Origin of the sequence: Pseudodesulfovibrio tunisiensis (assembly GCF_022809775.1) — a bacterium.
GTDB classification, from domain to species: Bacteria; Desulfobacterota; Desulfovibrionia; order Desulfovibrionales; family Desulfovibrionaceae; genus Pseudodesulfovibrio; species Pseudodesulfovibrio tunisiensis.
This window is the reverse complement of record NZ_CP094380.1, coordinates 2839350-3070035: the sequence shown is the minus strand read 5'-3', so window position 1 is coordinate 3070035 and position 230686 is coordinate 2839350. Positions and strand designations below refer to the sequence as shown.

General features: G+C 60.9%; 226 protein-coding genes and 1 pseudogene (2 of these 227 only partly in view). 108 read left to right on the top strand and 119 right to left on the bottom strand.

Annotation, left to right across the window (positions count from 1 at the left end; genetic code table 11):
* From MPN23_RS14725 to MPN23_RS14715, 3 genes and pseudogenes are all read left to right on the top strand, one after another.
* Positions 1-973 (top strand): annotated as a pseudogene (locus MPN23_RS14725) (sodium-dependent transporter); it begins 393 nt to the left of the window's first position.
* Positions 974-1095: 122 nt separating this feature from the next.
* Complete coding sequence (locus MPN23_RS14720) at positions 1096-1761, top strand: HAD family hydrolase (protein WP_243544961.1); 666 nt, start codon at positions 1096-1098, stop codon at positions 1759-1761.
* A gap of 55 nt (positions 1762-1816) precedes the next feature.
* Positions 1817-2851, top strand: a complete 1035-nt coding sequence (locus tag MPN23_RS14715; protein WP_243544960.1) for an HD-GYP domain-containing protein — start codon at positions 1817-1819, stop codon at positions 2849-2851.
* 23 nt (positions 2852-2874) lie between these two features.
* On the opposite strand, the gene MPN23_RS14710 is transcribed toward MPN23_RS14715, so the two are convergent.
* The 6 genes from MPN23_RS14710 to MPN23_RS14685 form a co-directional block, all read right to left on the bottom strand.
* Positions 2875-3750, bottom strand: a complete 876-nt coding sequence (locus MPN23_RS14710; RefSeq protein ID WP_243544959.1) for a cell division protein FtsX — start codon at positions 3748-3750, stop codon at positions 2875-2877.
* The gene (gene ftsE / locus MPN23_RS14705) at positions 3747-4442 is read right to left on the bottom strand and encodes a cell division ATP-binding protein FtsE (protein ID WP_243547403.1); all 696 of its coding nucleotides are present in this window, start codon (positions 4440-4442) and stop codon (positions 3747-3749) included. The genes MPN23_RS14710 and ftsE overlap by 4 nt, the downstream gene beginning before the upstream one ends.
* 133 nt (positions 4443-4575) lie before the next feature.
* Positions 4576-5187 (bottom strand): class I SAM-dependent methyltransferase, encoded by a 612-nt coding sequence (locus tag MPN23_RS14700; RefSeq protein WP_243544958.1) that lies wholly within the window; start codon positions 5185-5187, stop codon positions 4576-4578.
* 59 nt (positions 5188-5246) lie between these two features.
* Positions 5247-5573: a carboxymuconolactone decarboxylase family protein gene (locus tag MPN23_RS14695; RefSeq protein ID WP_243544957.1), complete on the bottom strand. Its 327-nt coding sequence runs from the start codon at positions 5571-5573 to the stop codon at positions 5247-5249.
* Positions 5574-5956: 383 nt separating this feature from the next.
* Positions 5957-6448, bottom strand: coding sequence for a Crp/Fnr family transcriptional regulator (locus MPN23_RS14690; protein WP_243544956.1), 492 nt, complete (start codon positions 6446-6448; stop codon positions 5957-5959).
* Complete coding sequence (locus MPN23_RS14685; protein ID WP_243544955.1) at positions 6423-8948, bottom strand: ABC transporter transmembrane domain-containing protein; 2526 nt, start codon at positions 8946-8948, stop codon at positions 6423-6425. The genes MPN23_RS14690 and MPN23_RS14685 overlap by 26 nt, the downstream gene beginning before the upstream one ends.
* Positions 8949-9110: 162 nt before the next feature.
* On the opposite strand from MPN23_RS14685, the gene MPN23_RS14680 reads away from it, so the two are divergent.
* The 3 genes from MPN23_RS14680 to MPN23_RS14670 are packed head-to-tail and all read left to right on the top strand — an operon-like array spanning position 9111 to position 12051.
* Positions 9111-11246, top strand: a complete 2136-nt coding sequence (locus tag MPN23_RS14680; protein ID WP_243544954.1) for a SpoIIE family protein phosphatase — start codon at positions 9111-9113, stop codon at positions 11244-11246.
* A 10-nt stretch (positions 11247-11256) separates the two neighbouring features.
* Entirely contained in the window at positions 11257-11706 is a 450-nt protein-coding gene (locus MPN23_RS14675) for an ATP-binding protein (protein WP_243544953.1), read from the top strand.
* Between the two features lie 12 nt (positions 11707-11718).
* Positions 11719-12051, top strand: a complete 333-nt coding sequence (locus MPN23_RS14670) for an STAS domain-containing protein (protein ID WP_243544952.1) — start codon at positions 11719-11721, stop codon at positions 12049-12051.
* 72 nt (positions 12052-12123) lie between these two features.
* Here the strand turns inward: MPN23_RS14670 and MPN23_RS14665 are convergent, their stop codons facing one another.
* Together MPN23_RS14665 and MPN23_RS14660 are read right to left on the bottom strand one after the other, a co-directional pair.
* Complete coding sequence (locus tag MPN23_RS14665) at positions 12124-13707, bottom strand: HEAT repeat domain-containing protein (protein WP_243544951.1); 1584 nt, start codon at positions 13705-13707, stop codon at positions 12124-12126.
* Positions 13708-13741: 34 nt separating this feature from the next.
* Entirely contained in the window at positions 13742-14200 is a 459-nt protein-coding gene (locus MPN23_RS14660) for a chemotaxis protein CheX (RefSeq protein WP_243544950.1), read from the bottom strand.
* 305 nt (positions 14201-14505) lie between these two features.
* Here MPN23_RS14660 and MPN23_RS14655 point away from each other — a divergent pair, with 305 nt between their 5' ends.
* Positions 14506-15255, top strand: coding sequence for an N-acyl homoserine lactonase family protein (locus MPN23_RS14655; protein WP_243544949.1), 750 nt, complete (start codon positions 14506-14508; stop codon positions 15253-15255).
* Between the two features lie 80 nt (positions 15256-15335).
* Here MPN23_RS14655 and MPN23_RS14650 read toward each other — a convergent pair whose 3' ends face one another.
* The 3 genes from MPN23_RS14650 to MPN23_RS14640 form a co-directional block, all read right to left on the bottom strand.
* Positions 15336-15854, bottom strand: a complete 519-nt coding sequence (locus tag MPN23_RS14650) for a C40 family peptidase (protein WP_243544948.1) — start codon at positions 15852-15854, stop codon at positions 15336-15338.
* An 8-nt stretch (positions 15855-15862) separates the two neighbouring features.
* Entirely contained in the window at positions 15863-16420 is a 558-nt protein-coding gene (locus MPN23_RS14645; RefSeq protein ID WP_243544947.1) for a BON domain-containing protein, read from the bottom strand.
* 465 nt (positions 16421-16885) lie between these two features.
* The gene (locus MPN23_RS14640; protein ID WP_243544946.1) at positions 16886-17794 is read right to left on the bottom strand and encodes an RluA family pseudouridine synthase; all 909 of its coding nucleotides are present in this window, start codon (positions 17792-17794) and stop codon (positions 16886-16888) included.
* A 148-nt stretch (positions 17795-17942) separates the two neighbouring features.
* Here MPN23_RS14640 and MPN23_RS14635 point away from each other — a divergent pair, with 148 nt between their 5' ends.
* From MPN23_RS14635 to MPN23_RS14620, 4 genes are all read left to right on the top strand, one after another.
* Positions 17943-18602, top strand: a complete 660-nt coding sequence (locus MPN23_RS14635) for a PilZ domain-containing protein (protein WP_243544945.1) — start codon at positions 17943-17945, stop codon at positions 18600-18602.
* Positions 18599-19084: a type 2 periplasmic-binding domain-containing protein gene (locus MPN23_RS14630; RefSeq protein WP_243544944.1), complete on the top strand. Its 486-nt coding sequence runs from the start codon at positions 18599-18601 to the stop codon at positions 19082-19084. The genes MPN23_RS14635 and MPN23_RS14630 overlap by 4 nt, the downstream gene beginning before the upstream one ends.
* A complete protein-coding gene (locus MPN23_RS14625) occupies positions 19056-19394 on the top strand; it encodes a hypothetical protein (RefSeq protein ID WP_243544943.1) in 339 nt (112 codons plus the stop codon). The genes MPN23_RS14630 and MPN23_RS14625 overlap by 29 nt, the downstream gene beginning before the upstream one ends.
* Before the next feature lie 85 nt (positions 19395-19479).
* Positions 19480-21420 (top strand): sensor histidine kinase, encoded by a 1941-nt coding sequence (locus MPN23_RS14620; protein WP_243544942.1) that lies wholly within the window; start codon positions 19480-19482, stop codon positions 21418-21420.
* Positions 21421-21442: 22 nt separating this feature from the next.
* Here the strand turns inward: MPN23_RS14620 and MPN23_RS14615 are convergent, their stop codons facing one another.
* Positions 21443-22924, bottom strand: coding sequence for a PP2C family protein-serine/threonine phosphatase (locus MPN23_RS14615; RefSeq protein ID WP_341540115.1), 1482 nt, complete (start codon positions 22922-22924; stop codon positions 21443-21445).
* Positions 22925-23108: 184 nt separating this feature from the next.
* Here MPN23_RS14615 and MPN23_RS14610 point away from each other — a divergent pair, with 184 nt between their 5' ends.
* The 3 genes from MPN23_RS14610 to MPN23_RS14600 are packed head-to-tail and all read left to right on the top strand — an operon-like array spanning position 23109 to position 25007.
* Positions 23109-23708 carry a hypothetical protein gene (locus tag MPN23_RS14610; RefSeq protein WP_243544940.1) on the top strand — a complete coding sequence of 200 codons (600 nt, stop codon included), beginning with the start codon at positions 23109-23111 and terminating at the stop codon, positions 23706-23708.
* 2 nt (positions 23709-23710) lie between these two features.
* On the top strand, positions 23711-24613 hold the full coding sequence (locus MPN23_RS14605) for a hypothetical protein (RefSeq protein WP_243544939.1): 903 nt from the start codon (positions 23711-23713) through the stop codon (positions 24611-24613).
* Positions 24600-25007 carry a PqqD family protein gene (locus tag MPN23_RS14600; RefSeq protein WP_243544938.1) on the top strand — a complete coding sequence of 136 codons (408 nt, stop codon included), beginning with the start codon at positions 24600-24602 and terminating at the stop codon, positions 25005-25007. Before MPN23_RS14605 ends, MPN23_RS14600 begins: the two co-directional genes overlap by 14 nt.
* On the opposite strand, the gene MPN23_RS14595 is transcribed toward MPN23_RS14600, so the two are convergent.
* Positions 25004-25660: a TetR/AcrR family transcriptional regulator gene (locus MPN23_RS14595; protein ID WP_243544937.1), complete on the bottom strand. Its 657-nt coding sequence runs from the start codon at positions 25658-25660 to the stop codon at positions 25004-25006. The genes MPN23_RS14600 and MPN23_RS14595 overlap by 4 nt on opposite strands.
* Positions 25661-25818: 158 nt before the next feature.
* Between MPN23_RS14595 and MPN23_RS14590 the strand changes: the two genes are divergently transcribed.
* Positions 25819-26175, top strand: coding sequence for a DVU0772 family protein (locus tag MPN23_RS14590; protein WP_243544936.1), 357 nt, complete (start codon positions 25819-25821; stop codon positions 26173-26175).
* 15 nt (positions 26176-26190) lie between these two features.
* On the opposite strand, the gene MPN23_RS14585 is transcribed toward MPN23_RS14590, so the two are convergent.
* Positions 26191-27279, bottom strand: coding sequence for a lytic transglycosylase domain-containing protein (locus tag MPN23_RS14585; RefSeq protein WP_243544935.1), 1089 nt, complete (start codon positions 27277-27279; stop codon positions 26191-26193).
* 52 nt (positions 27280-27331) lie between these two features.
* Positions 27332-28522 (bottom strand): PhoH family protein, encoded by a 1191-nt coding sequence (locus tag MPN23_RS14580; RefSeq protein WP_243544934.1) that lies wholly within the window; start codon positions 28520-28522, stop codon positions 27332-27334.
* A 255-nt stretch (positions 28523-28777) separates the two neighbouring features.
* Between MPN23_RS14580 and MPN23_RS14575 the strand changes: the two genes are divergently transcribed.
* A complete protein-coding gene (locus tag MPN23_RS14575) occupies positions 28778-29182 on the top strand; it encodes a type II toxin-antitoxin system HicB family antitoxin (RefSeq protein WP_243544933.1) in 405 nt (134 codons plus the stop codon).
* Between the two features lie 346 nt (positions 29183-29528).
* On the opposite strand, the gene MPN23_RS14570 is transcribed toward MPN23_RS14575, so the two are convergent.
* From MPN23_RS14570 to MPN23_RS14535, 8 genes are all read right to left on the bottom strand, one after another.
* Positions 29529-30200 (bottom strand): D-lyxose/D-mannose family sugar isomerase, encoded by a 672-nt coding sequence (locus MPN23_RS14570; protein ID WP_243544932.1) that lies wholly within the window; start codon positions 30198-30200, stop codon positions 29529-29531.
* Between the two features lie 21 nt (positions 30201-30221).
* On the bottom strand, positions 30222-31337 hold the full coding sequence (locus MPN23_RS14565) for an ABC transporter ATP-binding protein (protein ID WP_243544931.1): 1116 nt from the start codon (positions 31335-31337) through the stop codon (positions 30222-30224).
* 11 nt (positions 31338-31348) lie between these two features.
* Positions 31349-32224 (bottom strand): carbohydrate ABC transporter permease, encoded by an 876-nt coding sequence (locus MPN23_RS14560; RefSeq protein ID WP_243544930.1) that lies wholly within the window; start codon positions 32222-32224, stop codon positions 31349-31351.
* A complete protein-coding gene (locus MPN23_RS14555; RefSeq protein ID WP_243544929.1) occupies positions 32217-33119 on the bottom strand; it encodes a carbohydrate ABC transporter permease in 903 nt (300 codons plus the stop codon). Before MPN23_RS14555 ends, MPN23_RS14560 begins: the two co-directional genes overlap by 8 nt.
* A 79-nt stretch (positions 33120-33198) precedes the next feature.
* Entirely contained in the window at positions 33199-34455 is a 1257-nt protein-coding gene (locus MPN23_RS14550; protein ID WP_243544928.1) for an ABC transporter substrate-binding protein, read from the bottom strand.
* 195 nt (positions 34456-34650) lie between these two features.
* Positions 34651-35376 carry an OmpA/MotB family protein gene (locus MPN23_RS14545; RefSeq protein ID WP_243544927.1) on the bottom strand — a complete coding sequence of 242 codons (726 nt, stop codon included), beginning with the start codon at positions 35374-35376 and terminating at the stop codon, positions 34651-34653.
* 12 nt (positions 35377-35388) lie between these two features.
* A complete protein-coding gene (locus MPN23_RS14540; protein WP_243544926.1) occupies positions 35389-36162 on the bottom strand; it encodes a motility protein A in 774 nt (257 codons plus the stop codon).
* Positions 36159-37379, bottom strand: coding sequence for a cyclic nucleotide-binding domain-containing protein (locus tag MPN23_RS14535; RefSeq protein ID WP_243544925.1), 1221 nt, complete (start codon positions 37377-37379; stop codon positions 36159-36161). The genes MPN23_RS14540 and MPN23_RS14535 overlap by 4 nt, the downstream gene beginning before the upstream one ends.
* Positions 37380-37593: 214 nt before the next feature.
* On the opposite strand from MPN23_RS14535, the gene MPN23_RS14530 reads away from it, so the two are divergent.
* Both MPN23_RS14530 and MPN23_RS14525 read left to right on the top strand, forming a co-directional pair.
* Complete coding sequence (locus tag MPN23_RS14530; RefSeq protein ID WP_243544924.1) at positions 37594-38070, top strand: bactofilin family protein; 477 nt, start codon at positions 37594-37596, stop codon at positions 38068-38070.
* Positions 38071-38090: 20 nt separating this feature from the next.
* Positions 38091-38252, top strand: coding sequence for a hypothetical protein (locus MPN23_RS14525; protein WP_243544923.1), 162 nt, complete (start codon positions 38091-38093; stop codon positions 38250-38252).
* 899 nt (positions 38253-39151) lie between these two features.
* Here MPN23_RS14525 and MPN23_RS14520 read toward each other — a convergent pair.
* The 4 genes from MPN23_RS14520 to MPN23_RS14505 form a co-directional block, all read right to left on the bottom strand.
* Positions 39152-40117 (bottom strand): hypothetical protein, encoded by a 966-nt coding sequence (locus tag MPN23_RS14520; RefSeq protein WP_243544922.1) that lies wholly within the window; start codon positions 40115-40117, stop codon positions 39152-39154.
* Complete coding sequence (gene panB, locus MPN23_RS14515; RefSeq protein WP_243544921.1) at positions 40118-41011, bottom strand: 3-methyl-2-oxobutanoate hydroxymethyltransferase; 894 nt, start codon at positions 41009-41011, stop codon at positions 40118-40120.
* A 429-nt stretch (positions 41012-41440) separates the two neighbouring features.
* Entirely contained in the window at positions 41441-42043 is a 603-nt protein-coding gene (gene rdgB / locus MPN23_RS14510; protein WP_243544920.1) for an RdgB/HAM1 family non-canonical purine NTP pyrophosphatase, read from the bottom strand.
* A 71-nt stretch (positions 42044-42114) separates the two neighbouring features.
* The gene (locus tag MPN23_RS14505) at positions 42115-43596 is read right to left on the bottom strand and encodes a two-component system sensor histidine kinase NtrB (RefSeq protein ID WP_243544919.1); all 1482 of its coding nucleotides are present in this window, start codon (positions 43594-43596) and stop codon (positions 42115-42117) included.
* Positions 43597-43702: 106 nt separating this feature from the next.
* Between MPN23_RS14505 and rimO the strand changes: the two genes are divergently transcribed.
* Positions 43703-45034 (top strand): 30S ribosomal protein S12 methylthiotransferase RimO, encoded by a 1332-nt coding sequence (gene rimO, locus MPN23_RS14500; protein WP_243544918.1) that lies wholly within the window; start codon positions 43703-43705, stop codon positions 45032-45034.
* 231 nt (positions 45035-45265) lie between these two features.
* On the opposite strand, the gene MPN23_RS14495 is transcribed toward rimO, so the two are convergent.
* From MPN23_RS14495 to MPN23_RS14485, 3 genes are all read right to left on the bottom strand, one after another.
* Complete coding sequence (locus MPN23_RS14495; protein ID WP_243544917.1) at positions 45266-45949, bottom strand: hypothetical protein; 684 nt, start codon at positions 45947-45949, stop codon at positions 45266-45268.
* An 8-nt stretch (positions 45950-45957) separates the two neighbouring features.
* A complete protein-coding gene (gene serB, locus MPN23_RS14490) occupies positions 45958-47166 on the bottom strand; it encodes a phosphoserine phosphatase SerB (protein ID WP_243544916.1) in 1209 nt (402 codons plus the stop codon).
* Between the two features lie 369 nt (positions 47167-47535).
* Positions 47536-49125 carry a flagellar hook protein FlgE gene (locus MPN23_RS14485; protein WP_243544915.1) on the bottom strand — a complete coding sequence of 530 codons (1590 nt, stop codon included), beginning with the start codon at positions 49123-49125 and terminating at the stop codon, positions 47536-47538.
* Between the two features lie 280 nt (positions 49126-49405).
* Here MPN23_RS14485 and MPN23_RS14480 point away from each other — a divergent pair, with 280 nt between their 5' ends.
* Positions 49406-49972 carry an OmpH family outer membrane protein gene (locus tag MPN23_RS14480; RefSeq protein ID WP_243544914.1) on the top strand — a complete coding sequence of 189 codons (567 nt, stop codon included), beginning with the start codon at positions 49406-49408 and terminating at the stop codon, positions 49970-49972.
* A 79-nt stretch (positions 49973-50051) separates the two neighbouring features.
* On the opposite strand, the gene MPN23_RS14475 is transcribed toward MPN23_RS14480, so the two are convergent.
* Positions 50052-50399, bottom strand: coding sequence for an Hpt domain-containing protein (locus tag MPN23_RS14475; protein ID WP_243544913.1), 348 nt, complete (start codon positions 50397-50399; stop codon positions 50052-50054).
* A 571-nt stretch (positions 50400-50970) separates the two neighbouring features.
* Here MPN23_RS14475 and MPN23_RS14470 point away from each other — a divergent pair.
* Complete coding sequence (locus tag MPN23_RS14470) at positions 50971-51468, top strand: 3D domain-containing protein (RefSeq protein ID WP_243544912.1); 498 nt, start codon at positions 50971-50973, stop codon at positions 51466-51468.
* A gap of 84 nt (positions 51469-51552) precedes the next feature.
* Here the strand turns inward: MPN23_RS14470 and MPN23_RS14465 are convergent, their stop codons facing one another.
* From MPN23_RS14465 to MPN23_RS14455, 3 genes are all read right to left on the bottom strand, one after another.
* Complete coding sequence (locus tag MPN23_RS14465) at positions 51553-52356, bottom strand: nitroreductase family protein (RefSeq protein WP_243544911.1); 804 nt, start codon at positions 52354-52356, stop codon at positions 51553-51555.
* Positions 52357-52418: 62 nt separating this feature from the next.
* Positions 52419-52976 carry a hypothetical protein gene (locus tag MPN23_RS14460; protein ID WP_243544910.1) on the bottom strand — a complete coding sequence of 186 codons (558 nt, stop codon included), beginning with the start codon at positions 52974-52976 and terminating at the stop codon, positions 52419-52421.
* Positions 52977-52986: 10 nt separating this feature from the next.
* Positions 52987-53400, bottom strand: a complete 414-nt coding sequence (locus MPN23_RS14455; protein ID WP_243544909.1) for a hypothetical protein — start codon at positions 53398-53400, stop codon at positions 52987-52989.
* A gap of 118 nt (positions 53401-53518) precedes the next feature.
* Here MPN23_RS14455 and MPN23_RS14450 point away from each other — a divergent pair, with 118 nt between their 5' ends.
* The 4 genes from MPN23_RS14450 to MPN23_RS14435 all read left to right on the top strand — a co-directional run bounded on the left by MPN23_RS14450 (position 53519) and on the right by MPN23_RS14435 (position 60544).
* Positions 53519-53977 (top strand): hypothetical protein, encoded by a 459-nt coding sequence (locus MPN23_RS14450; RefSeq protein ID WP_243544908.1) that lies wholly within the window; start codon positions 53519-53521, stop codon positions 53975-53977.
* 86 nt (positions 53978-54063) lie between these two features.
* Complete coding sequence (locus tag MPN23_RS14445; RefSeq protein ID WP_243544907.1) at positions 54064-54843, top strand: GGDEF domain-containing protein; 780 nt, start codon at positions 54064-54066, stop codon at positions 54841-54843.
* A complete protein-coding gene (locus tag MPN23_RS14440; RefSeq protein ID WP_243544906.1) occupies positions 54840-57956 on the top strand; it encodes a sensor domain-containing diguanylate cyclase in 3117 nt (1038 codons plus the stop codon). The genes MPN23_RS14445 and MPN23_RS14440 overlap by 4 nt, the downstream gene beginning before the upstream one ends.
* A gap of 89 nt (positions 57957-58045) precedes the next feature.
* Positions 58046-60544, top strand: coding sequence for an EAL domain-containing protein (locus MPN23_RS14435; RefSeq protein ID WP_243544905.1), 2499 nt, complete (start codon positions 58046-58048; stop codon positions 60542-60544).
* On the opposite strand, the gene MPN23_RS14430 is transcribed toward MPN23_RS14435, so the two are convergent.
* The gene (locus MPN23_RS14430; RefSeq protein WP_243544904.1) at positions 60541-61041 is read right to left on the bottom strand and encodes a thermonuclease family protein; all 501 of its coding nucleotides are present in this window, start codon (positions 61039-61041) and stop codon (positions 60541-60543) included. The genes MPN23_RS14435 and MPN23_RS14430 overlap by 4 nt on opposite strands.
* A 56-nt stretch (positions 61042-61097) precedes the next feature.
* Here MPN23_RS14430 and MPN23_RS14425 point away from each other — a divergent pair, with 56 nt between their 5' ends.
* Entirely contained in the window at positions 61098-61937 is an 840-nt protein-coding gene (locus tag MPN23_RS14425) for an MBL fold metallo-hydrolase (RefSeq protein WP_243544903.1), read from the top strand.
* 80 nt (positions 61938-62017) lie between these two features.
* Here MPN23_RS14425 and MPN23_RS14420 read toward each other — a convergent pair whose 3' ends face one another.
* From MPN23_RS14420 to MPN23_RS14400, 5 genes are all read right to left on the bottom strand, one after another.
* On the bottom strand, positions 62018-63454 hold the full coding sequence (locus tag MPN23_RS14420) for a HoxN/HupN/NixA family nickel/cobalt transporter (RefSeq protein WP_243544902.1): 1437 nt from the start codon (positions 63452-63454) through the stop codon (positions 62018-62020).
* 58 nt (positions 63455-63512) lie between these two features.
* The gene (locus MPN23_RS14415) at positions 63513-65504 is read right to left on the bottom strand and encodes a monovalent cation:proton antiporter family protein (RefSeq protein ID WP_243544901.1); all 1992 of its coding nucleotides are present in this window, start codon (positions 65502-65504) and stop codon (positions 63513-63515) included.
* Positions 65505-65689: 185 nt separating this feature from the next.
* On the bottom strand, positions 65690-66355 hold the full coding sequence (cmk, locus tag MPN23_RS14410) for a (d)CMP kinase (protein ID WP_243544900.1): 666 nt from the start codon (positions 66353-66355) through the stop codon (positions 65690-65692).
* Positions 66348-67445 (bottom strand): histidinol-phosphate transaminase, encoded by a 1098-nt coding sequence (gene hisC / locus MPN23_RS14405; protein WP_243544899.1) that lies wholly within the window; start codon positions 67443-67445, stop codon positions 66348-66350. Before hisC ends, cmk begins: the two co-directional genes overlap by 8 nt.
* A gap of 92 nt (positions 67446-67537) precedes the next feature.
* The gene (locus tag MPN23_RS14400) at positions 67538-67978 is read right to left on the bottom strand and encodes a universal stress protein (protein ID WP_243544898.1); all 441 of its coding nucleotides are present in this window, start codon (positions 67976-67978) and stop codon (positions 67538-67540) included.
* 311 nt (positions 67979-68289) lie between these two features.
* On the opposite strand from MPN23_RS14400, the gene MPN23_RS14395 reads away from it, so the two are divergent.
* Positions 68290-68748 (top strand): flagellar assembly protein FliX, encoded by a 459-nt coding sequence (locus MPN23_RS14395; protein WP_243544897.1) that lies wholly within the window; start codon positions 68290-68292, stop codon positions 68746-68748.
* A 387-nt stretch (positions 68749-69135) separates the two neighbouring features.
* Here the strand turns inward: MPN23_RS14395 and MPN23_RS14390 are convergent, their stop codons facing one another.
* A complete protein-coding gene (locus MPN23_RS14390; RefSeq protein WP_243544896.1) occupies positions 69136-69771 on the bottom strand; it encodes a VOC family protein in 636 nt (211 codons plus the stop codon).
* 136 nt (positions 69772-69907) lie between these two features.
* Here MPN23_RS14390 and MPN23_RS14385 point away from each other — a divergent pair, with 136 nt between their 5' ends.
* The 7 genes from MPN23_RS14385 (at position 69908) to dsrP (ending at position 78777) form a co-directional block, all read left to right on the top strand.
* On the top strand, positions 69908-72784 hold the full coding sequence (locus tag MPN23_RS14385; RefSeq protein ID WP_243544895.1) for a PAS domain S-box protein: 2877 nt from the start codon (positions 69908-69910) through the stop codon (positions 72782-72784).
* Between the two features lie 268 nt (positions 72785-73052).
* Positions 73053-73613 carry an RsbRD N-terminal domain-containing protein gene (locus MPN23_RS14380; RefSeq protein WP_243544894.1) on the top strand — a complete coding sequence of 187 codons (561 nt, stop codon included), beginning with the start codon at positions 73053-73055 and terminating at the stop codon, positions 73611-73613.
* A 22-nt stretch (positions 73614-73635) separates the two neighbouring features.
* A complete protein-coding gene (gene dsrM, locus MPN23_RS14375) occupies positions 73636-74664 on the top strand; it encodes a sulfate reduction electron transfer complex DsrMKJOP subunit DsrM (protein WP_243544893.1) in 1029 nt (342 codons plus the stop codon).
* Between the two features lie 49 nt (positions 74665-74713).
* Positions 74714-76384 (top strand): sulfate reduction electron transfer complex DsrMKJOP subunit DsrK, encoded by a 1671-nt coding sequence (gene dsrK, locus MPN23_RS14370; RefSeq protein WP_243544892.1) that lies wholly within the window; start codon positions 74714-74716, stop codon positions 76382-76384.
* On the top strand, positions 76385-76768 hold the full coding sequence (dsrJ, locus tag MPN23_RS14365; protein WP_243544891.1) for a sulfate reduction electron transfer complex DsrMKJOP subunit DsrJ: 384 nt from the start codon (positions 76385-76387) through the stop codon (positions 76766-76768). It begins immediately after the preceding gene.
* The gene (gene dsrO, locus MPN23_RS14360; RefSeq protein ID WP_243544890.1) at positions 76768-77538 is read left to right on the top strand and encodes a sulfate reduction electron transfer complex DsrMKJOP subunit DsrO; all 771 of its coding nucleotides are present in this window, start codon (positions 76768-76770) and stop codon (positions 77536-77538) included. Before dsrJ ends, dsrO begins: the two co-directional genes overlap by 1 nt.
* A gap of 12 nt (positions 77539-77550) precedes the next feature.
* Entirely contained in the window at positions 77551-78777 is a 1227-nt protein-coding gene (dsrP, locus tag MPN23_RS14355) for a sulfate reduction electron transfer complex DsrMKJOP subunit DsrP (protein ID WP_243544889.1), read from the top strand.
* Positions 78778-78787: 10 nt separating this feature from the next.
* Here dsrP and MPN23_RS14350 read toward each other — a convergent pair whose 3' ends face one another.
* On the bottom strand, positions 78788-79096 hold the full coding sequence (locus tag MPN23_RS14350) for a hypothetical protein (protein ID WP_243544888.1): 309 nt from the start codon (positions 79094-79096) through the stop codon (positions 78788-78790).
* Between the two features lie 174 nt (positions 79097-79270).
* On the opposite strand from MPN23_RS14350, the gene MPN23_RS14345 reads away from it, so the two are divergent.
* Both MPN23_RS14345 and MPN23_RS14340 read left to right on the top strand, forming a co-directional pair.
* On the top strand, positions 79271-79513 hold the full coding sequence (locus tag MPN23_RS14345) for a hypothetical protein (RefSeq protein ID WP_243544887.1): 243 nt from the start codon (positions 79271-79273) through the stop codon (positions 79511-79513).
* Positions 79514-79996: an acyl-CoA thioesterase gene (locus tag MPN23_RS14340; protein ID WP_243544886.1), complete on the top strand. Its 483-nt coding sequence runs from the start codon at positions 79514-79516 to the stop codon at positions 79994-79996.
* Positions 79997-80075: 79 nt separating this feature from the next.
* On the opposite strand, the gene serS is transcribed toward MPN23_RS14340, so the two are convergent.
* On the bottom strand, positions 80076-81353 hold the full coding sequence (serS, locus tag MPN23_RS14335; protein ID WP_243544885.1) for a serine--tRNA ligase: 1278 nt from the start codon (positions 81351-81353) through the stop codon (positions 80076-80078).
* 230 nt (positions 81354-81583) lie between these two features.
* Here serS and sfsA point away from each other — a divergent pair, with 230 nt between their 5' ends.
* The 5 genes from sfsA (at position 81584) to thpR (ending at position 86309) form a co-directional block, all read left to right on the top strand.
* Entirely contained in the window at positions 81584-82318 is a 735-nt protein-coding gene (sfsA, locus tag MPN23_RS14330) for a DNA/RNA nuclease SfsA (protein WP_243547402.1), read from the top strand.
* Entirely contained in the window at positions 82319-83197 is an 879-nt protein-coding gene (locus tag MPN23_RS14325; protein WP_243544884.1) for a DMT family transporter, read from the top strand.
* A 151-nt stretch (positions 83198-83348) separates the two neighbouring features.
* Positions 83349-85067 (top strand): methyl-accepting chemotaxis protein, encoded by a 1719-nt coding sequence (locus MPN23_RS14320; protein ID WP_243544883.1) that lies wholly within the window; start codon positions 83349-83351, stop codon positions 85065-85067.
* 205 nt (positions 85068-85272) lie between these two features.
* Positions 85273-85515: a hypothetical protein gene (locus MPN23_RS14315; protein WP_243544882.1), complete on the top strand. Its 243-nt coding sequence runs from the start codon at positions 85273-85275 to the stop codon at positions 85513-85515.
* 239 nt (positions 85516-85754) lie between these two features.
* Positions 85755-86309, top strand: coding sequence for an RNA 2',3'-cyclic phosphodiesterase (gene thpR, locus MPN23_RS14310; RefSeq protein WP_243544881.1), 555 nt, complete (start codon positions 85755-85757; stop codon positions 86307-86309).
* Between the two features lie 26 nt (positions 86310-86335).
* Here thpR and MPN23_RS14305 read toward each other — a convergent pair whose 3' ends face one another.
* The 12 genes from MPN23_RS14305 to MPN23_RS14250 all read right to left on the bottom strand — a co-directional run bounded on the left by MPN23_RS14305 (position 86336) and on the right by MPN23_RS14250 (position 97605).
* The gene (locus MPN23_RS14305; RefSeq protein ID WP_243544880.1) at positions 86336-86728 is read right to left on the bottom strand and encodes a DNA-binding transcriptional response regulator; all 393 of its coding nucleotides are present in this window, start codon (positions 86726-86728) and stop codon (positions 86336-86338) included.
* 11 nt (positions 86729-86739) lie between these two features.
* Complete coding sequence (locus tag MPN23_RS14300; RefSeq protein WP_243544879.1) at positions 86740-87129, bottom strand: response regulator; 390 nt, start codon at positions 87127-87129, stop codon at positions 86740-86742.
* Positions 87126-87560 (bottom strand): response regulator, encoded by a 435-nt coding sequence (locus MPN23_RS14295; protein ID WP_243544878.1) that lies wholly within the window; start codon positions 87558-87560, stop codon positions 87126-87128. The genes MPN23_RS14300 and MPN23_RS14295 overlap by 4 nt, the downstream gene beginning before the upstream one ends.
* A 20-nt stretch (positions 87561-87580) precedes the next feature.
* Positions 87581-89308 carry a sensor histidine kinase gene (locus MPN23_RS14290; RefSeq protein ID WP_243544877.1) on the bottom strand — a complete coding sequence of 576 codons (1728 nt, stop codon included), beginning with the start codon at positions 89306-89308 and terminating at the stop codon, positions 87581-87583.
* Between the two features lie 72 nt (positions 89309-89380).
* Entirely contained in the window at positions 89381-91003 is a 1623-nt protein-coding gene (nhaB, locus tag MPN23_RS14285) for a sodium/proton antiporter NhaB (protein WP_243544876.1), read from the bottom strand.
* Positions 91004-91059: 56 nt separating this feature from the next.
* Positions 91060-92487: a transferase gene (locus MPN23_RS14280; protein ID WP_243544875.1), complete on the bottom strand. Its 1428-nt coding sequence runs from the start codon at positions 92485-92487 to the stop codon at positions 91060-91062.
* A gap of 83 nt (positions 92488-92570) precedes the next feature.
* A complete protein-coding gene (locus MPN23_RS14275; protein WP_243544874.1) occupies positions 92571-94046 on the bottom strand; it encodes an SLC13 family permease in 1476 nt (491 codons plus the stop codon).
* 33 nt (positions 94047-94079) lie between these two features.
* Complete coding sequence (locus MPN23_RS14270) at positions 94080-94622, bottom strand: CBS domain-containing protein (protein WP_243544873.1); 543 nt, start codon at positions 94620-94622, stop codon at positions 94080-94082.
* Positions 94619-95035: a response regulator gene (locus MPN23_RS14265; protein ID WP_243544872.1), complete on the bottom strand. Its 417-nt coding sequence runs from the start codon at positions 95033-95035 to the stop codon at positions 94619-94621. Before MPN23_RS14265 ends, MPN23_RS14270 begins: the two co-directional genes overlap by 4 nt.
* A gap of 223 nt (positions 95036-95258) precedes the next feature.
* A complete protein-coding gene (locus MPN23_RS14260; RefSeq protein ID WP_243544871.1) occupies positions 95259-95600 on the bottom strand; it encodes a NifB/NifX family molybdenum-iron cluster-binding protein in 342 nt (113 codons plus the stop codon).
* A 7-nt stretch (positions 95601-95607) separates the two neighbouring features.
* Complete coding sequence (locus MPN23_RS14255; protein WP_243544870.1) at positions 95608-97026, bottom strand: sigma-54 interaction domain-containing protein; 1419 nt, start codon at positions 97024-97026, stop codon at positions 95608-95610.
* A gap of 102 nt (positions 97027-97128) precedes the next feature.
* Positions 97129-97605 carry a DUF3124 domain-containing protein gene (locus MPN23_RS14250; RefSeq protein WP_243544869.1) on the bottom strand — a complete coding sequence of 159 codons (477 nt, stop codon included), beginning with the start codon at positions 97603-97605 and terminating at the stop codon, positions 97129-97131.
* 134 nt (positions 97606-97739) lie between these two features.
* Here MPN23_RS14250 and MPN23_RS14245 point away from each other — a divergent pair, with 134 nt between their 5' ends.
* From MPN23_RS14245 to MPN23_RS14200, 10 genes are all read left to right on the top strand, one after another.
* Positions 97740-98504: a substrate-binding periplasmic protein gene (locus MPN23_RS14245; RefSeq protein WP_243544868.1), complete on the top strand. Its 765-nt coding sequence runs from the start codon at positions 97740-97742 to the stop codon at positions 98502-98504.
* A 68-nt stretch (positions 98505-98572) separates the two neighbouring features.
* Positions 98573-99754, top strand: a complete 1182-nt coding sequence (gene argJ / locus MPN23_RS14240; RefSeq protein WP_243544867.1) for a bifunctional glutamate N-acetyltransferase/amino-acid acetyltransferase ArgJ — start codon at positions 98573-98575, stop codon at positions 99752-99754.
* A gap of 15 nt (positions 99755-99769) precedes the next feature.
* Positions 99770-99970 carry a tautomerase family protein gene (locus MPN23_RS14235; RefSeq protein WP_243544866.1) on the top strand — a complete coding sequence of 67 codons (201 nt, stop codon included), beginning with the start codon at positions 99770-99772 and terminating at the stop codon, positions 99968-99970.
* Positions 99971-100060: 90 nt separating this feature from the next.
* On the top strand, positions 100061-100669 hold the full coding sequence (locus MPN23_RS14230; protein ID WP_243544865.1) for an HD domain-containing protein: 609 nt from the start codon (positions 100061-100063) through the stop codon (positions 100667-100669).
* A gap of 170 nt (positions 100670-100839) precedes the next feature.
* Entirely contained in the window at positions 100840-101646 is an 807-nt protein-coding gene (locus MPN23_RS14225; protein WP_243544864.1) for an MlaE family ABC transporter permease, read from the top strand.
* A gap of 5 nt (positions 101647-101651) precedes the next feature.
* Positions 101652-102485 carry an ABC transporter ATP-binding protein gene (locus MPN23_RS14220; RefSeq protein WP_243544863.1) on the top strand — a complete coding sequence of 278 codons (834 nt, stop codon included), beginning with the start codon at positions 101652-101654 and terminating at the stop codon, positions 102483-102485.
* A 33-nt stretch (positions 102486-102518) separates the two neighbouring features.
* Complete coding sequence (mlaD, locus tag MPN23_RS14215) at positions 102519-102962, top strand: outer membrane lipid asymmetry maintenance protein MlaD (RefSeq protein ID WP_243544862.1); 444 nt, start codon at positions 102519-102521, stop codon at positions 102960-102962.
* A 3-nt stretch (positions 102963-102965) separates the two neighbouring features.
* Positions 102966-103625 carry a Tgt2/MlaC family protein gene (locus MPN23_RS14210; protein ID WP_243544861.1) on the top strand — a complete coding sequence of 220 codons (660 nt, stop codon included), beginning with the start codon at positions 102966-102968 and terminating at the stop codon, positions 103623-103625.
* A gap of 10 nt (positions 103626-103635) precedes the next feature.
* Complete coding sequence (locus MPN23_RS14205; RefSeq protein WP_243544860.1) at positions 103636-104436, top strand: MlaA family lipoprotein; 801 nt, start codon at positions 103636-103638, stop codon at positions 104434-104436.
* Between the two features lie 12 nt (positions 104437-104448).
* Positions 104449-104931: a metallophosphoesterase family protein gene (locus tag MPN23_RS14200; RefSeq protein ID WP_243544859.1), complete on the top strand. Its 483-nt coding sequence runs from the start codon at positions 104449-104451 to the stop codon at positions 104929-104931.
* A gap of 421 nt (positions 104932-105352) precedes the next feature.
* On the opposite strand, the gene MPN23_RS14195 is transcribed toward MPN23_RS14200, so the two are convergent.
* The 3 genes from MPN23_RS14195 to hflK form a co-directional block, all read right to left on the bottom strand.
* Entirely contained in the window at positions 105353-106075 is a 723-nt protein-coding gene (locus MPN23_RS14195) for a LexA family transcriptional regulator (protein ID WP_243544858.1), read from the bottom strand.
* A gap of 273 nt (positions 106076-106348) precedes the next feature.
* A complete protein-coding gene (hflC, locus tag MPN23_RS14190) occupies positions 106349-107200 on the bottom strand; it encodes a protease modulator HflC (RefSeq protein WP_243544857.1) in 852 nt (283 codons plus the stop codon).
* Between the two features lie 12 nt (positions 107201-107212).
* Positions 107213-108289, bottom strand: coding sequence for an FtsH protease activity modulator HflK (hflK, locus tag MPN23_RS14185; RefSeq protein ID WP_243544856.1), 1077 nt, complete (start codon positions 108287-108289; stop codon positions 107213-107215).
* A gap of 83 nt (positions 108290-108372) precedes the next feature.
* Between hflK and MPN23_RS14180 the strand changes: the two genes are divergently transcribed.
* The 10 genes from MPN23_RS14180 (at position 108373) to MPN23_RS14135 (ending at position 119357) form a co-directional block, all read left to right on the top strand.
* Positions 108373-109740 carry a phosphomannomutase/phosphoglucomutase gene (locus tag MPN23_RS14180; protein ID WP_243544855.1) on the top strand — a complete coding sequence of 456 codons (1368 nt, stop codon included), beginning with the start codon at positions 108373-108375 and terminating at the stop codon, positions 109738-109740.
* Between the two features lie 42 nt (positions 109741-109782).
* Positions 109783-110274, top strand: coding sequence for a YkgJ family cysteine cluster protein (locus MPN23_RS14175; protein ID WP_243544854.1), 492 nt, complete (start codon positions 109783-109785; stop codon positions 110272-110274).
* Positions 110271-111359, top strand: a complete 1089-nt coding sequence (locus tag MPN23_RS14170) for an efflux RND transporter periplasmic adaptor subunit (protein ID WP_243544853.1) — start codon at positions 110271-110273, stop codon at positions 111357-111359. Before MPN23_RS14175 ends, MPN23_RS14170 begins: the two co-directional genes overlap by 4 nt.
* A 1-nt stretch (position 111360) precedes the next feature.
* On the top strand, positions 111361-112074 hold the full coding sequence (locus MPN23_RS14165) for an ABC transporter ATP-binding protein (RefSeq protein ID WP_243544852.1): 714 nt from the start codon (positions 111361-111363) through the stop codon (positions 112072-112074).
* A gap of 17 nt (positions 112075-112091) precedes the next feature.
* The gene (locus tag MPN23_RS14160; RefSeq protein WP_243544851.1) at positions 112092-113324 is read left to right on the top strand and encodes an ABC transporter permease; all 1233 of its coding nucleotides are present in this window, start codon (positions 112092-112094) and stop codon (positions 113322-113324) included.
* Between the two features lie 207 nt (positions 113325-113531).
* Positions 113532-115157 (top strand): FmdE family protein, encoded by a 1626-nt coding sequence (locus MPN23_RS14155; RefSeq protein ID WP_243544850.1) that lies wholly within the window; start codon positions 113532-113534, stop codon positions 115155-115157.
* Positions 115158-115238: 81 nt separating this feature from the next.
* Positions 115239-115736, top strand: coding sequence for a rubrerythrin family protein (locus MPN23_RS14150; protein ID WP_243544849.1), 498 nt, complete (start codon positions 115239-115241; stop codon positions 115734-115736).
* Between the two features lie 161 nt (positions 115737-115897).
* Positions 115898-117127, top strand: a complete 1230-nt coding sequence (locus MPN23_RS14145) for an HD domain-containing phosphohydrolase (RefSeq protein WP_243544848.1) — start codon at positions 115898-115900, stop codon at positions 117125-117127.
* An 11-nt stretch (positions 117128-117138) separates the two neighbouring features.
* The gene (locus tag MPN23_RS14140) at positions 117139-118059 is read left to right on the top strand and encodes a hypothetical protein (RefSeq protein WP_243544847.1); all 921 of its coding nucleotides are present in this window, start codon (positions 117139-117141) and stop codon (positions 118057-118059) included.
* 44 nt (positions 118060-118103) lie between these two features.
* On the top strand, positions 118104-119357 hold the full coding sequence (locus tag MPN23_RS14135) for an EAL and HDOD domain-containing protein (protein WP_243544846.1): 1254 nt from the start codon (positions 118104-118106) through the stop codon (positions 119355-119357).
* A 68-nt stretch (positions 119358-119425) separates the two neighbouring features.
* On the opposite strand, the gene MPN23_RS14130 is transcribed toward MPN23_RS14135, so the two are convergent.
* Both MPN23_RS14130 and MPN23_RS14125 read right to left on the bottom strand, forming a co-directional pair.
* Entirely contained in the window at positions 119426-120892 is a 1467-nt protein-coding gene (locus MPN23_RS14130; protein WP_243544845.1) for an Rne/Rng family ribonuclease, read from the bottom strand.
* A 48-nt stretch (positions 120893-120940) separates the two neighbouring features.
* On the bottom strand, positions 120941-121891 hold the full coding sequence (locus tag MPN23_RS14125) for a radical SAM protein (RefSeq protein ID WP_243544844.1): 951 nt from the start codon (positions 121889-121891) through the stop codon (positions 120941-120943).
* Between the two features lie 295 nt (positions 121892-122186).
* Here MPN23_RS14125 and MPN23_RS14120 point away from each other — a divergent pair, with 295 nt between their 5' ends.
* Entirely contained in the window at positions 122187-123050 is an 864-nt protein-coding gene (locus tag MPN23_RS14120; RefSeq protein ID WP_243544843.1) for a tRNA (adenine-N1)-methyltransferase, read from the top strand.
* Between the two features lie 83 nt (positions 123051-123133).
* On the opposite strand, the gene MPN23_RS14115 is transcribed toward MPN23_RS14120, so the two are convergent.
* Positions 123134-124123, bottom strand: coding sequence for a DUF3089 domain-containing protein (locus MPN23_RS14115; protein ID WP_243544842.1), 990 nt, complete (start codon positions 124121-124123; stop codon positions 123134-123136).
* A gap of 181 nt (positions 124124-124304) precedes the next feature.
* Between MPN23_RS14115 and MPN23_RS14110 the strand changes: the two genes are divergently transcribed.
* The 5 genes from MPN23_RS14110 (at position 124305) to MPN23_RS14090 (ending at position 129032) form a co-directional block, all read left to right on the top strand.
* Positions 124305-125195, top strand: a complete 891-nt coding sequence (locus MPN23_RS14110) for a DMT family transporter (RefSeq protein ID WP_243544841.1) — start codon at positions 124305-124307, stop codon at positions 125193-125195.
* Positions 125196-125334: 139 nt separating this feature from the next.
* A complete protein-coding gene (locus MPN23_RS14105; RefSeq protein WP_243544840.1) occupies positions 125335-126516 on the top strand; it encodes an iron ABC transporter substrate-binding protein in 1182 nt (393 codons plus the stop codon).
* Positions 126517-126528: 12 nt separating this feature from the next.
* On the top strand, positions 126529-127599 hold the full coding sequence (locus MPN23_RS14100) for a FecCD family ABC transporter permease (protein WP_243544838.1): 1071 nt from the start codon (positions 126529-126531) through the stop codon (positions 127597-127599).
* Positions 127596-128411: an ABC transporter ATP-binding protein gene (locus tag MPN23_RS14095; RefSeq protein WP_243544837.1), complete on the top strand. Its 816-nt coding sequence runs from the start codon at positions 127596-127598 to the stop codon at positions 128409-128411. The genes MPN23_RS14100 and MPN23_RS14095 overlap by 4 nt, the downstream gene beginning before the upstream one ends.
* 9 nt (positions 128412-128420) lie before the next feature.
* On the top strand, positions 128421-129032 hold the full coding sequence (locus MPN23_RS14090; RefSeq protein WP_243544836.1) for an FmdE family protein: 612 nt from the start codon (positions 128421-128423) through the stop codon (positions 129030-129032).
* A gap of 170 nt (positions 129033-129202) precedes the next feature.
* On the opposite strand, the gene MPN23_RS14085 is transcribed toward MPN23_RS14090, so the two are convergent.
* Both MPN23_RS14085 and MPN23_RS14080 read right to left on the bottom strand, forming a co-directional pair.
* On the bottom strand, positions 129203-130495 hold the full coding sequence (locus MPN23_RS14085; RefSeq protein ID WP_243544835.1) for a hypothetical protein: 1293 nt from the start codon (positions 130493-130495) through the stop codon (positions 129203-129205).
* Entirely contained in the window at positions 130474-131427 is a 954-nt protein-coding gene (locus MPN23_RS14080) for a hypothetical protein (protein ID WP_243544834.1), read from the bottom strand. Before MPN23_RS14080 ends, MPN23_RS14085 begins: the two co-directional genes overlap by 22 nt.
* A gap of 603 nt (positions 131428-132030) precedes the next feature.
* On the opposite strand from MPN23_RS14080, the gene MPN23_RS14075 reads away from it, so the two are divergent.
* From MPN23_RS14075 to MPN23_RS14060, 4 genes are read left to right on the top strand one after another with little or no spacing between them, the layout of a single operon-like run.
* The gene (locus tag MPN23_RS14075) at positions 132031-132339 is read left to right on the top strand and encodes a hypothetical protein (RefSeq protein WP_243544833.1); all 309 of its coding nucleotides are present in this window, start codon (positions 132031-132033) and stop codon (positions 132337-132339) included.
* Between the two features lies 1 nt (position 132340).
* Complete coding sequence (locus MPN23_RS14070; RefSeq protein WP_243544832.1) at positions 132341-134107, top strand: portal protein; 1767 nt, start codon at positions 132341-132343, stop codon at positions 134105-134107.
* Entirely contained in the window at positions 134100-134327 is a 228-nt protein-coding gene (locus tag MPN23_RS14065; protein ID WP_243544831.1) for a Bbp19 family protein, read from the top strand. The genes MPN23_RS14070 and MPN23_RS14065 overlap by 8 nt, the downstream gene beginning before the upstream one ends.
* The gene (locus MPN23_RS14060; RefSeq protein ID WP_243544830.1) at positions 134324-135157 is read left to right on the top strand and encodes a hypothetical protein; all 834 of its coding nucleotides are present in this window, start codon (positions 134324-134326) and stop codon (positions 135155-135157) included. Before MPN23_RS14065 ends, MPN23_RS14060 begins: the two co-directional genes overlap by 4 nt.
* A gap of 82 nt (positions 135158-135239) precedes the next feature.
* Here the strand turns inward: MPN23_RS14060 and MPN23_RS14055 are convergent, their stop codons facing one another.
* The 9 genes from MPN23_RS14055 to MPN23_RS14015 all read right to left on the bottom strand — a co-directional run bounded on the left by MPN23_RS14055 (position 135240) and on the right by MPN23_RS14015 (position 146079).
* Positions 135240-136388 (bottom strand): SGNH/GDSL hydrolase family protein, encoded by a 1149-nt coding sequence (locus tag MPN23_RS14055; protein ID WP_243544829.1) that lies wholly within the window; start codon positions 136386-136388, stop codon positions 135240-135242.
* An 8-nt stretch (positions 136389-136396) separates the two neighbouring features.
* Positions 136397-136978, bottom strand: a complete 582-nt coding sequence (locus MPN23_RS14050; RefSeq protein WP_243544828.1) for a carbamoyltransferase C-terminal domain-containing protein — start codon at positions 136976-136978, stop codon at positions 136397-136399.
* Positions 136894-138252, bottom strand: a complete 1359-nt coding sequence (locus MPN23_RS14045) for a carbamoyltransferase family protein (RefSeq protein ID WP_243544819.1) — start codon at positions 138250-138252, stop codon at positions 136894-136896. The genes MPN23_RS14050 and MPN23_RS14045 overlap by 85 nt, the downstream gene beginning before the upstream one ends.
* Positions 138253-138262: 10 nt before the next feature.
* Positions 138263-138412 (bottom strand): DUF5989 family protein, encoded by a 150-nt coding sequence (locus MPN23_RS14040; RefSeq protein ID WP_243544818.1) that lies wholly within the window; start codon positions 138410-138412, stop codon positions 138263-138265.
* A 9-nt stretch (positions 138413-138421) separates the two neighbouring features.
* Positions 138422-138808, bottom strand: coding sequence for an SxtJ family membrane protein (locus MPN23_RS14035; RefSeq protein ID WP_243544811.1), 387 nt, complete (start codon positions 138806-138808; stop codon positions 138422-138424).
* 141 nt (positions 138809-138949) lie between these two features.
* Positions 138950-141025, bottom strand: coding sequence for a methyl-accepting chemotaxis protein (locus MPN23_RS14030; RefSeq protein ID WP_243544810.1), 2076 nt, complete (start codon positions 141023-141025; stop codon positions 138950-138952).
* Positions 141026-141256: 231 nt separating this feature from the next.
* Positions 141257-143266, bottom strand: coding sequence for a methyl-accepting chemotaxis protein (locus tag MPN23_RS14025; RefSeq protein ID WP_243544809.1), 2010 nt, complete (start codon positions 143264-143266; stop codon positions 141257-141259).
* A gap of 181 nt (positions 143267-143447) precedes the next feature.
* Positions 143448-145337, bottom strand: coding sequence for a molecular chaperone HtpG (htpG, locus tag MPN23_RS14020; RefSeq protein WP_243544808.1), 1890 nt, complete (start codon positions 145335-145337; stop codon positions 143448-143450).
* A 139-nt stretch (positions 145338-145476) separates the two neighbouring features.
* A complete protein-coding gene (locus MPN23_RS14015) occupies positions 145477-146079 on the bottom strand; it encodes a MerR family transcriptional regulator (protein ID WP_243544807.1) in 603 nt (200 codons plus the stop codon).
* Positions 146080-146371: 292 nt separating this feature from the next.
* Between MPN23_RS14015 and MPN23_RS14010 the strand changes: the two genes are divergently transcribed.
* The 10 genes from MPN23_RS14010 (at position 146372) to MPN23_RS13965 (ending at position 155167) form a co-directional block, all read left to right on the top strand.
* The gene (locus MPN23_RS14010) at positions 146372-146830 is read left to right on the top strand and encodes a MauE/DoxX family redox-associated membrane protein (RefSeq protein WP_243544806.1); all 459 of its coding nucleotides are present in this window, start codon (positions 146372-146374) and stop codon (positions 146828-146830) included.
* A 253-nt stretch (positions 146831-147083) separates the two neighbouring features.
* Positions 147084-147578 (top strand): Lrp/AsnC family transcriptional regulator, encoded by a 495-nt coding sequence (locus MPN23_RS14005; RefSeq protein WP_243544805.1) that lies wholly within the window; start codon positions 147084-147086, stop codon positions 147576-147578.
* A gap of 35 nt (positions 147579-147613) precedes the next feature.
* A complete protein-coding gene (gene ald / locus MPN23_RS14000; RefSeq protein ID WP_243544804.1) occupies positions 147614-148726 on the top strand; it encodes an alanine dehydrogenase in 1113 nt (370 codons plus the stop codon).
* 256 nt (positions 148727-148982) lie between these two features.
* On the top strand, positions 148983-149213 hold the full coding sequence (locus MPN23_RS13995) for a hypothetical protein (RefSeq protein WP_243544803.1): 231 nt from the start codon (positions 148983-148985) through the stop codon (positions 149211-149213).
* Positions 149214-149436: 223 nt separating this feature from the next.
* Entirely contained in the window at positions 149437-151533 is a 2097-nt protein-coding gene (locus MPN23_RS13990) for a phage tail protein (RefSeq protein ID WP_243544802.1), read from the top strand.
* A 29-nt stretch (positions 151534-151562) separates the two neighbouring features.
* On the top strand, positions 151563-152039 hold the full coding sequence (locus tag MPN23_RS13985; RefSeq protein ID WP_243544801.1) for a hypothetical protein: 477 nt from the start codon (positions 151563-151565) through the stop codon (positions 152037-152039).
* A gap of 2 nt (positions 152040-152041) precedes the next feature.
* On the top strand, positions 152042-153268 hold the full coding sequence (locus MPN23_RS13980) for a hypothetical protein (RefSeq protein ID WP_243544800.1): 1227 nt from the start codon (positions 152042-152044) through the stop codon (positions 153266-153268).
* Between the two features lie 4 nt (positions 153269-153272).
* Positions 153273-154280, top strand: a complete 1008-nt coding sequence (locus tag MPN23_RS13975; RefSeq protein ID WP_243544799.1) for a hypothetical protein — start codon at positions 153273-153275, stop codon at positions 154278-154280.
* 10 nt (positions 154281-154290) lie between these two features.
* Positions 154291-154635 carry a hypothetical protein gene (locus MPN23_RS13970; RefSeq protein ID WP_243544798.1) on the top strand — a complete coding sequence of 115 codons (345 nt, stop codon included), beginning with the start codon at positions 154291-154293 and terminating at the stop codon, positions 154633-154635.
* A gap of 127 nt (positions 154636-154762) precedes the next feature.
* A complete protein-coding gene (locus MPN23_RS13965; RefSeq protein WP_243544797.1) occupies positions 154763-155167 on the top strand; it encodes a type II toxin-antitoxin system HicB family antitoxin in 405 nt (134 codons plus the stop codon).
* A gap of 111 nt (positions 155168-155278) precedes the next feature.
* Here the strand turns inward: MPN23_RS13965 and rlmN are convergent, their stop codons facing one another.
* Positions 155279-156310 carry a dual-specificity RNA methyltransferase RlmN gene (gene rlmN, locus MPN23_RS13960; protein WP_243544796.1) on the bottom strand — a complete coding sequence of 344 codons (1032 nt, stop codon included), beginning with the start codon at positions 156308-156310 and terminating at the stop codon, positions 155279-155281.
* A 105-nt stretch (positions 156311-156415) separates the two neighbouring features.
* Positions 156416-157003: a phage connector family protein gene (locus tag MPN23_RS13955; RefSeq protein ID WP_243544795.1), complete on the bottom strand. Its 588-nt coding sequence runs from the start codon at positions 157001-157003 to the stop codon at positions 156416-156418.
* Between the two features lie 185 nt (positions 157004-157188).
* Here MPN23_RS13955 and MPN23_RS13950 point away from each other — a divergent pair, with 185 nt between their 5' ends.
* Positions 157189-158439, top strand: coding sequence for an HD-GYP domain-containing protein (locus MPN23_RS13950; protein WP_243544794.1), 1251 nt, complete (start codon positions 157189-157191; stop codon positions 158437-158439).
* A gap of 195 nt (positions 158440-158634) precedes the next feature.
* Here the strand turns inward: MPN23_RS13950 and mobA are convergent, their stop codons facing one another.
* Positions 158635-159234, bottom strand: a complete 600-nt coding sequence (gene mobA / locus MPN23_RS13945; protein WP_243544793.1) for a molybdenum cofactor guanylyltransferase — start codon at positions 159232-159234, stop codon at positions 158635-158637.
* Positions 159235-159334: 100 nt separating this feature from the next.
* On the opposite strand from mobA, the gene MPN23_RS13940 reads away from it, so the two are divergent.
* The 4 genes from MPN23_RS13940 (at position 159335) to MPN23_RS13925 (ending at position 162363) form a co-directional block, all read left to right on the top strand.
* The gene (locus MPN23_RS13940; RefSeq protein ID WP_243544792.1) at positions 159335-160183 is read left to right on the top strand and encodes an alpha/beta hydrolase; all 849 of its coding nucleotides are present in this window, start codon (positions 159335-159337) and stop codon (positions 160181-160183) included.
* 97 nt (positions 160184-160280) lie between these two features.
* Positions 160281-160541 carry a hypothetical protein gene (locus tag MPN23_RS13935; protein WP_243544791.1) on the top strand — a complete coding sequence of 87 codons (261 nt, stop codon included), beginning with the start codon at positions 160281-160283 and terminating at the stop codon, positions 160539-160541.
* Between the two features lie 1027 nt (positions 160542-161568).
* Entirely contained in the window at positions 161569-161982 is a 414-nt protein-coding gene (locus MPN23_RS13930; RefSeq protein ID WP_243544790.1) for an Hsp20/alpha crystallin family protein, read from the top strand.
* A 15-nt stretch (positions 161983-161997) separates the two neighbouring features.
* A complete protein-coding gene (locus MPN23_RS13925) occupies positions 161998-162363 on the top strand; it encodes an Hsp20/alpha crystallin family protein (RefSeq protein ID WP_243544789.1) in 366 nt (121 codons plus the stop codon).
* Between the two features lie 73 nt (positions 162364-162436).
* Here MPN23_RS13925 and MPN23_RS13920 read toward each other — a convergent pair whose 3' ends face one another.
* From MPN23_RS13920 to murI, 9 genes are all read right to left on the bottom strand, one after another.
* Complete coding sequence (locus MPN23_RS13920) at positions 162437-163090, bottom strand: P-loop NTPase family protein (protein WP_243544788.1); 654 nt, start codon at positions 163088-163090, stop codon at positions 162437-162439.
* A gap of 3 nt (positions 163091-163093) precedes the next feature.
* Positions 163094-163414, bottom strand: a complete 321-nt coding sequence (locus tag MPN23_RS13915) for a hypothetical protein (RefSeq protein WP_243544787.1) — start codon at positions 163412-163414, stop codon at positions 163094-163096.
* Positions 163404-164366, bottom strand: a complete 963-nt coding sequence (locus MPN23_RS13910) for a metallophosphoesterase family protein (protein WP_243544786.1) — start codon at positions 164364-164366, stop codon at positions 163404-163406. Before MPN23_RS13910 ends, MPN23_RS13915 begins: the two co-directional genes overlap by 11 nt.
* A complete protein-coding gene (locus tag MPN23_RS13905) occupies positions 164359-165705 on the bottom strand; it encodes an AAA family ATPase (protein ID WP_243544785.1) in 1347 nt (448 codons plus the stop codon). The genes MPN23_RS13910 and MPN23_RS13905 overlap by 8 nt, the downstream gene beginning before the upstream one ends.
* Positions 165706-165798: 93 nt before the next feature.
* Positions 165799-166527, bottom strand: coding sequence for a tRNA1(Val) (adenine(37)-N6)-methyltransferase (locus tag MPN23_RS13900; protein WP_243544784.1), 729 nt, complete (start codon positions 166525-166527; stop codon positions 165799-165801).
* Positions 166524-168059: a murein biosynthesis integral membrane protein MurJ gene (gene murJ / locus MPN23_RS13895; protein WP_243544783.1), complete on the bottom strand. Its 1536-nt coding sequence runs from the start codon at positions 168057-168059 to the stop codon at positions 166524-166526. Before murJ ends, MPN23_RS13900 begins: the two co-directional genes overlap by 4 nt.
* Before the next feature lie 294 nt (positions 168060-168353).
* Complete coding sequence (gene mutM, locus MPN23_RS13890; protein WP_243544782.1) at positions 168354-169181, bottom strand: bifunctional DNA-formamidopyrimidine glycosylase/DNA-(apurinic or apyrimidinic site) lyase; 828 nt, start codon at positions 169179-169181, stop codon at positions 168354-168356.
* Between the two features lie 192 nt (positions 169182-169373).
* Positions 169374-169751, bottom strand: a complete 378-nt coding sequence (locus MPN23_RS13885) for a hypothetical protein (protein WP_243544781.1) — start codon at positions 169749-169751, stop codon at positions 169374-169376.
* 430 nt (positions 169752-170181) lie between these two features.
* Positions 170182-171012 carry a glutamate racemase gene (gene murI / locus MPN23_RS13880; protein ID WP_243544780.1) on the bottom strand — a complete coding sequence of 277 codons (831 nt, stop codon included), beginning with the start codon at positions 171010-171012 and terminating at the stop codon, positions 170182-170184.
* A gap of 135 nt (positions 171013-171147) precedes the next feature.
* Here murI and MPN23_RS13875 point away from each other — a divergent pair, with 135 nt between their 5' ends.
* The gene (locus MPN23_RS13875; protein ID WP_243544779.1) at positions 171148-172608 is read left to right on the top strand and encodes an SLC13 family permease; all 1461 of its coding nucleotides are present in this window, start codon (positions 171148-171150) and stop codon (positions 172606-172608) included.
* A 10-nt stretch (positions 172609-172618) separates the two neighbouring features.
* Positions 172619-173563, top strand: coding sequence for a universal stress protein (locus MPN23_RS13870; RefSeq protein ID WP_243544778.1), 945 nt, complete (start codon positions 172619-172621; stop codon positions 173561-173563).
* Positions 173564-173608: 45 nt separating this feature from the next.
* Here MPN23_RS13870 and MPN23_RS13865 read toward each other — a convergent pair whose 3' ends face one another.
* The 5 genes from MPN23_RS13865 to MPN23_RS13845 all read right to left on the bottom strand — a co-directional run bounded on the left by MPN23_RS13865 (position 173609) and on the right by MPN23_RS13845 (position 178777).
* A complete protein-coding gene (locus MPN23_RS13865; protein WP_243544777.1) occupies positions 173609-173971 on the bottom strand; it encodes a putative zinc-binding protein in 363 nt (120 codons plus the stop codon).
* 94 nt (positions 173972-174065) lie between these two features.
* The gene (locus MPN23_RS13860) at positions 174066-175175 is read right to left on the bottom strand and encodes a permease (RefSeq protein ID WP_424450056.1); all 1110 of its coding nucleotides are present in this window, start codon (positions 175173-175175) and stop codon (positions 174066-174068) included.
* Positions 175172-175492, bottom strand: coding sequence for an ArsR/SmtB family transcription factor (locus MPN23_RS13855; RefSeq protein ID WP_243544776.1), 321 nt, complete (start codon positions 175490-175492; stop codon positions 175172-175174). The genes MPN23_RS13860 and MPN23_RS13855 overlap by 4 nt, the downstream gene beginning before the upstream one ends.
* Before the next feature lie 248 nt (positions 175493-175740).
* A complete protein-coding gene (locus MPN23_RS13850; protein WP_243544775.1) occupies positions 175741-177078 on the bottom strand; it encodes a tetratricopeptide repeat protein in 1338 nt (445 codons plus the stop codon).
* A 448-nt stretch (positions 177079-177526) separates the two neighbouring features.
* Positions 177527-178777 carry a DUF1287 domain-containing protein gene (locus tag MPN23_RS13845; RefSeq protein ID WP_243544774.1) on the bottom strand — a complete coding sequence of 417 codons (1251 nt, stop codon included), beginning with the start codon at positions 178775-178777 and terminating at the stop codon, positions 177527-177529.
* A 164-nt stretch (positions 178778-178941) separates the two neighbouring features.
* On the opposite strand from MPN23_RS13845, the gene MPN23_RS13840 reads away from it, so the two are divergent.
* Complete coding sequence (locus tag MPN23_RS13840) at positions 178942-180999, top strand: methyl-accepting chemotaxis protein (protein ID WP_243544773.1); 2058 nt, start codon at positions 178942-178944, stop codon at positions 180997-180999.
* Between the two features lie 188 nt (positions 181000-181187).
* The gene (locus MPN23_RS13835) at positions 181188-183230 is read left to right on the top strand and encodes a methyl-accepting chemotaxis protein (RefSeq protein WP_243544772.1); all 2043 of its coding nucleotides are present in this window, start codon (positions 181188-181190) and stop codon (positions 183228-183230) included.
* A 73-nt stretch (positions 183231-183303) separates the two neighbouring features.
* Here the strand turns inward: MPN23_RS13835 and MPN23_RS13830 are convergent, their stop codons facing one another.
* The 8 genes from MPN23_RS13830 to MPN23_RS13795 all read right to left on the bottom strand — a co-directional run bounded on the left by MPN23_RS13830 (position 183304) and on the right by MPN23_RS13795 (position 189713).
* Positions 183304-183699 (bottom strand): hypothetical protein, encoded by a 396-nt coding sequence (locus MPN23_RS13830; RefSeq protein ID WP_243544771.1) that lies wholly within the window; start codon positions 183697-183699, stop codon positions 183304-183306.
* Positions 183700-183891: 192 nt separating this feature from the next.
* Entirely contained in the window at positions 183892-185106 is a 1215-nt protein-coding gene (locus MPN23_RS13825; RefSeq protein ID WP_243547400.1) for an HDOD domain-containing protein, read from the bottom strand.
* A 66-nt stretch (positions 185107-185172) separates the two neighbouring features.
* Positions 185173-186051, bottom strand: coding sequence for a CheR family methyltransferase (locus tag MPN23_RS13820; protein ID WP_243544770.1), 879 nt, complete (start codon positions 186049-186051; stop codon positions 185173-185175).
* Between the two features lie 214 nt (positions 186052-186265).
* Positions 186266-187363 carry a butyrate kinase gene (gene buk / locus MPN23_RS13815; RefSeq protein ID WP_243544769.1) on the bottom strand — a complete coding sequence of 366 codons (1098 nt, stop codon included), beginning with the start codon at positions 187361-187363 and terminating at the stop codon, positions 186266-186268.
* 3 nt (positions 187364-187366) lie between these two features.
* Positions 187367-188296, bottom strand: a complete 930-nt coding sequence (locus MPN23_RS13810) for a phosphate acyltransferase (RefSeq protein ID WP_243547399.1) — start codon at positions 188294-188296, stop codon at positions 187367-187369.
* 2 nt (positions 188297-188298) lie between these two features.
* Entirely contained in the window at positions 188299-188778 is a 480-nt protein-coding gene (ilvN, locus tag MPN23_RS13805) for an acetolactate synthase small subunit (RefSeq protein ID WP_243544768.1), read from the bottom strand.
* Between the two features lie 182 nt (positions 188779-188960).
* On the bottom strand, positions 188961-189149 hold the full coding sequence (locus MPN23_RS13800; RefSeq protein ID WP_243544767.1) for a Trm112 family protein: 189 nt from the start codon (positions 189147-189149) through the stop codon (positions 188961-188963).
* Positions 189150-189185: 36 nt separating this feature from the next.
* Positions 189186-189713 (bottom strand): hypothetical protein, encoded by a 528-nt coding sequence (locus MPN23_RS13795; protein WP_243544766.1) that lies wholly within the window; start codon positions 189711-189713, stop codon positions 189186-189188.
* Positions 189714-189852: 139 nt separating this feature from the next.
* On the opposite strand from MPN23_RS13795, the gene MPN23_RS13790 reads away from it, so the two are divergent.
* The gene (locus MPN23_RS13790) at positions 189853-190713 is read left to right on the top strand and encodes a PHP domain-containing protein (RefSeq protein ID WP_243544765.1); all 861 of its coding nucleotides are present in this window, start codon (positions 189853-189855) and stop codon (positions 190711-190713) included.
* A 246-nt stretch (positions 190714-190959) separates the two neighbouring features.
* Positions 190960-191634, top strand: coding sequence for a CBS domain-containing protein (locus MPN23_RS13785; protein ID WP_243544764.1), 675 nt, complete (start codon positions 190960-190962; stop codon positions 191632-191634).
* A 553-nt stretch (positions 191635-192187) separates the two neighbouring features.
* Here the strand turns inward: MPN23_RS13785 and MPN23_RS13780 are convergent.
* Positions 192188-193081 (bottom strand): DMT family transporter, encoded by an 894-nt coding sequence (locus tag MPN23_RS13780; protein WP_243547398.1) that lies wholly within the window; start codon positions 193079-193081, stop codon positions 192188-192190.
* 116 nt (positions 193082-193197) lie between these two features.
* On the opposite strand from MPN23_RS13780, the gene MPN23_RS13775 reads away from it, so the two are divergent.
* From MPN23_RS13775 to MPN23_RS13765, 3 genes are all read left to right on the top strand, one after another.
* On the top strand, positions 193198-193770 hold the full coding sequence (locus tag MPN23_RS13775; RefSeq protein ID WP_243544763.1) for a flavin reductase family protein: 573 nt from the start codon (positions 193198-193200) through the stop codon (positions 193768-193770).
* 3 nt (positions 193771-193773) lie between these two features.
* Positions 193774-195150, top strand: coding sequence for an SH3 domain-containing protein (locus MPN23_RS13770; RefSeq protein WP_243544762.1), 1377 nt, complete (start codon positions 193774-193776; stop codon positions 195148-195150).
* Between the two features lie 92 nt (positions 195151-195242).
* Positions 195243-196073, top strand: coding sequence for a hypothetical protein (locus MPN23_RS13765; RefSeq protein ID WP_243544761.1), 831 nt, complete (start codon positions 195243-195245; stop codon positions 196071-196073).
* Here the strand turns inward: MPN23_RS13765 and MPN23_RS13760 are convergent.
* Together MPN23_RS13760 and MPN23_RS13755 are read right to left on the bottom strand one after the other, a co-directional pair.
* The gene (locus MPN23_RS13760) at positions 196043-196267 is read right to left on the bottom strand and encodes a DNA-binding protein (RefSeq protein WP_243544760.1); all 225 of its coding nucleotides are present in this window, start codon (positions 196265-196267) and stop codon (positions 196043-196045) included. The genes MPN23_RS13765 and MPN23_RS13760 overlap by 31 nt on opposite strands.
* Before the next feature lie 10 nt (positions 196268-196277).
* Positions 196278-196679 carry a DUF5675 family protein gene (locus MPN23_RS13755; protein WP_243544759.1) on the bottom strand — a complete coding sequence of 134 codons (402 nt, stop codon included), beginning with the start codon at positions 196677-196679 and terminating at the stop codon, positions 196278-196280.
* A 164-nt stretch (positions 196680-196843) separates the two neighbouring features.
* Between MPN23_RS13755 and MPN23_RS13750 the strand changes: the two genes are divergently transcribed.
* The 4 genes from MPN23_RS13750 to MPN23_RS13735 all read left to right on the top strand — a co-directional run bounded on the left by MPN23_RS13750 (position 196844) and on the right by MPN23_RS13735 (position 199480).
* Positions 196844-197590 (top strand): S26 family signal peptidase, encoded by a 747-nt coding sequence (locus tag MPN23_RS13750; RefSeq protein ID WP_243544758.1) that lies wholly within the window; start codon positions 196844-196846, stop codon positions 197588-197590.
* 17 nt (positions 197591-197607) lie between these two features.
* Positions 197608-198573: a HEAT repeat domain-containing protein gene (locus MPN23_RS13745; RefSeq protein WP_243544757.1), complete on the top strand. Its 966-nt coding sequence runs from the start codon at positions 197608-197610 to the stop codon at positions 198571-198573.
* Between the two features lie 23 nt (positions 198574-198596).
* A complete protein-coding gene (locus MPN23_RS13740; protein ID WP_243544756.1) occupies positions 198597-199010 on the top strand; it encodes a DUF6941 family protein in 414 nt (137 codons plus the stop codon).
* A 281-nt stretch (positions 199011-199291) separates the two neighbouring features.
* Positions 199292-199480, top strand: coding sequence for a hypothetical protein (locus MPN23_RS13735; protein ID WP_243544755.1), 189 nt, complete (start codon positions 199292-199294; stop codon positions 199478-199480).
* A gap of 54 nt (positions 199481-199534) precedes the next feature.
* Here the strand turns inward: MPN23_RS13735 and MPN23_RS13730 are convergent, their stop codons facing one another.
* Positions 199535-200338: a 2-amino-3,7-dideoxy-D-threo-hept-6-ulosonate synthase gene (locus MPN23_RS13730; protein ID WP_243544754.1), complete on the bottom strand. Its 804-nt coding sequence runs from the start codon at positions 200336-200338 to the stop codon at positions 199535-199537.
* A 296-nt stretch (positions 200339-200634) separates the two neighbouring features.
* Positions 200635-200925 (bottom strand): hypothetical protein, encoded by a 291-nt coding sequence (locus tag MPN23_RS13725; protein ID WP_243544753.1) that lies wholly within the window; start codon positions 200923-200925, stop codon positions 200635-200637.
* A 173-nt stretch (positions 200926-201098) separates the two neighbouring features.
* Here MPN23_RS13725 and MPN23_RS13720 point away from each other — a divergent pair, with 173 nt between their 5' ends.
* From MPN23_RS13720 to MPN23_RS13695, 6 genes are all read left to right on the top strand, one after another.
* Complete coding sequence (locus tag MPN23_RS13720) at positions 201099-201815, top strand: EAL and HDOD domain-containing protein (RefSeq protein ID WP_243544752.1); 717 nt, start codon at positions 201099-201101, stop codon at positions 201813-201815.
* A 127-nt stretch (positions 201816-201942) separates the two neighbouring features.
* The gene (locus MPN23_RS13715; protein ID WP_243544751.1) at positions 201943-203199 is read left to right on the top strand and encodes an EAL and HDOD domain-containing protein; all 1257 of its coding nucleotides are present in this window, start codon (positions 201943-201945) and stop codon (positions 203197-203199) included.
* A gap of 15 nt (positions 203200-203214) precedes the next feature.
* On the top strand, positions 203215-204084 hold the full coding sequence (locus MPN23_RS13710) for a radical SAM protein (protein ID WP_243544750.1): 870 nt from the start codon (positions 203215-203217) through the stop codon (positions 204082-204084).
* Between the two features lie 97 nt (positions 204085-204181).
* Positions 204182-205267 (top strand): PAS domain-containing sensor histidine kinase, encoded by a 1086-nt coding sequence (locus MPN23_RS13705; protein ID WP_243544749.1) that lies wholly within the window; start codon positions 204182-204184, stop codon positions 205265-205267.
* Positions 205268-205428: 161 nt separating this feature from the next.
* The gene (locus MPN23_RS13700; protein WP_243544748.1) at positions 205429-207885 is read left to right on the top strand and encodes a hybrid sensor histidine kinase/response regulator; all 2457 of its coding nucleotides are present in this window, start codon (positions 205429-205431) and stop codon (positions 207883-207885) included.
* Complete coding sequence (locus MPN23_RS13695; protein WP_243544747.1) at positions 207863-208231, top strand: response regulator; 369 nt, start codon at positions 207863-207865, stop codon at positions 208229-208231. The genes MPN23_RS13700 and MPN23_RS13695 overlap by 23 nt, the downstream gene beginning before the upstream one ends.
* A gap of 151 nt (positions 208232-208382) precedes the next feature.
* Here the strand turns inward: MPN23_RS13695 and MPN23_RS13690 are convergent, their stop codons facing one another.
* Positions 208383-209144 carry a substrate-binding periplasmic protein gene (locus tag MPN23_RS13690; RefSeq protein WP_243544746.1) on the bottom strand — a complete coding sequence of 254 codons (762 nt, stop codon included), beginning with the start codon at positions 209142-209144 and terminating at the stop codon, positions 208383-208385.
* Between the two features lie 158 nt (positions 209145-209302).
* On the opposite strand from MPN23_RS13690, the gene MPN23_RS13685 reads away from it, so the two are divergent.
* The 3 genes from MPN23_RS13685 to MPN23_RS13675 all read left to right on the top strand — a co-directional run bounded on the left by MPN23_RS13685 (position 209303) and on the right by MPN23_RS13675 (position 215578).
* Positions 209303-213676 (top strand): PAS domain S-box protein, encoded by a 4374-nt coding sequence (locus MPN23_RS13685; protein WP_243544745.1) that lies wholly within the window; start codon positions 209303-209305, stop codon positions 213674-213676.
* Positions 213677-213678: 2 nt separating this feature from the next.
* Positions 213679-214515: a glycosyltransferase family A protein gene (locus tag MPN23_RS13680; RefSeq protein WP_243544744.1), complete on the top strand. Its 837-nt coding sequence runs from the start codon at positions 213679-213681 to the stop codon at positions 214513-214515.
* Between the two features lie 82 nt (positions 214516-214597).
* Complete coding sequence (locus MPN23_RS13675; RefSeq protein ID WP_243544743.1) at positions 214598-215578, top strand: HD-GYP domain-containing protein; 981 nt, start codon at positions 214598-214600, stop codon at positions 215576-215578.
* A 347-nt stretch (positions 215579-215925) separates the two neighbouring features.
* On the opposite strand, the gene MPN23_RS13670 is transcribed toward MPN23_RS13675, so the two are convergent.
* The 16 genes from MPN23_RS13670 to MPN23_RS13595 all read right to left on the bottom strand — a co-directional run.
* Positions 215926-216645 carry a response regulator gene (locus MPN23_RS13670; protein WP_279388673.1) on the bottom strand — a complete coding sequence of 240 codons (720 nt, stop codon included), beginning with the start codon at positions 216643-216645 and terminating at the stop codon, positions 215926-215928.
* A 7-nt stretch (positions 216646-216652) separates the two neighbouring features.
* Entirely contained in the window at positions 216653-218653 is a 2001-nt protein-coding gene (locus MPN23_RS13665) for an ATP-binding protein (protein WP_243544742.1), read from the bottom strand.
* Positions 218654-218655: 2 nt separating this feature from the next.
* Positions 218656-219876 (bottom strand): ABC transporter substrate-binding protein, encoded by a 1221-nt coding sequence (locus tag MPN23_RS13660; RefSeq protein ID WP_243544741.1) that lies wholly within the window; start codon positions 219874-219876, stop codon positions 218656-218658.
* Positions 219877-220129: 253 nt separating this feature from the next.
* Entirely contained in the window at positions 220130-220639 is a 510-nt protein-coding gene (locus MPN23_RS13655; RefSeq protein WP_243544740.1) for a cupin domain-containing protein, read from the bottom strand.
* Between the two features lie 51 nt (positions 220640-220690).
* Positions 220691-220897 (bottom strand): SlyX family protein, encoded by a 207-nt coding sequence (locus MPN23_RS13650; RefSeq protein WP_243544739.1) that lies wholly within the window; start codon positions 220895-220897, stop codon positions 220691-220693.
* Positions 220898-220972: 75 nt separating this feature from the next.
* A complete protein-coding gene (locus tag MPN23_RS13645) occupies positions 220973-222226 on the bottom strand; it encodes a GGDEF domain-containing response regulator (RefSeq protein WP_243544738.1) in 1254 nt (417 codons plus the stop codon).
* A 94-nt stretch (positions 222227-222320) separates the two neighbouring features.
* Complete coding sequence (gene rnhA / locus MPN23_RS13640) at positions 222321-222776, bottom strand: ribonuclease HI (RefSeq protein ID WP_243544737.1); 456 nt, start codon at positions 222774-222776, stop codon at positions 222321-222323.
* On the bottom strand, positions 222773-223282 hold the full coding sequence (locus tag MPN23_RS13635; protein ID WP_243544736.1) for a hypothetical protein: 510 nt from the start codon (positions 223280-223282) through the stop codon (positions 222773-222775). The genes rnhA and MPN23_RS13635 overlap by 4 nt, the downstream gene beginning before the upstream one ends.
* Before the next feature lie 97 nt (positions 223283-223379).
* A complete protein-coding gene (gene hemW, locus MPN23_RS13630; protein ID WP_243544735.1) occupies positions 223380-224615 on the bottom strand; it encodes a radical SAM family heme chaperone HemW in 1236 nt (411 codons plus the stop codon).
* A 3-nt stretch (positions 224616-224618) separates the two neighbouring features.
* The gene (locus MPN23_RS13625) at positions 224619-224999 is read right to left on the bottom strand and encodes a hypothetical protein (RefSeq protein WP_243544734.1); all 381 of its coding nucleotides are present in this window, start codon (positions 224997-224999) and stop codon (positions 224619-224621) included.
* Position 225000: 1 nt separating this feature from the next.
* Complete coding sequence (locus MPN23_RS13620; RefSeq protein ID WP_243544733.1) at positions 225001-225546, bottom strand: epoxyqueuosine reductase QueH; 546 nt, start codon at positions 225544-225546, stop codon at positions 225001-225003.
* A 73-nt stretch (positions 225547-225619) separates the two neighbouring features.
* Positions 225620-226411, bottom strand: coding sequence for a substrate-binding periplasmic protein (locus MPN23_RS13615; RefSeq protein ID WP_243544732.1), 792 nt, complete (start codon positions 226409-226411; stop codon positions 225620-225622).
* 84 nt (positions 226412-226495) lie between these two features.
* Positions 226496-227371, bottom strand: coding sequence for a carbohydrate kinase family protein (locus tag MPN23_RS13610; protein WP_243544731.1), 876 nt, complete (start codon positions 227369-227371; stop codon positions 226496-226498).
* A gap of 136 nt (positions 227372-227507) precedes the next feature.
* Positions 227508-227756: a hypothetical protein gene (locus MPN23_RS13605; protein ID WP_243544730.1), complete on the bottom strand. Its 249-nt coding sequence runs from the start codon at positions 227754-227756 to the stop codon at positions 227508-227510.
* A gap of 32 nt (positions 227757-227788) precedes the next feature.
* Positions 227789-228622: a phage capsid protein gene (locus tag MPN23_RS13600; protein WP_243544729.1), complete on the bottom strand. Its 834-nt coding sequence runs from the start codon at positions 228620-228622 to the stop codon at positions 227789-227791.
* Between the two features lie 261 nt (positions 228623-228883).
* A protein-coding gene (locus MPN23_RS13595) for a FecR domain-containing protein (RefSeq protein ID WP_279388672.1) crosses the window boundary here: on the bottom strand, positions 228884-230686 show its final stretch. Its footprint extends 4827 nt past the window's final position; 1803 of the gene's 6630 nt are visible here — the last part of the coding sequence; the start codon falls outside the window, past its right edge; it ends in the stop codon at positions 228884-228886.

Here is a 230686-nt window from a genome sequence, read left to right as displayed (position 1 = left end):
TCCCAAGGTGGGCGAGGCCGCGTTCAACAGCGTGGCCACTGCGGTCATGCCCTCCCTGCTCTGGCAGTGGGGCGTGCTCGCGCTCGTCAGCGTGATCATCATCGGCGGCGTATCCAAGGGCATCGAAAAGACCACCAAGACCCTGATGCCCATCCTGTTCTTCATGCTGGTGCTGGTCTGCATCCGCTCCCTGACCCTGCCCAAGGCCATGGACGGACTGGTCTTCCTGTTCCGGCCCGACTTTACCAAGATTTCCGGCGAGATGGTGCTGATGGCCATGGGGCTGGCATTCTTCAAGCTCTCCATCGGCATGGGCACCATGATGACCTACGGCAGCTACTTCCGCAGCGACGCCAACGTGCCCATGGTGGCCACGCGCGTCATGCTGGCCGACCTGACCGTGTCCCTGCTGGCCGGACTGGCCATTTTCCCGGCCGTGTTCAACTACGGCTTCGAACCCGCTGCCGGCCCGGGCCTGCTGTTCATCACCATCCCGGCGGTGTTCAGCTCCATGCCCATGGGCCAGCTCTTCATGGTCGTGTTCTTCGTGCTCACGGGCATCGCCACCATCGGGGCCATGCTCTCCCTGTTCGAAGTGCCCGTGGCCTTCATGATCGGCAGCGGCCTGGGCTGGACGCGCAAGACCTCCACCATCGTCACGGCCGTGGCCCTTGCCGTGGTGGGCTCCACTGCCACCCTGTCCAATTCCGTGATGAGCGACGTGACCATCTTCGGCATGACCTTCTGGGATTTCTACGACTATCTGTCGTCCAACATCCTCATGCCCGTGGGCGGCTTCTTCATCTGCGTGTTCGCGGGCTGGAAGTGGGGCAGAAAGCGCATCCACGACTGTCTGAGCAACAACGGCGTGCTCAAGAACGAATCCGTGATCGCGGCCTATTCCGTGGTCGTGAAATGGGTCACTCCGCTGCTGGTGCTCATCGTCCTGCTCTCGGGCCTCGGCGTCTTCTAGCAGCCTGCCTGTCACAACCGAATTCGAAAGGCCCTTCCGTTCGCGGAAGGGCCTTTTTCATGATCGAGTATCATCGGCTTGTGTTTTCGCGACTTCTGCCCCATGCTTCAGCTGGAGCAATCATGAAATTCGACGCCATACTTTTCGACTTTGACGGCACGCTGGCCGAACTCACCATCGATTTCGACCTGATGAAGTGCAAACTGGCCGCGCTTGGGGAATGCTTTCTGGACAGACGTCCCGAACCGGGCAGCACGCCGGCCCTGGAGTGGCTGGACAGGCTGGCTCGCGAAATCGGCAGGAAAGACCCGGCTCTGGGGCAGGAATTCCACAGCCGGGGCCGACTGGTCATCACGGCCATGGAACTGGACGCGGCCCGGGAAGGCCGACTCTTCCCGTTCACCCGCGACGTGCTGGCCGATCTGCGCAGACGCGGCATTCGCACGGGCATCATCACCCGCAACATCACACCTGCGGTCAAGACCGTGTACCCGGAAATCGAACGGGAATGCGACGCGTTCCTTGCGCGCGAGGACGCGAAACGGGTCAAGCCCGACCCGGCACATGCGCTTCAGGCCCTTGACCGCATGAACGCACGCCCGGAACACACCCTCATGGTGGGTGATCATCTTCTGGACATGGAGACCGCACGCCGAGCCGGAACACGCGCCGCAGCCGTCACCTCGGGCAAACTCGGTCCCGAAGCCTTTGCTGCCTGCGCCCCGGACTTTCTGGCCCCGGACGTGGCCGCACTCATGAATATACTGGAGTCAGACAAGGCCATCTAATAGCCTTTTCGCAGGAACTCTCTCCAAACGAATCCCTGCGGGCATCAGGTGTGCCATGAACGATCCGCTGAAAAACGCCATGACCTCTGCGGAGGTGACGCGCTCCCTGCGCGAAAAGAACCGCCAGCCCGAGGCCGGGCCTGCGGGAGACGCACGAGTTTCCGTCCGCAAGGAACTGCGCGTTGCGGACAGGCTGTACGACGAGGCCGTAAGTTACGCGCACGGGTTCATGGACGACGTGCGCCAGGGAAAACCCTTCGACTTTCACGACGCCACCCCTGTGGTGCGGGACTTCATCCAGTCCGTGTTCCGCAACGAAAACGCTGCCGCAGCCATCTGCAAGCTCAAGGCGTTCGACGAATACACCTACACCCATTGCATCAATGTCTCGGTGCTGTCCGTGATTCTGGGCAGAAAACTGGGCCATTCCGAAGACCGGCTTCTGGATCTGGGCATTGCGGGCATGTTCCACGACGTGGGCAAATCCCTGATTCCCACAGCCATCCTGAACAAGCCCGGCAAGCTCTCGGACAGCGAGATGAACGAGATGCGCACCCATCCCCTGCTCGGCTTCGAACTGCTCAAGCAGCAGAAGGGCATCCCGGACTCCGTGCTGCGCGCCTGTCTGGAGCATCACGAACGCTACGACGGCAGCGGCTATCCCCGCGCACTTCAGGGCGAGGACATCCACGACTTTTCCCGCATCGTGGCCGTGGTGGACGTGTACGACGCCCTGACCAGCCGACGCGTGTACAAGGAGCCCATGCCGCCGGGCAAGGTGCTGGCCATGATGTACAAGTGGCGGCTCTCGGATTTCCACCCCAACATCGTGGAACATTTCATCAGGAGTCTGGGCGTGTACCCGGTGGGAAGCTTCGTGCGTCTGCACGACGGCAGGCACGCCGTGGTGATGGACCACAATCCGGCCGCTCCGCTCCGGCCGATCGTGCGCGTGGCCTTTGACCGAAACTTGCGTCCGATTCCGCGAATCCTGCTGAATCTGGGTGACTCGCAATCCGCGGGAAATCCCATTGCGGACGTGATCAACCCGTCCGACCACGGCATCGACGTCTATCGGCTGATCAACTGATTCCGAACCGCCCCCGCAAACTGCTAGCGCACTGCGACCCAGCTGCTGGCCGTGGACACGAGTGTCACGGCTCCGCCAAGTATCAGGGCATACTCCATGGGCAGGAATTCCAGCCGGATGAACAGAGGCGGAAAATTCAGGGCATCCTGCGTGAACAGAAACAGGGAACGCAGCAGGCCGATCCCGGCCGCGGAACCGAGCAGCCCCTGCACCAGCCCGCCCGTGAGCAGAGGCCAGCGAATGAACCACGGCTTGGCTCCGACAAGGGCAAGAATCTCCACTTCGTCCATGCGCGTGAGCAGGGAAAGCTTGATGGTATTGTGCACCACAAGGGCCACCACGAGCGCGAGAAACCCCAGCAAAGGCCAGACAATGGCCTGCGACAGGGATATCCACCCCTGCCCCAGATCGGGCTGCAGCGGGGTGTAGGTCACGGTTTCCACACCGGGCAGGGACTTGATGCGCGAAAGCAGGTCGCCGGCCCAGCCCTGCTCCTGCTTTTCCGGAGGCACGGCAAACGAGACCAGCGCCGTGTACGGCAGGGGATTGGTATCCGCGAGCCAGGAAAAATCTCCGGCCTGTCCCAGAGTTCCGGCCAGTTCGGTCAGTGCGTCCGAGGGCGTGAAGGTCTTGAGTTCGGACAGATGGTCGAGGGAGCCGATGGTTTCCACGTCCCGGGAAACCGCATCCACGTCCGCGCCCTGCTTCCAGTATATCTGAAACTCGGCCCGGCCCCGGGACTTGAGCAGCTCCAGATTCACGTTGTGCAGGCCCGTGAGAATCACGCCGATGAGCAGAGTGACCATGGCCACGGCCACAAGGGTCAGAAGCTGGGCAAAGGGATGCAGCCGCAGGTCGGCCAGTCCGCGTCCGGTGAGCCGGAAGAGCTGACCGATCATGCCTCGTCCTCCTCGTCATCATCAATGGGATCGCCGTCCGGCGACACGGCGCGGCCGTCCCGCAGATGGAGAATCCGGGCCTCGGGCACGCACTCCAGCACCTCTCGGCTGTGGGTGGCCATGATGATGGTGGTGCCGTACGTATTGAACTGCTTGAATATTTCCATGAGATGCATGGTCAGTTCGACATCCAGATTTCCGGTAGGCTCGTCCGCAAGAATGAGCTCCGGATTCGCGACCATGGATCGGGCGATGGCCACGCGCTGCTGCTCTCCGCCGGAAAGGCGGCGGCACGGGGTGTAGGACTTGGTCTCCAGTCCGAGGGCGCGAACAATGGCCCGCACCCGCCGTTCCAGATGCTGACGCGGCATGCCCCGGACCTCCAGAGCCATGGCCACGTTGTCGAACACGGTGCGGTTCGGCAGAATCTTGAAATCCTGAAACACCACGCCCACGCGACGGCGCAGCTCCGGGATGTGGCGCTTGCGCAGACGGCTGAGTTCGAACCCGGCCACCTTGGCCCTGCCCCGGATCATGGGCATGGCTCCGTACAGGAGTCGCAGCAGGGTGGTCTTGCCCGCCCCGGAATGTCCGGTGAGGAACAGGAATCCGCCCTTTTCCAGAGAAAAGGACACATCCTTGAGCGCCCAGTATTCGCCGAAATTGTATGAGAGGTGATCAACCCGGACCATCATGCACCAGTATGTACCCGGAACCGCGCGCTTTGTAAAACCATGCGGCCGGATTTCGGAGCGCAGGTCCGCGACGGAATCCGGAAAGGAATCGACGGCCTTGCGCAGGAAATCCCGGCTCCGGAACAACGTGCTAGACAATGGTCACGTATAGCCCGGCCCAGCCATGGAAAAAGGTTCGTGCAGGCAGGCCGAGCAGCCCCATTCCGGAGAGAAAGGCCTCGGTGCCGCCAGCCTGCAGGTAATGCTGGAAATGCCGGTAGTGATCCGCTCCGGCCAATCGCTCCACCGAGCGGATGCCCAGCCCCATCCACAGGGCCTGCCCCGGCTCGGGCACGCGGTAGTCGGCAATCACCACCGGGCCGGACCGCCGGGTCACGCGCACGGCCTCGCGCACGATGTCCCGGGCCGTGCCCTCGTCCTTTTCATGCAGGCCGAAACAGATGGCTGCGCCGTCGAACTGGTCGTCCTCGATGAACAGGGACGAGGCATCGCCGTCGATGAACGTGGCGTCCGGGTGTCTGGCGCGAGCCACGCGCAGCATGGCCGGGGACAGGTCCACGCCCACGGCCTCGATGCCGTGCCGCTCCAGTTCGCCGGACAGCAGCCCGGTGCCGCAGCACAGGTCCAGAACCCGGGCGCAGCCGCGCGTCCGCATGGCGCGGACGATCGCCTTGTGCACGGGCTTCAGGAACGGTCCCACCACGGGATCATACACATGCGCGGCAAACCGGTATTCATCCATGTCTCACGCATACCGCAAATTCTGCGGCGGGAGAATGGCTTTCCGCAAAATCCCCGGGATCAGAACAGCTTTTCCACCTCTTCGTACACGTGGCGCATGTACATCATCTTGGGCGAACCGCCCATGGCCACGGCCAGCAGCCCCGCATCGATGATCTCGTCCTTCGTGGCTCCGTGCACGGCCGCGTTCTGCACGTGAAGCGAAATGCACATGTCGCACTGGGACAGGATGGAGCAGGCAATGAGGATCAGGGACTGATACTTGTCCTCGATGGCGCTGCCCTTCTTGATGGTCGAAGTGAAGCTCTGATAGGACTTGAAGACGTCCCGGCGATGCCGGTTCATGAGCCGAAACAGTTCCGTGGCCTTTTCCGCAGGTTCTGGCATGGTCGCCTCCCCGATTGAAAGGGTTCTCCGGCCCGGGCCGGAATTCATGCATGCATCGCCCGAAAACCGGACGGCACAACAGCAAAAATCCCGCGCAACAAGAGCGCGGGCCTTGACGGCTCGATGCGTAACTTTTCGGAATCTGAAGGAGTTTTTCCTAGCCCCGGCCCGGAGACTGGCATAACCGGGCCGGGGCATTCATGAGAGGGAGAGAGTCCCGATTGGGTTGAGAAGGGGCCTACTTCGATTTTCCATGCTTGTAAAGGGGAAAAGCCCCCTGAAAAGGGAAAAATGTGCAAATATTTTTGGCGCGCACGCAAAAAATCATCTCGTTTTCGAGCAAAATGAAGGTCGATTTTCAAGAAAACGCGCATAAACCCTCGTCATAGCAGGCTCACGCCCGGATCGTGCGGTCCGGGCCCCCGGGCCAGCTCCCGTTTTTCCCAATCCACGATTCTGGCGACCATGACACGCAGGAAAATTTCCCGCTCGTTTTCGGCCTGACACAGATACTCGCGAATGCTGTCCCCGGGCAGAACCAGACAGGTCAGCCCGCTATGCGCCAGCACCGTGAAAAGCCGCTCCACCCCGTCCAGCAGCCCCAGTCCGCCGAAAAAGGCGCCGGTGCGAAATTCCCCGATTTCCCGTTCGTCAAGGACAACGCGGGCCTCGCCCCTGATCACGACATACGCGTTCCGGTCCGTTTCCCCGCGCGAAAACACGGCGTCCCCGGCACGATAGGTCGTACGCCGGCACAGCAGGGCCACACGCCTGACCGACTCCACGGGCATGTCGCTGAAATGCGGCACGGTCCGCAGCAGTTCCACGTTCTCGTCGAATTCGCAGCCGTCATTTCCTTCCCTGGACAAGCTCATGCAATGCTCCCTTTTTCTCCATGAGTTCCTCGTAGCCACCCTGCTCCACGACCCTGCCCGCCTTGAGCACCACGACCTTGTCGTAGAACCTGAGTACGTCCAGACGATGGATCACGGCAATGACCGTGGATTTGCCCTTGAGCTTGCTCGTGATGATGTTCTGCACCCGGGTCTGGGACTTGTTGTCCAGCGCGGCTGTGGCCTCGTCCAGAATGATCACTGCGGGATTCTTGAGAAAGGTCCGGGCCAGTGCGATCTTCTGACGCTGGCCGCCGGACAGCCTGTCGCCCATGCTGCCGACCTGGAACAGCAGTCCCATCTCCACCACGGGTTCAAGCACGCCTTCCATGATCAGGAGCTGGTACATGCGCTGGGAGACCCGCTCCTCGGCCCCGGCCGAATCCGCACGCACCCGGCCGAACAGGATGTTGTCCTGAATGCTCCGGTTGTGAATGTATTCGGACTGGTCGAAAAAGCTGAACGCATCGGGATCGCGCTCCCGGATCAGTGCCCCGAAGTCGTCGCGGCAATCCACGACCATGCGCATGAATTCCGAGCTCATCCCGGCCAGCTTGTGCAGTCCGGGCACGAACCGCAGCCCCAGCTTGACCAGCATGCCTTCCTCGTTCGCGGACAGCGGTTCGTCGCTGTCCAGCCGGATGGCCAGTGTGCGGTAGGTTTCGTATTCGCTCTCGGGCACCGGGCTCTGGCCGAACATGTCGGCAGTGGGTTCCGGGCCGAGCGCGTCCACGGTGCGCCGGGCCAGATTCGATCCCAGACTCACCAGATAGGGGCGCAGCCCGTGGGCGTCCATGAACTCCACGAACACCGGGTTGGCATGCAGATGCTCGGGGTCGAACTCCTGTTTCAGAGGCGCCCCGAACGCGATGTTCTCTGCCACGGTCAGATAGCGGCTGTACTCGGTGCGGTCGAAGAACTCGATGTCCCCGGCCACGTCCACGGTCAGCCCGTCCGCATGCTCGGCCTGAAACGCGGCCCGGGCATTGATCACCGCGCCGACAAGCTCCCGGTCCTCTTCCGGGTCCAGACGCGACCGGAGGCCGAAACTGAGCACGTCGAGAAACAGCCCGACCTGCTGAATGGTCTCGATCAGCTTGTCGAGGCTGGGGTCTCCGCCGTCCGCGCAGGAACCGCCCTGAAGCCCGAGCGCCTCGCAGGAATACAGCAGGTTGTCCCTGACCGTGCCGTCGAAGATGAACGGATGCTGGGCCACCATGCCGAGATTGTAGGTGATGTCCTGCTTGGACAGGGCCGAGACCTCGTGCCCGCCCAGAAGCACGTTGCCCCCGCTGTATCGGTACAACTGGGCAACGCACAGGGCCAGCGTGGACTTTCCGCTGCCGGAAAACCCCACCAGCGCCACGTGCTCCCCGCCCCTGACCGAGACGTTGACCCGGTCCAGCAGCTTGATGTTGCCGCCCACCACGTACGTCAGGTCCCGAATCTCCAGATCGTTGTCCAGCACGTACGGCTCGCGGCCCTGCACGCACTGCTCGAATTCCGGGGCATGGTCGAAGGAACGCATGATCTGCCTGTAGCGCACGGAACTGTCCTGATAGACCTGCCAGAACTCCATGAGTTCCTTCCACGGGTCGTAGATCATGTCGTAGGCCGCAAGGTAGGCCACAAGGGAACCGAGATCGAACCGGCCCTTGATGGCCAGATAGCCACCCACCAGAAACAGCACGAACGGGCCCATGTTCTGGAACAGGTTGTTCACGGCCTTGATCCCGAACTTGTAGGCGTTCATCCTGATGGTGGCCTTGTACAGATTGTTCAGGGCCACGCCGAACTTGCGGGATTCAAGGGGAATGGATGCATTGGAATGCACCTCGTGCACGCCGGAGACCGCCTCGCCCACCAGACCGGAGAGCTCCTGCGTGTGCTGCATGCGCACCCGGTTCGCCCGGCGGAAATGCTTCTGGATCTGCGGCAGCACGAAGAGCTGGACCACGTACACGGAAATGGACAGGGCCGCGAGCTCGGGATTCAGGTAGAACAGATACCCGGCCACGCCGAAGAACGTGAACAGGTTGACCGCGGGCATGGTCACGGACTGGCCGATGAACGTGGCCACGGGAATGAACTCGGTCACCAGATAGGCGATGACATTGCCCGGCGAGGTACGGCGGTAGAACTGGATGGGCAGGGAAAGCAGATGCTCGTAGAGCCGGGTGCGGATCGTGACCAGCGTGCGCTCTCCGATGTATATCTGCATCAGGTTCATCACGTACTTGAGACCGCTGGCCGCCGTGCGAAACGCAATGAACAGCCCCACGTAGAGAAAGAGCTTGTCCAGATCCTTCATGCCGATGGCTTCGTTGATGATGCGCTTCTGCAAATCAAGAGGAAGCACGCGCATCAGGGCAATGGCCACGGTCACGAGCAGAGCCAGAACCTGAAGCTTCACGTTTCTGTAGAAAATCCATGAGAACAGGGAAGTCTTGGTGATGCGTCGGGTATCATTGGGGTGCGGCATGAGCGGCGTCCATGTTATGTGTGGGTTTGTATCGCCTCTCTATAGAAAATATCCTCTTTGTTTCCAAGTATAATTACAGACTGTCCGCATCCTATGGACAGAAACCCGATATTCGTGCTCAATACGGGGAACGGCAACGCACCATCAAATTCCGGGACAACCATGAAGTTGCGCATTCGCTGGAAATTCTTTTTCGTGCTTCTGGCCTTCAGCCTGATTCCCCTGTTCGTGTTCAGGGGGGTGATGAGTCGTGTCAGCCTGCGGGTTCTGGACTCGGTTTCCAGCCGCACACATGCGGAGCTGCTGGACATCATGACCGGCGAGATGGAGCGCATGACCGTGACCTACGCCACGCTGGTCGAGGAACGGGCCATGAGCGTGGGACTGGTGGCCCGCATTCTGGCGCAGCAGGCCGAAAAGGCGCTCGCCCTCCCGGACGCCAATGCCGAACAGCCAGTTTTCGCCCGCGATTTCGACATGGGCCGCAACCTTCCGGAAGATACGGCTCCCAGATCGCCCTATTACCGGCAGACCATGATGGGCAAGACCAGACCGCTTCCCGTGAGCATGACGCATCCCGCATTCTTCCTGCCCGGGGCATCCCGGACGCAGGACGGAGAGGACCGGAAAATCCGGGAACTCGTCCAAATCGGTCCGGTCATGGCGGACCTGTATCAGGGGCTTGAAGGGGCCGCGTACTGGCTCCATGTTTCGCTGAACAACGGCCTGCACATGGTCTATCCCGGGCATGGCGGCATTCCCATGATGTTCGACCCGAGGGATCAGGAGTGGTTTCGCCGGGTGCGCAAGTCCAAAACGCTGACATGGACCATGCCTCTGGTGGACCCGACCCTGCGCAGCGGGGTGGGCACCGTGAGCTATCCGATTCTGGACAGGGACGGAAACTTTCTGGGCGCGGCCGGGGTGGACATCCCGATTTCCGCCGCGCTCATGGACATGTCGCAGCACTCGGAATGGGAACGCAACCTGGATCATCTCATGGTGCTCCAATCGGAGAATCCGGCCACGGAGGCCCCCGGCCTGAGCATTCTGGCCCAGCAGGAATATGAAAGCGGCTCCCACCATTGGCGCATGGAATTCTCGCCAGAGTGGCTCGGCTTCGATCAGCCGGGAGAATTGCGGCAGCTCATCACGGCCATGGGGGAAAGGAGTCAGGGGCACATGGCCCTGTCCTACAAGGGCAAGCCCTCCATCTGCGCCTTTGCCACGGCCGACCACAACGTCGCCTTTCTGGTCATTGCTCCGGAAACCACGGTCAATGCCCTGCCCGATGAAATCGTGACGGCAATGGATACCCTGTTCATCGAGATGCGCAACCTGTCCGCCGCGGTCGTGGGTTCCATGCTCGCGTTCGCGGCCCTGCTGGCATGGTTCGGGACGCGCCGGGTCACGAGCACCCTGCTCTCTCTGGTGGATATGGCGCAGAAGCTGTCCGCCGGGGACTTCGATGCCCGACTGGACACGCGCACCGGCGACGAGCGCGACATACTCATCTCCGCGCTCAACCGCATGGGCCCGAAGCTCCGGGACCAGGTCCGCCTGCGCCGGAACATGGAGCTGGCCGAGGAAGTGCAGCGACTCCTTCTGCCCTCCGCCGAACCCGTGGCCGAGGGCTACGACATTGCCGGGGGCATTTCCTATTGCGACCGGACCGGCGGCGACTACTATGATTTCATTCCGCTGGAAACCGGCGACGGTTCCTCGGCACTGGGCGTGGTGCTCGGCGACGTGGCCGGGCACGACACGGCGTCCGCCCTGCTCATGGCCACGGCTCGCGGCCAGCTCCACACGCTGGCCGGGCTGGACATGAACCCGGCCGAACGCATGGGCACCATCAACGATTCCCTTGCCCGCGATCTGGACGGCACCGGGCGTTTCCTGACCCTGTTCTATCTGCGCCTGAAATCCGGCTCGCCGCGCATCCGCTGGGTTCGGGCCGGGCACGATCCAGCCTTCGTGTACATGCCGGACTCGGATTCATTCGACGAACTCGGCGGAGACGGCCTGCCGCTGGGCGTGCTGGCCGGCACGCAGTACGAGGAGCGGGAACGCGACCTGCCCGAGGGCGCGCTCGTGGTCATGGCCACGGACGGCGTCTGGGAAGCACGCAACAACAGCGGGCACATGTTCGGCAAGGAAAGAACCCTTGCCATCATCCGCGAGAACGCACATAAACATGCTGAAGGCGTGAAATCCGCGATCATGAACGCGGTGGCCGCCTTTGCCGACGGCAGGCAGGATGACGATATCGCCGTGGTGGTGATCAAGAAAATCTGACGGAATGCGCATGGCCGAAAAAAGCATCAGCTTCACCTTGACCAACAAGCAGCAATGCTTTCAATGCTTCCAGCCCATCGTGGAAGAATTCGGCGCGGCCAACGGACTGAAGTCGAAGACGGTCTTTCATCTGACTCTGGTCCTGGATGAACTCATCACCAACATCATTTCCTACGGCTATGCCGACCATGACGAGCATCCCATAGAGGTCTCCATATCCCTGGATCGGGACACGCTCCGAATCCGGCTGGAAGACGATGCCAGACCCTTCAACATTCTGGAGGCGCCGGAACCGGAACTGGACCTGCCTCTGGAGGAACGAGCTCGGCCCATTGGCGGCATGGGCGTGCATCTGGTCCGAAACATGATGCACAACATCGCGTACAAACGGGAAAACGGAAAGAACATCCTGCTGCTGGAAAAACAACTGACACAAAACGGCTGCGACAGCCGCAATTGACGGAGGTGTACGGTGGCTTTGAGTGAACTCAAGGAAAACGGCGTGACCATTCTGGCTGTGGATGGCAGTCTGGACGCGGAGGAAACCCAGATTCTGGAGACCAGGGTACTGGCTCTGCTGGAATCCGGGGAAACCGCCCTGCTCTTCGATTTCTCGGGGCTGGACTACATCAACAGCTCGGGACTGCGCGTGCTCGTGCTGGCCTACCAGCGTCTCAAGAAGACAGCCGGCAAGGTCGCCATATGCGGCATCAAGGACTACATTCAGGAAGTGTTCGAGGTCTCGGGCTACGACCGCATTTTTCCGCTCTTTCCGGACCGGGGGCAGGCACTGGCCGGAATGTAGTTGCACAAGGACAGAAAAAGAGACCGCCTGCGCACGCAGACGGCCTCTTTTTCATTGGAATTTTTCGAAAGTCTAGCCAAGGACTTCGGTAATCTTGGCCTTGAGCTCGTCGGGCTTGAACGGTTTGGTGATGAACGCGGTCACGCCCGCCTTCTCGGCAAGATTCTGCTGGGAAGCTTCGGACTCGGTGGTCACCATGATGATGGGGATGTCCTCGTAGCCCGGGGTGTTGCGCACCTTGCCCACCAGCTCCATGCCGTCCATCACGGGCATGTTCATGTCCGTGATGATAATGTCGAACTCCTCGCCCTGCTCGATGAAATCGAACGCCTTTTCCCCGTCCGGGGCCACAAAGGCTTCGAAGCCGAGGTCCGTGAGAATGGCACGATGCATGGCGCACATGGAACGGGAATCGTCCGCGGCCAGCGCCTTGCGCGCTCCCACGCCGACCTCCGGCAGTTTGGCCAGATCGTCCTCGGCCCTTGCCCCACCGATCTCCGCGAGCAGCGAACGGAACTCTTCCTGAATTTCCGAATCCTTGGAAACGGAAAGGGACGCAATCAGCGCATCTCCGGCTCCGGCGTTCTCGTACAAAGCGTCGAAAATGCGCGTGGCCTTGGAATTGATCACGGCGCGGGCCAGACGATCGCTCTGGGCGTCGGCCTTGCAGATCAGGTCGGTCAGGGTGGAAATCATGCCCGGATTGACGTGGCGTTCCAGCCCGCCGACCACGGCCATGAGAATCAGTTCGTCGGTCTCGTGCAACCCATCCACAAGGCAGATGATGCCCTTCATGGTGCCAATGCGGCCCAGCGCCTCGTACAGGGCATAGCGCACGTTCAGGTCTTCGGCCAGTCCCTTGTCATAGGCGGCGACAAGGCCATTGGCCCCGTTGCGGTCGCCGATGAACCCGAGCACGTTGGCGGTCAGGATGCGCATGTCCGTATCCCCGGTCTCGAACGCATCGAGCAGCATGGGTACCACGGGCGAGCCGATGGTGATCATGGCGTCCGTGATGATGCGGCGTACCGTGGGATTCTTGTGATGCAGATGGGAGACCAGAAAGGCACGGGTTTCCTCCAGCGGGAACGAGGCCAGGGCCTCGATGGCCTTCCAGGTGGTGATCTCGCATATCTCGTAGCGGTCCGGAGCCTCGCTCTCGATGAGCAGATTCCGGAAATACTCGATGGATTCCTCGTCGCCCAGCTTGCCGAGCGCCTCGATGCACGAGGATTTGATGAACGGGTCCTCGTGTTCCAGATGGAGGCGGAACACGGGCAGACCCACGGGATCGGCAATGCGCGCCAGCGAGGTCAGCACCTCCATCAGGCGATCGGGATCGGCCTCGGTCTCGGCAATGGCAACAAGGCCGGGAACCGCGCTCTTGAATCCATGCTCCCCGGCAACGCGAATGCACAGGATGCGATATCCGTCGTGCTCGTCGGTCAGCCCTTCCACGACCTTGGGTTCATTGTTGGAAAGCACGGCGTTCAGGGCGTTCACCACCATGTAGTCGATTGAGGTGTCGCCCACGGGGGCCTTGAGCAGGGCCACGAGGCCGGGAAGTGCCTCGGGGTCCTTGGTCCCGGAAATTTCATTCAGGATCGTGATCTGATCCAGGAATTCCTTGTTTCTGAAATCATCTAGACTGGTCATGGTTTCCTCTCCCCGTGGCTGGCGTTCCAACTGGCTATTCGAAGCAGAATTCGATGGTGAAATCTCCAAATTCGGTCGAGAAGGGGATCGCCATGATCGGCGATTTTGCCATATGCGAAATGGTGTGGTTGTCGCCCATGATGACCGAAGGCGTGGAGCCCTGGAACACAAGGCCCCTTTCCGCAAGTCCGGCTCGCGCCTGTCCGGAAATCATGTTGGTCAGTTCGCCCACCGCGTCCTTGACGTCCTGCATGATGTCCTCGATCTCGTCGCCAAGCATGTTCTTGACGATGGCGACCGCACATTTCTTTGAAAAGGACATGGAAACACTGCCGCTCTTGTCACCGGTAATGCCCACCAGACCGGTAACGTCTCCCACGGCCACGGCATTTTTCTTCACATACGGCCGGCCGACCTTGGGGGTTATGAACGCCATGGTGGACAACACGTCCACAGCGGCCTTGATGAAGGGCTTTGCCAATTCGACATCCATGTTATCACTCCTTGCCTGTGAGCGGATTGCTGTACCCCGTCCAGAGGTGTAGTCGCCCAACGGGTTCAAATCATTGCATGAAACAGAGTTTTCATTTTCCTGCGGCTCTGTTCCGGAATACTCCGTCCGTAATGTAACTACCTATCGGCTTCAAAGTGCCGGGTCAAGTCGTGTAGATTAGAAATAACGGTGTTTCCACCAGTTCCGAACCTTTTCGCGCCAGCCAGCCGAAACCTGCCGCGCTTGACATTCCCGCCCCGGTGAGCATTGTTCAAAACAAACCCTTCAACCACGAGGCAGGGCGCATGAGCACCTATACGATACACCCCATCGTCATGGGAACCAAGGTTTTCGACAAGGGCATGATGACCTACCAGCACGGGTACGGCGAGCCCTACACCATCCCCATCTATTCCTGGTACATGGAAGGCGGAGACAGGAAAATTCTGGTGGACACCGGGGAGATGCAGCCCATCGTATCCGAGGAACGGGAAAAGGCCATCGGCGGCAGGATATACACCTTTGAACAGGGGCTTGCCAAATACGGCCTCTCGCCCGAGGACATCGACATCGTCATCCACACCCACCTGCACAACGATCATTGCGAGAACGACTACAAGTGCGTGAACGCGCAAATCTACGTGCATGAAAAGGAGCTGGAGCACATCCACGATCCGCATCCGCTGGATTTCCGCTATCTGGAGGACTACATCGAGGATGTGGAGGACAACGGCCAGCTCGTGGTCGTGAACGGAGACACCGAAGTCGTGCCCGGCATCACCATGATCCACACCCCGGCCCACACCGAAGGCGGCATGTCCGTGCGCGTGGAAACCGAAAAGGGCTCGGTCCTGATCTGCGGTTTCTGCACCATTCTGGAAAACCTGTTCCCGCCCGTGGAAGTGCGGGCCATGGAAATGGAAGTCATTCCGCCCGGCACCCACATCAACGCCAATCAGGCCTACGACATCCTGCTCAAGGCAAAGGGCATGGCCGACCATGTCCTGCCCCTGCACGAACCCAAATGGGCGAGCATGGATACCGTGCCGGAATAGCGGCCAACCGAACCGAAACAAAAGACGCCCCGGCGGAACCATGGTTCCGCCGGGGCGTTTTCCCTGCGGGAAATGCCTGTTCAGAAAATGCGGCGCGCACCGATGTAGTGCTTTCGCCAGTAGGCGTTTGCCAGCGAGGATTCCATGACATGCCTGCCCGAACTCGGGCTGTGAATGAACGTGCCCCTGCCCGTGACAATCCCCACGTGCAACTGCTTTCCGGACTTGACCACCTTGTAGAAGACGAGATCACCGGGCTGAAGCGACTGCCGGGAAACCGGTCGACCGGCTCCGAACTGCTGCCATGAAATGCGCGGCAAAGCCACGCCGTGACTGCGGTACACGTACCAGACCAGCCCCGAACAATCGAATCCCCGAGCCGGAGAGTGCCCGCCCCAGACATAGGGCCGCCCGATCTGTGCATGAGCCGTGCGCACCACGGCCGTGCGTCTGGATGCCGACTGCGGCCTGGCACCGGGCGGGGCGGTCTCGATGTGTTGCCGACCTGCGCACGCAGCCAGAAACAGCAGCAGGCCCAGACATGCCGCACAGCAGGCCATCCGGGCAAAGACGCGGGGACGGTCGTGACGGCGAGCCATTCCGACTCCTAGCGGTTCACCGTGATGAAGGACTTGATTCCGCGCACGCCGGGAACGCTTGCGGCATGCGCCTCGGCAGCGGCCTTGGCCTCATCCGTGCCCACGATGCCGAGCAGCACCACGCGGCACTGAAGCACCTCGTAGTCGATGTTCGTGGACCAGATCGTGGAATCATTGACCAGCGCCTTCTTGAGCTTGGCCGAAATGTTCATGTTCCCGGCAGTGCCGCAGGTCGGATCGTCGCGTTTCGGCAACAGGTAGGTCGTCACCTCGCGCACGCCCTTCACGCCCCTGGCGATCTCCACGGCCCGATCCACCTGTTCGCGGCTCGTGTACTCGCCCACCACATACACGTGACCGAGATAGGTATAGGCGTCGAAATGCAGATACTCGACCAGTTCGTCCTCAAGAAACCGCTCCTCGATGATCGCGGACGTCTTCTTGTCCTCGGCCCACTGCCCGGGATTCCGCTCCTCCACGGCCACGTCGTACACGGCGCAGCCATTCAGCAGCAACAACCCGGCAAGCAGGGAAAAAACAAAGGCAAATCTCGAAAAGGCACGCATGATGGTCTTCTCCGATACTTTCTAGAGTTTCTCTAACCTACCGTGAAACCCGAATGCGCGCAAGACAGGGGCAAAAGGCAAGGCCTTCGGCGACCAGAGAAACTTTGATTCGGCCCGTCCCGGGCCTCACCCTTCGGGCGCAGCAAAGCCAGCGTCCAAATCCGCTGTCCTGCGGATTTGTCGTGAAAGTTTCTCTGGACTCTTCAAAACTTTTTGGCACTACGCCGCCTGTGAAGGATGGGGGAGCCTGTCCGATTCGTATGGCGGCGTAGGAAAATGCGGAAAAGCAAGTCTCTCTTTTGAAGCCACCCCGTTTCGAGAAATTGAAGAGGCCGGATGCATGTCCCGACAGGGCATGTATCCGACCTCTTCAATTTCTCGAAACATATGGGGATCCAAGGGGCCCTGCTCCTTGGCGGGTCCGGGCAGAGCCCGGCCCCCCGGGAGGGTCGCCGAAGGCATTCCCTATTCTTCATACAGAAGTTCGATGGCCTCGCGCAGGGCATCCGGGGGGACCATCCACTTGCCGGACCAGACCGGGGGCAGAGTGAGGGTCCGCTCGGGCAGCCGGATGGCGTAGCAGTGCAACCGCATGGGCGGTCGGCCGTGTTCACCGTATTTCATGTCCCCGGCAATGGGATGATTGCGGGAGGCGAGCTGCACACGAATCTGATGGGTGCGGCCCGTGAGCAGACGCACGGCCACCAGACTGTGATGCCGGCCCGAGACAAGTCCCATGACCTTGGCCAGCGCGGTCTTGCCGCGTCCGGTACGCACCTTCTGTCTGCCGGGCGCGCCCTCCTTCTGCATCCGGTCCTCAAGCAGGGTCACCCCGGGTTCGTCCCAACGGCCCTGCACCCAAGCGAGATACAGCTTGCCGACCTTGCCCGCAGCGAACAGGTCATTGAGTTCGCGCAGCACGTCGTAGGTTCTGGCAACCAGCAGCATGCCGGAAGTGTCGCGATCCAGACGGTGCGCCAGCGTGGGCGTGAATTCCGCATTCGGAAACATGAGCCGCAACCGTCCGGCCACGGAGTCGGTAATCCCGTCCCCGCCGTGGGCAGCCAGCCCGGCAGGCTTGGCCACGGCCAGAAGTTGATCGTCATGATAGGATATCTTCAAGGCCGGGGCATCCGCGGGAGCCACGGCCCGGGAATCGTTTCCGGGTTCGAACGGAGGAATGCGCACGGTCTGTCCCGCGTCCACGCGGTCGAACGGTTTCTTGCGTCCCTTGTCCACACGTACCTCGCCCTTGCGAATCCAGCGCATGATGGCGGAACGGGGAACGGACCTTCCGAGCCTGCGTTCCAGAAACTGAACCAGCTTCTGTCCGGCCTCGGCCTGACTGACTATGATGTTTTGTACCTTGGGCATGCGCAGGGGTGTATGCGTTTCCGTTACCGCGCGCAAGGATAACCCGACCGGGGCGGCGGAAAACCCGGATGCGGATTCTAACGGGATGGACCGCCCCTTTTGCCGGGCGTATGGTCATATTGGATCGAAAACCCTTTTCCGCGAGGCAATGCCCGTGCAATCCCTGGCCGGCCCCCGCATATTCGTGCTGACCGACACCCCGGAACCGTACGGCAAACATCTTTGCCGGGACGGAACCGAACCGGTGTACACGGACAACGTGCCTTCCCTGCTGGAATATCTGCGGGGAGTCGCAGTGGCCGGGCTGGTGCTCGAAATCGCCAAGGTCATGCAGGCCCAGTTGCAGGACAGGGACCGGCTGTTCGGTTATGCGGGCACGTTTCCCGTGCTGCGCAGCCGCATGCACCCGGAAACCGGGGTTGCCTTTCTGGATGACCCGGACTGCTTCTTCCGCAATCTGGACGCGGCGGCCGGAGAACACTGCCGAGGACACGCGCGCATATCCATGGTACTGGACTGCGAATTTTCCGGGGAAGACGATCCATTTCTGGCAAAGCCGGTACAGGCAAGCATCATGGATATCTCGCCGGGCGGCTGCTTCATCCGCACGGACAGGACTGCAAGCGATCAGCGATTCCTTTACCTGCGAGTGCCGGAACTCGGCAGCACGCGGCCCATCTTCTGCAACGTGCGCTGGCTCAAGAGCGTACGCGACAGCAAGGCCATGCCCGGCATGGGCGTGATGTTCATCGACATAACGCCTGACCAGGCAAAAAACATTTCGGCCCTGCGCCTGAAGGCATCATGATCAAAGAACAGCGCAGCAAGGTTGCCAACTCCCGGGGATTTCCCTATGCTTTCACAATGGGAGCAATTCGTGGAATGATCCGAATGGCCATGGCGGCCTGCCTTTTTCTGGCAACAGTGATTCCGGCCCGAGCCGAAGATCGGCCCGTGCGCATTCTTCTGGCACAGGCTCCGGGACTCGCCGAGCAGATCGATGGCAGCACGCAGGGACTGTATGCGGACACGGCCCGGGAACTGGCTCGCAAGGCCGGGCTGGAGGCCCGCATCCTTGCCGTGCCGGGATCGGAACTGTGGCAATGTCTGGAACAGGGCAAGGCCGACATGATCCTCGCCCCGCAGGTCGAGAATCTGACTTCTGAACGGGACCTCGGCCCGATACACACCGTGCGCACCGGAATCATCATGCGCAAGGACCGGCAGAAACTCAGGCTGCGCCAACTGCGCGGCGGACAGGGTGGCCGTGATCCCGGGCACCGGGCATGATCCCGGACTGAACGTCAGACAGAAATTCGCGGTCATCCGGGACAACGACATGATCCGGGCCATGAAACGGCTGGCGGCCGGAGAGATCGAATGCGTTGCCGGACCGCTGCCCGCATTGGATGCAGCCATGAAGGACATGGGCACGGGCCGCGCCATGCTGGGAACGCCCAGAGAACTCTCCCGGGTCCAGTTGCATGCATTCCTGCAAAGGAACGCGTCGCCAGCCCTTGTCGACGCCCTGACCCGGGCCGTGGAAAAACGTGACGCTTCAAGGCCCGCAACCAGTCTCTCAAATGATTATCTGTTATAATTCGGATGACACCCCACGACGACTGGTGTAACACGACTCCATTATCATTCACGAAATCAAACAATTCGTGCGATACGAAAAGCGTATGAACAACAAAGGCAGGCTGAAAAAGACGCGACCGTTCTTTTCCACCGGCAGGTCCATTTCCCGGGACCTGACGGCCAGCCTTGTGTTCATCGTTCTGCTCGTGGCCCTGTCCATGGGCGGATACGCCTATTGGGAACAGTCGCAGGAGATGCGCAATTCGGCCGAGGAAAAGGCCGAGGACACCATTACCAGCGTGGCGGAAATTCTGGCGGTTCCCATCTGGAATCTGGACTATGACAACGCCCGGCTCATCGGTTCGGTCTATACCCATGACGAAATGGTGCAGGGCATCCGCATCTACGGCTCACGCAACGAGGTGGTCTTTGCCCATGAAAAGTTCTCGGGCGCACAGGCCGACTTCAGCAAGGTGCGCAGCATCGTGTTCGAGGGCCGCACCATTGGCCGGGCCGAAATCGACTTCACGCTGGCGCGGCAGAAAAAGCTGCTCGACGAACAGCTCGTGGTCTCCAGCCTGATCATCGTGGTGGCCGTCTCCGTGATTCTGGCCGTGACCGGCCTGCTTCTGCGCGTGTTCCTGAACAAGCCGCTGGCCGTGCTCCAGCAGGGCATCGCCCGGGTGGCCAAGGGCGACTTTTCCTACGATTTCGGCGAAGTCTACCATGCCGAGCTTCTGGAGATAGCCAAGCGCTTCCGGCGCATGAGCTCGGAGATCGAGGCGCGCGAGAAAAAGCTTCAGGCCATGAACAAGACCTTGCAGGAGGCCGAGGAAAAGTATCGCGGCATTTTCGAAAACGCGATCGAAGGCATTTTCCAGGCCACGCCGGACGGAGTCCTGCGCCGCGCCAACCCGGCCATGGCCCGCATCTTCGGCTATGAATCCCTTGATGAGTTCCTTTCCAACGTGCGCAGCCTGAGCTCCCGGATCATGGTCAATCCGGACCGCATTCAGGAATTCTACGATCAGGTGCGCGAACTCGGACAGGTCAAGCGGTTCGAGGCGGAATACTACCGCAGGGACGGCAAGACCATCTGGACCTCCCTGAATGCCCGCGCCATCTACGACGATGCCGGGACCTTGGTGTTCATCGAAGGCATTCTCGAAGACATCTCGGAACGCAAGAAGGCGGAACAGGAGCTGGCTGAACTCAACCGGCATCTGGAACAGCTCGTGCGCGAACGTACCGAGGACCTCGTGAACAAGGCCCGGGAACTGGAGGAGGCCAACCAGCGACTGCGGGAACTGGATGAAATGAAATCCGCGTTTCTGTCCTCGGTCTCCCATGAACTGCGTACACCCCTGACCTCGATTCTGGGCTTTGCCAAACTCCTGAACAAGGAGTTCTCCAAGAATTTCATGCCGCTGGCCGGTGACGACAAGAAGCTGGTGCGCAAGGGCGAGCGCATTCAGGAAAACCTGTTCATCATCAGCCACGAGGGCGAACGGTTGACCCGGCTGATCAACGACGTGCTTGACCTGAACAAGATCGAATCCGGCCGCATGGGCTGGCGCGACGAACGGCTGAACATGGGTGAAATCGTGGACCTCGCGGTACAGGCGGTCAAGGGCATGTTCGCCCAGAACCCGGACGTGGAACTGATCATGGAAGTGGACTCGGGCCTGCCGGAAATCGAAGCCGACCCGGACCGCATGCAGCAGATACTCATCAATCTGCTGAACAATGCAGCCAAGTTCACGGAAAAGGGAAGCGTCACGGTGCGCGCATTTCCGCGCTTCGGGCAGGTACGGCTGGAAGTCGCGGACACGGGCATGGGCATCCATGCCGAAGACCAGAACCGGATTTTCGAGAAATTCCACCAGACCCGCTCCGACACCATGGAAAGCAAGCCCAAGGGAACGGGGCTGGGCCTGACCATCTGCCGGGAGATCGTGGAACACTACGGCGGACGCATCTGGGTGGAATCCGAAGTCGGTCAGGGCAGTACGTTCATCTTCACGCTTCCGGCCATCAACGCCTGATCCCCGCTTCCGTCGGTTTCACTCACGCCGGGTCATCGGCCCGAATCACCACCAGCGTCACGTCGTCCTCCTGCTCCCCGGCACCGCGGAATTTCCGCACGGCCAGGCTCACGGCATCCAGAATCTCCTGCGCACCGGCACGGGCATTGGCCCGAATGATCTCGCGAATGCGCGCATTGCCGAACATCTCGCCCTTGGCATTCCGCGCCTCCCATGCCCCATCCGTGCCCAGCAACAGCACCTGTCCGTCCGTGGGATAATCCATCCAGTGCTCATGGTACTGCCAGGATTCCTCCACGCCCAGCGGGATGTCCTCTCCGCGCAGTTCGCGAAACGAATCCGAGCCCGGGTCATACAGCAAGGGCGGCTGGTGTCCGGCGTTGATCCAGACCATGCTGCGATGCGCGGGGTCGAGAATCAGAAAGAACAGGGTCATGAACCGCCCTGTCTCGGTCAGATCCCGCGCCAGATGCCGATTGGCCAGCGAGATGTTCCGGGACGGCGAACCGGGCATGGCCGCGCCCTGCCGCACAACGGCCCTTCCCGCAGCCATGAGCAGGGCCGCGCCGATGCCGTGGCCGGACACATCGCCCACGGCCACGGCCAGCCGACCGCACTCGATGTCGTCGCACCCGATGAAATCATAGAAATCCCCGCCGGTTTCATCGCTGAACCGGCTGACCCCGGCAAGTTGCAGACCCGGCACTTCCGGAGGCGCATCCGGCAGAAAATGCTGCTGCACCTCCTGCGCGATGCGCAATCCCTCGCGCATGCGGGAACGGTCGCGCAACGCGCCGATCATGCGGTTCGTATGCCCGGCGATGAAGCCGAGTTCGTCCGTGGTGGCCACGGGCACCAGCCGGGTCAGGTCGCCGAGGCTGACCCGCTCCAGCACGCGGGTCTGATTGCGGAACAGCAGATTCAGATTCCGGGAATAGGCCAGCACCAGATTGATGACCATGGCAATGAGCAACCCCATCACGAACACGATCTCCCAGAACACGGCCTGCCCCAGCTCCCGGATGCTCTGCCGATCCGCAAGCCGCCCGGCCAGCCATTGCACGTCTCGGAACACCACCAGAAGCAGAATCACGGTGACCAGCAGCAGAACGCTAACCGAGACAAGGGAGAACCGCCGGGTCAGAGGGGTGAATCGTTCCGGAGGATCATAGATGGCGCCTCCGGCAAGGGCCTCGCGGATAACGGCCTGTTCGCGCCACAAGGACGCGTCCAGCCCGGCGAACACCCCCACGGTGAAGATGCCGAGCACCAACTTCATGCCGCTCTGCATCAGGGGGATATCGTGAAGAACAAGCATGATCAGGGCCGAGCAGCACCCGGCTGCGGTATACAGGGCAAGCTCCAGCCGAAACTGGGCCAGAGACCGGCGGCAGGAACGCCTCGGCACCACAAAGCGTTTCTCCAGAAAATCGCGCAGGACGTAAGCCACGGCCAGAGGCGCGAGAATGACCAGCCCGAGCTCCCAGACCGGGAGCGCTTCCAGCAGCGGTCAGACCTGTCCGGCGTACACCGTGCCGCCCAGAACCGCGAAAATGTAATAGGCCAGCGCCCGCATGCTTTCCCCCATGTTTTTTCGGCCGATCCCGCCGAAATGGACGGGCTGTCACAGAGTGTAAAATACCGATGCTTCGATGGACAAGTTTTTTTCAACACGGTAATATGGCGTCATGAAAAAAACATTCCTGCCCATCCTGCTGTGTCTGGTCCTGACGGCTTCAACGGCCCTGGCGGGCGGAGTACCGCGCAAGCTGGCCGTGTTCGAACTCGGCGAGTCCGTGCAGAAATATCTGGGGCACTGCCACCTCGACACCATCAGCCCCATGCCCGACGCTCCGTTTCTGACCGAAGCGCACATCAAGGGCGAGACCCTGCCCGGCGTACGCGGCGGCAGTCTGGTCTTCGGCAACTGCGTGCATCCGGAAAAGATTCTGCGCATCAAGATCAAGTTCGAGGACCGCAGCCAGAAGCTGTTCAAACGGCTTCTGAAGCTCTACAAGGAAAAGTTCGGGGATGCGCAGAACTGGCTGGGGGACCCGTTTCACAACGTGATCGCGTGGGAATGGGTGTTCACGGAAAAGGACGACACCGTGAACGTGGTGCTCATGTGGAGCCGCGACCCGGAACTCAGGCCCGGCGTATCCATCAAGATGACATGGCAGTCGAGGCTGGAGCAGGAATTCGACTGCTTTCAAAAGAAGCACAGGGAATCCCGGGGTGGCAAGGGCAGGAACGTCCGTCTGAGCCTCGGTGACTTCGTGCCCAGATAGCCATGGCTCGCATAGCCTGGAACGGAATCAGCCTTTCGCTGCCCCGGGGATGGGAAATCGCGGCTCTGGAAAAAAACGGATTTCTGCTGCATGCCGACCAGCGTCCGACCTGCGAGGTCAAGTGGGAGCAGATTTCGGGAGCGTTCTCCTTTGACAAGCACCTGAGAAAACTGGAAAGGGAATTCCGGGAAACCCGCCTCCAGCCAGTGGACAAGGGAGAGACGCCTCAGGTGTGGGCCGATGCGGTCACCCGACTGGAATGGTCCGGGCTGCGGCTTCAGAGCTTTTCCTGGAACACGGAATCCGAACGCGGACTTGGCGCGATCATCCACAATCCCGACACCGGGCTTGCCGCCCTGATCCAGTTCTTTCTTCACAAGGAGACGGATACGAGTCCTGCGGCCCGGGTCCTGTTTTCATTCCGGGATCATCTGGCCGGAAAGACCCGCCCATGGACTGCGTTCGGCCTGAACGCCAGATTGGCAGGAGACTGGCGGCTGCACGAATTCTCGTTTCACCCCGGCCACTTTTCCCTGCTTTTCCACCGTTCCCCGGACAACAGGGAAACTCCCGGAAAAAAACGCGGCACGTTCCTGCTGCTGCAACGCCATGCCCCGGCATCGGTTCTGCTGGAGAACAGCACGCTCGAACACTGGGTCCGCACAGTTCATGCCGAACTCCTGCCGAAACGTCAAAATCTGGAAACCGAACGGGAAACGATATCATGGGCCGGGGAAACGCTTGCTTCTCCGATACGCAGACTTCTGGGGCGGGACGAATTTTCCCGGGGACGGGTCTGGCTTCCCCCGGAAACAAGCGCCATACTTTCCGTGGCAGCCTACGGCCGCGTGAAAATCTCCAAACGCGAATTCAGTGAAATCTGTGATCGGTATGCAGTTGCGTAGAAAAAAAACGCCGCTCCCGGAATTCGATCGGAATCAGGCGCTGGACATGGTTCCGGTCCGCAACCGCGAAGTGACCGAAAACCATCTGGACTCCGGTCTGGTGCGACTGAACTACCCTCTTGCGCTCCGGCCCTGGTATGCGCGCATTGCGGCGCGGGCCGGACTGTGGGACGGTGCTCCCCTGATCAGAAAACTGGAGCTGGACCGTCTGGGCACGTTTGTCTGGGAACGCATCAACGGCGCGGATTCGGTGCGGGACATAGCCTCGGCTCTGGCCGCGCACTTCCAGTTGCAAAACCGCGAGGCGGAACTTTCCACTGCCGCGTTTCTCAAGACCCTTGGTCAGCGCGGCATCATCGGCATCCGCCGGGTCGAATCCGAAAACGCGGACTAGTTCAGGGGCGAAGGATCGGGCAATCCCACTTCCCTGCAACAGGCCCGCGTCACCTTCCACGCAATGTGCTCGTAGAAATCCGGGGGCAGTTCCTCCAGCCCGAGGTCGAGCTTGGCCATGTCCCGCGCGCTCACGTAGTACAGGAGCTGCGACCACATCAGGGTGTGGCAGAACACCGCCTTTTCCCGGGCCATTTCAATGCCGGCGCGCTTGAGAAAGGCCAGCATGCCGTTCTCGAAAATCATGAACCCCTCAAGCAGGGTCCTGTGCAGGATCGAATCGCGACCGAACACGGTCTGCACGATCAGGTCGGACTGCGGGATGAACTCCTCGCGCGCGGTTTCCAGAAACAGCGTGCGGATGATCCCGAACATGGCATCGGAAACAGCCTGCCTGTCGGAAAAGTCGATCTTGGAATGGATGTCGAACAGTTCCTGATAGTTGAGCCCCCGCTCCAGGGAATAGGTCACCACTTCCCGGTACAGGTTCTCCTTGGACTCGAAATGGTACATCACGGTGTTCAGGGAGACTTCCCCTTCCCGGGCCAATTCCCGGATGCCCACGCCATCACGCCCCTTTTTCGCGAACTTTTCCAGGGCGATATCCAGCAGCTTTGCCTTGGTAGCCTTTCCGTCGCTCCGTTTCGGCTTCACGCTTTTCCCCTTCTTTCAAAGGTTTTACTTGTACACAACGTTCGATACGAAACCCAGCCGCATCATCCTTTTCATGTTTCCCTGTTCCGGTCTGGACCATATTTTTCCATGATGCTATTATTATATCAGGTCCAATCCCTTGCTCAAAGGAGAAAAGCATGAACAACGAAGACGTCAACGCCTGCAAGCAGTGGCTCAACGAAGTGAACTGGGACATGATTCACGAGGACGCCATCACCATGTATCTGGAATGGGGCAACAACAACTACCGCGACGCCATGCGCGCCCCGGTGACCCGGAGCGGCGAGTATTCCATCTACTTTGCCATCGACACGTGGGAAGAACCCAAGGTCGTGCTCATGCGCATGGACAACTACGGTTCCACCGTGCTCTGTTCCAAGAAACTGCCGCCCGATCTGGCCGCGGACCTGAAAAAGGACATCGGCGGCATCAAGGGCATTCTCGAACTCACCCCGGCCATCAAGGAATGGCTCATTGCCGAACTGGAAGCCTGACGCGGCCCGGCTTCATCACTTCATGATCACCAGCTTCTGTCCCGGGTGTATCGTGCTCCTGCGGTGCATGCCGTTGAGCTTGAGCAGCCGGGACAGAGGCATTCCATGCTTGCGGGCAATGGCGGACAGTGTGTCGCCCCGCCGCACGGTATAGCTCTTGCCCCGATACGAGGCACGATACTTCTCGATCAGCGGCTGGAACCGTTTGGCAAAATTCCTGGCCGCGCCCTCGGGCAGAAACAGGGAATGATCCCCGCCCGGCACCACATCGTCCAGAAGCTGGGGATTCAGGTCCTTGATCCCCTTGAAATCCGTTTTTGCAGCCTCGGCAATCACCACCACGGGCACGGTCCATCGGGTCTTGAGCCGCACCCGGTCGAACCGGATCGGCGGATAATGGTCCCGGGGTTCGAGCCGGAATCCGAACCGGGCCGGATCGGACAGAATGATCTTCGCGGCAATGGCCCGGAGCATGTAGCGCTGGGTTTCCAGAGGCAGGTGCAGCCGATAGTAGTTCGACACCTTCTGCTGCCTGACGCGCCTTTCCAGCCCCTTTTCCCCCATGTTGTACGCGGCGCAGGCCATGGTCCATGACCCGAACATGCCGTACAGATCGCGGAAATACCGGGCAGCGGCCCGGGTGGCGAAATGAAAATTGCGCCGGTCGTCGATGTACCGGTTCACGGTCAGTCCGTAGTTCCTGCCCGTCGAGCGGATGAACTGCCAGACCCCGCGCGCACCGGCATGCGACCCGGCGTGGGACAGGAGCGCACTTTCGATCACGGCCACGTACTTCAGGTCCGAGGGCAGTCCGGCCCCGGAAAACACCCTTTCGATATGCGGGAAGAACCGCGTGGAACGCTTGAGATACAGGATGATCTGAGCGCGGTCCCAAAGCATGAGCAGAAGCTCCTTTTCAAGACGCTCGCGCACCTGCGAATCCTCCAGAGGGACCCGCTCGCCGCAGAAGGTCAACGGCCCCCGGATGCGTATGGCGGATTCCAGAGACGGAAACGCGGCCGGTTCCAGCGGGGTCGCCCGAACCGGCAGAGCCGAAAACAGTACGAATCCCGCAACCAGCGGGATCAGAACGCGCCGAATCATGTACCAATCCTTGGACGCGCCACACCGGGAATTCCGATGTGGCGCGGATTTTCTAGAGTTTCGCCTTGAGCACGATGTCCGTGATGGGCCCGCGCGAACGGTCGCCCTTGAGCACCATGTGCGCGTAATTCCTGAACCCTTTCAGTTTCTTCACGGTCCAGTTCAACCCGTTGTTGGACTCGTTCAGGTACGGGTTGTCCACCTGCCGGGTATCGCCCAGACAGATGCACTTCACGCCCTCACCCATGCGGGTGAGCAGCGCCCGGGTCTCGCCCCGGGACAGGTTCTGCATCTCATCCACGATGACCACGGCGTTTTCGATGTTCATGCCCCGGAGAAACGCCACGGGCTGAATTTCGAACCGTTTGGGATTCAGGCTGAGATTGTCCGCGCCCGGGTCCTTGAAGACACGATTGGCGCTGCGGACGTCGTGCAGCTTGAGCAGCAGGTCCTGCACATACTTGATGTACGGCAGCATCTTCTCCTCGATATCCCCCGGAAGATACCCCATTTTCGCGCCGATTTCCACCACGGGCTTGACCAGATATATCTTGCGGAACACATTGTCCTTGCGCTCCAGAGTCAGATACAGGGCCGCAGCCAGGGACAGAAACGTCTTGCCGTATCCGGCCTCGGACTGAATCGACACCAGATCGATGTCTTCGTCCAGCATCAGTTCGAAGGCCAGATTCTGATACACGCTGCGTGGCCGGACTCCCCAGACCTCATGCGTGTAGTTCACGGGTTTGGGACCGCCACTGCCATGAAACACGGGCATGCCGCTTTCCCAGGTGAAACTGTTGGGAATCACGGTCTCGCCGTCCTCCACGAATCCGGTGTACCGTTGCGACTCGGACCGGAACGGATCGGAATCCCGATACTCCTCGCACGGAATGCCGTGGCATCGAGCCTTGATCTGAAGGATGCGATCATTGGTGATCAGCATGGCCTGTTCCGGGGCCATGTGCATGATCTCCTTGAGAATGCGGTCATCCATCCATTCGTCGGTCAAAGTGACCGCAAATTCCGGCGCCAACACATTGATGTTTTCGTCATGCAGAATGGCGCGCACGGCCTGTGACACGACATGGCCGATGCGCGGGTCCTTTTTCAGGCCGTCCAGTTCGGCCAGAACCGTGTAGGGAATGTAGATCTGGTTGTCCTGCCCGTTTCTCAGGGCAGCAATGGATTTCGGATTTTCAATGAGGACGTTGGTATCGAGGACGTAATGCTTTTGTGCCATATCCCCCGTCCGGTTTTGGCGTTGCGAGGCTCGGTCTTCCCCTGTCGCGTGGAAACGGATCAGCCGGGCGTATCCATGGAACCTCCTGCTTTGGCGCGCATGATAACCATGTCCACTTTTCATGAAAATGTCTAGATCGAACTCTGGCACAGTCCGTTATTTTCCGCATGGCGAACAGGTGACGATCGGCGCGTTTGCAGGTAGAAGGCTGTTACCCGGCATGTGCCGGTCAATCGACCAAAAGGAGAACCTTCCATGAAATACATCGCTGTCCTTGAACAGGAAAAGAAAGGCGTTGCCGTGACTTTCCCGGATTTTCCGGAATGCGTGACCTTTGGCGCAAACGAGGAAGAAGCCGTGGACATGGCGCATGAGGCTCTGGCCATGTTTGCCGAGCTTCAGGCCGAATCCGGTCAGGAGCTGCCCGCACCCATGTCCCCGGATGAAATCCGGGAACTGCCCGAGACCCGAGGCAACAAGACCATATCCGTGGAAGTGGCCGGAGACGGCTCGGATTTCGAGACAGTGGAAGTCACCCTGCACGGCCACCTGCTCGACCGCATCGTGCGCTATGCCGAATCCTACGGCGTCGACCCCGCCGATTTCCTCGCCGTGGCCGCGCGCGAAGCCATGCGCAACGACGTGTTCGGACAGGAATAGGAAGAGGCCTTCGGCGACCCTCCCGGGGGGCCGGGCTCTGCCCGGACCCGCCAAGGAGCAAGGCCCCTTGGATCCCCATTCTGTTTCTGGAATTTGAAGAGGCCGGAAGCATGCCCTGTCGGGACATGCTTCCGGCCTCTTCAAATTCCAGAAACGGAAAAATCCAAAAAAAAAGTTCTTCTTTTGCTTGTCCGTTTCCCCTGAATCACTTTCATCGACAGGACAAGAAGGACTGTTCCGCAAGCCACTACGTCGCCATGCAAGCGGGGCAAGTTGCCTCATCCTTCACAGGCAGCGTAGCGCCATGAACCCCGATCGCCAAAGGCTCTCTTCCGTTTTTCTCGAACTACACGTAGTCGGGGTAATCCGTGCACAGCAGGTGCAGCGGGGCCTCGTCCTCCTCGATTTCCGGGAAACGGGGCATGGGGTTGAGAAACCGGTTGTCCGTGTTGTCATCGTTCACGGACGAAACCTCGCCGACCAGCACGTGGCCCTTGCCCTGTTCGCCGTAGAAACGATGATACATGCCACGCTCAAGGGTAATGGATTCACCCGGGACGAGCACGACCTTGCCGCCCGGTTCCACCACGCGTTCCATGCCGTCCACCTTCACGGCCAGAGGCTGGTCCGAGAGCTGCTCATCCCTGTCCGAGCCGTACAGCTCGATGACCAGATTGCCGCCGCCCCGGTTGATGATGTCCTCCATCTTGGTCCAGTGGAAATGCATGGGGCAAATCTGGGCCTCGCGCACGATCATGATCTTTTCCGCATACGGTTTGGGATGGCCCGTGGCCATGTTGCCGTTGCGGATGGTGAACAGAATCAGACCGCGATGCTCGAAATCGCCCTTGCCGTAATCCGTGAGATCCCAGCCGAGCTGATTGGCAACCACCTCGGTGTCGCCCCTGCCCTTCCAGTCCTCGGGGGACCAGAACGCCCATGTCGGCAGATGAAACTGATGTTCCGCAAGAAACGCCTTGGCCTCGCGGATGTATCCATTGATTTCGCTACGCTTCATTGTACTGTATTCTCTTGCTTTTTATTTCTTGTCCATTCGAATCCCGGTCTCGGGATCAAAGAACAGGGGCTTGGTTGCGTCAAAGGCGAGACGCATGGTCTCCCCGGCCTTTCCGGCATAGTCCGGACAGGAACGGCACACGGTTTCCACCCCGTTCACGTCAACATGAATCAGGGTATCCGGGCCAGTGGGTTCCATGACATTGACCGTGCAGTCCACGGCAACGATGTTGTCCCAGCTCGCCATGCCTTCCTGCATGTCCGTGAAGCTCTCGGGCCGGATGCCCATGATTGCCTTCATGCCCGGGGCAAGCCGACCTTTTGCCTGCACCGGAATGCGGAAGGTCTGGCCCGTGGAATTGGTCAACGGGGCAGCAAGCATGCCGCCCTCGCCCTGCTCCAGCGTCACGGGGATGAAATTCATGGACGGCGAACCGATGAATCCGGCAACGAACAGGTTGCTCGGGTCCGAATACACCCCGGCCGGGGTGTCGAACTGCTGCACGATGCCGTCCTTCATGATGGCGATGCGGTCGGCAAGGGTCATGGCCTCGATCTGATCGTGGGTCACGTACACGATGGTGGTACCGAGCCGCTGATGCAGCTTCTTGATCTCGGTGCGCATCTCCACGCGCAGCTTGGCGTCGAGGTTGGAAAGGGGTTCGTCGAACAGGAAGATCAGGGGATCGCGGGCAATGGCGCGGCCCATGGCCACGCGCTGACGCTGGCCCCCGGAAAGCTGGGACGGCTTGCGGTCCAGCAGATTGTCGATCTGAAGAATCTCGGCCACATGCGCGATGCGCCGCCTGATCTCGTCCTTGTCCATCTTCCGGGTTTCCAGACCAAAGGACAGGTTCCTGCGCACGGTCATGTTGGGATAGAGCGCATAGGACTGGAACACCATGGCGATATCCCGATCCTTGGGCGGCACGTGATTGACCACGCGATCCCGGATGCGGACTTCGCCCGAAGTCACGGTTTCCAGCCCGGCAATGAGATTCAGGAGCGTGGACTTGCCGCACCCGGACGGGCCGACAAGCACCAGGAATTCGCCCGGTTCAATGGCGATATCAATGCCCTTGAGCACCTCCACGGAGCCAAAGGACTTGCGAACATTGTCAATGACGAGGGATGCCATACCGTATCCTCTTATCCTTTCACGGCACCGGCCGTCAGGCCGCGCACAAAGTATTTTCCGGCCACGAAATACACGAACAGGGTGGGCAGGGCCGCGATGATGGCCCCGGCCATGTCCACGTTGTATTCCTTGATGGAGCTGGATGTGTTCACCAGATTGTTCAGGGCCACGGTCACGGGTTGTGTTGCGCCCGTGGAGAAGCAGACGCCGAACAGGAAGTCGTTCCATATCTGCGTGGTCTGCCAGATGATGGAAACCATGAAAATGGGCTTGGAAACCGGGAGCATGATCTTCCAGAAGATGCGAAGGAAACCGGCCCCGTCGATCCTGGCCGCATTGACCAGCTCCGTGGGCACGCCAACGTAGAAATTGCGGAAGAACAGGGTGGTGAAGGCCAGCCCGTACACGGTGTGCACCAGCACCAGTCCCCACATGGATTCGGACAGTCCCAGAAGTCCCAGAGTCCGGGCCATGGGCAGAAGCACCACCTGAAAGGGAATGAAGCAGCCCAGCAGCAGCATGGCGAAAAACGCGTCGCTGCCCTTGAACTTCCACTTGGCCAGCACATAGCCGTTGGCCGCGCCCAGAAAGGTGGACAGAAGCACGGCCGGAATCACCATGCGGATGGAGTTCCAGAAAAAGCCCTTGATGCCCTCGTTGGTCACGCCGATGGTGGCATAGCCCCATGCCTTGCGCCACGGCTCGAAGGTGACGTCGTGCGGCAGGGAGATCAGGGTTCCGGTACGAATCTCGTCCAGCGGCTTGATCGAGGTGAGCAGCATCACGAAAAACGGGGCCAGATAATAGAGCACGAACAGGCCGAGCACCGCGTAGATTGCGACACGGGCAGCGGTTTCGCCCGGAGTTCTTGCGGCGACGCTAGGCATGGCGCTTCCTCCTGAGTTCGGAATAGAGGTAGGGCACGATGATGGCCATGACCATGAAGAACATCATCATGGAACTGGACGCGCCAAGAGCCAGCCTGCCCCGGCTGAAGGCATAGGCATACATGAACGTGGCGGGCAGGTCCGAGGAATAGCCCGGACCGCCCCGAGTAAGCACCACGACAAGGTCGAAGCTCTTGATGGCGATATGCGTCAGAATGATGAAGGAACTGAAAAACACGGGCCTGAGCGTGGGAATGATGATCCTGCCATAGATGCGCGGCAGGCTTGCGCCGTCCACCTGCGCGGCCTTGATGATGGAATCGTCGATGCCGCGCAATCCGGCAAGGAACAGGGCCATGACAAACCCGGACGACTGCCAGACCGCGGCAATGACCACGGCGTAGATGGACATCTCGGAATTCACCAGCCAGTCGAAGGTGAACGAGGTCCATCCGGCCTCGCGCACCAGCCGTTCGATGCCCAGACCGGGATTCAGAATCCACTTCCACGCCGTGCCCGTGACCACGAAGGACAAGGCCAGGGGGTAGAGGTAGATGGTCCGGATGTATTCCTCGGCCCGAATCTTCTGGTCCAGAAATATGGCCAGCATCAGGCCGACGCCCGTGCAGATGGCGATGAAGAGAAAACCGAAGACCAGCAGGTTCCGGCAGGCCACGTACCAGCGCTCGATGCTCCACAGTTTCACGTACTGGGCCAGCCCCACGAAGTCGTACGACGGCAGAAACGTCGACTTGGTCATGGAGATGTACAGGGTCCAGAGAATGAAGCCGTAGATGAAGATGACCATGGCCACGAAACTCGGGGCGACCACGATTCTGGGGAGCGCGCCCTCCAGCAGGGAGAAAAAGTTGTTCGGTCGTGCGCTTTGATTCATTGGGTTCCCAGGCCCGCAGGGGGGCCGATCTTGCGGAAAAACAGGGAGGGCGGGATTGTTCCCGCCCTCCTGAAGGTCATTACATCTTGGCTTCGGCAACGGCCGCGGCAAGCTGCCTTGCGCCGTCCGCAGCGGACGTGTCGGAATTGAAGAAGTTGGTGATCACGTCGAGCATGGCACCGCGAACAGCCGGGGAAACAGCCATTTCATGAGCCATGGACGGCATGAGGCCGCCGCTCCTGGCAGTGGCTTCGAACGCCTTGATCGCGTCCCTGGCAACCGCGTCGAACGCGTCCTCGGGAATGCCGGAACGCACCGGGATGGAGCCCTTGTTCACGTTGAACACGATCTGGAAGTCCGGGGACAGGATCAGGCGGGCCATGGCCTTCTGCGCGGCCTGCGCATCCGGATCGCTCACGCGGAACATGATGAAGGAGTCCACATTGAACAGGAACGCGTCATCAGTGCCGAAGACCGGAACTGCAAGGTAGTCCTTGCCCGGCTCCATGTTGGCGGCGGTAAACTCGCCCTTGGCCCAGTCGCCCATGAACTGCACGCCGGCCTCGCCCTTGATCACCATGGCGGTGGCAAGGTTCCAGTCGCGGCCCGGGGCATTCTTGTCCGTGTACTGCTTCATGCGGCCGAACATCTCGAAGACCTTGACCATGGTGTCGCTGGCCAGCGCCTTTTCATCGGCCTCGATCATGGCCTTCCTGTAGAAATCGTTGCCGCCCACGCTGGCGACCAGGGATTCGAAGGCCGTGGCTTCCTGCCACGCCTGTCCACCCCAGGCAATGGGGGTCATGCCCGCCTGCCTGATCTTTTCGCAGGCATCGAAGAATTCATCGGCAGTGGTGGGAATCCTGGCTCCGGCCTTCTTGAACACGGCCGGATTGATCCACATCCAGTTGATGCGGTGCACGTTCACCGGCACCGCGACCCAGTGGCCTTCGTATTTCATGATGTCGGCCACAACGCCGGGCACCATGGAATCCCACTTCTCGGCCCTGGCAACGTCGTCCAGATTGGCGAGTACGCCGAGTTCGGCCCAGTCCTGAATCTGGGGGCCCTTGACCTGTGCTGCGGTCGGCGGATTGCCGGACACGGCGCGGGACTTCAGGGCGGTCATGGCATTGGAACCGGCTCCGCCCGCAACAGCGAAGTCCTTCCAGGAATGCCCTTCCTTCTGAAGCATCTTCTGGAGTTCCTGAATGGCAGCGGATTCGCTGCCCGAGGTCCACCAGTGCAGCACCTCGACTTCGCCAGCAAACGCGCTGGCAGCAAACATGGTCACAGCGGCAATGGCCGCAAGAAGCAGCCTGAGCTTCCGAATCATCCTCATACCTCCTCCACTCGCGTGGGATACCGGGATTGTGTGTTGAAACGCGGTTGTCCGCTTTGCCACGATTTCGGGGCGCCTCCACACCCGTTGACGCGGCGACGGCTTTTTTAGACGTTTTCGCGCCATTGGGCAATGTTTCGGGTCGATAATTCAGCTTTTTCAGCCCCAAACAGGCCTTTCCGCCGGAAATCAGTGGGAAATCCGGACAAAAGCCGGTTTGACCAGAATCACGACCCGGCGGTTTTTCGACTGGTTGTCGGGAATGGCCTTGCCCGCCTTGTCCTCGTTCGGAGCAAGGGGACGGGTATCGGCCAGCCCCATGACCTGAATGTCGTCCCCGGGAAATCCATGCTCGATGAGATACCTGGCCACGGAAGAAGCACGGGCCGAAGAGAGTTCCCAGTTGGAGGGGTATTGCGTGGAGTGGATGGGCAGGTTGTCGGAGTGGCCTTCGATGGTCAGACGGTAATGGGCCTCGGTGAGTGGCCCGGCAAGACGACTCAGGATGTCCATGGCACGCGGGGTCAGGGTCGCGCTGCCCAGATCGAAGAACACCCCGCCGCGCAGATTCACGGCCACGGCATCGGGCCGCAGCTTCAGGGAAATGGCCGGAGCCTCGCCGCCGATGAGCCGGGCCAGTTCAAGTTGCAGTTCGAACAGATTCTTCCCCTGCCTTTCCGGCATGGTCCCGTCCTGTTCGGCAGGAACGGCCCGAGGAGTCTTCTCCTTGCCGCTCATGGCCGAGGACAGTACCTCGGACATGGTGGAATACCGGGCCGGGTCCACCTCGGCCACGGAAAACATGAGCACGAAGAAACAGAGCAGCAGGGTCATCATGTCGGCCAGCGTGAGCCGCCAGCCGTCGGGCTGCTTCGGGCGTTCGGTTCTGGGGATGAAGCTGCCGGTCACGCGCATGGTTCGACTCCCCTACTTCGAAGGCACCGAGGACCAGCTGCGCGGCGGCAGATAGCCCTTGAGCTTGTCCGTGACAATGGCGGCCGGGGTCTTGTCCTTGATGAACAGGATGCCGTCGCGGATCACGCACATGAGGATGGTCCGCTCCTCCACCCTGCGCTCCACCTTGGTGGCGATGGGCGTATAGAACATGTTGGCAAACAGCGCACCGTACAGGGTGGTGGTCAGGGCCGTGGCCATGGCCGGACCGAGCCGGGCCACGTCGTCGCCCATGGCCTGCATCATGGCGATCAGCCCGATCAGGGTGCCGATGATGCCGAAGGCGGGCGACAGTCCGGCCATTGTCCGATAGATGCCCGCGGCATTGATCTCCTGATCGTGATACTGCTGGATGCGATTGTTCAGAATCTCCTCCAGTTCCTTCTTGGAGTAGCCGTCCACCAGCATTTGCAGCCCGTCGCGCAGAAATTCGTTGTCAATGGACTTGAGCTTGCGCTCCAGATGCTCCTCGCCATGCGCGGCCACGTCGCGGGAAACCGCGACCAGCACCTTGATGTAGTTGCCGATGGGCAGTTCCTCGGCCGTGAACGCGGTCATGAACAGACCGAACACGCGCATGACCTCGCGCAGGGGATAGCAGATGAAGGTGGCGGCAATGGTCCCGCCAAGCACGATGGCCAGCCCGGGCAGATTGATGAACACGCCCACGGAATCCGTGGCCGCATACGTGGCGGCACACAGAATGGAAATGCCGGTGATGATGCCGAAAATCGTGGCTATGTTCACGGCGCGACCCCCTTGGCGGCCTTGATCATTTCAATGAGCTCGTCCTGCACGTCCTCGGCCTCGGCAGGGTCTGCCGGACCGCGCGCCTCGGCCTCGTCCCTGACAATGGTGGCAATCTTCCGGGCCAGATTGCCCAGAATCCGCTGCCGGGCCTCATCCCCGGCAATGGAAAGCAGGACCCCGAGCTTGTAGTATCCGAGCCGGGCAAACACGTCCTTGAGCGTGGAGCCGTCCACGAACACGATGTCGTTCACGTCCTCCAGATCCTGAATTTTCTTCCTGCGCCGCTTGACCTTCCTGAAGAAATTCTCGTCCTGTTCCTCGGCCCATGACAGCACCGGACCACGCGGGAAGCAGAACAGGGACTCCGGAATCTCCATGTTCGCCATCTTCTTGTAGAGCACCTTGGGATCGGCCTCCACCTCGTCGGCAAGCGAATGGATGTCGATGTATTCCAGCTCGGGCTGGAGCAGGTTGGATTTGGTCAGTTCGCGGTGCAGATTCGACGCGATCTGGAAAAAGGTCTCCATTTCCTTGATGCGCACATAGCGTTCGCTGAACGCCTTGGACGAACCTCGCGACGTCACTTCCACCAGCTTGAGGCCGATGAGCTGATCCAGGGTGGCATCGATCTCGTTCTGATTGACCAGCAGCACATCCTTCACCTGCCGGGAGAAATCATCCACGCTCAGGCCCAGATTGTAATGCGGAACCTTCTTGGCTCTGACGGGCGGCATGCCGGAATGGCAGGTCCATGCCATTTCGAGAAGACGGCAGATGCTCAGAAAGGAACTCTTGTGGGTCTTGTCCGCTGTGGCCTGAGTGGCTCTGCGCAACCGCTTGATCAGCAGCCGGGTCAGATGCTGGACCGTCTTGGGGCAGCGCCCGAGCATGGTGTTGATGACCTGCTCCGTGAGGATCAGTATTTCGGAATACTCCGCAGCCTCGGCACTGGTGGTGCGAGGGCTGCAGGTGAGCGCGCTCATTTCTCCGAAGATTTCGCCCTTGGTCAGCCTGTCCAGAAGCACGCGCTTGCCGTTCACCGTCCGAAAGAGGACCACGGACCCCTTTTTGATCATGAACGCCACGGACCCTTTCTGGCCCTCGGTATAGATTTTCTGGCCCTTGTGAAAGGTCTTTATGTTCTGCGCCCCGGTTTCGGCCATGTGCGTCACCTCTGGTTCCCGTGCGGAGGATAGTCGAATGAATGGTGTCATGACCGTAGCTCCATTTGCAAAAAAGGACAACCGGGTGAATGATTTCATGCATTAGAAGTTCCAATCCCGGCCCGGACTTGCCCCGGTGCGGGAGGACGCCAGAAAAAGGTGGCAATCCGCCTCGGCTGAGAGTATAGGGAGTGTTTCCTGCGTCCGGTTGCGGACATGCGGAAAGGCTGTCTGGCTGCCTTTCAAATGCACAGGATGGAGTGAAATGGGAATTTTCAGCAAAAAAAAGAAGGATGGCGGCGAACTCAATGCCTTTCTCGGTGTGGGCACCGAATACAAGGGCAAGCTTGATTTCGTGGGCACAGTCCGCATAGACGGCCGTTTCGAGGGGGAAATCTCCACGGACGGCGATCTGGTACTCGGTCGCAAGGCCAACATCATGGGCAAGGTGACCGTGGGACGACTCACGTCCTGCGGCAGGATCGAAGGCACAGTAACCGTCCGCGAGATGACGGTGCTGGAAAAGACCGCGACCCTGATCGGCTCCCTGTCCACTCCGGCCCTGAGCATGGACAACGGTGCCGTGCTGCAGGGCGACATAACCATGACCCAGGACGGGGCCTCGGCCCGGCCCAAGGTCGTGAGCGCGAACTTCGGTTCCGCCACGATCCGGCCCGCCACCGGCCCTGATCATGAAACGTCCGCAACCGTGGCCAAGACCGGTTCGGACGATTCCGCATAACATTGCACAGGGGGAATCACATGTACGAAATCGTGATCAAGGACAAAGGCAAGGAAGTTTCGGTATTCACCACTGAAGACAAGTTGGAAGCGGAACTGCGCCGCCAGCGGCACATCCGTTCCCTTTCCGACGGCGTGGCTGAAGTCCGCGTAATGAAGAAGGACAAGGCAAAAGGCGAATAGTCTTTGCCGTCCCATTCGGCGCGCCTGCCGCGCCATGGAAAAAGGGCCGCTTTCGCGGCCCTTTTTCTTTGGGGTGCATGGGGTTGAGGAGGTGTGATGTCTGCTTTGTTGGAGAGGTTGGGTGTTCGCTTCTGCCTGTCTGTCTATGTCGTGCCCTCAATCTTTCCGGCTGCGCATGACGGGATGGGGGCTTTTCGTCATTTGCGCGGGAACCGGAACAAGGGCGGCTTCCCTGTGATGCCCCCTTCCCAGGAACCGGGGCCCCCGCTGGGCGCCCGGTTCAGGGAGAAGGCTGCGCCGCAACGCGATTGCGGCAAGGATGATGAATGTGACGGTGAATGCGCTGTGCATGAAGAGCCTGAAGCACAGCGCGTGCCAAACATTACAACTTCTTTTATTTCAATATCTTGAAAGAATTGACGCCAAAATGGACATGCGTGCAACGTGATGTGCATTGCACAAAAATGCACTTTTCTTTGCACAACAGGCTGCACATTTCCCGTTTCGCGTGCACACCTTCGTTGCATTCTGGAAAAACAAAAATACTTCCGGAAAATGCCAAAGAGAAAAGCCTGATTTCATGCAAAATTTGGCGTTTCTACACCATTCAGGCCAGCATATCTGTGAACAAACTGTGAATTAATAAGAATTAGATGAACTTTTTCAGACTGATAAGAGAAATAAACAAGAGAGGCGAAGAAATGCGACATCTCAGCTCATCAGCAATTTTATGAAGTCATGCCAGAGAGATACCTGCTAGAAGGAACCAGCACGGAATGAAACAGCAATCGTGCGTGACAGTGTTCAGTGCCGGGGCGCGGCAGGCAGATCCCAGTCTATTCGGAAAAGGTCAAGCAGCCAGACACTTCCATCTCGCCTCGGCCCGGCACCTGAACCTGTCAGGACAGCAGTGCGTAGACAGTACCCACCAGGGCTATGCTTCCGGCCCGCAAAATCTGATTGAACATGATGAGCTTCACGGCCATGCGCGGCTTGAATATGCCCGCATAGTACGGAAACTGATGGCGAAACGCCCGCATGGGCGTGGACAGCACGTTGCCGACCATGAGCGCCAGCACGAGCTGGGTTTCGGTCAGACCTCCGCCCTGAAGCAAAGGGGCGGCCGCGGCCAGCCCGGCCGTGAATTCCGCAGCAATGTGAAAGACCACGATACCCAGCGCCTCGGGCGGCAGCCATGAAAGGAAATGCACGTTTCCGGCCATGAAATCCTGCATCCAGCCGAACGCTCCCATCTGCTTGAGCAGAAAGAACAAGGTATAGATGGGCGCGGTGATCTTCACGATTTTCGGAATCCGCTTCAGAAACCGCTTCCACGTCTTTCGCAGCGCGCTTGCCGCGTCCTGCCTGTCCGCGCGATCCAGCTCGCAGGTCACGCATCCCTCGGGCACGGGCGGCAGAAAGAACCGACCGGAAAACACGATGCAGGACGTGCGCAGCAAGGCGGCCAGCGCGGTCAGCCCCACATACGTGAACGCGGCCGAACCGATGAACGGCGCGGCCACGAAAAAGATCGTGGGCAGATGCAGAAAATACGTGGGCAGACTGTTGAACAGGTTCGAAAGCACCAGTTCCCTGTCCGAAAGCCTCCCCTGCTCGTACGCCTCGGACAGCATGGTGTTGGCCGTGACCCCGGAAAAGAAGGCCATGGAAAAACTGGCTGCGGAAACATCCTTGAGCCGGGCCTTGTGCGCGATGGGCCCGGCAAGAATGGCGACATGCCGGGTCCAACGCAGGGATTCGATGAGATTGCCGATGAAAAGTCCCAGACTGATGAAGAACGTCAGCCTGCACAGGGGCCATATCAGTCCGTTCCACAGGACGGGCCAGCTCAGGTCGGAAAGCATCTACTTCTTCTTGTTTTTGATCTTGATCTTCCGAAGCCCGTTCAACTGGTCCTCGGGCATGCGGAACGTGTGCTTGTCCGTGGGAAACCTGCCGTAACGCACATCATCCGCGTACCGCTTCAGGGATTCCACGGCCAGCGAACCGAGTTCCGCATAGCGCCGCACGAACTTGGGCGTGAACCTGTCGAACAGGCCCAGCACGTCGTGGAACACCAGTATCTGGCCATCCGTCACATTGCCCGCGCCGATCCCGATGGTGGGAATGGATACGGAATCCGTGACAAGTTGGGCAACCTCTTCCGGAATGGCCTCCAACACGACAGCAAACGCACCCGCCTCCTCCACGGCCTGGGCATCCTCGACAAGCGCCTTTGCCGCATCCACGGACTTGCCCTGCGCCTTGAACCCGCCGAATTCGGCCACGTGCTGCGGGGTCAGCCCCACATGCCCGACAACCGGAATGCCCGCGTTCACCATGGCCCGAATCTGTTCGGCCACGACAACGCCGCCCTCCAGCTTCACGGCCCCGGCCCGGCCCTCCTTCATGAACCGACCGGCATTGCGCACGGCCAGCTCCACGGACGGCTCATAGGACATGAACGGCATGTCCGCCACCAGCAGGGCGCGTTGCACACCCCGGCTCGCGGCCCGGGTGTGATGCAGCATCTCGTCCATGGTCACGGACAGCGTGTCCTCGTGCCCGAGCATGACCATGGCCAGGGAATCGCCCACAAGCACCAGGTCCATGCCCGCCTGGTCCGCAATCAGGCCCGAGCAGTAGTCGTACGCAGTCATGCAGGCGATCTTGCGCTCGCCCTTCCAGGCCCGGATATCCGGCGCGGTCACAGGCCCGGCAGCCTCAACGCTCTTGACGGTCTTCTTGGTGGTACTCATGTCGAAAACCTAGGTGCGACGAAACATTACGTCAAGAACTACTCCGGCTTTCCGATAGTCGGAAAGACATGCCTTCGGCGACTCAAGAACCTTTTCTCGAAAAGGTTCTTGAGAATCTCCCAAAGCTTCTTGGCTCTACGCCGCCTGTGAGGACAAGGAAACTTGCAAGGCTCTTTTGGCGGCGTAGTTGTATACGAAAACGCGAACAGCTACTCTGTCGAACAAATAGAACTCAGGGGAACCAGCCAAAAAGAGAATTGTTTTTGGGACCTACTCGTCTTGAGAATTGGAAAAGGCCCGGTGAATGTCTCGACAGAGCATTCATCGGGCCTTTTCCAATTCTCAAGACAGAATGGGGATCCAAGGGGCCTTGCTCCTTGGCGGGTCCGGGCAGAGCCCGGCCCCCCGGGAGGGTCGCCGAAGGCCTCCCTATTTCCCTGCCCAGAAGTCGGGCCAGAGTTTCATGAGATTGGCAATGGCCCTGGCGCGATGGGAGCGGCCGTTCTTGACCTCGGCATCGAGTTCCGCGACATGCACGCCGAGTTCCGGGTCGATGACGATGACGTCGTAGCCGAAACCACCCTTGCCCTTGTAGCCATGGGCCACAACCACTTCGTACGCGCCGTCCGCAGTGATTTCCCGGCCGTCCGGGGCAACCGCGGCCATGACGCACCGATAGCGGGCCGTGCGCTTTTCATCGGGCACATCCTGCATTTCGCGGAGCATCTTTTCATTGTTGGCCTTGTCGTCGCACTCCTCGCCGGCATAGCGAGCAGAATACACGCCGGGTCGACGGTCGAGCGCATCCACCTCGATGCCGGAATCATCGGCCACGGCAACGAGTCCTGTGAGCTGGGCCACGGCCCGGGCCTTGATCAGGGCGTTCTCCTGAAACGTTTCGCCGGTCTCGGGAATCTCCCCGATTTCCGGGAACTGATCCAGACCGCGCACCTCCACGCCCAAAGGCCGGAGCAGCACGGAAAGTTCACGAATCTTGCCCTGATTTCTGGTGGCCAAAACAATGGTGTTCACGACGGTCCCCCTGTTTTTGGACGGTCGGCCCGCATCCGGGCTGCCGCTCGTTGCGATGTTCAGGGGGGTGCTTACCCGGACTCGCCGGATTCCGCAACAGCGAGCAGGGGCGGCATGACAAGGGACACCTTGGTGCCCATGTTCACCCGGCTGACCAAATCCACGTCGCCGCCGATCTCTTCCATGATGATCTTTGTCTGGGCGAGTCCAAGGCCCGAGCCCTTGCCCTTGGTACTGAAGAACGGGCTGAAAATCTTGTCGCGAATGTCCGCCGGAATGCCGCAACCCGTATCCTCCACGGTCAGCACGGCCTTGTCGCGACTCATGCCCGTGGCCACGACGAGCTTGCCGCCGTTCGGCATGGCCTCGATGGAGTTCTTGACCAGATTGATGAGACACTGCTTGATCAGATCGGGATTGCCCCGGACACGCGCAACGCTTTCATCCAGATCCAGCACGACATCGATGCCCTGATTGGTGCAGGGAAACGTCATCACGTCCATGGTGGCGCGGGTCACGTCGTTCAGGTCCACCTCATGCACTTCCGCACCCGTGGGCCGGGTGAAATTCATCAGACTCTTGAGAATTTCGTCCAGCCGCTTGGATTCCTCCAGAATGATGCCGAGCTTCTCCCGAGACTTGTCAGCGAGTCCCTCGGTTCGCATCAGGGAATTGGCGAATCCGGAAATCGTGAACATGGGGTTCCTGATCTCATGGGCGATGTAATAGGAGAGCTCGCCGATGGAAGCAAGTTTCTCGGCCTGGCGCAACCGATTCTCGATGGCCCGGCGCTGAGTGATATTGCGTCGCACCGCAACCACGTGGTTGAGGCTGCCGTCCTCGTCCTTGATGGGATAGGTGTATATGCGGAAATACTGAACCCGACCGTCCTCGCCCACCTGGGAATAGGTGGCATCGGCGGGTTCCCCGCTCTTCACGGTTTCGGCGAACGGGTCCTTGCCGCCTTCGCAGGTGATGCTTTCCGGTGTGCCGAACACGTCGCACATGCTCTTGCCCACAACCTGCTTCTTGGACAGTCCCACGCGGGAAAGCACGGTTCTGTTCGCATCACGCACCGTACCTTCGCGGGTGAGAAAAAGAATTTCCTCGTCCATCTGATCGACGATGGTCTTGAGCATGCTCTGGGTGTGCATGAGGTCAAGCTTGCACGCCACCCACATCTTGTCGGAAGTCAGCAGCTTGATGAAAAAATTCGCAGCGCCGCGCTCCACGATGGTGATTGCCGCAGGCAGGGAGGCACGCAGTTCCGTGACCACGGACTGCCTGCCCGAGGCCTCTATCACCATGTTGATTTCCGGATGCTTTTCCAGCATGGTCCGAAATCCCGCGTACGTGGGAATTCCCGTGCCGGACTCGTAGCCCGAAGGCATGGGTGTTTCCCCGGGCAGGGCTGCGGCGACAATACCTATTTCCCGCAATGCGGAATCATTGACCTGATTGCGGAACATCTCCCAGAATGCCAGCAGGGCCGGAATATCGCCGATGACCCCGATGGAATACTGTCGGTCGGGATTGAAGAGCGTGGAATGCAATTTGACCTCCTGCCGTGGGTGATGCACATTCGGTCCCGCCCGGGCCGGACAGCGGGACTTGCGTTGAATACTACTCCAATCACCCGGGCAGATCAAAGGAAATGCAATGGACCAAAACTTCGACACCATTATAAATGTATACACCGTGAGCCTTGGCTGTCCCAAGAACCGGGTCGACACCGAACGCCTGCTCGGAGCGCTGGGCAGCGGCGTGGTTCCCGCGGAATCCCCGAGCCGGGCCGATCTGGTGATCATCAACACCTGCGGCTTCATCCAGCCTGCCATCGAGGAATCCCTGGACACCGTTTTCGAGGCGGTGCAGGAAGTTGAGGATTCCGCAGGCGACCACAGGCCCGTGCTCGCCGTGGCGGGCTGTCTGGTCTCGCGGTTCGGCGATTCGCTCCGGGACGAGATTCCCGAGGTGGACCTCTGGCTGACCACGGACCAGATCGACCAATGGCCGGACATGGCCCGAAAGGCTTTGGGCAGGGACACGGACCCGTCCGCACCGCGCGCCCTTTCCACCGGTCCGGGGCACGCCTACCTCAAGATTTCCGAAGGCTGTTCGCACAACTGCCGTTTCTGCACCATTCCGTCCATTCGGGGACCGCACAAGAGCTGGACCGTGGATCATCTGCTGGACGAGGCAAAACAGCTTCTCTCCACCGGTGTGCCCGAACTCGTGGTCGTGGGACAGGACAGCACGGCCTACGGGTCCGATCTGGGTGAAGCGGACGCGGTCAAGCGGCTGATGTCCGGCCTGTGTTCCCTGTCCGGTCTGGACTGGCTGCGGGTCATGTACCTCTACCCTGCCGGATTGACCGACGACCTGCTTGCATTTCTGCGCGATCTGGGCCGCCCGTTTCTGCCCTACTTCGACATTCCGCTCCAGCACGCGCACCCGGACGTGCTCAAGTCCATGGGTCGCCCGTTTGCACGCGATCCGCGCCGGGTCATTGATCGGGTACGCAAATACTTCCCGGAAGCGGCCCTGCGCACCACCTTCATCGTGGGCTATCCCGGCGAGACCGACGAGAGCTTTCAGGTCCTTGCCGATTTCGTGCGCGAAGTGAGGTTTCATCATCTGGGGGTATTCCCGTACTGGCCAGAGGACGGCACCCCGGCGGCGGCCATGCCGAATCAGGTCGAGGACGCGGTCAAGCAGGCCCGCCGCGACGAGATCATGGCCTTCCAGACCGAAATCAGTCGCGAGATCATGGCCTCCCACGTGGGACGGACCATGGAGGTGCTCGTGGAACGCGAATCCCCGGAATGGCCCGGCCTGTACATCGGCCGCACATGGTTTCAGGCCCCGGAAGTGGACGGCGTGACCTACGTGTCCGCTCCGCCCGAGAGTCCGCTCACGCCCGGCACCATTGTCAGTGCCGAGATCGAGGGGTCCGAGATATACGATCTCAGCGCGCTGGTATCGGAATAAGGGCCTTCGGCGACCCTCCCGGGGGGGCCGGGCGCTGCCCGGACCTGCCAAGGAGCAAGGCCCCTTGGATCCCCATATGTTTCGAGAAGTTGAAGAGGCCGGATGCATGCCCTGTCGGGACATGCATCCGGCCTCTTCAACTTCTCGAAACGGATCGTCCGAAAAAAGTCAAGTAATTCAGAACTTATGAATGCCGTGGAGTCAAAAAAACTCCGGTAGCCGAAGATTCTGCTATTCCCGTGGTCCGACGCATTCGGCGTTGGAGCCGAGCAGGTGGGCGAAGTCCACGCCAGCCACGACAAGGGCGGGACCGGGCGTCGAATAGATCGGGGCGGGCAGCACGAGTTCGAAATAGTCGCGCGTGGCATGCACGTAGCCGTGATGCGAAGCCATGATGCGGCACATGCGCTCCAGCGCCTGACGGACCTTGGGAGAAAGCAGGACCTGCCGCACGGCGGCATCGCCTCCGGAAATGCGGTACGGCTCGGGTCCGCGCGGGCCGGGCAGTTCCATGTCGCAGGGATCATCCTGCCCGGACGGCAGCAGGGAGAACTGGCAGAACTGGGGCGACGTGAACAGAAAACGGAGAAAAACCGCCTGCTTGCCCGAGCTGTACCGGACCGCGACAGGAATGTCCTGCACGATCCAGGAGGGACATCGACGATCCCCGATGGACACGGGCTCGCCCTCGGGCCAGTCCACCAGCCCGAACTCCTGCGGCAGCCGCGTCAGGAACCGGAATCGCCGGGCAAGAAGCACGGCAAGCAGCAGTCCGCCGCCCAGCACCCAGACATAGGCAAGGGCCAGGGAATCGAGCCTGATGGCCGCAATGGGCACGGCAATGATGAGCACGGCGATCAGAACCCAGCCCAGCAGCGGAAAAATGCGTCGGGAAAAAGGCTCCGGTCCGTTCATTCGCTCTCCTATTCGGCTTCCCGGTCATGCACCCCGATGAGGTACAGAATGGAATCGAGTCCAAGGGTGGATATGGCCTGCCGCGCACCCTTCTTGACCTTGGGCTTGGCGTGGAAGGCAATGCCCAGTCCGGCAAGATTGAGCATGGGCAGATCGTTGGCTCCGTCGCCAACCGCAATGACCTGTTGCAGGGAAATGCCCTCCCTGTCGGCCAGAGCCTGAAGCAGCTCGGCCTTTTTCTCGGCATCCACGATATCGCCCAGCGCCTTGCCCGTGAGCTTCCCGTCCCGGATTTCCAACTGGTTGGCGTACACGTAGTCGATGCCGAGGCGCTTTTTGAGAATTTCCCCGAAATACGTGAATCCGCCGGACAGGATGGCAATCTTGTAGCCCACGCGCTTGAGGTTGGCGATAAGCCGTTCCGCGCCTTCGGTCATGGGCAGCCGATCGGCCACGCCCTGCATCACGGATTCGGGCAGCCCTTCGAGCAGGGACAGCCGCTTGCGCAGGCTCTGCTTGAAATCCAGTTCACCGCGCATGGCGGATTCCGTGATGGCCGCGACCTTGTCCCCGACCCCGGCTTCCTTGGCGAGTTCGTCGATGACCTCGGCCTGAATCAGGGTGGAGTCCATGTCAAAGCACACAAGGCGGCGATTGCGGCGAAAGATGTTGTCTTCCTGAAACGCGATATCCGCTCCGATCTCAGGAGAGATGTCCAGAAACTTCGCACGGATCGCGGCAATGTCCTTGGGGGTGCCGCGCACGGTGAACTCCACGCAGGCGCGCGACGGCGCAGCCTCGGCCTTGTTCAGGGGCACGCGCCCGGACAGCCTGTGGATGGTGTCGATGTTCAGCCCGTTTTCGCGAATGATGTCCGTGATGGCGGACAACTGGCGGGAGGAAATGGAGCGGGCCAGCAGCGTGATGATGTATCGCGGCCTGTCTGCGGCAGAGACCCAGCTTTCGTACTTGGCCTCTTCCAGAGGGTGCAGCTTCATGGTCACGCCCAGTTCATGGGCCTTGAACAGCAGGTCCTTGAGCACGGGTCTGGAATTTCGCGGCAACCGGATCAGGATGCCCAGAGTGAGAAAATCGTGAATGACCACCTGACCGACATCCAGAATGTCCACGCCGAATTCGGCCAGCACGTCCGCCAGATCAGCCGTGATGCCCGGCTTGTCGCTCCCCGTCACATGTACCAGTATTATTTGTTCCATTTCCTGTTTTCTCCGCATGAGTTGGCGGACTTTCTCATAAATCCGCGCAGCAGTAAATGCAGGCTCCATGCGGAACGAGCCTGACTTTGCTCCGGTTCCATCCGGTCCGAAACACGCTTTTTTCCCCAAAGGGCATGACAAATTTCATTTTCGCGATTTTTTTGAAAAAAACAAGGGGGTCATTCACATAAAATTGTCCCGCATGCCGGAATTTGCCAACGGCAAACATTTTCCCTGCTCCGAACCATGCCCGGGCGATGCAAAGCCGGACGCAGAAAAAGGGCACGACCGACGCGCATGCTCAATACGCGAGGGTTTGCCCTTTTCACGGCAACGCAGCCATCATGCCGCCCGGCAAAGCCCGGGCGGTTAGCGCTTGGTGCTTATGGTCGTCGAGAGGAGACTGTCCGCCGTGGTAATGACCTTGGTATTGGACTGATATCCGCGCTGAGTCAGAATCATGTCCGCAAACTGTTCGGCCATGTCCACGTTCGAGGTTTCCAGCGTGTTCTGCTGGATGGTTCCCCGTCCGCCCTCGGACACCTTTCCGACAATGGCCGCACCAGAGGCTTCCGTTGCCCGGAAGACGTTGCTTCCTTCGGCACGCAGGCCGAACTCGCTGTTGAAGCGGTACAGGGCAATCTGATAGAGGCGTTCGCTCTGACCATTGGAAAAGTGTCCGGTCAGAAAGCCTTCCCGGTCCACGCTCACGTTCTGCAGTTCACCATCCGTGAACCCGTCCTGTATGGAATAGAGTGTCACCGAACCCGAATCGTAGCTGGTGGTGGAACGGGCATCCCGGGTGATGTTCGCCAGATTGCCGAACGCCGACGTGTTCAGCCCCACATTGGATGCGGTCTGAGCCCCGGGTTCCCACGAATTCGTGGAGGAACTGATGCCGAAATCATAGGACACGTTCTGGGTGGTACCTACGGGAGAGCCGTTCTCGCCGAAAGTCACGTCGAATGTGGGCGTGCCATTGCTGGAGAGCGAGGCCACCTGCCAGTCGCCCAGATTCTTGCTGCCCTGAGAGGAAAATGCGGACTGCCCCACGAGCTGGCCCTGCCCATTGAAGGTCAGCATGCCAGCCCCCACAAGTCCCGCACCCGAGGTGCCGTAGGCTGCGCTGCCATCCTGATCCCCGGGCACGGCTATCAGGTATTCCCAATACGTATAGCCCGTGGCGGCGTTGGACACCGTGTTCGCGGAAACCGGATCGAAATACACGGTCAGGGCATGGGGATTGCCATCCACATCATACACGTTCAGACTGGACGAATACGCCGGGCTGACACCGCCGAACGGCGCACCATTGCTCAAGGTCGCGTCGTAGGATTCGAGCATGGCGAAAAACGGATCCGTGGAACTGGTGAAATTGTCTGAAGAAGAGAAATCCAGATTGGAAACCATTTCCAGCGAGGTCGTGGCTCTGGGCAGAGAGCGCACCACGCGCACGGTCCGGTCACCCACGTTCACGTCCTCGTAGGGGAGCTGGACATCGGAAATCGCGGCCGAGACCTGTCCGGTTTCGCGATCCACCTGATACCCCTGAAGCCGAAGGTCACTGGGATTCACCAGATAGGCATCGTTGTCGAAACGGAAATTTCCGGCCCGGGTATAGAAGGTCTCGGCGGAATCCGCCCCGCGGACCCCGAAAAAGCCCTGTCCGGTCACGGCAAGATCAGTGACGGTGGTGGAATTTTCCAGACTGCCTTCCTTGAAAATATGGCGCACCTCTCCCAGGGCAACACCGCGTCCCATCTGGCTGACGTAGTTGGCGCCGCTGGAATATCGCGCGGATGCACCGGCCACCTGCTGGCTCATCAGATCGGCGAAATACGCTTCGCTCTTCTTGAAGCCCACGGTGTTGACGTTGGCCAGATTGTTGGCCACGACCTGCATGCGGTCGCCGTGGGCAACGACCCCTGTCGCCCCGACATACAATGAACCGAATCCCATAAAGACCTCCTATCCGGCATGGCCGGACACGTCGAACCTTCCTTCGGCAGACCCAGTGCCGGAAAAAAGTTCCCGATTCCTTCTCGCCGAGTATCAAGCAACGGACGTGCCAGTTTTTTTCACATTACATTCAAAGAGGTTGACAGTGAAAAGGACCGGGCACATCCTGCCGTTCCGCCTGAGCGGAAGAGGATTTCCGGCTTGCCAGACCACGCACCAATGCGTAGGGTTGCTCAACTTCGGAAGTATCGAGATCAAACGTGTAACCTGGAGTATTCACATGAAACGCCATGTTGCCGCCTGTCTGGCGGCTCTGCTTTGCCTGTCCCTGCTCGCCGGCTGCAACCAGCCTTCCGAAAGCACGAAGGTTGCGGTCATCGACGAAACCGCCGCGTTCCAGAAGAACAAGGCCTCCATGTCGGCCATGGAGCACCTTCAGAAGATCGGCGCGCCCCTGCAGCAGGAGGCCGAAGCCGCTTACAAGGCAATGCAGGACAATCAGAACGAGGACACGGTCAAGGCGTACAAGGAGGCCATGTCCAGGTTCCAGACCGCCCTGAATGCGGAACAGCAGCGCGTGATCACCCTGCTCAGCCAGGAATTCGACCGCGTGCTGGAAAAATATCGCGCGGAAAAGGGCTATGCCCTGATCCTGTCCAAGCAGGCCGTGCCCTCCTTTGACAAGACCGTGGACATCACGGATGAAATCGTTGCGGAAATGGACAAGCTGAACATCGACCTGACCATGCCCGAGGCCCCCAAGGCCGCCGCAACGGAAAACGCGGAACAGGCCCAGCCCGAAACCGAGGCAACGACGGAAGCACCCGCCGAGACCCCGGCCAACTAGGCTGAGAACCGGACCACAGACAATAAAAGGGCCGACCCGCGGTGCGGGTCGGCCCTTTTATTGTCATTTGCCGCAGAAATCAGAGCGTGTTCAGAAATTCGCTGATCTCCTGCTGAAGCCGGGTCATGTCCTCGGCAAACCCGGGAAAAAGCTCCCGAGCGCCGTCCACATCGCCCTGACCGGCGATCTGTTCCATGCCAAGGGCCGCATTCACCAGCGCCGAAGCGCGAACCACGCCGCACATGCCCTTGAGCGAATGCGCCAGCTTGGAAGCCTGGGACGCGTCCCCGGCCTGAAGCGCCTGCTCCAGAGCTGCGGAGCGCACCGGGCTGTCGTCCAGAAATGCCGCCAGAAGTTCGCGCCCGAGTTCCGGGTCTCCGGCCAGACTGTCCAAAAAACGAACGGAATCAAACAGAGGTGTTGCCATCAGAGCCGCCTTTGATGCCAATTGAGTTGTCGTTGTCCGTGTTATTAGCATCAGAGGACGCGCATGAAAACCGATATAATGGATTCATATGTCGTTTTTTCGAAAAGACTGTAACAGATACACGAAAAACGTTTTCCGCAAGGCTGCAAGAAAAAAAAGGCAGGGATTTCAGCCGGAAGGCACAGGGCATCAGGATGGCGTCGTCCCGCCCGGCCGGCAGAACACGTAACAACGTCACTACCGTAATCCCCCGGCGGCTGCAGGCCGGACATGGGCGACGCCGAAACCAATCAAGACACACCACTGCATCCATGTCAATCTATATTTAATAATATATTTTAATATAGACAGAATCCACAATTTTTTTCCCTGTTTTTCCAAAGTCTGAAAAATCGGCCAGCTACAAAACGGATGCAATCGGTTCCTGACGCGAAATGAAAGGCAAAAGAACCATTTTTGCGGCAGGTTGACAGGATGAACGCAGTTTCTGCGGCTTCGACGGTATAGACGTTGACAAGCCGGGAAACGGTCATTATATGCCATCCTCCACGAAATGGAGGTATCGATAACCATGCGATTCATTATCAACCACGTCGGCGTGCCTTTTTTGTGCGCGATCATTTTCGTGCTGGGCTGCGTGGTGGTTGTCAAGCAACAGGAAATAGAAGGGCTGAAACACAAGCTGGCCCTGGCCGAACAGACGGCCGAAGCCAGAAAGGCCCTTGTCGAGGAAGCGCGCCTGCTCCAGCAGGCCGTGGCCAGCAACTCCGCGGTGAAAAAAGTGACGGTCACCGCATACAATCCCACCACCGGACAATGTGACGAAGATCCACTGGTCGCGGCCAGCATGCGGAAGGTCCGCACCGGAACCGTGGCCGTATCCCGTGACCTGTTCGATCAGGGATGGGTGTTCGGCAAGAAAATCCGCATCGAGGGACTCGGCATTTTCGAGATCAACGATCTCATGAACAAGCGGTTCACGAACCGCATCGACATATTCATGTGGGACGAAGGACAGGCCCGGCAATTCGGCAAACGGATTTCCAAGGCCGCCCTGCTCGAAATCTAGCTTTTCAGCCCCGCAGGAAGACAAAAGGCGCGATCCCGAGGGATCGCGCCTTTTTTTTTTTTTCCGAAACAAACGGTTGCGGTACTAGTCCAGCCAGCGGATTTCCGCAGGTCTGCGCCGGGGTATGCGGCGGTACCTGAACTTCGGAAAGCCGAGCATCAGGGCCGCGTAAATGCCATGCCCCTCGGGAACCCCGAGCAACTCGCGGATGGGGGTATACCCTTCGGCGGCCTCCATGAGAAATCCGGCCCAGCACGCGCCCACGCCGTGGGCATGCGCGGCCAGCTCCATGTAGGCCGCAGCCAGGGAACAGTCCTCGGCCGGGTTCAGGCCGTCCTCGGGCGCATGCACGATGGCCACATGCGGCGCACCGCGCAGAATCTTGTCCCTGCCCGCGTTCCAGTTCTTGATCACGCCCGGAAACACGTTGTTCAGGGCCATGAATTCCACGGTCAGCTCGGCAAGCCGACGCGTGGTTTCGCGGGAACGGGTGATGATCCAGCGCGCAGGCTGGCCGTTATGGGCGCTGGGAGCGAACCTCGCCACGTTGATGAGATGCTCCACCATATCCTGAGGGAGCGGATCGGACTTGTAGGTACGGATGGATCGACGGCTGCGAAGAAACCGCTCGGCCTCGTCCGGGTCGATGCGCGCCGAGGCGGGCCACGGTTCGCAATCGTCCGGCAACAGGGCCGGAGTCACGGGCATTTCCGGCAGGCTCAGGGCCTGCACCGGGCACACGGCCACGCAATGCCCGCAGGCAATGCAGGTCTTGCGCGCGGCCGGACGCAATTTCGGAAAGCCGTCCCGGCCGTCCACGATCAGGTCAAAGGGACACTCGTCGCGGCAGGAGCCGCATTTTTTGCATACTTCAGTGTTCACGAACATGGCGGACCCTCTACAACGGGTCGGGCCGGGACGCAACCCGTGCAACATGTTTCACGAGGGCATCACCGAACCCCGCAGCAGCGGGACGCGACCATGGGCACGGCCTGTTCCGCAATGCCCTTGAGAGCTTCGGCCAGCACGTTCTCGCGAGGAGAGATGCCCGGGACCACCGCGCTCTCCACTTCGCTGACATATTTTTCCGCATGCACTTCCGCGCCCTTCTGCACCACGATGCGCGCAGTCACCCGCGCGGCATAGGAAGCGGTTCCCGAAGGCCACAGCCGCACATCCAGCACCTCGCCCGTTACCAGAGCGCCCTTGCCCGGCACAGCGGTCACGGCGCGGTATTTGGCATTGCACCCGGCTGCGGACAACTCCTCGAACACGGCCCAGCTCACCCATTCGGCAACATCGGACGCGGGCATGATCGCCGCTCCGGAGTCATCGCGTCCAAGCACGGTTGAAGCCCGCTTGTCCGCAAACTTGAGCACGACCACGTCGCCATCGCAGGAGGCCAGATTTCCGGAAACGACATAGCGCAGGGGAACGCCCCCGGTAGAGGCGCATCCTGCGGTGAACAGCAACAGAAAGAAAAGAAGCAAAAGCAGAAAACGAGGCATGAATTCTCCATCAGATGGTTTCTTCGGTTTGCGTCTCGCCGGATTCCGGGACAGCATCCGGACGCAATTTTTCATCAACTTCACGCTCCAGCCGATCCAGAATGCGACGGGTCAGGTCGAGCATCTTTTCCATGTTTTCCCGGGCAAACTCGCGGGCGGCCTCGTCAAGGTTCCTGTCCGGCGACCTGCCCGCGGACTCGCCGGGGATCGGTTCCGACGTCAGGGCCTTTTCCAGAGCTTCCCGAAGCCCGGCGACTTCCCGGGTCAGTTTTGCCATGTCCGCCCGATTTCCGGTCTCCAGGGCATCCAGACGCTTTTCCAGCCGGTCCATGCGCTGATCGACCGCAGCGGAATCACTGCGCGGGGAACACGCTGTCAGGCCCAATCCGGCCAAAAGCAGGAAAACCAGAATGATTCTTTGCATGACGCCTCCTTGTCAACAGAAACTACCACAAGGAGACCCTCCCCGACCACCCCGGGCCTCGGCCCCGGTCTTGCATTCAGCGGCAAAGCCCGTACAATGCCCACCCACGGAGGAATACATGCGAACAAGAGCTCTGTCCCTGATCCTGGCCGTTCTGGCCGTCGCCCTCCCGGCACTGGCCGGGGAATTCGCTGCCAGCCGCCCGCCCGCAGATTTTCGCGGCATGGTCTGGGGAACCCGCCTTCAGGACATCCCGGACATGGTCCCGGTCCCGGATCGATCCTACAGGAACACCTATTTTCGCAGGGAAGAGCCCCTGACCTTCGGCGAGGCGGACCTCATGTCCGTTGCCTACTATTTCCGCAAGGATCGACTCTACAGGGTTGGCGTTGCCTTCAAGGGCGAGGCCAATCATTTCCTGATCCGCGAACGGCTCATGATGCGCTTCGGCCCGGGCCGCAGAGTAGGCAGCCGCTACGGCTGGATGTGGCCGGATTTTTCCGTGGAGGTCCGCTACGACCGCGACACCGACATCGGCGGCCTGTATTATACATTTGAAGGAAAGCTGCCGGAATAACTTCGCACCTCTGGATTTTTGACCGGAAAATCCCTACATTGAGGTCAAAGGCCCACCTCGGGCGCAACCTCAACCCGGTGTAATGCATGGGCAGCGACCAATATCCCGGACCAGGGCACCGCAGCCGCTACAAGCTCTACTACCTCCTGTCCCTTGCCGGACTGGTTGCGGTTCTGGTTGCCAATTTCGGCATCAGCTACGACCTGCTCGTTTCGCCGGGCAATGCGCCGGACGTCTCCCTGAAACTCCTCTACCTGATCATGGTCGGCGGGCTTTTCCTCCTGCTCTCCCAGGCCCTTCTCCTCTTCAAGCGCATTCTCCCCCTGCTCGGGCAGGAACGGGAACAGGCCCGGAGACTCGGCAAGCAGCTCAAGGAACTGGCCGTGCTCGATCCGGTCACCCGGGTCTACAACCGGCAGATGTTCGACACGATCATCCACCGCGAAATCGAAGCCGTGCGCCGATACGGCACCCCGCTCTCGGCCATCATGTTCGATGTGGACGACTTTCGCGCCATCAACGACAAACACGGCTACGGCACCGGGGACAAGCTTCTGGCCAATCTGGCCCGGAACGTGAGCCGCCGCATCCGGGGCACGGACTTCCTGTTCCGCTGGCGTGGAGGCAAGTTCATTGTTCTGGCCACGCACACCGAGACGGACAAGGCTGCGGCTCTGGGGGAAAAGATCCGGGGATTCATCGACCACAAGCTTTTCGGCGGATCAATCCACATGACCGTCAGCGTCGGCGTGACCCGAATCTCTCCGGACGACACCATGGAAGATTTTCTGGCACGCATTCAGGGTGCGCTCGTCCGCGCCAAGAAGCAGGGCAAGAACACCGTGGTCACGGCGAGGGAAACATGACGGTCCCCCATCAGAACCACCCCCCGGAAAGACAGGGGCACTTCTCCCCCACGCTCCGCCAGTTCATTCTGCTATTCGCTCCCATTGCCGTGGCCATCGCCATCGTCTCCACATGGTTCGTCATTTCCCGAAATCAGATTCACACGACCCGCATACAGGACCGTCAGGACGCGCTCGTCGCCCTGGAAAGCCAGACCGTGGCCCGGGAAATCGCCAGCCTGAGTGCAGACATCCGCTTTCTGGCTCGGCTCACGGCCCGGCAACTGGAAGACGCCCCGGACAATCCCTCGGCCCTGCGCGTGCTTTCCGGCGATTTCGCGGATTTCGCCCGCAGCAACATCTCCTATTTCCAGATACGTTTTCTCAGCCCGCAGGGCATGGAACGGGTACGCATCAACCGCACGTTCGCCGGTCCCGTGGTCGTGCCCGAGGCCTTTCTTCAGGAAAAGACATCGCGATACTATTTCCGGGAAGCTCTGGCCCTGTCCCGAGGAGAAGTCCACATCTCCCGGTTCGACCTGAACATCGAACACGGAGAAGTCGAACTGCCGTTTCGCCCCACGCTCCGGTTCTCCTCGCCCGTGCTTTCCCGCTCCGACAGGAAGCTGGGCGTGGTCGTGCTCAACTTCGATGGCGGCCGACTTCTGGAACTGCTCCGACAGCAGGCCGCAGGGACCGAAGGCGCGGTCATGCTCCTGAGCCGCTCCGGACACTGGATGCTTGCTCCGCAGCCCGACATGGAATGGGGGCATGTGATCGAGGAACGCAAGCACATGAGCATGCCCGAACTGTTCCCCGAGGCATGGGAATTCATCAAGTCCCGCAACAACGGGCACATTTTCACGAAATCCGGCCTGTTTTCCTTCAATACCCTGAGAGTGGACCCGAACCAGAGCCCCGAACTCATTCCCAGAAACAGGGAAAACAATACCACGATCTGGAAGATCGTAACCCAGGTTCGCCCGGATGACCTCTCCCTGCCCTGGATTCCCCTGTATGCGGCCCTGACCGGCCTGTTCACCATGCTGCTGGCTGCGGGAAGCTGGTTCGCGGCGGAATACCGCATCAGGCAACGCCAGGTGGAAGCACAGCTCCGGGAAAACGAGGAACGCACGCTGGCCATCAGCCAATCGGCTCAGGACGCCATTGTCATGGTGGATGACGAAGACCGCATCATCTATTGGAATCCGGCTGCGGAACGGCTTCTGGGCTACACCTCGGACGAGATCATGGGACAGGAGATGCACCCTCTGCTCGCATCCGAAGCGGACAGCGGCTCGGCTTCCACAGGCTTTCGCGAATTCCGCAGGCAGGGCAGGGGCAAGGTCCTCGGTCACACTCTGGAGGTTTCGGCCAAGCGCAAGTCCGGCGGCTACGTTCCAGTGGAACTCGCGATCTCCGCCTTTCATCTCAAGGACCGCTGGTATGCTGTCGGCTCCATGCGGAACATGACCCGACGCAAGGAGGATGAAGCCAAACTCCGACGCAGCGAGGAAACCGCGCGCGCCCTGCTTGACGCGCTGGATGAAAGCGCGTTTCTGCTCGATCTCAACGGCATCGCGGTCTCGGCCAACGAAGCCGGTGCCAGACTTCTCAACCTGACACCGACCGCGATCATCGGCTCGAACGTCTTCGAACTTCTGCCCAGGGATGTGGCGGAACGGCAGCGCCGGACAATGGCCGAAGTGCTGCGGACGACAAGACCGATCCAGAGCGAGGAAACCATCAATCGACGCATCATGCTGATCAACACGCACCCGGCCAAGGGATCGGACGGCAAGGCAGACCGGGTTGCTGTCATCCTGCGCGACGTCACGGCCCAGCGAAAGGCCGAGGCCGCGCTGCGCCAATCCGAACAGCGCTTCCGCGACGTAAGCCAGTCCGTGGGCGAATTCATATGGGAAACCAATGCGGACGGTCGATTCACCTTCATCACGAGCGATGTGGAGGGCGTACTTGCCTACTCCCCTTCGGAAATCACCGGCCACTATCCCGAGGAATTCATGCCCAAGGCGGATGTCGAGGATTTCGCCCGCTGGCGCGACGATGCGGTTGCAGCGCGGGATGAGTTCTCCAACATCGAAACCCGCTTCGTGACCAAGGGCGGAGAAATCATCTGGCTGCAACTCAGCGGCGTGCCCTATTTCGACGAGGACGGCAAATTCAGCGGATACCGGGGTGCAGGCATGAACATCACGGACCGCAAACGCATCGAATCCACGGTCAAGGCCAGCGAGCGCAAGCTGCGGGCTCTGGCGGAGTCCGCGTACGATGCCATCGTGATGATCGACTTCAACGGACGAATTTCCTTCTGGAACCATGCTGCGGAAAAGCTGTTCGGCTACACCGAGCAGCAGGCTCTGGGGCAGGAAGTCCACGACCTCGTGGCCCCGGAGCAGGACCGGAACGTGGCCAAGCGGGGCATGTTCCAGTTCGCCATCACTGGCAAGGGATCCGTCATCGGCAACATTCAGGAGGTCACGGGCAGACGCAAGGACGGGTCCACATTCCCGGCCGAACGGTCGGTTTCCGCATTCCGTCTGAGCGGACAATGGTATGCCGTGGCCACGATCCGCGACATCACCGACCGCAAGCAGACCGAAGCCCGGTTGCGCGAGCTGGCAACCACGGACAGCCTGACCAACCTGTTCAACCGCAGACGCTTCATGGAACTGGCCCAACGGGAATTCGGCAGTTCCCTCCGCTACGGACGCTCCCTGTCCCTGTTCATGATGGACATCGACCACTTCAAGAAGGTCAACGATACGTACGGTCACGACGTGGGCGATGAAGTGCTCCGCGGACTGGCGGCCACCTCCGCGCAATCCCTGCGCAAAGCCGACGTGCTCGGCAGGCTGGGCGGCGAGGAATTCGCCGTGCTTCTGCCGGAAACCGGGATGAATAGCGCCATGGAAGTGGCCGAACGCCTGCGCATCGCCGTGGAAAACAGTTCCATTGCCACGCAGTCCGGTGACATCTCCATTACCGTGAGCATCGGTGTGGCCACCCTGAACCAGGAAGTTTCCAGCGTGGAGATTCTGCTCAAGAATGCGGACATAGCCCTGTATCAGGCCAAGCAGACCGGTCGAAACAAGGTCGTTTCGCAGGATTGACGCTTCGATTCGACCTGACCCTTTCTTTTTCTTCGGCCTTATCGTATTCCTGATACCGAGGAACGTCTTTAACGGAGCGCTGCCGAATCATGCCGAATTCCCGATTTCCCACTCTTGTCCGGCTCACCCCGCTACGCATCCTCATGCCCTCCATCCTTGTCCTGAGCATCTTTGCCGCTGCCGTGTTTCTGATCTTTCTCCCGGCGCTGGAACACAGCTACCGCCACCATCGCAAATACGTGGCCCGGGATTTCGTCAACGTGGCCGTGGGAATGCTGGAACGCTTCAAGCTGGAAGCCGATCTCGGCCGCATTTCCGAATCCCGGGCCAAACATCTGGGCGAGGAACAGCTCCGCGCCATGCGCTACGGGGATGAACGCAAGGACTACATCTGGATAAACGACCTGAACTCCGTGATGGTCATGCACCCATACCGCTCGGACCTGGAAGGCAAGGACCTTTCCGACTACACCGACTCCACAGGCAAGGCCATTTTCAACGAGTTCATCAGCACGGCGCTCCAGGGTGGCGGTTTCGTGCAATACTACTGGCAATTCAAGGACAAGCCCGGAGCCGAAAGCCGCAAGACCTCGTACGTGCGTCTCTACGAACCATGGGGCTGGGTCGTGGGGTCCGGCGTCTACATGGCCGACGTGCAGGCCCAGATCAACCAGTTCCGCAACCGGACCTTTGCCGGATTCGGACTCCTGCTTCTGATCGTCTTTCTCCTTCAGGCCTACATCCTGCGGCAGGCGGCACTGAGCGAACAGCGGGCCCAGCGCATCAAGACACAGCGGGAACGATTGTTTCTCGCTCTCAAGGAAGGCGAGGAGCGGTACAGAACCATTGCGGACTTCGCCTACGACTGGGAAGCATGGGTCGGCCCGGACAAGACCATACTCTACAGCTCCCCGGCCTGCGAACGCATCACGGGCCATCCGCCCGAACGTTTTTTCGAGAATCCGACCCTGATGCGGGATATCGTGATCCCCGAGGACCGCAAGGCGTGGGATACCTATGCCCGGGAAATGGACCGCAGGGAAAGCGGCACACTGGATTTCCGCATCCGGACCAGTCACGGCGAGGAGCGCTGGGTCGGGGCCGTGGCGCGCCGGGTTTCCGGCATCAAGGGCAAGCCGCTGGGCGTGCGCTACAGCTTTCGGGACATCACGGACGGAAAGGCCATGGAGGAACAGCTCCGGCATCAGGCGCTGCACGATCCCCTGACAGCACTGGCAAACCGGACCCTGTGTCTGGACCGCATCGAACAGGCGATGCACCGCGCCAAGCGACGCGAAAGCTATTATTTCGCCGTGGCCTTTCTCGATCTGGACCGTTTCAAGATCATCAATGATTCCCTGGGGCACCGGTTCGGTGATCTGGTGCTCATGGAGACCGGAAACCGCCTGAAGTCCCATGTGCGCAGTCTGGATACGGTGTCGCGATTCGGCGGGGACGAATTCGTGCTGCTTCTGGATGAACTCGCTTCCCCGGGCGAGGCCATCTCCATAGTGAAACGCATACGGCAGAGCCTTTCCCAGCCGTTCCGATTCGGCAACCACGAGGTGCAGACAACCGGCAGCTTCGGCATCGTGCTCAGTCCCACGGGCAGCGACCGGCCCGAGGACGTGCTCCAGCATGCCAACATCGCCATGCACCGGGCCAAGGAAGCCGGACGGAACCACTTCAAGGTCTTCACCACCAGAATGCTCGACCACGCCGTGGACCAGCTGAATCTGGAAAACGACATGCGGCGGGGACTGGCGCACGGCGCGTTCCACGTGCGCTACCAGCCCATCATGGACATCAGCAGCAACCGCGTGCTGGGATTCGAGGCGCTGGCCCGCTGGGACCATCCGACCCGGGGCAGCATCCCGCCCTCGGAATTCATCCCCATGGCCGAGGATTCCGGTCAGATCAGCGATCTGGGCAGATGGGTGCTGCGACAATCCCTCAAGGACCTTGCCGAATGGCGGAAGCAGTCGGACGACACGCACCACCTGTTCGTATCCGTGAACCTTTCCAGCAAGCAATTTGCCCAGCCGGATCTCGACCGGAGCGTGCTGGCCCTGCTCGAGGAATTCGGACTTCCGCCCTCGGCGCTCAAGCTGGAGATCACGGAATCCGCGATCATGGACAACCCCGAGGCCGCGGTGCGCGTGCTCAAACGCCTGCGCTCCGCGGGAATCGGCTTTTCCATCGACGACTTCGGCACCGGGTATTCCTCCCTGAGCCAGCTCCGCCAACTTCCGGTGGATACCCTCAAGGTGGACCGCAGTTTCATCTCCCGCATGAACACGGACCCGGAGAACATGGAAATCGTCAAGGCAGTCATTGCGCTGGCGCACAGTCTCGACCTGAACGTGATCGCCGAAGGCGTGGAGGACAGGGATCAGCTCTGCTCCCTGCTCGATCTGCGCTGCGAAAGCGTACAGGGCTTCTATTTCCACAGGCCCCTGACAAAACAGGATGCCGAGGCGATTCTTTTCGGAAGAAAAGCGGCAGAAGATGCCGCACAGACACAGCAGACCGTTGCAAAAAAGGAATCTCCGCAGGAAGCATCGGATTCCGATCCGATCGAATCCTAACGTTCCTTTTTCCTGTGGTCCTGCCGCCATTGGGCAGGCGTCTGCTTCAGACCGCCCTTGGCCCAGATTCCCTTGCGCATCTTGCGGGCCTGCGCCTCGGCAGCCGAAAATTCTCCGGCCCTGCGCGTGTTCGGTCTGATCGGAACGGCCAAAGCCAGCCCCTCGCGCACCAGCATCCGGTTCAGCAGCCGTTCCCCGCACCAGACATAGGCAAGCAGCCGACCGTACTTGTCGAACCGTTCCCTGTCGAACTCCAGACGGATTTCCCGCCCGAAACAGAAGTTCATGGCAAAGGCCTTGGCTTCCACGCCCCACTCCTGTCCCCATTCCGGTGCATCAATGCCGATCAGCCGGACTTCGCGCGTTCGCTGCTCGAATTCCACGAGAATGGAATCGCCGTCAATGACCGTGAGAAAGGAGGCTTCGGCAGCGAAGGCCGAGGCCGGGGCAAGGAGCAGGCAGAACAGGACCGGGATAAAGACGTTGCGGTTCAGCATGGTATCGCTATATAGCAATTCATGGCGGCGTTCCAGTCCTAACCAGCGGAGAATATATGAAACTTACGGTTCTCATGGAGAACAACACCCTTATCGGCAAATACCTGCGCGGCGAGGCCGCGTTTTCCCTGCTTCTGGAAGACCAGGGGCAACGCATCCTTTTCGACACGGGCTACACGAACACGTTTCTGGAAAACGCGAGCTGCATGGGCATCGACATGCTGCACCTCGACTGGATCGTGCTTTCCCACGGCCACAGCGACCACACGTGGGGACTGGACGGACTGATACGGCAGTACATGGACGCCGTGGTGTTCAAGCGACCCTACTCCCGGCCCCGGCTTCTGGCCCATCCCGGCGTATTCACGCCAAAGGTCGAGCCTCCGCGTCAGGAAATCGGCATGCTCATGGATCAGGAGAAGCTTGACCGCCAGTTTCCCACGACCCTGTCCGACACGCCGTTCGCACTGACCGACAATCTGCATTTTCTCGGAGAAATCCCGCGCATCTTCGACTTCGAACAGGGTGACGCCATCGGCGACCGGCTGGAACCCGATGGTCCGATCCCGGACTACATGCCCGAGGATTCGGGACTGGCTCTGGTCACGGATTCCGGACTGGTGGTCATCTCGGGCTGCGCCCATTCCGGCATCTGCGCCATTGTCGAGCATGCGCGCAAGGTCACGGGCGTGGACTGCGTCCGGTCGGTGTTCGGCGGCTTCCATCTGCTGGACGCGCCCGAGGAACGGCTGGAAAAGACCGCAGACTATTTCGCATCCCTGAATCTGGAGACCCTGTACCCGTGTCACTGCACGGACCTTGCCGCCAAGATCGCGCTGGCCCGCAAAAACCCGGTGCTTGAAGTGGGCGTGGGAATGCAACTGACGTTCGCCTAGCCACCGGCTTTCAACGCAAACGAAAAGTCCCGCACGGATCACCGTGCGGGACTTTCTTCATGCAGCATTGTACCAAAGAATCAGATCGAGGTCAGAAACAGGGCCGCACCGAACAGGGCGATGAACAGGGCGCCGCACACGGACAGGCTGCCATAGGCCCAGTTGAAGGCCTTGCGGTTGCGCCCGGTCATGCGCAAGGTCAGCCCACGCGCCCCCACAGCCAGCCAGGCGAACAGCGTGGTGGTCATGCCCATGCCAAGGGCCATGCACACAATGGCGGCCAGTCCGGCCCAGAAGATGTTCTGGCCGATGGCAAAGGCCAGAATCACGGCCGCGCCCGGGCACGGCACCAGCCCGGTGACAAAGGATACGGTCAGGATGTGCTTCATGTCCGGAGCGCGTCCGGCAAGATCATGGTCCACGGTGCATTTGCCCGAGACCAGTCCACCGCGCCGCAGTTCGCACACGGCCTGAAACGCGAGATAAAGCCCCATGAGCGCAATCAGGCCGAAGCTGGCGGGCTGAAGCGCCCGGCTCGCCTGCTGGAATCCGCCCATGCTCGAACTGAAAAGCAGATAGGCCGCGCCCACGGCCACGGCAGCGGAACTCATGTGCACGAAGGTGATGGCGTTGCCCATGACCGCGCCTGCGGCCAATGACCCGGGACGGCTGAGAAAGTAGGAACACACCACGGTCTTGCCGTGCCCCGGCCCCACGGCATGCACCACGCCGTACACGAAGGACAGGCCCAGAAAAAGCCAGAACGATGCACCGAACGGGTTGCCCTGAATTCCGGAACCGAACTCATTGAGTTGTTTCTTCAGCTCCTTCTGGAAATAGAGCACCCATGCCATGACCCGCTGCACGGGATTGGCTGTCCCCCCGGCCTGCACGGCCGGGACTGGCGACGGCATCCCGGCACCGGCCGCATTTGCGCTCAGGCACACGGCCTCGGGCACGACATAGCCCCAATACGTCTGGTCCTTTGCCAGACGGATGGCATGGGACACCCCTGCCGACCCGTCCGACTCGAACACGATGTTGTCCTTGAGAAGAAGAATGTCCGTGTAATACTCGCTGTCGAACACCGCAAACCGAAAATTCCGCAAATTTTTCAACGGAATATCCAGAGGGACCGTGAAGTCGTAGACCAGCCTCCCCTCTTCCAGACTTGCCGCAAAATCCCGAATCCGGGTCACGGGCGTCCGCTTGCCCGCATTTTCCACAAAGGTGAAGTAGCTGTAGTTGCGCAGATAATCGAACGCGCCGGACTTGACCGCGGCCTGTCCTTCGGGCGTAGCCACTGCCGCAATGGGCAAACCGATGTCGGCCAGAATGGCCTTGGTGAAGAATTCGTCGAACAGCCAGTGCTGGCGCACGCTTTCCAGCTTTCCGTCGGCAACGGAAAACTTCAGGGACGCATCCACGAAGACATGCGGATGCGCACGGGCCACGGATACGATCAGGCCAACCAGCAGAATGCCGAGGATTGCGGAGATGGACAATGTGCGGTTCATGATTCGCCACCATGTAGTGCAGGCCACGTCCAAACGCAAGCGCAGGCAAGCCGCCGGTCTACGCAGGCGCCTCTTCCGGATTGTCCGGAATTCCGGCCACGAACTGTTCGCGGAACGCGGCAAGATGCCCGGGCTCCCCGATCACGGCCACGATGTCCCCGGGCCTGAGCCGGGTGTCGGCTGCCGGGCTGATGCGGATGGCATCATTGCGGATCACGGCCACGACGGACGCGCCGGTCAGGTTGCGTACGCCCACCTCCCGCAGGCTGTGGTCCGCCAGCTTCGAGTCCGGGGGCAGTTCCACCCAGTCCATGTCGAACAGCCGGTTCGAAGGCCGGAGCGTGTGCAGGGATTCCTCGCGACGAGAGTTCTCGTAGACCGGAGCGTAGAGTTCCTCGTGAACCTCGTCCGTGAACCGCATGATCTCGGCGGCGGGCAGCCGGAGCTGCACCAATGTCTGGCGGATGAATTCCAGACTGGCCTCCAGTCCGGGCTCCACCACCACGTTCAATCCGTCCCGGGCAAGATCGGCCATCTGCACCAGTCCGCTGGCCCTGCCAATCACCACGGCGTCCGGCCTCATCTGCCGCACCAGAGCCGTGACCGTACGCACCACGATGAAGCCCGGAGGGGTGACCAGCACCACGCGGGCATGGGGAATGTTCGCGGCCTCAAGCACCACTTCGCTGGTGGCGTCGCCGTAGATCACGGGATGCCCAGCCTTGCGCAGGGACTCGAAATGGCGGAAATTCGCTTCCACAACCACATAGGGACGGCCCAGCCGCTTGAGAATGTCGGCCAGAAACCCGCCTATGCTGTCGCCGCCGATCACCACCACATGGCCACGCATGGCACTCCGGTCCAGATTCACGACATGCAGCTTTTCATGCCGGAAGAACTTCTGACGAATTCGGTACAGCGGAGATATGGCCTTGGCCAGAAGCGGGGTGAGCATCATGCTGACCACGGCTGCGGACAGGATCAGGGAATGTTCGCCCTTGGTCAATGCACCGCAGGCCAGCCCCGCGCCCGCAAGCAGAAAGGAAAGTTCGCCGATCTGGCACATGCTGAGGCCCGTTGCCAGCGGAATGACCCGGCCGTAGCGGAACACGCGGGACAACAGGGCAAAAATCACACCCTTGCCCACCACCACGCAGGCCAGAAGCAGCAACACGGCCTTCCATTCACGGATCAGGATCACGGGATCGAGCAGCATGCCTATGGACGCGAAGAACAGCAGGCCGAAAACGTCGCGCAGAGGCAGGACATTGCTCAGGGTCTGGTGCGCATAGTCGGATTCGCTGAGGATCAGCCCGGCCACGAATGCGCCAAAGGCAAAGGACAGCCCGGCCAGATGCGTGGCATAGCCGATGCCCAGCCCGAGGCCGCAGGTGGCGAGCAGAAAGAGCTCACGCGAGCCGCACCGGGCCACGCGCGCCATGAGCGCGGGAATGACCTTCCTGCCCAGCAGGATCACGGCGGCGAGAAATCCCGCGGCCTTGGCCACGGCAAGTCCCAGCGTGCCCATTTCCGCGCCGATGTTCCCGAGCTTGGGCAGAATGATGAGCAGAGGCACGATGGCCAGGTCCTGAACAATGAGCATGCCGATCATGACCCGGCTGGACAGGGTGCCGAGCAGCCCCCGGCTTTCCAGCGTCTTGAGCACGACCATGGTGCTGGACAGGGACACGATGGCACCCAGCCACAGGGAGGCCTCGCTGCTCCATCCCATGACCTCGCCGATGCCGAACCCCAGCCCGATGCAGGCCAGTATCTGGATGGGTGTGCCCCACAGGGCAATGGGCCGCACCGGCTTGAGCTCGTCCAGCGAAAATTCGATTCCGAGCACGAACAGCAGGAGGGCAACGCCGATTTCCGCCAGCATCTCGATGTCGTGCACGTCCGAGACAGTGACGCCCACGGTATGCGGTCCCACCAGAATGCCGGCCACGATGTACCCCAGCACCAGAGGCTGGCCCAGCCGCCTGGCAATGACGGCGCAGCCCAGCGCCGTGACAATGATGATGATCAGATCGGAAGCTATGCCCATGTTCGACTCGTTACGGTTTGCAAAATCCAGTGAATGCGCGTTTCTCTGCGGAATATGACCGATTCCCGATTCTGGCAACCGGAATCGGCAAGGGCAACCGTTTTCCTCGGATTGCCGAAAAAAGGGGCCGGACATCCCTGTGCCCGGCCCCCGTCTCGCGTGTGCGAAAAATCGGTTCGCCCGGACTACCCCTGTTTCACCCCCTCAAGCAGGGCGGAAAACACCTGCTCCCGATCGAGGTCCGAGGTGTCCACAAGCACCGCGTCCTGCGCGGGCCTGAGCGGAGCCACGGCACGATTGCGGTCCTGATGGTCGCGTCTGGCAATCTGCGCCTTGAGTTCATCGAGATCGGCAGGTCTGCCCATGAGCTGGAGCTGCAACAGGCGGCGTTCGGCGCGCACGTCCACCGAGGCGTCCAGAAAGAACTTGCAGGGCGCCTGCGGAAAGATCACGGTGCCCATGTCCCGGCCCTCGGCCACAAGGGAAAACCGGCTGCCCAGATTCTGCTGGGCGCGCTTCAGAAACGAGCGCACCACCGGACGCGTGGCCACGTTCGAGGCCCACATGCCCACGTCCTCGGTGCGGATTTCATTGCCCAAAGGCGTTCCGTTCAGGGAAAGCACGGTTTCCGGCCCGGTGCCGGACAGGGCGAATTCAAACTCTTCCAGCGCAGCCTCAAGAGACGGATCATCCCATTCCCATGCGCCCTGCCCCAGTTTCCACGCAATGGCGCGGAACATGGCGCCGGTGTCCAGATACGGGATGGCAAGCTCCCCGGCCAGCCGTTTGGCCATGGTGGACTTGCCCACTCCGGCCGGGCCGTCAATGGTCACGATGAGCGGCTCAGCCATTCAGCACCTCGCCCAGCAGCTTCAGGAACTGTTCGTTCTCCCGGTCCGTGCCCACGTTGACCCGGATGTTCTCGCCAAGCCCGAACCCGGCCAGATGCCGCACGATCACTCCGCGTTCCAGCAAAGCCTGAAAGACCTCGCCCGCAGGTCTGGGCGGCTGGAACATGACGAAATTCGCCTGACTGGGCCAGACCCGGCATCCGAGTTCCGGGAGCCGCTTCAGGAACTGCTCGCGACCGTGCATGACCACGGCAAGGGTTTCATTGTAGAAGCTGTCGTCGTTCAGGGCCGCAATGCCCGCGTCCTCGGCCAGCAGGTTCACGGTAAAGGGAATGCGCGCATTGCGCAGCAGCCCGGCCAGATGCGCGGGCAGCACGCCGTAGCCCAGACGCAGACCGGCCAGCCCGTAGGCCTTGGAAAAGGTGCGCAGCACCACGAGGTTGTCGAACTTCTCGAACGCCTGAAGCGGGGTGTAGGATTCCGGCGGCCAGACAAAGTCGATGTACGCCTCGTCCACCACCAGCAGACAGTTTCGGGGCAGAACCCCGGCCAGTACGGTCAGGTCCTCCAGACTCGCGGCCTGGCCCGTGGGATTGTCCGGGCTGGTCACGATGACCATGGCCGTGCGTTCGTCCGCAGCCTCGGCCATCCTGTCCAGCGGCAGACCGTAGTCCTCGTCCCGCTCCACCTCGCGATACTCCAGCCCGTTGAGTCGGGCGCACATGCGGTACATGGCAAAGGCGTGCTCGTAGCACACGATGTTGTCCCCGGGCTGCGCCTTCATGCGCACCAGCATGTCGATGATCTCGTCCGAGCCGTTGCCCACGAGCACGCATTCCTCGGGCACGTCCATATGGCGGGCGATCTCGGCCGTGAGCCTCGGGGAATGATTTTCCGGGTACCGGAACACGCGGGCCGCGTTCCTTTCCACAACCTTGCGCACGATCGGCGAAACACCCAGCGGGTTCTCGTTGCTCGCCAGCTTGATCACGCTGGAAAGCCCGTAGGTCTCCCGAATCCTCTCAATGGTAAGGCCCGGCTTGTACGGATCGAAATCCAGTATTTCCGGACGGACGCTGAACTCTCTCATGTATCCCCCTGACTACCTTGTACAGCCGAAAAAAAGAACGGCCGAAGCCGTTCTTTCTATCGATTTTGCCACGGCCCGTAAAGGGCGGCAGGCTATTCGGGCCGGATGGTCAGCACCGGGCATCTGGAGGACTTGACCACCTTTTCCGCCACCGAGCCGAACAGGATGCGGTCGATGCCCTTGCGGCCATGGGTGCCCATGACGATGAGGTCGCAGCCCTCGGCCTCGGAAATGGCCAGCACCTCTTCGGCCGGATATCCGGTCACCACCTTGCCCTCCACGGCCGGGTCCTTGAAGTTCTCCTTCACGAACGCGCTCATGGTGTCCTCGGCACCGGCCACGATCTCGCCCACGAAATTCTCGATGGAGCTGGGCGGCACGTGAAAGCCTACGTACTGGCTCAAGGAGGGAGCCACATACAGGCAAAGCACCTTTGCCCCTGAGCACTTGGCGAGCATGGATGCATATTCGGCAACGAGCGGGCTGTAATCCGAGAAATCAATTGCGCACAGGATCTTCTTGATGTCTGCCATGTCAGTCTCCTCCTTGGAGTGGATTTTTCACTTCTCCCTGTTCGATTTGCCGATACGGAGAAACACGTTTTCTTCGCCGGGCAGGGGAATTTTTCAAAATAATCATGCCAGAGGTCGGCCCGGATAGACAACCCCTTTTGGATGCATTACATCAAAAATCATGCAGACGCGGTTATTTTTCAGGACACGGCAGTTTTTTCCGGTTCATGCCATTTTGATAACACGCTGACAAACAAGAATAAAATCATATTTGCATCCTTGGCAGGCTTCTTGCTTGAATCAGGCAAACCACAGGATGAGGAGTTGTTGCCATGAAAATCCATCCTGACCAGATCGAGGGAGTTCGCCCGGACAAACAGCAGAAGGCGAACAGGACCAACAAGCCCGGTGAAGGGTTCGGAGATTTGCTGAATCAGGAAGTGGCCAAGGCCAATGGTTCCAACGGAACCCAGAGCGTTGCACCACCCCTGTTCGTCAATCCCCTGCTCGCGCCGCAGGCCGTGTCCGCCACCCGGCCCGTCGCGGATGAACAGGCCACCGTAGGCAAGGTGGAATCCGTCCTCGGCCAATGGGACGACTATGCCGCAAAACTCGGCGGAGGTGCCAGCCTCAAGGAGGCCGATGCCGCCCTGAATCGCATCGAGCAGGAAGTCACGAACCTCAAGCAAGACTCGGAAGAGCTTGCCCCCGGGCTCAAAGCCATTGTCGATGAACTGGATTCCCTGACCGCTGCCGAACGGTTCAAGTTCAACCGCGGAGACTACGTCTAGGCTCCCGGTGGTCCCGACCACATTTCGCCCGGAACGCACCACGCGTTCCGGGCGTTGTCTTTTTTCAGGCCTTCGGCGACCCTCCCGGGGGGCCGGGCTCTGCCCGGACCCGCCAAGGAGCAAGGCCCCTTGGATCCCCATTCTGTCTTGAGAATCGAAAAAGGCCCGGTGAATGCTCTGTCGAGACATTCACCGGGCCTTTCCCAATTCTCAAGACGGGTAGGTCCAAAAGAAAAACTTCTTTTTTCCTTTCGCCTGTTTCCCCCGAGTTTTTTCTTTGATAGCGAAATCTTTTGCCCTTCCGCATCTCCCTACGCCGCCAGACGAACCGGACAAGTTTCCTCATCCCTCTCAGGCGGCGTAGACACAAAAAGCTTTGGGAGATTCTCAAGAACCTTTTCTCGAAAAGGTTCTTGAGTCGCCGAAGGCATCTTCCTGCTGCTTCCGGATCATATCCACGACAGCGCGACCTTCGCCTTCGTAGATGTCGCGTTCGTGTTCCGGGGTGGGACGAGTGACGCGCGGCCAGACTCCGGACTGGGGTTCCGGCCCCTTGCGGGCTTCGGCACAGGGCGAGGCATCGGCCATGGCCGGGGTCTTGCGCAGGTCGATGCCCGGGACTTCGGCGCTGAATTCGATGGGAATGTTGTTGGGATCGAAGGCGTAGATGGAGTGGATGAATCCGTGATCCACGACTTCGGACACCCAGATTCCGGCAGCTTCGAGCCTGTCCTTGAGTTCCCAAAGGTCATCATCCGAGGCCACGCCAAAGGAAACATGGTCAAAGGCATGCGGTCCGTTCACGGGCACGCCGTGATCCTTTTCCGGGATGCGACGCACATCGGGCCATTCGAAAAACGCGATCATGTCGTGTTCCGAAATCCGGAAGAAATAATGACGGTAGCCGGGATGGCCCAGACCGGCTACAAGCCGCATGCCGAGCAGATCGCGCCAGAAGCGGATGGTCGCATCCATGTCCGGGGTGGCCATGGCCAGATGATTGATACCGGTAAACATACCCATTCTACTGTCTCCTTTCCCGCATTTTTCCGGGGGACGCGGTTCGGGGCATGGCGAGTTGAAGTCCAAGAAATAATTGGTCAGCGCCCCATGAACGGGATAACGTCATGATGAACCCTTATCACAGGATCAACCGCGAATGGAACAGCTCAGACAGTGGATGACCGCAAACGAAGACAAGCTCATGCTGCGCAGTCTGGAGCTGGCCAAAGAGCACGGCTACACCCAATACACGCCCCTGGTTCTGGAGGCATGGCGCATGCCCGTCGTCCGGCTTGCCAATGCGCTGAGCCAAACCATGGACGCGAATCCGGAGTTGCTGTCCGGACCGATTGCCGACGCAGGTCTGAAAAACAACCCGGCTTCCCGCTTCATCCGCAAACTGGCCCGCGACCATGGAGAACGCGGAATTTCCATGCCCCAGTTTCTCGGCCTGCTCAAATGCTTCCGTCTGGCGTTTCTTGAAACCGCAGTGGACCTCATGGCCGCCCCGGATGAGGTTGCCGCGGGACTGGACGGGCTGACGCGCTTTTTCGACCTGCTGGAGCTTTCGCTGGCCGAGGAATGCGAATGCGACGACCCCGAAGGAGCACTCGGACGCATATCCGAACGCAACCGGCAGCTTTCCGTGGACAGAAATCGTCTTCTGACTGTGCTCGAAAGCCTGTCCTGCCCGATTTTCGTGATTTCCCCGACGCGCAACGTGGAATCCATGAACAGCGCGGCAGCCGAACTGGTGGGGATGAACAATCTTCCCGGGGTCACGTATTATGCCGCCCGCGCGGACAGACAGGACCGACTGCGGGACAGCCCCCCCCTCGAAGCGCTCGCTCCCTGGCTGGCGAGCGAATTGCCCGATCTGCCGGATTCCCGGACCACGGATTCCTCCCAGTGCTTCGAGCTCAGGGCCGAAAGTTTCACGCCATCCAGAGTCTTTCAGGTGTCCATCTGTTCCCTGCCGGACAGCACGGGCAACTATTCCGGCCACTCCATCATTCTGGACGACATTTCCGGGCTGGAATCCATGCGGCGCAAGGCGGAAGTCGAGCGCAACCGGGCCGAGCACTATCTTGATATTGCCGGGGCCATGATCCTGGTGCTGGACACGGCCGGAAACATCAAGCTGATCAACAGGGAGGGCTTGCGCGTCCTTGGATACGAGGCCGACGAAATGCGGGGCATGAACTGGATCGAGCACGTGATTCCGCAGGAATCGCGCAACACGGTTCGGCAGGTTTTCCGCAGGGTCGCATCCGGGGAAAGCGGCATCCGCAAGGGCAAGGTCTTCAACGAGGTTCAGACCAAAGACGGCAGGCGGCGCATGGTGTCGTGGAACAACGCGCTGCTCAAGGGAGAAGACGGCAAGCCGTGCGGCATTCTCAGCTCGGGTACGGACATCACGGACATCCTCCGGGTGGAGCGCAACTACCGCTCCCTGTTCGATGCAGCAGCCAACGCGGTCCTGGTTCACGACATGAAGGGCCGGTTTCTGGACGCGAATCAGGCGGCCTGCCGCACCCTTGGGTACACCCGGCAGGAGCTGCTCGAACGCAGCATTACGGACCTCGAGCGGGACAACTACATGCGGCGGCTGCCCAGCCTGCTTCGCCGCATCGAACGGGAAGGCCATGCCGCCTTCGAAAGCACCCACACCACGCGCGAGGGCAGACAGTTTCCCGTGGCCGTCAACGCCACACTCGTGAAATACGACGGCGACAAGGCCGTCATGATCGTGGTCCGCGACATCACGGACCGCCTGCTGGCCGAGGAGGCCATGCGCCGCAGCGAAGAGAAGTTCCGCAGCATTTTCGAGACCATGCAGGAAGGGTATCTCGTGGTCAGTCTGGAAGGCACGATCCTCATGGCCAATCCGGCCGCAGCCGAAACGCTCGGATACACCGTGAAACAGTTGACCGGCATGCCCATGAACGATTTCTACGCAAACCGGCAGGACCGGGAGCGGCTGCGAAAACAGCTTCTGGCAACGGGCAGCGCCAAACGCCTCCAGTTTCCGGCGGTCAGAAGCGACGGTTCCACCATTATCGTGGAAGCCAGCGTACGCATGGTCAGAAACGAATCCGGTGATCCCGTAGCTTTCGAAGGCACGTTTCACGACGCCACGGACCGCATCCGAGCCGAGGAGATACTCAAGGACAGGGAGGCCCAGTACCGCTCATTTTTCGAAAACAACCATGCGGTCATGCTGCTGATCGACCCGCGCACCGGGGAAATCACGGATGCCAATCCCGCAGCCAAATCCTTTTACGGCTATTCGCGGGACAAGCTGAAGTCCATGCGCATCGATGAGATCAACACCCTCTCGCAGGAGGAAATCTTCCGGGAAATGGCAGCCGCCCGATCCGAACGCCGCAAGCATTTCCAGTTCCGGCACAGGCTGGCCAACGGGGATGTCCGGGACGTGGAGGTCTATTCCGGCCCGATCATGGTCAGGGGCACCCAGCTTCTGTATTCCCTCGTGCACGACGTGACCGAACGGGTCCATCTGGAGAACGAGACCAGACGCATGGCCACGGTGGACGCCCTGACCGGGGCATGGAACCGCCGCCAGTTCTTCGTGCGCGGCGAGCAGGAATTCAACCGGTTCCGAAGGTACAAGGGGCCCCTTGCCCTTTTCATGATCGACATCGACCACTTCAAACGCATCAACGACACGCACGGGCATCTGGCCGGGGACTGCGTACTCAAGGCATTGTCCGGATTCGCCATGCACACCCTCAGGGACACGGACGTGTTCGCCCGGGTGGGAGGCGAGGAATTTGCGGTGCTCCTGCCGGAACTCGATCTGGAAAACGCGCTGGCCGTGGCTGAACGCCTGCGTTCCGGCCTCAAGGGACTCAGGACCTCTTCGGAGACGGAAACCATTGTCTTTACCGTGAGCATCGGGGTCACTCTGGCCGATCCTTCGGACTCGGATATCGAGGCCGCTCTGGCTCGCGCGGATCGGGCGCTGTATCAGGCCAAGGACAATGGACGGGACCGCGTGGAAAGCCTCTGAAACACACGGCAAAACATGGTTCCGCATCAATCGCGCCTTCCTTTCAACCCCCTGCCAGTCAAGGAATATCCCGCAAACGACACAGATTCCCACCTACCGGGTTTTCTTTGAAAAAACCTTGACGTTTGCAAGGCCATTTGGAATATGTTCCTAAGTTTTAAGTGACGATTTTCACATTTAACACGATTGAAATTCCGGCACTACGCAACCCCGAAACCGACGTTCCGGGGGGTTTTTGTGGTTTTTTCGGAAATTTCAAGCAGATACCATGAGCTTTGAAAACACACTTGCCGAGCGAAAGCAGGAACTCGTAGAGGCCTGGGCTGACATGATCCTCGGGTCCTACCCCAAGGAAACGCAAAAAGTCTGGCGCAAACAACATGATCGCTTTCAGAATCCGGTCGGTGCGGCCATACACGAGGCCGCCCAGATGCTGTTCGATCATCTTCTTGAATGGAAAAACGCGGAGGGCATGGCCGAAGCCCTGGACAAGCTCATCCGCATCAGGGCGGTGCAGAATTTCACCCCTTCCCAGGCCCTGAGTTTCATCTTTCTGCTCAAGAAGCTGCTTCGGGACGAATTCTTCAAGACCATGGAACAGGAAGGCACGCTTGGCGAGCTTCTCCGGTTCGAGGCCAAGGTGGACAACCTCTCCATGATGGCCTTCGACATCTATTCCAAGAACCGCGAGGTCGTCTATCGACTGCGAGTGGAAGAGGTGAAGCGAGCCCAGCACAACCTGCTCAAACGCGCAAAAATGATCGTGGACGTTACGGCCGACAAGGCCGGAGGAATAGAGGCCGGCCCTGCGGAATCCCGCAAGGCCTAACCCGTAAGCGAGGTGACGGTAGATGAATGCTTTGTACTCTCTTCTGTTCGTCTTCCTGCTGGTGCTGATCCCGCTGTTCGGCGTCGGCGCGGCGCACATGAAGACGTTCTTCGGCGTCTGCGTCCCGACAACGGCGATGATCATCTTCGTCGTGGGATTCGTGTGGAAGATGCTCAAATGGGCCCGATGTGCGGTCCCGTTTCGCATCCCCACCACCGGCGGACAGCAGCAGGCCTACGACACCACCATGTTCAAGCAGAACAAGTGGGACAACCCCTCCACCGGCGCGCAGACTTTCGTCCGCATGCTGCTCGAGGTGTTCGCCTTCCGCTCCCTGTTCCGCAACACCAAGGTGTCCCTGCACCAGGTAGACGGCAAACCCGTCGTGGCGTATCGCTCCAACAAGTGGTTGTGGCTGTTCGCCATTGTTTTCCATTATTCTTTCTTCATCGTGGCCCTGCGCCATCTGAGGCTCTTCCTCGAGCCCATTCCGTTCTTCCTGCACGGTCTGGAATTCGTGGACGGCATCCTGCAGATCGGCGCCCCGGTCATGTATCTGACCGACGTGGGCATCGTGGCCGGCCTGCTTTTCCTGGCCGCCCGCAGGCTCTACGACAGCAAGATCCGGTACATCTCCCTGGTCACGGATTTCTTCCCCGTGTTCCTGATCCTGTCCGTGGCCCTGTCCGGCATCTACATGCGGTACTTCGCCAAGGTGGACGTGATCGCCATCAAGGAACTGACCATGGGACTGGTGACCTTCCACTACCACATTCCGGAAGGCATCGGCACGGCTTTCTACGTGCACGTCTTCCTGGTCAGCACGCTGATGGTCTACTTCCCCTTCAGCAAGCTGATGCACATGGGCGGCGTCTTCCTGTCTCCTACCAGGAACCTGCCGAACGATACCCGTATCCGGCACCACGAGAACCCCTGGAACCCGGACATCAAGCCCCACGCCTATGCTGACTACGAAAAGGAATTTGGCCCGGCCATGGCCGAAGCGGGTCTGCCGCTCGACAATCCGGAAAATGCCAAGTCCGCAGAATAGGTCCTGGGATACTGAAAGGTTAGACCCTTTTAATCTGGAGAGATAGGATATGTCCGACATCCCAAAAGCTGATGAGCTCTTCAAGAGCATAGACTATAATCCGCCCGCGACCGGGTGGATGGAGACTCCGGTGGATTTCTCGCCGGGCCACTGGTGCTACCCGGGCAAGGTCGAAAAAGTCCAGTACATGATGGACAAGATTCCCGGCGTGTTCGGCAACCCCCGCGAATGGTCACCGGATCAGGCCGACTGGAAGCTGCCCCCGAACTGGAAGGAAATCGTGATGAACGGTTTCCGGGAACGGTTGCACAAGTACCGCTCCCTCCAGGTCTTCATGGACATCTGTGTGCGTTGCGGCGCCTGCGCCGACAAATGTCACTTCTTCATCGGTTCCGGCGATCCCAAGAACATGCCCGTTCTCCGCGCCGAGCTGATGCGGTCCATCTACCGCGGCGAATTCACGCTGGCAGGCAAGATCCTGTCCAAGCTGACCGGCTCCCGCGTGATGACCGAAGACGTGCTCAAGGAGTGGTTCATCTACTTCTACCAGTGCACGGAATGCCGCCGCTGTTCCCTGTTCTGCCCCTACGGCATCGACACCGCGGAAATCACCATGATGGCCCGCGAGCTCATGCATCTGGTCGGTCTGAACATCAACTGGATCATGGAGCCCGTCTCCAACTGCAACATGACCGGCAACCACCTCGGCATCCAGCCCCACGCCTTCAAGGACATCGTGGACTTCATGGTGGACGACATCGAGGAAGTCACGGGTCGCAAGGTCAAGGCCCCGCTCAATGAAAAGGGCCACGAGATCATCTTCATCACCCCCTCGGGCGACGTGTTCGCCGATCCGGGCATCTACACCTTCATGGGCTACCTGATGCTCTTCGACTACCTCGACCTGGACTACACCATGTCCACGTACGCCTCCGAGGGCGGCAACTTCGGCCTCTTCACCAACTCCGAGGCCATGAAGAAGCTGAACGCCAAGATGTACGCCGAAACCAACCGTCTGGGCTGCAAATGGATTCTGGGCGGCGAGTGCGGCCACATGTGGCGCGTGATCAACCAGTACATGGACACCATGAACGGCAACCTGCAGGGTTCCCAGATGACCACGCCGAAAAGCCCGATCACCGGCACGGTCTTCGAAAACTCCGCAGCCACCAAGATGGTGCACATCACCGAATTCACGGCCGACCTCATCAAGCACGACAAGCTGCGCCTCGACCCGAGCCGCAACGACCATCTCACGGTCACCTTCCACGACTCCTGCAACCCGGCCCGCGCCATGGGTCTGCTCGAGGAGCCGCGCTACGTGCTCAAGGCGGTCTGCAACAATTACGTTGAAATGCCCCGCGGTACCACTCGCGAGGAAACCTTCTGCTGTGCGGGCGGTTCCGGCCTGAACACCGAAGAGATCATGGAAATCCGTCTGCGCGGCGGCCTGCCTCGCGGCAACGCGCTCCGGTACGTTCAGGACAAGAACAACGTCAACGTCATGGCCTGCATCTGCGCCATCGACCGCGCCACTCTGGTGCCTCTGGCCGACTACTGGGCTCCGGGCGTCACCATCGCCGGCGTGCACGAACTCGTGGGCAACGCCCTTGTCTTCGAGGAAGGCGAGGAGCGCACCATGGACCTCCGGCAGGAGCCCCTGCCCGGGTTCGAGGATGAGGATGACAACTGGACTCCCCCGAACATGGAGGATGCGTAAATGAAGATGCAGTATGGAGCCGCGATTGTCGCCGGCCTGGTCGTCTTCTTTGCGCTGCTGCTTTCCCCCTTTGTCGTGGGAAAGGCCAAAACCTACAAGCAGCCGGAACTCAAGCTGCCCGTGGGTGAAAAGCAGTGCATCGAGTCCACGGAGTTCATGCGCCGCGAGCACATGCAGCTCCTGAACGACTGGCGCGACTGGGCATTGCGCGACGGCAAGAGGACGTACATCAACCACGCTGGCAAGGAAATCACCATCAGCCTGCAGAACACCTGCATGAAGTGCCACAACAACAAGGCCGAGTTCTGCGACAAGTGTCATGATGATGCCGGTGTGTCCCCCTATTGCTGGGATTGCCACATTCAGCCGGAGGGGTTGAAATAATGAAGAACAACAGACGTACCTTCATCAAGATTGCCGGTCTGGCCGCTGCCGGACTGGCCGTCGCCCCGAAAGCCACCCTTGCCTCGGGCGGTCACTCCCCGGTCAAGGTGAACAAGGACTCGGCCCACGCCAAGCGCTGGGCCATGGTCATCGACACCACCAAGATCAATACGGACGAAGACTTCGCTCCGCTCATCAAGGCGTGCCACTCCATCCACAACGTGCCGGACATTCCGGGCAATCAGAACGTCAAGTGGATATGGACCGCCCCCTACGAGCAGGCCTTCCCCGAGCAGCTCAACCCGCACCTCGACGACACGGTCAAGGAACGGAGATACGCCCTGCTGTGCAACCACTGCGACGAACCCCCGTGCGTTCGCGTGTGCCCGACCAAGGCCACGTTCAAGCGCCCGGACGGCATCGTGGCCATGGACTACCATCGCTGCATCGGTTGCCGCTACTGCATGGCGGGTTGCCCCTACGGCTCCCGTTCCTTCAACTGGGGCGAACCCCGGGAACATCTGGACCTTGAAGCCCTGAATCCCGAGTTCCCCACCCGCATGCGCGGTGTTGTCGAGAAGTGCAACTTCTGTGTGGAACGCCTCGCGGTCGGCAAGATGCCCGCCTGTGTGGATGCCAGCAACGGCGCCATCGTGTTCGGCGATCTCAACGATCCCGATTCTTCGGTCCGTCAGGTGCTGCGCGAGCGGTTCACCATTCGCCGCAAACCCACTGCCGGCACCGAGCCGAGCGTGTACTACATCATCTAAGGGGAGGCGAGAATGCTTGAAAGAGCCTTGAAAGGATCTCCGAGATACTACGGCTGGATAGCCTTCCTGCTGGTGGTCATCGGCCTTGGAGCCGCAGTCTGGATCAACCAGCTCATGGTCGGCATGAAGATCACGGGCCTGAGCAGGGACGTTTCCTGGGGTTTCTACATCTCCCAGTTGACGTATCTGGTCGGTCTTGCCGCCTCCGGCGTCATGATCGTGCTGCCCCACTACTTCCATAACTACGAAAAAAACAAGAACATGGTCATCTTCGGCGAATTCATGGCCATTGCAGCGTGCGTCATGTGCATGCTGTTCGTCGCCGTGGACGTGGGGCAGCCCAGCCGCATGCTCAATGTGGTTCTGCACCCCACGCCGAATTCCATCCTGTTCTGGGACATGACCGTGCTGTGCGGCTACCTGTTCCTGAACCTGCTCATCGGCTGGACCTGCCTGTCCCGCGATCGCGCGCACATGAAGCATCCCGGCTGGCTGAAGCCCTTCATCTACATCTCCATCATCTGGGCCTTCTCCATCCACACCGTGACCGCATTCCTGTACCAGGGCCTGCCCGGCCGCCACTACTGGCTCACCGCCATTCTGGCTGCCCGCTTCCTGGCCAGCGCGTTCTGCTCCGGTCCCGCGATCCTGCTGCTCGTCATGAAGGCAACCGAGAAGTTCACCAACTTCCAGATGCCCAAGGATGCCGTGAAGACTCTGGTCAAGATCATCATCTACGCCATGTGCGTGAACATGTTCTTCCTGGCCCTGGAATTCTTCACCGCCTTCTACTCCAACATGCCGGGCCACATGCACTCCATCGTGTACCTGTTCGCAGGCGAGCATGGACACACTGAAATGGTTCCCTTCATGTGGGCCTTCCTCATTCTGGCCACTGTCTGCCTGATCCTGCTGATTCCGCCCCGCTGGCGTGAAAATCAGAAGATCCTGCCCTGGGCGCTCGCCATGCTGATCGTGGCCACCTGGCTGGACAAGGGCCTTGGCCTGCTCATCGGCGGTTTCAACCCGAATCCGTTCGGCACCATCACCCCGTACTGGCCCACCGGCAAGGAACTCATGGTCTCCATGATGGTCTACGCCATCGGCGCCCTGATCGTGACCGTGCTGTTCAAGATTGCCACCGACGTCAAGGAAGAGCTCAACGAAGCCCAGGCCCTGCCCTGCGGCTGCTCCACCGACGACGAATGCGACTGCACGGCTGAAAAGGCCGAAGCCTAGCTGCTTACCGTCACCTCGATAGGTACAAGGCAAATCCAAAGGCCCGCTCAACCGAGCGGGCCTTTTTCTGTCTTCGGCAACCCGCCCCAATCCGAACCGCCCGATGCGCACCACCTGCATCAGGGTGCCGATGGCGGCCGCACATGGTCGTGAAGAACAGGATGTTGTGGGTTTCTCCGGCCGGGATGCGATACAGGTCGGTCAGCATGACCGACACCAGCACGATGCCCGTATACAGCACGAGCACATGCTGGACCGCTGCGGCGAACTCCATGGCCATTCCGGACGAGGCCGTGCCGTGTTCACAGAATGAAGTCATGTTGCCGCCCGAGTGTCCGAAGGTGATGCGTCAGGAAAAACGTGCTGCCGTCGATGAAAAGGGGTGCCTGGAATATTCCATGCTTTTTTCGATGCCGCAATACCCTGCTTGACACGTGAAGCAACGGTCTGTCATCAGAATGAAAGACAACCCGAAAACTTTCGGAGGTGGGCAATGAGTCGCAAGGTCAAGTCCGTTCGAGTTCCGAAAGAGTTGGAAACTCTGGATCTGTCCGGGGTTATCCGGGAATGTGAAAAATATTTGCGCGATCTGGAGTCCGCCACCATGCTCAAATCCGGCGGCAACCGGGAGGCGGCAGAAGCCCTGCTCAAGACGCGTCAGGCCGATCTGGGCCGCAAGGTGGGGCTGCTCGTGTGGGAAGCGCGCGTGGAATATGGCAAAAACAAGGAAGAATAGATGAAGCCCAAAACCGCCAGGGAATCCGAAGTGGTCATGACCCATCTCGTGCTGCCCCAGGATACGAATCCTGCGGGCAACCTGCACGGCGGAGTCATTCTCAAGCATATCGACATTGCCGGGGGCGTGGTGGCCAAACGCCACTGCCGCACCAATGCCGTCACCGTGTCCATCGACCGCATGGCCTTTCAGCAGCCCGCCTATGTGGGCGAACTGCTCATATTCAAGGCCAGCCTGAACCACGTGGGCCGCACCAGCATGGAAATCGGAGTACGCGTGGAAGCCGAAGACCTCATGACCGGCGAGGTCCGGCACACCAATTCCGCGTATCTGACCTTTGTCAGTCTGGACGAAAACGGCAGGCCAGCCCCGGTTCCGCCGCTGGAAACCACGGACGAGACCTCGCGCCGCCGCTACAAGGAAGCCGAGATGCGTCGCACCGTGCGCCAGCAGGAACGCGCAAGGGAAAACGCCTCTGCCTGAAACTATCCCTTCGAAATAAAAGAAAAAGGCCCGGACAATTTCGTCCGAGCCTTTTTTTCATGATCGTTTCAACCGACAGCTACTTGGGTTCCACCACTTCGAGACCGCCCATGTAGGGCTTCAGGGCCTCGGGAATCACGATGGAGCCGTCCTTCTGCTGGTAGTTTTCCATCACGGCCACCAGACAGCGGCCCACGGCAAGGCCGGAACCGTTCAGGGTGTGCACGTAGGGCTTCTTCTTCGAACCAGACTCGCTGAACCGGATATTGGCGCGGCGGGCCTGAAAATCCTCGCAGTTGGAGCAGGACGAAATTTCCCGATAGGTGTTCTGGCCCGGCACCCAGACCTCGATGTCGTAGGTCTTGGCCGCGCTGAAGCCGATATCCCCGGAACACAGGGTGATCACGCGGTACGGCAGCTTCAGGAGCTGAAGAATGCGCTCGGCAGCCGAGGTCATGTCCTCCAGAGCCTCGTAGGACTTGTCCGGATGCACGAAATTGACCATTTCCACCTTGTAGAACTGGTGCAGACGGATCAGTCCCTTGGTGTCCTTGCCGTAGGAACCGGCCTCGGAACGGAAGCACGGAGTCTGGGCACAGAACTTGACCGGCAGCAGGGAACCGTCGATCACCTCGTCCGCAAACAGGTTGGTCAGCGGGACTTCGGCCGTGGGAATCATGAAATAGTCCCAGTTCTCCAGCTTGAACAGGTCTTCCTCGAACTTGGGAAGCTGGCCCGTGCCGGTCATGGTCTTGCGATTGACCATGAAGGGCGGAATCACCTCGGTATAGCCGTGGTGCGCGGTGTGCGTATCCAGCATGAGCTGGGCAAGAGCGCGTTCCAGACGGGCGCACCAGCCATAGCTCACGGAAAAACGGGAACCGGCCAGCTTGGCCGCGCGTTCGAAATCCAGACCGCCCAGTTCGGTGCCGAGATCCCAGTGCTCCCGGGGCTCGAAATCGAATGCTGCGGGCTCGCCCCAACGCCGGACTTCCGGGTTGTCCTCTTCGGACTTGCCAAGGGGTACGGAATCATGGGGGATGTTGGGAACGGCCATCATCCATTCCTGTTCGCTGGCCTCCACGGCGGAAAGCTCGCCGTCCAGTTCCTTGACGCGGGCGGAAACCTCGGCCATGCGCTCCAGCAGGTCGGATGCGTCCTGCTTTTCACGCTTGCGCCGGGCAATCTCCGGGCCGACCTTGTTGCGCTCGGACTTGAGCTGCTCGCCCTCGGCAATGAGTTCCTTGCGCCGGGCGTCCAGCCTGGTGAACTCGTCCACATCAATGGACGAATTGCGTTTCTTCAGGGCCTCCCGGACTACCGCCGGGTCCTTTTGCATCAATTTCAGATCAAGCATTCATGTACTCCTTGCAGGCAATGGCTCTTCACGTACACCAAGTCGCCACGGATATAAAGTCCGAGGCCGGGGCCCGGCCGCAAAATCCTCGGGAATCCCGAAATCACGCAATCTCCACGCTTCCGTACCACGTTGCGGCACGCTGAAAAACCATGCGGGAATTGCTGGATTACGGAAGGGAAATTGCCTATGAGCTTCCTGTCCGGCAACTCGCCGGACTGGAGGAACCAATGCCCGTGCATGATCCGGCTGCCTGCCGGATACCCTACCCTTCCGGCTGTCTGAACGCGATCTTCGTGGCCCGCCACAAGCGGTTCACCGTGGAATGCCGCGTGGACGGACCGGACGGCATGCAGACCGTGCTTGCGCACACCAACAATACCGGGGCCATGTCCGGCCTGCTCAGGCCCGGCAGCCGCGCCCTGCTCTCGCCCGCATCCAACCCCGCACGCAAGCTCAAATGGACTCTGGAGGCCCTTGCGTTTCACGACACGCTCGTGGGCGTGAACACCCTGACTCCGAACCGGATGCTCAAGCGGGCATGGGAAACCGGCGCCATCCCGGAACTGCGCGGATATGCCACATTCCAGCCCGAAGCGAAAATCGGCGACAGTCGATTGGACGCGCATCTGACCAGTGACGGCCCGGACCTGTGGGTCGAATGCAAGAACGTCACGCTGGTGGAAGACGATGTGGCCCGATTTCCGGACGCGGTCACGGTCCGGGGACAGAAGCATCTGCACGAACTCATGACTCTGGCTCGGACCGGAGCGCGCGTTGCCCTGTTCCTGCTGATCCAGCGCAACGACGCACATTGTTTCGGACCAGCGGATTTCGTGGACGAGGAATACGCCCGCCTGTTTTACGAGGCCCTGAACACCGGGGTCGAGGCATGGCCTTTCGTGGCCGAAATAACGGACTCGGGCATTGCCCTTGGTCAAAGACTTGATGTGGTGAAGGAATAAATGACCGGTCTCATCATTGGCGCCGTGATCATCAGTTTCGCGGCGGTTTTCGTGCGTCTTGCCGGAGTCGGCCCGGACGCAAGCGCGTTTTACAGGCTTGTCATCGGCGGACTCGGACTCGTGATCCTGCTCTGGCGACAGGGGGAGATATCCCGACTGCGTTCAAACATCTGGCTCTGGTCGCTGGGCATTGCCGCGTGCTTTGCCGCAGACCTGTTCTGCTGGCACAGAAGCATCCTGTTCGTCGGGCCGGGCATGGCCACCATGCTGACCAACTTTCAGGTCATCGTGCTGTCAGCCGTGTCCGTGCTCCTTCTGGGGGAAAAAGTCAGGCCAACCTTTCTGGCCTCCATGGCTCTCGCCCTGATCGGGCTCTATCTCATGGTCGGCGCGGGCTGGGCCCAGTTCACGGAAACATACCGCACCGGCGTGCTGTTCGGTCTGGCCAGCGCCACGGCCTATTCCTTTTATCTGCTCAGCCTGCAATACACCGTAACCCGCACCCGGCACCACAACCCGATTGCGGTTGCCGCAAGCATGGCCCTGTGTGCCGGAATGCTGGCCGGAGTCAACATGCTGATCCACGGGGAATCCTTCGTGATCCCGGACGGCAAGGCTCTTGCCTCGATTCTGGCATTGGCGCTGGGCTGCCACACCGTGGGCTGGTTTCTCATCACCCGGGGCATGCAGCACGTCAGCACATCGCTGGTAGGCCTCATACTCCTGCTCCAACCCACCCTTTCCTACATCTGGGACGTGCTGTTCTTCGGCAAGACCGTCAGCGTGACCGAAGGAATTGGTGCCATGCTGGCACTTGTCGGGATATATCTGGGCTCATGTCGCAGCAAAAGCAAACGCAACAAAGCACAAACGACATAGCCAACTTCTTTAGAACAATCGTTCTGCCAAAATCAGAAGCCATTATTATAATGGTTTCAGCAATGTACTTTTTTCTCCGCAGTAGATATGTAACAGTTGAGGATGAGAAAACGGCACGGTGAACTCACTGTATACCAAGGAGGGGAAAGCCATGCTGCGGAATTTTGGAATCAAGATCAGAATATTGTTTCTGATTGTACTGTTGATACTGTCCACGCTGCTTGCCAGCGGGGCCTTTACAGTGGGATTGAATTCCCTTGCAGAGCAAGGAGTTGAAGATGCCACGGAAGCCATGAAGATCGGCTTTGAACGTACTCTCAAGTTTGCGGTGCAATCCTTGGCCACGAAGCTGGGTGATGCCGTGGAAAAGGCCAAGGCCAAGGGACTGGACCCGCAACCTGTGGTGCAGGAAGAACTGCTCAAGGTGCGGTTTGGTGAAGATGGTTACTACTTCGCCTATGACATGTCCGGTACGGCCGTTGCCCATCCCATCCGGCCGGAGCGCATTGGTCAGAACAACATGAACTCCAAGGACGTGAAGGGCAATGCCTACATCAGGGACATGGTGGACAAGGCCCAGAACGGCGGCGGATTCGTGACCTACTGGTTTCCCAAGCCCGGCGAACAGCAGCCTTCGCCCAAGCAGGCATATGCGATGAAGATCCCCGGCACCGACTATTTTGTGGCCACGGGAATCTATATTGATGTGATAGAGGCTAGACGGATCGCCATTCAGAAGACCTTCACCGACTTCACCAATTCCCTGATCATGTGGATCGGGCTGGGTATCCTCGCGCTTCTGGCCCTGTTTGTCGTGCCCGTCGCATGGGTCATCGCAGGCAGCATCACCAAGCCGCTGTTCCGGTGCGTGGACTTCACCAAGACCATGGCTACCGGCGATCTGCGCCATTCCCTGAACGATACCCACAAGGACGAACTGGCCCAGCTCTCCAACGCCATGGACGACATGATGACCCGTCTGCGCGACGTGGTCCTGAACGTCCAGTCCGGCAGCGACAGCGTGGCCGCAGGCGGCGAGGAACTCTCCGCCTCCTCGGACAGCCTGTCCCAGGGCGCGACCCAGCAGGCTGCCGCGCTTGAGGAAGTGGCCTCCAGCATGGAGGAAATGACCTCCAACATCACCCAGAACGCGGACAATGCCCGCACCACGGAAGGCATCGCGCTCCAGGCTGCGCAGGATGCGGAAAAGGGCGGCTCGGCCGTTGCCGGGACCGTGGAATCCATGAAGAAGATCGCGGAACGCATTACCATCGTGGAAGACATCGCCCGCCAGACCAACCTGCTCGCCCTGAACGCGGCCATCGAGGCAGCGCGTGCAGGCGAACACGGCAAGGGCTTTGCGGTCGTGGCCGCGGAAGTCCGCAAGCTGGCCGAGCACAGCGCCACGGCAGCAGGCGAGATCAGCGAGCTCTCCGCCTCCAGCGTGCAGGTTGCCGAGGAAGCCGGGGAAATGCTGACCCGCATGGTCCCGGACATCAAGAAGACTGCGGAACTGGTGCAGGAAATCGCGGCGGCCACCACGGAACAGAACTCCGGGGCCGAGCAGATCAACAAGGCCATCCAGGAACTGGATCAGGTGGTGCAGCAGAACGCGGCCGCATCCGAGGAAGTGGCCTCCACCTCCGAGACCCTGTCTGCACAGGCCATCGAACTCCAGCGCGAGATCAGCTTCTTCCGCGTCTCCAGCGGCGGCTCGGCAGGCCACAAGCCCACTTCGGGCCCCAGAGTCACGACAAAGCCGCAAAAGCCCAAGGCGCTGGCCGCAGCTCCCAAGCCCAAGGCCAATCCTCCGGGCAACGGCATGGACCTCGACATGTCCGGCGATGATGACGACTTCGAACGCTTCTAGCCCATCAAACCTCAACGGCCCCGGGATTCCTTATCCCGGGGCCGCTTTTTTTCGGATTGTGTTCAATATGCACTGAAACTACCCCCTTCCACTCAACACCACCATTTCCCGGTCATTTCTGTAAATTGAACACCTTGGTTGCCTATCCTTGCACACATCCCCATAAATGGAATACATAGGATACAAATTTCTGTGGAGGTGAGACGTGAAAGCTATCTGTCCAAAAGCAATGGTTTGGCATAAAATTCATCAAAAACTCAATATTGCATGGGAGCGAAAAGGTGGAGAAGGAGAAAGGCCTCCTATTCCGCTTATTCTTGCGGGGTGGGCATATTCAGATGACTATGAAAAAGCCATCCGATGGAGACAAACCGTGGAGTGGGCAGAGAACAACTCTTTAGCAGATATAATCCCAGAGTTAACGGATGAGGATTGGTATTATGGATAAAATCTTATGAACATCAAAAAATACTTCAGAGACTAAAACAAGGTCACAGTAATTACGAAGAAGAAGCCTTTGGGAGCTGCACACCGAGACATGAAATCCCGGGGCCGCTTTTCGTTTTTCCGGTCGATCGCCGATCAGTCCTGTCGCCCCGCGCCTCTTCACCTGTTTGTCCAAGGCGCGAAAAAGGTGTACTGAAACCACAAAAAACATCCGCCCTGCCCTTCAACCGGAGATCACCCATGATCCGCTGCTTTGTCGGCATCCCCATGCCCGAGGAATACCGGAAGAAACTCAAGTCCCTGTCCGACATGCTCGGGTGCGGCCTCAAGTCCGCCATGGCCTGGACCAGACCCGAAACATGGCACCTCACCCTCAAGTTCATTGGTGAAATCCCGAAACCCGACGTGCCCGGGGTGCAACAGGCCCTGTCCGACGTGCAGTTCGGCAAATTCCTGTTTCAGGCCGGAGGATGCGGCTGTTTCCCGGACAGAAAACGGCCCCGCGTACTCTGGAAGGGCGTACGCAAGGGAGCCTTGGAATGCCGCGAACTGGCCGGACAGGTGGAAGACGCGCTCGCGCCTCTGGGCATCGAGCGCGACAGCCGCGATTTTTCCCCCCATCTGACCTTGGGACGGGTCAAACGGCTGCGCGAGGATGATTGGGAAGGCAGCGTGTTCACCTGCGCCAACAGCGCATGGCCCGCATTCCAGGTCACGGAATTCGTGCTCTGGAAATCCGACCTCACGCCGCAGGGCGCGGTACACACGCCGTTGCAGACCTATCCGTTGTATTGAGAAGAAATCCCCGAGCCAATGTATGGTCAGGGATTTTCGATGTGATCCATGAGCGCAAGCGCGTCCACGGGTTTGAGCAGGCAGTCGTGATCGTTCAGAAACGCCCGAGCCCGGGCGCAGTCGCGAGGCAGGGTCGCAAGAAGGATGATCAGCCGCGACCATCCGGGCATGCGCACCTCCATGGTCATCACGGCCTGTTCATGCTCCCTGCTCCAGGCATTGGTGTTCAGCACCACCACGTCGAAATCCGTGGCCGTGACCGCATCCACGCCCTCTCCGAGTCCATGCACCACGGACACGTCCAGACCGCGCACACCAAGCCGCTTGGCCAGAATGGACAGGGAGTGCCACTCATCATCCACGAACAGGACGCGGCCCGTTTGCGCAGGAACGTCGGCCACGCAAAAACGGCTGGACATTCCGCGCACGATCAGTCGCCCTCGACCGCTCTGGCAATGCTCTTGAGCACGGCTTCCAGTTCGCAGGGCTTGACCAGATAGTCGAACGCGCCCAGTTGCAGGCACAGGCTGGCCTCGGCCTCGCCCCCGTGTCCGGTGAGAATGATGACCTGAAGATTCGGGGCCATGATCTTGATGACCTTGAGGGTTTCCAGACCGTCCACGTCCTCCATCTTGAGGTCCAGCAGCACCACGTCGAAATCCATCTCGCGCAGAATCTGGAGCGCACGACGGCCGCTGTTGACCTTGGTGGTTTCCATGCCGCGCACCGTCAACCGTTTGGACAGTGCGGCGGCATAGGAAACTTCGTCGTCAACAATGAGCACCCTGACGGGTGATTTCTCGTCAACGGTTCGGGTCATCCGGAATACCTTGTGGTGATTTCCTTCATCTGGGCCTGAATGATCTTTTCCTCGTGCCGTTCCTTCTTTTCCTTGGCTCCGCGCACCACGGCGATGAGCTGGTCTATGTCGCAGGGCTTGAGCAGGTAGTCGAAGGCGCCCTGCTTCATGCCTTCTATGGCGGATTCGATGGTGCCGTGCCCGGTGAGCATGACCACCTCGGCAAGGGGATGATTGGTGCGGATTTCCTTGAGGGTCTGAAGCCCGTCCATGCCGGGCATCTTCACGTCGAGGATCACCACGTCGATCTCGTCATCATTGGTCAGGGCGTCCAGGGCCTCGGGGCCGCTTTCCGCAGTGGTCACATCCAACTCCCGGGAAGCAAGCCGTTTTTCCATGATGCTCAGGAAACTCGTCTCGTCATCAACCAGCAGTACCTTTGCGATCTTCATAACGCCTCCCATAGTACGGGTTAGTCTTCTTTAGGGGTTACGGGAATGCGGACATGAAACGTGGTTCCCACGTTCAGTTCGCTCTCCACGGTTATTTCGCCCCCCATCTTGTTGACCACGCCAAAGCAGATGGCGAGCCCGAGGCCAGTCCCCTTGCCTACGGGCTTTGTCGTGTAGAAGGGTTCGAAAATTCTTGCCAGATTGGCCGGGGGAATGCCGTCGCCGTTGTCCTGCACGTCGATGACCACGCTGTCCGCCTCGGCATGAGCGCGCACAACGATATGGCCATGGTCGACATGCGTGGCGTCGATGGCGTTGTTGAGCAGATTCAGGACGACCTGCTGCAACTCCGTGGGCGACGCCGTGACCTTGGGCAATCCCTCGTCGAATTCCTTGTCTATACGAATATTGCCGAGCCGGGCCTTCTGCACGCTCAGGGAAATGATCTCCGTGAGCAGGTCGTACAGGTCCACCGGGCTGGTACGCGGATCGGTGCGCCGGGCAAAACTGAGCAGCTTGTGCGTGATGTCCTTGCACCGCCGCCCCTGAAGCACGATCTCGGTCAGGGATTCCTCGATCTCCTTCACGTTCTTTTCCTCGGTGAAGTCGCGGAACTTCATGAGGTCCTGACACCACCCCGCGCTTTCGACCATGATGGCCACGGGGTTGTTGATCTCGTGCGCAATGCCTGCGGCCAGTTCGCCGATGGCGGCCAGCTTGCCGGTCTCCACCATCTGCTTTTCCATGACCTCCTGCGTCTCCTCGGCCTGCACTATGGTGCGCTGCATGCGGTTGGACAGCACCACCACGGTGAACACGATGCCCAATGTGCCGAGCAGGGAAATGGCAATGGCAATGAACCGGGCGTTGTACAGGTTGACCAGTGCGTCGTTCTTGGACTGCTGAAACACGAGAATCCAGTCCCCGCCCTTGAGGGGCGCGGACACGAAAACATAGTCATCCTCGCCATCGCCGCCCTCGTGCTCCACGTAGCGGGCGTTGAAACCGGGCTGGCGATCCTTGGCGAGCAGGGAGAGGACCGCGGGTTCAACCGCAATGTCGCTCCGCCGTTCGGTCTGGAACTCCCCCTTGCGATTGATGATGAAGGCCGCCCCGGTTTCCCCGACATGGATGGCCTTGACCAGCTGGTTGAAGGCCGTGAAATTCACTGTGGCGCGGAGCAGCCAGGGTTTGCCGTCCGCCGAGATGCGCGAGGTGACGATGAAATGCGGAATGCGACGGATGCCCAGAAACACGTCGCTGACGAAATTTTCCCGCTCCACGGCCTGCCGGAACCAGTCCGCAGTGGCGTAATTGGCCTCGACCAGCTTGTACGGTCCGGCATAGGCCACCTGCGTTCCCCCGGGGTCGATCAGACCGAGGTCGTCGAACACGCCGGGATACACGGACTGGAGCTTGTCGAGCTTGGTCCGAAGCGCGCCGGATTCGCGAAACTGGTCCACGGAATAGATGGCGGTTTCCATCTTGATGTTGCGCACCCGGGCCGTGAGATAGGTGTCGATGTCCCGGGCATGGCGTTCCACGAACGCCTTGAGGTAGTCCGCGGTCTTTTCCGTGTAGGAGGTGTGGTAGAAGTAGTAGAGAACCCATGTGCCGATGAACAGTGCGCCCAGGGACACGAAAATGGACATGAACATCATCCTCTGGCCGAGGTTGATCTTGCGGTCCTCCCTTTTCGCGTCTCCCTGCTCCCGCCCTGTGGCGGTGCGCCTGGTTGTTTCGGTCATGCGGTTCCCCCGGGCGGGTTGCGAATTCCGGGGCCCGCTCGGGGCCCCGGAACGTGAATGCGTTTTTTCCTGCTACAACAGGTAGTATGTGGCGGCCAGACCGGTCAACGACATCGTGATGGTGTAGGGCAGAGCCAGCACCACCATGCGGCCGTAGGACAGTCGGATCACCGGAGCCAGAGCCGAGGTGAGCAGGAACAGGAACGCGGCCTGACCGTTCGGCGTGGCCACGCTCGGGATGTTCGTGCCCGTGTTGATGGCCACGGCCAGCTTGTCCAGATGATGGATGAGCTGGTCGGCCTGCGCAGCAGCGGCGGCAGGCAGCTGGGCCAGCACGTCGGCACGGTTCAGATGCGGATCGGTCAGCTTGTCCATGAGTTCCTGACCGGTCATGCCGATGTTCGGAATGGCGTTCATGGCCTGAACAAAGTGCATCTTGGTCTCGGAGATGTACACCGTGGCCACGAACACGTTGTCCGAAATCATGGAGAGAATGCCGTTGGCCATGTAGTAGGCCGCAAGCTGCACCTGACCCTGCAGGCTGAGCACGAAGTCGATGACCGGCTTGAACAGATGCTGTTCGTGGATCACGCCCACGATGGAGAAGAACACCACCAGCAGAGCGGTGAACGGCAGAGCCTCTTCAAACGCCTTGCCGAGCTGATGTTCCTCGGTCACGCCGGTCAGCGCGGTCAGGATGACGATCACGGACAGACCGATGATGCCCACTGCGGCCAGATGGAAGGCCAGAGCCAGCACCAGCCAGACGCCGGTCAGAGCCTGAACCACGAGCTTGGCCTTGCCCTGCATGCCGCGCTTGCTTTCCATCTCGATGGCGGTTTCCAGCAGATAGGACCGGATGTTGCCGGGCATTTTCGCACCGTAGGTGAACAGGTGGAACTGCTCCACGCAGATGCAGGTCAGCAAGCCAACAGCCAGCACGGGCAGGGAGATGGGGGCCACTTCCAGAAAAAACGGCACGAAGTGCCAGCCCATTTCCGAACCGATGAGCAGATTCTGGGGCTCACCCACCAGCGTGCACACGCCGCCAAGGGCCGTGCCCACGGCGCCGTGCATCATCAGGTTGCGTAAAAATGCACGAAACTGCAGCAAGTCGGCCCGATCCTTTTCCTTGACGGCCTGATCGTTGCAGAGGTCATGCGCGCCGCTCGCACCGGAGCCGGACGCAAAGCGGTGATAGACATTGTAGAAGCCGTAGGCCACGGCAATGATCACTGCGGTCACGGTCAAGGCGTCCAGAAACGCGGACAGCACGGCTCCGGCAAGGCAGAACAGCAGCGAGATCAAGATCTTGGAGCGAACCCGGACCAGAATGCGGGTAAAGGTGAACTGGAGGAAGTCCTTCATGAAGTGGATGCCTGCAACCATGAAGATCAGAAGCAGGATGACTTCAAAATTATTCAGGGCTTCGTGATACACGGTCTCCGGGCTGGCCATGCCCAGAGCAACGGCCTCGATGGCCAGCAGACCGCCCGCGGGCAACGGGTAGCATTTGAGCGCCATGGCCAGAGTGAAGATGAATTCCGCAATGAGCACCCATCCGGTGATGAAGGAGCCCACGGTGTAGAGCAGTATGGGGTTCAGAATCAGAAAGACAAGAATTGCCTTCTTGTACCATCCCGGCGCGGAGCCGAGGAAGTTCTTGCCAAATGCTTGGCCCAACGTTTGTGACATTTTCCAGAATCTCCTCAAAAACAGGTCATACAGCAGCCGGTTGGGCAACGCTTCCTTTAAGCGTTGTCGCCGATTGTCATGGTGGGGTACATCCCGGTCGCGTCCCCGGACTGAAAGGGCTGAAGGATGTTGAAGGACACCTTCTGAGTCTTCTGCGCATGCCCTTTGGTTTCTTCGGAACCATCGTAGTATGCGCCGTTTTCCTCCAAAATGTGGTCGATACGGTGCTTGAAGGCCCGTACGAACGCAGCGCCGTCGCCCTGAAAACGCATGTTGCCAAGGCTCAATACCTTGGCTTTGGCGAACTCATCCAGCGAAATGCACTGCGTGTCAAGGTCCGCCTGTCGAGTGACATATCCCCAGACAAGGGAATTGTCAGGTACGTGAATGGGCTCCTCCGCGTCAATGATGGTGTGCGGCATGACGATGGAATTGGTTCCCACGGTGATTTCCGCGTTCTCGGAACCGCGCAGGAACGAGTTGAAGCCCACGAAGACCTTGATGCCCAGATGGGTGTGGATGACCTTGCCGCCGTGGGCGGTCACGTCCATGCCGTCGTACCGGGAATTCAGGATGTAGCAGTTCTCCTGGGCATTGGCCCCGTCCCCGAGTCGGGAGTTCTCGATGTGTGCGCGCTGGGCCACAAGGGCGTTGTGCCCCACGGCACAGTCGCCCTTGATCACGGCATAGAGCGACACGAAGGCGTCGTCCGGCACGTTTTCCATGGCATCGGGCACGACAGAGGAATAGATGGGAACGAAATCCTCCTTGCGCTCGTCCAGATAGTCCGAGAACTCGCCGGACAGCCGTCCGTTCCCGTCCAGAGACACGTACTTCTCCACCACGCCGGCCGGGTACACGTAGTCGAATTCGAACAGGCCGTCGTACTTGATCCACACGCGGCCCGGCTCGATGGTCTCCCGGGACAGGTCGCCCGCCTGCACATAGGCGAAATCCCCGACAACGCAGGAGTGCATCACGGAAAGGTCCACCGTGGAAAAGGGGCCGAGATACACGCCTTCCGTCGTGGTGCCGTGTATATTGGCCCAAGGCATTGCCACGGTATTCAGGATGCGGAAATACTCGGGGATCTGCGGATTCTTGGAGTTGTTGTGAACCAGGGTCTTGTTCAGAAAGCTGTTGGAAATGAGAAAGGACTCGTCCTGAAAGAGTCTCGTCCTGCCGCCCTCGAACTCCACCTCGTCGCCCTTGGCCTTGAGTTCGTCGCCGCGAAGGTCGCTTTTGTAGAGAATGGAACGGTCCACGAACGTCTTGCCCAGAAAGTAGGTCCCGGACAGACTGCTGCTCCGAAACCGGAAATGCATGGGATGATCCGTGGTCAGGGCGTAGAACGCGTAGTAGCGGGCGTGCCGCTCGCGGGGAACCGCGTTCTTCAGGTAGGGGGCGACGTCGACACCCATGGGTTTGAGATTGACGTTCACCCGGGAAGTGATGTGGTCGAAGAGTGCTTCAAGCTGTTTCATCAGGGCCCTCATACGTCTGGTAAACCAGTTGAACTGCCGGGCGGTCGGCCGCCCGGCAGCATGTTGTCGTCAGGGTCTATGCTCTAGCCACCGACGGGCAGAGTAACAGGCATCCCCATGATAGGCCAGATCACGAGGCAGGCAATTCCGACCACGACCATGAGCATGATGCTCGCGGGTACGCCATAGCCGAAGAACTCGCCGGTAGAGAACTGGCCGGAGTCGTAGGCAATGGCGTTCGGGGCCGCACCCACCAGCAGCAGGAAGGGCATGCCCGCAACCACCAGGGAGGCGTACAGGATGACTTCCGGGGCCACGCCGAGATACGGCGCGATGACCAGAGCCACTGGCAGGGATATGGCGATTGCCGCCACGTTCATGATGAAGTTGGTCATGATCATGACGAAGAAGGCGATGGACAGGACGAACACGAACCAGTTGGCGTTCTGGAACATGACCAGCCAGTTCACGGCCATCCACTTGGCCGCGCCGGTCTCCCACAGGCAGAAACCGATGGACATGGCGCCCGCGAACAGCAGGATGATGTTCCAGGGAATCTCTTCCAGATCCTTGAGATTCAGAATCTTGAACACGAAGAACAACACGCTGGAACACAGGATGATGGCGGTCTTGTCAACAGCCTTGAGCGCGGGAATGAAGGCGCGCAGGCTCATGATGGTGATCACGACACCCACGATGATGGCGGCCATGATCTCGTCGCGGGTCAGGGAGCCCATCTTGGCGTTCAGCTCGCGGGCCTTTTCGCGCAGGCCCGGGATGCGATCCTTTTCCGGCTTCAGGAAGATCATGAAGAAACCCCAGAGCAGGAAGATCATGATCCAGCCGATGGGAGCCATGTAGTAGGTCAGCTCGAAAAAGCCCACGTCGCGGTGCACGATTTCGGAGAAGAAGCCCAATGCCACGGCGCCGCGCGCCGCGCCGAGCAGGGTCACGATGGAGCCTGCGCCCGCCACGTAGGCCATGCCAATGAAGAGGCCCTTGCCGAACTTGGTGGGCTTCTTGCCCTCGCCGTACAGGCCGTAGATGGCAAGCAGCAGCGGATAAATTGTGGCGGCCACGGCCGTGTGGGCCATGATGTGGGTCAGCAGGCCCGTGACCACGAACACGCCGAGATAGATCATGCTGGTCCGCTCACCCACCACGTCGAGCATCTTGTAGGCCAGCCGCTTGGTCAGGCCGGTCTTGGTGAAGACCAGACCGATCATGATGGAGGCGAAGATGAACAGGACCGAGGGGTCCATGAAATCCTTGAACGCGACCTTTGCGGGCCGGATCATGAACATGACCTGCAGGATGCCGATCATGAGGCTGGTGACGCCGATGGGCACCACCTCGAAAACCCACCATGTGCCTGCGAGCAGGAACACGGCCAGCGCGCCCTTGGCCTCCGTGGACAGCGCAAAGTGCTGCCCCTGGGGATCAATGGCGTCGGGCCATGGCGGACAATAGTAGACAATGACAAACAGGGCCACGCCCAGCAGCATGAACAGCAGGCGCTTCCAATCAAACGAAGTTGCAGTGGCTTGTGCCGCACCCATTATTCCGTCCTCCGGTCTTGGATAAAATCCACGTTACTGTTTGCAGGTCGTCATTCGGGACCTGACTTCCTCGAAGATGTCGCTCAGGCGGATCACGCCCGTGACCTTTCCATCCCGGCGGACCAGCAGTGGCTGGTGCCCGCCCATGATGTACTTGTGCACCGCGATTTCGAGGTCATCGTCCTCTTCCATGAATTCCGACTCCGCGGGTCTGTGCATGGCTTCCACGGCCGGAACGTCCATGGCCTGCCCGCACAGGGACTGGAGCGTATCGGTCCACAGACCGAAATCCCGAAAAACACCGGCCACGTATTCGCTGGTGAGGGTGGCGTCAGCGGCGTCTCCGTTCATCAGTTTCTTGTAGTTGGGTTCCAGGGAACGGAGAATGTCCGTCATGGTCAACTTGCCGAGAAAGCCGCCCTGCGCGTCCAGCACGAGGACGTCCCTGTGGGCATGGCTTTTGTCGGGCTTGGCCTGATGGTCTTCCTCAAGAGTCCGGAAGACGTCGGACAACGTCGCATCCTGGCCGACCGTGACGTACTCGGCGACCGGGATCATCAACTCTTTGACTTTCATACCTCTCCTTCCTGCTTTGGTTGGGACCAGGCGTCGGCCTCTCCGCCGCCTTGCTCTGCGGCGGACCGGGCCGAATGAAGCTTCACGAGCAGTTCCTCCATGTCCACGGGCGCGGCGATTTCGTCGAAAGCGCCGAGCTTCATGGCTTCAATGGAAAGGGGAACGTCCGCAGCGTGATTGATGAGGATGAATTGGGACTGGGGACATGCGGCCTTGACCGCACGGAGAATGGAAAGAAGGGCGCGGTCCCGGCCGTAGAGCCCGAGCAGCACGGCGTGCACCTTCTCCCGGCAGGCGGTGTCGCGGACTTCGTCTTCACGACGGGCCCTGAAAACCTCGACACCCCGCTTTGCCAATTGCCGGGCCAGATGATCTCCGAAATCCGTATCAGCATCAACAATCAGTACTTTCATCACCCAGATCGATCCTTTCAGTTTACCGGCTCTCCCCGAGCCGACACTGTTCTAGGGCAATGACTGTGCCATGTTGAAAAGAACGAATTATATTATGCTTATAGAAAAATCTTCCCGCTTGTGACATTTTGCGCGAACGAACAAAATGAAACAAAATGAATCAATACATGAAACAGTTATTGATTCATTTTGAAACAGAAAGAAACAAAATTCCGGGAGGATTTCAGTAGAGAATTTCGCCTTGTGAAAGTTCGCCCGAGAGGTAGGAATTCAGCACGGCGTCCACGCTGCCGCAGACGTCGTCCACCACGGTCACGCCCTTCCATTTGAGGAAATCATAGTATTCCTCTTCTATGCCCGCACACAGAACCGCGCCCACGCTCTCCGTGATGACCAGACGGCACACGGCCTCGGGCGAGGCCTGATCCAGAACCACGACCTTTTCCCCGCGTTCGGCGACCTCGCCGGAATCGAGGCGGACGACCGTGACCACGAGCACGTCCGTGGCCAGATCGAATCTGGGGGCCACATCGTTTTCCAGAAGGGGAATCAGTATCTTTTCCATGGTGGTCCTACCTGATGCCGTACTGTTTCATCTTGCGCCACAAGGTGCTGCGGCCCCAGCCGAGGATTTCCGCAGCGCGAATGCGCTTGCCTCCGGCCTTGATCAGGGCGTTCATGATCATGCGCCGCTCCACGTCCTCCCAGTTGCGCGCCTCGCCCGGGTCCACGGCCGGAGCGGACTGCATGGCGGGCATGGCCTCGGGATGCGCGTGCAGCAGCGGTTCGGCCTCGTGCTCGGACCGGGTCGGAACGTGGGAAAGATAGGCGGGAAGGTGGCGCATGCGAACGCGCTTGCCGTCGCAGAAGTTCACGGCATACTCGATGACGTTCCGCAATTCGCGCACGTTGCCGGGGTAGGCATAGGTATGCAGCAGGGCCAGGGCGGCCTCGGAGAATCCCTCGATGCGCTTGTTAAACCGGGCCTGAAACATCTTCAGGAAATGATCCATGAGCAGAAACACATCCTCCCCGCGTTCGCGCAGGGGCGGCAGATGAAACCGGATCACGTTGAGCCGGTACAGCAGGTCCTGACGAAACCGGCCCTGCGCCACCATCTGTTCCAGATCGCGGTGCGTGGCCACGATCACGCGCACGTCCGCATGAAAGCCCTTTGTGGAACCGAGAGGATAGATGACCTTGTCATCCAGAAAGGAGAGGAGCTTGACCTGAAGGTTGATGGGCAGATCCCCGATCTCGGTCAGGAACAGGGTGCCGCCGTGGGCCAGACGGAATCGCCCCGGCTTGTTCTGGTCAGCGCCGGTGAATGCGCCCTTGGCATGGCCGAACAGCTCGGACTCCATGAGCGTGTCGGGCAGGGCCCCGCAGTTGACCTTGATGAACGGACCTCCGGCCCTGTCCGAGGCCTTGTGAATCTCCTCGGCCAGAATGTCCTTGCCCGTGCCGGTCTCTCCGGTGATGAGCACCGAGGAATCGGTCTGGGCAACACTGGGGACCATGTTGAAGAGTTTCTGGATGCCCGGACTCTTGCCCACGAGTCCGCCAAGGGCGTAGCTGCCGCCCCCGGGTTCGTCCGGCGCGGCCTGACTGGCGGAAGTCACGGTCTCCACCGTGCCCACGCGCACGCCGTTTTCGTCCATGAGCGGAGCCACGGTCACGCGTACCGCCACCTTGCGCCGCTCGCGGTTGATGATGTTGGCATCCACGCTCACGGGATCGAACTCGCCCAGTCCGGCGGCCACGGGACATCCCTTGACGCAGAAATCGCAGCGCAGGGCGTGCAGACAGCCGAGCCCCGCGATCCGGGTCCGGTCCACTCCGGTCAGGGTTTCATAGGCGCTGTTCACGCGCACCACGGCGCCCCGCTCGTCGAGCAGGGCCACCCCGAAGGGAAGTTCGTCGAACACTCCGGAAAGCACGTCCGGTCGCGCCAGAAGCGCATCGAACCGCGCGAAGTCCACTTTCTTCATGGCGATCAACCCGTTACAAGGTCCAAGGCAACCAGAGCGGGTTCTACCACGCCCGGAGCCGGGCTTCAATGCGCAACCCGACAGCAGGACCGGACATGAGGATCATTCCTCCTCCACCACAACCCCGTCGCACACGAAGGAAATGCCCTGCGTCGAGGCCGTGCCGATCATCACGGCCTGTATTATCGGCGTGGGAATGCTTTCTCCGGCCTTCCACTGCACCACGAAATTCGCACCGGAACCGCCCTCGGTATCCCGTTCCGCCACATGCACTTCAGTCGTGCCCAGCGGCGGCACGGTCACGGGCTTGTCCAGATATTCCTTGATGAGCTGACCGTGGTCCCCGTAATACTTGACCGAAACCACGATCAGGCTTCGGGTTTCATCCACATTGCGCAGACTAAGCAGGGCCGAAAGATTGTAGGGCTTGCCCTTTATGCCCTGATAGACGTGGGAATACACGGGCACATACACCTTCTGCCCCTTGGATTTGCTGAGCACCCTGCCCGCCCCGGCCGGGACGGCCAGAAAGGCCAGCAATGCCACTGCTGCGACCAGAATTCCGAACCTTCCACGCATATGACTCTCCCTGTTTGGGTTTGCTCCGTATGCACAGCTATGCCCGCAACGCCCCGAGAAAGCAAGGGCTGCTTGCGGGCCGCACACCCATCTGATACGCATTCGTCCATACGGAAAACCCCGGAGAAAACACCGTGTCCCGATCCATCGGATTCCTGATTGCCGCAGCAATGCTGCTGACCGCCCTGCCTGCCCATGCCATGACCGTGTTCACGGTGGGCGTGGAGGACATCCGCTACTATCCTCATTATACAACGCATCACGGCATCTACACGGGATTCAGCCGGGCCGTGCTGGACGATTTCGCCCGGGAACGCGGCTACCGGTTCGAATACATCCCCCTGCCCGTGCTTCGCCTCTATCGCCAGTTTCTGCACGGCGACACCCTCGACTTCAAGTATCCGGACAATGCCCAGTGGCAGCAGACCCTGCGAAGGGGCGATACCGTGTACTATTCCGACCCGCTGGCCATGGCCCGGGACGGAGTCATCGTGCTCCCGACCCGCGAGACCATGCACCTGAACCAGCTCAAGCGACTTGGCACGGTGCGCGGATTCACGGCCACCAGATACGAAAACGAAATCCGGCACGGCAAAGTGCATCTGTCCATGAGCGACGATTTTTCCGATCTCATGAACATGGTCCGGGAAGGCCGGGTGGACGGCGGTTTCGGCTCTCTCGCCGTGGCCCGCTACCAGCTCGAACACATCCTGAAGAATCCGCGCGCCCTGCACTTTGCGCCCAACCTCCCCTACACCGTGGTCGGCTTCCGCCTTTCCACCCGACGCCACCCGGAAATCATCCGGGAACTGAACGACTACCTGCTGCGCCACGCGGACCGGCTTCGTCTGCTCCGTCGGCAGTACGGCATTGATCCCCCCGGACGCACACGCCAATGATCTTTTGAAACCGCAACGAGTTTGCGGTACATGGACACTCTCGGACTCAACACTGCAACGGAGCCATCATGAAGATACCCCAGGGATTCCGGTTCTCGGCCGCACAGGCCGGTTTCAAGCATCAGGGCAGATACGATCTCGCCGCCATTGTCAGCGACAGGCCCGCAATCGCGGCAGGCGTGTTCACCACCAACAAGTTTCAGGCCGCTCCGGTGCTGCAATGCAAGGCACTGCTCGCCAAATCCGACACCATGCGCGGATTTCTGGCCAATTCCGGACAGGCCAACGCCTGCACCGGAGAACAGGGCATGGAAAACTGCCGCGAAAGCCTGACCATGGCGGCTCAGGCCCTGAATCTGGAGGCCGACACGCTTCTGCCTGCATCCACGGGCGTGATCGGCGCACATTTCGACATGGACAAATGGCGAAACGCCATGCCCGAACTCGGCCGCAACCTGCCGACCGGTACTCCCGAGGACGCGGCGCGGGCCATCATGACCACGGACACCATGCCCAAGATCGCGGAAGCGGGTTTCCAGCTCGATGGCGGTGAAGTCCGACTGCTCGGCCTGTGCAAGGGCGCGGGCATGATCAGCCCGAACATGGCCACCATGCTCGGCTTCATCTGCTGCGACGCGAACATCTCGGCCGAGGCGTGGCAGATCATGCTCAGGGACTGCGCCAATCTTTCCTTCAATCGCGTGACCGTGGACGGCGACACCTCCACCAACGACTGCGTGCTGGCACTGGCCAACGGCGCATCCGGCGTGGCCATCGAATCCGAGGACGACTACATGCTGCTGCGCAAGCACCTGCTGGAAGTCATGGAGGAACTGGCCTACAAGATCGTCATGGATGCCGAGGGCGGCACCAAGGTGGCGTTCATCGAGGTGGCCGGAGCGCGGACCGACGAGGACGCGGAACTCGTGGCCCGGGCCGTGGGCAATTCCCCGCTGGTCAAGACCGCGCTGTTCGGCTGCGATCCGAACTGGGGCCGCATCGTGGCCGCGGCTGGCCGCTCCGGTGCAAACTTCCGGGCCGAAGCCATGGTCCTCAAGATCGGCGGCGTGCTCGTGTTCCGCAACGGCACCCCGGAACCCGGCAACATGGACGACCTGCTCGCCCCGATCATGAACGAACGAGACATCGTCATTTCCATCCGGCTGGGCACGGGACCGGGCAGCGCCATGCTGCTGGCCTCGGACCTGAGCCGGGATTACGTAAGCATCAACGCGGATTACCGCTCGTAACCAAAGGAGCCTTCCATGCCGAACATCAGACTCGAAACCTGGGCCGGACACCTGACCACGGACAAGCGTCGCGAAATCGTGGAAACCTTCACGCGGGAAACCTGCCGCATGCTGGGATGCGTACCCGAGGCGGTCGACGTGATCATCACGGAAATTCCCAAGGAGAACTGGGGCACGGCAGGCGAGCTGTGCTCCGAGAAGTTCCCGGACAAGTAACCGGTCCGGCCTCGCATCGAAACAACCATGAAAACACCCTGCCCCGGCAGGGTGCTGGTCGGGTTTTGCCCGGCAAAGACAGTATCAGCAATGAAAAGAGACACGAACACCCGGCTGGCAGATTTCATCTTCGAGTGCGGCATGCTCCGCAAGACCCCGCGCACCGGCTACCAGTTTCTGGGCTCGGGCTCGGAAAACGTGGCCGAACATTCCTTCCGCACCGCGGTCATCGGCCACATTCTGGCCAGGATGGCCGGGGCCGACGTGGCACGAACCACCTACATGTGCCTGTTTCACGACCTGCACGAGGCCAGAACCGGGGATTTCAACTACGTGAACCGCATCTACAATTCGTCCAGACGCACCGAAGCTCTGGAAGACGCCGTGCTCGGCACCGGGCTGGAAGAGGACGTGCTCGGTTACTGGGAGGAACTGGAAACCACCGAGACGCTGGAAGCCAGACTGGCCCAGGATGCCGATCAGCTCGACTTCATTGCCAATCTCAAGGAAGAGGCGGATCTGGGCAACAAGTATGCGGACAAATGGCTTGAACTCGCGCTGGAACGCGTGCGCACGGAATGGGGAAAGGAACTGGCCAAAGCCATTGCCGAGACTGATCAGAGCGACTGGTGGTTTCTGAAACCGGGTCGGGACTGGTGGACACGCAAGAACGGGAAAAGCGGCAAAAAGTCGGATTGATGCAGAAAATGCTTGATTGGATACGGCGACGTATCTAAACATAGCCTTGCGAACTCTGCACAGGGGTTGCACAAGCGTCTGTTTTCAGATAGAAACTGCTCCTTAATATATATTGAATACCCTTGTTTTTCATTCGTTCAAACAAGGCGAACGAAAAACGGACCAGAAATATGGCTGCAACCACTCGAAAAGCTCTTGCCTCGGCGCAATTTCTGAGCACAACACTGCGTCCCCTGATCGATGATCTGGGGGCCATGTTCCTGTTCTTTCTGGACGCTGTGCGCCTCATATTCGCCGGACTGGGCCAAATCCCCAAGATCGTGCGCCAGATCTACTTCATCGGCGTGCAATCCGTGACGGTCATTGCCCTCATCGGCCTGTTCACGGGCATGGTCATGGGCATGCAGCTCTATTTCGCCCTGTCCACCTTTGGCGCAGACGGCTTTCTGGGCACGGGTGTGGCCCTGTCCATGGTCCGTGAACTCGCGCCGGTGCTCACGGCCATCATGCTCACGGGCCGGGCCGGTTCGGCCATGACTGCGGAAATCGGGGTCATGCGCATCTCCGAACAGGTCGACGCGCTCAAGATCATGGACATCAACCCCAAGCGGTATCTCGTGGCCCCGAAAATGGCCGCGTGCATCATCAGCTTTCCGATTCTGACCGCGTTCTTCAATCTCATCGCGCTCTGGGGCGGCTGGCTCACGGGCGTGAAGCTGCTCGGCGCCAATGCTGGCGTATACTGGTCCCGAGTCCAGGAATCACTGGACTGGGCCGACATCGAAGGCGGATTCATCAAGTCCCTGATCTTCGCCATGCTGGTCTGCACCATCTGCTGCTTCGAGGGATACTACACGCACGAAAGACGGGGCCATGCCGGTCCCGAGGGCGTAAGCCAGTCAACCACAACCGCGGTGGTCAAGTCCTGCGTGGTCATTCTGGCCGCGGACTACGTGCTCACCTCCCTGCTCTGGTAGACCTCATGCGCGAAACCAAGGCACCAAGCATACGGCTGGAGAATCTGGCCATCGGATACAAGGGCATTCCCGTGGTGAGCGGGCTGAATCTGGAATTTCCCGGCGGCAAGCTCTCCATGGTGGTCGGCGGGTCGGGCTGCGGCAAGTCCACCCTGCTCAAGCACATCCTCCAGTTGCAGCCGCCCATCAAGGGCAAGATTTTCATCGGCGGGCACGACGTGTACGGCCTGTCCCGCCGTCAGGGCAGATGCCTGCGCCAGCGCATGGGCGTGCTGTTTCAGGACGGCGCCCTGCTCGGCTCCCTCAGGCTCGGCGACAACATAGCCCTGCCCCTGCGCGAACACACGCGCATGAAGGATGCACAGATCATTGATCGGGTGCACCATTGTCTGGAACTCGTCGGACTGGACCACGCCACGCACCTGTTCCCGGCCGAACTCTCCGGCGGCATGCGCAAGCGGGCCGGACTGGCCCGCGCTCTGGTCATGGATCCGCAGGTTCTGCTCTGCGACGAGCCCACCTCGGGACTGGACCCCATCCTTTCCGCGGAGCTCGATCAGATGCTGCTCGAAATGATGCGTCGATTCGACATGACCATGATCGTGGTCACCCATGATCTGGAAAGCATGCGCCAGCTCGCCGACCACGTTGTGGTGCTCGGAGAGAAACGCGCCCTGTTCAACGGTTCCAGCCGGGAACTGGCCGAGACCTCGGACCCGTACCTGCGCCGTTTTCAGGACAGGATGACCGAACAGCGCGACTCGCCCAGAATGACCCTGCCGCCCATTGATCCGGGCCTGATGAAAATGGATTGCTCCCGCCTTCTCGGCGAGGACTAGGAAATACGAACCGAGAGTGTGGAGGAGAACGGCATGAAAATGAGAAAGGAAACCGCGGTCGGCATATTCGTCCTCGTCGGACTGGTGGCGGTCGCATACATGAGCATACAGCTTGGCAACGTCCAGCTCTTTTCCGACAAGTACTACCTGCTCAAGGCCAACTTCACCGATGTCTCGGGTCTCAAGCCCAACGCCCCGGTGCAGATGTACGGAGTCAAGATGGGCTACGTATCCGCCATCGAACTCGATCAGGAACAGGGTGTGGCGCGCGTGCTCATGATGATTGACAAGGAAGTGGAACTCACGGACGATGCCATAGCTTCGATCAAGACCAGCGGTCTGATCGGCGACAAGTTCATCAAGATAACTCCGGGCGGCGTGGGCGACCCCGTGCATCCCGGCGACTCGCTCTTCGAGACCGAACCCGCCATCGACCTTGAGGACCTCATCAGCAAATTCGCATTCGGAAAGGTGTAACCAATGACAGGAAAGCACGCCAAATGTTTCCGGCCCGGGCTGATTCTGACCCAGGCCCTGTGTTTCCTCGTCCTGACCTGTGCCACGGTCCTTGCCGGACCAGCGACCGGCCCCACGGACAGGGTCAAGCAGGGCGCGGACGAACTCATCCAGATTCTCAAGGGCCCCCATTTCCAGAACCCGGCCCAGCATGACGAAGCCATTGCCATCCTGCGCGAGGCTGCGGAAAAATACATCGACTTCGAGGAAGTCACCAAGCTCACCGTGGGCCGCAAATGGCTGGACATGCCCGAGGCTCAGCACAAGGAAATCACCGAGGCGTTCATCAAGCTGCTGGAACGGACCTACCTCAAGCGGATTCCGACCTACAACAATGAAAAGGTCAACTACAAGAAGGAACTGCTCAAAGGCAACCGGGCCATGGTCTTGACGGAAATCGTCAGTGGAGATAAGACTATATCAGTTAATTTCCGGTTGAAAGTCATAGAAAACCAGTGGATGATCTATGACGTGGTTGCCGAAGGCGTGAGCCTTGTAAAGAATTATCGCAGTCAATTCGCGCAGATATTGCAGGACGGCACACCTGACGACCTGATCGCCCGCATTCGGGACCGCGTCAAGGAACTGGACGCAAAGGGCGATGACGAGACCGACAAATTGTAAGGAACTCGGCATGAAAGTGAAAATCACGGCTCTGGCCCTTCTTATGGCCGCATTGCTTCTGGCTTCCGGCCCGGCCTTTGCCGACGGTTCCACTCTTCAGGGCGATCAGGTGGCCCAGTTCAGCGACTTCGACGAAGTCTGGTCCGACTCGGGCCATGAAGTGGATCAGGATGCGCCCAAGGGCCCACTGGTTCATGATCCGCTGGAAAACTGGAACCGCATCTGGTTCTACTACAACGACGCCTTCTACTGGGGCGTGGCCAAGCCCGTTGCCGAGGCCTATGCCTGGGCCGTTCCCGAGCCGCCGCGCAAGTGCGTGCGCAATTTCTTCACCAACCTTTGGGCGCCGGTCCGGTTCGTGAACAACATTCTTCAGGGCAAGTTCGACGCCGCGTACATGGAATTCTCCAAGTTTCTCGCCAACACCAGTTGGGGACTGCTCGGCGTGTTCGACGTGACCGAAGGCCGCCCGCGCAACTGGATGCCGGAGCGCCCCACTGCCGACGGCATGGGCCAGACCCTTGGCAAGGCCGGGATCGGACACGGCGTCTATCTTGTCTGGCCGTTCATCGGGCCGAGCTCCATTCGCGAGACCGTGGGCTGGGTTTCGGATTCCTACATGGATCCCATCACCTATGGCGACTTCACGTTCGTGGAGTTCATGGTCATTCGAGGCTACAAGAACCTGAATCAGCTTTCACTGGAACTGCGGGGCAACGAATACGAGACCCTGACCGAAGGGGCCATCGACCCGTATACCGCATTGCGCGACGCATACATCCGCTACCGCGCCAAGAAGGTTCAGGAATAGCCGACGCTTCCCATGCTCATCGCCGCCATTTCCGATACCCACATGGGCCAGCCGCCTGCGTGGCTGGATCGCGTATATGACAAGTACCTCGCGTCTGCCGATGTACTCCTGCACTGCGGGGACATCACGTCCTTCAGCACATGGTCCTACTTTCTCCAGCATCCCAACTTCACGGCCGTGCGCGGCAATTGCGACTGGGATCCGCAGCTTGCGGATTCGCTCGACACCTCCGCCACTCTGGAAATCCGGGGATTGACCATCGGCATGACCCACGGCTGGGGACCGCGACCGCAAGTGTCGGTCAAGGTTGCTCAGGCCTTCGGCGCATCCTATGATCTGGTCTTTCACGGCCATACCCACCAGCGCCTCTGGCAGGTCATCGAAGGTGTGCAGATATGCAATCCCGGATCGCTCGGCGAGTCCGGATCGCTTGCGCTCGTCACTGTCCATCCGGACAAGTCCTTCAGTTGCGAATTCGTCACCGTGGACGCCTAGGAAGGCCTTCGGCGACCCTCCCGGGGGGGCCGGGCCCTGCCCGGACCCGCAAGGGGACGGACCTCCCCTTGACCCCATTCTGTTTTCTGGAAATCGAGCAGCCTGATGAATGTCCCGAAGGGATTCATCAGGCTGCTCGATTTCCAGAAAACGGGTGGTCCAAAAAAGACGATTCTCTTTTGCGATCGTTTCCCCGGAGCCCCTGTTCATCGACAGGGCAGGTTCCGGCATTTCCGCATCCAACTACGCCGCCATACAGTGCTTTCGAGTTCCCTTGTCCTCACAGGCGGCGTAGAGCCAAAATGTTCTGGAGGATTCTCAAGGAACCTCTTTCAAGAGGTTCCTTGAGCCGCCGGAGGCAACGAAAAAAGCCGGACAACATGAGTTGTCCGGCTTTTTTCTAAATTGGGGAAATCCCGGCCTAGAGCAGGGTGAAGTTCTGGAGCACCCAGACTACGCGGCCCACGGTGCGCTGGGCCATTTCCTCGGCGGGAATGGTGAGGTCGGTGTACTTTTCGTTTTCGGCCTTGAGCATGAACTGGTCGCCCTGAAGGTAGACGCGGCGGATGGTCAGGCCCTGATGCGGGAAGTAGACGGCGCAGAGGTCTCCGTCCGGATGATCCTTCTGATCCGGATCAATGCCCACGAACGCGCCACGCTGAATCACGGGTTCCATGCTGGCGCTGTCCACCTTCACGATGTGCAGATTGGGCAGGCAGAAGGACTCGGGAATGGAGAGCTCTTCGATGTGCTTGGGCTCCCACACTTCACTTTCCGTATCGGCACCGGCCATGGTGGACACGGCGACCACACGGCCACGGGAGTTCATGCGGCCATAGGGAGACGGGGTCTCGCGCAGGACGGTATCCGCGGGCACCTTGGCCTTGCTGGAATTCAGGTACACGGGCTCGGCGCCATCGTGAAGCCAGTCCGGGGACAGGCCGTGGCTGCGATAAAGCTTGAGGAACCACTCGGCAGGAATGGAGCAACGACGCTTGGCGTCGGAAATGCTGGACTGACGAACATCGAGGACCTCGGCGAGCTGGACCTGAGTTCGGGCGCCGGTGGCCTTCTTGATCCTGTCCAGGACTTCCTCGAACCATTTCTGCTGGGCTTCGTCACAAGTTCTTTTTTTCTTGGGCATCTATATTCTCCTTGGGATCAAATAACAGCGCGAGAGTATCGGCTGCCTGTATAAACAGTCAATGTACGCATGTCCTGTTTTTGGGGGAATTTCGCACCTTTTATGCGCAGGCGCGTATCGGGAAAACCAGCGAACAGGATTTTCTCCCGGGCAAATTGGGAAATACTCCCGGGTTTGTCAACCTATTTTTCGTATACGAGCAAACAAACGATACGGGCGGCTCAATGTCCGCCCGTATCGACTGGCGTGTCTATACCAATGAAGGCAGAAGGTCTAGCGAAAATGCTTCAGAAAAGGCACATCCGGAGTCATGATAAATCGAGTGCTGTTCTTGAGTCCGTTCCGGTAGGCTTCCAGGCTCCGGGTGAACTCATAGAAATCCGGGGACTTGCTCAAAGCATTGGCATACACCTTGGTTGCCTCGGCATCCCCTGCGCCCTTGACTATTTCCGCCTGTTTCTTGGCATCGGCAAGCAGAATGGTCCGTTCCTTGTCAGCGGTGGCCTTGATCTTGGCCGCGGCCTCGCGCCCCTCGGAACGATACTGTTTGGCCTGACGTTCACGTTCCGCCTTCATGCGCCCGAAAATGGCCCGGGCGTTCTCGGGCGGCAGGTCCGTCCGCTTGATGCGCACGTCGATCACGTCGATGCCATAGGGTTCGATGAGCTCACGGGTACGCTCGGTAAGCGCGTCCATGATCTCCTTGCGCTTCAGGGAAACCACTTCGATCAGGGTATACCGGCCAAGGGCCACGCGCAGCTGAGAGCGGACAATGTCGTCCAGCCGGGCCTGAGCGCCCTGGATGGTCCTGACCTTCTGGTAGAACTTGAGCGGATCGCGAATCAGCCATTTGCTGTAGCTGTCCACATTCATGTACTTTTTGTCCGTGGTGGTGATTTCCTCGGGCTGGGCATCGAAGTCCAGTATCCGGGCATCGAAATAGACCACGTTCTGAATCAGGGGAATCTTGAAATGCAGGCCCGGACCGAGAGCCTTGTCACCCACGGGACGGCCGAGTTGCAGCACCAGGGCCTGCTCGGTTTCATCCACGGTGAACATGCTCTGCGTGAGCACGAGCGCACCAAGCAGGATTGCCACGGCAATGGCGATGGTCGTCTTTTTCATATCATTGTCTCCCTACTGCTTTGCCGGTGCGGTTTTTCCCGCTCTGGGCAATTTTTCCAGAGGCAGGTAGGGAACGGATTTTCTGAGAGCATCATCCGACAGAATGAGCTTTTCAGCCGCAGGGTCGGACAGGATGTTCTCCATGGTTTCCAGATACAGGCGCTTCTTGGTGATGCTCGGAGCCTTGCGGTACTCTTCGTACACGGCCAGAAAACGGTTCGCATCACCCTGAGCCTTGCGGACCTTGGCTCCCTTGTATGCCTGCGCCTCGTTCACGATGCGCGCAGCCTCGCCTCGAGCCTTGGGCAGAATGTCTCGCTGATAGGCTTCGGCCTCGTTGATGAACCGGCTCTTGTCCTCGCGTGCGCTGGCAACGTCCTTGAACGCTTCCACCACCTGCTCCGGCGGATGCACGTTCTGCATCTGCACGGCCACAATCTGCACGCCGGTCTTGTAGTTGTTCAGGATGAACTGCATCAGGTCGCGGGTTTCGCTCTGAATGCGCTGCTTGCCCGTTGTCAGGGCATCGTCGATCTTGTTCTTGCCTATGATCTCGCGCATGGCGGCCTCGGCCGCATGCTTGATGGTCCCGGTCGGGTCATAAACGTTGAACAGAAAATCCTTGGCATCCTTGATCATGTACTGAACAATGAACTGGACGCTGACGATGTTTTCATCCCCGGTGAGCATCTGGGATTCCTCGGGAACCTCGCGAGACTGTCCCTGCTGAAACGTGGAAAGTCTGGAGGACCCCACGGAACGAAACCCGAATTCCACGCGCTGGATTTGCGTCACCTTGGGGGTGAGTACGCTTTCCACCGGATACGGGATGTGGTAATGCGGACCCGAGGCGGTGACGCGGTCGAATGCGCCAAACCGCTTGACCACGCCCACTTCGTCCGGATCGACAATATAGATGCCGGAGAGAAGCCAGAGGCCCACAAGAATGAGTATGATAAATTGCCACCCCGGTGCCTTGAACCGCTTGAACTTTTCGAACTGCTGCTGCAGGTCGTCGAAATTCGGCGGTCCACCTGGAGAGTGCTGACCCTGACGCTGTTTTTGAAGCTTTTCCCAATCCCAATTCATAATGGAAAAGAAATATGCGCTATACGGGGTTTGGTCAAGGAAAGCCGAACAAAGAACCACTAAATAAAAAGGGCGACAAACGCATGAAGAAAATCAACCCCGACATTTTTCGTGCCTATGACATTCGCGGCGTCGTGGATACGGACTTCGACCCGGAATGGGTGGAGACTCTGGGCCGCGCATGCGGTACGTACTTTCGTTGCAACGGCTGGAACCGCGCCCTGGTGGGGCATGACTGCCGGTCAAGCTCACCGGAATACCAGATGCGCATGGCCGCGGGGCTGGCCTCGGCCGGCGTGGACGTGGTCTGTCTGAATCAGGTATCCTCTCCGGTGTTCTATTTTGCGGTGAAGCACCTCGGATTCCAGGCCGGAGTCATGATCACGGCCAGCCACAACCCGCCGGAATACAACGGATTCAAGGTTTGGGGCGGGGAAACCACGATTCACGGCCCCGAGGTGAAACGCATATATGAATTGATGGCAGCCTCGGATTTCGAATCCGGTTCGGGTCTGATTTCCGAGCATGACATCATTCCGACCTACAAAAAGGATCTGCTCTCCCGCCTGAGTCTGGATCGGCCCGTGAAGATCGTGGTGGACGGCGGCAACGGCACGTCCGGCGACCTGACTGCGGACATTCTGGAACAGGCCGGAGCCGAAGTGATCCGGCTCTACTGCGACCCGGACGGCAGATTTCCCAATCACCACCCCGATCCTGTCGTGGAGGCCAATGTGGCCGACCTACAGATCAAGGTACGGAAAACCGGCGCTGATTTCGGCGTGGGGCTGGACGGCGACGGCGACCGCATAGGAGCAGTGGATGAGACCGGACAGCTCATGTACGGGGACCAGCTTCTGGCCATCTATGCCCGCGAACTGCTGCAGGAAATTCCGGGCGCATCCGTGGTGGCGGACGTGAAATGCAGCCACCTGCTGTTCAAGGATATCGAGGATCACGGCGGCACCGCGGAAATGTGCATAACCGGGCATTCCATCGTCAAGGCGCGCATGAACGAGATCGGCGCGGCCCTCGGCGGAGAGATGAGCGGACACATGTTCTTCTACCACAACTACCTCGGGTTCGACGACGCGACCTTTGGCGCGCTTTGGCTGGCCTCGATCATGAGCCGGGCGGACAAGCCTCTGTCCCGGATGCTTGAGGACTGGCCCGTGACATTCAACACCCCGGAAATCCGCGTGGACTGTCCCGAAAAGATCAAGTTCGAGGTGGTGCGCCGTGCACAGGAATATTTCCGCGAACGGTATGATGTCATCGACATGGATGGCGCGCGCGTGGTGTTCCCGGACGGCTGGGGCCTTGTACGCGCATCCAACACCCAGGGAGCACTCATCTTCCGATTCGAAGCCGAATCCGAAGCCCGACTGGAGGAAATTCGTGAACTTGTTCAGGGTCCTGTCGCGACATGGATCGAGGAATTGGGCGGATGATCCGGGCTCGCAGAACGCCCACGAACCGGACCGGACCGCTTCATGCCGGGTAGAGTGCTCTCCCCCATGTTCTGGCGGGGGCTGTTCCGCCGATTCCGGTCCACCGTGCTGCGAAGCGAGGTGCGCATCGTGGGCCGGTGCCGATGTTGCGGCAACTGTTGCCGGGAAATCATGATCCGGTGCGACGGACGCTGGATTTCCAGCCGCCGAAGATTCACCCGCCTGTGCCGGGACGAGCCCGACTACGAGCGATTCGAGATAACGGGCCGGGACGAAGAGAACAGATTGATGTTCTCCTGCACGTTTCTGGGACGGGACAACTTCTGCAAGGACTACGATTTCCGGCTGCCCATGTGCCGGGCATATCCCTCGAAGATTTTGTATTATCAGGGCGGAGACCTTGGCGCGGACTGCGGATTTTCATACAAGGCCAAGAGATTTCGCGATGCATGGAAACGCCGGAAGCAGGGGACCCTCCCGTTCTCCCAGACTCTGGAACAGGCCCGGCGCACACAGGATCGGAAGGACTCATGAAGAAACTCGTCATCATACTTGTTCTGGCCGGACTGGCTGTCGGCGGCGGATGGTATTTCCTCGGTTCCCGGTCTCAGGGCAGAATCACGGTGCTCAAGACCGCGGTGGCGGAACAGGGCTCGGTCAGCCGCATGCTCGAAGCCACGGGCATCGTCAAGGCGCAGGTAGGCGCACAGCTCAAGATCGGAGCGCGTGCCACCGGCACCCTGACCCATGTGCCGGTCAAGGTCGGCGACCGCGTGACCAGAGGACAACTGCTGGCCGAAGTGGACAGCCGCGAAATCCGGGCCAAGATTGCCGAAGCCCGGGCACAGCTCCGTCTGGCCCAAGCCAAGGCCGAATACACGGAAAAGAACCTGCCCCGCCAGAAGACGCTGGTGCGCAAAAAGCTGGAATCACAGGACACGCTGGACAAGGCCATTCAGGACGCACTGGTTGCCCGGCGCGAGGTGGACGCGGCGCAGGCCCGGCTTTCCACCCTCATGGTCCAGCTTTCCTATTACCGAATCGTCAGCCCCATCGACGGGGTGGTGAGTCAGGTCACGGCGCAGGAAGGCGAGACCATCGTGTCCGGCCTGAACGTGTCCAATCTGGTGACCGTGCTCGATCCCACCCTGCTGGAAATGTGGATATACGTGGATGAAACCGACGTGGGACAGGTCCGGGAGGGTCAGCCCGTGGAGTTCACCGTGGACGCATTCCGCGACCGCGTATTCAAGGGAAAGGTGGACACCGTGTATCCCGAACCGGAAATCCGGGACAACATCGTGTACTACCGCGCACTGGTCAGGGTTTCCCGGGAACAGGCCGAATGGCTGCGCCCGGAAATGACCACGCAATGCAAGATCGTGGTGGAAACCCGGGACAATGTGCTCACCGTGCCCAACACCGCACTGAAATGGGTGGCCGGACAGCAGGTGTGCTACGTGGTGGACAGTCCGGACAGGGAGCCGCGCGAAGTCCGGCCCGAACTCGGACTGGCCGGACTGGATCGCACTCAGGTCACGGGCGGACTCAAGGCCGGAGACGTGGTGGCCACCCAGCTCGTGCTTCCGGGCCGCAAGATGGGACAGAAGGGCCTCTAGCATGTCGGAACCGTCCATTCTCATGACCGACGTGTCCAAGACATTCTTTCAGGGCGCGGAAAACGGCGACAACAGCAGTCAAAACGGCATCGAGGTGCTCAAGGGCATCGATCTGACCGTGCAGCGCGGCGAATTCGTGGCGCTTCAGGGCACGTCCGGGTCGGGCAAGTCCACGCTGCTGCACATCATCGGCCTGCTCGACCGGCCCACGGCGGGAACGTACCGGCTTCTCGGCAGGGAAGCCGAGGCTCTGGACGACGATGCCCAGTCCGACCTGCGCAACCGTTCCCTCGGCTTCATCTTCCAGAGCTTCTACCTGATCCCCTATGCCACGGCGCTGGACAACGTGATCCTGCCCGGACTGTATTCGGGCACGCCGCAGGCGGAACTGCGCGAACGCGGCAGGGAACTGCTCGAACAGGTGGGACTGGCCGACCGCATGGACTTCAAGCCCTCCAGACTTTCCGGCGGCCAGCAGCAGCGCGTGGCCATGGCCCGGGCCATGCTCAACAGGCCGGACATCATTCTGGCGGACGAACCCACGGGCCAGCTCGATTCCCACACCAGTTCCGAGGTCATCAAGCTGTTTCACACCATCCATGAAAGCGGCCGCACCATCGTGCTGGTCACCCACGACGAGGACGTGGCGCGCGAGGCCGGACGCATCATCCGGCTGCACGACGGCCGCATCGTGGAAGACGCTCCGGCCTCCTGAGCCGGAAAGGCGGAACCGTGGTCGGCATACGGCTCTATGCGCGAATTCAGAACATGGCCCTTGGCGCGGTCTGGGCCTTCAAGCTCCGTTCGTTCTTCGTGGTGCTCGGGGTGGCCTTCGGCATTGCCAGCCTGACCCTGATCGTGACCGCCGTGGACGGAGCCAACCGCAAGGCCGTGCAGATCGTGGACATGTTCGGCCACGACGCGGCCTTCGTGCTGGGCGGCAATTTCAAGAAGCGGGCCGTGGGCCAGCGCACCCTGACCCTGAGCCGGGACGATGCCTCGCGCATTGCCCAGTCCCTGCCCGGCGCGTATCTGGTGGTGCCCATGCGCGCCAAATCCGGCCAGACCGTGAAATTCGGCAACCGCAGCCTTCAGGAAGTCCTCATTGTCGGGGCCACGGAAGACTATGGCGTGGCCTGGAACTGGCCGCTGGTCGAAGGACGGGACATCTCGCGCGAGGACGAGCGCAAGGGCGCGCGCGTCTGTCTGCTCGGAGACAAGCCCGCACGGGAGCTATTCGCGGACGAGCCGAGCCTCGGCAAGGTGGTGTTCATCAACAACATCCCGTTTCAGGTCGTGGGTCGGCTGAAATTCCGAGGCTTTTCCGGAGGCCGGTCGGACATGGACAACCGCATCGTGATCCCCCTGAGCACCCTGACCTCGCGCTTCAACATGGACCGCAAGTACTTCCGCGCCCTGCGCGTCAAGTTCCACGCCCCGGAATACATGGCCGCGCACACCGAAAACCTGCGCTCCCTGCTGCGCCACCTGCACCAGCTTGCCCCGGAACAGGACGACGACTTCACCATTCTCACGGCGGACGAGGTGCTCAAGTTTCTGGCCATGTTCAAGGGCGGACTGACCATATTTCTGGGCGTGACCGCCACCATTGCCATGCTTGTGGGCGGATTCGTGCTCGCCAACCTGTTTTCCATCAGCGTGAGCGAGCGGGCCGAGGAAATCGGGCTGAAAAAGGCGCTGGGCGCACGCAAGTCCGCCATCATGATCCAGTTCCTTGTCGAAGCGTCGGTCCTGACCCTGATCGGCGGAATCGCGGGACTGTTTCTCGGCCTTGGGCTGGGTCAGTTCCTGTCCCGGCTGGACATCCTGACCATCCAGTTCTCGTGGAAGGCGTTCGGCATGGCTTTGGCCAGCGCACTGGCCGTGGGCCTGATCTTCGGGCTGAAACCCGCACGTCAGGCCGCGAATCTGGACCCGATTCAGGCCATGCGCGGCGAGGGCTGACAGGCCGGAATTCGCTACGTTGCCTTTTGTTGTTCTGCTGTCGCCTGCGACGTTGCTTTCCCACGGTCCGATGAAGCGCTTTCCGATTCCGGGCCGCATCGGGCTGGAATTTGCCCGCAGCCCGCACCCGTGGCATACTCGCCCGGACCTGTCCCTGACGCATGCCGGGGCGTCATGACATCAAATCTCCCCAACATGAGGTAAGACATGAACATCGGCCAGTACACATTCGAGGAATTCAAGGAAAAGGCGCGCGACTTCCACGGTTATCCCGCCCCGGGCCTGCTCATCGGCGCGTACATGGTGGAGATGGCCAAGGCAAGAATCCCCGAGGGCACCCTGTTCGAGGCCATGGTGGAGACCGGCAAGTGTCTGCCCGACGCAGTACAGCTCCTGACCCTGTGCAGCACGGGCAACAACTGGATGAAGGTCAAGCTGCTGGGCCGCTATGCCCTGTCCCTGTACGACAAATACACGGGCGAGGGATGGCGCGTGTACGTGGATCACGAAAAGCTCAAGGCATGGCCCGAAATCATGGAATGGTTCATGAAGCTCAAGCCCAAGGCCGAACAGGACACGGAGCTGCTCTTCAGCCAGATCGAAAAGGCGGGCGACGCCATCTGCTCCATCGAGCCGGTCAGGATGCATCCGAAATATCTGGGCCATGGTCCCATGACCGGCATCGACGTGTGCCCGGTATGCGGCGAGCCGTACCCGGCCAGTGACGGAGCCATCTGTCGCGGCTGCCAGGGCGAGGCTCCCTATGTGGTACTGGAAAACGTGTCCTGCGAGGAGGACGCGCCCGAACTGCGCACGGTTCCCGTGGACAAGGCCGTGGGCGAAAAGGCGGTGCACGACATGACCGGCATCACCCCGGGCGAATCCAAGGGGCCGGAGTTCAAGGCCGGGGACGTGTTCACTGCTGGCGACGTATGCCGCCTCCAGCGCATCGGCAAATTCAACGTGTACGTGGACTCGGACCTGCCCAAGGACGAATGGGTGCACGAAAACGAGGCGGTCAAGGCGTTTGCCGAACGCATTGCCGGACCGGGCGTGACCTGGTCCCCGGACCCGGACGAGGGCAAGATCAATTTTCATGCGGAACGAAACGGCATGCTCGCCATCGACCGCGACGCCCTGGAACGGTTCAATCTGGCCCCGGACGTGATGCTTGCAACCCGGCACTACGGCAGCGTGATTCCCGAGGGCAAGGCCATGGCCGGATGCCGCGCCATTCCCCTGTACATGTCCCGGCAGTCCTTCAGCCGCGCCCTGACCGCACTCGGCGACGGACCGCTGCTGGAGATCAAGCCCATGCGCGCGGCAAAGGTGGGCATTCTGGTCACCGGAACCGAGGTGTTTCAGGGCCTGATCGAGGACAAGTTCATCCCCATCATTTCCTCCAAGGTCATCAAGCTCGGCTGCGAGGTCGCGGCAACCGACATCGTGCCGGACGACCGGACCATGATCACGGGCAGCGTGAACAGGCTGCTGGATGCCGGGGTCGATCTCGTGGTGACCACGGCAGGCATGTCCGTGGACCCGGACGACGTGACCCGGGCCGGGCTGCTGGATGCGGGGCTGGAAAACGTGCTGTACGGCATGCCCGTGCTGCCCGGCACCATGTCTCTGGTGGGCCGCATCCGCAACGCACAGGTCGTGGGCGTGCCAGCCTGCGCCCTGTTCTACAAGACCACGAGTTTCGACCTCATCCTGCCCAGACTGCTGGCCGGAGAGGAACTCGGCCGCAAGGATCTGGCCAGCTTTGCCGAGGGCGGCTTCTGCATGAACTGCAAAACCTGCTCATTCCCCAAGTGCCCGTTCGGCAAATAGAAAAAAGTTGCAGAAACTCCTTGTGGGAATTATTACTATTTGGCAAAAGAAACGAAACACAGCCAAACAAGGAGCATTGAAATGAGCAAGACTCTTGAAAATCTGAAGGAAGCCTTTGCCGGAGAATCCCAGGCCAACCGCAAATACCTCGCCTTTGCCCAGAAGGCGGACACCGAGGGCCTGCCTCAGGTCGCCAAGCTGTTCCGCGCGGCTGCCGAGGCCGAGACCATTCACGCCCATGCACACCTGCGGCTCATGAAGGGCATCGGCTCCACCGAGGACAACCTCAAGGCCGCCATCGAGGGCGAAACCTTCGAATTCAAGTCCATGTACCCGGACATGATGGAAGACGCCAAGGCCGAAGGCGAAAATGCGGTGCTCCGCTATTTCGGGTTCGCCAACGAGGCGGAAAAGGTGCATGCCGAACTGTATTCCGCAGCTCTGGAAAAGATGGATCAGTTCGAGGAGACCGAATACTGGGTCTGCGGCGTGTGCGGCCACACCCACGCCGGTCCCCGTCCCGAAGGCAAGTGTCCCATCTGCGGTGCCGCGCCCAAGGCATATTTCGAAGTGAAATAACCTGCGGGACACACGCATTGTTCCCCCCGGGGGCTGCTCAGGCGAGCAGCCCCCTTTTTCGTGCCGCAGCCCGTTCCGACCGGCTGTCGGCATGGGGCGAGGGCTTGCCTTTTCCGCCATGGTGGGCCATAGAATAATGAATAAAATAGCGGAGTCGGCCTATGGAAATACAGTGCGACGAATCTCATGACAGCGCGGTCATGGCCATCCTCAAGACAACCGAGGAAGTCAATCAGCTCAAGGATGTCGACACCATCCTCGACAAGATCCTCCATGAATCGAGGCGGTTGGCAAACGCCGATGCCGGATCGATATTTCTGGTCGAGGACGGAGCCCTGACCTTCAGCTACGTGCAGAACGACACGCTGTGCAAGGGAAGCGGAGCCAATGCCGCCCTGTACCAGAACTTCAAGGTGCCCATAAGCGAATGTTCCATCGTGGGATATGCGGCCCTGACCAAGCAGACCGTGGTCATTGACGACGCCTACGAGCTGGAGGCCACCCTCCCCTATTCGTTCAACAAGTCCTTTGACGAGAAATCCGGCTACCGTACCACCAGCATGCTGACCATTCCCATGGTCTCGCAGGGCAGCCGACTCGTGGGCGTGATGCAGCTCATCAATGCCCGGAACGAGCAGGGCAAGGCCATTCCCTTTGATCTCGAAGCCCAGATCCACATCTCCCTTTTCGGCAACAATGCGAGCGTGGCCATTGAACGCGGCATCATGAACCGGGAGCTGATCCTGCGCATGATGCAGATGGCCGAACTGCGCGACCCGTCCGAAACCGGGGCACACGTTCAGCGCGTGGGCGCATACTGTGCGGAAATCTACGGCACGTGGGCCCAGCGACGCGGACACACGGCCAAGCAGATCAAGCGCGAACGCGACAATCTGCGGCTGGCCGCCATGCTGCACGACGTGGGCAAGGTCGGCATTTCCGACAGCATCCTGAAAAAGCCCGGACGCCTGAACGACGAGGAATACGACACCATGAAATGGCATACGGTCTACGGGGCGCGGCTCTTCCGCAACCAGACCTCGGACCTGGACCGCATGAGCATGGAAATAGCCCTGAATCATCACGAAAAATGGGCCGGAGGCGGATATCCCGGTGCCATCAGGGACATCTGGGCATCCGATGCAGCCCTCGGGCAGTCCCTCAAGGGCGAAAGCATCCCCCTTGCCGCGCGCATATGCGCCGTGGCCGACGTGTTCGATGCACTGACCTCGCCCCGCTCGTACAAGGACCCGTTCCCGGACGAAAAGACCCTCGGCATTCTGGAAAAGGATGCAGGCACGCACTTCGACCCGGAACTTGTCGAGATTTTCATGGAAATATTCGACGTGATCAAGGCCATACGCGCCAAATACAAGGAATCAGGACACTGATCGGAGCTTGCATGGAAGGCACCCCCCAACTGTATGATTTCGTGAATCCCGCCAACCCCGGCTGCGTGCTGGAGGAAGTGCATGTTCTGGCCCGGGCGTTTCATCCGTCCCTGCCTCTGGATGTGTTCGACAACGCGTTCCGGGACGTGGAGCGACTTTTTCACGGCGAATACCCGGGATACCGGGCCAGCAACACCAAATACCATGATTTCGAACATACCTGCTCCGTGGTTCTGGCCGGAAGCAGGCTGCTCCACGGAGCACAGGTCGACGGCGAAGTTCTTTCCGGGAGCGAGGTGCTGACCGGTCTGCTCGCCCTGCTCTTTCACGACGTGGGCCTGATCCAGACCGAGGACGACACCTCGGGCACCGGCGCGAAATACACCGTGGGGCATGAGGAGCGCAGCATCCTGTTCATGCGGACCTGCCTGCGCGACCATGCGGACCGGGATTTTCTGGAGGACGTGGCCAAATGCATCCGGTGCACCATTCTCATGGTGTCGCCGAAGTCCTTCGACTTCCGCACGCCGGGCCTGCGCCTCGCGGGCTGGATTACCGGCACCGCGGACCTCGTGGCCCAGATCGCGGACAGGCTGTATCTGGAAAAGCTGCTGCTGCTGTTCGAGGAATTTCAGGAAGCCGGACTGCCCGGGTACAAGTCGCCCGTGGACCTGCTGCTCAAGACCCGGTCGTTCTACGAGGACGTGGCCCTCAAGAGGATGGTCATGGAACTGGGCGATGCCCGGCGCTACATGCTGCCGCACTTTCGCAAACGATGGCATCTGGACCGCGACCTCTACGCCCATGCCATCAAGCGCAATCTGGATTATCTGCAAAGCATTCTGGATGGTTGCCCGGAAGATCTGGAATGCTTCGTGCGCAATCTGCGCCGCGGCAGCGCCTGCACCATGCGGGAAAACGACAGGGACTGAAATAATACTGGCACGGCGGTTTCCGCAGGACGTAAGGTCGGACCATGCTCGACTCTTCGCTTGCGTACGAATCCATCTTCGTGGCCAGACAGCCCATCTTCCGGACGGACCTGACCGTATGGGGGCATGAGCTGCTCTTCCGCTCGTCCGATCAGGAAAGCGCCATCATCACGGACGCGGCTCAGGCCACGTCTTCGGTCATTGCGGACGGATTCAGCCTCGCATCGGAAGGACTCCCCCGCACAACGCGAATCCTCATAAACTTTCCGGAAAAACTGCTCCTCAGCGACATTGCCTTTGCCCTGCCGCCGGACGTGTGCATGATCGAGGTGCTCGAGAATGTCCCTCCGACTCCGGCCGTGCTCAAGGCCCTGACTCGACTCAAGGACGCCGGATACGGCATTGCCCTCGACGACTTTGTCGGGCAGCCGGAGCTGCTTCCGTTTCTGGAATATGCGGACATCGTCAAGATCGACATTCTGGGCATGGAAGGCGACCTCTCGAAGACAGACGCCGTACTGGACATGCTCCCGGATCGCGGCCCGCTGCTGCTGGCGGAAAAGGTGGAGGACAGCAACCTGCTCGCCCCGCTCGGGGAGCTCGGTTTTTCCCTGTTTCAGGGATTCTTCTTCAGCCGCCCGGTCATCATCCCCGGCAAGAAGCTGTCTTCCAACGAAATGACCAGACTGCAACTGCTGGAGGAACTCGGCAGGTCCGACTTCCACCTGCGGCGACTGACGGAAATACTCAAGGCCGATCCCAATCTCAGCTATCGGCTGTTCCGGTACATCAATTCCGTGAGCCTCGGCCTGCGGTACAAGGTGACGTCACTGGATCGAGCCGTGGCATTTCTCGGGGAACGGCAGATACGGCAGTGGCTGCACACCGCGATTCTGGCCGACCTCAACCCGGCGCCCAAGGCCGGGGAACTGGCCTCCATGTCGGTTCAACGAGCCAAATTTCTGGAATCCCTGTGCAACACGGACGCGCTCAAATCCTGTCAGCCGGACGCCATGTTCACCATCGGCCTGTTCTCCCTGCTCGATGCCATGCTCGACGTGAAAATGGACGACATTCTCACGACACTGCCGCTGGACGACGAAATCGCCGATGCCCTGACCGGAAGAAATCCGCTGCACTCCCTGCTGGGGCTGGCAAGCAGCTATGAAAAGGGGCTGTGGCGGGATACGGCCGAGGCCTTGCGGCTTCTGAATCTGGACATGCGTCAGGGCGATCTGCTCTATGCCCGCGCCCGCCACTGGGCGCAAAAGGCCCTTGGGGCCGGACTGGGCGAATAACGTTCCCCTTGCCCGAAACGAAAAAGGCCGCCGGAACTGCTTCCGGCGGCCTGTTGAACATCGCAGGTCTAGTCGTCGTAAACGAAATCGATGTGAATGGTCTTGTCGTAGCGCTTTTCCAGATCGCACAGCATGGTGCGCTTGTGGTTGAGCAGATAGATGGCGACTTCCTCGTCGCAGTCGTACTTCAGGGTATCCGGGCAGCTCTTGCGGCGGAGCTGGCGATGAATGTCCTTGAGCGCGCTCAGGGCCTGCCATTCCATGTTGCGGCGAATGCCCGTGCCCTTGCAGTAGGGACAGGCCTCGGTGCTGATGGCAATGGCCGAGGAGCCGAGACGCTGACGCACCAGCTCCATGAGACCGAAGCTGGAAATGCGGCTCACGTCGGTACGCGCCCGATCATTCTTGAGCGCGGCGCGCATGGTCTTCTCCACTTCGCGGCAGTGCTTGGGGTCCTTCATCTCGATGAAGTCGATGACCACCTGACCGCCGATGTCGCGCAGTCGAAGCTGGCGGGCGATCTCCTCTGCCGCCTCCAGATTGGTCTTGAGCGCCATCTTCTGGAAGTTGCGCTCGCCACCGATCTTGCCGGAGTTGATGTCCACGGCGGTCAGGGCCTCGGTCTGATCGAACACGAGCCTGCCGCCCGAGGGCATGAGTGCCTCGCGGGAATAGATTTCCTGCACCTGACGCACCAGATTGAACCGTTCCAGCAGAGTGGTTTCCGGGTCGTCGTGCAGCTTGACCAGACCGGATTTGCGCGGGAATGCCAGAGCCGCATAGTCCCGGACGGTTTCGCAGGTCTCGGCGTCGTCCACCCACACCTCGGTAACGTCGGTGGTCAGGTAGTCGCGCACGGCGCGGGGCGCCAGCGAAAGCTCCTTGTAGACCAGGGACGGCGCCTTGGCCTCCTGCGCCTTGGCCCGCACTTCCTTCCACAACCTGTTCAGGAACTTGAAGTCGTGCTCCAGAGCGGCCTTGGGCTGGCCCACGGCCGCAGTGCGCGCGATCAGGCCCACGCCTTCGGCCGGGGTGAGGCTGCGAAGCACCTTCTTGAGGCGAACGCGTTCCTTTTCATCCTCGATCTTGCGGGAAACGCCCATCTGGTCGCGACCGATGGTGTAGACAAAGCTGCGACCGGGCAGGGACAGATAGGACGTGAGAAACGCGCCCTTCTTGCCCGTGGGCTCCTTGACCACCTGAACCAGAATTTCCTGTCCGGGCTTGAGAATCTTCTGAATCAGGGGATACCGCTGACCCTTGTTCAGCTTGTACCCACCCTGATAGTATTCGGGATGGACCTCGTCGATCTGGAGAAATCCGTTTCGCTCGGCCCCGTAATTGATGAACGCGGCCTGAAGCCCGTTGTCGATGTTGTGGATGTACCCCTTGTAGATGTTCCCCTTGGTCTTTTCCTGGTGGACCATCTCCACATAGTACTCGTTGACCTTGCCTTCCTCAGCGAGGACAACCTCCACCTGTTCTTCCGGCAGCACCGAAATGAACATTTTCTGTCGTTTGTTCTTGGGCGACATATGCACCTCTTTCCATAAGAAAAATGTTTGAAATCATGGCGTTGCTCCCTAGGGCTCGTATTCGTGGGCCATGCCGTGATAGAAAGTGCCGGCCTTGCCGCGCCTTTCAATGGCATGCCCCTCATCGATAAGGGTTTTCAGAACCGCACGAACGGCATCGGGATCGGCTTCCAATGCTTCGGAAAGCTGCTCCAAGGTCTGGGGTCTGCGGTCGAGCGACGCGACCACGAGTTCGGCCAGCCTGTCGGGATCGATCTCGGCCTTGGCATATTCGTGTTTCGGTTCGGCCTTTTCGTCGGCCTGCAACGCCTCGCGCCAACGGCTGAGTACAGCCTCGCCCACGGGACCGATGCTCTTGACCGTGCCGGGCCGGTTCAGAGTCACCACGTCCACCCTGTCGGGCTTCAGGCGCTTGCAAAAATCCTTGATCCTTCCGAGGTTTTCGTCAGAGTCGTTGACTCCCTCGGCAAGGAGGACTTCCAGAAAGATTTTCCCCGTGAACGTTTTTCGAAACTCGAGCAGGGCGTTGGCCACCGCGTCCGGCAGGATGCCTTCCACAGGCCTGTTCATGGCGAGGAATTCCTCGTTCACCAATGAATCCAGGCTGGGAAGCACCACATCGGCCTCGGCAAGCTCGCGCCGTACCTGCTCATCCACGAGCAGGGTGGAATTGGTCAGGACCGCCACCGGCACATCGGGAAACAGTTCCCTCGAGCCCTGGATCACGTAAAGCATTTCCGTGTTCAGGCACGGTTCTCCCATGCCGCCCAGGGTGATGAAATCCGGCGGTTCGAATCCCTCGTTCTTCCATTGCGAGAGTTCCTCGAGGATGTCTTCGGCCGAGACGTAGGGCGCGCGCTCGCACGTGAGCATGCGTGTCCTGCCGACTTCACAGTACACGCAGTCCATGCTGCAGATGCGGTCGCCCAAAAGGTCGAGACCGAGAGAGCGGCCAAGCCGCCCGCTCATGACCGGGCCGAAAACATATTTGTACGCCATTGCGAATCCGTTCTTCCGGGAAACCCGGCTCCCGTACCGGATGGAAACATCCATCGGCTCGGGAATAAAAAATTTTCAGTAGGGTTCTTACCCCCTGACGCGCGAAAGTCAAGACGCGTCATGGTCATGGAGTACAGGCCGGGCGGCATGGACGCAAGGATTATTCACCTTGTTCGGGTATAATGTGTTGCGTATCGAATGCCGCCATCAGGCCGGGAAGCCGCCTTTTCCTTGACTTCCGGCACGCTCCGCCGTACCTGAGGGCAGAATTTCACACCCCAGGGAGGCCGGATCAATGATCGAACCCGGACAGCTTGTTCTGCTCATCAGTCAGAAGGGCAAAAGATACCTTAGAAAATTCGAGCCGGAAGGCGAAGTGCACACCCATGACGGCATGCTGCTCATGGAAGACGTGCGCAAGGCCGGGTTCGGCCAGTACGTGCGGACCCATCTGGGCAGGCCGTATCTGGTGCTCAAACCCACGCTCCACGACCTGATCAAGGGCGTGAAGCGCCAGACCCAGATCATGTATCCCAAGGAAATCGGCTACCTGATGCTCAAGCTGGGCATCGGTCCCGGCTCCCGGGTCATCGAGTCCGGCACGGGCTCGGGCGGCCTGACCACAGCGCTGGCCTGGTTCGTGGGCGAGACCGGCAAGGTCTACACCTACGAGCGCCGCGAGGAATTCTACAAGCTCGCGGGCAAGAACCTTGAACGTGTCGGGCTGGCCCAACGCGTGGAACAGGTCAACCAGAACATCGAGGAAGGGTTCGTGCACACCGGCGCGGACGCGCTTTTCCTTGATGTGCGCACCCCGTGGGAATACCTGCACAACATTCCCGGCGCAGTCATTCCCGGCGCCATGTGCGGCTTTCTGCTGCCCACCACCAATCAGGTGAGCGACCTGCTGCGGGGGCTGGAAGACGGCCCGTTCGCAGACATGGAAGTCATGGAAATCCTGGTCCGCCGCTGGAAGCCCGTTGCGGACAGGCTCCGCCCCGACGACCGCATGGTCGCCCACACCGGCTTTCTGGTCTTTGCCCGGTACATGGAAGAGCCGAAAGAGGACGAAACTCCGGCCCAGCCTTCGGAAGAAGATCTGGCCAGGGAAATCGACGAAGCCGCGTCCGAGGACGTGGGCAGCGCGGACAACGGCTAGCAGGCCGAACCAGTCCGTTTCATCGGATATTCAAGGGGCGCGACTCAGGTCGCGCCCCTTTTTTCATGCAGTGCATGCATCGGCTATTTCGCCAGATAGGCCCTGATCCGCTCTGCCGCGTTCCGTTCGAGATTCCGATACCAGAACGCATAGTCGTACTTGTGGTATACGCCGGGAGGGAAATGCCCGATATCCAGCCTCTCCGGCGGATTCGTGACCAGAGCGCCGGTCTCGGGATCAATCCGGGCACCGGCATATCCCGGAATCTCCCGCTCGATCTCGCTGGTCTTTTCATTGAAGAACACCGCCCCCAGATTCAGGGACTTGTCCGCAGGCGCGTCCGTGGTGGTCCAGTTCAACGGGTTCACGCAGGCTGCGCCCGGTCGCAGGACCGGAGAGCCTGTCGCACCCGGCGCCTGCGTATTGAAGGTAATGATCACGCCCGTGTCATCCGCACGCCGGGCAATCTTCAGCCAGGGATATCGCTTCAGATCGTCCCGAGTCACGGAGTAGCCGATCAGGTACGCGGCCACGAGCCGCTCTTGCAATGCGGGTTCGAAAAAACGCCTGCGAAGCAGATCGAGCAGAACCACGGAGCCCTGACTGTCTCCGGCCAGAATGAACGGGCGGTCCGGATTCAGGCGCGCCAGATAATAGTCGAACGCCCGGTGCACGTCGTCCGCGCCGATACGCAGATACTGGTCGTGGAACATGTCCTTTTCCGGGTCCAGCACGGTAAAGGACACCTGCCGGTAGAACGGGGCGAACAGATTGGCGGAACCGGAAAACACCCCGGCCTGTGCCACGAGCAGATGTTCGGCCCGGGCGCGCAGGTCCTTGCGTCGAATGTCCATGTTCTTGGGCGATGCCTCCGGATAGATGGTCGGATAGACGTAGAACACGTCCACGGGCTTGTCAGGGGTCGCCTCCCTGGCAGCCCAGCTGAAATCGTCGGCATAGTCCGGACAGGGCGGAACCCCGGCATTGTCCGGCGTGGTTCCGGCCAGTGCGGGCAATGCCGCAACCGCCAGCAGAAAAAACAGGAGACACGAATGCAGTCCGAATCGTTTCATGATGATCCTCTCAAACCCGAATGATGGGGATACGGAAACATGGAAATCCATGCGGAAAACACATTTTGCACCATGGCCCCGGATAGCACATGCACGATGGAATGATCAAACGCCCAGCGCAAAAGAGCCGCATCGACATTTGCAGGGCAAGTCGTGTACAAGCCTGCTTGAGGAGGACCGCATGAATCAGGAAAGGCCCTCGCTGGCGGGCAGGTATGTGCTGCTCGTGGCCAGCATGGCGCTCTGGGGCGGAACATGGATCGCCGGACGCGTGCTCGGGGAATCCCTGCACCCCATGTCGTCCGCGTTTCTCCGTTTTCTGTCCGCATCCATCTTTCTCGCCCTGATGACCCGCCGCGCCGAAGGCAGGCTGCCGCGTCTCGCCCTGCGGGACCTGCCACATGCCCTGTTTCTCGGGTTGACCGGGGTTTTCGCCTACAGTCACTTCTTCTTCACGGGCCTGAAATTCGTTCCGGCAGGCAGGGCCGCGCTCATCGTGGCCTGCATTCCGGTCTGCATTGCCGTCTGTTCCGCCTTCCTGTTCCGGGAACGCTTTGGCCCGTTACGCGTGGTCGGCACCCTGCTGTCCCTGTGCGGCGTGGCCGTGGTCATTGCGGACGGCAATCCTCTGGCGCTGCTTCAGGGCGGCATGAGCCGGGGCGATCTGCTCATCCTCGGATGCGTGGCCAGCTGGACCGCCTATTCCCTTGGCGGCAAGGCGGCCATGAAACGCATCTCGCCGCTGTCCGCCGTGACATGGTCCTGCATTCTCGGCACGCTCATGCTGCTGGGGCCGGCCGTGCATGTCGGTCTGGGCGCGGACATCCAGCACGCCCGGCCTGTGGATTGGGCATGCGTGTTCTTTCTCGGCGTGCTTGCCACGGGCCTGGCCTATTTCTGGTACTACGAGGCCATCCGCGTGATCGGTGCGGCCCGATCCGGCATATTCATCAATCTGGTCCCGGTGTTCGCCATCGTGTTCGGCTTTCTGCTGCTGGGCGAACCCGTGCATCTGTCCCTGATTCTCGGCGGAGGCATGGTCATAGCCGGAGTCTGGCTGACCAATCGCTGATTCGCATTCTTTTCATTTACCTTCCCTGCATGGAAATACCTATCGGGAAAAATGCAGCTTAAATTGACACGTTTTTCCAATTCGTATACCCATCGCATATTGCAATCCTGAAACAGTATTTCCCATGCAGGGGTGGAAAATGAAACGCGAATTCCGTTTTTGGATTTGTCTGGCCTTGACCGCACTGATTCTTTCCGCTTTCGGCTGTTCCAATGAAACGCCCAAGTCGGAAGGACCGAAAGCCGCAACCATCACCGTAACCGACGCTCTGGGCCGGGCCGTGCAGGTTCCGGAAAAGGCCGCACGCGTGATCTGCTCCGGACCGGGATGCCTGCGCTACCTGACCTACCTGCAGGCTCAGGACCGGGCCGTTGCCGTGGACAACATCGAACTGCGCAAGACACGCATCGATGCCCGCCCCTATGCCATGGCCAATCCCGAATTCGACAGGCTGCCCATGTTCGGGGAGTTCCGGGGACACGACAACCCCGAGCTCATCGCGGCTCTGGAACCGCAGCCGCAGGTGATCTTCAAGACCTACGCCAAGATGGGCCATGATCCCGTGGAACTGCAGACCAAGACCGGAATTCCCGTCGTGGTTCTGGATTACGGCGACCTCGGCCACCGCCGGGCAGCCATGGACGCCTCCCTGCGCCTCATGGGCAAGGTGCTTGGCGTCGATGACCGCGCCGAGGCCGTGATCGGATTTTTCGACAGGACCGTGGCTGATCTGGAAAAGCGCGCCGCAAGCGTGGCGGAACAGGATCGCCCGACCTGCTATGTGGGCGGCATCGCGTTCAAGGGCCCGCACGGCTTCCAGTCCACGGAACCGGGCTATCCGCCCTTCCTGTTCCTGAACGCGCGCAATGTCGCGGCCCCTGCCCCGGGGCAGGCCCTGACCGAACATGCGGACGTGGCCAAGGAAAAACTGCTCGAATGGAACCCGGAGACCGTGTTCGTGGACCTGTCCACCATCCGTGCCGGAGCCACGGCCAATTCCCTGCATGAACTGGCCACGGACCCGGCCTACCAGCACCTTGCCGCGCGCAAGACCGGACGCATCTACGGCGTGCTTCCCTACAACTGGTACACCTCCAATCACGGTAGCACCCTTGCGGACGCGTACTTCATCGGCACCGTGCTCTACCCCGAGGCGTTCAAGGGGGTTGATCCGGTGACCAAGGCCGACTATATCTACCGTTTTCTGGTGGGCAAGCCCGTATTCGAGGGCATGAACAAGGCGTTCGGCAGCCTCGCGTTCCAGCGTCTGGATCCGGACAAGGTCCGCATCGGGGACAAGGCCGAAATTCTGGCAAGGTAGCGAGGAGCCTTCATGCATCTTGCCGACGGCACCGTACCCGAGGAATACCGCCGCTACGTGGGACGAAAAACCCTTTTCATCGCGGGCGGGCTGGCCCTGCTCGCCGTGTCGCTGCTGGCCGCGGTATCGCTCGGGGCCGTGAACATCCCCCTTGCCGACGTGTGGCGCTCCCTGTCCGGCATATCCCCTTCCGCTCGATGGAATGCCATCGTCTGGAACATCCGATTGCCCCAGGCCCTGGCCGCCATCGTGGCCGGTGCCGGACTGGCCGCGGCTGGTGCGGTCATGCAGTCCGTGCTGCGCAATCCGCTCGGCTCGCCCTTCACGCTCGGCATCTCCCATGCCGCGGCATTCGGCGCAGCCCTGTCCGTCATGGTGCTGGACACCGGGGCCATGCACTCCACGGGCGCGGACGCCATCGTGATTTCCAATCCGTACGCCACCACGGTCATTGCCTTTGCCATGAGCCTGATTGCCACGGCCGTGATCATCGGCATCTCCCGCATGCGCGGGGCAACGCCCGAAGTCATGGTCCTGACCGGCGTGGCGCTGGGGTCCCTGTTCACTGCCGGAACCATGTTCCTGCAATATTTCGCGGATGACGTGCAGCTCGCGGCCATCGTGTTCTGGAGCTTCGGGGACACGGCCCGGGCCAGTTGGACCGAGCTGGGCATCATTACGATTGCCTCGGCCGCATGCATCGGCTTCTTTGCGCTGAACCGCTGGAACTACAATGCCATTGACGCGGGCGACGAAACCGCCAAGGGGCTGGGTGTTCGCGTGGAGCGCGTCCGGCTGCTGGCCATGCTGGCCGCGTCACTGGCCACGTCCGTGATCGTGGCCTTTCTCGGGGTGATCGGCTTCGTGGGGCTGGTCTGTCCGCACATGGTGCGCCGACTCATCGGCGACGACCACCGCTTCCTGCTGCCCGCGTCCGTGGTGTGCGGCGGGCTGCTTCTGCTGCTGTCCGACACCGTGGCCCGACTCATGCTCGCCCCGCACGTGCTGCCGGTTTCCGTGCTCACGTCGTTTCTGGGCGCGCCCGCATTTCTGTACCTGATCATCAGGGGGTATGGCAGATGATCCTGAACGTGAATTCCCTCAGGTTCGAATACGGCAGTTCGGAGATTCTCCGGGACGTGACCTTTGGCGTGGCTCCCGGGGAAATACTGGTCATCCTCGGTCCGAACGGCGTGGGCAAGACCACGCTGCTCAAATGCCTGAACGCCATTCACAGGCCCGGCGGCGGGTCGGTCGCGGTACAGGGCGAGGACCTTTCGCGCATGGCCCCGCTGGAAATCGCGCGACGCCTCGGTTACGTGGCCCAGCGCCCCGAGACCGGACGCATCACCGCGTTCGACGCCATTCTCATGGGCCGCAGACCGCACATCCGCTGGCGGGTTTCCAGACATGATCTGGAAATCGTGGACGCAGCCGTGAACCGGCTCGGGCTCAAAGAGCTGGCCCTGCGCCACATCGACGAGATGAGCGGCGGAGAACTGCAAAAGGTCTGCATTGCCCGCGCTCTGGTTCAGGAACCGCACGTCCTGCTTCTGGATGAGCCGACCAGCAGTCTGGACCTGTTCAACCAGATGGAGATTCTCGCGTTCGTGCGCGAGGCCGTGGACAGCCACGACATGGCCGCAGTCATGACCATGCACGATCTGAATCAGGCCCTCAGATTCGGAGACAAATTCCTCTTTCTCAAGGACGGCACGATTTTCGCGGCCACGGATCGGGCGTCCGTGACCCCGGAGATCATCGAGGAAGTTTACGGCCTGCCCGTGCACATCGAATTCCTGCACGGCGCGCCCGTGGTGGTGCCCCTGTGCCAGGAGCCGCCCGCAAAATCCCATCCCCACACGCATGCGCACGGACTGCGCAGGCCCCAATAGGAGAACTCCATGAACTGCACCATCCCCGCTTCGGACATTGACCGCTGCATCGCGTTTCACGGCCATTCCTGTCCGGGGCTTGCCATCGGCATCCGGGCCTCGGAATTCTGTCTCCAGCGCATCGGGCACAATGACCGGATCGATGTCATGGCCGTGTGCGAAACCGACATGTGCGGCGTGGACGCGATCCAGTTCCTGACCGGCTGCACGTTCGGCAAGGGCAACCTGATCCACCGCGACTACGGCAAGACCGCATTTTCCTTCTACAACCGCGACACGGGACAGGGCTGGCGCATCGTGCTCAAATCCGATTCCATGGGCCCGGCCTATCCGGAAAGCCGCAACCTCATGAAACGCAGTGTGGACGGCGAAAGCACGCCCGAACAGGACGTGCGGCTGGACGAATTGCGCACCCTGATGCAGAAGCACGTTCTGTCCATTCCCCTTGAGGACCTGTTTCACGTGGACAGGCCGCGCGACCTGCAACCCCGGCCCGCCAAAATTCTCGACACCCTGACCTGCGCAGCCTGCGGCGAGCCGGTCATGGAATCCCGCATCCGCCTGTTCGACGGTCGCACCCTCTGCATCCCCTGTTTCGAACAGGTTGAACAGAAAATCTGAGGCCGAACCGAATACCGAACCTTCCCCGGCTTCCTCCTCCGCCGGGGAAAACGGAAAAAAGCCGGACAACGTGTGTTGTCCGGCCTTTTTCGATGGCTGCAAAATCAATCTGCTCTCAAAACAATTCAATTGCCGTCGAGTCGACTTCTGCTTGCCTCTGAATGGCCTTGTCACGCGTTGCCGACCATGATGCCGCCGCCCGGGCGTTCCGGGGCCTGAAGGGCCATGTCGATGACCGTGGTGTTGGAGTTGTCGAAGAAATAGGTGGGACTGTCGATGTTCATGACCGTGTATTCGGACCCGTCCACGAAGTTGGTCACGGAATTGTTCTGGTCGATGTAGTTGTAATCCAGATCCTGATTCACGGTGTGGGAATTGTCCGCCTCCAGCACGCGGGTTTCCCCGAAATCGAGCTCGGTGATGCGATTTTCCACCAGATGGGAATCATTGTCGTTGACATGCGTGGTCCGGGAATTGTCCTGTGTCACGAAGGTGTAGTTCAGGTCCTGATCCACGTTCCGGGACTGATCCGTCTCGTACACGCGCGTGTCGTTGAAATGATAGTCCGTTTCGCTGTTCTCCACCAGATTCGTGTCATTGTCGTCCACATACGTGGTACGCGAGTTGTCCACCTGCGGATACGCATAATTCGCTTCCTGCTCCACGTGGCTGGACTGGTCGATCTCGGAAACATGGGTGTCGTTGAAGTGGTAGGCGGTGTCCCTGTTTTCCACCAGATTCGTGTCCGCGTCATTCACGTAGGAGGTTCGGGAATTGTCCTGCTGCGAAAAGGAAAACGCGGTGTTCTGTTCCACGGTGCTCGAGTTGTCGGACTCGTTCACCCGGGTTTCATTGAAATGCACATTGGATTCGCGGTCCTCGGCAAACACGTTCCGCGTATTCTCCTCCTGCACCCGGGTGGAGTTGTCCTCCTGCCGAAACACGTTCGAGGAATGGAACTCCTGAGTCTGCGAATGGTCTTCCACGGATGTGCGGGCATTGTCGTTGACCACATGCAGGTCGGTCCGGTCCACGAAACTGGTCACGGAATTGTCCGGCTCGTTGCGCACGGTATTGTTTTCCCGCACCTCGGTTTCGCGGTTGTCCTGATTGCGGACCTCCACGTTCTCGTTGCGGTTGTCGACCTGCCGATTCTCGTTGATCACGATTTCATGATCATTGTACTGGGCATTGTCCACCTGCCGATTTTCCTGCGTCACGTTCTCGGTCCGGTTCTCGGTGCTCTGATTCGTGACCTGCTCGACATGCCTGTCCGTGCTCAAATCCTGATTGACAACCTGATTCTCGGTCAGATTCTGCTCGCTGGAATAGTTTTCGGAACGATTGATCACCGACTCCATGGCCATGTCGAACACGTTGTCCACGGATTCGCTGTAATCGTTCTTCCTCTCCTGCGTGATTTCCTGTCCCTGATCGATGTTCATCTCGTAGCTGGTGCGCATGTCCAGCGGCGCAGCGCCCGGCCCGAGTCCTGATCCACACCACCCCCGGCCTTCACGGGCAACGGCTCCTCGTACCCGTCCGCCGTGGGAATCCAGAACGGCGGCACCCTGGTCGGCTGAAAGCCCATGGACACGGTGGAATGATGGAACACGTCGCTCGGCCAGTTCTGGTTGTGGCCGAACCACGAGCCGTGCCAGTTGGTCATGTTGTGGGGAAACACGAACCCGCCGGGCGTGGACGGCACGAATCCGGTGAGCGTAGGCAGGAAGAATCCGAGCTTGGGCGTCATGGGCACGGAGCCGGCCGGAGAAATGGGCTGCACCCCGAGCTTGGGCGCAATACGCACCTCGCCCACGGAATCCGGAACGCGTCCGCCGCGCGATTCCGCAGGTCCGCCGCCTCCCGGAGAGACGGGAACCGCGCCCGTGGCCTGAATCGCGTTGCCGCCCACATTGGGCGAGAGCTGCACATTGCCGCCGCCCTGAATGGCCATGCCGCCACCCGTGGACTGTCCCACGGAACCGCTGCTCCCGGTCTGGCCGGAACTGCCGCCACCGCCGCCCTGCACCGAGCCTGCGCCCGTGTTGTCGCGGGGCGCATCCCCGCCCCCACCGCCACCGATGTGCGCGGCGCTGGTCCCGCCAGCTGCGGAGCCGCCACCGCCTCCGCCCTGAGTGAAGCCACCGCCACCGCCGCCACCGACTCCGGCAAACGCGCTGGAAGAGGATGTACCGCTGGGTGCGGCATAGGGAATGGTTGCGGGAGTCGCGTCAATGGGGACATGGGCCGGGGAAGTATCAATGGGAACATGCGCGGCCGCGCCAATGGAGACCTGCCCCGGAGGCCCGGCCGTGAACGACCCGGCTGGACCAGCCGTCACCTGACCTGCTGGGCCGGCCACGATGAAATCGGTAACGCCCTGCATTGACATGCACTGTCTCCCCTGTTTCCAAGCCGCTCTGCCCAGTACAGGCATTGTGGCATATACATACTATATGCCCGGTTTTCCCGCGGTCAAGAAGTATAACGGTTCCAGACATCTATCATTCGGCAACCGAATGATTTGCGAAAAATACCCATCAGGCAAAAAAGCGTCCTCCCGAAACCGGAAGGACGCTCATCTTCTTTCAATGGCTACCGGACTGCCCGCCAAAGAAAACGGCTGGCTGGGCCAAAATGAAGAGCGGCAAGGCACAAAAAAAAGGCAAGCCCAACGCGTATTTCCCATACGCGAGGGTTTGCCTTTTTTTGCAGCAACGAAGCGATCTGGCCTTTCTCGGCAGCCTGATCAGTCCACGTTGTGGGCGGCCAGAAACATGGATTTCGAAAAGGAGTCGAAGAACTGCTGATACGGTTCCGGCTCCTCAAGGGCCTGCAGGAGCAAACAAGTGTATTCATTCACCGATGAATATCAGCGATCAGCTTCTGTCAAGCGTCTTTTTCTGCCCGTTTCCCCTCCTGCCCGGCCCGTTTTCCGTCCTGCGGAGAATCCGGGAATAGAATACGGGAAAACCGGCAACCCAAGGAGGATTTCATGGGTGGAGAAGTGGCAGCCATTGCAACACTGGTGGGGACGGTCGCGTCCATGAACAGCGGCGGGCGCGGCTCGTCGCAGGCGGACGCGGCAGCCCGGGAACGGGCCGAGCGCGAAGCCGCACTGGAGCGCAAGGAAGCGGACGAACGCCGACGCAAACGGGACAAGGTACGCGAAGGCAGGGAGGCGGAACGCCACAGAAAGGAAAAGGCAAGGCGACGCGACTCCCTGCTGGCCACGGGCGCGCAGGGACTGGGCGAACCCGCCAAAGTCAGGCAGCCGGGCCTGAAGAACAGACTGGGGGAATGACATGGACAGACGAGAACAGGCCGAAACCCTTGTCTCCCGTTTTCAGGGACTTTCCCGGACCCGGGAGCCGTGGCAACCTGTCTGGCGAGAACTGGCGGAGTACGTTCTGCCACGAAAGAACAGCTTCACGGGCAATCCGGGCCGATCCCCGGCAGGCAATGACGCGGAATGCGTGTTCGATTCCACGCCCACGCACGCCCTTGAGCTGCTGGCCTCGGCGCTGGGCGGTCTGCTGACCAATCCGGCCCTGCCCTGGTTCGACATCCGCGTCCGGGACAAGGCCAGAGGCGACGCGGCCGAGGTGCGCGAGTTTCTGCAACAGGCCCGGGAACGCATGATCGCGCTCTTCAACAACGAGGCCACGGGCTTCCAGAGCAACGTGCACGAACTCTATCTGGACGTGGCCCTGCTCGGCACCTCGGTCATGTTCGTGGAGGCGGACGCGCAGGCCGTGGTCCGGTTCTCCACGCGCCCGCTTGGCGAGGTGGCAGTATCCGAATCCGCGCGCGGCGTGGTGGATACCGTGTTCCGCCGCTACAAGGTCACGCTCAGGCAGGCGGTGCAGGAATGGGGCGGGGCGTGCTCCGGGGAGGTGCGTGAAAAGGCTGCGGACAAACCCGAGGAGACCGTGGAAATCCTGCACGCGGTCTGCCCCCGTGCAGATCGCGATCCTCTCGGCATCGGGGTGCGCAACTTCCCGTGGGCCTCGATCTATGTGGAGACCGAAACCCTGCACGTGATCGAGGAATCCGGGTTTCTGGAAATGCCGTACATGGTGCCGCGCTGGGCCAAGGCAGCAGGCGAGGCCTACGGACGTGGACCGGGCATGACCGCGCTCTCGGACATCCGCGTGCTCAACGCCATGAGCAGAACCGCGCTCATGGCAGCGGAAAAGATGAGCGACCCGCCCCTGATGGTGCCGGATGACGGTTTTCTCGGTCCGGTCCGTTCGGGGCCGGGCGGCCTGTCCTATTACCGGGCCGGATCGCAGGACCGCATCGAACCGCTGCCCGTGAGCGTGGACCTGCGCGCGGCCGAAGACATGATGGCCCAACGCAGGGAATCCATCCTGCGCATCTTCCTTGCCGATCAGCTCAAGGCGGACGGGCCTGCCGTGTCCGCCACCGAAGCCGTGATCCGGCAGTCCGAAAAGATGCGCGTGCTCGGTCCGGTTCTGGGCAGGCTCCAGACCGAATTCCTCAGCCCGCTCATCCGCAGGGTGTTCCGCATCATGCTCCGCAGCGGCTGGTTCCCGCCCTTTCCGGACGGACTGGCCCCGGACGATCTGGAGGTGCGCTACACCTCGCCGGTGGCCATGGCGCAAAAGCAGTACGAGGCCCGGGGGCTGGCCCAGACCATGGAATATCTGGCCCCGCTCGTGGGCTCGGGCGACCCGTTCGGCATCATGGACAACTTCGACACGGACCGGGTGGCCCGGCATGCCGCCGAACTCTTCGGCACGCCCGCCGACTATCTCAAGCCCGAGCCGGACGTGGCCCAGAACCGACAGGACAAGACGATTCAGGCAAAAGGCGCATCCGCGACCGAGGCAACAGCACGCATTGCGGAAATCGCCCGCACCCTGTCCGAAGCAAGCATGGCCGAACCCAATGCCCTGACCGAACTGGTAGGACTGGCAAAGGGACTGCTCGGAGCCGTTGTCCCGGGACAACCGGACACGGAAACCGATCCTGTGCCGGGAATCCCGGAACCGATCGCATTTCCGCAACCTCGGACCGAAGGCGGACAGGAGGACGACCATGCGTGATCCTCTGGAACTGCACCGGGCATACCAGCGCACATTCGCAACCCCGGACGGACGGGCCGTGCTGCATGATCTGGAAGAGCGGGGATACTTTCTGCGCTCCACCTACTCCCCGGAGCCCGGACGCATCGAATTTGGCGAAGGCAGGCGATCCATGGTTCTGCACATCCGACACATGACCGACGAATCCAACTTCATCAACATCAAGGAGAACGACCAATGAAAACCCGGAACGGACAGGACTGGCGCACCACGCTTCCCGAGGAATGGACCGTGACCGTGACCGACCCGGAAAAGGGCGAAATCGAGATTCCGCTGCGCGAACATCCGGCGCTGGCCAAATATGCAACCAAGGACGAGGCCGTGAAGGCCTTGGTCCATGCCCAGCGCATGCTCGGACGCAGGCCCGAAGGATATCTTCCCCTGCCCGAAGACCACGCACCGGAGCGCATGGCCGAAATCTACGCGGCATTGGGACGGCCGGATTCCCCGGACGGCTACGCCATGCCCGACATGGACCTGCCCGAGGATTTCAAGATGGATGCGGACTTCCTGAACGAATTCCGGGCGCACGCTCATGAGCTGGGCCTGACTGCGGATCAGGTGGCCGGGCTGTACACGTGGTTTCTGCCCGTGGCTGTCCGGGCCATGGAATCAAAGCGGCAGGCAACCGAAACCGCGCGCGGCCGGGAACTGGATGCGCTGCGCAGCGTGCATCGGGGCGCGACCCGGGACGTGCTCACGCGCGCCCTGCAATGCGTGCGCGCCCTTGGCGGCGACGAACTGCTCGACGCACTGGACGCAACAGGTGCAGGTGATCGGGCCGCAGTCATTTCCGCCTTTGCGCGCATGGCTCCCCTGCTGCTGGAAAACGGCCTGCGCGGCGAAGGCATGGATCAGGGCCCGGACCTGACCCGGGAAAAGCTGGTGGAAATGATGCGGGACCCGCGCTACAGCGATCCCCTGAAACGCGATTCAGCCTACGTGCAAAAAATCCGCAACGGCTTCAAACAGCTCTACCCCGGCGACTACGTACCCGGCACACGGGTGTAGAGAGGCGGGTGATCAAATCATGAAAAAAAAAGCGCCCGGGCCTGTGCCCGGACGCTTTTTTCATCCAATATGGTTGCAACCGCTACTTGACGGAAGAACGCGTTTCAACGGCCTTGCGCACATAGGGTTCCAAAATGCCCGCCGCAACTTCATTGCCGAACGGCGACCAGTGATTGTCGCAGACAAAGAATATGTCGTAGGCATCAATGCCGCGATCAGCCATTTCCTTGAGCAGGTCGACATACACGAAGCCCTTGGACTCCGCCAGCAACCTGATGTTTTCGGAAAGAGGCGGTTCGGTCCCGTCGTACCGCAGGAAATCGGGGTGCACGGGAATGGTGAACACGATCACGGGGCGGTCGCCCGCGTCCTCGACAATCCGCTCCAGCGAATAGCGCATCAATCCCCATTCCCTTGGAGTAAAATCATAATATCTTGACCTGTCCGCCTTGGGCGACTCGTTGAACTCGGCTTCCCAGCGCGGAACAAGCGTGAAGTTCCGCACCCGGAACGAACCGAGATACCGCATCACGCGGTAGAAGCTGCTCCATTCCCGCAAGGTGAAATCGAAACTCTTCAACCACGGAGTCCGGCGTTTGCGATCAGGCAGACTCTCCGCACCGTAAACCAGATCATAATCCGGGTACGTGCCCACCAGATAGGGACGATAGGCATCGGAATTGATGCGCTGCGCGTATTCGTAGCTGTTGTCCGTGAAATCGTTGTGGGGAAGAATGCCGAGCATGACGACATCATGGTCGAACCGGGCAACAAAATGCTCGTACTGCTGCCATTCCTGAATCGTGCCGAATCCGCCGGAAGTGCCGAAATTGAGCACTTCCCTGCCAAGAGCGACCTCCAGCCTGTCGGAAAGGCGATCCGGCAACTCGTTGCCCCAGCCTTCGATGAAGGAATCCCCAAGCAAGGCAACTCTGGGAGCACCACTCTTCAGGGTCCGGCTTCTATCGCGCATGCCGTGCTCGTTGGCATCATACTCGACCACGAAACACGACTTGTTGTGCAGGTAATGGGAGTCCGGCTCATGCCAGACACCGAAATGCTCATCCAGAATCACCCAGAACTTGCTGCCCGCATTGACGAAACTGTACGTCGGCAGCGGGATGTTCGGGTTGACATACTTGATGTAGAGCCACGATCCCAGTTCCAGCAGAAATGCCAGTATCAGAATGAACACGAGCGCCTGTTTCAGCACGCCGAACAGTTTTCTCATTTGACTTCCTAGTCCAGCTCGAATTCGTCGCGCCAGTTTGCGGTTTCATCCCAGTCCGGCTGCTCTTCCTTGAGAAACAGGAAATCGCCAAGCACCAGACAGTCCATTTCCGTACGCATGAAGCAGGTGTAGGCGTCCTCGGGCGTGCACACGATGGGTTCGCCGCGCACGTTGAAACTGGTGTTCACCACGAGTCCGCAGCCGTGATTGCGGCGAAACGCGTCGATCAGCGACCAGTAGCGGGGATTGGTGCGGGACGAGACGCTCTGAATGCGTGCGGAATAGTCCACATGCGTGATGGCCGGAATGTCCGAACGCAGGACGTACAGCCTGTCGTACATGGACATGGAATCATAGTTTTCGGGCAGCGGATTCTGCCGCTTCTCCGCTACGGGCGCGACCACCAGCATGTAGGGGGACGGCCTGTCCAGATCGAAATAGTCGGGAATCTCCTCCTCAAGGACCGAAGGAGCGAACGGACGGAACCCTTCGCGGTACTTGATCTTCAGGTTGAGCTTCTTCTGCATCTCCGGGTGGCGGGGATCGCCGAGAATGCTCCGGTTGCCCAAGGCGCGAGGACCGTATTCCATGCGCCCCTGAAACCAGCCCACGGCCTTGCCGTCCGCCAGATGGTCCGCGACCCGGGCGCAGAGTTCGTCAAAATCGTCGAACCGGGTGGACACGGCATTGAACCGCCGCACGGCGCGCTGAATGGAAACCGGACCGAACTCGGGACCGAGATACGCGCCCTGCATGGCGTCATGCGGTTCCACGGTGCGCGGCTGTCCCATCCAGATGTGATGCGCAGCGCAGGCAGCACCCAGCGCCCCCCGGCATCGCCGGCAGCAGGCTGAATCCACACGTCGTCGAAGACCTTGCGCCGGATCAGTTTGCCGTTGGCAACGCAGTTCAGGGCCACGCCCCCGGCCATGACCAGATTGCGGCATCCGGTCAGATCCCGGGCTGCCTCGGCCAGCTTGAAAACGATCTCCTCGGTGACCTGCTGAATGGCCAGAGCCAGATCCATGTAGGGCTGGTCAATGTCGCTCTCCGGCTTTCGGGCCGGAATGCCGAACAGGGACTCCCACCTGTCGTTGCAGCACATGGTCAGGCCCGTGGCATAATTGAAGTAGTCCATGTTGAGCAGCATGGACCCGTCTTCGCGCACGTCGATCAATTCGTCGTAAATGGCCTTTTTCCACTGCTCCACCTTACCGTTGCTCTCGGAACCGTACGGAGCAAGGCCCATGAGCTTGTATTCCCCGGAATTGACCTTGAACCCGCAGAACGCGGTGAACGCGGAATAGAGCAGGCCGAGGGAATGGGGAAAGTGCAGCTCCCGAAGCACGGTGATGTCCTTGCCGCTCCCCTTGCAGATGGTGGTGGTGGCCCATTCGCCCACACCATCCACGGTCAGGATGGCTGCCTCCTCGAACGGAGACGGATAGAACGCGCTTGCAGCATGGGAAAGATGATGCTCCGGAAACAGCAGCTTCGGCTTGCCCGAACCGAGTTTGGCCAGCTCGTCGCCGAGCATTTTCCGCATGAACAGCTTTTCCTTGATCCAGACCGGCATGGCCGAAAGAAAGCTGGTCAGTCCCTTGGGCGCAAACCCGTTGTAGGTCTCGAGCAGCCGTTCGAACTTGAGGTACGGCTTGTCGTAGAACGCGACCGCCTTCAGGTCGCCCAGTTCAAGCCCGGCTTCCCTGAGCACGAAACGGGCGGCACGAGCCGGAAAGGCGCTGTCATGCTTTTTGCGCGTGAAGCGCTCTTCCTGAGCCGCGGCCACGACCTTGCCGTCACGCAGCAGAACGGCTGCGGAATCGTGATAATATGCGGAAATTCCGAGAATGGCGTCAGACAAACCCCGTCTCCTAGAACACGGTGTAGATGAAGGGAGCGATGGCCGAACCGCTCGTCAGCACGATGAGCGCGCCGAAAAACAGCAGAACAAGGATGATCGGCAGCAGCCAGAACTTCTTGCGTTCACGCAGGAAGCCCCAAAGGTCTTTCAGAAAATCCACGAAAAACTCCTAGAAGGGTTGTTCTATTTCCTTGGCGGTATACGCATGATCGCGGGTCACGAACGCGGAACCGGCCTTTTTCCAGCCGCGGAGTTGCATGGGATCGTGTCCCAGCACGCGACGCAACAGAGCCAGAGGCGTGACCAGCCCGAAAAAAATGACGGAAAGCACGACCTTGGACATTACCGAGCCGAGAATGCGGGAAAAGGCAAACCAGAGTTTTGCCGCAGGCCGGAACAGCATGGGAGCGGTCATGGCCACGACAAGAAGAACCGTAGCGGCAACAAACCACATCTGCCCGTGCGTTGCGAAACCGACCAGAAGACAGATGAGAGTACAGGCCATCCCGGTGTCCACGGCTTCACGGCGACGCGAATCCTGTTTCACATCGTTCATAACACCTTCCTGATAATTGAAGTCACGGAAGCAAGTCGTGCCACAAGGGCCCTTGCAAGTCAATTTCATATGAAAACTGGAAGGATAAAAAAAAGGGGCCGGACGGATTCACCGCCCGGCCCCTGCTGGTTTCACGTTCAACTAGAAGCGTTCGAAATCGTCGTCGCTGTCGGCCATGTCCAGAGAGACGCCTGCCCCGCCCGAGGGCTTGGGGGAGGACTTGGGCAGCGGCTTGCCCGGAGCAGGTCTGCCGCCGGCAATGGCCTTGGGCTTTTTCGTGACCCGGACATTGGTCCTGCCGTAATCGTGCCCGCCCTGATTCCCGAGATGGAAGAAGGAGATGGAATCCTGAAGATGCGTGGCCTGACCAGCCAGTTCCTCGGCCGTGGCCGACATTTCCTCGGCTGCGGAAGCGATCTGCTGGATGACCTCGTCAAGCTGGGCAATGGCCTTGTTGATCTGCTCGGCTCCGGCGCTCTGTTCGCTGGTGGCCGCGGTGATTTCCTGAATCAGCTCGGCGGTGCGCTGAATGTCCGGCACCATCTTGCCGAGCATCTCGCCAGCGGATTCCGCCACATCCACGCTGGATGCGGACAGTTCGCTGATCTCGGCCGCGGCGTGGCCGCTGCGTTCGGCCAGCTTGCGCACCTCGGCGGCAACCACGGCAAAGCCCTTGCCGTGCTCACCGGCCCGGGCAGCCTCGATGGCCGCGTTCAGAGCGAGCAGGTTGGTCTGCCGCGCGATTTCCTCGACAATGGATATCTTGTCCGCAATCTGGCGCATGGCCTGCACGGTCTGGGCAACGGCCTGACCGCCCTTTTCCGCATCCTCGGCCGAACGCCGTGCGATCCTTTCGGTTTCAACGGCGTTGTCCGCATTCTGGCTGATGTTGGCGGCCATCTCCTCCACGCTGGAAGAGACTTCCTCGACATTGGCGGCCTGCTCCGTCGCGCCCTGGGACAGGGTTTCGGACGTGGCGGACAGTTCCTGACTGCCCGAGGCCACCTGTTCCACGGACTGGCGCACATCCGAAACCACGGTGCGCAGCTTGCCGCCCATGTTCTTCAGATCTGCGGCAAGCTGGCCCACCTCGTCCTTCTGGTCGATATCCAGAGAAGCAGCGAGGTTGCCGTTCGCGATCTCGCGAGTGAAGCCCACGCCGGAACGGATGGGCTGCACAATGGACCGGGCCAGAAAGTAGACAATGAGCACGAGAAGCAGGATGGAGCCGACGCTCATGATCATGGACAGATATGTGGCCTCGGTGGCAGCGGCCAGCACCTTGTCCTTGGGCAGGGCAACGCCCAGACACCAGTTGTTGCCGGTCTTGCCGATGGGGAACGGCGCGTAGACCATGATATAGGTCGTGCCGTTCTTGGCGAAATCCCCGCTGAAAACCTTGTTGCTGCGCATGCCGTCCGTGACCTCGGCAGCCATGGACGAGGGCAGCACATCCCGGATGTTCCTGTTCACGAGTTCGGCCACGGGGTGCGCCACGATCATGCCGGTATGGGAGATCAGAAAACCGTACCCGGTTTCATAGGGACGGATGGCACGGGTCAGGTCCGCAACCTGATCCATGTTCAAATCCAGACCGGCCGCACCGACAATGCCGGACTTGCCGCGCACCGGCACACTGGCCGTGACCAGAGTCATCTTGCGTCCGCCGATGTCGTACACCACCGGGTCGGACAGGAACTCCTTCCCCTGCCTGACAGGAATCTGGTACCAGTCGCTGCCCGGGGACGGGCCGTCCATGTTCGAACAGGTGATGATTTCCTTGTCTCCGGCCACCCAGAGCGGGGCATAGCGGCCCGTGGCGTCGCTGCCCGGCGTATTGACCATTTCCGCGTCGCGGCCGTCCCAGGCGTTGGGCTCGAAAGCGGCCCACACGTCGCTGAAATTCGAATTGCCCTCCATCACGGCCTTGATCATGTCGTTGGCCAGCAGCCGATCCGGCTCTTCCGCATGTTTCTTCTGGCCGCCCAAGGTCTGAGCCAGAGTACGGGAAATATCCATGGCCCCGCCGATCTGCACGCGGATGGCCTGCCCGTAGCGCATGGCCATCTGCCGCCCCATGCGCACGGCCCCGTCCTCAGCCACGTCACCGAACCGGGAAACCAGCACCAGCAGGGTCACGCCCATGACCAGAAGCACCACGAGGCACACCGGTATCATGATCTTGTTTCTCAGGCTCATATCCTTGTACAGTCTCATCCTGTTCCTCCGATTTGGAAAGATTTCGCCCAATCCCGCAAAACACGACACCCAATTTCGCACGTCCTACCCAAAACCGGAATGGCATTATAAACTGGGAACCATTTCCAACAATGCACAATTTCAAGAAAAACTCATGCTGTTTTTTTGCAGTCAAAAAAAGGCCCCGGAAATCCGGGGCCTTGTGTCGCGACAGTATAATCAGGTTATTTTTTGTGGAAATCCCGCTGATCAGAACTTTTCGAACTCGTCGTCGCTCATGTCCAGAGACACGCCGATATCCCGCGTCGGGCGGACGACCGGTTCAAGAGCGGCCTTCCTTGCGGGAAGCGCATGGCTGCGACGCATCCTCGGCCTGTCCTCCAGATGGAAGAAGGAAATGGAACTCTGCAAGTGCGAAGCCTGCCCTGCCAGTTCCTCGGACGTGGCCGACATTTCCTCTGCTGCGGACGCGATCTGCTGAATGACCTGATCAAGCTGGGCAATGGCCGTGTTGATCTGATCGGCTCCGGAATTCTGCTCGGAGGTGGCTGCGGATATTTCCTGAATGAGTTCCGCGGTGCGCTGGATGTCCGGCACCATGGTGTTGAGCATGTCGCCTGCGGACTCGGCCACCTTGACGCTGGATGCGGACAGGTCGCTGATCTCGGCCGCAGCCTGACCGCTGCGTTCGGCCAGCTTGCGCACCTCGGCGGCAACCACGGCAAAGCCCTTGCCGTGCTCTCCGGCCCGGGCCGCCTCGATGGCCGCATTCAAAGCGAGCAGGTTGGTCTGCCGCGCGATTTCCTCGATGATGGATATCTTGTCCGCGATCTCGCGCATGGCCTGCACGGTCTGGGTCACGGCCTGACCGCCCTTTTCCGCATTGTCAGCGGAGCGGCGCGCGATCTTCTCGGTTTCCACGGCATGCATGGCATTCTGGCTGATGTTGGAAGCCATCTCCTCCACGCTGGAGGAGACCTCCTCGACATTGGCGGCCTGCACATTCGCGCCCTCGGACAGGGTTTCCGCCGTGGCGGACAGCTCCTGACTGCCTGCAGCGACCTGTTCCACGGACTGACGCACCTCGCCGACAACCTCGCGCAATCGACCGCCCATGCCGTTCAGGTGCGAGGCAAGCTGGCCGACTTCGTCCTTCTGGTCGATGTCCAGCGACGCGGACAGGTTCCCTGCGGCCACCTCGCTCGTGAATCCCACGCTGGCAGTGATGGGCTTGACGATCGACCGTGCCAGAAAAAAGACCAGCGCGGCAAGAAGCAGGACTGCACCCACGCTCATGACCACGGAAAGCCAGGTCGCGGCCTTCACGGCCTTGAGAATCGCGGCCTTGGGAATGGCCACGCCAAGACACCAGTTTGCCCCGGTCTTGCCAATGGAGAACGGCGCGTACACCACGAAGAATTCATTCCCGTTCCGGGTCAATTCCGCAGTGAATTCCCTGCCCCCCTGCAGAGCGGTCATGATTCCGGACGCAATCTGCGGCGGCATCACGTCGCGCACGTTCCGGTTCACGAAATCCGCCACGGGATGGGCAACAACCTTGCCCGAGGTGGAAATGAGAATGCCGTACCCGATTTCATAGGGACGAATGGAACGGGTCAGTCCGGCAAGGGCCTCCAGATCCATGTCCACGCCGACGGTTCCCACCACGCCCGAACGGGAACGCACGGGAACACTGGCCGTGGCCAGCATCATCTTCTTGCCCTTGATGTCGTATTCCACGGGATCGGACACGAACTCCCTGCCCAGTTGCATCGGCATCCGGTACCAGTCGGCCGCAAGATTGGAACAGGGCAGGATGCTGCTCTCACCGCGCACCCAAAGCGGAGCATAGCGCCCCGATGCCTGACTGCCGGGAGCTCCCATGAATTCGCTGTCCCGTCCATCGAACATGTTCGGTTCGAACGCGGCCAGCACATCGGAAAGTTGCGGATTGCCGTCCAGCGCAGCCTTGATGATGCCGTTCGCCAGGGCTCGGTCCGGGGTCTCGGATTCGCGCAGCATTCCTTCCAAAGTCGTTCCCAGAGTCCGGGAAATGGTCATGGCCCCGTCCAGTTCGCCCTTCACGGTCTGGCCGTAGCGGACAGCCATTTCCTGTCCCATTTGCAACGCTCGGTCCGTGGCCAGATTGCTGAACCGGGACACCAGAATGGATATGGTTATTCCCATGACCAGAAGTACGACACCGCAGATGGGGATCAGTATCTTGTTCCTCAGACTCATGTTCGCATACACTTTCATCTTCGCCCTCTCGATATACTGCACACGTAACCGTTTAATAAAGATTTCGATTAGTTATCAGAGTACAACAAAAAACAAAACCCCATTTTTCCCTACGGATTCCGGTCGGGTTTGGGCACAAGAAAAGGCCCCGCCGGGCGGGGCCTCTGATCTGTCATGGGCAGGATGCGATGGAAACGGACTACTTGTCCGCGTACCAGCCGCTGGATTTGGTAAGCAGATCCTGAACGCGGCCCACAAGGGCATGGGGATCGGACAGGTACCCTTCCAGCAGCAGGGCTGATTCGAAGAGCTGGCGTGCGGCCTGCTCCACAAAGGCATCATTCTCGTCGCGCTCGAAAATGCGCAGCATGTTCCGGATCAGTGCGTGATCCGGGTTGATCTCCAGCACCTTCTGCGGAATGGAGGCATCCTTGTGCACGGTGCGCATGATCTTGTCCATGGAGCTGGTCACGTGACCATCCGGATTGGACAGGCACACCGGGCTGTCGGACAGACGGCCCGACACCTTGACCTCGGTCACGCTCTCGCCGAGCAGTTCCCTGATCCGGGCCAGCATGCGATCCAGAGAGGAACGCTGGTCCTCGGACAGGGCCTCGGGCTTTTCCTTTTCCGGCTCAAGGGTTTCAAAGGCTTCGAGATTGGCCGGGTCCGCATGTTCGGCAGCAACAAGGCGCAGTTCCCTGTAGTCGCCAAGGGCGTCCATGACGAACTCGTCGATGGGTTCGTACAGGTAGAGGACTTCCACGCCCTTCCTGCGGAACATTTCCAGATGCGGATTCAGGGCCAGAGCCTGACGGCTCGGGCCATAGGCGTAATAGATTTCCTTCTGCCCCTCGCGAACGCGGCCAACATAGTCGGCCAGCGAGCAGAGGCCCTTGTCATCCTCGTGCGTGGAGGAATTGAACCGGACCAGCTCCGCGAACTTGTCCTTGTTCAGAAAATCCACGTATCCGGCCTTGAACACGTTGCCGTGTTCGCGCCAGAATTCGGCGTAGCGCTCCGCATCGTCACCAGCCATCTTCTGAAGGTGGGACAGAATCTGCTTGACCAGCGTGGAGCTGATCTTGCGCATGAGCACATTGTCCTGCAACGTCTCGCGGGAAATGTTCAGGGGCAGGTCCTCGGTATCCACAACGCCCTTCACGAAACTGAGATACTCGGGAACCAGATGCTTGTTCTGCCTCTCGATGAGCACGCGGCGGACGTAGAGATCCAACCCCCAGTTGTCCCGGTTCATCAGGAAATTCTCCGTGGACCGGGACGGGATGAACATGAGCGCATTGAACTGCACGGGCGCGTCCACCGAGATGTGCATGGTCTCCAGCGGGTCCTCGGTGTCAAAGGTCAGGAACTTGTAGAATTCGGCGTACTGCTCGGCCTTGATCTGGAACTTGGGCTCGCGCCACAGGGCGGAAACCGTGTTCACGCGCTCGTCGCCGACATGAATCGGGAAATTGATGAAGTTGGAATGACGCTTGATCACGGATTTGAGGTGTGCCTCGTTGGTGAACTGGGAAGCGAGGTCCTCCTTGAGCATGACCTTGATGCTGGTGCCGCGCGGCGTATCCTCCGGAGCCTGCTCCAGCTTGTAGTTGGTCCTGCCGTCCGAGGTCCAGACCATGGGCACCGCGTCTTCCTGCCAGGAGCGGGTGGTCAGTTCCACCTCGTCCGCCACCATGTAGACGGAATAGAAGCCCACGCCGAAACGGCCGATCAGGGAATCCAGGGACTCCTGGCCTTCCTGGGCCAGGCGGGTCAGTTCGGCGGTGCCGGAATGGGCAATGGTGCCGATGTTGTTCATGAGTTCGTCGCGGGTCATGCCCACGCCCGTGTCCGTGATGGTCAGGGTTTTGGCTTCGGGATCGACGCTGATGCGAATCTCCAGAGGGATCGAATCGTCGCCGTTGTCCGCGCTGTTGGTGTGGAACCGGTACTTCTCCAATGCGTCCGAAGCATTGGAGACCAGCTCGCGCAGAAAGATTTCCTTGTTCGTGTACAGGGAGTGAACCAGAATCTCCAGAAGCTGGCTCACTTCGGCCTTGAATTTATGCGTGGTCTTTTTGCTCATGCTCGCAAAACCTCCGAAAGATCGAAATATCTGCACCCCCGGAACAGAAAGCTGTTCCGGCGGATGCGTGATTCAGGGAATGGCGGAACCCGAAGTCGGGGAGGAAAGGAAGCAATCCCGACCGGTTCCGATCAGACTTCTAGCTAGTTACGGATTTGATCTTGTCAAGGAGGTACTTTTCCATATCGCGGCGATCCTTGCGCAGCCGGACCATTTCCGCTTCCATGATCTGCATTTTTTCCCGCAGTTCCGCGTTTTCGACCTTGAGCGTCTCCACCTCGCGCACCTGATCCGCGATGCGCCCGGCAGCCTGCTCCAATCCCTGACGCATGTCCGCGACATCGACATTTTCCCCATCGGCCGGAGCAATGGCGGACCGGATGCCTTCGCCCACGGCTCTGGCGATCTCCAGACCGATGGCTGCGGCCATGTTCATGGCGGGTTCCATGCCTGCGGCGGCAACGGGCGAGGTCTGCGCCTGTGCAGCCGGAACCGCATCGGCCTGAAGCGGATATTCCCGGCCGAGCGCGTCCATCACGTCCCGTGCGGTGTATCCTTCCTTGAGCATCCGGGAAATGGCCGCAAAGATTTCCACGGCCTCGGGCCGAAACCGCTTCTGACGGCCCCGCCCCACGCTGGGCAGATGCTGGGCGAATCGATTTTTCCAGTAATGCACCGTGGATTCCGGCAAATCCAGTTCCCGGGCAATCTCGGCTACCGAAAGCACCTTTTTGCCGCTCATGACCTTCTCCCCTGTTTGCGGTATTTGTTGTTCTTCATTGGAGTACAAAAAACCGCAACGCCCTTCAAGATAAAAATACGCCTCATCCTATTTGCCTTTCATCCGTTTCCGCACGATCTCCAATCACGCCCGCTCTTCGCCCCCACTTGCGGTCTTCCCGGTTCAACGTCATGCAAACCGTTGCAGTCATGTGCCATCATCATTGACAGTCCCCCGCACATCGCCCACACTGCGGCAATTCGGATTGTCCGGAAAACGAACCAGTCAATATCCCGGAAGGTGATTCAACATAATGAAACGCATTCTGCACTCCAAAGTCCTCTACCTGCTCGTTCGCTGCGCCCTTGGCCTGACCTTTCTCTATGCAGGAATCCTCAAGATTTTCGACCCCATGGGATTTGCCGTGGCCATCGATGGTTACGGACTGGTTCCCTGGTCCGCTGCCCGTTTTCTCGGCCATGCCCTGCCCGTGCTGGAAATCGCGTCCGGGCTCGGCCTGATGCTGGACGTGCGCGGCTCCCTGGCCCTGATTCTTTTTCAGGTCGTCGTGTTCATGGCGGTTCTGGGATGGGGCATCCACATCGGACTGGATGCGGACTGCGGCTGCTTCGGCCCGGAAACCCCGAAAGACAGCGGCCAGTCCGCCCTGTGGGAATCCCTGTACCGCGACCTGCTCATGTTCGCGGGCTGTCTGCTCCTGTACTGGCAGCGACGCGCTGCCGGATTCCGTCCCTTTCCCGCAAAGCGCTGAGCCGGTCCCTGCGCACGGACAAGCCATCGGGACACCCTTTCCTCTCCCCGCCACTTGCCCAGTCTCAAGGAAATGAACGGCCGGGAACCGGGCACGGTTCCGGTCAGGGCCAGCTCCGAAAAGCCAGCCGGACGCATCACGTTGAAAAACGAATTTTACGCGCGTTTAGTTTGGTAAAAGAAATTTTATTGACATATTTTTTCTCTTTCTGATAACAACAATGGAAAGTTTTATCCAAAAGCAAAAGAATGCCATGAACAAGACCAAGCTCGATGCACAGGACAAGCGGCTGCTGGGCGTACTGACCCGGGACGGGCATCTTTCCGCCGGAAAGATCGCCGAGGAGCTGAATGTGACGGCCCCGACCATCAGGACGCGCATGCGGAACCTGATCAAGGCCGGGGTGCTGAAGATAACGGGCATGGTCAATCCCACGCACACCCGGGGCCTGACCGTGGCTCTGGTCGGCATCACGGTGCAGAATCACGAACTGCTGGACGCCAAGCTGAACGAGATCGCGGCACTGGACCGGGTGAACTGGTGCGCCGTGGTCACGGGCAGGTACGACATTCTGGTGGAGATCGTCTGTTCCGAGGACATCGGCGACCTGTACGACTTTCTGAACAAGGACATCTCCCGGATCGGCGGCATCCTGTCGAGCGAATCCTTTGTCGTCATGAAATCCAGGCGGAAATGGCTCTACCTTCCCGAGGCAGTCGCCTCGGCCTTCGGCAGAGCTGAAAAATAACCTATCACACACTTACCGATAAGGAGCAACAGGTTATGATCATTGGCATCCCAAAAGAAATCAAGACACTGGAAAACCGAATTTCCATGACGCCCGGCGCAGTTGAAGCGCTTGTCCGACAGGGCAACACGGTGCTCGTGGAAACCGGCGCGGGCCTCGGCTCGGGACTGACCGACGAGGAATACACCGCAGCCGGCGCACAGCTTGTCTCCGCCGAAAAGGCATGGGGCGCGGAAATGGTCATCAAGGTCAAGGAACCTCTTCCGTCCGAATTCAAGTACCTGCGCGAAGACCTGATCCTGTTCACCTATCTGCATCTGGCCGCGGCCGAGCCCCTGACCCACGCCCTGCTGGAGTCCGGATGTACGGGCATCGCCTACGAGACCGTGCAGCTTCCGGACCGCTCCCTGCCCCTGCTCATGCCCATGAGCGAGGTCGCGGGCCGCATGGCCACGCAGGTCGGCGCACACTATCTGGAAAAGACCCAGGGTGGACGCGGCGTGCTGCTGGGCGGCGTTCCCGGCGTTCCCCCGGCGTTCGTGCTGGTCATCGGCGGCGGCATCGTGGGCACCAACGCGGCGCGCATCGCCGTGGGCATGGGCGCACGCTGCATGATCATGGACGTGTCCCACAAGCGGCTCCAGTATCTGGACGACGTGTTTCAGGGCCGCCTGATCACCATGGCCTCCACCGAACCGAACATCCGCGCCGCAGTGCAGCGGGCCGACCTGATCGTGGGGTCCGTGCTCGTGCCCGGGGCCAAGGCTCCCAAGCTCGTGACCCGCGACATGATCTCCACCATGAAGGAAGGCTCCGTGGTGGTGGACGTGGCCGTGGATCAGGGCGGCTGCGTGGAGACCATCAAGGCCACCACGCACGACAATCCCACCTACGTGGTGGACGGCGTGGTGCATTACGGCGTGGCCAACATGCCCGGCGCGGTTCCCCGCACCTCGACCTTTGCGCTGGTCAACCAGACCCTGCCCTATGCCATGCGCATTGCGGCCAAGGGCATGGACGCGCTCCGGGAGGACCCGAGCCTCGCACTGGGCCTGAACACCTACAAGGGCCGCATCACCTATCCCGCAGTGGGCGAAGCCTTCGGCATGGACTTCCAGACTCCGGGACAGGCTCTGGGGCTGGAATAGTCCGGCCAACGTCGCCCGTCTGTTGAAAAAGGCTCGGGTGCACGCCGGAAAGCAGCGTTCGACTGCCGATCCTTTTCCAACAGCCCGGCGCAACCGTCTCATTTCAAACCGGGGCGGAATGGACAACCGTTCCGCCCCGGTTCGTTTGCACCGTTTTTTTCCGGCTCGGTCTTTTTTCCGCCAACACCTTGTCATTCGTGACCCCAATGCTTATCCTTCACCTATGCAAAGGAAATTCGATCCGGAACTTCTCTACGTGGAATGCAGCAAGTGCGGCCAGCCCGTGTTGTGGAAGCGCGGCCTGACCACGAAGATTCTCGAACTGGCCGGTCTGGACCTGGACACGCTTGACGAACGGTGCGTGATCATGTCCGAAGGCTGCCCTGCCTGCTGTCCGGGCACCACATCCTTCAATACCCAGGTGGTGCGTCTGACACAGGAGCCAGAGGATTCCAGGCCCAGACTGCCGCGGTCGGCCTGCAACTAGATCGACCGTTCCCTCCCGCTTTCCTTCCTTCCCTTTCCGAGCCAACCCCGGCCGCGCCCGTTTCGTAGTGGCCGGTTCTCCAGCGCGGACACTTCGGTAGTGCCCGGCAACCGTTCGTCCTTCCGTCAAGTGTCTTTGTCCCCCCTTTCCACGCCCTGCCCCGCCCGATTTCGGCCCATGCCGAAACCCGGGCCTATGCTCATGAAAAACCGCAGGAGGCAGCATGAGCATAGCCACGCCAGCCCTGACCAATTTCACGGCCGGGGAACTCAGCCCCAGACTGGAAGGCAGGGTCGATCTTTCCAAATACTTCAATGGTTGCCGACGGCTGGAGAACTTCCATGTCCATCCGCACGGCGGCGCAACACGACGATCCGGTTTCCGATTCGTGGCCGAGGCCATGAATCCGGAGCGTCCGTCCCTGCTCATCCCGTTCGAATTCAACGCGGACCAGACCTACATTCTGGAGTTCGGGGAGAATGCGGAAGGCAAGGGGCGCATGCGCGTATTCACGGACCGGGGACTGGTGCTCCGGGACGGCCAGCCATATGAACGGGACATTCCCTATTGTTCCGGCGAATTCGACAGGCTCGGGTTTGCCCAGTCCGCAGACACCCTGGTTCTGGTCCATCCCCATCATCCACCGCGCACGCTGGTTCGCCACGACCACAACGACTGGTCTCTGGAGGACATGGCCTTCACGGGCAAACCCGAATGCTGGACCGGAGAGAACCAGCCCTCGGCCGTCTGCTTTCATGAGCAGCGACTGGTACTGGCCGCCACCCCGGACAGGCCCGGCACCATCTGGTTCTCCCGCACCGGCGACATCCGCGACTTCCGGCTCAAGACCCGGGAAGTTCCGCTTTCGGGCTGGCGCGACAAGGAAATACGGGATGCGAACAACGATGGTGCCCGGGACGGCAGACAGAACGACAACTTCACCCTGTACAACGGCGAGGGATTCGAACGGCGCGACGCGCTCAAGGGCCAGAACCCGGATGGCGAAACCCGCTACTACCGCTACAAGGGCGAAGTGAATCTGGTGGCCGAAGGCGCGGACATCGTGGTCACGTTCAAGGATGCGCCCGGCAAGAACCAGATCGAATCCGTCCATCTGGCGGACGACACCCTGAACACCGACTTCTGGGAGAGCTTTGCCGTGGGTGACCGCACGGACGCGGTACCGGGCGACGATCCTCTGGACGACGACGCCATCGAGGTCACGCTGTGCGGCAGACAGGCCAACGCCATCGAGTTTCTGGTGCCCAAGTCCAAACTCTGGATCGGCACGGCGGGCGGGGAATGGACCGTTGGCAGCGGCACGGGCGGCGTGATCACGCCCCGGGACGTGAAGGCCAGCCGCGAAGGCACCAGCGGCGCAGCTCAGGCCCGACCCGAGGCCGTGGGCTACGCCACCCTGTTCATCCAGCGCGCAGGCCGCAAGATACGGGAGATGACCTACCGTTTCGAGGCGGATTCCTATGTTTCCAAGGACCTGACCGTGCTGGCCGAACACGTCACGGAATCCGGCGTGGTCTGCATGGCCTATGCCCGGGAGCCGGACTCGGTGCTCTATTGCGTGCGCAGCGACGGCACGCTGGCCGCGCTCACCTACATGCCGGATCAGGAAGTGGCAGCATGGTCGCGCATCATCACCCGCGGACACGTGGATTACGCGGCCTGCATCTACAGCCGGGAGACACGACGCGACGAACTCTGGATCGTGGTCCGGCGCAAGCTGGGCACCAGGACGGTCCGGTGCGTGGAAGTGCTGGAAGACGTGTTTCACGGAGACGTGACGCACGGCTTTTTCGTGGACTCCGGCCTGTCCTATTCCGGGCCCCCGACCACGACAATCGCCGGCTTGAATCATCTGGCCGGGGAAATCGTGCACGTGCTCGCGGACGGAGCAACGCATCCGCCCGTGACCGTGTCCGCCGAGGGGACCGTCACCCTGACGCGTGCAGCCCGGGTGATTCATGCGGGTCTGCCCTATGTCTCCCTGCTCCAGCCCATGCGGCTCGAAGCCGGGTCCATGCGCGGCACGGCCCAGACCAAACGCAAGCGCATCATCAAGGTATCCCTTCGTTTTCACGACACATTGGGCGGTCGGGCCGGTCCCTCTCCGCATCGGCTGGAGCCCGTGCACTTCCGGTCCTCGGCCGATCCCATGGGCATGTCGCCCGGAGCCTGGAGCGGAGACAAGTCCGTGGCCTTTCCGCAGGGATGGAACCGGGACGGTCTGCTCACCGTGGTTCAGGACCAGCCCCTGCCCATGACCGTGCTGATGATCGTGCCGGCACTCGTGATCAACGAATGAACCAAATGCAAACCACAAGGAGGTGCCTCATGGGAGGCGATGCCGTGACCATGCTGAACGGGGCCAGAAGCGTTCTGGACTCGGTGCAGACCGTGATGAACACCGTGAACCGCGACAACGGGAATCAGGAAGGGCGCAAACTCGCCGAGGAGCGGGCCGCACTGTACGAACTGGACGCACGTGAACAGGCCGGGGCGGCCCGGGACGAAGCGGAAAAACGCGCTCACAGATTGCGCGAGGAACGCGAACGTCGCAGAAGCGCGGCCCATGCGCACTGGGGCGGGTCCGGCACGGGCATGAGCGGCTCGGCCCTGCTCCTGAACCAGTCCGGGGGACTGCGCGACAGGCAGGACGAGGACGACCTGCTGGCCGAAGCGGAACGCGATTCCGCAGCCATGCTGACCAGAGGGCAGGCAAAGGCCGATGCCGTGCGCATCCGGGCCGGGGCAACGCCCCGCTCCTCCCTGCTCGTGACCGGGCCGAAACTCTACGGACCAAGGAGCTGACCATGACCGTATCCTCGACTCTCTCCAGAACCAGCTACAGGGGCAACGGGTCCACCACGGGCTTTGCCGTTCCCTTCACGTTCGTGCGCGACGAGGACATCCGGGTCGTGCTGCGCGATGCCACGGGCCGGGAAATCCCTCTTGAACAGGGATCGGACTACGCCCTGAGCGGCGCGGGCGACCACAACGGCGGAATCTGCACCCTGACCCGCACGCCCGCCCCCGGGGAAATTCTGGTTCTCCGCCGCGAGCCCAACATGGTGCAGGAGGTGGACTACATCGAGAACGATCCCTTCCCCGCGGAAACGCACGAAGCTGCCCTCGACAAGCTGACCATGATCTGTCAGGCCCTGTCCGAACGACTGGACCGCACCGTGACATTCAAGGTGTCCTCGGCCGTGGCCGGGGTCAGTTTTCCGGACCCGGAACCGGGCCGCGCCCTTGCGTGGAACGAGTCCGGCGACAATTTCCGCAACGGTCCGGACTCCCGGGACATCCGGGAAGCGCACACCCATGCGTCAGCCGCGCTCTCCGCCTCCCGGGCAGCGGAAGACAACCGCATCGCCACGGAACAGGATCGCATCCGGGCCGAAAAGGCCGCGGCCGGGCTGAACCTGCCCCCGCTGGACACGGGGTCGGCCCGAAAATGGCTTCGGGTCACGGAAGACGCGGAAGGATATGAACTGCGCACCGTCCCACAGGTGATCGAGGAACTGGGCATGCATGTCCGTGCCCCGGAATGCGAGACCATGTGGATCGGAGCGGGCGCGTTTACCCCTTCCTGCTCGCGCGAATCCGAACCCGAAGTCGAAACCGTGGAAATCGGCAATCTGGCCCATGACCGACTGGTCTATCAGGACGGCGCTCACAGGTGTGCATTCGCCACCTTTGCCATGCCCGCCAACTGGGATGGGCAGGACATCGCCTGCCGTGTGCATTATTCCCATGAGAACCTGCCCGATGACGGAATTGCCGTATTGCAGGTGGATTCGCATGCGGGAATCGGGGGCGAAAGAACGGACGCGGTCAGCGTCGGCCTGCCCAGAACAAACACCCCTTCCGCCAAGCTGCTGCCCCGGCCTCTGGCCATGCCCGCCCAGCAGCTCGTGACGCTGGCCCTGATGCGTCCGACATCGGCGGACAGCGACACGTTCCCGGGCAAGCTGCACATATACGGTCTGGAAATCCAGTATCGAAAGGGTGTTGTGCCCGAGCCATGGCAGGAGTGACATCATGTTTCACCTTCATCCCAATATTCGGCGCGCTCCCGCGTTTCAGCACGCGCCCATCGGCGACGGTTCGGACGGAATCGCCGCCATTCTGGAAAACACGCAGTTCCCTCTGGACGAAAACGGGCTCGTGGTCCGGCAGTTCCAGACCCTGACCGTGGCCGAAAACGTTCAGGTCACGACAGCCGAACCGGCCAAGGCGCTGGTTCTGCTCGTTCGCAAGGACTGCGAAATCAACGGCGAAATCACCATGACCGCCAAGGGGTATTCCTCCATCCCGGAGGATTGTCAGGGCAAGGGAATGTGGCTGTCGAAAAAAACGCCCGTTCCCTGCCTCGGTCTCGAAAACGTGCTTGCCCAGTGGCAGATGCTCGGATTTCCCGAGGAGCATTACCTGCTGGGCGGAGCGCCGGGCGGCAACGGTGCGCACGTCTGCCTCTACGACAAACAGACTCCACCCATTGTCGGCGAAAGCCTGCCCCATTCTCCGGGGGGCGGCGGGGGTGGCGCCAGACATACCGGCAATGGCGGCGACGGCGGAACAGCAACCCTTTTCGGCGGCGGTGGCGGTGGTGGCGGCGCCGGCTACCGGATGAGGGAACAATGCGTTTCGCACGGAAACCACGCAAACGGGACCAGAGGAGGACACGGTTCGAAAACGACCAGTTCGCAGGGCAGCGGCGGCGCTGGCAATCCCCCGGGCGGACGAGGCGACTGGGGCACGACGTCATACGGCCAGTTCGGTGTGGGCGGCAACATCTGGATCGTTGCCGGAGGCAGCATCCGCATCGGTCCGAACGCCAGAATCTCGGCCAACGGCATGAATGGTGGGCATTCCTCCAACGGCCCGGGCGGCGGCTCCGGAGGTGGGACCATCCATGTGCTGGCACGCAAGGCGTTCGAGAACAACGGAACCCTGCAAGCCTCGGGCGGGCTGGCCGGAAGAAGATATGACGGGGCCGCACCTGCCGCAAACGGCGGCGCAGGTTACATCTGCGCACAATGCATCTGAGGAGGAGATCATGATCATTCTGCACAACCGGCAGGACCGGGCTTCCCGGGAGTTTCTGCTGACCATGCCCGAAGCCGGGCACGAAATCATCGAATGGTACACCGAGCCGACCAAGGTGGCGACATACATGGCCGAACATCCCGGGCTTTCGCCCAGCGCGTTCCCCTCGGTCGTGCTTCCGGTTCCGGCGTACCGCGAACCGGAACGGACCATACGCCACTCCGAATCCCCGGACGACATCGAGAGCATCCCGGCCCGGGACGTGCCTGCGCACTGCGAGCTGCTGCGCTGCCCGACGGACTGGGCCGAGGTGGAGGCGCGGGTGAAGGCAGAGGAAGAGCGGGCGGCAAGCTAGCTCATCCCATGCAAGGCCCCGACAACGGGGCCTTTTTTTCTGTCCCGGCTTAACACTGGAGACAGAAAGGCGTATATGGAATGGCACGATTTCACTTCATTCAATCCACAGACAAGAGGAACACCGCATGTGGAAGAACTATCCTGTTGTCATTCATGGCGATTCCCAGACAAATTACAGCGCGTTCCTGCCTGATTTTCCCGGTCTGACGATACAGGCGGACACCATCGGGGAAATCCTCGACGACGTGCAGGAAGCCGTCGAGGTATACCTTGATGAAGGCGAAGAACTGCCGCCTCCCTCCGACATCGACCAAGTGATGCAAACGCATCCCTATGCCAAGGGCGGCATCATCGTCATGGGCACGGTTTCCGGAGCCTTCCGCGACAAATTGGAACGCAAGACCATCTCGGCCCGCACCAGCGAATGGGCAAGCATCGACGCAGCAGCAAAGACCGCGAAATCCACCCGCTCCGCATTTCTGGTCCGGACAGCACTGGAACGCGCCAGGGAATTGGGCATTCCAGCCTGACGACCGGACCGATCCGGGGCCATGGCCTCCTGAACCTCCGAAAAAAAATCAGCTCCCACGCATGTTCCGTGCGCGGGAGCTGATCTTCTGGCAGCCAGACAGCAACAGAAACTATTTTGCCGCAGCCTTGAGCTGGCCGCAGGCGGCCTTGATGTCCGAGCCCATGGAGCGACGGATGAAGGCCGTGAGATTGTGGGACCAGAGACGTTTTTCAAAGGCCTCGACCTGAGCGCGGTCCGGGGCTTCGTAGGGCATGCCCTCGGTGGCGTTGTATGCGATCAGGTTGATCTTGCCGCGCTTGCGATCCACGAGCCGGGCCAACTGGTCCGCATGCTCCAGAGAGTCGTTCACGCCCTTGAGCAGCAGATATTCGAAGGTGATGCGTTCCCGGGGCCGCATGGGATAGGCGCGAAGCGCGGCCATGAGGTCGTCCAGATGCACCTTTGCGGCCTTGGGCATGATCCGGGCGCGCAGCTCCTGATTGGGCGCATGCAGGGAAATGGCAGGCAGAGCCAGTTCCGAATCCCCCAGAATCTTCAGCTTGTCCGGAAAGCCCACGGTGGAAACCATGGACCGCCGCCACGAAATGTTCAGCCCCCGGGTGTCGGGCAGCGCATGCAGCACCTTGAGCAGATTGTCCAGATTCAGCAACGGCTCGCCCATGCCCATGAACACGAGGTTCTTGAGCGGATTCAGGCCGTGGTCCTCCAGATACTGACGGCCCACGAGCACCTGCCCCAGCATTTCGCCGAAGGTCATGTTGCGCTCGAACCCGAGCTGGCCCGTGTTGCAGAAGGTGCAGGCCATGGCGCACCCCACCTGCGTGGACAGGCACTGGGAATAGCGGTCCTGCATGGGGATGAGCACGGTCTCCACCAGCCGGTTGTCGGCAAGGCCGAGCAGCAGCTTGACCGTGCCGTCCTTCGAGGTCTGTGCATCCACAATGGAGGGCCAGCGCACTTCGGCAATGGCCGCAAGCCGCTCGCGCAGAGGTTTCGACAGGTTGGTCATGGCTTCCACGCTGCGGACGCGCTTCTGCCAGAGCCACTGCCATATCTGCTCGGCACGGAACCGGGACTCCTTCAGGTCTTCGAGAACAAAGGCCTCAAGGTCGTTGTAGGGAAATTCAAGCAAATTGATCATCGCGATTGCGACTGTAAGGCATCGGCCGGGCAAGTCAACCAGAACCGCATGCCCCGGGGCATGCACCGTGCAGGAAAACACGCTTTGGCCAGCCCGGCCGAAAGGTCATTGCAGCCGCCCGAGCCGGGCCGAAAGCCAGGATGTCGGGGTCAGGGATTCGGGCACGCCCTCGCGCGCATCCACGCCCCGGGCCTCGGCCAGCCGTTCCTGATACGAGGTCCAGCACGCCTGCGCAAGGGACGTGGACCCGGACAGGGGGTAGGCCAGTGCTGCGGCCAACCGCGCGGACAGGGTTTCATCCAGCAGCGCATCATATTTCCTCGGATCGGTCTCCCTTCGCACATGGGCAATGAACAGGGGCGCGTCCTCGTTGCACAGAATCACCCCACCCTGAATCTCCCACTGGCGCACGGCCTCGCCGTCCCGATCCACCATGCGCACGATGCGCAGAAAATCCGAGGGCAGATTGTAGCGGAACTCCCATTTCCAGAGCGGCGCAGCGGCCGAGGCCGCCAGTTCGGCCTGCCCCATGGCACAATTCCACGGATGGGCACGAAGCACGGCGTCGCGCACTCCGGGCCAGCGATGATTGCACAACCGGGCCGCCTTGGACCCGTCCTCCAGAGACATGATGGAATCCTCGCCCAAATCAAGCAAAGCGTTGTTGCAAATCTGAATCACGCTTGTCGCCATACCCCACCTCTTTCGTTCACGGTTTTGCGGTTCCGGTACGGTCAGCGTATCACGCCCATTCCCTCCCGGCTCGAATCACCCATCAAGCGGGCGTTTCCGGCTTCAAACGGACGCTTGACACGATATGCGGGACATGATTTTCAAAAACACGGACGGTCTGTACAGCGACCGCCGGGGGGAGAATCATGCGGACAAGCCTTCTTGACATCAGCGACGCGGTTTCCGGCGCACTCGACCTGCTCAGCACCACGGTTTCCGGGCATCACCGGCGCGTGGGCGCCCTTGCCGCGGCCATGGGCAACGCCATGCAACTGGGCAGGGAGGACGTGACCGACCTCATGGTCGCGGGCCTGCTCCACGACGTGGGGGCCTTCACTCTGGACACGGATCTGGCCGCCCTGTACTTCGACATCAATCTCACGGATCACGCCCGGATCGGGCACATGCTGCTGTCCGGGCATCCGATTCTGGCCCGGCCTGCGGAAATCGTGCTGTACCATCACACGCCCTGGCCCAGACTTGCCAAGGCGTTTCCGGACCAGTGCGACGGCCCGCCCTTTCTGGGCAACCTGCTCAGTCTGGCCGACCGGGTGGATGTGCTCTACCAGCGCGACGAGTCCGGGAATTCGCAAAGCGACCGCATCCGCGCCATCATTTCCGGCCATCGCAGGGACCTGTTCGCGCTTCCGGCCGTGGAGGCATTTCTGGACATGTCCGCCTCCCCGGATTTCTGGGCACCGTTCAACCGACCGCCGTCCGAGACTCTGGACATGATTCGCGCCACGGTGTCGGACCGCGAAATCCCGGACAGCCAGCTTCTGGAATTTTCCTCGATCTTCTCCCATGTCATCGATTTCCGAAGCCGCCACACCGCCACGCACTCGCGCGGCGTGGCCGAATGCGCCGGCTGCCTCGCCAGACTCGCGGGCATGTCCGCCCGGGAACAGGATCGCATCCGGCTGGCGGGCAACCTGCACGACATCGGCAAGCTGACCGTGCCCCTGCGCCTGCTGGACAAGCCCGGCGCACTGGAACCCGACGAATACGAGACCGTGAAACGCCATGTCTCGGTCAGCATGGACGTGCTGTCCGAGATACCCGGATTCGATGATGTGGCGGCATGGGCCGGACAGCATCACGAACGGCTGGACGGCCGGGGCTACCCGCTCGGCCTGTCCGGGGACCAGCTTTCCCTCGGCAGCCGGATCATGGCCGTGGCCGACGTATTCACCGCCATCACCGAGGACCGCCCCTACCGCCCGGGCATGGATCGGGACGCGGCTCTTGGCGTGCTCTGCGCCATGGCGCGCGACAATCAGCTCGACGCAAGAATCGTGGGGCTGCTCAAGCTGAATTACGACATCATCGATCAGACCCGCAGCCAAACCCAGCAGGAAGCCCTGCGCCGTTTCCACCACTTCGACGCACAGCTCTGATCCGAACCGAGCAAAAGGAATCCTGCCTTTCCTTTCAGGCCCCCGTCTTGAGAATTCGAAGAGGCCGGATACATGCCCTGTCGGGACATGCATCCGGCCTCTTCGAATTCTCAAGACAAAATGGGGATTCAAGGGGCCATGCTCCCTGGCGGGTCCGGGCAGAGCCCGGCCCCCCGGGAGGGGCGCCGAAGGCCTCTACAAATCTTCCGCCCTGCTTCTTGCCTGTTCCAGTTCCTCCGGGGTGTTCACGTTGATGAACGAAACGAATTCCGGATCGCCGGATTGCAGAAGCTGCACGGGCACTTCGCGCACCGACACGTGCGGGAAGAAATTGATGATCTTGTAGTCACCGCGTTCGAGCTGATCCTGAATGAACGGCAGACAGCGGCGGGAATAGACAGCACAGAGCGGCTCGCGGTAGCCGTCGGTCTTGAGCGGCACGACCACGTCGTCTTCGGGCCGCACCTGTTCCAGCAGCCGGGAGACAAGCCCGGGTTGCAGAAACGGGGCGTCGCACGCCGCAAAAAAGCCGTGCGTGGCGGTCATGCGTGCCAGCCCGGCATGAATGCCTGTCAGGGAACTGCGCGCCGCGAACGCGTCCAGCGCCACGGGTAGCCCATAGTCCGCAAAGGGTTCGGCCTCGCGCGCGGAGATCACGATCTCCGGGAACAGGGGCCGATACACATCGAGTAGCCTGTCGAGAATGCGCCTGCCGCGAATTTCCAGAAACGCCTTGCGCACGTTGCCCATGCGCGAGCCCAACCCGCCCGCGAGAATGATGCCTGCCATCTGCATGGCGGAAACCTAGCCCAAGCACGAGAGAAAGGGAAGAACCGGCGCGCCGGGACGTGCATTGCGGGTTTTCCATTCCGGCCCGGACTGATATGACCGGGCCATGACGATGCTGCTCAAGATCACGGGGCTTGCCGCACTGTGCTGGCTGATTGTCGGTGCATATGTATACATGAGCCAACGCAGACTGGTGTATTCTCCGACCCAGGACATGCGGACCACGCCAGCGGATGCGGGCCTGCCTCATGAAGACGTGTTCCTGACCACGGCGCAGGGCACGCGCATCCACGCATGGTGGACGCCTTGCCCGGACGCACGCCTGACCGTGCTGTTCTGCCACGGCAACGGCGGCAATCTTTCGCACCGGGTGCCCACCCTGCAAATCCTGCATGAACTGAACGTGAACGTGCTGGCGTTCGACTATTCCGGATACGGCCAGAGCACGGGCAAGCCGTCCGAAACCGCAACCCGTGCGGACGTTGACGCGGCATGGAACTGGCTGACGCAGACCCGGGGGATCGCCGCAGGCTCCATCGTGCTGCTGGGCCGCTCATTGGGCGGAGGCGTGGCAGCCGACCTTGTCGCACGGCTGGCGGATCAGGGAATAAACCCGGCAGGAATGATCATGGAATCCACGTTCACCTCCATCCCGGACATGGGCGCGGACAAGTACCCGTGGCTCCCGGTCCGACTGCTGGCCCGGTTCCGGTACGAGTCGGCCAGGGCTCTTGAACGGACAAGGATTCCGGCTCTGTTCATCCACAGCCCGGACGACGACATCGTGCCGTTCGCACACGGCAGACGCCTGTTCGAAAAATATGAAGGCCCGCGCGAATTCCTGCAAATCCATGGCGATCACAACTCGGGCTACATGGAGAGCGGCGAAATCTATCGTGCCGGACTGGACCGGTTCCTGACCCGGCTGGCAACCACGGTTCCGGCCCGGCAATAACTTCCTCCCGAAAAACTTTATACACCGATTTCATTGACTATTTCTCATTGTGCACGAGTCTTGCTTTGTCCCGGGCACCTGTGAAGGAGGTGCAAAAATGACCGGTATCGCCATTGACATGATCAACCCCGGAATGGAACGGGGCACGAATCGCATTCAGGAACTCAAGGCCCGCGCCAAGGACAGCCTGCACGAGGCCCTGACCGTGGTGGAGCAGAACGCTCCTGCCCGCGCCGAGGCCGAAGGGCTGCTCGCCATGAACCTGGACTTCTCGGGCATGGACCCGGATTCCACGCATATGCTGAATGCGGATCGGGTGGCCGACCTGATCAGCGATCCGTTTCTGGACGAAATGTAGCCCCACGCCTTTCAAGGTTGTGGAAATCCCGGAAAACCGGGCATGTTGCCGTCTTGCCTCGCCCGATGATCCCCCTTGGTATGACCGGGTGATTGTCTTTTGCATTTCGTTTCGTATACGATACTATTTCAGCAAGTTGCATGCCAGTCCCCTTTCGGCGGGCTGGCATGCATTTTTATTTCCCGCAAAGTCGAAGGGTTGAGGAAAACCTGTTCAAAAAATCCGGAAAACCACTTTACACATGGTTTGGGAGGGCATATGTTTCAGTCAAGAGTCAAGGCCCGCCCGGGACTCCGGGTCGATGCGAATTGCAACGGAGGGTGGGAGGAAATAATCGACGAGAACTGCTTCCACATCTGGCGGAACGAGCCGCCCCGCGCTGCAAAGAGCGCCGTGCGCCAACAAGAGCGCGCCAGGGTTTCATAGAACGATATTTTGAAATGAGGCCCATAGCGGCACCGGCCATCCGGACGGGCGCACAAACAAAAAAATCGAAATGGAAAAGTCCCCGTAGGCAAAGGTATCTGGACAACTGACCAATGATGCTTACTATGGAGGTACAAGGGGGTCGGCCCCATGAGATATTGCGGGAGCAACCTTGACGGAGGGTATGCCACGATAAACGGTAAATCCCATAAATCCGCGAGACGAGTCGCGACACAGAAAAACAGTTAGCGTGCGCATCGACTGACGGGCGTTCCCAAACAAGCCGTGAGTCACCGGGTCATCCGGAAATGCGCACGATTTTCTTTGCCTTTTCCCTCTCGAAAAAACGCCTTTTCCCAAGCCCTTGCCTCGGGCCGTGTTATTTTCAACTCCCCCACCGCCATTTTTGCTGGAAGCCTTTCCGGCCTTGTGCTGTATGGAGAAATGGTCGGCTTCGCATTGTCCGCTCCGGTGCGAAACGCCGTGTCGATGTTCCTTTTGTTCCAAATGTTCGCTTTTTTTCCACAGAATGTGCAAAAACAGCGTTGACAAGCGAAAAAGCATGCCTATCTTTCATGCAGAACAAAAAAAGGAGGTCGCTATGGTGATGGATTTCAATACGTTGTACAACTTTCCCTTCCGCTTCGACAGGCTGATCGACGAATTCTTCAAATCGCCGGAAGCCGAAGGCCGAAGGCTGGCGTACCCTCCGCTCAACCTGAGCAGCGACGACGCCAACTTCTACGTCCGGGCCGAAATTCCGGGCGTGGACATCAAGGACATAGAGCTGACGCTCACGGACAAGACCCTGGTCATCAAGGGGGAACGCCAGACCGAACAGGGCCGATACTATCGGCAGGAACGCCCGGCCGGAGTTTTCCACAGGGTCGTGACCATTGGCGCAGCCGTGGATCGCGAAAAGGTCTCCGCCAGCATGACCAACGGCGTGCTCACCGTGGTCCTGCCCAAGAGCGAACAGGTCAAGCCCCGGACAATCAGCATCGAAGCCGCGTAAGAAGGAGGTACGGACATGAACGAAGTAATGAAAAAGGAAGAACGGGCCGTGCCCACCTATCGCCCGGCCACGGACATTCTGGAACGCGAGGACGGATTCTACATCTACATGGACATGCCCGGCGTGGACAGGCAGCAGCTTGAGATCGACCTGAACGGCGATGAACTGACCGTGTCCGCCGTGACGTCCATGCAGCTTGGCGAAAACGAGCATTTTTCGGAAATGCAGTTTGGCAACTGCGAATACAGGCGGGTCGTTTCCCTGTCCGACATCGTGGACCGGGAACGGATCAAGGCCAATCTTTCGGATGGCGTGCTGGAACTCCACCTGCCCAAGGTCGAGCGCATCCAGCCCAAGCGCATCGAAATCACCAAGGGCTAGCAGCCCCCTTCTCCAACTGAAAAGGGCCCGGCCGCAACCTCGCGACCGGGCCCTTTCCCTTCCGAAAAAGAGTCTACTTCACCCGTTCCACTCGCGCCCCGAGCTCGCGGTCGGGCTTGAGCTGGAAGATGCGGTCCACGCTGTGGGAAAAGCTGTCCATGGGATGATGGCTGATCACCAGCACCTGCACGTCCAGCCGATGGGCGATCTCCCTGATGATCTGCATGAACCTCGGCACCAGCGAAGGCTTGAGCCAGCAGTCCTGCTCGTCCAGCACTAGAAACGGGCGATGCCGCTCGGCCGGAAGCTGGGACAGGGCCACGAGCCGCAGACCCACGGACAGGATGTTGCACACGGAACCGCCCTGTCCGGTCAGGATGTCCTCGATCTCGTCCTCGTTGCCCTGATTGTGAATCTGGAAATGTATCTGGAGCCGGTTGTTCCTGACCTCCCGCAAGGTGGACACCACCCTGTCCTGGCCCAGTATCTCGCGGATGGCGTGGGTCAGATTGGCCTCGATCTCGTCCAGTATCTTGCCGAACAGGGCTGTGGCCAACTCTTCGAGCGTGTCCCGGGCCTTGGGCGCAAGGTCCAGAAACTCGCGCACGGAAACCGCCTCCTCGCGCAGGCGATGGTGCTCGTCCACGCGGGTCTGTGCCTGTGCTTCCAGCAGGTGCAGCCGACGTTCCAGCGCGTCGAGATCGGGCAGAGGGGCGTTCGCGTCCACGGCCTATTTGCCTCCGAAGCCCTGCTCCACCTCGGCAAGGGCCTGCTGCACTTCCTGCACATGGTTGCGGTATTCCGCGACAACCCGTTCGTTTTCCTGCCGTTTGCTCTCCAGAAGCGCTTGCAGTTCCCTGGGGTCGGCAGTGCCGTACTCGGCCAAGGCTCGCTGCTCCAGTTCTTCGAGCTGCCGCGAAAGGTTGGCAATGTCCTGCTCGGTGCGGACCTTGCGTTCCTTCAGACTTTCATAGCGATTGCGCAGTGCATTGAGTTCCTGCTCCAACCGCGCGTCGCGGTCTGCGGCTCCGTTGTTGGCGTTATTGTTCATCACCTTGAACGACCTCCTCGTAAAGCTCCCATATCAGACGGGCTTCAGGTGTTTCATGGGAAAGATTGTCGGACAGGAACTGGCGCAACCCCACGCCCTCGCGCGTGCGTCGCCATGCCAGCCGTTCCAGTCCCTCGATGAACCGGGATTCGCCCTCGGCCTCGTGCTCCTCGGGCGGAAAATCCTGGTCCGGAAAAACCTCGTTGAACGCAAGATGCGGCACTTCCCAGCGTTCCAGTTCCTCGCAGCCCGGGGTCCAGACAGCTGCGGCCGGGGTGCGCTCCATGGTGTGGCGGGAAAAGGTCAGGCGCGTGATGTTCCCGGGATTGGCCCAGATGGTCGCGCCCTTGCGCACCGTGGGCTGGGGACGGTGGATATGACCGTTCACCAGCCAGTCCACGCCCGGAATCTCGCGGATGCCGTATGCCTTGTCCAGAAATTCGGGAAACCGGATGTTGTGGTGCGCGACCCAGAGCACGGTTGCCGGGCAGTCCGCGTCGCGCTCGTATTCCCTTGGCAGAGGCGTGCCGTCCGGACTGGCGCACACGCGCACCCGGCCCTGCGGGGTCTGCAGATCGAACTGCTCGCCCTGTTCCTTCATGAGCCGAATCACGCCAGCGGCTTCGAGCACGGCAAGGGACACGTCCGGGGTGAATCGGGACTGGTACTTGTCGTGATTGCCCACCAGCACCCACGCCATGCGCGTCTTTGCAGCCTCGCCGAAAACGCGGATCAGTTCCACAAGCATCCTGTTGGAGTTGTCCCGGGGCCAATGAAACAGGTCGCCCAGAAACACGGGCACCATGTCCAGTTCCCGGGCACGCGCAAGACACGCCTCGACCTTGCCCAGAATCTGTTCCAGATACCCGTCCAGCCGCTGGCCCGGCGACGTGTCCGCAAGGTGCGGGTCCGCCACGAGGAACAGGCCGTTTCCGGTTACCGCATCAATCATGGCAGCCTCCCCGGTCCAGCAGGTCGCTTGCGGTCATGTCGCGCCCGCAGGTCGGACATTTGCCCATGCGCTCCACGGCCCGCTCCACCTCGGCGCGCACGCCTGCCAGTTCCGCATCCACTCCGACCAGCTCGTCCTGCACCCGATTCCGGGTCGCACGCAGGGACGCCAGATTCCGGGCCAGTTCGTCCAGACCGCCATCCGCAGTCGGCACAGGCGGTTCCGCAATCTTCCCCAAGGCTGCTCCCTGTCGCTTCAGACGACGCATCCGACATTGCAAGGCAAGCATTTCATCAACAAGACCGGAAAGTTGCCCCGTGCGCGGCAGTTCCGGGACAGGAAGAAGCTCCTGCAACGGAGCCTTGCGGTCCTTTGCGGTCTGCAGGGCGGATTGCAGCGCAGTCATGTGCTCCAGAAACCGGGCAAGAGGCTGCGTGGAACCGGGTTGCGGCAGCGGAGCCAGCGAATCCAGAGCCACACGCACGTTCCGGGCATGATCCAGACCGCGCCCGACACGCTCCATCCGGCCAAGCAGATCGTCCAGCCCGCGCGTGGGCGCAGTGTCCGGCGGCATGGTCACGCCATCCAGCACCTCGGCGATGCGGTTGCGCTTCTCCAACTCCGCAACCAGACTGCCACGACGGGCCAGAAGCTGTTCCAGAGCCGGTATTTCGCGTCCGAGCCGATCCAGCCGGGCGCGGCATTCCCGGGCACGTTCCATGACCAGATTGATGTCCGGCAGCAAGGCAAGCGCATCAAGATCGGCCTCGACTTCGACACGCCGCTGTTCCAGCCGCTGCTCCTCGCGTCTGGCCTCCTGCGTACGCCGCTTGAGCGCGTTCTGCATGGCCAGCAGATGCGCGCTTTCCGTGGATGCGGCAAAGAACGCGGCCGTGTCCGAATCCGGACGGTTGAGCAGAAACACGGGCTCGCGCTGGTTGCCGACGTGCACGTCCACATCCCTGCCCCCGTTTTCCAGCTCCACTGCGTCCAGCCGCAGGGCCTCGCGAATTTCCTCCGGCACCTTGCCCCGGCCGAGCTTCCAGAATTCCTCGGGCTCTTCGGCCCCGGCCTTCCACAGCTCGTAGCCCGGGCTGCGCTTTTTGCGGATCCAGACCACGCGCGTACCATCGTCCAGTTCCACCGTGACCCGTGCTTCCCTGGCGCCGTGGCGGATGAAATGCCGGGGTGCGGGATTGGAGGCCACGCACCGCAACGCCTCCACAACCGCGGACTTGCCCGTGTTGTTCGGGCCGGTCAGGGCCGTGACCCCGGAATCGAGCTCGATCTCGGTCATGGCGTGGGCCATGAAGTTTTCCAGAATGATTTTGCGGATCATGATCTGCCGGGGTAGCGAGATGCGGCTGCGGCCGCGCCTCTGGTTCCAATCGAAAAACACATGATGAAAACGCGTTCGGGCACCCTGTCAGGCTCAGGCATTGCACCGCAGATACGGGCAGAAATCAAGGGCCTGTTCCGTCATGGCCGTATCCTGCCCGGTTCCCTTGTACAGTGCCAGAGGCGGCTCGACAGCCATGCCGGGACCGCCCTGTTTTCTCGCCTCCATGAGTACGATCTTCGCGGGCTCGTGGATTCGGCTGTGCACCAGTCGCATGCGCTTGGGCTCCAGCCCGGCCCGATCCAGCCCGGCCATGAGCGCAGGCAGCCGTTCCGGCAGATGCACGAAGCAGAATTTTCCCCTGGCCTTGAGCGCACGGGCAGCACAGGCGGCAAATGCGTCGAAATTTCCTTCCGCCTCGAACCGCGCGGCCTTGCGTTCCTCGCCCCGGCTCGCCCTGCCGCGCCCAAGCTCCCGATACGGCGGGTTGGCCACCACGAAATCCAGCACGCCTTGCGGCCGCCACTCGGCCACATCCGCCCGCTCCACGGAAAACCGGTCCTCCAGCCCCAGAAGCGCGCCGTTGGCCCGGGCGCACTCCACGGAAGCGGAATCGCATTCCACGGCAACAAGCCGTACCCGCTCATGACGCAGCAGCAGTCCGAGCCCGACCACGCCGCACCCGGCTCCGATATCCGCGCCCTCGCCCTTTGCTCCGGGCTGACAAAAGCACGCCAGCAGCAGGGAATCCAGCGAGAAGCGGTATCCGCCCTCGGGCTGGGCCAGTCCACGCGGGAAACGGTTCCGGGCCTGTTCGATCATGCCTGCCTCCGCCGCAAGCGCGACCGGAACATGTCCACGAACACCACCGCCTCTTCCATGCCGAGCATGCGCGCCGCGACAATGTAGGCGACCACCCAGCCCGGAATGCAGACCACCCACCAGAACGACCATGCCGCGGACGCATGCGCCCCGACACCGATCAGCGCACTGAGCGCAACGATTCTGATCACGCCGGACAGCCCGGGCAGGCCCCCCTTGCGCCGTCGGCGCAGGCACAGGGCCAGCAGCAGGAAATTCAGCAGGGACGACGCGCTCACGGCCAGAGCAAGCCCCACATGGGCCAGCGGAAACATGAGCCACGCGCCCAGCCCGATGTTCGCCACGAGGCAGGCCACGGCAATGCGCACCGGGGTGCGCGTGTCCTCAAGGGCATAGAACGCGGCCACCAGCGGCCGGGACAGGGCAATGAACGGCAGGCCCGCGGAATAGGCGATCAGGGCGCTTCCCGTGGCCTGCACGGCCTCGGCGCTGAATGCCCCGCGCTGGAACAGGAGGCCGATCAGGGGATCGGCAAGCGCGACCAGCCCGGCCGCCGCAGGCAGGGCGATGAACAGGGTCAGGGACAGGGCCGACGACAGCGCGGAATCGAACTCGTCAAACCGCTTTTCCACGGCCAGTTTTGCCAGACTCGGCAGGGCCGCCGTGCTCACGGCAATGCCGAACACGCCCAGCGGAAACTGGACCAGCCGATCCGCATAATACAGATAGGATACGCTTCCCACGGGCAGAAACGACGCCAGCAGGGTGCCGAGCAGAATGTTGAGCTGATAGACGGCCGCGCCGAACACCGTGGGCAGCATGAGCACGCCCATGCGCGCCACGCCCGGATTGCGCCACGACCACGCCCCGCGCCAGCGAAACCCCCGTGCGTGCAGAAACGGCTGCTGCATGAGGAACTGGGCCGCACCGCCGACCAGCACGCCGAAGGCCATGGCATAGGCCACGTTCCAGCCCATGAAATACCCGAGCAGCGCAGCCGAGATCAGGGCCACATTGAGCAGGCACGGAGCCAGCGCAGGTCCCAGAAAATGATCCGAGGCATTGAGAATGCCCATGCACAGGGCCACCCCGCAGATGAAGATCACATAGGGAAAACAGATGCGGACAAGGTCGACGGTCACGCCGAACTGTTCGGGATTCTTCGCAAACCCCGGGGCAATGGCATAGGTGAGCGGCCCGGCCAGCAGTTCCACGACCACGGTCACCCCGGTCAGGATCACGCACAGCCAGATCATGGCGGAACGGGCCATCTCCCGCGCCGCTTCCTCGCCCTGTTCTTCCCGGATGCGCGAAAAAACCGGGATGAAGGCCATGGTCAGCGACCCTTCGCCAAACAGCCGCCGCAGCAGATTCGGGATGCGAAAGGCCACGAAGAACGCGTCCGCGAACACGCCCGCCCCAAGGGCAAAGGCCACGATGATGTCTCTAACAAACCCCAAGCCCCGGGAAATCAGGGTCGCCCCGGCCACAACCGAGGCATTTCTGGCGATTTTTCGTCCGTGTTCGGTCACGCTTTCCCCATTTGCCGGGCCAATCCGGCCAGCCGGTCGCAAAATCAGTCTGGAAAAATATTAGAAAAAATTTAACCGCATGTTTTCAATGCTGTTTAAAAACAAGGCACACGCATTCCCGCAAAAGGATTCCGCCAACGTCCCGAAACGCATCACCCTGAAAGAACAGGAAATGTTTTTCCGGCAAAATCCTATTGCCAAGGCCGCCAATCCCCCATCCCTGCCCGAAGGCCTGCGGAATGCGCCACGGACGTCCTTGCACTGAACCGCAATGACCACAACAGTTACTGCAAGCTATTTTCCGGGCTTCAGGCACTGGCAGTGCGGACAGAACGTGGAGGTCCGGCCCGCGACCGTGCGCGCCTGAAGCGGCGTGTTGCAGCAGGTGCACGGACAGCCCTTGCGACCATACACGCGAAAGCTGTTCTGGAACGCCCCGGCATCGCCGTCCGCGTTCACGTAGTCCCGGATCGAGCTGCCGTTCTCGGCAATGGCCTGCCGCAGCACGCCCTGCAATTCCGAGAACAGCCGCTCCAGCCTGTCCATGCCCAGCCTGTCGGCCTTGGCCTCGGGATGAATGCCAGCGCGAAACAGGGACTCGTCCGCATAGATGTTGCCCACCCCGGCCACCACGGACTGGTTCAGGAGCAGTCCCTTGATTCCGGCCTTGCGACTGGCCACGCGACGGGCCAGCTCCCGAGCCGGAGTCTCCAGCGGTTCCGGGCCGAGACGTTGCAGAAAATCCCATGATTCAAGCTCACCCGGGCCAAACGCCCGGACATAGCCGAACTTGCGCGCATCCGAAAACATGAGCCGCGACCCGTCATCCAGACAAAGGAAGATGCGGTCATGGCTTGTGGCGGCACGCGCCGGGCCATGCACGATGCGGCCTGTCATGCGCAGATGGAATCCGAGCACCACACCGCCGTCCAATTCCATGAGCAGGGCCTTGCCCCGGCGATACACGCGGCCCACCCCGCGCCCGCAGGACAGGGAAACAATGCGCTCGGCCGAATCCGAGAGCCGGGTCAATCCCGGCACATCCGCGCCCGAGATCGTCCTGCCCTTGAGGGAACGGTCCAACCCTCTGGCGATGACTTCAACTTCCGGCAGTTCTGGCATATTCGATGCCTACCTGAAAACGCGGGCGGAGAAAAGCGGGAACCAGCGCTCCCCTCTGTGCCCGGAATGTGCTGTCATCCCCTGTTTCCCAAGGGGCTTTTCCGACACCATTCTACTGTTAACCATTTTGAACAACTGGATTTCAAACCTATCGAAAAGCTATCGATATTTGATTGTTTCCCTGTGCGGGGATTACCGGCACACCGCTTTCAGGAATGCGGATGCGTCGTCGGGGTTGCAGCTCACCCAGTAGGCGAGATCGTCCCTGTACCAGATCAGATGAACCTGCCCCATGCCCGAAAAGCGGTAGATCGGGATGCCCGCATGTTCCAGCCGTCCCGGGTCGGAAAACGGGGATTTCGGGTTGTCGAACATCATGTGCACCATGAGTCCGGTCTGACGCCGGGCTTCCGTGGCCGATGCGGCACGGGACACCCACAGTTCGGCCGGACGCTCCCCGGGCCGGGCATATCTGGCGACCACGGCAGCCTCGGCCTGAATGCGCTTGCCGTGCAGGTCGTCCACCGCCTTCAGGGCATCCGCGCCGGACAGCAGACTGATGCGCGCCATATCCCCGACCACGTCCGGAGCAAGGCCGGACAGGTCCGCGCCATTGGCCGGAAGAGGCAGGACAAGGCAGACGAGAAACAGCAGGGAAGGAAACAGGGAGGGCCTCCGGCGGTCCCTTCGGGAGGACCAGGGCTCTGCCCTGGACCCGCAAGGGGCTGAAACCCCTTGACCCCCCCTGAGTTTGCCGGGAGGCGGCCGTGCGGACCGATTCGCTCCCGCTCATCGCCCCGCCCGTCCGCCTCCCGGCAAACGGGCTGAAGGGAATGGTAATGAAAGACATGTTTTTTTCTTCCTTTTCCTGAGGATTGCCCTTCTTCCGGCCACGCCGCAAACGGGCCTTGCACGTTGCCTGAGCCAATCAGCGGCGCAAACCAGAAAGTTTCGGATTCCCAACCCCTTTTCAAAGGGTTTGAGCCGCCGGAGGCCTCTTCTACAAATCCACCAGTTCCACGTCCGCTTCAGCGATGGGGGTACCCAGAAAACGGGTTCCGGTACGGGCAAAGCGCGGCACATCGTCGGTGGTGAGATAGACAGAGGAGCCGCAGCCGTTGCTGCGCACCAGATTGCGATCAGCCAGAACCTGACGCACGGCCCGGGCGGTCGTGGCAGCGGAATCCACGATGGCAGTGCCGGGCGCGGCCACGTGCTTGATGGCCGGGGCGAGCAGCGGGAAATGGGTGCAGCCGAGCACGAGCACATCGGGGGGCTCGTCGCTGCCCGTGCCGGACGCGGGATTGAAGATCGGGTCCAGATAGCGTGCGGCAATGGCCTCGGCAATGGGGCCTTCGGTCCAGCCCTCCTCGGCCAGCGGCACGAACAGGGGGCAGGGATGGCCCGTGATGCTCGCCCCGGGCAACCGGGCATGGATGGCGCGCTGGTATGCACCGCCCGCAATGGTGGATTCCGTGGCAATGACCGCAATGTGTCCGTTGCTGGACGCAGCGCACGCAGCCTCGGCCCCGGGCTCGACCACGCCGATCACGGGCAGGTCGGGATAGGCGGCCCGCAGGCTGTCCAGAGCCACGGCACTGGCCGTGTTGCACGCCACCACGAGCAGCTTGATGTCCCGGCGCACGAGTTCGGCCGCGCACTGGACCGCGTATTGCGACACGGTACGCGCGGACTTGGAGCCGTAGGGCAGCCGGGCCGTGTCTCCGAGATACAATATGTTTTCGCACGGCATGAGCTGACGCACGGCCTTGAGCACGGTCAGCCCGCCAACGCCGGAATCGAACATGCCTATGGGAAGATTGTTCGGCATAATGAACCTGTCTGCTGAAGTGAAAAATCGCGCCGAGATCAACACATTTCCCGCGAAAAACCAAGCCGGAAATCCGCATGTTTCCGGGATGGAAAAACCATGGTGAAGCAAGGCATACCATGATTCGGCTTTTTCGTGGAAAAAAGGGACGGCACAAGGTATATTGCCATCGTGATCCATTATCTGCGCGAAAAACGCTGGTTTTTCATCACACTGGCGGTCATGGCCGCAATGCTGCTCGTTCCGGCTCCGGAGGGAGTCTCTCCGGCTGGCTGGAAGGTGCTGGCCATGACCGTGGGCGCGACCATGCTGTTCGTGACCGAACCGATTCCCCTGCCCGGCGTGGCCCTGCTCATCGTGCTGGGGCAGGTGTTCCTGCTCGGGCTGGATTCCAACAGCGTGGCCCGGAGCCTGATGAAGGATTCGGTGCTGTTCATCATGGGCTCGCTCATGCTGGCCGTGGCGCTGGTGAAGCAGAATCTGGACAAACGGCTGGCCCTGATCATCGTGCGCATCACGGGCTCGGGCACCTATGCCATCGCGTTCGGCCTGTCCGTGTTCTCCGGGCTGCTCGCCTCGTTCATCGGCGAGCACACGGTCGCGGCCATGATGCTGCCCGTGGCCCTGTCCCTTGTCCAGCTCGCCACGGACGATCCGGGCGAACGCCGCAAGCTGGCCGTGCTGTTCCTGTTCTCCATTTCCTATGCCTGCGCCATGGCCGGAATCGGCACCCCGTCCGGCGGGGCGCGCAACGCCATCATGATCGACTACTGGCGGGACTTCTTCTATGCCTCGGACGATCCGGCAACCTTCGAATACAAGGTCAGCTACCTGCGCTGGATGATCTTTGCCTATCCCGTGTTCCTGATCCAGCTTCCGTTCATGCACCTGATCCTGCGCTTCACGTTCCGCACGCGCATCCGCGACCTCGGCCCGGCCGTGGCCCAGCTCAGGGAACAGGTCGGACAGGAAGGTGCGCTTCAGGGACGGCATTACGCGGCCATTGTCCTGTTTCTGGCAACCCTGGTGGGCTGGGTGGGCTTTTCCGGCAGCGTGGGCATGGGCACCATTGCCGTACTCGGGGCCGTGCTGTTTCTGGTGGCCGGGCTGGTGCGCTGGTCCGACCTGAACTCCGGGGTGAACTGGGGCGTGGTCCTGCTCTACGCCGCCGCCATATCCCTTGGCGTGCAGATGCGCGAGACAGGCGCGGCATCCTGGGTGGCCGGGCTGTTCATGGACCTGTTCACACCGCTGGGCATGGGCAGCGGCACGGGGCTGCTCTTTGCGGTCATGCTGCTCACGACCCTTGTCACCAACACCATGAGCAACGGTGCGGCCGTGGCCGTGCTCGGTCCCATCGTCCTGAGCATTGCGGCCGGCAGCGAAACCAATCCCCTTGCCGTGGGATTCGCAACCGCGATTTCCTCGGCCTTTGCGTATTTCACGGTCATCGGCACCCCGGCCAGCACCATCGTGCATTCGTCCGGGTATCTGCATTCCCCGGATTTCCTGCGCGCGGGCTGGCGGCTCGCCCTGCTCTCGTTCGCGATACTGCTGCTGGCGTCCAGATTGTACTGGCCGCTCGTGGGCCTATAGGAGAGAGGAGATGAACACCACCTGCACCCCGAATTCCCCGCGCATCCTCATCTGCATCGGCGGCGGTCCCGAAGCTCTGGCCGGATTGGGATTTGCCGCACGCATCAATGAACGCGAGTGCTCGGACATCGCCCTGCTCTATGTCCGGCCCGTGGACAGCGGCCTGACCTCGGGCGGGCTGGAAGTGCGGGTGGCGCGGGAAAACATGCTGGGGTGGGGACTGGAACTGCCGGGCTTCACCCAACTGCGGCAGGCCCGGGACATTCTGGCCGAACTCGGAGAAATCAAGGAGGGTTCGGGCGGGGAATGGACCCACCGCGACCTTTCCGGCGACCCGGCCGGAGAATACGTGATCCGCTACGAAAGCCCGTGCGGCGGACAGGTCAGCCTGCGGCTGCGCGCGGCAGAGGACGTGACCTCGGCCGTGGTGGACGAGGCGAACCGGTTCCGTTTCGACCTGCTCATCGTGGGCGGCTCGCAGGAGGCCCCGCCCACGGGATTCAGAAAGCTGCTGTCCCGCAAGTCCCTGGCCCTGCGCCTTGCAGCCCATGCTCCGTGTTCCGTACTCGTGGCGCGCAACCTGCGGCCCGATCAGGGCGTGCTGATCTGCGTGAACGATTCCGAGCGCAGCCTCGCCATGCTGCCCAAGGCGGCCCGGTTCGCGGCAGCATGCGGCTGTCCCGTGACCGTGGTGTCCGTGGCCGAGGACGAGACCGGCATGGAAGCCGCGCGCAAGGCCGCGAATCACGCGGCAACCCATTTCCGGGAACAGGGCCTGACGCTTCGGGACGTGCTCACACCCGTGGGCGATCCGGTCGCCACCATCGTGGAAATGGGAGCGCCCATGTCCGTGATCGTGGTGGGCGAATCGGACAAGCCGTGGTTCGCGCGCACGGCATGCGTTGCCCATGCCGTGGCCGAACACGCCGCCAATTCCGTGCTGGTGGTGAAATAGAAAAAAGCGGCGCATCCCGAAAAGGTTTGCGCCGCCCGAAGGAAATCAGCTTTCAAACGCCTTGCGCGCGATGTCCGCGGCAAGGTCGATGCGCTCCGGCGTGGCCGGGGATTCGCCCTTGTCGAATCCCTGATCGGTCATGCGCAGTCGCGCGGTCCAGGGAATGTCCGCAGCGGCAAGGGTCTTGCTGGCGCAATCCAGAGGACAGCCGTCCATCACCAGCACCTTGTCCGCGTCCTGAGCAATCTTGATCTTCTTTTCAATGCCTGCGGCCATGGACGCGAGGCAGAACATCCTGCCCACTCCGTCGCGGGTCAGTCTGCGCGCGGTCTGGTCCGCGATCTCGCCCACGTCCGCGCAACCGGAACAGCTGAAAATGAGTTTTGCGAATTTCGGGTCTCCAGCCATATGGTCCTCCTTTACAGTTGCATGATTGCCCACATGATCACATGACCGGACAGGAAAACGCCGCCGTCCGCATAGTGGCAGACGGCGGCCGTTGTTACAAGAGCGCGTTGAACAAATATCCCACGATCAATATGCCGCAGCCGACCACGCCGACAAAGACCAGCAGCAGCCGGGGCATGAGCACCCGCTTCAGGATCATCATTTCGGGCAGGGACAGGGCAATGACCGACATCATGAAGGCCAGTGCCGACCCGAGCGCGGCGCCCTTGCCGATCAGGGCGTGGATCACGGGCACGATGCCTGCGGCATTGGTGTACATGGGAATGCCCATGACCACGGCCAGAGGCACGGCCCACCATGCGCCCCTGCCCATGATGCCGGCCATGAAATCCTCGGGCACATAGCCGTGAATGGCCGCGCCGATGCCGATGCCGATCACCACGTACAGCCAGACCTTGCCCAGAATGTCGCGCACGGCCTCGTAGCCCGAGTCGATGCGTTCGGGCCACGTCATGTCCTGCCGGGCAGGCGCGCCGCCCATGGCGAGCTGATTGCGCACCCACGGCTGAAGATGCTTTTCCATGTTCATGCGACCGATGACCCAGCCAGCCACAATGGCGATGAGCAGGCCCATGCCCACATACAGGGCCGCGACCTTCCAGCCGAACAGGCCGTAGAGCAGGACAAGGGCCACCTCGTTGACCATGGGCGCGGAAATCAGAAAGGAAAAGGTCACGCCAAGGGGCACGCCCGCAGTCACGAATCCCACGAACAGAGGCACGGCCGAACACGAACAGAACGGCGTGGCCACGCCCAGCAGCGCGGCAAGGGAATTGCCCGCCAGCTCGCGCCGCCCGGCCAGAAGCTGCCGGGTGCGCTCCGGTGTGAAAAAGGAACGCAGCACGCCCACGAAAAACACGATGAGCACCAGCAGCATGAGCACCTTGGGCGTGTCATAGACGAAAAAGCGCACGGCCTCGCCCAGATGCGTGGTCGGGACCAGCCCGAACAGGTCCACAGTGACCCACGAGGCAAAGGCCGGGAGCTGGTAATAGACCACGAACCAGACCATCAGTCCGGCGGCCAGCACGTTCAGCTTCCTGCCCAGCGACGAGTCCCATGCACTCGGCTTCCTGACCTTTTTCCGCTTTTTCCCGCTCGCGCAGTCGCACGGCTCCTGAGGGGCCATCTTCAAATCCTTCATATTCCATCCTCTGCGGGCCGCACCCGCTTGTCCAGCGTTGCATCCAGACATTCGAGAAACTTGATCACGCACGGCATTTCCAGCCGATACCACGCCCAGTTGCCCTGCTTGCGCGAAGCCACCACGCCCGCATTCTTCAGCACGGACAGATGCTTGGACACTGTGGACATGTCCAGATCAACAAGGTCGCGCAGATCGCACACGCACATTTCGTCACGGCACAGGGCATCCACCATGACCATTCGCGCCGGATGCCCCAGCGCCTTGAAAACTTCGGCCCGAGCCGAATTCCGTTCCCTCGTGTTCAGGGTCTTCATGTCGCCTCCATGGCTGTCTTCGCCTCAACCGATTGGCTATTTGGCAAAATAGCAAAACAGAACCTGGCAGTCAATACCGGAATCGATAGCCGAGAATCTCGTTTTGACAAATGATGTCAGCAGGTTGGGAACGCGGTCTGGGTCCACGGCGAAAAACAGGGCATCAAAAAGCCCGCGTCCGACACGACAGCACGTGAAGGAGGCGGGCCAGTTTCAACAGCAGAGCCGATCAGGGGAAAACCGCTCTTCTACCGGGAAACCACCTGATGCAGGGCCGCGTGCGCCAGTTCGCGCAGGCCGTCATGGTCACGTACACGCTCCAGCAGATCCACGCACAGGTCCAGCGCCTCGTCCGGCGTGTCCGGTCCAAGGGAAAGCTCGCCCTGCAACACGGCAAGCCCGCCCCGGAAGCCTTCAAGCGCTTCGTCGCGGCGGCCGACCGTGTCCAGAAAAAGTCCCCGCAGGCACAGGGCGCGACTCGTCATGACCGTGTCCGGACCAAATGCCCCGGTGGCCACGCGCACGGCGCGGTCATGCGCCTGTTCCGCCCTGTCCGCGTCGCCATTGGCCAGATGCAACCGGGCGAGCAGGTACAGAAGTTCCAGAAGCACCGGGCTTTCCGGCCCGGCAAGGTCCTCCATCAGGGGCAGCGCGGCTTCAGCCAGAACACGGGCCTCGGCTTGCTGACCCAGCGCCTCCCGGGCATGGGCGAGGTTGGTCAGACAGGTGGCCAGAGCCGGATCGTCCGGGGCTCCGGCCTCCAGAACGACGCGACACCGCTCCAGACAGCGGGCAGCGGCATCGAATTCGCCAAGACGCATGCGCACCACGCCCAGCATGTTCAGCACCGGGGCCATGGCCGGATTGTTCTCGGTGAACACGGCCTCGTAGACTTGCAGACTCCGTTCCAGCGCCCCGGCCGCCTTTTCCAAAAGACCGGCGGCCAGACAGACCATGCCCAGTCCTTCGTAGTCCCCGGCAATCTCCGGGTGCATTTCGCCCTTGACCGCCACGTCCACGTTCAGGGCGGCCTCCACGAACGGCACGGCCTCCTCGTTGCGATCCTGCATGTGCAGGGCATACCCGGTCTGGTGCAGGACGCGATTGGCCGCAGCCGTGTTCACCCCGAGTTCACGCACCAGATCGGCGCAGGCTCGCACGTGCGGCAGCAGAAAATCCACGCGATCCCAGATTTCCTGATCCACGTCCGGCAGGACCAGATTCAGGGCATACATGGCTCTGGAAGCCCAATCCCGAGCCTGTTCCGGGGTCATGCTCTCGCGCAATGCCCGCCGGACATGCCCGGGCACGCTCAGGGTGTCAGTGGCCAGATCCTGTTCCATGAATCCGCTGTTCAGGACCGGGTCCAGCGTGGCGGCCACGGCAAAGATCGCAGCCGCAGGATTGAGCAGTGCGGGGTTGTGCGAGGCTCCGTCCAGTGTCAGGGCGAAATCCAGAGGCAGCGGTTCGGGCGCAAGCATCACGGCCATGCACAGCACTTCCACGGACAACGGGCTGTCGGCCTCGATGGCGCGCACAGCCTGAACAATGGCCTCGGGAGACAGGAAATCGGCAGTATCGGTCACACGGTTCTCCAATGGTTTCAGGAATACCGTCCCGTATCCGGTTTGCGGACCAAGCGCAAGGCGGGACAGGCCGGAGCGCCCGTGCGCAGCCGCTCGTCAGGCCCGATTTCCCGGCCAGCCAGAGGGGCTGCCGCGAAAGGCCTCCGGCAAAATATCGGACACCCAATGAAAAGGATGGACTCCGGAGCCAATCATGCTATACGTTCGAATAACGTTTGTTAACCAAGTTATCATTCTCGACTGGAATCGAAATCGACCCGATCCGATCGGCAACTGCGGTTCGGACTTCTGAAAACATCGACACTTGTTCATACGAAATCTGATGCTGCGAAACGTCTTTTCCTGCGCGCCTGTACGCGAGCATATGTATTGTGCATGCGACCCGCACCGCTTTTGTTCCACCAACCGAAAGCCGGGGCCGGGAAAGGCGACGGGCCGTGCGCGAAATCTACTTGTAGTCGAAGAGATGCAGCAGCCGGAAATGACCGGTTGTCCGGGGATGCCGCCGTCCGAGCACGTCGCGCAAGCCCACGTTCTGGCCCATGTCCCACACCGTGACCAGCAGCGGAACCCCGGCGGGATTGCACGTTTCCGCGACCACGCCGACGCGATCGGTGCCGCGCGTCGGCCCAAGGCCGGAGTCCAGTGTCACGATGTCTCCGGGCTCGAACCCGAGAGGATCAAGCCCGGCATCCACGGGCAGGGACAGGGCATGCTGCTTCAGCCAGATGCGCAGCGCCTCGGGATTGCGGTGCATGGCGGCCATGTCCCCGGTGCGCACTCCGGCATATCGATCCGGAAAACGCAGGTAGTCCTCATGCACAAGGGCCTGAAGGTCCAGTCCGGCATGCCGCACGGCCCGGACCACCACATCCGCGGAATTGGCGAAATCCGGCTGTATGTCCCCGCCCGGATACGCCAGATGCGGAAGCATCCAGCCCGGGCGCACGCCTGCGGCAGGCGAACAAAGCTGGACTTCGCTTCCGGCCTGCATGGCCGCGCCAAGGGCTCCATTCTCATTCAGGGCAAGATACTCGGCTTCGGACGCGTATGCATCGAGCCGAGCCCCTTTGGGCAGCAGCCTGCGAAGCCGGGCAAGAGGGCTGGCCAAGACCTCGACCCCACGCGCGCACCGCGTCCCGGACAGCCGGGCCGGGCCCCCGGGCGCATTGCCACGCGTTCCGGTCACGAGTCCGGCATACTCCGCATAGGTTATCCGGCCCGAAGACAGAAGATCGCGCCATTCCGCGGGAATCCGATCCAGCACGAATCCGCCCCGCTCGTCCGGCCGGGCAAAATAACGTGCCGGACGCACCAATCCCCCGCAGTCGCGCACCGAAATCTCCGCTTCCGCAACCTCGCCGCACATCAGCAGCATTGTCCGTTCCTTCAGCAGCAGAACCAGATGCCGCTCCGACACCAGATCCCGGCGAACCCAGCCCTGAAGGTTGGTGACGGACGCCACCCTGAGCCATGCGCCGCGGGATTCCAGCAGGATCACGGAGGCGTTGCGTTCCAGCGTCGCCACCTTGCCCGCATTCCTGCCCGGAGCCGCACGCAGGTTGGCGGCTTCGACAACGACATGCATTTCCGTGCCGAATCCGAACTCGCCAGCCGAGGCCGGCTCAATCACGCACAAGCCCCAGACCACGAGGCCAAGGACAAGCATGAACGGAAACAGGCTGAAGCGGTTGGACATATCCAGTGTCCTTATCCGCGTTTTGCAGCCGGGCGCAACCCCCGCGCCCGGCTTTTCCATTCCTGCCCGAGCCCGGAAGCCCGGGCCGTCCAGCCCATACAGAGCCGGGAGCCGACTGTCGGCGATCGGCAAACCGTAATCCCCCAGAGTCAGGAGACGCGATCATGAAGAACCTCAAACTATCGGTGAAACTGCTCGGCGGATTTCTCGTATCCGCCCTGATAGCCCTGTTCATAGGGCTGGTGGCGCTCACGGCCGTAGACACGCTCTCGGACGACCTCGGCAACGTGGGCGAGGAAAAACTGCCTGCGGTCAAGCATCTCGGCGTGATCAAGGCCGAATTGCGCCTGCTCAACCAGAGCCTGCGCACGCTCATGAGTCCGGACCTGGACGAAGCCACCCGCGAACGACAGTACCATGCCATTGATCAGGCCCGGCAGCATTATGCCGACTCGGTCGCCGCGTATCGGCTGCTTCCCAGAACCGAAGAGGAAAACCGGCTCTTCGACGCCTTTCAGGCGACCGTGAAGGCGGGCATCACGGCCAATGACCGGGCCGTGGCCCTTTCCCGGGAAATCGAAAGCGCCGGCATTCTGAATCCCTACAGGATGATGAGCAACCTCGCCGCGTTCGAACGCGACCACTATGCTCTGGAAGCTCAGACGCTGGACCTCGTGGATACGGGTATGGAATTCAGTGGCGGCACCAACGCCAAGACGTGTCCCTTCGGGAAATGGCTGCAAACGTTCACGACCTCGAACCCCGTGCTCAGAGCCGAACTGCAATCCATCGTCTTCCCACATGAACGGTTCCATCAGGCCGTGCGCAACATCAAGGAAGCCATGGAGCTGGGGCAGGACGAAATGGCCCACGCCCTGATTCGCGAGGAATTGCAGCCCGCCACCGAAAACATTTTCTCGAAATTCAAGGAACTTCATGAACATGCCGCAAAATCGCAGGCCCTGTTCACGGAAATGATCTCCCTGCTCATGGGCGATTCCGCGACGCGGACTTCCGAGGCCCTGAAAAGCATCGACGCCCTGATTCAGGCCAATGACGTTCTGGTCCGCCAGACACTGGACAAGGCCGAGGCCAATGCGGGCACCGCATCGATCGCGACCATCAGCGGCGTGATCATCGGCGTGTTCCTCGCGCTGGGGCTGGGATTCCTGCTCACGCGGGCCATCACCCGCCCGATCTTCAAGGCCGTCAGCTTTGCCCAGTCCATGTCCGAAGGCGATTTTTCCCGGGAACTGGAAATCCGCCAGAAGGATGAAATCGGGATTCTGGCCGATTCCCTGAACGACATGGTCCTGCGCCTGCGGCAGGTCGTGGCCGAAGTGCAGAGCGCCACGGACAATGTTTCCGCAGGCAGCGAGGAACTCTCCTCCGCTTCCCAGGCGGTGTCGCAGGGAGCCACGGAACAGGCGGCCAGCATCGAGGAAGTCTCCGCCAGCATGGAGCAGATGGCCTCCAACATCAATCAGAACGCCGAGAACGCGCAGCAGACCGAAAAGCTTGCCGCCTCTGCGGCCGAAGACGCGCGCAATGGCGGAGACGCCGTGGCCCAGACCGTCGATGCCATGAAGAACATTGCGGAAAAGATTTCCATCATCGAGGAGATCGCGCGCCAGACCAACCTGCTCGCCCTGAACGCGGCCATCGAGGCGGCGCGTGCCGGAGAGCACGGCAAGGGATTCGCTGTGGTGGCGGCCGAAGTGCGCAAGCTGGCCGAACGCTCGGGCACGGCTGCGGCCGAAATCAGCGACATGTCCGTGAGCAGCGTGCAGGTGGCGGACAAGGCCGGTCAGATGCTGGCCCGACTCGTGCCGGACATCACCCGCACTGCGGAACTGGTTCAGGACATCACGGCTGCGAGCGCGGAACAGAATGCGGGCGCGGAACAGATCAACAAGGCCATTCAGGATCTGGACACCATCATTCAGCAGAATGCCTCGGCCTCCGAGGAAATGGCCTCCACGTCCGAGGAACTCTCGGCCCAGTCCGAAACCCTGCAACAGACTCTGGGCTTCTTCCATACGGGCAACGGGGACCAGAGCCGCGCACTCCCCGAGTCCTCCCCGCGTCCATCCAAGTCCCGCGTGGTTTCCCGGCCCCGGCAGCAGGCGCTGGCCCAACCCAAAAAGGTCACGCCCACGCCCCCGCCTTCCAGCGACGGAATCAACATCGATCTGGAAGACGAGGAGTTCGAACGCTTCTAATCCGTTATAAAAGTGCGATCATATATGGGCCGCCCTCTTGTGGAGGGCGGCTTTTTTCTGTAACCATCCTGTATCTCTTCATAAAAGTGCGGATCATCCCGAGGCCGACCAATCGCATAATAATGGCCTGCCCGAGACTCGGCGAATAGAGTGTGTCCTAATCATAACTGCGAGGTCTGGAGGGAAGCATGAAAAACATCAAACTGTCCATCAAACTGCTGGGCGGCTTTCTGGCCACTGCGCTCATCGCGCTTGTCATCGGGCTGACCGGACTCATGTCCGTGAACACCCTGTCCGACAATTGCGCGCTGATCAGCGAGGAAAAAATGCCGGCGATCCAGCACCTCGGCACCATGGAGACCCAGTTGCGTGCTCTGAATCAGGGCATGCGGACCCTGATGAGTTCGTATCTGGACGAAACAGGACGCGAACGCCAGTACGACAACATAGCCCGGGCCAGAGAACGCTACGTGACAGCGCTTTCCGCCTACAAGGCCCTGCCCAAGTCCGATTCGGAAAATGCGCTTCTCGGCAAGTTCGAAACGGCAATCGCCAAGGGTGCACAGGCAAACAACCACGCCATGACCCTTTCCAAGGACATCCAAAGGGCCGGCATCCTGAACCCCGACGCCTTCATGGGCACGCTCCAGCAGTTCCGGGGCGATCACTACAAGCTGGAAGCCAACGTAGGCGAACTGCTTCTTGCGGAAAAATGGTTCGACGGCGGCACGGATCCCACCCAGTGCGCATTCGGCAGGTGGCTGGCCACATTCAAGACCGACAATCCCAAGCTGCTCGCCTCGCTGGAGGCCGTACGCATTCCCCACGACGAATTTCACGCAGCTGTCAAAACCCTCAAGGAACGTTTTCAGGCCGGGAACCAAGAACAGGCAGCCGAGGTCTTTGTCGAGCGCATGGTTCCGGCAGCGGAAAAGGTATTCAACCATTTCCGCGATATGCGCGGGGTAGCCGAGAACTCGCAAGCCATGTTCCGCGACATGATCGGACAGCTTCTTGGCGATGCCCGCGAATCCACCAACGAATCCATTGCCGTTCTGGCCCAGCTTGCCGACGAAAGCGGTCAGGGCGCGGCCCGGACCCTTGCCGAGTCCGAGGCCGACGCGACCCGGGCTTCGGCCGTGACCATAGGCGGCATCATCATCGGTGTGCTGCTGGCCGTGACACTGGGCATCATTCTGACTCGCGCCATCACCCGGCCCATCTTCAAGGGCGTGGCCTTTGCCGAGGCCATGGCGGGCGGCGACTTCTCCCATGAACTGGACGTGGACCAGAAGGACGAGATCGGCATGCTGGCCAGAGCCCTGAACGAAATGGTGGTGCGGCTCAGAGGCGTGGTAAGCGAAGTGCAGGGGGCCACGGAAAACGTGGCTGCAGGCAGCGAACAGCTCTCCTCCTCGTCCCAGGCCCTGTCGCAGGGCGCGACCGAACAGGCGGCCAGCATCGAGGAAGTCTCCTCCAGCATGGAGGAAATGGCGTCCAACATCAATCAGAATGCGGACAATGCCAAGGAAACCGAGGAATTGGCCGCTTCTGCCGCCAATGAAGCCAAGGAAGGCGGCAAGGCCGTGCTTCAGGCCGTGGATGCCATGAAGAACATTGCGGAAAAGATTTCCATCATCGAGGAAATCGCCCGCCAGACCAACCTGCTGGCCCTGAACGCGGCCATCGAGGCGGCACGGGCCGGAGAGCACGGCAAGGGCTTTGCCGTGGTGGCAGCGGAAGTGCGCAAGCTCGCGGAACGTTCGGGACAGGCTGCCGCGGAAATCAGCGAACTCTCGGTTTCCAGCGTGGACATAGCGGACAAGGCCGGACAGATGCTGGAAAAACTCGTTCCGGACATCCAGCGCACTGCGGAACTGGTGCAGGAAATCACCGCCGCCAGCAACGAGCAGAATTCCGGAGCCGAACAGATCAACAAGGCCATTCAGGAGCTGGATTCCGTCATCCAGCAGAATGCCTCGGCCTCCGAGGAAATGGCCTCCACATCCGAGGAACTCGCAGGCCAGTCCGAGATGCTCCAGCGGACCATGAGCTTCTTCAACATCAACGGACACGGCATGCCCGGCCGAGGGCGAAGCGCTTCCAGCCCCAAGGTCGTGGCATCCCGGACCTCGGCCCCCAAGCGGGCCGCACTGCCCCATTCCGCACCCAAATCCGACCGGGGCGCCAACATCGACATGACCTCGGACGACGACTTCGAACGGTTCTAGAAGATCAGGACGACAAAAAGAGCGCCGCACCCGGAACCGGGCGCGGCGCTCTTTTGCTGCAAATTCTGCGGAATCAGGAATGCCGTCGCGGACGGAGCGGGGATTTTTCAATCAGATCAAGCAGCACGATGGCCCACGAAAGATCACGCTTGTTCTCCGGGGTCATCACGTCCAGAATCCACTCCTTGAGCGGGGCAATGGAATCCCTGAGCCGATCGGGCCCGAAATCTGCGATCCGATAGGCAGCCTCGAGCGCTTCCAGACTGAGGTGATCATATTCCTCGTCATTGCCGCAGACATGATACGCCACCACCTCCCGGGCCTTGAGCAGTCCGAAGACCACGCTTTCCAGCTCGGTATAATCGCGCCCCCATATCTCCGACCCCACCAGTTCCGGCCTGTCTGCCGGAGCCGGGCGGGCGCGGGTCACGCGGGCCTTGTATTCGTCAAGCGCCACAACAGTTCCCATGCGAACTCCTTTTTTCATCGATCCGCTCGTCTCTTCGGCAGACTCCGGAAAAAACCTTACCCATGCCCGCCATTTTTTCCGGCACGCATTCGGCAACAGGCCGCGTTGCGTCCCGAAACGCAGTCTGGAAAAAGTCATGGTTTTTTCTGGAAAAGGCCGTTTCAGGCCGAAATGGCGGGAAAAAGCAGAAGCCTAGAAAAAGGCGTGCATGATCTGATCGATCTGTTCGCGATACTGCTCCACGGCGTCGCGCAGGAAGGGAACCGGTTCCAGACCGAGCATTTCCCATGCCCCGTCGTCCAGCCCGGGCATGACATACATGCCGCCCTGAGGAATTTCCACGGCATTGGCCAGATTGTCGGCCACATGGATGACTGCGGGTTCCAGAGGATTGGGATATTCCATGGGATTGTGGTGGAAGTTGATCATGTCGGACAACCCCTCCGGGAATTTCCATTCCCGCAGCAGGGGCGCGCTCACGTCGGTGTGGCAGAAATCCATGACCGACCGCTCGGCCTCGACCAGAGGAATGGAATTCTCTCGCGCGAACAGCATGGCTTCGGTCGAGGCATAGGGCAGTTTCTTGAACAGGATGAGCCGCCCCACGTCGTGCAGCAGTCCGGCGATGAAGAACCGCTCCGGGCTGAGTCCGGTCTGGGTGGCGGAGATGATCTTGGCAAAGATGCCGCAGATGATGGAATGCCGCCAGAAGGAATGCATGTCCACGAGTTCCGGCGGGATGTCCTTGAAATAGTTGATGGCGGAAATGCCCAGAGCCAGGGTGGACAGTTCCCTGCCGCCCACGAGGGCCACGGCCCGTGGCAGGGAATCCACGGCCTGCGGAAAGCCGTAGAACGGACTGTTGACCAGCTTGAGCAGCTTGGCGGACAGGCCCACGTCCGTTCCCACCACCTTGGCCACGCGGTCGGCCGAGGCCCTGGGGTCGGCCAGCACCTCGCGGATGCGGAAATAGATGTCCGGAAAGCTGGAGAGCGCGGATTCGTGCTGCACGATGTTTTCCGGCGAGCCCATGCCGCGCAGGAACAGGTCTTCCAGATGCTCCACGCTGGCGGCGCGGCGGGTGGACACGTCCGGCAGTTCCCAGCCCCCGGCCACGGCTTCGGCGGTCAGGTCCAGCGAAATGGCGAACATTTCCATGACCGCATCGTGATCCGGGTTCACATACAGAAAGAAGTCGCGGACATAGTCCTCGATGGCGCGACGGGCATGCTCCGACAGTTCCCCGAGATCGGGCCTGACGTCGACAGCGGACACGCTCATGCGCCGCAGCAGGCCGATATGACGCTCCTCAAGCCGGGTTCCGGCGGTGAACAGCAGCCTCCCGTCCCCGCTCTTCAGGTCGGTTGCGAGCACCATTCCCGCATTCAGGTCGTCCAGATTGGTCATTGTCACGGTGCCATCCTCCGATAGCCTCGCCCTTTCCGGGCCGAATCCGCCCTTGTCCGCTCCGCCCTATTCTTCCTTCCTGTACGCGATGGAACCGGGAAGATACACGGGTTGAAACGCGCTGCTGATCTTGTGCAGGGTCTCGGAATGCCCGAGCATGAGGTATCCTCCGGGCAGAAGATTGTCGTAAAACGCCTTGGCAACCCGCTTTTTCATGGCCTCGTCAAAGTAGATGATCACGTTTCTGCAGAACACGATATGTGATCGCGGAACCCGTTTCAAGGCCAGCGGGTCGTTCAGGTTCATGGTCTGAAAGGAAATGAGGCGCCCCAGTTCGGGCCGGATCTTCCAGCCCTCCTCATGCGGGGTGAAATACCTGTCGCGCGCCTGATCCGGCGTGGTCTTGAACGCGTACTCCCTGTACACGCCTCTTCTGGCGCGTTCGATGACCTGCGGAGAAAGGTCCACGGCCGTGATGCGAATCCGCCACCGGGCAATTTCCGGGCCGAGCATCTCGTGAAGCAGGATGGACAGGGTGTAGGGCTCCTCGCCCGAGGAACACCCGGCGGACCAGATGTGCAGGTCCAGCTTGCCCTCGCTGCGCCGCTTCTCCAGCGTCTCCCTGAGCACGTTGTCCCGAAATGCGTCGAGCTGTCTGGTATCCCTGTAGAAACTGGTTTCGTTGGTGGTCACCAATTCGAAGAGCACGTTCATTTCCGAATTTCTGCGGATGTCATGCTTCAGGAACTTGATGTAGTCGGAAAAGCTGCTCAGACCGAGTTCGGCAAGACGCTTGGAAAAACGGCTTTCAAACAGATACTTGCGCTTGGCATCGACGAAGATGCCGCACTTGTCGTAGATGAAGTCGCGGAGCTGCGTGAACTCGTCGTCCGAGATGCGAACGCTGTTTCGCAAGGTGATGGCGCTGGAAAACAGGGACCCCATGATCGTTCCTTGGTCGACTCCGAAATCAGTATGCGCCCGGCCCATCGGGCGATCTCCGTACCCACCCGGCAAGCACATCGCAGATGTGATGAAATGACAATTATTTCCTGACGCCGGAGCACTGCGTCCATGCCCGGAATCATCGGGCCGCAGACGCGGTGCAACAGGCTGTGAAAAGCCTATCCCAAGCCCCGGCAACAAGCAAGAATGATTCTTAGTTTTGGCTGGATGGATACTGTCGCGCCCGTTCCCTGCCCGTGATGGCCCGGATGGCTCCGGCAGCCAGAGACGCCATTTCCTCATCCCCGGTCACGACCTCCACCGGGCCGAGATGACGCAGCAGACGCGTCAATTCGCGCACCATCCGTTTGCTCCGGGCCAGACCGCCCGTCAGGATCACGGCGGCCACGTCGATCCGCCCGTCCCGGTCCACAAGGGCCGGAGCCAGCGAGGCCGCGTACCGGGCAATGAAATAGGCCATGGCTTCGAAGAACAACGCGGCTCCGGATTCGCCCCGGTCAAGCATGGCTTCGAACTCCCGGAAATCATTGGTGCCCATGTGCGCGACCATGCCGCCTCCGCGCAGCACGGTCCGGCGCAGGGATTCCACGGTGTGTTCCCCGCGCTCCAGCAGATCAAGCACGGACAGCAGGGGCAGACTGCCCGTGCGCTCCGGGGTGAACGGCCCTTCCCCGTCCAGAGCATTGACCACGTCCACCACCCTGCCCCGACGATGCGCGCCGATGGATACGCCGCCGCCCATGTGGATGACCAGAAAATCCGCATTGCCGTAGGTGCGCCCCAGCCTGCGGGCCACGGTCCGCGCCGCGCCGCGCTGGTTCAGGGCATGGAACAGACTGCGCCGCCGCACCGAAGGCAGGCCCGTGAGCCGCGCCCGGTCCTCGATTTCGTCCGTGACCACCGGGTCCACGATGAATGCGGGCACGTTCCACTCCCGGGCCAGTTCATCGGCCAGCACTGCCCCGAGGTTGCAGGCGTGTTCGCCGTACCGGGCGGCAAGCATGTCGTTGATCATTTCGTCGGACACTTCGTAAACGCCGCCTACCAGAGGCCGCAGCAGTCCGCCGCGCCCGGCGACCGCATCCATGTCCGCCGGATTCACGCCCTCTTCCGCTAGCACCCGTCGTATCCGGACCATGCGGAATTCCCGCTGCCCGGCCACGGACCCGAATCCGGCCAGTTCCTCGCGGGAGTGGGCAAGTTCGCGCTGAAACACCAGCGTCGTGTCCCGGTACAGGGCAAGCTTGGTTGACGTTGACCCGGGGTTGATCACGAAAACGCGCCGCGCCATGGCTCAACTCCTCTGGGCCAGCAGGCTGGCCAGGGCTATGGACAGGAACTTGCTCGCGTCGGAATCGCCCCGGGACGGGACCACCACGGGCACACGGCTGCCCACCACCACGGCGGCCATGGGACAGCGGTTGAACGTGGAAAGCCCCTTGTACAGGATGTTTCCGGCCTCGATGTTCGGAGCAATGAGAATGTCCGCACACCCGGCGACCGGCCCGGCAACGCCCTTGCAGGCCGCGCTGGCCGGAGACACGGCCAGATCAAGGGACAGGGGACCGTGCACCACGGCATCCCCGAACTCGCCCTTGGCCGACATCTTGGTCAGGATGTCCGCATCCAGCGTGGCGGGCATGGCCGGATAGTTGACCTTTTCCGTTGCCGCCAGCACTGCGACGCGGGGCCGGACGAATCCGAGCCTGCGCGCCACATCCAGCGTGTTGCGCAGAATTTCGATCTTGCGCTGAAGATTCGGACTGATGTTCACGCCCGGATCGGCCATGAGCATGAGCCGCCCGTCCAGCGGGGATTCGAACACGGAACAATGGCTCAGGATGCCCGAAACGCGCGGCACCCCGGTTTCCTTGTTGAGCACGGCCTTGAGCAGGGTCGCGGTGCTGACCAGCCCCTTCATGATCAGATGCACCTCGCCCTCCCGAAACAGACGCACGGCCTCGGCCACGGCAGCGCCGTCCTCGGGCATGTGAATCCGGCGGAAACCGGCGATGTCCAGCCCCTCGCGCTCGGCAAGGGCTTCGGTGGCCGGGATGTCGCCCACGAGCACGGGTTCGGCAATGCCGCGCTCATGCGCCTCCACGCCTGCCTTGAGCACGAAGCCCTCGGCAGACCGGGCAATGGCCACCCGGGGCATGAAATGCCCGGCCAGGGCCGCGTCCACCAGCCCTTCCAGACTGGTGACCGGTTCATGGACGACCATGGTCATTCGTCCCCGCGCTTGAGCGCGATCATGCCGGAACGACACATGGAGCGGATGCCGTAGGGCACGAGCATCTTGATCAGACCGTCCACTTTTTCCCGGTCCCCGGCCATTTCCACGGTCACGGTCTCCTGCCCCATGCCGACCACATTGGCCCGGAACACCTCGAAAATCTGCATGAGCTGCCCGGTGCGCTCGGTCTCCATGGTCACCTTGACCATGACCAGCTCGCGATCCACGAAATCCTTGCGGGACAGATCGTCCACCTGAATGATGGCCTCCATGTCCTGCACATGACGCGTGATCTCGCGGACGGCGTCCTCATCGCCCTCCACGCAGATCACGATGCGCGAAATCTCGGGATTCTCGGTCTCCCCGGCGGCAAGGGAAAGGATGTTCACGTCGCTTCTGCCGAATCCGGCGGCCATTTCGGCCACCACGCCCGGGCGATTCCGGGCCAGTGCGGATATGGTGCGCTGCATGGCGGCTCCTCGTGACAAGGGTTGGAGAGAGTCGTCACAACCCTACGCCATGCGCGCCCTTCTGAAAAGCCCGGGAGCCCATCCGGCAGACAGAAAAGCGACGCGCCCGCAGCCTCTTGCGAAAAGAGGTTGCGGGCGCGTCGATTCCCGGACCGCGCTTGCGGCCCGACAGGGGCACACTGCTATCTGGAGCCCTTCCACTCCTCAAGCTTCACGGCCTGATCCGCGAGCATGATGGGGATTTCGTCCCTGACCGGGTATACCAGCCCGCACGCCTCGCACTTGAGGCCGTCCTCGGCCGGGAGCAGTTCCAGATCGCCCTTGCACACCGGGCAGGCCAGAATCGCGACAAGTTCCTTGTCCAGAGTCATGCCATTCTCCTTGACAGCGTCCGCAGGCGCGAACGCTCAATCCTTGTTGTTCCGGTCCCGACGCATGATCATCCACTGCCGGGCATACAGGACCACGGCCAGCCCGAAGACCGCCATGCCGAAAAATCCGCCGAACCGCACCTGACCGTTGTCCTCCACGAACACGACCAGTGCCGCGGAAATCAGGAAGAGCGCGATGGACGCAACCAGCATGAACACGGTGCCGGCCATGCCGATCGTGCGCCCGATGTCCCGGGCAGTCTCGTCCAGATCGATCCTGCGGTCGGACCGCTTCCGGTGGCGAAGCACCATGTGGATGGACGTGGCGTACCACGGGATCAGAAATCCCAGAGACAGGAACGTCCACATGCCGAAAAGGAGCAGGCCGCACAGAATCACGCCAAAGGACACGCCATAGAACAGTTTCAGGAACTTGCGCACCTGCGCTTCGCCCTCGCCGGACATTTCGTAGCCCGAGGCGAACATGCCCCAGGGATAGAACAGCAGCCTGCCGTCCTCGTCCCTGATGAAGCTGGCGTCAACAAACCCGTCGAGAAATTGCATCCGGCGCTCCTTTCGAGCCTAGCTAGCATGGGGTTGCGAATTCGTCGAGTCTCCCCTTTGCCCCGGGGCCGGGAACCTGCTATCGTGAAGCCAAGACCTGGATATCACTCCACGTCCCAGAGCAAACAAGGATACTGTCATGAGCATTGATCTGCATACCCATTCCACGGTTTCGGACGGCACGCTCACCCCCACGGAGCTCGTGCGCGAGGCGGCTGCCGCCGGACTTTCAGCCATGGCCCTGACCGACCACGATACGGTCAAGGGCGTGCCCGAAGCGCTGGAGGCCGGAAAACGGTTCGGCATCGAGGTCATCCCGGGCTGCGAACTCAGCGTGACCTCGCCCAAGGGCGCAGGCTGGCTGCACATCGTGGGCCTGTGGATTCCGGAAAATCCGGAAAAGCTCGAAGCAGCGTTCGAGTGGGTCATCGAGGGCCGGGCCAACCGCAACCATGAAATCGCGGACAGGCTCCGCCACCTTGGAGTGAACATCCGCTACGAAGACGTGGTGGCGCGAGCCACCGGCACCGTGGGCCGACCGCACTTCGCCCAGGAGCTCATGCACCTGGGCGTTGTTTCGTCCATCAACGAGGCATTCCACGAATGGCTGGGCGAAAACGGCAAGGCGTACGTGCCCAAGCGCAAGCTTTCGCCGGAGCAGGCCATTTCCGTATTGCTGGAAGAGGGAGCCACCCCGATTCTGGCCCACCCGTTCATCCTCGGGCTGCAGGGCGATCAGATGGAAACCGCAGTGCGCGAACTGGTGGATCTCGGGCTGGAGGGGATCGAGGTGCATTACACCGAACACGACAGCGCGGACACGGACCGGTTCATGGCTCTGGCCGAAAAATTCAACCTGCTGGTCAGCGGCGGGTCCGACTTTCACGGCACGGTCAAGCCGGACATCAAACTGGGCGTGGGCCGTGGCGACCTGAACGTTCCGGACGAACTGCTGGAACGCATGAAGGCCCACCGCCGGGCAAAGGGACTGCCCGTCTGACCCGGCATTTCCAATAGACTAGCCAAAACCGACGGTTGTGGGTATACGGCGTAGAAGTCCATTGAAAGAAATCCCTGAAGCAGACCGCTCGGGGACGACAAAGGCACGGGAAGGAAAAAGCTCAGGCCCGACGCGCACATGCAATGCGCACGCGACTGCGCTTTTCAAGCCGATGCGACAGAGGCCTTTCGGGGCAGCCTGGAGAGACCGACAACAGGTTCAAGCCAAAACGTGAGGAGACGCACCATGCTTGTGAAGAACTGGATGACCGGAAACGTCATCACCCTGACCCAGGACCGCTCCATGATGAAGGCGGCCAAGGCCATGAAGGACAACGACATCAGCCGCGTCCCCATCGTGGACGAGGACGGCCGGGTCATCGGCATCGTGTCGGACCGCGACATCAAGGACGCCTCGCCGTCCAAGGCCACCACGCTGGACATGCATGAGCTGTACTACCTGCTGTCCGAAATCAAGATCAAGAACATCATGACCAAGAAGCCCATGACCATCCGCGAGGACGAAACCGTGGAAAAGGCCGCGGTCATGATGCTGGAGAACAATTTCGGCGGCCTGCCCGTGGTGGACGAAAACGACCGGCTCTGCGGCATCATCACGGACAACGACATTTTCAAGGTGCTGGTGGACATCACGGGCGTGTATCACGGCGGCGTGCAGGTCTGCATGCAGATTTCCACGGCTGCGGGCAGCCTGTCCCCGGTTCTGGACACCCTGCGCGAACACGGAGCGCGCATCATGAACATCATGACCCGCAACGTGGATGAAGCCACGGAGATGAAGGACGTGTACATCCGCATCCGCGACATGGACAAGCCCGAGCTCAAGCGCCTCAAGGAAGCCATGGCCGCCAGATTCCAGGTCCAGTACTGGGTCGCGGACTCGGTCCACCCCGTGGTCTAGCGCTCTCGCGAAAAAAGGACTTCAAGGCCGGGCAATCCCGGCCTTTTTTCGTGTCCGCTTCCGCATGGAAAATCTTTTTCGAGATATTCTTCAGAAAAAGTCTGGATTTTTCAGTCCCTGATCACCCGTTTTCCAGACAATCTCCACGCCGGAAAATCCGTACCCCGGGAACGGTACCCGAACGGAATTTCCTTCCTTCCATTCCCGGCCAGAGAATGTTCACAAGAAAGTGAACGCAACGCGCAAGGAAAAGGCAGGCCCGACGCGTATTCCAATGCGCGAGGGTCCGACTTTTTCCGCAGCAACGCCGCGATCACCCCATTCCCCAAACTGAAATTGTCCAGAAGGGGGTGAGCGCAAGGCGCAAGGAAGGAACAGGATCGACGCGTATTCCAATACGCGAGGGTCCGACTTTTCCGCAGCAACGCCGCGATCGCCCCATTCCCCAAACTGAAACTGTTCAGAAGGGGGTGAGCGCAAGGCGCAAGGAAAAGGCAGGCCCGACGCGTATTCCAATGCGCGAGGGTCCGACTTTTCCGCAGCAACGCCGCGATCAACCCATGCACAAAATCCAGGCGCCGCCCACCATGACAAGCGAACCGACCAGACGCTGCCGGATGGACTCGCCGAACGCCTTGCGGGCGAGGAACAGGGTCACGACCACGCTGAGCATGGAGGCGGGTTCGGCGATGGAAACGTCGATGGTGGTCATGGCCACGAGCAGAAAAAGATAGGAATAGCCGTTGATGGCCCCGGCACCGAGCGCGGTCCACGGGGTGCGGCGCATGATCCTGCCGATGTCCCGGATGCGGCCGCGAAAGGCCAAGGCAATGAACACGTACAGGGCGACCACGGCATAGAGCACGAAGCAGTAGGCAATGGGCGGGGTGTTGAGCGCGCCCTGCGACACGGTGAACTTGTCTGCGACCCTGCCGCAGGCAATGAGCAGGGAGGCCACGACCATGTATCGGCAGGCCCGGTCCGAGCCCACGGCCCTGAGCGAGGCCAGAAAGCTGCCCTGCGGATTGAGCAGGGACGCGCCGTACACGAGCAGGCCCAGCCCCACGAGCTTGAACGGGGTCAGGGGCTCGCCGAGAAAGAGGAAGGCGATGATGGCCAGGAACAGGACATTGGCGTTGTACAGCGGGCTGACAAGGGAGGCTTCGCCTATGGACAGGGAATGCACGTAGCAGACAAAGGCCGCGGCATAGAATGCGCCTGCGCCGAAGCTGACCAGGGTATGCTTCCATACGGCAAGCGGCAGGGACCACGGCACGAACGGCAGCAGCAGCACTGCACCAAGCCCGAAGAACAGAAACGTGGCCGCAAACGGATCGCTGTCCGATCCCATGCGCTTGACGAATATGCGTTCCAGACCGAGAAGAATGATGCGGGCGGCAATGGCCAGCCACGGGAGTGCGGCCCCGCCCAGATGCGAAAGTTCCACCCGCAAGGCTCTACGCCTTTACGAACACGATGGCAATGGATTACAGACAATAGCAGGGGAGCCCGGTTCCTGCCGGACCGCTCGCAACCCCGACCAATTTTCCGAAGGAGACGCATATGAAAATTTCCCTTGGCGCCAAGCCCCTTGCCCTGCCCGCACCCGTGTGGGCAGTGAGCACCTACGACCCGGACGGCAAACCCAATTCCATGATCGCAGCCTGGGGCGGGCTCTGCAGTTCCCAGCCTCCGTGCCTCACGGTCTCGGTGCGCCCTTCCCGCCACACCTACCGGGGACTGACCCAGCGCAAGGCGTTCACCGTGGGCGTGGTGTCCGAGGCGTTCGCGGCTCAGGGCGACTATCTGGGCATGATTTCCGGCAAGAAGACCGACAAGTTTGCGGACACGGGCCTGACTCCGGTACGCAGCGACGTGGTGGACGCGCCGTACATCGAGGAATTTCCCCTTTCCCTTGAATGCCGCCTGATCCATTCCTATGAACTCGGCGTGCACATCATGGTCGTGGGCGAGATTCTGGACGTGAAGGCGGACGAGGACAAGCTGATCGACGGCAAGTTCCCGGACATCGAGAAAATGCGGCCCCTGATCTTTTCCCCGGGCTCCCGCGCCTACCACACCGTGGGCGACCATGTGGGACAGGGCTTCGACATGGGCAGAAAATACGTGAAGTAGACCATGGCCATTCCCGTCAGACTGCCCTGCCGTTTGATCGCGACCTGCCTCGTGGCCGTGCTGGCCGCCTGTGCGATCCGCTCTCCGTACGCCCCGATCCGGGACGTGCGGGAGCTGGATCAGGACGCGGGCGCGTACCATCACATGCCCCCGGATCAGCCCGTTCTTGCGCCGCAGGACCAGGCCCGGGCATGGAAGGCGTTTCTGGCCGAACACTTCGGCCCATGGGACCGGCCCTTGGCAACACGCACGGCGGACGAGGTCTTCTGGGGATTCAAGCGGTTCCGCAACACCCGGATTTTCGGGGAAAACACCCTGCCCCGGGACGCAGCGTGGCTGGATCGCATGAAGCGACTCTCCCGCACTGCGGAATATCCCTCCCTGATCCGCCCCGTGATTGCCACGGCCGAGACCAGCATGCGGGTCTTTCCGTCCGCTGATCCGGTCTTTCTGGACTTTTCCCGGGCCGGGGAAGGCTTTCCCTTCGACTACGGCCAGAACTCCCTTGTGCAGGCCGGCACTCCGCTGCTGGCAACGCACCAGAGCGTTGACCGGGCATGGATCATGGTGGAATCGCGATTCGCATTCGGCTGGGTCCGGGCACAGGACATCGCACTTGCAAACAGGGAATTCCGCAAGACCTTCCGGGCTGGCCATTTCGCGGCCATCACCCGGGACAACGTGTCCCTGATCGACGCGGACGGCGGGTTCCGATTCAAGGCCGGGATCGGCACGATCCTGCCCCTCATGGAACACCGCTCCCGGCAGACCGGGCAGTGTCTCGCCGTCATGATCCCGGTGCGCGACGCCAACGGCACGGCCCGGACACGCACGGCCCTGCTGCCGCCGGACAAGGCGGAACCGGCCCCGATTCCGGCCACTCCGCGCAACTTTGCCCGACTGGCAAACGAAATGCTGGGCCAGCCATACGGCTGGGGCGGATTGTACGGCAAGCGGGACTGCTCGGCCACGACCATGGACCTGCTCGCCGGGTTCGGCCTGTTCCTGCCGCGCAACTCCACGCAGCAGGCCGGAGAAGGCGATTTCACGTCGCTCAGGGGACTGACGGCACAGGAAAAAAAGGATGTCATCCTGAAACAGGGCATCCCGTTCCGCACGCTGATCCGCAAACCCGGCCACATCATGCTCTACATCGGCCATGCGGACCGGAACGGCCGCCCCGAACCAATCGTGCTGCACGCCACCTGGGGCCTGAAGACCGGAAGCGGCCCCGAATACGGACGCAAGATCATCGGTGACACCGTGATCACCACGCTGGAGCCGGGCCGGGAACTGCCGGAACTCACGCGGCCGGGCGGCCTGCTCATCGAGAGCGTGACCGGCATGACCATCCTGCCCGGGACCGGGTCGGAATTCTGACGTTCACGCCGTCCCTTCCATACGCAGCGGTTGCAGCTCGGCGAATTGATTCCCCTATCCCGAACCGGAACAGGTCTTGCTGATTCCCGGGCATGCGCAGGCTTACCGTGCTTCGGCATCTCCTTCCGGGAGTCGGGCTGCTTTTCCTGCCCGGCTGTCTGGCCATCAACGCCCTGTTCGGAGGCATCGGACTGATTGCGTCCGGCCCGATCCAGTATGTGGGCACGGCCTACACCATCGGGGAGTACGCCTACGAATACGCGGCCAATGACAGGAATCCGGCCGAAGTCCTTGGAGAACGCATCAACCTGCTCACCAGCCCGGAACAATGGCCCGGGGAAATGGCCGCACACATGCGCAAGCCGCCCACAGAACAGGTTCATGTCGCGGAAGCACGTCCGCCCCGGCCCGCATCACGGACCATCCCAGCTCCGGAAACGCGACAGATACGGATTGCCGACGCATCCGAAATACCTTTCAACAGACGTTCCGTCATACGAAAGCACACCCCGATCCGCCCCATGCCCGAGGCAAAACCGCTCAGACGCTTCCCGAACATGCCCGACACCCGGCGCATGGCCTCCCTGCCCGCTTTGGCAAAGGTCAGCCCCAGCGCAAGCATGTCATCCCGCAAGCCTCCGCCTTCCATGACAAAACCGACCCGTCCGTCTTCGCCCCGCACAATCCGAAACGCCCCGGCCAAAGCGCCCGATCCCCTGCTTGCCCGGCTGAACCGTCTCCAGCAGTCGTTTCATCAGGCTGAAACCCTTGCCAAACAACAGGGCGGCCCGGGCATCCGCATTCAGGTCGGCCCGGAAAACACGCCGGGCCTGAATGGCACATGGTCCATCCGTCATCCCCTGATGCAGCATCCTCCCGGGCCGCCCCGCGCTCAACTCCGCGCCACCATGTCCGGCACATAGTCGGACAGATGATGATTGCGCTGCCGCCTGACCCACAGAGCCAGATCCTCGGGCAGGGCGCGCCACGTTCCCTTGGGATCGCGCTTCCATGCCGGAAGCCCGAATTCCCTGACCAGCCGCGCCATGTGCTTGGGATTCTCGCCCACGGCATGACAGATGTCCCGTGCTCCCTTCAGACAGATTGCATTCAGCATGGCTTCCTCCCTATGCCCGGTCCCGGACCGTCAAGGTGAACTCGTCCATGCCCTGAGCACGGTTCAGGAACTCTCCGAACGCGGCGCGGGATTCCAGCACGCCCCGTTCGAATCCGAGGCTGCCGAACTTGCTGCCCAGCAGCACGCACCCCATGGAATCGATGATGGTATTGCCCGGATGCAGCAGAATATGCTCGCGGCCCGGGACATCGGTTATCTCAAAGGTATTTCCGAATCTGGGCGATGCGGTCCGGCAACACGCGTATTCCCCTTCCGGGATGCACTGTCCGCCTCCCTTGCGTTGGCGCGGGGGCTCCAGAGTCACGCAAAACGTTTGCCCGTCCAGCAGCAGCACGCCGAACGTGCCGTCCTCGCCCTGTTCCATTCGAATGATATCGGCTCGCTTGAACATGAGATTTCCTCCAGGAATACGAGATTGTTGAGCCACATGGACAATCCAATATTAGTCATTTGTCTTTTCGTTGGTCAACCAATTTTGGCAAATGACTTTAGACATTCGCCCAAATACATGTATAACCAATCGGAAAATCATCCGTTTTCTTGCGAGGTTCGCACATGGGTTTCACAGACGAAGTCCGGCAGGCGTTGCTGGACCGCATCGGGCCGGACCGCAGGTTCGCCAACAACAAGCGCATGGCCGACGAACTGGAGGTCGATCCCTCCCAGCTCAACCGCTTCCTCAAGAAGGAGCGCGGCCTGAACGCGGATTCGCTGGGCCATATTCTGGACAGACTGGGCGCGGCCCTCGTGTTTCCGGATTCCACCCCGGGAGCAACGCGGGAAGTGATGTTCACGGCCCCGGACAAGGCCGGAACCAGCCTTTCCGCAAGCAGTCCCAGCCCGGCGGACTATCTGGCCGTGCCCCTGACCCGGGCCCGCATCGCGGCCTGTCCCGGCCTGATACCGGACAGCGACATTCAGGGTTGGATTCTGGTCTGGAAGGCGCACATCGCCCTGAACAACCGCACCAATCTGGTCGCGGTGCGCATCGGCGAACAGGACGCGGGCATGAGCCCCACCCTGCATCCCGGGGATCTGGCCCTTGTGGACCGGGATGACCGCGACGCGTCGGAGGCCGGACGGCTCATGCTCGTGCGCGAGCCCGGCCCGGAGGGTGCAGCCCTGTTGCGCCGTGTCCGCACCAAGTCCATTGACCACGACAGGGAACTGATCTTTTATGCGGATGACAACCGCGCCTGCCCGCCGGACACCTATTCCCTTGAACGGGACTATGGCGGCGACGCGGCCCGGGCCATTGCCGGGGCCGTTGTCAGGACATGGTGCGACGTGACCCGCACGTGATTGCCAAGGAGGTTTTCATGCTTCGAATCGGCATGACGATGCTGCTCTGCCTCGTCCTGTTTCTGCCCGGATGCGTCGACCGCCCGGAAAACCGACCCGACACGGACAGGCTGGTCTCGGCTCTGGGAAGCGATTCCCCGGAAACGCGCCGACAGGCCCTGCTCGCTCTGAACGCCCTTGGGCAGGAAGCCATGCCTGCCGCCATGCAGGCACTTGACGCGCCCGAGCCCATGGCCCGGCGCATGAGCGTGGTGGTGCTGGCCAACCTGCCGCATCCGGAGTTCGCCCTGAACGCCCTGACAGCCGCATTGGGCGACCCGGATTCCGCCACCCGGGGTCTGGCAGCCGCGGCTCTCGGCCAGATGGGCAGTCCGGCTGCGAACAGGCTTGCCGGGCTGCTGACCGATGCCTCCCGCACCAAACGCACGGCAGCGGCCTTTGCTCTGGTGCGCATGGGGGCGGACGCAGTCCCGGCCCTGATCTCCCAGCTTGACGCGGAATCCCCGGAAGTCCGGGCTGACGCGGCCTGGCTTCTGGGCCGCATCGGCGCTCCGGCCATGCCTGCGGTTCCGGCCATGATCCGGGCTCTGGAGCATCAGGACGCACGCGTGGTGCATGTGATGGCCGAGGCCATCGACCGCATCGGACCTCCGCCCCAGCTTGCAGTGCACCATCTGCTGCTTCTGGGCCAGCACGAGGCAACCCTTGGCAATCGGCTCGGCGGCAGGGCGGCCCCGACCCTGATACGGCTGCTGGACCGGCCGGGCACGCCGCTGGCGCTGGAATCGGCCCGGGCCTTGACCCGCGCGGGCAAGGCGGCTATCCCCAGCCTGAACGCGGCCATGCACGTGGGAAAACCCGCAACCCGCATGGCTTCGGCCCTGATCCTGTCCGCCATCGACCCGAATCTGGTGCGGACCATCCCCGAAGACCTGCGCCAGGCGCTGGCGGACATTCATCTGCCGCCCCTGTCCGAACAATAACAACCCCGAGAGAGGAAACCTTCATGGCCAAACTCGTGTATTCCATACTTTGCAATGACCTGATCGTGGACAAGGAAACCAGCAGCACCTCGTTCATCCGCACCGTGGAACATGCCGTGGTCTCCAAGCTGCCCGCCACGCTGCCCGCAGTCTACGTGGGCACCATGTGGGAGCTGGACGAGGAGGATGAAAAGGGCTTTTCCGTGGCCCTGCAACTGGTTCCGCCCGAGGGCAAGCCGGAGACCCTCGGCATGCAGGAAGTCGCGCCCCACGGCACGGTGCTGCACAAGATGAATTTCCAGCTTCCGGGCCTGAACGTGGCGCAGGAGGGCCGCCACACCCTGACCGTGGCCATCCGCAAGGGCGAGGAATGGAAGGCCGTGGCCCGGCTGCCCCTGTACGTTTTCCTGAATCAGGGCCAGACCGCCACGGCATAGCAGCCCGGCCCGAAATCCCGAACAGCGAACCCCGGAAACGCCTCCGTTTCCGGGGTTTTCCTTTTCCCAGCTCCGCACCTTCCCCTGCGGCTCCGTCTGGATAAATCCTTTCAGGTTATGAAAGGGTTTTGTGGTTGTAAATTGCTGAAATTCAAGAGTATTTTTTCAACAAACTCTGGACTTTCCCGACACCAGCTCCTACAGGAATACAGTCCCGAATACGCAGACGACGTTACAGGAAAACCGGGACGAAACACATACGGGGGGAGGAAGTCCGAGTCATGAACAGCATCTACTGCATCATCCGCACGAACAACAGGAGATTGCCCACCGGCTCCGAATTGCAGGCGCTTGGCTTCTCGGTATCCGCTGCTGTCCGCCGCACACCGCAGCCCGAAGTCCGCATCCGCTCCGAAGCTGGCGGGGCATCGCCTCCGGCCGATCCGAAATCGGGGCCGAACGAAAAATGAAAGGCGCGACGCAGGGAGCCTGCGTCGCGCCTTGAAATCCTTTTCGGAAAACGGCTACAGAATGTTCTCGTACCCTTCCAGGGCGCTGTCCACATCCATGTTCTCGTGCACGATGCGCCTGAGCACCGCCACCAGACGAACCGGGTCGCGATGCTGAAACACGTTGCGGCCCACGGACAATCCCGAGCCGCCCGCGTCCAGAGAGGAACGAACCATGTCCAGAACGCCGCGCGTGCTGTCCTTTTTCGGACCGCCGGCAATGACCACGGGCACGCCTGCGCTCGCCACCACCCGGGAAAAGCTCTCGGCATCCCCGGTGAAATTCACCTTGACCACGTCCGCGCCCAGTTCCGCGCCCACGCGTGCGCAATGGGCCACCACGTCCGGGTCGTACTCGTTCCCGATCTTGGGTCCGCGCGCATAGATCATGGCCAGAAGCGGCATGCCCCAGTCCGCGGCCGAAGCAGCAACCCGGCCCAGATCGCTGAGCATCTGTCCCTCGCTTTCGTCCCCGAGATTGACGTGCACGCTCACGCCGTCCGCGCCAAGACGGATGGCCTCCTCCACCGTGGTGACCAGCCGCTTCCTGTTCGGAAACGGCGACAGGACGGTCCCGGCCGAAAGATGGACGATGCAGCCGAAATCGCTGCCTTCCATCCTGTGGCCCAGGCCCACCTGCCCCTTGTGGACCAGACCGGCATTGGCCCCGCCCGCCACGAGTTTCGTGACCACGTCCCTGATGGATGCCAGTCCCTTGATCGGCCCTACGGTCACACCGTGGTCCATGGGAACGATGATGGTCTTTCCTGTGTTGCGGTTGAATATCCGCTCAAGTCGAATGGCCTTGCCAATGTGCATGTTCCACCTCGCAAATCGATTCTCGCCAGCAAACTCTCCGGGCTTGCATCGCCACACCACATAATACAGTCGGCCCGCTCTGAAAAGAAGAATGATCCCGGCCAGCCCCGGACGGGGCTTCCGCCCTTCCCGAAACAGGCAGAACCGCCGACTCACCCGGTTGACGCGAATAAAAGCGTGAGGCATGACAAGATGAGCCCCGGAATTTTGCACAAGGAGCCCTTCATGGCCCAGGAAAACGCCTACGATCCCGTATTCATCGCCAGACAACCCGTCTTTGACAGGCACAGCCAGGTCTATGGACATCTCATGCTGTTCCGGGACAGGGCCGACGCGGAACAGGCGCTGATATCCGACGATTCCGGGGCAACCATGCAGGTGGTGGCGGGTCTGCCGCAGATCACGGAAGCCCGGGGCAGGGACAGGATACTCATCATCTTCACCCATGCCGACGTGATCCGGGCCGTGCCCGAGGCCCTGCCCCCGGACCGGACCGTGGTGGTGATCGAGGAGACCGCCGCGCCATCGCCGGAGCTGGTGGAGGCGGTCCGGGCCCTCAGGGACAAGGGGTATGCGATCGCCGTCAACGACTACACCGGCGTGCCCGGCGGCGAACCGCTTGCCAACCTCGCGGACATCGCCGTGATCAACCTGCCCGAACTGGGGCAGGCCGAGGCCGAACGCCTTGTCCGCACCGCAGCCGAGGCGGGCATTCCCCAGACTCTGGCGAAACGCATAGAAACCGCGCAGCAGCATCAGGATGCACTGGACACGGGATTTTCCCGTGTTCCACGGCTACTACTACAAGGAACCCGTTCCCCGAGCGGATCGGACCATCACCTCGGCCGAGATCACCCGACTCAAGCTGTTCGAGATCATCGAACGGCAGGAACCGGACTTCGACGCCCTGGCCAAGGCCGTGGAAACCGATGTCTCCATCAGCTACCGGCTGCTCAATTTTCTCAACTCGGCCCATTTCAGTTTTGCCGCGAACATCACATCCATCAGGCAGGCCGTGGTGCTGGCCGGGTGGAACCCGATCCGCAACTGGCTCAGGCTGATCATTCTCACGGATATGGCTCCCTCCCGGAAGAATCAGGAACTCACCCTGCTCTCCGCGGTCCGGGCCAAGCTGTTCGAGTCCTCGGCCATGAACTACGGCCATGCCGTGGACGAAGCGGACAAGCTCTTCATGCTCGGCCTGTTCTCCCTGCTGGACGCCATGCTGGACATGGACATGGCCGCCATTGTGGAGCACCTTCCCATTGATGACCAGTGCAAGCAGGCACTGTGCCGAAAGCGGAACGAATATTCCACGTGGCTGGACCTTGCCTCGGCCATCGAGAATTCGGAATGGCCGCTCATGAACGAGGCCGCAGGACGACTCGGCATATCCCCGGGAGCCGTGGCCGTGAGCTACCAGCAGGCATTTTCCTGGGCAAACACGTTTTTCGGGGCCATCCCGGCCTCCTCATGACCAGGGCAGACAGCGAGCAAAACGTCGACAAACCGTTGGAAAAACGAAAAATCCAGACTGTCGGGCAACGCGGCAGGTTGCCGTTCCAGAGCAGTCAGCCAAGAGCCGAAACCAGAGGCGACGCACAATGAACACTGAAAAGACCTATGAATCCATCTTTGTTGCCAGACAACCCGTTTTCGACCGTCACCGGGATACCTGGGGCTATCTCATGCTCTTCCGGGACAGCCAGGACGCGGACAGGGCCATCTTCACGGACGACTCCGAAGCGACCCGGAATCTCGTGGCCAACCTGCCCCTGTGTTCGGAAGCCTCTCTTGGCAAGGCGCGGATCATGATCCATTTCACGCCCGAAGACGTGCTGGACGGCATCCCTCTGGCCGTGCCGTGGAACAATACCGTGGTCATCGTGGAGGAGGAACCCGGCTCCACCGCGTATTACAAGGCTCTGGCCGACCTGCGGCGGGAAGGCTATCTCGTGGCCCTGAACAACTACACGGGCCGGGAAGACGCCCGGGAGATCATGCAGTTCGCGGATCTGCTCATGGTGGACATCTGCGGCAGATCGGACAGGGAACTGACGGAAATCGTGGACCGAGCCAAGCAGGCTGGCGCGCCCCGGCTCATGGCCAAACGCGTGGAAAGCAACGAGGAATTCAAACGCGCCAAGTCTCTGGGATTCGACCTGTTTCACGGTTTCTTCTTCCGCAAGCCGCAGACCCAGTCCGGCCGCAAGATCACGTCCTCGGAAATCACCCGGCTCAAGCTGTTCGAAATCATCGAAAAGGAAGAGCCGGACTTCGACGCCCTGACCCCGGCCATCGAGGCGGACGTGTCCGTCAGCTATCGGCTGCTCAATTTCCTGAACTCCGCCACATTCAGCTTTTCCACCACCATCACCTCCATCAGGCAGGCCGTGGTGCTGGCCGGATGGCGCCCCATCCGCAACTGGCTGCGGCTGCTCATTCTCACGGATCTGGCGCCATCCAGAAAAAGTCAGGAGCTGTCCTACCTGTCCGCGCACAGGGCCAAGCTCTTCGAAACCGCGGCTCTGGGCGGCGGCCACGAAAAATCCTCGGACAAGCTGTTCATGCTCGGCCTGTTCTCCCTGCTGGATGCCATGCTGGACATGGACATGGCCGCCGTGGTCAAGCACCTGCCCGTGGACGACGCCATCAAGAGCGCCCTGTGCGGCGAGCCCGGCGAATACGAACCATGGCTCAGACTGGCCCTGTCCATCGAAAGCTCGGACTGGGACGCCGTGGGTGACACGGCCCGGGAGCTCGGCCTGCTGCCCGGTACGGTTGCCGTGAGCTACCAGCACGCCTTTTCGTGGGCGGACTCGTTCTTCGGCGGAGATGCAAACGACGGTCCGATCCAGTAGCCGCGAATCATCCCCATGGACTATCAAGGCACCATCATCCGCCCGCCCAGCGAGGCGGACAGCATCCTGCTTCAGGTCACCCTCGGGTGTTCGCACGGCAAGTGCGCGTTCTGCGGGGCCTATCAGGACAAGCCCTTTGCGTTCAAGGACATGGCCACGATCCGCGCGGACATCGAGTTCGCGGCCCGACATCGCACACGCCAGCGCCGGGTGTTCCTGTGCGACGGCGATGCCATGATCCTGCCTCAGGACAGGCTGCGGGAAATCCTGCACCTGATCCGGGAACGCATTCCCCGCATCACGCGCGTCGGCGCATACGCCAATGCCAAGAGTCTGGCCCGCAAGACCGATGAGCAGCTCCGGGAGCTGCGCGAACTGGGCCTCGGCATGGTGTACATGGGACTGGAGTCCGGCGACGACGAGGTGCTGCGGCGCATGAACAAGCACGGAGACGCGGCGTTCATCACGGCACAGGGCCGCAGGGCGCGCAAGGCCGGATTCCGGCTCAACGTCACCGCGATCAACGGGCTTGGCGGTGTGGAAGGGTCCCTGCGCCACGCCCGGAAAACCGCGCGCGTGCTTTCGGAAATGGACCCGGATCAGGCCGCGCTCCTGACCCTGATGCTCATTCCGGGCACCCCGCTCCACGCGTGGCACGAGGCCGGGGATTTCGTGCTGCCCGACTCCCGGGGCATTCTTCTGGAAATCCGGGAAATTCTCGCCAACCTCCATCTTTCGCGCGGCGTGCTTCTGGCCAACCATGCCTCCAACTATCTGCCCCTCAAGGTCCGGCTGCCCTCGGGCAGACAGGCCGCGCTGGACGCACTGGACGCGGCTCTGGCTACCGGAACCGGGCTGCGTCCGGACAGCGTCCGCCGCCTCTAGCGCACGTCGGACCCGGCACGCAGATTATCATCCCCGGCGTACATGCGCCCTGCTATGGCTTGCAAAACGAAAAATCCGTTTTCCCCGCGGAGCTGCCATGGCAAGACAGATTCGGAAAAGAAAAACGCATGATCCGGCATTCCCGGACCGGTCGGACGCGCTGTCCGAATCCGCCCGGGAGTGCGTGACGCACTGCCCGATCTCCGTGCTGATCACGGATGATCAGGGACGCATCCAATACGCCAACCCAAGCTTTCTCCGCGCCTCGGGCCTGAAGCTTTCCGAAGTGCTGGACAGGCCGTGCGGCCAGCCATTCCGGACAGCCATCCCGGACAGGGCGCTGGAAGCCGTGCGCAGCGGAAAGACGTGGCAGGGAGAAGTCGCGCCTGCCCGGGGCAGAAGCGCCCCCCATGAACGCGTGACCGTGGTGCCGGTTGCGGACGAACCGGGCAGAACCACCCACTGCATCCTCTTTCGCGAGGACATTTCCGAGAAAAAACGCCTCGAACATCTGGAAACGGACATAGCCGCACTGGTGCGGCGCGACGTGCGTTCGCCGATCATGGCCTTCTTCCAGATTCCCGCGGCCCTTCGCAGGGCGGACAACATCACTCCGGAACAGGCCGAGGCGCTGGCAGGACTGGAAGAGGCAGCCTACAGTCTGGTCGGTGAACTGAATCTCGCCCTGGATCTTTTCCGCATGGAACAGGCCGCGTATCAGGTCCGCCCCGAGGCCCTGAACCTGCTCCGCATCATCCGCAGCGTGCTCCGCGACCTGACTGCGGACATGCATCAATGCGGAGTCGGGGCAGTGCTCACCTTCCGGAACCAGCATGTCGGAAACGGCGACTGTCTGGCGGTGCGGGGCGAGGAACTGCTCTGCTATTCCCTGTTTGCCAACCTGATCCGAAACGCCATCGAGGCGTCCCCCTGCGGCGGCAAGGTTGTCATCGACTGCCAAGACGGCGATCCCGGGACCGTGGACATCCACAATCCCGAGCCCGTGCCCCGCCCCCTGCGGGACTGCTTCTTCGACAAGTACGCCACGGCGGGCAAGGCCTTCGGCGCGGGACTGGGCACGTATTCCGCCCGCCTGATAGCGCGGACTCTGGACGGCGACGTCACCATGTCCACCTCGGACCGGGACGGCACGCATGTCACCGTGTCCCTGCCGCGGGCCTGACTGCGGAACGCGCTCTATTTTTTTGGAACATTCTATATTTTTTCGCATTTCCAACACCATCTATCATTGACTCGACAAGGCCCCTTTCATACACTTCGCAGCATACCGGAAATACCGCCATAACGGCGGATTGCCCGACAAAACAGCCCCCGGCACAGAGCATGGCAAACGACACCATTCAGCATCCCTCCTACGTTGCACTGGACGAAACCGCCCGGGCGCTGGTTTCCGCTTCCATCGAAGCGTCTCTGGTCATGGACGTGGGCGGCAACATTCTGGCCGGCAACGAAGCCGCGGCCAAGATGCTGAACATCAAGTCCTGCGATGATCTGCTGCACGTCAATCTCTACAGGACCCTGCCGGAAAACATCCGGGCGGAACGCAAGGCCAAGTTCGACGAAGTTGCGAAAAAAGCCCGGCCCATCCGGTTCGAAGCCGAAATGAACGGCCGTTCCCTGGTCCACTCCGTGGTGCCCATCGCCAACCCGTGGGGCGAAGTCTCCCGGGTCGCCATCAACGTGCTGGACGTCACGGACCTGCGCAGGACCGACGAGGACCTGCGCCGCGAACAGCAGCGCCAGATATTCTTCATGGAATCCCTGCCCGGCATTGTCTACCACCTGTACCCGGACAAGACGATCCGCTACGCCAACCGCTATTTCCGCCGCTATTTCGGCAGCCCCAGAGGACGGAAGTGCGAAGAGGCCCTGAGCTGCGAACGGGAATCCTGTCTGGGGTGTCCGCCCATGGAGGCCATGGACATGGACCGGGCCGAGGAATGGGACTGGACCGACGCCAAGGGGCGCACGTTCCACCTTCAGTGCAGCCCCATGACCGATTCGGCCGGGGAACGCATGATCATGGTGCTGGGCATCGACATCACGGCCCGCAAGCGCGCCGAGGACGCACTCCAGCGTGCGCACGACAAGCTGGAGGACCGCGTGCGCCAGCGCACCAAGGAACTGGAACGCGCCAATGCGGAACTGACCAGCAAATCCATGCGCCTGGTCAGCGCCATGAAAAAGGCGGATGCGGCCACCCGGGCAAAATCCGTGTTTCTGGCCAACATGAGCCATGAAATCCGTACCCCCCTGAACGCGGTGCTGGGCATGGCCGAACTCGCCCTGCGCGCCACGGACGCCACGGACCGCAACCTGTACCTCGAACGGGTCATGCAGGCGGGCAATTCCCTGCTCACGGTCATCAACGACATTCTGGACTTTTCCAAGATCGAGGCACGCAAGCTCACGCTGGAAGCCATCGACTTCAATCTCAAGCAGACCATCGACTCGGCCATGGACATCCATTTCCTGCACGCCCGGGAAAAGGGGCTGGGCCTGACCGCAGACATCGACAACGCCATTCCCCCGGTCCTTGTGGGCGACCCGTCCCGGCTGCGCCAGATTCTGATCAACCTCATGTCCAATGCCGTCAAATTCACGGAAACCGGAGGCATTGCCATCAGCGCCAGGCTTGCCGGACAGCCGAAAACCCCGGACACCGACGAGGATATCTGGCTGGAATTCGCGGTGTCGGACACGGGCATGGGCATTCCCCGGGACAAGCAGGACGCGATCTTCAAGAGCTTTCTTCAGGCCGACGACTCCGTGACCCGCAAGCACGGCGGCACGGGACTGGGGCTGGCCATCTCCCGCCAGCTCGTGGAGCTGATGCAGGGCCGCATGCGCCTGACCAGCCGGGAAGGCGAAGGCAGCACATTCAGCTTCACCGCCCGATTCCGCATCGGCGACGCAGCACGCATCCCGGCCGAGGAAGCTCCGGCCCCGTCCGAAAACATGCTCCCGCTCAAGGTGCTGCTGGCCGACGACAACGCCCTGAACCGCCAGCTCGCGTCCACCCTGCTCAAGGAACAGGGCCATGCGGTCACGGCAGTGGAAAACGGCATGCAGGCGCTGGAGGCCGTGCAGCGGGAAGACTTCGACGTGATCCTCATGGACGTGCAGATGCCCATCATGGACGGCGTTTCCGCAACCCGCGCCATTCGCGATCCCAATTCCGGAGCCCGAACCCCGGACATCCCCATCGTGGCCATCACGGCGCACGCGCTCAAGGGCGACCGGGAACGCTTTCTCGAAGCCGGAATGAACGGTTACATTTCCAAGCCCATCAACACCCGCGAATTTCATCGCGTGATCACCGAGACCACGGCCGGACGCACTGCGGCCCCGGCCCCGGACAGCGACACCGAAGCCGGAACCAGAGCCGAATCCCCAGCCTTTGACCGCGCCGGAGCACTGGACATGCTGGGTGGCAGGGAGGACCTGCTCCTGCGCATGGACGCCATCTTCGTGCGCGACGTACCCGACGAACTTCGGGAGCTCAAGGAGCACATGGATCAGGGCGACCACGACGAAGCCAAGCGGCTGGCCCATTCCATCAAGGGATCGTCGCGCACCGTGGGCGCGGCCCGGGCCGGAACCGAAGCCGAACAGCTCGAATACCTGTGCGGCCAGAAAGACGAAAAATCCATGAAACGCGTCTACGCCACCCTGAAGAAGGACGTGAGCGCGGCCGTGGAATTCCTGAAAAGCAATCTGGAACAATCCAGCCAACCCACTGCCAAGGAGCAGCCTCATGAAGACCATACTGGTGGTTGACGACGCCCCCATGATCCGGGAACTCATCAAAAGCGTGCTCGAAGTCGAAGGCTACAAGGTCATTGAAGCCTCGGACGGCGAAGAGGCCCTGCAGAAGTTCCGGGAAAACCACGTCGATCTGAGCATCGTGGACATATTCCTGCCCAAGAAGGGCGGACTTCAGGTCATGGGTGAACTCATCAAGAACGATCAGAGCCACAAGTTCATCGCCATTTCCGGCGGCGAGGCCTTCAATCCCGAGGCCATCGTGGAACTCGCCAAGGTGTTCGACGTGGTGGAAACCTTTACCAAGCCCATCGATACCAGACGGCTCGTGGAAACCATCAAGGCCGCTCTCGCGGACTAGAGGAAGCCTGCGGCGGACTTCGGGAGGTCGGCGACCCTCCGACCTCCACATGTTCCGAAAACCGAACGCGGCCCGGTGCATGCCTTGTCAGTGCATGCACCGGGCCGCATTCGGTTTTCCGGACGGCCAATGCGAAAGAGGGCTTTCCGCCCTAGAAGCGCAGCAGATAGTTTCTGGCAATGCGGTTGTAGGAGCCGTCCGAGCGCATGGCCTTGAGGGTCTGGCCGATCTGCGCGGCGATCCGGGCCTTGTCTTCGGCACCGGAAGCCCGGGACAGCAGCACATAGGCGGGCCGGGCGTCGGCCACCTTTCTGGGCAGATACACGATGGAGCTGGTCATGCCCATGCGCTTGAGCTGCCAGTAGGTCACGTCGATATTGCCGACAAATGCGTCGATCTGCCCGGCAAGCAGCTCACGAACCGCTCCGGCAATATCCTCGTATTCCCGGGTGGGGAAAACCCCGTCCGCCTCGGCCTGTTCGAATTCCTCGGTTATGGCGAGTCCCTTGGGCACGCCGATGCGTCTTGTCTTCAGATCGTCGTACGATCGGAATGAAAACGTGTTGCCCACTTTGGTGAACAGGACGAAATCACTGGTGTGAATCGGGGCTTCCATGGCGAACAGGGCGCGCCTTTCCCGATCAGGGGTCCAGAAGACGCCCATGGCGCCGTCGCATTCGCCGGTGCGAAACATGGTCACAAGCTGCGTCCATGGAACAAGCCGTATTTCCGCATCCAGTCCCAGCCGATGGATGACTTCCCGCATCACGTCCACATCAATGCCTGCGGGCCTGCCCTGCTGCATCATGGAGTAGGGGGCAAAATCCACATCTCCGACAAACACCAGCTGATCCGCGTGGGCACAGACGGTCAGGGCAAGCACCAGACAAAGGGCAAGAAAAGACTGCTTCACGGCAAACTCCCGAAATACTTTTTCATCGCATGGCACGGTACCTGAATCGGCGGTCTTGTACAAGATCAAGGACACGGATTCTCTCGACTTGCATGCGTTTCGGGCTTCTTTTTTGCGGCGGCCTGACGTAAGAGAAGGAGATATACGGGGGAGAAGGCATGCCGCACGCCGTCATACTGGTCATTGGCCGCGACAGGGATCAGACCGAGTCGTTTTCCGAACTCGTCCGGGAATTGGGCTACGGCGTCATTGCCGCAGTCGGGCAGGATCAGGGAATCAGCCTGATCGGACAGGCCCGGCCCGACGCCGTTCTGGTGCTTCTTGCCGACGAATCCCCGGACTCCCGGCTGAACACGCTGACCGACATGGCCCCGCACACGCCTCTTGTCGCCATATCCAGTCGAAATCATGAACGCACCGCATTGCAATGCATGCGCGCCGGAGCCTGGGAATGCCTGCCCCGCTCCCGCGCCGAATCCGGCCTCAGACGAATGCTGCCGAAGCAGCTCGCCCGCGCCGCCTTTCTCCGGGACAGAATCGGCTTGTCGCGCGTCGCCCCTCCCGGAGTGTGTGCCCTGCCCGAATTCGTCCAGTCCGTGGTGGACGCCATCCCTCATCCCGTCTTCTACAAGGACCTTGAAGGCAGATATCTCTGGTGCAACACCGCGTTCGAGGATTTTCTGGCCCAGCCCCGCCACAGGATCACCGGGCTGCGGGTTCAGGACATCGCGCCCGAAGCAGAGAAAACGACCTTCGAGCAGAAGGACCGGGAACTGAACGAAACCGGTGGGCTTCAGGAATACGAAATACTCACGCGAACCGGGGGCCGGGAAAGGACCATGCTGATCCGCAAGGTCATTCACCACGACTCGGCAGGAAATCCGCAGGCCATCCTCGGCATCCTGACCGACATTTCCGAACGCAAGGCCGCGGAGGGCCGACTGCGGCAAAGTGAACGGCAGGTCAGCCAGATTCTCAACAACAGTCCGCTGCCCACCTTCCTGATCGACAACGACAGCGGAAACATCCTGTTCGCCAATGAACGGGGCATTGCCCTGTTCGGCCTGAATGAATCCCGACTGTCCGAGTTCAATGCCCGCGACTTCTACACCACCCGCGAGGAACGGGATCGGGTGCTGGACCTGCTGGATTCCCACGGTTTCGCGGACAGCGTGGAACTTCGGCTCTGCCGGGTGGACGGTTCGCAGTTCTGGGGCCAGATTTCCGCCGTGCGCATGGACCTTGACGGCGCACCGGCCAACCTGATCACCCTGTCCGACGTGACCGCGCGCAAGGAGCTGGAGGAAGCGCTCCGCAAATTCGAATTCATTGCCAATGCCTCGCACGATTTCATGACTCTGGTGAACAGGGAATATTGCTACGAGGCCGTGAATCGGGCCTACATTCAGGCCTCGGGCCTGCCCGAAAAGCGCATTCTGGGCCGGACCATGGCCGACGTATGGGGCGCCACGGTTTTCGAACAGCACATCCTTCCCCATGTCCGGGACTGCTTTCAAGGCAGGCAGATCACCTACAAGGCATGGATTTCCTTCTTCGAACGGGACCGGGGATACTACGAAGTCCGCATGTTTCCCTATGCCGACGAATCCGGCAGGGTCACGCATGTGGCCACGGTTTCCCACGACATCACGGAACCCACGCTGGCGCAGGCCCGGATCATGGAGAGCCGGGAGCATTTCCGGGCCATCTTCGAAAGTTCCATCGATCCGATCCTGCTTTTCGATCAGGACATGAACATCAAGGACCTGAATTCCGCCGGCGTGGTCAAGCTTGGTCTTCCCAAGTCGCGGCTCGCCGGAAAACATGCCCGGGACCTGTTCGAGACTCCGGGCAGATATCAGAAATTCATCCGGGAAATCCAACCCGCCATGTCCGGAGCCGGAGCGTGGATAGGCAAGGTGGTGTTCCCGGCTGCGCACGGCCCCCTGATCACGGAGACCTCGATCTCGGCCATGCGGCCCGGGCCGGACGCCCCGGCAGACGGCTATGTGGCCATCATGCGCGACATCACGGCCCGCAATCTGGCCGAACAGGCCCGGCAGGAGACCGAGAACCGGTCCCGCACCATCTTCGACAGCACCGGGACCGCCATGCTGGTCATGACAAGGGAAACCACGATCGCCGCGGCCAACCAGCGTTTCGCCGAACTCTGCGGCGAGCCTCTGGAGCGGATACAGGGCAAGCGCAAATGGTCGTCCTTCATCGTGCGCGAGGACAGGGAAAAAATCGTGCGCATGCATCAGGCCGTGCTGACCGGAGCCGCCCCGTCCAAATACGAATGCCGCATCCACGGCAGGGAGAACGCGCCGCTCCACCTGCTGGTTCAGGAGACACGACTCCCGGATTCGGACCAGACCCTGGCCTCGATCATGGACATCACGGACCGCAAACGCATGGAAAACCGGCTGCGGGACGCATTGGACGAGATGGAGGCCATCTATCGCAACACATTGATAGGCATAGCCTTTACCCGAAACGGCAGAATCACGCGCATCAACGAACGCGGCGCGGAAATCTTCGGCTACACCCAGGCCGCGCTTCACGACAGCGACGGCTCCCAGATTTTCAGCTCCAAGGAGTTGCGCAACGACTTCCGCGAAAACTGCTTCAGGGACATGGCCGAACAGGGGCACTTCAACCGCGAGCTGCACCTGACCCGGCCGGACGGAGCGCGCATCTGGGTGGACATGTTCGCCAAGCCGGTGGACCCGGGAGATCTGGAGCAGGGCGTCATCTGGACCGTGGCGGACATCACCAGCCGGAAATACAACGAGGCCGTGGCCGGGATGCTCTACCGCATCTCCAACGCGGTTTCCACGACATCGGATCTGGACGACCTGTACCGCCGCATCCATGCCGTGCTCAACGAGCACATCGATGCGGACAACTTTTTCATGGCCCTGCTGGACAAGGACCGCTCCGGGCTGGAGTTCACGTATTTCGAAGACGAAATGGACGACTTCAAGGGCGCGATCTTCGACATGCGCGACCCGGCCTCGGCCAGTTTTTCCGTGGAAGTCATCCGGCTGGGCAAACCGCTGCTGATCACGTCCAGGGAACTGCCCGCAGGCCTGAAGTCCGCAAACGAAGCCAACATGATCCACATGGTCAGAAACCGTTTTCTGGCGGAGCACGGTACATCCGAGCACGACATGGTGGGCAGTCGGTCCGAGGTCTGGCTCGGGGTTCCCCTGATGATTCAGGGGCAGGTCATGGGCGTGATGGCGGTCCAGTCCTACACGTCACCCTTCCATTACACGCCCAAGGATGCGGAACTGCTCGTGGCGGTTTCGGAACAGGTGGCTCTGGCCGTTGAACGGAAGATGAACGAACAGGACCTGATCGCGGCCAAGGATCAGGCCGAGGCCGCAAGTCTGGCCAAGAGCGAATTTCTGGCCAACATGAGCCACGAGATACGCACCCCGCTGAACGGCGTGCTGGGCATGCTCCAGCTCGCACAGACAACGAACCTGAACGACGAACAGCGGGATTACGTGGACACGGCCCTGACTTCGGGCCGAAGCCTGCTCACCGTGATCAACGACATTCTGGACTTTTCCAAGATCGAGGCGGGCAAGCTCGAAATCATTCAGGAAAGCTTCGATCTCGCGGAATTTCTCCCGGACATTGTCCGTACATTCAAGGGACAGGCCGAAGCCAAGGGATTGCAACTCGCCTGCGAACAGCCAGAGGCCCCCCTGCCGCTCCTGACCGGCGGCCGCAGCCGCGTCCGCCAGATTCTGTTCAATCTGGTGGGCAACGCCATCAAGTTCACGGATCAGGGCAGCGTGAACGTATCCGCGCATTGCCTGCGGCTGGATGCGGACAGACGCACGGCCCGCATCCTGTTCAGTGTTTCGGACACGGGCATCGGCATTCCGGACGACATGCTGGAGCAGGTCTTCGAGCCCTTCACGCAGGTGGACGGGTCCTACATGCGCCGCCATCAGGGCACGGGGCTGGGGCTGGGCATTGTCAAACGGCTGATCCGGCTCATGCACGGCACGCTGGCCGTGGACAGCGTGGTGGGATCGGGTACGGAAATATGCCTGACCCTTGATTTCCGGCTGGAGGACGGACTGAACCACGCCAACGTGATCGCGGCCGAACCGGCCGTGGAAAGCCCGGGGGCCAAGCGGCTTCTGGTCGTCGAGGACAACCGGGTGAACCGCATCATGGCCGAACGGGTCCTGCGCAAGATGGGGCACACCGTCAGTGCCGTGCCCGACGGCAAAAAAGCGTTGGAACTCCTTGAAAAACAGGACTTCGATGCGGTATTCATGGATGTGCAGATGCCGGGAATGGACGGCATCGAGGCCGTGCGGCGGATTCGCACGGCACGGGCCGGCTCCGCCATCAATCCCCATGTCCCGGTCATTGCCATGACAGCTCACGCCATGTCCGGGGACCGGGAGACCTTTCTTGAGGCGGGCATGGACGAATACGTTGCCAAACCCTTTGAAATCGAGGACATCCGGGCCGTGCTCGCCCGGCTTTTCCCCACGGAATGACCATGCGCTCTCCCCGACTTTCGATCATCGTACCCAATTACAACTACGGCCGCTTCTTTGCCCGGCTCGGCACCAGCCTTGCCAATCAGGTGCTCGGGCTCGACATCTTCGAACTGATTCTCGTGGACGACGGCAGCACGGACGACTCCCTGCAACAGGCCGGGGAGCTGGGCAACCTGCCCTTTGCCCGGGTCGAGGTCGTGGAACTGGAGCATACGGGCAAGCCCGGTCCGGTTCGCAACGCGGGCCTGAAACTGGCGCGCGGCCAGTACCTGACCTGTCTGGACCCGGACGACCTGCCTGCCCCGGAATGGCTGGCCTCCTGTCTGTGCGAACTTGACGGACATCCCGAAAAGCACCTTGCCTACACCGACTACACGCATGTGGAAGCCGGAAACTGCCGGGAAGTCCGACTGCCGGAATTCAATCCGGCCCTGCTCGCCAACCAGAACATCCTGCCTCCGGCAGCCGTGTTCCGGCGCGAGGTGTGGGAGGCGTCCGACGGTTTCCGCGCCAATACGACCTACGAGGACTGGGACTTCTGGATTCAGGCCGCGGACAACGGATTTGCCGGGTCGCATCTGGACCGGCTGCTTTTCGCGCACATGGTGCACGGAGACAACTTCTCCTTTGCCGCCTGCCGGGACGACGCCAAGGCCAAGGCCGCGATCGTTCTCAACAACCCCGGCTTCTTTCCGGCCGGTGTCCGGCACTGGGCAAACGGGGTCGTTCAGGGCGAACCATGGGCCCACGCCTTTCCGCGCGGCATCATCCCGCTTCTGGAGGATGTGGAAAAACTCCTGAGCCTTGCCGGAGAAATCGCGAATAATCACCGATAGTCCCGTTTTTTCCATATAGTCTCTAGAATTTGTCCGGACTTTCCACTGGCTTTCCACGCCCCTCTGGTATATGAAATCGGGCATGGATTCGAGCAAGCGCGCCGCACGCCCTGTGTCGTACTTCCCCATATCCCCGGTCATGCTTTTTCCCGAGGCTATGGGGGATTTCTCCGTGTATCTCTGGCAGGGCGGAGATTTCGTGCTGTACACCCGGTCCGGGCAGACATTTTCCGTCCGCCATCGGCAGCGGCTGCACGACAACGGCGTCACGGAAATATATGTCCAGAGCTCGGAGCGGCCCCAGTACGAATCCTATGTCGAGGCGCATCTCGGCAACATCCTGATGGACGAGAACCTGCCTCTGGAACTGCGTTCCAAGGTGTTCTACGAGGCCTCCAAGGCCGTGATGCAGGACGTGTTCAACCGCAAGCTGCCCACGGCCCTGCGCGTCCGGCACTTCGACCGCATCGCGGACGTGGTCAAGAACAGCATCCGCTTCCTGTCCCGGGACAAGACCCTGACCGCGCTCGCTCCGTTCATTTCCCACGACTACAAGACCTACACCCACTGCATGCACGTGTTCGTGTTTTCCGCGACCATGTTCCAGACCTACGACATGACCGATCAGGAAATGTTCGAATGCGGTCTGGGCGCGCTGCTGCACGACGTGGGCAAGGCCAAGATTCCGCGCAGCATCCTGAACAAGCGCGGCGCACTCACCCGTACCGAACGGGAGATCATCAAGGAACATCCCCTGCACGGGGTCTCCATGTGCGCCCATCTGCCCCTGACGCAGAACACCATCAACTGCATCCTGTTCCACCACGAACGGCTGGACGGAACCGGCTATCCCGCCGGCATTGCCGCGGACAACATTCCCCTGCCCGTGCGCGTCATCACCCTTGCCGACGTATACGACGCCCTGACCTCGGCCCGGCCCTATGCCGAAGCCATGCCGCCCTACGAGGCGCTGACCCTGATCCGCCACGAGATGCGCGACAGCGTGGACATGCACGTGTTCAAGCGTCTGGTGGCAGTTCTCGGCGGCGCAGACATGCTCTGACAGGCTGGCGAAAATGGGCCGATTGCGGCGTTGCTGCGAAAAATGCAGACCCTCGCGTATAAGAATACGCGTCGGTCCTGCATTTTTTTTGCGCCTTGCACTCGACCCATTTTCGCCAGCCTGTAGCGTGGATTGAGGGAGATCGCGGCGATGCCGCGACAAGCGTTATCCTTCTCGCGCAGGGGGAATACGCGTCGATCCTGACCTTTTCTTGCGCCTTGCCCTCGAACCTTTCTCGCCAGCCTGTGGCGTGGATTGAGGGAGATCGCGGCGATGCGACAAAAAAAGCCGGACTCCGTCCCCATGAACGGAATCCGGCTTTCTGCCGTTGTTTGCGAAAAACGCAATCAGTGCGCCCGAAGCGCCTCGTCCGCATCATCGAACAGCCGGGCGATCTTGGAGATGCCCACCATGTCGAACACGGTGCGGAAATTGGAAGACAGGCCCGAAAGCACGACCTCGGCCCCCTGCTCCCGGCATGCGCCGAGCAGATCGGTCAAGGCCGCGATTCCGGCCCCGTTTATGGATGCGTTCTTTTCGAAATCAACAAGCACAAGCTCCTTGCTCATGCCCAGCGCATTGGAAAACGCCTGCTGAAGATGCGGAACCGTGGCCGAAGTCACGTTGCCGCGCACGCTGATGACCGCCGCGGAATGGCGCTCGTCCACGCTGATCAGGCTTTCCTCGTTCCGGGCGATGGCCAGCCGTTCGCGCGCCCGACGGAGCGCGGTTTCCAGCGCCTCGCGGCGCACGGGCTTGTCGATGAAGTCCGTGGCGTCCAGATTCAGGGCCTGAATGGCCAGATCCATGTCCCCGTGGCCCGTGATCACGATGACCTCGGCATGCGGATTCATGGCCTTGATGTTGCGTAGCACCTCGATGCCGTCCATGACCGGCATCTTGATGTCGGTCAGCACCACGCCGGGCTGCTCTCTTCGAAAGACCTCCAGCCCGCTTTCGCCGTTTTCCGCAGTCAGGATTTCGTATCCATAGGCGGAAAGCAGCAATCGAAACATCCGTAGCGTGGGCTTTTCATCGTCGATGACCAATATTTTTTCCTGAGTCACGTTGTCCTCACTTGTCTGCGGCGGGGAACTCGACGCGGAACACCGCGCCGCCGCCTTTTCGGTCGCCGATATCTATCGTCCCACCATAATCCTTGACGATTCCATAGGTGATGGCAAGGCCAAGGCCCATGCCCTGACCGGTTTCCTTGGTGGTGTAAAAGGGTTCGAAAATCCTGCTCCTCGCCTCTTCGGAAATCCCGCCGCCGGAATCCGCAACCTCGGCAAACACATGCCCGTGCTCCTGCCCCGTACGGATGAAGATGGTCCGTTCCGCCCCCTCCTGCCCCGGGCGGCTCACATCGTCGATGGCGTCCCGGGCATTGGTCACCAGATTGAAGAAGACCTGCTGCAACCGATTCTCGTGCGCCACGACCGAGGCCAACGGCTCCGTGAACTCCAGCCCGAAGCGGATGTCGTCCAGCTCGAACTGCCTCTTGAGAATGGACAGGGCAGCGCGCACGGCCCGGTTCAGGTCCGCCTTTTCCGCGATCAGGTCGGATTTCCTGCCGAATGCCCGCAAGGTGTTGATGATCTCGGAAGCACGATCCACCTGCACGCTGATCTCCCGGACCACTTCCTCATATTCGGCCTTGGGTACGGCCACCCCCTGCTCCGACATCATGCACAGGAATTCGCTGCCCATCTTGATGGCATTCAGGGGCTGGTTGATCTCGTGGGCTATGCCCGCACTCATCTCGCCAAGCGACTTCATCTTGCCTGCCTGAATCACCTGCGCATCCTTTTCAATGACTTCGGTGATGTCGGCCACGGCAATGATGATGGCGTGATGCCCCCGATAGGAGATCGGGCAGGCGTGCATGTTCACGAAAAACGGCTTGCCGCCCTTCTTGTAGTGCATGAGCTTGGGATAATACACGCACCCGTGCCCCTCGCCGTCATGAAAGTATTCCAGACACTGGGTATTGTGCTCGGGGCCGAGGGACACGAACGGCATGCCCACCAGCTCGCGACGGGAATAGCCGTACAGCTCCACGGCCCGGGGATTGGCGTCCTTGATGCGTCCGCCCTCGCACCCGACCACGAAGATGGGGTCCGGACCGCTGTCGAACAGGGAGCGGTATTTTTCCTCGGACTCGCGCAGCCGGTGACGGTACAGCTTGATGGACCAGACCATGTTGCGGAACGCGTCCGTGAGCTGGACCACCTCGTCGCCCTCGCGCTTGCGGTAGAACATGCACTTGGCGCAGGTCCGGTGCAGGGGGCGGGGATTCCCCTCCCTGCCCAGGGACTGGTCCAGATGCCAGCACGGCAGGTCCGTGTCGTGATAGGCCGGGCACTGGGACGTGTCCCAGTCGTCCTGCGACCCCAGAGTGGACGGAATGTCGAAATTTCCCCGGCTGATCTGATCCGCGATCCGGGTCAGGTCGGCCACGGGCTGGGTGATGTTGCTGGTCACCCAACTGCTCAGGAACGCGGTGATGATGATCACAAGGGAAATGAACCCGAGAAACGCGGTTCTGAGCTTGCCCACCAGACTGTCGATGTGCTTCTGGTTCAGCCCCACGTGCACCACGCCCACGCGGTACAGCCCCTCGTTGATGGCCACGGCGATATCCAGAACGGGTTCGCCCTCCACGGACAGCTTCTTCACGCTCTTGTTGCTGCCCGCCGGAATCTTGTGCGCCAGCAGAATGGACGGCAGCCGCCGGGTCATGGTGTGGGCCAGCACCCGGCTGTTCTGGTCCTCCACGAAAATGTAGGACACCAGATGCTTGCGCTGCTGCAGCCGGGCCTCGTCGAATATCAGTGCCAGAAGCTGGGGCATCTTGTGGTCCAGAATGTAGCTGCCGCCGCGTTCGGCCACGGAATGGGCTATGGCGCTGCCGCGCATTTCCAGCTCGCTGGTCAGGGACGTGACCAGAATGCCGCGCGCCACGAACGCAATGGCCACGCTGATGAACATCACGGCCAGCAGCATGGAGGCCATGAGCTTGTTGCGCAGGGCGATGCGATGAAACCTGTCCTTGATGCCGTGCATGCGGGACATGGTCAGCGCCCTCCCTGCTCAAGCACGCTCCAGTCCTCGAAAGGCACGAACCTGCCATGCTCCAGCACGGTGAAATGTACCGCGTCCGAACCCTGATGGTCCTCGGGACCGAAAGTGATGACCATGTCGCGGCCAAGGGAGTACTTGCGGATGGAACGAATGGCACGGATGAATCCGGGACGGGTCAGGTCGGGCCCGGCCTTGCGCAGCCCCTCCACCAGAATCCTGGCGTTCAGAAAGCCTTCCAGCCCCACGAAACTCGGGGGGTCCTCGGGATAGTATTTTCCGAGCAGCCGCACGTATTCCGCGGCGGCATCGCCCGGCCCGCCCCTGCCGTCCTCGGGCGGCGGAGGCACGACCTGGGACATGATCACCCGGGCATGGTATTCCGGCCCGAGCCGCCGGGCCAGTTCCTCGGCGCCCACAAAGGAAACGTTGTAAAAGATCGGGTTGAAGCCCCGGTCCTCCGCCGAACGGATGAACTGGGCGCACGCACCGTAGGTGCCGACCATGACCACGGCCTCGGCCCGGGAACGAATGATGCGCTCCAGCCCGTCGGTCACGTTGCGGGTGCCGCGCACGTAGGAACCGCGTCCCACCGGCTCCATGCGAAATTCCTTGAGCGCCAGTTCCGTGCCCACGAGCCCGTCGAACCCGTAGGCGTCGAACTGGTAGAACACGGCGATGCGGCGCAGGCCCAGGTCCTTGACCAGATGGCGCACCGCGGCCTGCGTCTCCTGATAATACGACGCACGGATGTTGATGATGTAGGGATTGAAGGGCTCGCGCAGGGCATTGGCGCCGGTGAACACGCCAACCAGAGGGATTTTCGCCTCTTCGAGCAGGGGCAGGATTTTCACCGTGGTGGGTGTGCCCACGTAGCAGAACAGGGCGAACACGTCGTTTTCAATGATGAAACGCTGGGTGTTGGCCAGACATTGCGGGGGATCGTAGAAATCGTCCTCGGCCAGCACCGTGAGTCTTCTGCCGTGCACCCCGCCGCTTTCGTTGACGCTGCGGATGCAGGCCATGGCCCCGCGCAGGGTCTGGGTGCCCAGATATCCGGCATGCCCCGTGATGGCCAGGGACGATCCCAGCCGAATCTCCGTGGCCGAGACCCCGGGAACCCTGTCCGCCCTCTCCTTGGCCTTGTCGCCGGGCTCGCAAGCGAAAAGCAGGCTCACGACGACGAACAGAAATAGATGGCGCAACACACGCAACATGGAACACGGCCCCCGAAAAATTGAATATACGCCCTGCGGGCATTTTTCATTTTCGTGTAATAGGGAAGCCTGTAAAAGGCAAGAAGCCGGGATTTGCCCACGGTCCAGCCCCAGCCCGACCAAGGGCCGGCAGTCCGTCGAACAAAGAAGAAAACGCCGCGCGATCAAAAACGGCGGAACACGAGGTGCAAGGGAATCTCAGGGCTGGCGGGAACACGCAAGGCCATGCGCAGGACGTGCTCAGGACCTTGGGCTAGGGCGCAGTCAGGCGAATGATGCGGTCCTCGAACGCGGGATGATCGGCGGCAAGCAAAGTCCGATCGCCGTGTTCGTAATCCGCGAAATCGAAACCCGGGGCCACGGTGCAGCCCATGAGGCCGAACGCGCCGCCGGGCAGCAGGCGCATGCCCTGCCACGATCCGCGCGGCACCACGACCTGCGGCCGCTGGCCCTGCCGGATGTCGTGGCCCAGAATCACCACCTCGCCCGAGCCGTCCGGATGGAGCTGAAGCATTTCGCAGGGATCGCCCACGTAGAAGTGAAAGATTTCGTCCGTGCGCAACCGGTGCATGTGCGAGCAGGTTTCAGGCGTGAGCAGGTAGTAGATGGCCGTGCAGTGATTGCGCTCCCCGGGATAGCGGTCCGGCAGCCCGGCAAGGGGGACGGATTCCCCGGCCCTGTAGGTTTCCCTGAAAAAGCCGCCCTCTTCGGGATGCGGTTGAAGGCCGAGGAGATCGATAACTTCACGAGCCGAAAGTGTCATAATTCATTCCGTGGGTTATGCTGAATCCGTCAAGTTGCCGATCCTGCGGGGTCAGCCATTGTAATGCGGGGGCGGCACATCCTGAATCTGCTCGTCGGCAGACATGCGCAGTTCGCGCACCTTGCCCGCCAGCAGCTTGACCTGCCGCTTGAGTTCACTGATTTCGAGCTGCTGGTCGGACAGCACCTCGTTCAGCTTTTCCAGACTCCGATCCTGAAGCGCAACCAGCGCTTCCAGACGTTCCACGCGTTCTTCCATGTCCTGCCTCCTTGGGATGAGGGAGGGGTCTACCATTCAACCGGACCGGACGCCAGCAGCGCGTTGCGTGCCGGATCAGCCGCTCACCACCTTGTTGCGTCCGGTTTCCTTGGCCTGATACAGCCGCTGGTCCGCGACCTTGATCATGTTGTCCAGTTCGTCCGGCTCGGTGCAGCAGCCGATGCTGGCCGTGACCCGGATGGAATCGTCCCCGGCCGGGATGACGGCGCGCTCCACGCTGCGACGCAGGCTCTCCAGCCGGGCCGGGGCCTCTCGGGCCGAACCATGGGCCGACAGCACGCAGAATTCCTCGCCCCCGAACCGGCAGACCATGTCTCCGGGCGCAAACGCCACGGTCAGCAGCTCGGCCACCTGCCTGAGCACCACGTCCCCGGCATCATGGCCATAGGTGTCGTTCACCGACTTGAAATGGTCGATGTCGATCATGGACACGCACACGGACTGGCCAGCGGCTTCCACGGACCTGAAGAACCGGTCCGCATTGTCGAAAAGGTAGCGGCGGTTGAACAGCCGGGTCAGATGGTCGCGGTTGGACAGATCGCGAATCAGGGCGATCTGTTCCACGAGGTCGACGTTGTGGTCCACGCGACAATGGAATTCCTCCACCTGAAACGGCTTGGCCAGAAAATCGCTGGCCCCGCTCTTGATGAATCTGGCGGACAGAAGCGGATCGTCGGCAGCGGACATGCCGATGATGGCGAGATCGTCCTTGTCGCGCTGCTCGCGCAGGGCGCGCACCAGCTCGAATCCGTTCATGTTCGGCATCTCGTAGTCGGTGATGACCATCCGGATCTCGGGATGTTCGGCCACGACTTCCAGCGCCTCGCGCCCGTCGTCCGCCCGCAGGGTGCGGTACATGTGGGTCTGCAACAGCCCGGCAACGGCATCTCCCGTGGACTGGGAATCGTCCACGACCAGAATGGTGACCTTGCGATTCCTGCGCAGCCGCCTCAGAGTGGATATCAGGGTATCCACGCAGGCCGGGGAATCCTTGAGGATGTAGTCCACGATGTTCCATGAGAGGAAACGGTCGCGCCACTCGCCGCTGAACCCGCCGGTGAAGATGATCACCGGAATGCCATGTTCCAGCACGGTCTGCACGACCTCGCCATTGGGTGCGTCCGGCAGTGTCAGGTCCAGAAGCGCACCCATGAATTCGTGCTCCCCGCCATCAAGGACCTTGCGCGTCTCGGCATGATTTTCCAGCCAGACCACACCCAGATCAAGCTCCTGCTCGATCCGGCGCTTGACCATGGTACCGAAAAACCGGCTGTCCTCCACAAGCAGAATGGTACGCGATTCATTCATCACAGGTTCCTTTTCGGGGATATCCACCATGTTTTCCCGCAGGATACTCCCTGTGCTGCCGATTGCAACCGTTTCGCCCGCCAGCAAGGCCCCGCTACTGCTGATCGTCGAGCAGATAGCTCCCGGAGGCGGCAGTGCGGGCAAGATCGTCGCACCGTTCGTTTTCCGGGTGTCCGGCATGCCCCTTGACCCAGCGGAAGGACACGTCGTGCTTTTTGATAAGCGGCAGAAGCCGCTGCCAGAGGTCCTGATTCTTGACCGGCTTCTTCGCCGAGGTCTTCCAGCCGTTCTTCTGCCAGTTGCCGAGCCAGTCCTTGGTGATGGCCTGCTGCACGTACTTGGAATCCGTGTACAGATCCACGGAACAGGAACGGGTCAGGGAATCCAGCGCCGTGATCACGGCAAGGAGTTCCATGCGATTGTTCGTGGTGTTCCGGTAGCCCTGCGAAAGCTCCTTGCGATTGTCGCCGTAGACGAGCACCGCGCCATAGCCGCCCGGTCCGGGATTGCCCAGACAGGAACCGTCCGTGTAGATGGTCACCCTGGTCACTGGGCTTCACCGCCCTCGATGTCGGTCAGTTGCGTGAAAATCAATGTCAGCACTATTTGCAGCTCCCGTATCCAGTCGTCCCGGTCAAAGGACGGCAGAAAATGTTCTGTTGTCAGAGATTCGACGAATGCCTCGCCAACGGCCCGGCGCACCAGCGGCGGAAACACCACCACGGCCTGTCCTTCCGCCGGGGAAAGCCCGATGTACAGGGTCTTTGCATCCACCTCGGGCGACTCCACAGGCCCGGCAAAGACCTGAACCCGGGCCACGATGCCGAATTCGTCCCTGACCGTCCTGATGAAGGAACGGACGAAATCCTTGTCCTCGTCCGTCATCATGCCGGTCTGGTCCATCACGGCGCTGTCCCGGTTCAGCCGCTGGATCACCCGCTTGTTGTTTTCCGTGAACGCCCACACCACGGCAGCGAAAACGAGCAGCAGCAGCAGGCTGCGCACGATTTTTTCCTTGGGCGTTTCCCCGTGAACCCTGGGTATGTTGATTCGCATGGCGCTCCCTTTGGTCAGCCGTATCCCGGAATCGTACATTTGCCCGGGATTTCGCGCAAGCACGGCGCAAGACATGGCTGTCCGGGACCGAAAGGGATCAGTCCTCGAAGACCAGACGCTTGATGATCACGTTGGACACCAGCATGCCGCTCTTGGTGAGACGCAGCCTGCCGTGACTGATGCGGACAAGATTTTCCCGATGCAGGGCACTGACCAGAGCTTCCCTGCGCTTGACCAGATCGTATCCGGCCATTTCGCGGAACGCCTTGAGGTCCAGCCCCCGGGTGGTGCGCAGACTGAGCATCACGGTCTCCCGAAGCCGATCCGTGAGGGACAGATTCTCGTATTCCATGCCCACCAGTCCGCCGCGCACATAGGCGTCGTACTCGTCCATGTAGCGGGGATTGGAAAACCGGCGGCCGCCGATGGTGGACACGGCCGAAGGACCGAGCCCGAGATAGTCGGAGCCGTCCCAGTAGCCGGAATTATGCACGGACATGAAGCCCATGCGCGCAAAGTTGGACACCTCGTAGTGCAGGTATCCGCACGACTCCAGATATTCCGCGCCGTAGATGAACATGCGGCCCTGCTCGGTCTCGGAAGGCAGGACCAGTTCGCCGGAATCGCACATCCTGCCGAACACGGTTTCCGGCTCGATGGTCAGGTTGTAGGCGGAAATGTGCTCGGGCCGCAGCTCGGTTATCTGCTTGAGCTGGGCCAGCCAGCCAGCGAGCTTCTGGCCGGGGAGTCCCCAGATCAGGTCCAGCCCGATGTTGTTGAACCCGGCCTGCCGGGCAAGCTGGAACGCCTGCATGGCCATGCCTGCGGAATGCGGACGGCCGAGAGCGGCAAGTTCCGCGTCCACGAGGCTCTGCACGCCCATGGACAGCCGATTTATCCCCATGCTCTGCAAGGCCCGGAAATAGCTGATGTCCGCGGCGGAATCAGGATTGGCCTCCAGCGTGATTTCCATGCCGTCCTGAAAGGAGAACGCGGAACGCAGCGCCTTCATGATCCGGTCGAGCTGATGCGGCGGGATCAGGCTGGGCGTGCCGCCCCCGAAATACACGGTGCGGAGCAGCGGCCTTTTCAGGCGCTTGCCCCAGAGCGCGATCTCGTCGAGCAGCAGCTTGTGATACCACGCGAATGTGGTCGGCTTGAAGGCCTGGGAATGAAAGGTGCAGTAATGGCAGCGGCTGCGGCAGAACGGCACGTGAATGTACAGAAGCAGGCCCCGGGGAACGCTTTTGCGCACCGGGCCGGACTTGTCGGGCCGCGCCGCCTGGGGAAAGGCTGGCGTGGTCGCCACGGATTCGCCGTAGATTCTGCCCACCCGCTATTTCCCGGAATCCCGATCCTGAAAGAGTTGCAGCGCGCCGTACGCAAAATACGATCCCGTGATCAGGATCAGCATGTTGGTGAACGGCTCAACCGACGAGTCGGCCAGAATGTTGCGCAGTGCGCCCATCACCGAACTCACGCTGTTCAGCAGCATGAGGATGACCAGCCCCCACGTGGCGAGCCGCTGGCGTTTCCACGTGAAAAAGGCCAGCACGGCATACACGAGCACGGCCAGCGCACTGGCCAGCCCGGCCTGATCCATGCCGAACTGCGAAACAGTGATGATTCCGTTGATCACGGACACGGCCACGAACGCGACAATAACCACCTCGCGCCTGAACAGGACGGACAGGCGACTGGACTTGATCTGAACCATGTTATGCCCCGAGTTCCTTGTGATACCGCTCGTATTCGCTGAACAGGCATCCGCAGTACTGCTGACGATAGATGCCCCACTCCCGGGACTGTTCGATGCCGCTCTTCCAGCCCTCGCGAAAATCCCGGTACAGGAACCGGGATTTCGGGGTTTCCAGATCGCGCCCAAGACTGGCGATCTCGTCATGCTTCTGGAATTTGGAATACAGGAGCGTGGTGGTGAAAAAGGAAAAGGCTCCGCGCCGCGCTATCTGCGAAGTGCGTTCCATACGCCTTGAATAGCAGTGGAAACAGCGGTTGTTCTCCCGGAAGGCAATGTCGCGCACCCAGTCCTGAGGACGGTATTCGTCGTCCTTCACGATGACCTTGAAGCCGAGGCGCTCGGCCACTTCCAGACATCCGTCGCGCCGCTTCAGGTATTCCTGAAGCGGATGAATGTTGGGATTGTAGAACAGCCCCGTGACCTCGTACCCCTCGTCCTGAAGCGTCTGAACAGTGGTGATGGCGCACGGGCCGCAACAGATATGCAGCAGAACCCTTTTATCCATGGCAAACTCCGCCCGAAACGCCGGGCGGTACCAGTTTGAGCGGAATCGCAATGCTTGTAAAGCCTTTTGGGGATCAGGGAGTCGGGACCCCGTCCGCGTAGCGATCGACCAGCGCCCTGTATTCGTCCGTGTCCTTGAACCGGCGCAATTCCTCGGAAAAGCAGGTCACGAACGCCTTGCTCACGGTCTTGCGACTGAACAGCGGATACAGATCGCGCACGCCGATGTCCGGGCCGACCTCGACGATCCGGCCCTGAAGCTCGAGCCTGTGCACCAGCCACAGCCCGTTCAGCCGGTCGCTGAGCACATAGTCCACACGACGGTTCACCAGCTTGCGGAAATTGGTTTCGTCGGAATTGACCACATCCACGGCAGCCGAGTTGTGCAGCCGAAGCATGAACTCGTCGGGATACGCATACCCCCGAACCGTGCCCACGGTACTGCCCGCAAGTTCTTCCGGGGCGCTGAATTCGAGATTTTCCCTGTTGGCGAAAAGGCAGAACATCTTCCAGCGGGCCTCGGCCACAGGTTCGTCCGGATACAGAAACAGGTTTTCCCGCTCCTTGAGCCTGACTCCGCTGACCAGCACGTCAATATCGCCGTATCCGAGCATGGAAAGGCCCCGGGACCACGGCAGTCTGTCCGCCTGCTGAACCTTGGCTCCCATGCGCCCGAGAACCGCGACAGTGACCTCGTAGGCCAGTCCCCGGGCCTTGCCGGACTGCCCGAAGTATTCATACGGCGGCCACTCGTCCAGACCGACCCGAAGCGGAGGCTGACAGTACGCTTCCCCGGCTAGCCCCCGGGCAGGACACAGGGCCAGACAAAGGACCAGCAGCCATGCGGACAGGAAAATTCTGATCATGCCCGCAATCTAGCAGGTTCGCCGCATTGCAGGCAATGAGAATCCCGAAGGCAGGGACGGCTCGGCGCAGGGCCGAACCGCAGACTACAGGATGGACAGGGATTTCGGCATGGGCGGCATGGCTCCATGCTGGGTGCAGACATAGGCCGCGACCTGCGCTGCTTTGGCGTGCATCTCGTCCAGCGGCAGCCCGACCAGCATGCCGAGGGTCATGGCCGCAGTGAACGCATCGCCCGAGCCGATGGTATCGCCCACGCGCACCCGAGCTCCGGGCAGATCGGATTCCGCATCCCGAGACAGGACCAGACTGCCCCACGCCCCGCGGGTCAGCACGACCAGCTTGAGATCATGGCGTTCCATGAGCCGCCGCATCACGGTGCGTTCGTCACCGCTCATGGAAAACATGGCGGCAATGGCCGGAAGCTCCTCGTCGCTGACCTTGAGCACGTCGGCAACGGACAGGGACTCGCGGATCAGGTCCGCGGAATGGAAATTCTGACGCAGATTGGCATCCAGCACCTTGAGCGCGGAACCGGACGCGGCCAGAAAATCGCGAATAGCGGTTCTGGACTTCGAGGAACGCTGGGCCAGAGTACCGAAACACACGGCGTCACAGGAAGCCGCGAACTTCAGGTCGCGGCTGAAGTCCAGATAGTCCCAGGCCACATCATCCGGAAAGACATAGGAGGCCACGCCGTCGCGATTGATGCTCACGTCCACCCAGCCGGTGGGGCGCTCCGGGTCCACGGACACGTGCGACACATCCAGTCCCACGCCGGACAGGAGAGCCAGAGCCTCGCGGCCAAGGGCGTCGTCGCCAACGCGGGACATGGGCACGCCAAGGCCGCCCAGCGCACCGAAGTGATATGCGAAGTTGGCGGGCGCACCGCCCAGCTTCCGGGTATCGGGCAACACGTCCCACAATATTTCGCCAATGCCTGCGGCAGTGAATCGTTTCATCTTTCCTCCAGAGGCGACCTTGTACGCGAAAACCGCGCAATGCTCAACGCACGTTCGCGCTTCGATCCCGCACGAAAAACGGGGAGAGAAACCGATTTCCCCTCCCCGACGTGTCCATGCGGCGAAAAGCCGGAAGTTATTCCGCGCTCACGGTGGCCAGCACGCCTTCATTGTCACGGGTCACGAACAGACGCGCGACGGACGCCATGCCCGGCCCCATGGTGGCAACGATGAAATCCCCGGTGCCAAGGTTGTAGTCCTCCCGTGCCGGGGCAAAGTAGTCATCCGTTGCCACGGTTTCCAGCGGGTCTTCGGTACGATACAGAAAGAGCTGCTGCCCGGGCACCCCGCCCATGAGCCGCATGTCTTCGGATGCGTAAGCCATGATGGTTTCTCCTTTCCGGATTGATGATTCGGCTAGGCAATGACCGCGTCGTCGTCGCACAGGATGGCGACCGCGCCTTCCGGGTCGATGAGACAGGCGCCGGCGGACAGCATGTGGTCCACGAGATGCGCGGCCTTTTCCGGTACCCAGTCCACGAACGCCTTGACTTCCTGCCCCTCTGCCAGCCCCACGGCATGGCGATGGTACACGAAGCACTTGCGCGCCCCGGATTCATCCAGAGGCAGGCCGGTGTGGAACATCCACGTGATGCCCAGCCACTGACGCGATTCCGTGCCCTTGAGCCACGGATACTGTTCACCCGCGTAGTCGCTGGACTTGAACTCCCGAATGTTGAGCAGCTCGTTCCACTGGTGCGGCCCGACCACGGCAAAACGGTGGCCGTCATCAGGCACATCGTTGGCGTTCAGGGTACCGAACGCCTTGAGCACCTTGTCCCTGGTCAGCCCGGTGTCGGCCTCGGGCAGGATGTTGGCCGAGCCGTCCAGCTTGGCAATGAGCATCTCATCCACTTTGCGACCCAGTGCCCAGGCCCCGGCATCGATGGCGACCTGCTTTTCATCCTGATTGTTCTTGAGCTCGTCGAGCCTGTCGATGTACTCGGCCGCGTACCAGTCGGACAGGGTGCACGCCACCGTGGCATGGCCGAGATTCATGAGCGGGACATTGCCGTGGCGCGTCTTTTTCCCGGCCGCGCCCTTGCCGGTCTTCTGAAACACGCACTTGGACCCCACAACACCCTGCTGCAACCGCACGGTGTTGCGCATTCTGGACCCTTTCTGCTGATAGGCCGAGTGCACCTCGCTGGCGTACTGGACCACGAATGCCTGATCAATGCTCGTGGACATGTCTGTCTTCTCCTGTTTCATGTTGATGAGGTGCGGGTGTCCCGGGTCATTCCGCAGCGCGGGTGCCGCATGGGCCGCCTGCGGTCCGGGGCCGTGTTCCGCACCATACCCCGGGGAATCCGGCCCGGACGAAACAGGGAAATCCGAACACGAAACCGGGCAGGAAAAGACACTTGACAGGAAGGCGGTCGAAAAGGCCATGCGCAAAAAAAAAGGGCCGCCGCGCCATGAGACGCGGCGGCCCTGCCGTTTCAATCAGGGTTATGCAAACGTGATGTCCGTGTAATCCAGATCGCCGTCTTCCATGGTCACCGAGGCAATGGTCACGGCAGCTTCTCCGCCCAGACCGTCCGCATCGAAAGACAAGGTGCCCGCTTCCCAGATAAAACAATTTGTTCCTGTTATGTCCTGGGAATATGTGAAGAAGTGTGAGGAATCCCAAGTGGCGTTGGTATAGCCGAAAACCGAACTCGAAAACTCGAAGCTGTCGTTGGCATGGCTGAAATCCGTGACCGTATCGCCACCCTCGGTGGTCGCGGAATAGTAGACCCGGTCACTGCCCGTGCCCGTGGAGATGTTGTCCTGTCCTTCCCCGCCGAACAGCTTGTCGTTGCCAGCGTTGCCGGTCAGGATATCATTGTCAGCTGCTCCCATGAGCGAATCATTGCCTGCACCGCCAATGATTTCGTCGCTGCCTTCACCGCCGGTGATGGCGAAATGCCCGTCGTTTTCCAAGGAACCGTCCCAAGAGAACGACGTATCCGAAACAAGGCCACTGGCATCCACAACCAGGGTCTCCCCATCGGCCACAAGTGAATCCTGCGTGGTGATGTCCACGGAGGTCATGTTCTCCATGTCAGGGGCGATGGTGATCATCTCCACATTGGTCACGCCATCCAGCAGGCTGGAGTTCGAGGATGTCGTATAGATAAAGGTCAGCACATCCGTGCCATCCCGACCGTTCACCGTGTCCGAATTGTCCAGCTCCTCCCCGAAATTGAACGTATCGTTCCCGGCCCCGCCCTTGAATGTGCTTATTCCGCTTCCGGCATCCATGATGTAATTGCCGTCGTTTTCCTGACCGTCCAGAGTCATGGCCTGAGTGGTGCCAACCGCGTACAGCCGCAAGGTTTCCCCGTCAGCCACAATGGAATCCGCAAGCACGAACGAAGTGGCAACATCCCCGAGTTCGATCTTTTCCACGTAGGTCACCCCATTCAGGTCGGTCACCGCGTTGGAGCCTTCCACATGCACGTAATCGTATCCATCCCCACCGTCTATCCGGTCGTCCAAGGTCAGACTTGTGCCCATGTCAAAGGTGTCGTTGCCAGCCGCGCCGAACAGGGTGTCATTGCCGCCGGTCTCGGAAATGAGCTCGCACCAGCTTGAACCGACAAGGGAATCGTCCCCGCCACCGCCGAAGATTTCCACCTTGTCCACGCCGGAAGTCCAGTCCAGAAACGTCAGGCCGGACAGGTCCATGCTGCCGCCAGCCGCGTCAAAATCGATCTTCAGGGTTTCCGAGGAAGCGGATATGGCGCCATTGATCTCCAGAGTCTGGCCATCCATGATCGTATCCGTGAACCACACGTAGGCACCCTCACCGATATACAGTTTTTCGATTCCGGTCAGGCTGGTCATGGCGCGGGCATCCACACTGCCATCCATGCCCGCATCCAGTGCATCCTCGGTGCCGCTGCCGCCATCCAGACTCATGGCTCCCACAAGCGTGTCACCAAAGGTTATGTAGTCGTTGTCTCCGCCGGTATTGATGGAAGTGAAGGCGTTGCTCGTGATGACCATGTCCGCATGATTCGAACCGATCAGGCCCTCCATCTCCTGCAGATTGTCTTTCGAATTCGTGCCGTAACCGTCGTTGTAGACCTGATCGTATCCCAGAGTCAGGTCGGCCTCGATGCCCGAGGTTGCATCGGCATAGGAGGCAAAGTCCGTGCCGTCCCCGCCCATGAGGGTATCATTTCCGGCCCGGCCCTTGAGCGTGTCGTTCCCGTCCAAGCCTGCAAGGAAATTGTCGTTTTCATCGCCCCGGAAATCGTCGGCAAA

Bases quoted from the DNA above. Each gene is read 5' to 3' on its own strand.
- MPN23_RS13710 (WP_243544750.1), top strand. From the start codon at position 203,215: ATGGACTATCAAGGCACCATCATCCGCCCGCCCAGCGAGGCGGACAGC.
- hflK (WP_243544856.1), bottom strand. From the start codon at position 108,289: ATGAATTGGGATTGGGAAAAGCTTCAAAAACAGCGTCAGGGTCAGCAC.
- MPN23_RS13905 (WP_243544785.1), bottom strand. From the start codon at position 165,705: ATGATCCGCAAAATCATTCTGGAAAACTTCATGGCCCACGCCATGACC.
- argJ (WP_243544867.1), top strand. From the start codon at position 98,573: ATGAAGATACCCCAGGGATTCCGGTTCTCGGCCGCACAGGCCGGTTTC.
- MPN23_RS13665 (WP_243544742.1), bottom strand. From the start codon at position 218,653: ATGTCCCGCATGCACGGCATCAAGGACAGGTTTCATCGCATCGCCCTG.
- MPN23_RS14475 (WP_243544913.1), bottom strand. From the start codon at position 50,399: ATGGCAACACCTCTGTTTGATTCCGTTCGTTTTTTGGACAGTCTGGCC.
- MPN23_RS13755 (WP_243544759.1), bottom strand. From the start codon at position 196,679: ATGTTCAAGCGAGCCGATATCATTCGAATGGAACAGGGCGAGGACGGC.
- MPN23_RS13865 (WP_243544777.1), bottom strand. From the start codon at position 173,971: ATGGCTGGAGACCCGAAATTCGCAAAACTCATTTTCAGCTGTTCCGGT.
- MPN23_RS13645 (WP_243544738.1), bottom strand. From the start codon at position 222,226: ATGAATGAATCGCGTACCATTCTGCTTGTGGAGGACAGCCGGTTTTTC.
- MPN23_RS14560 (WP_243544930.1), bottom strand. From the start codon at position 32,224: ATGCCTAGCGTCGCCGCAAGAACTCCGGGCGAAACCGCTGCCCGTGTC.
- MPN23_RS14055 (WP_243544829.1), bottom strand. From the start codon at position 136,388: ATGAGAAAACTGTTCGGCGTGCTGAAACAGGCGCTCGTGTTCATTCTG.
- MPN23_RS14295 (WP_243544878.1), bottom strand. From the start codon at position 87,560: ATGAAGATCGCAAAGGTACTGCTGGTTGATGACGAGACGAGTTTCCTG.
- MPN23_RS14380 (WP_243544894.1), top strand. From the start codon at position 73,053: ATGAGCTTTGAAAACACACTTGCCGAGCGAAAGCAGGAACTCGTAGAG.
- MPN23_RS13820 (WP_243544770.1), bottom strand. From the start codon at position 186,051: ATGGGGTCCCTGTTTTCCAGCGCCATCACCTTGCGAAACAGCGTTCGC.
- MPN23_RS13835 (WP_243544772.1), top strand. From the start codon at position 181,188: ATGAAAAACATCAAACTGTCCATCAAACTGCTGGGCGGCTTTCTGGCC.
- MPN23_RS14485 (WP_243544915.1), bottom strand. From the start codon at position 49,125: ATGGGATTCGGTTCATTGTATGTCGGGGCGACAGGGGTCGTTGCCCAC.
- MPN23_RS14585 (WP_243544935.1), bottom strand. From the start codon at position 27,279: ATGATTCGGCGCGTTCTGATCCCGCTGGTTGCGGGATTCGTACTGTTT.
- MPN23_RS14710 (WP_243544959.1), bottom strand. From the start codon at position 3,750: ATGATCGGTCAGCTCTTCCGGCTCACCGGACGCGGACTGGCCGACCTG.
- MPN23_RS14690 (WP_243544956.1), bottom strand. From the start codon at position 6,448: ATGAGCTTGTCCAGGGAAGGAAATGACGGCTGCGAATTCGACGAGAAC.
- MPN23_RS14260 (WP_243544871.1), bottom strand. From the start codon at position 95,600: ATGGAAAAGATACTGATTCCCCTTCTGGAAAACGATGTGGCCCCCAGA.
- MPN23_RS14060 (WP_243544830.1), top strand. From the start codon at position 134,324: ATGAAAACCCGGAACGGACAGGACTGGCGCACCACGCTTCCCGAGGAA.
- dsrK (WP_243544892.1), top strand. From the start codon at position 74,714: ATGTCCGACATCCCAAAAGCTGATGAGCTCTTCAAGAGCATAGACTAT.
- MPN23_RS13950 (WP_243544794.1), top strand. From the start codon at position 157,189: ATGCGGACAAGCCTTCTTGACATCAGCGACGCGGTTTCCGGCGCACTC.
- MPN23_RS14635 (WP_243544945.1), top strand. From the start codon at position 17,943: ATGCCCGTGCAATCCCTGGCCGGCCCCCGCATATTCGTGCTGACCGAC.
- MPN23_RS14610 (WP_243544940.1), top strand. From the start codon at position 23,109: ATGAAAAAAACATTCCTGCCCATCCTGCTGTGTCTGGTCCTGACGGCT.
- MPN23_RS14115 (WP_243544842.1), bottom strand. From the start codon at position 124,123: ATGAAACGATTCGGACTGCATTCGTGTCTCCTGTTTTTTCTGCTGGCG.
- MPN23_RS14175 (WP_243544854.1), top strand. From the start codon at position 109,783: ATGCCGGGTAGAGTGCTCTCCCCCATGTTCTGGCGGGGGCTGTTCCGC.
- MPN23_RS13900 (WP_243544784.1), bottom strand. From the start codon at position 166,527: ATGATCGAACAGGCCCGGAACCGTTTCCCGCGTGGACTGGCCCAGCCC.
- MPN23_RS14450 (WP_243544908.1), top strand. From the start codon at position 53,519: ATGCGAACAAGAGCTCTGTCCCTGATCCTGGCCGTTCTGGCCGTCGCC.
- MPN23_RS14235 (WP_243544866.1), top strand. From the start codon at position 99,770: ATGCCGAACATCAGACTCGAAACCTGGGCCGGACACCTGACCACGGAC.
- ilvN (WP_243544768.1), bottom strand. From the start codon at position 188,778: ATGCAGCGCACCATATCCGCACTGGCCCGGAATCGCCCGGGCGTGGTG.
- rimO (WP_243544918.1), top strand. From the start codon at position 43,703: ATGGACCAAAACTTCGACACCATTATAAATGTATACACCGTGAGCCTT.
- MPN23_RS14220 (WP_243544863.1), top strand. From the start codon at position 101,652: ATGCGCGAAACCAAGGCACCAAGCATACGGCTGGAGAATCTGGCCATC.
- sfsA (WP_243547402.1), top strand. From the start codon at position 81,584: ATGCCCGTGCATGATCCGGCTGCCTGCCGGATACCCTACCCTTCCGGC.
- MPN23_RS14680 (WP_243544954.1), top strand. From the start codon at position 9,111: ATGAAGTTGCGCATTCGCTGGAAATTCTTTTTCGTGCTTCTGGCCTTC.
- MPN23_RS14145 (WP_243544848.1), top strand. From the start codon at position 115,898: ATGGAAATACAGTGCGACGAATCTCATGACAGCGCGGTCATGGCCATC.
- MPN23_RS14325 (WP_243544884.1), top strand. From the start codon at position 82,319: ATGACCGGTCTCATCATTGGCGCCGTGATCATCAGTTTCGCGGCGGTT.
- MPN23_RS14525 (WP_243544923.1), top strand. From the start codon at position 38,091: ATGTACGAAATCGTGATCAAGGACAAAGGCAAGGAAGTTTCGGTATTC.
- MPN23_RS14180 (WP_243544855.1), top strand. From the start codon at position 108,373: ATGAAGAAAATCAACCCCGACATTTTTCGTGCCTATGACATTCGCGGC.
- MPN23_RS13685 (WP_243544745.1), top strand. From the start codon at position 209,303: ATGCCGCACGCCGTCATACTGGTCATTGGCCGCGACAGGGATCAGACC.
- MPN23_RS14415 (WP_243544901.1), bottom strand. From the start codon at position 65,504: ATGGGCATAGCTTCCGATCTGATCATCATCATTGTCACGGCGCTGGGC.
- MPN23_RS13715 (WP_243544751.1), top strand. From the start codon at position 201,943: ATGAACACTGAAAAGACCTATGAATCCATCTTTGTTGCCAGACAACCC.
- serB (WP_243544916.1), bottom strand. From the start codon at position 47,166: ATGGAACAAATAATACTGGTACATGTGACGGGGAGCGACAAGCCGGGC.
- MPN23_RS14125 (WP_243544844.1), bottom strand. From the start codon at position 121,891: ATGGCGTACAAATATGTTTTCGGCCCGGTCATGAGCGGGCGGCTTGGC.
- MPN23_RS13860 (WP_424450056.1), bottom strand. From the start codon at position 175,175: ATGAAGGATTTGAAGATGGCCCCTCAGGAGCCGTGCGACTGCGCGAGC.
- MPN23_RS13660 (WP_243544741.1), bottom strand. From the start codon at position 219,876: ATGTTGCGTGTGTTGCGCCATCTATTTCTGTTCGTCGTCGTGAGCCTG.
- MPN23_RS14030 (WP_243544810.1), bottom strand. From the start codon at position 141,025: ATGAGACTGTACAAGGATATGAGCCTGAGAAACAAGATCATGATACCG.
- MPN23_RS14305 (WP_243544880.1), bottom strand. From the start codon at position 86,728: ATGTCCAGCCGTTTTTGCGTGGCCGACGTTCCTGCGCAAACGGGCCGC.
- MPN23_RS14660 (WP_243544950.1), bottom strand. From the start codon at position 14,200: ATGGATGTCGAATTGGCAAAGCCCTTCATCAAGGCCGCTGTGGACGTG.
- MPN23_RS13845 (WP_243544774.1), bottom strand. From the start codon at position 178,777: ATGTCCAACCGCTTCAGCCTGTTTCCGTTCATGCTTGTCCTTGGCCTC.
- MPN23_RS14695 (WP_243544957.1), bottom strand. From the start codon at position 5,573: ATGCCAGAACCTGCGGAAAAGGCCACGGAACTGTTTCGGCTCATGAAC.
- MPN23_RS14035 (WP_243544811.1), bottom strand. From the start codon at position 138,808: ATGAACGATGTGAAACAGGATTCGCGTCGCCGTGAAGCCGTGGACACC.
- MPN23_RS13615 (WP_243544732.1), bottom strand. From the start codon at position 226,411: ATGATCAGAATTTTCCTGTCCGCATGGCTGCTGGTCCTTTGTCTGGCC.
- MPN23_RS13785 (WP_243544764.1), top strand. From the start codon at position 190,960: ATGCTTGTGAAGAACTGGATGACCGGAAACGTCATCACCCTGACCCAG.
- dsrO (WP_243544890.1), top strand. From the start codon at position 76,768: ATGAAGAACAACAGACGTACCTTCATCAAGATTGCCGGTCTGGCCGCT.
- MPN23_RS13790 (WP_243544765.1), top strand. From the start codon at position 189,853: ATGAGCATTGATCTGCATACCCATTCCACGGTTTCGGACGGCACGCTC.
- mlaD (WP_243544862.1), top strand. From the start codon at position 102,519: ATGAAAATGAGAAAGGAAACCGCGGTCGGCATATTCGTCCTCGTCGGA.
- mobA (WP_243544793.1), bottom strand. From the start codon at position 159,234: ATGCAGATGGCAGGCATCATTCTCGCGGGCGGGTTGGGCTCGCGCATG.
- dsrJ (WP_243544891.1), top strand. From the start codon at position 76,385: ATGAAGATGCAGTATGGAGCCGCGATTGTCGCCGGCCTGGTCGTCTTC.
- cmk (WP_243544900.1), bottom strand. From the start codon at position 66,355: ATGGCTGAGCCGCTCATCGTGACCATTGACGGCCCGGCCGGAGTGGGC.
- murI (WP_243544780.1), bottom strand. From the start codon at position 171,012: ATGCCGAACAATCTTCCCATAGGCATGTTCGATTCCGGCGTTGGCGGG.
- MPN23_RS14085 (WP_243544835.1), bottom strand. From the start codon at position 130,495: ATGCGCACCAGCTACGAGATGAACATCGATCAGGGACAGGAAATCACG.
- MPN23_RS14170 (WP_243544853.1), top strand. From the start codon at position 110,271: ATGAAGAAACTCGTCATCATACTTGTTCTGGCCGGACTGGCTGTCGGC.
- MPN23_RS14720 (WP_243544961.1), top strand. From the start codon at position 1,096: ATGAAATTCGACGCCATACTTTTCGACTTTGACGGCACGCTGGCCGAA.
- MPN23_RS14270 (WP_243544873.1), bottom strand. From the start codon at position 94,622: ATGAAAGTCAAAGAGTTGATGATCCCGGTCGCCGAGTACGTCACGGTC.
- MPN23_RS14390 (WP_243544896.1), bottom strand. From the start codon at position 69,771: ATGGGTATGTTTACCGGTATCAATCATCTGGCCATGGCCACCCCGGAC.
- MPN23_RS14385 (WP_243544895.1), top strand. From the start codon at position 69,908: ATGGAACAGCTCAGACAGTGGATGACCGCAAACGAAGACAAGCTCATG.
- MPN23_RS14265 (WP_243544872.1), bottom strand. From the start codon at position 95,035: ATGAAAGTACTGATTGTTGATGCTGATACGGATTTCGGAGATCATCTG.
- MPN23_RS14665 (WP_243544951.1), bottom strand. From the start codon at position 13,707: ATGACCAGTCTAGATGATTTCAGAAACAAGGAATTCCTGGATCAGATC.
- MPN23_RS13620 (WP_243544733.1), bottom strand. From the start codon at position 225,546: ATGGATAAAAGGGTTCTGCTGCATATCTGTTGCGGCCCGTGCGCCATC.
- MPN23_RS13940 (WP_243544792.1), top strand. From the start codon at position 159,335: ATGACGATGCTGCTCAAGATCACGGGGCTTGCCGCACTGTGCTGGCTG.
- MPN23_RS13625 (WP_243544734.1), bottom strand. From the start codon at position 224,999: ATGGTTCAGATCAAGTCCAGTCGCCTGTCCGTCCTGTTCAGGCGCGAG.
- MPN23_RS14135 (WP_243544846.1), top strand. From the start codon at position 118,104: ATGCTCGACTCTTCGCTTGCGTACGAATCCATCTTCGTGGCCAGACAG.
- dsrM (WP_243544893.1), top strand. From the start codon at position 73,636: ATGAATGCTTTGTACTCTCTTCTGTTCGTCTTCCTGCTGGTGCTGATC.
- MPN23_RS14580 (WP_243544934.1), bottom strand. From the start codon at position 28,522: ATGGCACAAAAGCATTACGTCCTCGATACCAACGTCCTCATTGAAAAT.
- MPN23_RS13635 (WP_243544736.1), bottom strand. From the start codon at position 223,282: ATGCGAATCAACATACCCAGGGTTCACGGGGAAACGCCCAAGGAAAAA.
- MPN23_RS14025 (WP_243544809.1), bottom strand. From the start codon at position 143,266: ATGAAAGTGTATGCGAACATGAGTCTGAGGAACAAGATACTGATCCCC.
- MPN23_RS14150 (WP_243544849.1), top strand. From the start codon at position 115,239: ATGAGCAAGACTCTTGAAAATCTGAAGGAAGCCTTTGCCGGAGAATCC.
- MPN23_RS14155 (WP_243544850.1), top strand. From the start codon at position 113,532: ATGAACATCGGCCAGTACACATTCGAGGAATTCAAGGAAAAGGCGCGC.
- MPN23_RS13740 (WP_243544756.1), top strand. From the start codon at position 198,597: ATGGCCAAACTCGTGTATTCCATACTTTGCAATGACCTGATCGTGGAC.
- MPN23_RS14630 (WP_243544944.1), top strand. From the start codon at position 18,599: ATGATCAAAGAACAGCGCAGCAAGGTTGCCAACTCCCGGGGATTTCCC.
- MPN23_RS13980 (WP_243544800.1), top strand. From the start codon at position 152,042: ATGACCGTATCCTCGACTCTCTCCAGAACCAGCTACAGGGGCAACGGG.
- MPN23_RS13885 (WP_243544781.1), bottom strand. From the start codon at position 169,751: ATGGCGCGCATCAGTCTGCTGTCCGGCGCGGATGCCCTGAAGGCGGTG.
- MPN23_RS14420 (WP_243544902.1), bottom strand. From the start codon at position 63,454: ATGAACCGCACATTGTCCATCTCCGCAATCCTCGGCATTCTGCTGGTT.
- MPN23_RS14250 (WP_243544869.1), bottom strand. From the start codon at position 97,605: ATGCGTGGAAGGTTCGGAATTCTGGTCGCAGCAGTGGCATTGCTGGCC.
- MPN23_RS14605 (WP_243544939.1), top strand. From the start codon at position 23,711: ATGGCTCGCATAGCCTGGAACGGAATCAGCCTTTCGCTGCCCCGGGGA.
- MPN23_RS13930 (WP_243544790.1), top strand. From the start codon at position 161,569: ATGGTGATGGATTTCAATACGTTGTACAACTTTCCCTTCCGCTTCGAC.
- MPN23_RS14210 (WP_243544861.1), top strand. From the start codon at position 102,966: ATGACAGGAAAGCACGCCAAATGTTTCCGGCCCGGGCTGATTCTGACC.
- MPN23_RS14590 (WP_243544936.1), top strand. From the start codon at position 25,819: ATGAACAACGAAGACGTCAACGCCTGCAAGCAGTGGCTCAACGAAGTG.
- thpR (WP_243544881.1), top strand. From the start codon at position 85,755: ATGATCCGCTGCTTTGTCGGCATCCCCATGCCCGAGGAATACCGGAAG.
- MPN23_RS13915 (WP_243544787.1), bottom strand. From the start codon at position 163,414: ATGAACAATAACGCCAACAACGGAGCCGCAGACCGCGACGCGCGGTTG.
- MPN23_RS14620 (WP_243544942.1), top strand. From the start codon at position 19,480: ATGAACAACAAAGGCAGGCTGAAAAAGACGCGACCGTTCTTTTCCACC.
- MPN23_RS14290 (WP_243544877.1), bottom strand. From the start codon at position 89,308: ATGACCGAAACAACCAGGCGCACCGCCACAGGGCGGGAGCAGGGAGAC.
- MPN23_RS14555 (WP_243544929.1), bottom strand. From the start codon at position 33,119: ATGAATCAAAGCGCACGACCGAACAACTTTTTCTCCCTGCTGGAGGGC.
- serS (WP_243544885.1), bottom strand. From the start codon at position 81,353: ATGCTTGATCTGAAATTGATGCAAAAGGACCCGGCGGTAGTCCGGGAG.
- MPN23_RS14465 (WP_243544911.1), bottom strand. From the start codon at position 52,356: ATGTTCGTGAACACTGAAGTATGCAAAAAATGCGGCTCCTGCCGCGAC.
- rlmN (WP_243544796.1), bottom strand. From the start codon at position 156,310: ATGATCAATTTGCTTGAATTTCCCTACAACGACCTTGAGGCCTTTGTT.
- MPN23_RS13855 (WP_243544776.1), bottom strand. From the start codon at position 175,492: ATGAAGACCCTGAACACGAGGGAACGGAATTCGGCTCGGGCCGAAGTT.
- MPN23_RS13830 (WP_243544771.1), bottom strand. From the start codon at position 183,699: ATGGGAACTGTTGTGGCGCTTGACGAATACAAGGCCCGCGTGACCCGC.
- MPN23_RS14545 (WP_243544927.1), bottom strand. From the start codon at position 35,376: ATGCGCGTGACCGGCAGCTTCATCCCCAGAACCGAACGCCCGAAGCAG.
- MPN23_RS14650 (WP_243544948.1), bottom strand. From the start codon at position 15,854: ATGGCTCGCCGTCACGACCGTCCCCGCGTCTTTGCCCGGATGGCCTGC.
- MPN23_RS14480 (WP_243544914.1), top strand. From the start codon at position 49,406: ATGAAACGCCATGTTGCCGCCTGTCTGGCGGCTCTGCTTTGCCTGTCC.
- MPN23_RS13770 (WP_243544762.1), top strand. From the start codon at position 193,774: ATGGCCATTCCCGTCAGACTGCCCTGCCGTTTGATCGCGACCTGCCTC.
- nhaB (WP_243544876.1), bottom strand. From the start codon at position 91,003: ATGTCACAAACGTTGGGCCAAGCATTTGGCAAGAACTTCCTCGGCTCC.
- MPN23_RS14400 (WP_243544898.1), bottom strand. From the start codon at position 67,978: ATGGCAGACATCAAGAAGATCCTGTGCGCAATTGATTTCTCGGATTAC.
- MPN23_RS14530 (WP_243544924.1), top strand. From the start codon at position 37,594: ATGGGAATTTTCAGCAAAAAAAAGAAGGATGGCGGCGAACTCAATGCC.
- MPN23_RS14120 (WP_243544843.1), top strand. From the start codon at position 122,187: ATGATCGAACCCGGACAGCTTGTTCTGCTCATCAGTCAGAAGGGCAAA.
- MPN23_RS14050 (WP_243544828.1), bottom strand. From the start codon at position 136,978: ATGGAATACGGTCCTCGCGCCTTGGGCAACCGGAGCATTCTCGGCGAT.
- buk (WP_243544769.1), bottom strand. From the start codon at position 187,363: ATGGCGCGGCGCGTTTTCGTGATCAACCCCGGGTCAACGTCAACCAAG.
- MPN23_RS14075 (WP_243544833.1), top strand. From the start codon at position 132,031: ATGGGTGGAGAAGTGGCAGCCATTGCAACACTGGTGGGGACGGTCGCG.
- MPN23_RS14440 (WP_243544906.1), top strand. From the start codon at position 54,840: ATGACGGTCCCCCATCAGAACCACCCCCCGGAAAGACAGGGGCACTTC.
- MPN23_RS14455 (WP_243544909.1), bottom strand. From the start codon at position 53,400: ATGCAAAGAATCATTCTGGTTTTCCTGCTTTTGGCCGGATTGGGCCTG.
- MPN23_RS14435 (WP_243544905.1), top strand. From the start codon at position 58,046: ATGCCGAATTCCCGATTTCCCACTCTTGTCCGGCTCACCCCGCTACGC.
- MPN23_RS14495 (WP_243544917.1), bottom strand. From the start codon at position 45,949: ATGAACGGACCGGAGCCTTTTTCCCGACGCATTTTTCCGCTGCTGGGC.
- MPN23_RS13675 (WP_243544743.1), top strand. From the start codon at position 214,598: ATGGATTCGAGCAAGCGCGCCGCACGCCCTGTGTCGTACTTCCCCATA.
- MPN23_RS14005 (WP_243544805.1), top strand. From the start codon at position 147,084: ATGAACAAGACCAAGCTCGATGCACAGGACAAGCGGCTGCTGGGCGTA.
- MPN23_RS13870 (WP_243544778.1), top strand. From the start codon at position 172,619: ATGAACACCACCTGCACCCCGAATTCCCCGCGCATCCTCATCTGCATC.
- MPN23_RS14645 (WP_243544947.1), bottom strand. From the start codon at position 16,420: ATGCGTGCCTTTTCGAGATTTGCCTTTGTTTTTTCCCTGCTTGCCGGG.
- MPN23_RS14675 (WP_243544953.1), top strand. From the start codon at position 11,257: ATGGCCGAAAAAAGCATCAGCTTCACCTTGACCAACAAGCAGCAATGC.
- MPN23_RS14130 (WP_243544845.1), bottom strand. From the start codon at position 120,892: ATGTCGCCCAAGAACAAACGACAGAAAATGTTCATTTCGGTGCTGCCG.
- MPN23_RS13795 (WP_243544766.1), bottom strand. From the start codon at position 189,713: ATGCAATTTCTCGACGGGTTTGTTGACGCCAGCTTCATCAGGGACGAG.
- MPN23_RS14275 (WP_243544874.1), bottom strand. From the start codon at position 94,046: ATGGGTGCGGCACAAGCCACTGCAACTTCGTTTGATTGGAAGCGCCTG.
- MPN23_RS13745 (WP_243544757.1), top strand. From the start codon at position 197,608: ATGCTTCGAATCGGCATGACGATGCTGCTCTGCCTCGTCCTGTTTCTG.
- MPN23_RS14640 (WP_243544946.1), bottom strand. From the start codon at position 17,794: ATGCCCAAGGTACAAAACATCATAGTCAGTCAGGCCGAGGCCGGACAG.
- MPN23_RS13680 (WP_243544744.1), top strand. From the start codon at position 213,679: ATGCGCTCTCCCCGACTTTCGATCATCGTACCCAATTACAACTACGGC.
- MPN23_RS14090 (WP_243544836.1), top strand. From the start codon at position 128,421: ATGAACTGCACCATCCCCGCTTCGGACATTGACCGCTGCATCGCGTTT.
- MPN23_RS14445 (WP_243544907.1), top strand. From the start codon at position 54,064: ATGGGCAGCGACCAATATCCCGGACCAGGGCACCGCAGCCGCTACAAG.
- MPN23_RS13700 (WP_243544748.1), top strand. From the start codon at position 205,429: ATGGCAAACGACACCATTCAGCATCCCTCCTACGTTGCACTGGACGAA.
- MPN23_RS14470 (WP_243544912.1), top strand. From the start codon at position 50,971: ATGCGATTCATTATCAACCACGTCGGCGTGCCTTTTTTGTGCGCGATC.
- mutM (WP_243544782.1), bottom strand. From the start codon at position 169,181: ATGCCAGAACTGCCGGAAGTTGAAGTCATCGCCAGAGGGTTGGACCGT.
- MPN23_RS13735 (WP_243544755.1), top strand. From the start codon at position 199,292: ATGAACAGCATCTACTGCATCATCCGCACGAACAACAGGAGATTGCCC.
- ftsE (WP_243547403.1), bottom strand. From the start codon at position 4,442: ATGGTCCGGGTTGATCACCTCTCATACAATTTCGGCGAATACTGGGCG.
- MPN23_RS14570 (WP_243544932.1), bottom strand. From the start codon at position 30,200: ATGAAGCGTAGCGAAATCAATGGATACATCCGCGAGGCCAAGGCGTTT.
- MPN23_RS13840 (WP_243544773.1), top strand. From the start codon at position 178,942: ATGAAGAACCTCAAACTATCGGTGAAACTGCTCGGCGGATTTCTCGTA.
- hisC (WP_243544899.1), bottom strand. From the start codon at position 67,445: ATGAGAGAGTTCAGCGTCCGTCCGGAAATACTGGATTTCGATCCGTAC.
- MPN23_RS14565 (WP_243544931.1), bottom strand. From the start codon at position 31,337: ATGGCATCCCTCGTCATTGACAATGTTCGCAAGTCCTTTGGCTCCGTG.
- MPN23_RS14600 (WP_243544938.1), top strand. From the start codon at position 24,600: ATGCAGTTGCGTAGAAAAAAAACGCCGCTCCCGGAATTCGATCGGAAT.
- htpG (WP_243544808.1), bottom strand. From the start codon at position 145,337: ATGAGCAAAAAGACCACGCATAAATTCAAGGCCGAAGTGAGCCAGCTT.
- MPN23_RS13800 (WP_243544767.1), bottom strand. From the start codon at position 189,149: ATGACTCTGGACAAGGAACTTGTCGCGATTCTGGCCTGCCCGGTGTGC.
- MPN23_RS13600 (WP_243544729.1), bottom strand. From the start codon at position 228,622: ATGTCCACGAGCATTGATCAGGCATTCGTGGTCCAGTACGCCAGCGAG.
- MPN23_RS14535 (WP_243544925.1), bottom strand. From the start codon at position 37,379: ATGACACCATTCATTCGACTATCCTCCGCACGGGAACCAGAGGTGACG.
- MPN23_RS14430 (WP_243544904.1), bottom strand. From the start codon at position 61,041: ATGCTGAACCGCAACGTCTTTATCCCGGTCCTGTTCTGCCTGCTCCTT.
- MPN23_RS14070 (WP_243544832.1), top strand. From the start codon at position 132,341: ATGGACAGACGAGAACAGGCCGAAACCCTTGTCTCCCGTTTTCAGGGA.
- MPN23_RS14320 (WP_243544883.1), top strand. From the start codon at position 83,349: ATGCTGCGGAATTTTGGAATCAAGATCAGAATATTGTTTCTGATTGTA.
- MPN23_RS13705 (WP_243544749.1), top strand. From the start codon at position 204,182: ATGGCAAGACAGATTCGGAAAAGAAAAACGCATGATCCGGCATTCCCG.
- ald (WP_243544804.1), top strand. From the start codon at position 147,614: ATGATCATTGGCATCCCAAAAGAAATCAAGACACTGGAAAACCGAATT.
- MPN23_RS14575 (WP_243544933.1), top strand. From the start codon at position 28,778: ATGAAATACATCGCTGTCCTTGAACAGGAAAAGAAAGGCGTTGCCGTG.
- MPN23_RS13970 (WP_243544798.1), top strand. From the start codon at position 154,291: ATGATCATTCTGCACAACCGGCAGGACCGGGCTTCCCGGGAGTTTCTG.
- MPN23_RS13720 (WP_243544752.1), top strand. From the start codon at position 201,099: ATGCACTGGACACGGGATTTTCCCGTGTTCCACGGCTACTACTACAAG.
- MPN23_RS14715 (WP_243544960.1), top strand. From the start codon at position 1,817: ATGAACGATCCGCTGAAAAACGCCATGACCTCTGCGGAGGTGACGCGC.
- MPN23_RS14010 (WP_243544806.1), top strand. From the start codon at position 146,372: ATGAAACGCATTCTGCACTCCAAAGTCCTCTACCTGCTCGTTCGCTGC.
- MPN23_RS14460 (WP_243544910.1), bottom strand. From the start codon at position 52,976: ATGCCTCGTTTTCTGCTTTTGCTTCTTTTCTTTCTGTTGCTGTTCACC.
- panB (WP_243544921.1), bottom strand. From the start codon at position 41,011: ATGAGTACCACCAAGAAGACCGTCAAGAGCGTTGAGGCTGCCGGGCCT.
- MPN23_RS14110 (WP_243544841.1), top strand. From the start codon at position 124,305: ATGAATCAGGAAAGGCCCTCGCTGGCGGGCAGGTATGTGCTGCTCGTG.
- MPN23_RS14140 (WP_243544847.1), top strand. From the start codon at position 117,139: ATGGAAGGCACCCCCCAACTGTATGATTTCGTGAATCCCGCCAACCCC.
- MPN23_RS13610 (WP_243544731.1), bottom strand. From the start codon at position 227,371: ATGAAACGATTCACTGCCGCAGGCATTGGCGAAATATTGTGGGACGTG.
- MPN23_RS13910 (WP_243544786.1), bottom strand. From the start codon at position 164,366: ATGATTGATGCGGTAACCGGAAACGGCCTGTTCCTCGTGGCGGACCCG.
- MPN23_RS13985 (WP_243544801.1), top strand. From the start codon at position 151,563: ATGGGAGGCGATGCCGTGACCATGCTGAACGGGGCCAGAAGCGTTCTG.
- MPN23_RS14655 (WP_243544949.1), top strand. From the start codon at position 14,506: ATGAGCACCTATACGATACACCCCATCGTCATGGGAACCAAGGTTTTC.
- MPN23_RS14100 (WP_243544838.1), top strand. From the start codon at position 126,529: ATGCATCTTGCCGACGGCACCGTACCCGAGGAATACCGCCGCTACGTG.
- MPN23_RS13775 (WP_243544763.1), top strand. From the start codon at position 193,198: ATGAAAATTTCCCTTGGCGCCAAGCCCCTTGCCCTGCCCGCACCCGTG.
- MPN23_RS13605 (WP_243544730.1), bottom strand. From the start codon at position 227,756: ATGGCTTACGCATCCGAAGACATGCGGCTCATGGGCGGGGTGCCCGGG.
- MPN23_RS14195 (WP_243544858.1), bottom strand. From the start codon at position 106,075: ATGCCCAAGAAAAAAAGAACTTGTGACGAAGCCCAGCAGAAATGGTTC.
- MPN23_RS14225 (WP_243544864.1), top strand. From the start codon at position 100,840: ATGGCTGCAACCACTCGAAAAGCTCTTGCCTCGGCGCAATTTCTGAGC.
- MPN23_RS14280 (WP_243544875.1), bottom strand. From the start codon at position 92,487: ATGAAACAGCTTGAAGCACTCTTCGACCACATCACTTCCCGGGTGAAC.
- MPN23_RS14200 (WP_243544859.1), top strand. From the start codon at position 104,449: ATGCTCATCGCCGCCATTTCCGATACCCACATGGGCCAGCCGCCTGCG.
- hflC (WP_243544857.1), bottom strand. From the start codon at position 107,200: ATGAAAAAGACGACCATCGCCATTGCCGTGGCAATCCTGCTTGGTGCG.
- MPN23_RS14015 (WP_243544807.1), bottom strand. From the start codon at position 146,079: ATGAGCGGCAAAAAGGTGCTTTCGGTAGCCGAGATTGCCCGGGAACTG.
- MPN23_RS14345 (WP_243544887.1), top strand. From the start codon at position 79,271: ATGAGTCGCAAGGTCAAGTCCGTTCGAGTTCCGAAAGAGTTGGAAACT.
- MPN23_RS13765 (WP_243544761.1), top strand. From the start codon at position 195,243: ATGCGCAGGCTTACCGTGCTTCGGCATCTCCTTCCGGGAGTCGGGCTG.
- MPN23_RS13760 (WP_243544760.1), bottom strand. From the start codon at position 196,267: ATGCTGAATGCAATCTGTCTGAAGGGAGCACGGGACATCTGTCATGCC.
- MPN23_RS13810 (WP_243547399.1), bottom strand. From the start codon at position 188,296: ATGGTCGTCCATGAACCGGTCACCAGTCTGGAAGGGCTGGTGGACGCG.
- MPN23_RS14165 (WP_243544852.1), top strand. From the start codon at position 111,361: ATGTCGGAACCGTCCATTCTCATGACCGACGTGTCCAAGACATTCTTT.
- MPN23_RS14395 (WP_243544897.1), top strand. From the start codon at position 68,290: ATGAAAATCCATCCTGACCAGATCGAGGGAGTTCGCCCGGACAAACAG.
- MPN23_RS14550 (WP_243544928.1), bottom strand. From the start codon at position 34,455: ATGATTCGGAAGCTCAGGCTGCTTCTTGCGGCCATTGCCGCTGTGACC.
- MPN23_RS13990 (WP_243544802.1), top strand. From the start codon at position 149,437: ATGAGCATAGCCACGCCAGCCCTGACCAATTTCACGGCCGGGGAACTC.
- MPN23_RS14230 (WP_243544865.1), top strand. From the start codon at position 100,061: ATGAAAAGAGACACGAACACCCGGCTGGCAGATTTCATCTTCGAGTGC.
- MPN23_RS14205 (WP_243544860.1), top strand. From the start codon at position 103,636: ATGAAAGTGAAAATCACGGCTCTGGCCCTTCTTATGGCCGCATTGCTT.
- MPN23_RS14340 (WP_243544886.1), top strand. From the start codon at position 79,514: ATGAAGCCCAAAACCGCCAGGGAATCCGAAGTGGTCATGACCCATCTC.
- MPN23_RS13650 (WP_243544739.1), bottom strand. From the start codon at position 220,897: ATGGAAGAACGCGTGGAACGTCTGGAAGCGCTGGTTGCGCTTCAGGAT.
- MPN23_RS14080 (WP_243544834.1), bottom strand. From the start codon at position 131,427: ATGTCAATGCAGGGCGTTACCGATTTCATCGTGGCCGGCCCAGCAGGT.
- MPN23_RS14700 (WP_243544958.1), bottom strand. From the start codon at position 5,187: ATGGATGAATACCGGTTTGCCGCGCATGTGTATGATCCCGTGGTGGGA.
- MPN23_RS13825 (WP_243547400.1), bottom strand. From the start codon at position 185,106: ATGACCAATCTGGACGACCTGAATGCGGGAATGGTGCTCGCAACCGAC.
- MPN23_RS14685 (WP_243544955.1), bottom strand. From the start codon at position 8,948: ATGCCGCACCCCAATGATACCCGACGCATCACCAAGACTTCCCTGTTC.
- MPN23_RS14095 (WP_243544837.1), top strand. From the start codon at position 127,596: ATGATCCTGAACGTGAATTCCCTCAGGTTCGAATACGGCAGTTCGGAG.
- MPN23_RS13730 (WP_243544754.1), bottom strand. From the start codon at position 200,338: ATGCACATTGGCAAGGCCATTCGACTTGAGCGGATATTCAACCGCAAC.
- MPN23_RS14255 (WP_243544870.1), bottom strand. From the start codon at position 97,026: ATGAAGAAAGTGGACTTCGCGCGGTTCGATGCGCTTCTGGCGCGACCG.
- MPN23_RS13750 (WP_243544758.1), top strand. From the start codon at position 196,844: ATGGGTTTCACAGACGAAGTCCGGCAGGCGTTGCTGGACCGCATCGGG.
- MPN23_RS14065 (WP_243544831.1), top strand. From the start codon at position 134,100: ATGCGTGATCCTCTGGAACTGCACCGGGCATACCAGCGCACATTCGCA.
- MPN23_RS14350 (WP_243544888.1), bottom strand. From the start codon at position 79,096: ATGACTTCATTCTGTGAACACGGCACGGCCTCGTCCGGAATGGCCATG.
- MPN23_RS13935 (WP_243544791.1), top strand. From the start codon at position 160,281: ATGACCGGTATCGCCATTGACATGATCAACCCCGGAATGGAACGGGGC.
- MPN23_RS13975 (WP_243544799.1), top strand. From the start codon at position 153,273: ATGTTTCACCTTCATCCCAATATTCGGCGCGCTCCCGCGTTTCAGCAC.
- dsrP (WP_243544889.1), top strand. From the start codon at position 77,551: ATGCTTGAAAGAGCCTTGAAAGGATCTCCGAGATACTACGGCTGGATA.
- MPN23_RS13655 (WP_243544740.1), bottom strand. From the start codon at position 220,639: ATGACACTTTCGGCTCGTGAAGTTATCGATCTCCTCGGCCTTCAACCG.
- MPN23_RS13955 (WP_243544795.1), bottom strand. From the start codon at position 157,003: ATGGCGACAAGCGTGATTCAGATTTGCAACAACGCTTTGCTTGATTTG.
- MPN23_RS14300 (WP_243544879.1), bottom strand. From the start codon at position 87,129: ATGACCCGAACCGTTGACGAGAAATCACCCGTCAGGGTGCTCATTGTT.
- MPN23_RS14520 (WP_243544922.1), bottom strand. From the start codon at position 40,117: ATGCTTTCCGACCTGAGCTGGCCCGTCCTGTGGAACGGACTGATATGG.
- MPN23_RS14105 (WP_243544840.1), top strand. From the start codon at position 125,335: ATGAAACGCGAATTCCGTTTTTGGATTTGTCTGGCCTTGACCGCACTG.
- MPN23_RS14425 (WP_243544903.1), top strand. From the start codon at position 61,098: ATGAAACTTACGGTTCTCATGGAGAACAACACCCTTATCGGCAAATAC.
- MPN23_RS13925 (WP_243544789.1), top strand. From the start codon at position 161,998: ATGAACGAAGTAATGAAAAAGGAAGAACGGGCCGTGCCCACCTATCGC.
- MPN23_RS13965 (WP_243544797.1), top strand. From the start codon at position 154,763: ATGTGGAAGAACTATCCTGTTGTCATTCATGGCGATTCCCAGACAAAT.
- MPN23_RS13695 (WP_243544747.1), top strand. From the start codon at position 207,863: ATGAAGACCATACTGGTGGTTGACGACGCCCCCATGATCCGGGAACTC.